Raw genomic sequence first — 230,686 nt, 5'->3', positions numbered from 1 at the left:
GGATGGGGCTGCGCGACCATCTCGACGAGGCGCTGCGGCAGGCGGCGGGCGGGCCGCTCGTCGTCCAGCTCGTCATCTACAACCTGCCGGGCCGTGACTGCTCCGCGCTCGCCTCCAACGGAGAGCTGGGCCCGACGGAGATCGACCGCTACAAGAGCGAGTACATCGACCCGATCGCCGCCATCCTCGGTGACAGCAAGTACGCGAGCCTGCGGATCGTGACGACCGTCGAGATCGACTCGCTGCCCAACCTGGTCACCAATGTCACGCCGCGAGCGACCGCCACCCCGCAGTGCGATGTGATGAAGGCGAACGGCAACTACGTCAAGGGAGTCGGCTACGCGCTGAACCATCTCGGCGCCGTCTCCAACGTCTACAACTACGTGGACGCGGGCCACCACGGCTGGATCGGCTGGGACGACAACCTCGGCCCCTCGGCGCAGATGTTCAAGGAGGCCGCGACCGCCGAGGGCAGCACCGTCGACAAGGTGCACGGCTTCATCGTCAACACCGCCAACTACGGTGCGACGAAGGAGAACAACTTCACCATCAACGACAATGTGGCGGGCCGGTCGGTCCGTGAGGCGAAGTGGGTGGACTGGAACCGCTACGTCGACGAGCAGTCGTTCGCCCAGGCCTTCCGGCAGCAGGCCGTCAGCGTCGGTTTCCGGTCGGACATCGGCATGCTGATCGACACCTCCCGCAACGGCTGGGGCGGTACGGCCAGGCCCGCCGGACCCGGCGCGCAGACCAGTGTGGACACCTATGTGGACGGCGGACGGTACGACCGCAGGATCCACCTGGGCAACTGGTGCAACCAGTCCGGGGCCGGGCTCGGTGAGCGGCCGAGGTCGGCGCCCGCCGCCGGGATCGACGCGTACGTCTGGATGAAGCCCCCGGGCGAGTCCGACGGCGCGAGCAAGGAGATCCCGAACGACCAGGGCAAGGGCTTCGACCGGATGTGCGACCCGACGTACACCGGTAACCCGCGCAACAACAACAACCTGTCAGGGGCTCTGCCCGACGCGCCGCTCTCCGGTGACTGGTTCTCCGCGCAGTTCCAGGAGCTGCTGAAGAACGCCTACCCGGCGCTGTAGAGCACCGGACGAGCGGCAAGCACCAAGCACCGAACACCGAGCACCGAACACCGAACACCGAACAGCACGGGACCGGCGGACCGGGTGTCCGCCGGTCCTTCGCCGGGTCCTGGCCGGTCCTTCTCAGGTCCTGGCCGGTTCTACGCGGGTCATTCAGCGCACGACCAGCACCAGTTACTCATGAGTAGTACACGGCGCGGAGGTGACATCGACGACTTACTCGCGTTCCGGCGGCCATGACAGCGTTGACACCGTCACCGGCCGAGGGAGCGTGTGTGAACAAGGGTTACGCCATATTCTGCGACGCAGACCGGCACTTCTACGACGCACCGCACCGGCTGTCGTCCACCAGCGGCCCGGACCACGAGGCCCTGTACGAGGCCGCCAGGCGCCCGGCACCCGCCGGCTGGCAGCGCCATCGCGCCGGTGACTGGCTGGCCTGGCGCCCGCTCACCCACCAACTGCCGTCCCAGGGCTGGAAGATCCATGTGTCGGCGGGTCTGGACAACGCCGAATCGGTCCTGGACCGCGTCATGAGTTACTGCGTGCCGCGCGACATCGCCTTCAAGTTCATGCCGAGCCGCTATCTGCTGCACACCCGCAACGCCAAGTACGCGGACCGCGGCGCCAGCGGGAAGTTCATCACCGTGTATCCGGCCGACGACCGGCGGTGCGGCATCATCGCGGCGGAACTGGACGCCCTGCTGGCGGGCGAGACGGGACCGTACATCCTCAGCGACCTCCGCTGGGGCGGTGGCCCGGTCCATCTCCGCTACGGCAGCTTCACCCGGCGCAACTGCTACGACGCCGACGGCGAGCTCCGCCCGGCCATCGAGAACGCCGAGGGACGGCTCGTACCTGATGTGCGGGGGCCAGTCTTCCGCGTTCCCGACTGGATCACTCCCCCGTCCTTCCTGCGGCCGCATCTCGAAGCGCGCGACGCCGTGTCCGTCGCGGACCTGCCGTACACGGTCGAGCGCGCGCTGCACTTCTCCAACGGCGGGGGCGTCTACGCCGCGCGGGACAACAGGACCGGCGAGAAGGTCGTCCTGAAGGAGGCGCGTCCGTACGCCGGTCTGGCCGCCGACGGCGCCGACGCCGTCACCCGGCTGAGACGTGAACAGGAGGCGCTGGAACGGCTGTCGGGGCTGGCCTGCACCCCGGAGGTGCTCGACAGCTTCACCCTGGGGGACCATCACTTCCTGGTGCTCCAGTACATCGAGGGCAAACCGCTCAACACGTTCTTCGCCCGGCGCCATCCGCTGATCCACGCCGACCCGGACGCGGCCCGCCTCGCGGATTACACCGCCTGGGCGCTGCGGATCCACCGGCTCGTCGAGGAGGCCGTCGAGGCGGTGCACGGGCGCGGTGTGGTCTTCAACGATCTGCACCTGTTCAACATCATGGTCTCCGAGGACGAGTCGTCCGTGGTGCTGCTCGACTTCGAGGCCGCCGCGCCCGTCACCGTCAACGGACGCCAGACCGTGGCCAATCCGGCCTTTGTCGCACCGCCCGACCGGCGCGGCTTCGATGTCGACCGCTATGCCCTGGCCTGTCTGCGGCTGGCCCTGTTCATACCGCTGACCAGTCTCTTCGTCATCGACCGTGCCAAGGCCGCGCATCTCGCCGAGATCGTGGCGCGGGAGTTCCCCGTCGAACGCGCGTTCCTCGACGAAGCCGTCACCGAGTTGCTCCGTGACCCCGTGGGCGACCGGGCGACAGCCGCTCGCCCACGGGTGGCGGGAGGCGGCCCCGCCCAGGGGCCCGTGGCGGGCGACGGGCACGCCATGGGCCCCTGTCTGCCGGCCGAGCCCGCCGACTGGCCCCGGAGCCGGGACTCCATGGTGAACGCCATCCTCGCCTCGGCGTCGCCCGACCGCGAGGACCGCTTCTTCCCCGGTGACATCGCCCAGTTCGGCACGGAGGGCGGCGGTCTGTCGTTCGGCTACGGAACGGCCGGGGTGCTGTACGCGCTGGAGGAGAGCGGCGCGGGCCGGTGTGTTCCGGCGGAGGAGTGGCTGCTGCTGAGAACGAAGGAACCCGCCTCCGGCACACCGCTCGGTTTCTACGACGGTCTGGCCGGTCTCGCCTGGACACTGAACCGGCTCGGGCACACCCAACGCGCCCTGGAACTCGCCGAGCTGACGCTTAATCAGTCATGGGAGTCCCTGCCGCCCCCTCTCCACAGCGGCATTGCCGGGCTGGGGCTGGCGCTGAGCGACCTCGCGGCGGCGTCCGGGGAATCCGCGCTGGACGACGCGGCGCTGCGCTGCGCCGAGCTGGCCGCCCGTGTAGTGTCGGACGGTCCGGCGCGGCCGGGCACCGGACTCTCCCGCGCCGGACTGCTGTACGGCGCGTCCGGCCTCGCCCTGTTCTTCATCCGCCTCTACGAACGCACCCACGACACCGCGCTGCTCGATCTCGCGGCCGAGGCGCTCCGTCGCGACCTGGCCCGTTGCAGACACGGCGCTGGCGGAGCCCTCCAGGTCGACGAGGGATGGCGCACCATGCCGTATCTGGGGGCGGGCAGCGTGGGCATCGGCATGGTGCTCGACGACTATCTCGCGCACCGCGCGGACGACGCGTTCGAACGGGCACGCGGTGAGATCGTACGGGCGGCACAGTCCAACTTCTACGCGCAGCCCGGACTCTTCCGCGGCACCGCGGGAATGGTGCTGTATCTCAGCCGCACCACGGCCCCGGGCCAGGGCGCGGGACCGGCGGGCGTACGGCGCCAGATGGACGCCCTCTCCTGGCACGCCATGACCTACCGCGGCCAACTGGCCTTTCCCGGTGAGCAGATGATGCGGCTGTCGATGGATCTGTCGACCGGTACGGCGGGGTGCCTGCTGGCCCTCGCCGCCGCCTCGACCGGCCGTCCGGCCCAACTGCCCTTCCTCCCGCCGCTCAGGCGGCCCTAGAGCCGGCTCCCGCCAGGAGCCGAAACAGAGCACACCGTCCCCAAGAATGAGAGGCAAGACAATGACCCTTCTCGACCTGCAGTCGATGGAGACCCCGAAGGAAGAGGCGATCGGCGACGTGGAGACCGGGAGCCAGGCGAGCCTGCTGCTCTGCGGCGACAGCAGCCTGAGCCTCTTCACCTGCAACTGACGTCACGAGTGGTGACAGCGCAGGTGAACGATGTCGTCCGGCACCCGCCGGCGTGATGTGACGGACGGCTTCCCACGCTGATCAGCGGAACAACGGGGTCCCGGGCGGCGATCAGGTCGCCGCCCGGGGCCCCCGCCCGGCCGCGATCCGGCCCGGAGGAGGACCCCGCTCCCATGGTGTTCCAGCGCCGACACCGGCACCGACACCGGCATCCGTCGCCCAAGGACCATGACCATGACCGCGCCGCACCGCTCCTGGCGCGGTCCGACCCGCGTCCGCCACCCGATACGGGTGCGCCGCGGCGCTCCGGTCCGCTGCTCGGCGCGGCCCGGCACAGCGCGGGCCTTGTCGCGTTGGTGTTCCTCTGCTCGGTCGCTTCGGCCGGAGCCTCCCTCGTCCTGCCCGCGGCCGTCGGCCGGACCCTGGATCTGCTGCTGGACCACGACGGCGGAGCCGGGTTCTGGCTGCTGCTGTGCGTTGTCGCGATCACCGCCGAAGTGCTTCTCGACGCCTTGGTGGCCCTGGTGAGCGGCACGGCCAACGCCCGTTCGACCGCCTGGTTGCGGCTCGGGGGCCTGACCCGGCTGATCGCGGCGTCACCCGAGCGGGGCTCCCGCTTCTCCCCCGGCGACATGGCGGCGAGGCTCTCCGCCAACGCCACCGAGGCCGCGGCCGCGCCGGTGACCGCCGCCTCACTCGCCGCGTCGCTGCCCGCGCCGGCCGGGGCGATCGTCGCGCTGTTCCTCATCGACCTCTGGACGGCCGTCGCCTTTCTCGCCGGACTCCCTCTGCTCTTCCTGGTGCTGCGCGCCTTCACCCGCGACTCCTCCGACAGCGTCGCGCGGTACCAGCGGGTGCAGTCCGACATCGCCTCCCGTCTCGTCGAGGCGCTGGGCGGCGCGCGGACCATCGCCGCCGCCGGTACGACGGAGCGCGAGATCGGCCGTGTCCTCGCTCCGCTGCCCGAACTGGACGTCCAGGGACGGCGTATGTGGCGTGTGCACGGCCGGGCGGTGGCGCGCGGCGGTGTCCTGATGCCCCTGCTGACGACCGGTGTGCTGGCGGTCGGCGGAGTACGGCTGGCCTCGGGCGCGATCAGCGTCGGTGAACTGCTGGCCGCCTCCCGGTACGCGGCGCTGGCGGCCGGCGTCGGAGCCACCGCCGGATTTCTCGGCTCGCTGGTACGGAGCCGGGCCGCGGCCCGCAGAACCGCCGAACTGCTGGACCTGCCCGCCCTCGCCCATGGCACCGCGTCCCTGCCGCCGGACGGACCGGGCACACTCCGGCTGCGCGGGGTACGGGTGGTACGCGACGGCCGGCCGCTGCTCGCCGGTGTGGATCTGGAGATCCCCGGGGGCGTCTCGGCGGCCGTGGTGGGCCGTTCCGGAGCGGGCAAGTCCCTGCTCGCCGCCGTCGCCGGGCGGCTCACCGAACCGGACGAGGGCTCCGTACTGCTCGACGGCGTCCCTCTGGCCGCCGTCGAGCCGGGGCAGTTGCGCCGCGAGGTCGGCTACGCCTTCGCACGGCCCGCCCTCTGGGGCGACACGATCGGCGAGGCCCTGGCGGGCGGCGCCGAGCGGGTCTCCCCGGACCGGGTACGGGCGGCGGCCCGCGCGGCGGGCGCGGACGCGTTCGTACGACTGCTCCCCCAGGGGTACGACACACCGCCGGGCGAGGCACCGCTGTCCGGCGGGGAACTCCAACGGCTCGGTCTGGCACGGGCGTTCGCGCACGCGGGGCGGCTGCTGATCCTCGACGACGCCACCTCCAGCCTGGACACCGTCACCGAGCGGCAGGTGGAACGCGCCCTGGCCCAGGACGTCCGGGCGGGCACCCGGCTGATCATCGCGCACCGGCTCTCCTCGGCGGTCCGGGCGGATCTGGTGATCTGGCTGGAGGAGGGGCGGATACGGGCGGTGGGACCGCACACGGAGCTCTGGCGCTCCCCGGCCTACCGCGACATCTTCGCGACGCCGGACCCGGTGCCGGAGCCGGAGCCGGAGCCGGGCCCGACGCCGGAGCCGGAGCCAGACCCGGTGCCGGAGCCAGGCCCGGTGCCGGTGATGGCACCGGAGCACTCCGCGCCGTCCGCGCGCCCCGCCCCGTACGGAACGGCGCGCGTGATGGCCGACCCGAAGGAACGGCCCGGCCGGTGACGGCGAAGGAAAACGCCGGCCGGGCTCCCACCGAGGACAGGGGCACGCCGCACCAGGGCCGGGGCCCGCTGCGCCGGCTCCTGCCACGTGGCCGCCGCTTTCTGTCGCGCAGAAAGGGAGTTCTGCTCAGACTCACCGGTTGGTCCCTGCTGGAGTCCGCGCAGACCTTCCTCGGCGGCTACTGCCTGGCGCGCGCCCTGGACCACGGCTTCCTGGCGGGACGGACGGGCCCCGGTCTGGTGTGGCTGGCCGTGGCGGCCGGGGCGATCCTCCTCGGCGGCCCGCTCGTACGCGGTGTCTTCGCCGAACTGGCCTCGCTCGTGGAGCCGTTGCGGGATGCCCTGGTCCGCCGGGCGGTGAGCCGGTCGCTCCGCCGGGCGGTGGCCGATCCGGCGCGTCCGGACGCCGGCGCGGTCTCACGGCTCACCCATCAGACCGAGATCGTGCGGGACACCTTCGCGGGTCTGGTGCTCACCGCCCGGTCCTTTGTGTTCACGCTGGTGGGGGCGGTGGCCGGACTGCTGACGCTCGCGCCGCTGTTCCTGCTCGTGGTCGTACCGCCGCTGGCCCTGGGACTGCTGCTGTTCCTCGCCACCCTGCGCCCGATGGCCGCCGCCCAGCGCGCGTTCCTGGACACCGACGAGGCGCTCGCCGAGCGCGTCGGCGCGATCGGCTCCGGTCTGCGCGACATCGTGGCCTGCGGTACGGGAGCGGAGGTGGCGGACCGTACGGAGCGGCTGATCGACGCGGGGGCCCGCACCTCGCGCGTCCTGGCCCGCTGGGCGGCCGTCCGTACGCTGGCGCTCGGGGTGGCCGGGCAGCTCCCCGTGATCGCGCTGCTGGCCACCACCCCCTGGCTGCTGCGCCATGGAGTGACGGCGGGCGCCCTGCTGGGGGCGCTGGCCTATCTCGTCCAGGCGCTGCTGCCCGCCCTCCATACGCTGATGACCGCTCTGGGGGCGGCGGGAACCCGGCTGCTCGTGGTCCTGGAACGGTTCGAGGACCGAACGGCGGTTCCGACGCCCACGGCACCGGAACCCCCGGCGCGTCCGGCGCCGGATCCGGCGGCGGGCGGCTGTGCCCCGTCCGCGCGCCGGACCCGGCCCGCCGTGGAGATCCGCTCGGTGACGGTGGCGTACGGTCCCGGTGCGCCTCCCGTGCTCGACGGTCTCGATCTGACCGTGGAACAGGGCGAACACATGGCCGTCGTCGGACCGAGCGGTATCGGCAAGTCGACTCTCGCCGGTGTGATCGCGGGCCTGCTCACCCCCGGCCGGGGAACGGTCCTGCTGGCGGGCGAGCCCGTCTCGGGCCCGCCGACGAGCGCGTCCGCGGAACGCCGTGTACTGATACCGCAGCAGGCGTACATATTCACCGGCACCATCCGTGACAATCTGCTGCATCTGCGTCCCGACGCGTCGTCCGCCGAGCTGACGGCGGCCGTCGACGCGCTGGACGCCGCCGGGCTGGTCGGCCGGCTCGGCGGACTGGACGCGACGGTCGAGCCCGCGAAGCTCTCGCAGGGCGAGCGTCAGCTGCTCTCCTTGTGCCGCGCGTATGTCTCCTCCGCGCCCCTCATGATCCTGGACGAGGCCACCTGTCATCTCGATCCGGTCGCGGAGGCACGGGCGGAACGGGCACTGGCCGAACGTCCCGGCACGCTGATCGTGATCGCGCACCGGCTGTCGTCCGCGCGCCGCGCGGACCGCGTTCTCGTACTGGACGGCACCCGGCCCGCCTGCGGAACCCATGAGGAGCTGCTGACCGGATCCGCCCTCTACCGTGATCTGGCGGGCCACTGGTGATCCGCCGGCCGGCCCGGCCCGGTCAGAGCCAGCCGGCGCCCTGGGATATACGGACCGCGTCCAGGCGATTGCGTCCGCCGACCTTCCGTATCGCGGCGGCCAGATAGTTGCGTATCGTCCCCTTGGACAGATGCAGGGACCGCGCGATTTCATCGATCGACGCGCCCTCCGCCGCCCTCGCGAGAACACCGAGTTCGCGCGGGGTCAACGGCATCTTGGCGGCCTGAAGAAAATCGAAGGCCAACGATTCGTCGATAAATCGCTCACCTCTTGACACTCTGTGAATGGCCTCGACCAATCGCCGGGGTTCACCGTCCTTGTTGACATAACCGAGAGCTCCCGCGTCAAAAGCTCTACGTAAAGCTCCCGGCTTCCGTACGGTGGCGAGAACCAGCAGGCCGGGGCCATGGCCCAGGTCACCGTAGGCGGACGCCGTCTTGCCCGTGCGTCCCGGAGAATGCTCAGAAGAATCCAGACAGTCGATATCGGCCACATACACATGGGGCGGTGTTCCATACGTCCCGTGGAATGGCGTACACCCCGGAGCCGACGAAACATCGAGTGTGGTTTCGGCCCGCAACAACGCCACCAGTGCCGAGCGGAACAGACTTACATGGTGTACCACATGGACCCGGATCATGTCCTGCCTCCTCTTGTTGTCATCGCCCACACCACAATGCCCGGCGAAAGCGGCCGAGAACGCGAAATTCGTCAGCAAGGGAGGCACTTTTCGGTGCACGCCATGCACCCGCGTGCGACAGTGCGCCCACGCGCGCGCCCAGCGGGACGGCGTAAGGACACATGAAGGGTTCACGTGAGCCCTGTCGAGCGCCAGGCCCTGCCCGGCGGATCTTCATGGGCCCAGGACGGCCGGACCCCCTCCGCACGCTCTCCATATACCCCACTTATTCCGTTTCGCCGGGAAAGGAGGAAAATAGCAGGAGAGAGTCCCCTTGGAGGCGAAGCGATGAAACAGACCCGCTACACCCAGGACCACGGTCTGACCACCCGCATGGTGACCACCATGTTTCTGATCGGCCTGCTGTATGTGGTCCTGGTCGGTGTGCTGCTTGCGGTGCTGGGCAAGTTCTGGCCCATCATCCTGATCGTCGCGGGTGCGCTGTTCATCGCGCAGTTCTGGTTCAGCGACCGCATCGCCGCCTTCGGCATGGGCGCGCGTGAGGTCACCCCCGAGCAGGCACCCGAGCTGCACGGCGCCGTCGACCGGATCTGTGCGCTGGCCGATATGCCCAAGCCACGGGTGGCGATCGCGCAGAGCGACATCCCGAACGCCTTCGCCACCGGCCGCAGTGAACGCAGTGCCCTGGTCTGCGCCACCACCGGACTGCTGCGCAGGCTGGAACCGGAGGAGCTGGAAGGCGTCCTGGCGCACGAGATGTCGCATGTCGCCCACCGCGATGTGGCGGTGATGACGATCGCCTCATTCCTCGGTGTGATGGCGGGTCTGATCACCCGTTTCGCGCTCTACAGCGGACTGTCGAACAGCGCCAGGAACGCCGGCCCGGCCGGTCTGGCGATCATGGTCATTCCGCTGGTCAGCTCGGTCGTCTATGTGATCGGGTTTCTGCTGACCCGGCTGCTCTCGCGCTATCGGGAGCTGTCCGCGGACCGCGCCGCCGCGCTGCTGACCGGCCGCCCTTCGGCACTCGCCTCGGCCCTGACCAAGGTGAGCGGGCAGATGGCCCGGATACCGACGCGGGACCTGCGGAAGGCCGAGCCGTACAACGCGTTCTACTTCGTCCCCGCGTTCTCCTCGAAGGAGAGCCTGAGCCGGCTGTTCTCCTCCCATCCGACCCTGGAGCAGCGTCTGGAGCAGCTCGCCCGGCTCTCCGCCGAACTCGCCCGCCCGTGACCGGGCCCCGACCCGAGCAGCGAGGAGCTGGTCCCGTGGGTCTTCTCGACACCATCCTCGGCCGGAGCAAACCCGTCCGTCCCCACCTCGACCAGCTCTTCGCCCTCCCCTCCGCCGCACTCACCCTCCAGGCCGGCGCCGGGTTCGTCCCCACCGGACTGGGTTCGGTGTGTTTCGCGGGCGTCGAGGGCGGGGGCTTCGCCCGGATCCGACAGGACGTGGAGGAACTGCTCGACGCGGACTCGGGACGGGCCGGTCACCCGGTGGAGTTCAGCCAGGACTCGTACGGCTATACGTGGCTGCTCGCCCGCCGGCCGCCCGACGACACCGCCGCTCTGGTCAACGATCTGCACGCGGTCAACACACTGCTGGAGGAGGGCGGCTTCGGGCCGCAGCTCCTCTGCTCGCTGATGGGCTTCCGGGACTGGGAGCAGCGGCCTCTCGGGCTCGTCTATCTCTACAAGCGCGGCACGTTCTATCCCTTCGCTCCCCTGCCCGGCGGCAACGAGAAGCGGGACAACCAGCGGGAGCTCCAGGTACGGGCGCTGCTCGGCGACGACCTGCGGATCGAATCCGATCTGGCGCGCTGGTTCCCCGTCTGGGGCGCGCCCGGCCTGTGACGGCGGCTCGGCTACTTGTGCGGGCCGCGGCTGTGCAGTGGCAGAGCGGCGAGTGCGAGCAGAACGGCGAGTCCGAGCAGCATGATCGCCTCGGGCACGGGCTGCCCGGCGCGCCAGAGCTGGACCGGCAGCCCGATCCAGGGCACGCGCAATCGCGCTACACCCCGGAGTGCCGCGGGCCGTACCGGGGTGGAGTCCGGTGTGGAGTTGGCGTCACCTTTGGTGATCAGTTCGTTGCCGGGAAGTACCCGGTGGACCCGGTGGGTAAGCAGACGACCGGGTCGGGTGGGGTCCTCGGCCAGCACGATCCGGCCCACCGCCGGGGTGCGGTCACGCGCCGGCGGCTGGTAGAGAACGACGTCGCCCGGCACCAGGGCGGGACGCATGGAGCCGGACTGCACCACGCCCGCTGTCCAGCCGAGCGCCATCACGGGCAGATGCGCCCACACCAGCAGCCCGACCATCGAGCCGACCACGGTACGTGAGAGGACAGCGGTGGCCACGCGGACCGGATGCGGGGCGCCCTTGGCCTCGGGGTGGCGGAGCGCTCCGACGGCCAGGTCGCTCGGGAGAGTCACTCGCGTTCCCGCGCTTCCCAGGTGAAGGTCACTTCGTTGACGGTCTCGCCCTGCGCGCCGTTGGGTGCGCTCGGGCTGAACTTCCACGCGAAGCGGAAGCTCCGCGAGTTGGGCGGCTTGCCGGGCAGGGTCCAGGGACCCACGCCGGTGCGGAAGTCGGTGTGCAGGTTGACGAACTCGTCCAGGGTGCCGTCGAACGCGGTCCTGTGCGGGGTGAAGCCGTCGCAGTTCCCGAAGGTGCCGCCGCTGCCCATCTCGATTCTGAGGTTGACGAACGACTGGAAGTCGTTGGGCCAGTTCGGTGAGTTGCTGTACAGCTTGAGCGCGGTGGGGAACTCGGCGTTCGACTTGATCCTGGCGCAGTTGGAGCCCGTGTCGCCGGGTCGCATGTCCTCGATACTGAACATGGGCTTCCTGCTGTCGTTGCCCAGCCCCGCCGAGGCGGCGGTCCATGTGTTGCCGCTGTTGCTGCTGGTCCCACTCCAGTCGGCGTTGGTGGCACCCCAGACCAGAGCACCGCTGAGCAGTAACCCGAGCGGAACGGGCACCACCTGCGCCAGCACGTTCAGCCAGGGACGCGCCATCGCCGACTCCGTTCAGTTCCGTCGCTTTTGCATCATATTGTCTCCATCTGTCTCACTTGCGGCGGTGCGCCGCTCCGTGTCGCGATCTTCCGAGGCCGAGGCGCACGGGTGCGCCTCTCCGAAACGCGCACCCGCCGCACATCCGCTCCGAGCGGGAGTCGCCCTGTCATGACATCGCGACCGGTGACCACCAGCGACCGCTGTCGGCCGAACGAGGCAACGCGACCCGCTTCGGCCGGCCGGTACCGCTCTCAGCCACGGCCGCGATCGCGTGGTCCGGGATGGGGACCCGGCACATGGACACCGGCGAGGGCCCCGGTGGGAGCGGGCAGGAAAAAAGTCGCGCCGCCGGGCGACCGGCGGCGCGACTGTGCTCCTGGCCTCGGAACCTGAGGGACTGGACCGCCGCGGCGACGGCCCTTACGGCTTGGGCAGGGCGCAGCCCGCGCGGCTCAGATCGATCCTGCTGCCCGTGCCGACGCAGGGCACGATGCCATAGGTCTCCTGGGCGTAGTTGATTCCCTGACGCACCGTCACCGTGCCGTTCTGGTCCACCTCGCACGGGTTGTTGAGCGTGCACCGGCCGCCGGACTCGTTGCCGGTGTTGTTGACGGCGACGACCTTGCCGGTGGTGTCGTCGATCACGGGCGAGCCCGAGGTGCCACCGATGGTGTTGCAGGCGGAGGTGTACCGGACCGAGTCCTTCCAGGTCCAGTCGGCCTCCTTCAGCTGATAGGCGAAGCCGTCGACATTGCAGCTGTAGATGCGCTTCCAGTAGCCGGAGACCACCTTGATCGCACTGCCCTGGACCGGACGTACGGTGTTCAGCTCCAGCGCCGATATCCCGTACGAGCTCTGGATCTGGGCATAGGTGCTGGTGAGCTGGTACAGCGAGATATCGGTGTCGGTCATCGTCGCGTACGCGATCTTGCTGGCGCGCAGGGTCGCGACTCCGGTGCCCGCGGAGTTGAGCAGAGTGAAGGTACGGGTGGAGGCCCGGTCGACGACGACCTGGCCGGGGCCGAGGAAGCCGGTTTCCAGACAGTGGCCGTTGGACAGGACCAGGGCCGGATCACTGGGCTGCGATCCCGGCGTACGGACCACGGAGCCCGAGCAGTTGCTGAGCGCCACCGTACCGGCGTAAGTGACCGCCTTGACCTGGGCTTGGGGCGTCGTGCCGGTCGTGGCAGTCGTCGTCGGCGCCACCGTGTCATGGCTCGCGGCCATGACCGGTGCCGTACCCGCTCCGAGGAGCAGGACGGCGAGGAGCGCGCCGAGGAGAGGCTTCTTCATGTGGGGGTCCCCTCTGTGACCGAAGTGCCTTCGGTTTTGTCATGCGCATTGTGGATGCGAGGACGAAGGCGGGCAACCACGCCTCAGGAAGCGACAGTTGTCTCTTCCGAGGTCCAGGCGGCGGCCTGATCGCTGAGCGAGAGACCCAGTCCCGGGCGGCTCGGCACGGTCATCCGGCCCCCGCGCAGTTCGAGCCGCTCGTTGAACAGCGGCTCCAGCCACTCGAAGTGCTCGACCCAGGTGGCCCGGGGATAGGCGGCGGCGAGATGGAGATGGATCTCCATCGCGAAGTGGGGTGCCATACCGAGGCTCTTGTGGTCGGCCAGGGCCATGATCTGGAGGAAGGGGGTGATGCCGCCGACCCGGGGCGCGTCGGGCTGGATGAGATCGGTGGCCCCGGTCATGATCAGACCGGTGTGCTCGGCGACGCTGGTGAGCATCTCGCCGGTGGCCACCGGGGTGTCCAGGCTCGCGGCCAGCGCCGCGTGCCCCTCGGCGTCGTAGGCGTCCAGCGGCTCCTCGATCCAGGTGAGACCGAACCCCTCCAGGGCGCGGCCCATCCGGGCGGCGGTGGTGCGGTCCCACTGCTGGTTCGCGTCGACCATCAACGGGACGTCGTCGCCGAGGTGTTCCCGTACGGCCTCGACGCGCCGCAGATCCGACCTGCCGTCCGGCTGGCCCACCTTGATCTTGATACCGCCGATGCCCCGCGCCAGCGCGAGGCCGGCGTTCTCCAGCACCTGGTCGAGGGGCATGGAGAGAAATCCGCCGGAGGTGTTGTAGCAGCGGACGGAGTCACGGTGCGCGCCCAGCAGCTTGGCCAGGGGCAGCCCGGCCCGGCGGGCCTTCAGATCCCACAGGGCGATGTCGAAGGCGGCGATGGCCTGGGTGGTCAGCCCGCTGCGCCCCATCGACGCGCCCGCCCAGACCAGCTTCTGCCAGAGCCGTCCGGTGTCGCTGGGATCCTCGCCGATCAGCTCGGGGGCTATCTCGCGGGCATGGGCGTACAGCCCCGGACCGCCCGCCCGCTTGGAGTAGCCGAAGCCGATGCCCTCGTGGCCCCCTTCGGTGGTGATCTCCGCGAAGAGGAACGCGATCTCGGTGAGCGGTTTCTGACGCCCTGTCAGCACTTTGGCGTCACTGATCGGGGCGTGCAGCGGCAGTCGTACGAGCGAGAGACGGACGGCGGAGATACGGTCGAGCGTCGCCTCCCCGGGGGCCGGGGCGAACGGCTTGGCGGAGGAGGGCTGGAGGGCGGATGTCATGACACGGCTCCTTCGAACTACGCGCGTAATACGTCGCATTACGGTGTCGCGTACGGGCCGTCGGGGTGAGGACGGCCGACCGTACGGCTGGGCCGACGGCCGCGCCCTGCGTAGTCGAACCCGTGGAGCCCGGCACGGCGACGAACAGAGCCCTGCCCCTCGACCCGCCCCTCCACGCCTCCGCGCCCCGGACCGGCCCCGGGCGGGTGGCTGATGGAAAACGCCGCCGCCGGTCCGGGGCGGGACCGGCGGCGGCGCGCGGGAGAGGAGACGGACGCCCCCGCCGTGCCGCTGGATTCCCCGAAGTCCGGCGGCCGAAGTCCGGCACTCGCAGTCCGGCGCCCGGAGTCCGCAGTCCGGCGGTCAGAGTCCGCCGGTGTGGAGCAGACGGTTGGGTGAGCCCTTGCTGATGGGCGTCAGCACGTTCTTGCTCGACTGACCGGCGAGCCAGCGCGCGATGTCCCTCGGGCTCGCGTCCGGGTGCTTCTCCTTGTAGAGCACGGCGACCCCGGCGACATGCGGGCTCGCCATGGAGGTACCGCTCTGTGCGACGGCTCCCCCGCCGAGTCCGGCGGAGACGATGGCGGCGCCGGGAGCGTAAGTCGACACGCATTCACCGTAGTTGCTGAACTCGGTCTCACGGTCCTGTCTGTCCGTCGCGCCCACGGTGATCACCTGCCCGGCGCCCGCCGGCGAGACCGCGCAGGCGTCCGCGGACTCGTTGCCCGCCGCGACGACGGGCAGGACGCCCCGGGCCGCGATCGCGTCGACCGCGTCGTCGACCGCCTTGGACGACGGTCCGCCCAGGGACGCGTTGAGGACGGCGGGCCCCTTGGCGTTCTTGGCGATCCAGTCGAATCCGGCGAGGATGCCGGCCCAGGTGCCGTTGCCCCGGCAGTCGAGTACGCGGACGGCGACCAGGGAGACCGCGCGGGCCACGCCGTGGACCGCCCCGCCCGCGGTGCCCGCCACATGGGTGCCGTGGCCGTGGCAGTCCTGACCCTGGCGCCGGTCGGGAACGGTGTCGAAGCCGACGGCGGCACGGCCGCCGAACTCGCTGTGCGCGGTCTCGATACCGGTGTCGACGATGTACGCCGTGACGCCCCTGCCCGTACCGGTCACGGTGAAGTCGTTGTCCAGGGGCAGATTCCGCTGGTCGATCCGGTCGAGCCCCCAGCTCGCGACGGCGCCCCTGGTTCGCGCGGGCGGCCTTCCGGTCAAGGGCGGAGTGACCGAGACACGGCCGTTCTCCTCGACCGCCGCGACCCCGGGGAGCGCGCGTACCGCCCCGAGCTGGGACGGGGTGAGGACGGCGGCGAATCCCCGCAGGGTGGTCTCGTAGGTGAAGAGAGGATCGAGCCCGAGCCGCCGTACCGCGTCGGCCGGGGAGAGCGCGGGCTTCAGTGTGACGATGTACTGGTGCGGGACCGCTCGGGCGGAACGTTCCACCGGGACATGGTCCCCGCCGGGCCCGGCCATGGCGTCGGTACCGCTGAGCAGAGGGACGAGCAGCAGAAGGGCGGCCGGTGCCCAGCGCGTGCGCAGGCGCATGCGTTCTCCTTGGAATGACGGATTCGGTCGCGGACAGAGGTGTACGCGATGTATGAAAACCCGTCCTTCCGGGAGGAAAACCCGTCCTTCGGCCACGACACACGCGCCGCTCGGACGGCATCGGCCGAATGGCGCAGCGCGCCACACGACCGGGGACCGTACGGATCAGGCGACGGGGAGGGCCTGTTCGGCCCAGATGGCCTTGCCGGTGGGGATCTGGCGCGTACCCCAGCGCTTGCTGAGCTGGGCCACCAGCAGCAGTCCCCGTCCGCCTTCGTCGAAGACCCGGGCCCGGCGCATGTGCGGGGCGGTGGTGCTGCTGTCGGAGACCTCGCAGATCAGGGTGCGATCGCGGATCAGCCGTAGCCGGACAGGGCCGCCCGCGTGCAGGATCGCGTTGGTGAAGAGCTCGCTGACCACCAGCTCCGTGCTGAAGGTCAGTTCCTCAAGACCCCAGGAGACGAGCTGGCCCGTCACCCGTTCACGGGCGTCGGCGACCAGCGACGGCTCGGCCGGCAACTCCCAGGTGGCCACCTGGCCGTCGTCGAGCGCGTGGGTGCGTGCGACGAGGAGGGCGACATCGTCGACGGGACGCGTGGAGAACAGGGACCGCAGCACGGAGTCGCAGATGGAGTCCAGCGACGGGGCGGGTGTGCTCAGGATGTCGCTGAGCACCTCGATACCGGAGCCGACGTCATGTTCACGGGTCTGGATCAGTCCGTCGGTGTAGAGGGCGAGCAGACTGCCCTCCGGGATATCGAACTCCGCCGATTCGAACGGCAGATCACCCAGGCCCAGCGGAGGACCGGCCGGCAGCCGGACCACCTCGACGGTGCCGTCGGGCTTGGCCAGCACGGGCGGCGGATGCCCGGCGCGGGCCGCGCAGCAGCGGCGGGACACGGGGTCGTAGACGGCGTAGAGACAACTCGCTCCGACGTAGGCGTCGTCAGCCGTCGTGTCGGTGTTCTCCGAGGCGAGCCGTACGACCACATCGTCGAGATGGGTGAACAGTTCGTCCGGCGGCAGGTCCATGTCCGCGAGCGTGCGCACGGCGGTACGCAGCCGGCCCATGGTGGCGGAGGCGTGGATGCCATGGCCGACGACATCGCCCACCACCAGGGCGACCCGCGAGCCGGAGAGCGGAATGACATCGAACCAGTCGCCGCCCACGCCGTACTCGGAGTCGGCGGGCCGGTAGCGGGTCGCGACCTCCACGGCCGACTGCTTGGGCAGTCCGCGTGGCAGCAGACTGCGTTGCAGGGTGACGGCGGTGCTGCGCTCGCGTGTGTACCGCCGCGCGTTGTCGATACAGACGGCGGCACGGGCCGCGAGCTGCTCGGCGAGCAGCAGATCCTCCTCGGTGAAGGCCTCCGGATTGACGCTGCGGCAGAACAGGGCCGCGCCCAGGATGTTCCCCCGGGCCACCAGGGGCGCCGCGATCACCGACTGGACGCCGAAACGCGGACAGTTGGCGGCGCGCTTCGGGTCGCGCGTCATCCACCGGGTGTATTCGGTGTCCCAGGGCCCGGTGAGGACGGCCCGGCCGGTGGTCAGACAGCGGGCGGGGGGCGAGTACTCGGGGTAGTTGTCCACGTCGCCGACGGCGACGGCCGCCTCGGGGACACCGGGCCGGTGAGCGGACCGGTGCGCGACACGGCGCAGCCGTACATCGCCGGTGAGCGGATCGGGCGTCGGCTCGTCTCCGCGCAGTACGGAGTCCAGCAGGTCGACGCTGATGAAGTCGGCGAACCGGGGCAGGGGCGTGCTCGCGAGTTCCTCGGCGGTACGGGTCACATCCAGGGTGGTCCCGATCCGCAGACCCGCCTCGTTGAGCAGAGCGAGTCCCTCGCGGGCCCGGTACTCCTCACTGATCTCGAGCCCCGCCACGGCGACGGCCCTGATCTGTCCGTCCTCGTCGGCGAGCGGCGAGAGCGATACGGTCCAGGCGCGCTCATGGTGCTCGCCCGCCGCCCGGCGGAAGGTGAGCGCGGTCTCGGCCTCGCCGGTGCGCAGTGCCCGTCGCATGGGCCTCTCGACCTCGGCGTCGCTGCGGTTCTCCGTCAGGAATCCGGACCGTCGTCCGCGCATCTCTTCCTCCGTGAGGCCGACTGTCCGGCACATCTCGTGGTTGGCGCGGAGCAGCCGGAGATCCAGGTCATGGATCGCCAGCGGAAGCACCGCCTGGGTGAATGACCGCTCCGTGAGATCGGCGTCACGGGCGGAGCGGGGCTCCGCCGCCGACGCGAGCAGCCACTGGCCCGCCCCGTCGCCGTCACCGAGAGGGCAGGCCAGCAGATCCATGTCCATGGGGCCGCCGTTCCGGTGGCGTACGCCGATCCGGCCGCTCCACGGCTCGTGGCGGGCCAGTGCCCGCCACCCGGAGGCGGGCAGCGTGCCCCAAAGCAGTCCCTCGGCCGCGTGTCCCACGATCTCGACGGGCGCGTAGCCGAGCACCTGCTCGGCGGCCGTGCTCCAGCGCACGACGACACCGCGCGCGTCGACGGTCGCCGTGGCCCATCTGACCCCTCCGCCGGCCCCCGCCGGCGCCTCCCCGGTGGCCGCGCCACGCGTGTCGTCCATCCGCATCTCAACTTTCGGACAATTTCTACGACTGTTCATATATCGGGATCATTAGCCCTTCTCACTGATATTCCCTTCGCGGGAGACGTCATGCGTGGCAGCGCCATCCATCGGCGGACGGGCCCCTGAAGATCGGCCGGACAGGGCCCGGCCGTCCATATGGCCGGGCCCCACCGCTCCGGCGGATTGATGGTGGTCCGGCCCGTGCTCCACGGTGTGCGAGCGGCCCTACTCTCCGTACTCACCAGAGGGGGACGCCTCGAAGGAGCCGCCATGCATCGAACCCGCACAACTCGCACGAGACGCTTTTCCACCACCGGACTGCTGCTCGCGCTGCTGGTCACCCTGCTCGGCGTGGGCGGGCCCGGGTTCGTGCCCGTCGCACGGGCCGCGTCACTCACCGAAGTCACCGGCTTCGGTTCGAACCCCGGAAATCTGCGGATGTTCCGCTATGTGCCGGACGGTCTGCCCGCGGGCCGCCCCCTTGTCGTGGCGATGCACGGCTGCACCCAGTCGGCCGCCGCGTACGACACGGAGACCGGCTGGACCAAGTGGGCCGACCAGTGGGGCTTCGCGCTTCTGCTGCCGCAGCAGCAGTCCGGGAACAATCTCAACTCCTGCTTCAACTGGTTCGAATCCGGGGACATCGGGCGGGGCGCGGGCGAGGCCCTGTCGATCAAGCAGATGACGGACCGGATGAAGACCGATCTGGGCAGTGACGCGGCACGGGTGTACGCGACGGGGCTCTCCGCGGGGGCGGCGATGACCAATGTCGTACTCGCCGCCTACCCCGACGTCTTCAGCGCGGGAGCGCCGGTGGCGGGACTGCCCTACGCCTGCGCGACCAGTGTGCTGGCCGCCTACACCTGTATGAACCCGGGAACGAATCTGACACCGGCCGCCTGGGCGGACAAGGTCCGTGGCGCGTACCCCGGTTACACCGGGCGGAGGCCCTCGGTCTCGGTCTGGCAAGGCACCAATGACACGACGGTCGTCCCCGCCAATATGAGGGAGACCGTGGAGCAGTGGACCGCCGTCCACGGCACGGACGCCACGGCCGACACCACCGACACCGTGGCCGGCCATCCGCACGCGGTGTACCGCGACGGCGCGGGACGGGCGGTGGTGGAGACGTACTCGCTCACCGGCATGGGGCACGGCCAGCCGGTCGACCCGGGCACGGGGGCGGAGCAGTGCGGCACCGCGGGCGCGTACATCCTCGACGTCAACCTCTGCGCCTCGTACCGCATCGGGCAGTTCTGGGGTCTGGGCGGCGGCGGAACGCCCGAGGAGCCGGGGGATCCCGGCGATCCGGGAGATCCCGGGGAGGAAGAGCCGCCGCGTACCGCGGTGTTCCCGAGCCTGGGCGCGGACGACGGCTATGTGAAGGCGTCGGCGACCGGCGGGGGTCCCTCCGTCGGCACACTCGAAGGCAGCCTCGGTGTGGCGGTCGGACGGGGTACGGACGCGCTGCACAACCGCGCCCTCTTCTCGTTCGACACCTCGTCCCTGCCGGACGGGGCGACGGTGAAGCGGGCGTATGTGACCGTGGCGCGCGCCAGCGGCGCCGGTGACCCGTGGGCGTCGGGCAACCGGCTGGTGCTGGACATCAGGACCGGCTGCTTCGGCGCGTCCTGCACGACGGGCACGGACGACTGGGCCGCGGCCGCCTCGGTGAGTGCGGCGGCGGAGTTCGGCGCCTTCTCCTCGGGCACCAAGGCGTCCGGCGACTTCACCGCGGTGAACCGTACGGGCGTCACCCAGGCACGGCTGCGTCTGCTCAACGCGCCGGCGTCGACGGCGTACGTCTTCCTGAGGTCGGGGGCCGACGCGACGCTGACGGTGGAGTGGGAGTAGCGGCTCACGGCGACCGCTCAGCAGAGCACCGAGCGCGCGGTGGCGCGGCCGAGGCGATATTCCGGCCGCGCCACCGCGGATCAGCGGTTGACCAGTTCCATGTAGCGGTCCCAGTTCCAGTACCGCCCGGGGTCGGTGTGCGTGGCACCCGGGACCTCGCTGTGCGCGATGACATGGTCCCGGTCCTTCGGCAGGCCGTACCGGTCGCAGACAGCGGCGGTCAGCGCCGCGGACGACTCGTAGAGCGCGTCGGTGAAGTACTTGGGCCGGTCCACCCAGCCCTCGTGCTCGATTCCGACACTGCGGGTGTTGTAGTCCCAGTTGCCCGCGTGCCAGGCGATGTCCTTCTCGCGCACGAACTGGGCGGTGTATCCGTCCGCCGAGGCGACCATGTAGTGCGCGGAGACCTTCTTGGCCGGGTTCTGGAAGATCTTCCTGGCGTTCTGGAACGACACCTGTGTCACATGGACGATGACGAACTCGACCGGATACGCCGAAGGGCGGCTGGACACGGTGTAGTTGGAGGCGCTGGCCGGGATCCAGTCCGGGACGGGACGGACGGTGCCACGCCGTTCACCGGCCCGTGCGACGGCGGAGGCCGTGGCGACCGAGAGGGACGTGGCGCCGAGATACGCCCCGGTGCGCAGTAACGCACGGCGCGACGGGCCGGATTCGCCGGTTTCCATGGGGGTCTCCCGGATGTGCGTGGCCGTAGCCGTACGGGTGCTGACGCGCGTGGCGCTGTCCCGCCTCGCGTGTCCCCCGGAGAGGGGGCGTTGGCGGCGCGTGCAGCGTACCCGGGCACCGGAGAGCCGCCCTTCGACCGACACGCGTGTCGCCCGTCCTGGACCGACACGCGTCTCACCGTCCGGGGAAGAGCGTCCCGCTCAGGGCCATTCGCCCCGGCGTGCGAGTGTGAGGATCAGCGCGGCGATGTTCCACGCGTCGTCGTCGCCACGGTGGTGCCGGCCCTCCAGCGGAAGTCCCGCGATGCGCAGCGCCTGGGCCATCCCCGGCCGTGTGCGCAGTCCGTGTGCCGCGGTGAAGACGAGTTTGGCGTTGGTGTGCCGCTCCCCGAAGGGGTACGTGGCACTGCTGGTCCGGCACTGCCTGGCGAACTGGCGCCGGTCGTAGTCGCCCCAGCTCGCCCAGGGGCGCAGCCCGGCCGAGTGCTCCACCGCGAGCAGACGACAGGCCTCGGCGAAGCCGAGGCCTGTGTCCACTTCGGCCTGGGTCAGGCCGGTCAGCTCGGTACAGAAGTCACTGACCTTGGACCGCACGGGCCGTACGAGCACACGGTGCCGCTCGATCCGCTCCCCCGCGTCGAGGTCGACGACGGTCAGTCCGATCTCGATGATCTCGCTGACCGCGCCGACCGGAGGCGTCCCGTCCCAGCAAGTGGCTTCCACGTCAACGACGTTCAGCAGTCCCCCGGAGCCGCGCATGCCGCCGATCGTAGAGGGAGGTTCGCCTGTCGGTCACCTCATTTCGCTTGTGGGGGTCCGAATCGGCCTTCCTGCGTAGACCCGTATCGACCCTCCTGCGTAGACCCGAGCCGCCCTTCCTGCGTGGGCCCGAGCCGGTTCTCCTCCGTGCTGCCGAACCGGCGCTTGCCACTCTTCATCGCCGCGGCCGCGCACAGCAGACCGAGCAGGAAGGTGAGAGCGCCGATGACGACATTGCTCCAGATGATGCCCTTGTCGGGGCCGCTTCCCACCACCCACGGAGACACGATCAGCCACACTCCCAGGAGGCACATGGCCCAGCTCAGCCCGTACATCCTGGCCGGCGCCCTGGTGAAGCCGAGCGCCAGCACGACGATCGCGATGCCGATGATCAGGTTGTGGACCGTCAGCGATCGCTGAGTGTTCGAGAAGTGCAGGATCCACGGTGACAGCGCGCAGTACAGACCGACGAGAAACACCGGTCCGTCCACGAGTGCCACATCGCGTCCACCGAGCATGCGCGCGTAACGCTCCTGCATCTCGGGGACATCGGGATGACCGGCAAGGTCCCCCCTCGCATGTGAGACGTCGGCCATACGACTCGCCTCCTTCGTTCGCCGCAAGTCAGACCGCGATGCGCGACACCGAGTCGCGCCCAGTCCATTCTGCGCGCTTTGTCGGTTTTTGTTAAACGCAAGCCTGTTCGCACCCGTCGTCGCCGCCACCCAGCGGGGCATACGCGAGGCCGAACACCCCAAGACAACGAGGAGATACACACTCAGAGTGACGTCACGGTGACAGTGGGTCGACGCCGGGATCGGACATGGGCGCCGAGGCGCACACGGTGGCACCGGCATACGCCGTCCGCCCTATCGGGTGAAAGTCATGTCGCGACGGCTGACGGAAGAGGCACCGGGACCGATGACCGGGTTCGCCGCCGTGGCCCGGGAGTTACGCGCCCGCGACAGGCTCTTCGGCGGTCCGCACGACGCGCCGGGAAGGAAGTGGTCGCGCCGCGCCGGTGAAAGCGACGCCATGCTGCTTGCCGAGTCCCCACCCCAGGCGTTGACCGGAGGAACGTTGCAGTGACGACGACAGGCACGGAAGAGTCGGCCGAGGCCGAGGACGCCTATGAGAACGAGGTGCCGGTACGGCGCAAGCATCCGGGCACTGTCATCGTCGGATGGCTGACCACCACAGATCATAAGACGATCGGCACGCTCTATCTGGTCACGTCGTTCGGGTTCTTCATCATGGGCGGCGTGCTGGCGCTCTTCATGCGCGCCGAGCTGGCCCGTCCCGGCATCCAGATCATCTCGCACGAGCAGTTCAACCAGGCGTTCACGGTGCACGGCACGATCATGCTGCTGATGTTCGCGACACCGCTGTTCGCGGGGTTCACCAACTGGATCATGCCGCTCCAGATCGGCGCGCCCGATGTCGCCTTCCCCCGGCTGAACATCCTCGCGTACTGGCTCTATCTGTTCGGCTCGCTCATGGTGGTCGCGGGCTTCCTCACCCCCAACGGCGCCGCCGACTTCGGCTGGTTCGCCTATTCCCCCCTCACCGACGGGGTCCACTCGCCCGGTGTCGGCGGTGATCTGTGGATCATGGGTCTGGCCTTCTCCGGTTTCGGCACGATCCTCGGCTCGGTCAACTTCATCACCACGATCGTCTGTATGCGTGCCCCCGGTATGACGATGTTCCGGATGCCGATCTTCACCTGGAACGTGCTGCTGACCGCCCTGCTGGTGCTGTTCGCCTTCCCCGTGCTGGCCGCCGCGCTGCTCGCCCTGGAGGCGGACCGTAAGTTCGGCGCGCACGTCTTCGACGCGGCCAACGGCGGTGCCCTGCTCTGGCAGCACCTCTTCTGGTTCTTCGGCCATCCGGAGGTGTACATCATCGCCCTGCCGTTCTTCGGCATCGTGACGGAGACCATCCCCGTCTTCAGCCGTAAACCGGTCTTCGGCTATATCGGGCTGGTGGGGGCGACCATCTCGATCGCGGGTCTGTCCATCACGGTGTGGGCGCACCACATGTTCGTGACCGGCGGTGTGCTGCTGCCGTTCTTCTCCTTCATGTCCTTCCTGATCGCGGTACCGACCGGGGTGAAGTTCTTCAACTGGATCGGCACCATGTGGCACGGCTCGCTCTCCTTCGAGACACCCATGCTCTGGTCGATCGGCTTCCTGGTCACCTTCCTCTTCGGCGGGCTCACCGGTGTCCTGCTGGCCTCGCCGCCGCTGGACTTCCATGTCTCCGACTCGTACTTCGTGGTCGCGCACTTCCACTACGTCGTCTTCGGCACCGTGGTGTTCGCGATGTTCGCCGGATTCCACTTCTGGTGGCCGAAGTTCACCGGCAAGATGCTCGACGAGCGGCTCGGGAAGATCACCTTCTGGACGCTCTTCGTCGGATTCCACGGCACCTTCCTCGTCCAGCACTGGCTGGGCGCCGAGGGAATGCCGCGCCGGTACGCGGACTATCTCGCCTCCGACGGATTCACCATGCTCAACACCGTCTCCTCCATCGCCTCGTTCGTCCTCGGTCTGTCGATGCTGCCGTTCTTCTACAACGTCTGGAAGACCGCCAAGTACGGCAAGAAGGTCGAGGAGGACGACCCGTGGGGCTATGGGCGTTCACTCGAATGGGCGACTTCCTGCCCGCCGCCGCGGCACAACTTCCTCACCCTGCCGAAGATCCGCTCGGAATCCCCGGCGTTCGATCTGCACTACCCGGCCATCCGGACACTCGACGAGGCCATGAACCGGCACGGCGACTCCACGACCGTGGCACCCGGGGACAACCAGAAGTAGGAACAAGCGCCGGCCACGGGCGGGAAGTCCCGCCGGTCCGGGGCCGGCGCTCGTACCCGTCAGGACGGCGCGCGCGAAGCCGTACAGGCACGCGAGCAGGAAGCCGTACAGGCACGCGGGCAGGAAGCCGTATCGGAGCGAGGAGGAATACGTGGAGCCCGACCAGGAGAGCGCCCTTGGTCTTGTCCGGCTCGAGGGCTATCTCCTGTGGAGCGCCGAGGTCGGGGACGCCCGTACCCGGGCTTCGCGCTTCTGCGAGCGGTTGCCCTGGCTGACGACGGCCCAGCGCGAGGACGTGGAACGGGCCTATGCCGCGGACCGGCTGGCACTTTCCAGGGCGACACTCGTCCATGTCTCGGAGCGTGCCGCCGAACTGCGTGACGAGTACGCGGGGCGCTACCGCCGGCTCAGAACACGCTGTGTGGCGGCGGCCGTTCTGGCCGTGGGAGCGGCGAGCGGCACCTGTACGGCGGTCACCTTCCTCGTCCGGTGACGACGGGGAAGGCCCTCGGCGTGGGCGGCCGTCGGCGTGGGCGGTGTGGCGGGACGCGCCGGGAGCGGCAGAATCGGCGCATCGCACCTGGGAAGGAGCACCACCATGGCAACGCCTCTGACCGCCGCGAAACTCCTCAAGGCCCTCCGCGACGAAGGACTGGAAGTCGTCGAGCACCGGAGCTGGCGTACGCACAACCGCAATCACAAGGGTCCGTGGGGGCCGCTGCACGGAGTGATGATCCATCACACCGTCACCTCGGGCACGGCGAGCTCCGTCGAGCTGTGTTACAACGGCCACTCGACCCTGCCGGGCCCGCTGTGCCACGGGGTCATCGCCAAGGACGGCTCGGTCCATCTCGTCGGCAACGGACGGGCCAACCACGCGGGGCTCGGCGATGACGAGGTCCTGCGCGCCGTGATCGCCGAATCGGCGCTGCCCGCCGACAACGAGGCCAACACCGACGGCAACCGGTACTTCTACGGCTTCGAGTGCGTCAATCTGGGCGACGGCAAGGACCCATGGCCGGCCGTCCAGCTGGAGGCGGTCGAGAAGGCCGCGGCGGCGATATGCCGTGCGCACGGCTGGAGTCACCGCTCGGTGATAGGACACAAGGAGTGGCAGCCGGGGAAGGTGGATCCGCGCGGCTTCACCATGGAATCGATGCGCGAGCGGATCAAGGACCGGCTCGCCGCCGCCCCCACCACTCCCCCCAAGCCCCCGGCGCCGAAGCCCCCGGCGGCATACGAACCGTTCCCCGGGGCCGCCTTCTTTGCGGCCGGCCGGCGCAGCGCGATCATCACGGCGATGGGCAAGCGGCTGGTGGCGGAGGGGTGCGGACGGTACGAGGTCGGGCCAGGACCGGCGTGGTCGGACGCGGACCGCGCGTCGTACACCGCCTGGCAGCGCAAGCTCGGCTACACGGGCAGCGCCGCCGACGGCATCCCCGGCAGAACGAGCTGGGACAGGCTGAAGGTGCCCAACGTCTGATCCTCCGGTCCACCGGCCCGCCGGCCGGAGCCGGCGGGCTGCGAGGAGGCTCAATGAGCAGTTCTTACAATCGATGGCTCAAATAGTTCATCGGCCTTCGTATTACTTGATCAAATGCGGGACGCGGCTTTTTTCGGTCGAGTCCCAGAGCCACTTCCCCCAGAGGTCGAAGCCGATCGGGTGACGTCGACCCGCGGTGGCGCCGTCACTCGGAGCGACGAGATTTGGTGGTGGCGCCGCGCATTCCGGGTCCGGGCGGGCAAGACTGCCTGCGTTTTACCGATCCCCTCGACCCAAGGAGTGTTTGCATGCGGTCCATCGCAAGAGGTCTGGCGCTCACGGCCACCGCACTGGCGTTCACCACCCTGCCCGGCACCGGCGCGGCGAGCGCGGCACAGACCGGCGCGGAGGGTCTGTACGCCCCGTCCGCCCTGGTGCTCGGCATCACGGCGGGAGACAACACCACGACCGGTACGGTGCTGCGCGCCGTGACCCTGAACTGCGCGCCCACGGCATCGGGCACCCATCCGGACGCGACCGGTGCCTGTGCGGAACTGCGCGCCGCCCGAGCCCAGTTGGACACCATCACGACCCGGGGCTCACGCGCCGTGTGCAGCAAGGAGTGGAATCCGGTGACCGTGACGGCCGAGGGTGTCTGGGAGGGCAAGCGCTTCTCGTATCTGCACACCTTCGGCAACCTGTGCGCCAAGGACAGCGGAAGCGGCGCGGTCTTCGACTTCTGACCCCGGCCGCGACCCCACGTCCACCCCCACGTCCACCTCCAACCCCGCTCCGGTCCCGGTCCCGGAACCTCCGGAGCCGGACGTCCGGCCGCGACGCGCTCCCGCCCCCGTACCGCTCACCGGGTGGCGGGAGCCGCCGCGAGCGGGCCCGTACGGTACGCCGATTCGGCACTCTTGACCGGCTCATGTCATGCCCTCAGGATGACCCCGGACGGCCCGACTTCACCCATCCCGCACAGGGCGCGTCGCAGCAGTACCCCCCACACCTCCACACCCGGGAGACTTCATGCGGCTCCGAACACGCGCGAGCGGCGGCACCGGCCGCAGACGGACAGCGACCCTGGCCGCCCTGCTGACCCTCGCCCTCGGCGTGACCGCCACGGCCACCAACGCCGATTCGGCTCCTCCGTCCGCCGCCGCCAGGGCCACGGCGGCCGACGAGGACATCCGGCAGTACGAGATCCATATGCACGCCACCTCCGCGACCCGTACCGCGCTCGCCAGGACCGGTGTGACGATCGACGAGTCGGACAGCGAGACCGTGGTCGTCTCCGCCGACCCGGCGCAGGCGAAGAAGCTCCGCGCGCTCGGCTATGAGCCCACACTGCTGGGCGCCGTCCCCGACCGCACCCTCAACGGTGTCGTCGAGCCGTTCGACTTCCCCACCGCCGACTCCCGCTATCACAACTACGCGGAGATGACGAGCGAGATCAGCGGTGTCGTCGCGGCGTACCCCGGCCTGGTGAGCCAGCGGGTGATCGGTACCTCGTACCAGGGCCGGAACATCGTCGCCCTCAAGATCAGCGACAATGTCGCCACCGACGAGAACGAGCCCGAGGTCCTCTTCACCCACCATCAGCACGCGCGTGAGCACCTCACCGTGGAGATGGCGCTGTATCTGCTCAAGGAGCTGACCTCCGACTACGGGACGGACTCACGGGTCACCAATCTCGTCAACAGCCGTGAGATCTGGATCATCCCGGACGTCAACCCGGACGGCGGTGAGTACGACGTCGCGACCGGCTCGTACCGGAGCTGGCGCAAGAACCGTCAGCCCAACTCGGGCTCCAGCGCGATCGGTACGGACCTCAACCGCAACTGGGCGTACCGGTGGGGCTGCTGCGGCGGCTCCTCCGGCAGCCCGTCCTCGGACACCTACCGGGGCAGCGCCGGTGAGTCCGCGCCCGAGGTGCGGGTCGTGGCGAACTTCGTACGCGGCCGGGTCCTCGGCGGCGTGCAGCAGATCAAGGCCGGGATCGACTTCCACACCTACAGCGAACTGGTGCTCTGGCCCTTCGGTTACACCACCGCGGACACCACGACCGGTATGACGGTGGACGACCGCAACGCCTTCGCGACCGTCGGCCAGAAGATGGCCGCGAGCAACGGCTACACCCCTGAGCAGGCCAGTGATCTCTACATCACGGACGGCTCGATCGACGACTGGCTGTGGGGTACGTACAAGATCTTCTCGTACACCTTCGAGATGTACCCGTCGTCGAACTCGGGCGGCGGCTTCTACCCGCCCGACGAGGTGATCGACCGCGAGACGAGCAGGAACCGGGACGCGGTGTTCCAGCTGCTGGAGAACGCGGACTGCATGTACCGCTCCATCGGCAAACAGGCGCAGTACTGCTGATCCCGCCCTGATCCCACGACGGAGGGACGCCCCCGCCACCGACCCGCGGGGGCGTCCACGCGCCGTCCTAGACCCTTGGTCCGGGTCCGCTCGCGCCGGTCAACTCCCGTACCAGCGCGCCGACCTGGTCCGTCTCGATGAGGAAGCCGTCGTGCCCGTACGGCGACTCGATCACCCGCGACCGGTCCGCGCCCGGGATACCCGCGGCCAGCTCCTCCTGCTGGGACGGCGGGTAGAGCCGGTCCGAGTCGACGCCCGCCACCAGTGTCGGCGCGGTGATCCCGCGCAGCGCGGCGGCCGTACCGCCGCGCCCCCGTCCCACGTCATGACCGTTCATCGCCTCGGTGAGCACGACATAGCTGCCCGCGTCGAAGCGTCGTACGAGCTTGGTGGCGTGGTGGTCGAGATAGGACTCCACCTGGTATCTGCCGCCCTGACGGGGATCTTCCGCGCCCTGTGGCGCACGTCCGAACCGGACACGCAGTTCGGGTTCGCTGCGGTAGGTGACATGGGCGAGCCGGCGGGCCAGCCCCAGCCCGTTGTGCGGACCATGCCCCGGTCCCGCGTCGTGGTAGTCGCCGCCGCGCCAGAACGGGTCGGACCGGATCGCGCGTGCCTGGATGGTCGCCCAGGCGATCTGCTCGGCGCTCGCACTCGCCGTCGTGGCGAGCAGCATCAGCGCGCCGGTGCGCTCGGGGAAGGAGACGGCCCACTCCAGGGCCCGCATACCGCCCATCGAGCCGCCGAGCACCAACGCCCAGCGCCCGATGCCCAGTTCGTCGGCGAGGCCCGTCTCGGCGGCCACCTGGTCACGCTGGGTCAGCCGGGGGAAGGCGGAGCCCCAGGGCCGTCCGTCCTGCCCGGCCGAGGAGGGCCCTGTGCTGCCCTGGCAGCCGCCCAGCACATTGGGCGCGACGACGAACCAGCGGTCGGTGTCCAGGGCCCGGCCCGGCCCGATCAGCGCGTCCCACCAGCCGGGCGTGGGATGTCCGGGCTCCGCCGGGCCCGCGGCATGGCTGTCCCCCGTCAGGGCGTGCAGCACCAGGACCGCGTTGGAGGCATCCGGGGCGAGCTCGCCCCAGGTCTCGTAGGCGATACGGACTCCCGGCAGTTCGGCACCCGACTCCAGGACGAGTGGCTTCGCCCCGGTCCACCACGCGCGGCGGCCCGGCGGGTCCCCCTCCCGCCAGGCACCGGTGGCCGGCGGAAGGGGGACGGAACCCGGAGGGACCGGACCCGGAGGAACGGCACCCGGCGGAATGGGGCCAGGAGGGGCGGAACCCGGGGGCAGCGGCCCCCGGGGCGGGGGACCCGTATCGGTCCTGGTGTTCAGGACGCGCCCTTCGCCGCGCGGAAGCCGGCCTCCAGGTCGGCCTTGAGGTCGGCGAGATTCTCGATGCCGACCGACAGCCGCACCAGACCGGGCGAGGTGCCGGTCGCGGCCAGCTGTCCGGCGTCGAGCTGGCTGTGGGTGGTCGAGGCGGGGTGGATGATGAGGCTGCGCACATCACCGATATTGGCGAGATGGCTGAACAGTTCGACCGCGTCGACGAAGCGCTTGCCCGCCTCGACACCGTCGCGCAGCTCGAAGGCCAGCACCGCGCCCGCGCCACGCGGAAGATACCGCTGGGCGGCCTCGTACCAGCGGTTGGACGGCAGTCCGGGATAGTGCACCGCGGCGACCTCGTCCCGCTGCTCCAGCCACTCGGCCAGCGCCTGGGCGTTGGCCGAATGCCGCTCGATGCGCAGCGACAGCGTCTCCACTCCCTGGAGGAGCAGGAACGCCGACAGCGGCGACAGGGCGGGCCCGATGTCCCGCAGGAGCTGCACCCGCAGCTTGACCGCGAACGCGCTCGGGCCCAGGGCCGGCCAGTAGCGCAGTCCGTGGTAGCTCGGGTCGGGCTCGTTGAAGTCGGGGAAACGCTCGGCGTGCGCGCCGAAGTCGAAGGTGCCGCCGTCCACCACCACACCGGCGATGGTGGTGCCGTGCCCGCCGATGAACTTCGTCGCCGAGTGCACGACGATGTCCGCGCCGTGCTCGACGGGCCGCAGCAGATAGGGGGTCGGCACGGTGTTGTCGACGATCAGCGGGACTCCCTCGCGGTGCCCGACCCCGGCGACGCCCTCGACGTCCAGGACATTGCCGCGCGGATTGCCCAGTGTCTCGGCGAACAGCGCCTTGGTGTTCGGCCGGATCGCCTCCCGCCACGCGTCGAGATCGTCCGGGTCGTCGACGAAGCTCACCTCGATGCCGAACTTCGGCAGCGTGTGGCGGAAGAGGTTGTACGTCCCGCCGTAGAGCGAGGTGCTGGAGACGATGTGGTCCCCGGCGGAGGCGAGCGTGAGGATCGCCAGTGTCTCCGCCGCCTGTCCCGACGCCAGCGCCACCGCGGCGACACCGCCTTCGAGCGCGGCGATCCGCTGTTCGAACGCGTCCTGGGTGGGGTTGTGGATCCGGGTGTAGATATTGCCCGGCTCGGCGAGCGAGAAGAGGTCCGCCGCGTGCTGGGTGTCGCGGAAGACGAACGAGGTGGTCTGGTAGACCGGCACCACCCGCGCGCCGGTGGTGGGATCGGGCGCGGCGCCCGCGTGCACCTGCTTGGTCTCGAAGGACCAGGCGGACGTGTCGGGGCCGTCGGAGACGTCTTCGGGGGTGTGCCCCGCGGTGACGGAATCGATGGGCTGGCTGGGCTGGGCGGGCTGGCTCATGGTTCTCCCTGGTGCGGTACGGCTGGACTGCCGGGCGGAGCGCGGGCCGAACGGGCGGAATCGGGCGAGGGAGTGCGGCAAAGGGATGAGGAACAAGAGGGTGGGAACGACGGGAGCAGGGCGTCGCGAGAAGACCCGCAGGACGGAGGGTACGTACGGCGACGGCGCACGGGGGCGCACACACGCGGGGCGGTGCGGGGCGTGCCGTGGCGGAACGGCGGGTCCGGGGGACACAGCGGCCGGTGGGACGGCGGCTGTGCCGCCCGGAGCACGGCGTCAGTGTGCGATGTGACAGCCCGTGCTGGTGACACGCCCGTAGTCCACGTGGCGGCGGGTCACGAGCCGAAGCGTCATGACGTCAGGTAACCACAGCGCGGCGCCGCGTACAACCCGCCTGTTCCACGGCCGGGAAGCCGGGACGGCCGGAGAAGTCAGGTGAGGACGACGAGTTCACGGCCGGTCCGGTTGAGCCGCTCGCCGCCGTCCTCGGTGCAGATGACGATGTCCTCGATCCTGGCCCCGTAGCGGTCGGGCAGATAGATGCCCGGCTCGATGGAGAAGGCCATCCCGGGCTCCAGCGGAAGCTGGTTGCCGGCCACGATGTAGGGCTCCTCGTGGCTCTCCAGTCCGATGCCGTGACCGGTCCGGTGGATGAAGTACGCGCCGTACCCGGCCTCGCTGATCAGATCGCGGCCGATGGCGTCCAGTTCATGGGCGCGCAGGCCGGGCCGTACGGCGTCGGTCTGGGCGCGCTGGGCGCGCAGCAGCACCTCGTACGCCCGGCGGAACTCCTCGGGCGGCTCGCCCAGCGCGTAGACACGGGTGGAGTCGGAGCAGTAGCCCTCCTCGGTGGTACCGCCGATGTCGACGACCACCGGGTCGCCCGCCTCGATCACCCGGTCGGACAGCTCGTGGTGCGGGCTGGCGCTGTGCGGTCCGGAGCCGACGATCACGAAGTCCACCCGGACATGCCCTTCCGCGATGATCGCGTCGGCGATGTCGCGGCCCACCTCACGCTCGGTACGGCCGGGGCGCAGCCACTCGCCCATCCGGGAGTGCACCCGGTCGATCGCCGCCCCGGCGCGCCGCAGCGCCTCGGCCTCAGCCGGGGACTTGCGGGCCCGCAGCGCGTACAGCACATCACCCGCGAGCACCTGTCCGGCCCCCGGCAGCGCGGCCCTGAAGGCCAGTGACTTCTCGGTCCACATCCGGTTGTCGAGGGCCACCCGGGTCAGGGCGCGCGGCAGCCGCGCGGCGATCAGGGCGTAGGGATCGTCGGTCTCGTTCCAGCCGGTGATCTCGATCCCGAGGCGCCCGGCGGGTGACGCCTGGGCGGCGGGCTTCTCCAGGGCCGGTACGACCAGGAACGGCTCGCCCCCGACGGGCAGGACGAGACAGGTGAGCCGCTCCAGCGGCTGCGCGTCATAGCCGGTGAGATAGCGCAGATCGGCGCCGGGCGACACCAGCAGGGCGTCGATCCCGGCGGCGGACGCGGCCTCCCTGGCCCGGTCGAGTCGGTCTGCCTGCAAGCTTGTCGTGGTCATCAGCGGGCCTTCCGGGGCGGTCGGGGCCCCGCGCGCGCCCCCGGGGAGGGACGGACTCGGAGCCTCTCGGCGATTCGTCGTCACGGCGGCCGAAGCCGGCCGGATCCTGGCCGAGCGTATCGGCGTCTCCCGCACGGACGCCCGCGCACGCCTTGAGGCGCTGATCCGGCGCGGACGGGGTACTCGGAGGCCGGAGTCGGCTCACGAGAGGCGCGCGGTCGGCGGGGCGGGGGTGCCGCTGAAGCAGGGGGCGCTTCCATGTGTTCGGTGACAGGACCGTGTGCGCCTAGCGCCGGGAGGATGCGCCTTCACACGGTCGGCGGCAGCGGCAAATCTGTACCGAGGGTGCTCGTGAGCCCATCGCGTCTCACAGAGGTGGAGGGTGTCCACGACGGGCGGCTCCGCCGGAGGACCGGCCGGGCCAGGTGAGCCCAGCCCCTCCAGTCCGTCCCAGCGCGGCCGATCGCCGTGCGCCCACGCGTGATGCGGGAGCCCGACATGCTGCACGAAACCGTCTCTTCCACGGCCGAGGTGAACACCGTCCGTGGACCCGTGCCGGTCGGCGGACTGGGCCAGGTCCTGATGCACGAGCACATCTTCGTCCTCAACCCCGAGTTCATCGCCAACCATCCCGAGCGCGCGGGGTTCCATGAGGCCGAGGCGGTGCCCCAGGCGGTGCGGCGGCTGAACGAACTCGCCGCCACGGGCGTCTCCACCATCGTCGACCCGACGGTGATCGGCCTCGGCCGCCATATCCCGCGGATCCAGAAGGTCGCCGAGCGGGTCGACCTCAATATCGTCGTGGCGACCGGGCTCTACACCTACGAGGACGTCCCGCACTTTCTGAGCCTGCGCGGTCCCGGCACACTGCTCGGCGGTGACGACCCCCTGGTGGAGATGTTCGTCACCGACATCACCGACGGCATCGCGTACACCGGGGTGAAGGCCGGCATCCTCAAATGCGCGACGGACGCGCCCGGGGTGACCCCCGGTGTGGAGCGGGTCCTGCGGGCGGTGGCGCAGGCGCACCGGGCCACCGGCGTACCGATCCTCACGCACACCCACGCGCAGTCCCGTCGTGGCATCGAGCAGCAGGACCTGTTCGCCGCCGAGGGGGTGGATCTGACCCGGGTGGTCATCGGCCACTGCGGCGACACCGCCGACCTGGACTATCTGATGTCGATCGCCGACCGGGGCTCCTTCCTCGGTATGGACCGCTTCGGCCTCGACGTACTGCTGCCGTTCGAACAGCGGGTGGACACCGTCGCCGCCTTGTGCGCGCGGGGATACACCGACCGGATCGTGCTGGCGCACGACGCGTCGTGCTATCTCGACTGGCTCCCGATGCGCGATCTGCCCGTCCTCCTGCCGAACTGGCACTATCTGCACATCTTCCGCGAGGTGCTGCCCGCGCTGCGCCAACGGGGCGTCACCGAGGAGCAGATCACCACCATGCTGGTCGACAACCCGAGACGGATCCTCGAATGCCGGGGCGCCTACTGACAGGCGCGGTTCGCCTTCCGGCGGCCTTCCGGGGGCGGGACGGGTGGACGGGGAGAGATAGGCGCGGCAGTCGCGCCCGTCCGGCAGGTCCGGCAGCCGCCGGAGCCGCCAGCCGCGTGTGTACGGGGGTGGCTCGTCCTTCCCCGCCACCACGACGGCCACCGGCCGGTCGCGGGCCTCGGCCAGCAGCCCGGCGGGGGTGACAGCGGCGTCGTGTCCGCCGGTCTGGCGTGAGGCGCAGCCCGCGCGGAAGGCGATACGGACGGCTTCCGCACCACTGATCACACACGGCGGTCTGACGCCCTGGCGCTCCAGTTCCGCCGCCACGCGGCCGAACGCCACCCGGCCGACGCGGCTGCGGGCGGCGACACCGTCGAGTACCGCGTACTGGACCGCGAGATGCCCGGTCAGCGCCACCGCGAGGACGGCCGCCACCAGCACGCGCGGGCGCGCCGGGCCGCCGGGCCGTGCGGATCCGACGGAACCGGCGGATCCGACGAGACCGGCGGATCCGACGAGACGGACCAGGCACAGTGCCACCGGAAGCGCGAACAGCGCGTAGGCGGGGAGCAGGAAGCGGGGCGCGGCGTAGTCGATCAGCAGCAGATACGGGACCGCCAGCGCGAGACCGGTCAGCGCCGGCACCAGGACGACGGCGTGCCGCCGCAGCCGGACACCGGCCAGCACACCGCCCGCGATGAGCGGCGGAAGGACGAACCACCACACGGCGGTGACCGGCCGCCGCCACGGCACATCGCAGGGGCGGCACAGCAACCGCCCGTCGAGCGCGCGCAGATGGCCGTCGAAGGCGAGGTGCCAGCCGAGGTCTCCCTGGATCTCGCTCGCACGGCGCAGACGCGCGAGGAGGCCGCCGTAGGCGGTGTACGCCTCGACGACCCACGGCGCGCAGCCGAGAACCGCACCGGCCGCGAGCGCCAGCAGCAGGACGGGCCGCCGCCAGGCGCGGACCAGCAGCGTGGCGATACCCAGCGGCAGGGCGAGCCAGAGGGCGTCCGAGGGGCGCATGAGCGCGACGAACGCGACTCCCCCGCCGAGTCCGGCCAGGGCGCGGCGGTCGGAGCGGTCGCGGGCGGCCCGCAGGAAGCAGCCGACCGCGAAGAGCGCCCCGAGGGCGACCCAGAGGTTGGGCATGACCTGCGGTCCGTAGACCACGGTGATCCACAGCCCGGCGAACAGCGCGCCGGCGACGGCGAGCACCGGTACGGGCAGCAGTCTGCGCCACACCAGGAGCGCGCAGAAGAGACCAGCGCCGGAGAGCAGCGCCAGATGGACACGCAGCACCCCGACGGACGGGGTCAGCAGGGTGACCGGTGCGACGAGGAAGGTGATGCCACGGGCGCGCGGCGCGCTGAAGAACGCGGCCTCCGCGTCCCTGGCGACCTGGCTGACATACACCGTCTCGTCCCAGCCGAGCCCCGAGCCGGGTACGAAGAGCGTGAGCTGAACGAGCGTGTAGACCCCCGCCACGGCGGCCAGCAGACCGAGGTCACGGCTGCTCGCCCGGTCTCCCCGGGGCCGGGACTCCTTCCCCCGTGGGCCGGACTCCACGGCTGGGATCTCTGCCATACGCACCACGCTGCATCCGCGCCGCCCGCGCCACCATCGGGACACGGCACCCGGTGGAAGGGACGGCGGCGGGCGGAGTCATGACGTACGAAACCCGCCCCGGGGGAGGCGGGTTTCGTCGTCACGCACGGATCGTGCGTACAGATCGCGTACGCGGATCGCACGCTGATCGCACGCGGATCGCGCACGGATCGCGCACGGATCAGTCGGGGGCCGGGAGGAAGCCGGGCAGCCGCGTCCCCAGGGAGAGGGCTTCCGCCCGGCGGCGGACCAGATCCGCGACCGCGAGGTCGAGGACTCCCAGACCGAACGGGGAGAAGACGGTGACCCGGTCCTCGGCGCGCCGGCCCGCGTCGGGGTCCGCGAGAACGGCGCCGATCGGCGCCTGGATGAAGTCGCGGCCACCGGTCCGCTGCTCGGCGAGATGGAGCGAGGTCGCCTCACGGCAGACATGGTCGGCGTCGTCGACCACATTGACCGCGGCGAGGACGGAGTCCGCGGTGAGGTCCCGCAGGGAGAGATGGAGGACCAGTGTGCCGGGACGGCACGCCTCGGTGGTCAGATACGGGGTGGCGGCCGTGGTGGCGAGGCTGACCAGACGGTGCGCGGCGAGCGCCTCGTCCGCCGTGCCGGCCGAGGAGACCTTCAGATCGGGCCACTGCCCGCCGCAGCGGTCGGCGAACGCACGCGCGCGGTCCTGGTCCAGATCGAACAGCGTGACCTCCGCCAGATCCGGCAGGGCCGCCCGCAGGAAACGGAGCACCTCGAAGTTGATGACCCCGCAGCCGACCAGGGAGACCCCGGTGTCGGGTGTCCGCGCCGTGAGCGTGGCGGCGGCCAGGGCCGCGCTCGCCGCGGTGCGCCGCGCGGAGATCACGGAGCCCTCCACGAACGCCTCGGGCATTCCGGTGGCCATCGAGTTCATGATGATCGCCGCCGACGCGCGCCGCAGACCGGCCGACACATTGCCGGGGAACGAGGAGACCCATTTGACCCCGCCCACCGGAGTCTCGTCGCCCAGATAGGCGGGCAGCCCGATGATCCGGTTGCGCCGGTCGTCGGGGAAGCGCAGGAAGACGGAGTGCGGCAGTGCCGTACGGCCCTGGTCGTGCAGCACATAGGCCCGGCGGACCGCCTCCAGGACATCCTTCTCGGCGCCGTCGAGGACCTGGTGTACGTCCTCGGCTCCCAGGATCAGCATGGCGCCACCCCCATCTCGGACATCTCCGACTTCTTCTCCTTCCACAGGTGTGACACATCACCGAAGTGACGGGTGACCCAGTCGTCGTTGTAGATCGTGTCGAGATACCGCTCGCCCCGGTCGGGCAGGATCAGCGCGACATTCGCCCCCGCCGGGATCTGCTCGCTCATGGCCGCGAGGGCCGCGATCAGGGCGCCCGTCGAGCCGCCGGCGAGGATCGCCTCGCGGGACGCCAGCCTGCGGCAGCCGACCACACAGTCCAGGTCGGCGACATGGACGACCCGGTCGGCCAGACCGTCGCGGTAGAGGCCGGGGCGGACCGCCGCGCCATGGCCGGGGATCAGCCGGGGGCCCGGGGGGTTGCCGAAGATGGCGCTGCCCTCGGCGTCCACCGCGACCACGGTCACCGGCAGCCGGTGCTCCCGTACGTACTCGGCGCAGCCGCGCAGGGTGCCGCACGAACTGGTCGCGCAGAAGAGGTAGTCGAGTCCGCCGGGGAGGCTCTCGACGATCTCTCCCATGGTGTTCTGATGGGCCCGGGGGTTGAGCGGGTTGGAGTACTGGTCGGGCCAGTACGCGTGCCGGATCAGACTGGTGAGTTCACGGATCCGGCGGATACGGACCGGAAGGTACTCCCCGGTCGCCGGGTCAGTCTCGCTGACGACCTCCACCTCGGCCCCGAGCGCCCGCATGATCGCCACGTTCTGGCGGTTGGTCCGGGGGTCGACGACACAGATGAACCGGATCCCGTAGTACGCGCACACCTGGGCGAGGCCGATGCCCAGATTGCCGGAGCTGGACTCGACCACGACCGAGCGCCCGGGGACGATCCGGCCGTCGCGGATGCCTTCGCGCAGCATCTCCAGCGCGGACCGGTCCTTCATACTGCCGCCGGGGTTGTGCGCCTCCAGCTTGGCGTAGGTACGGAACGCTCTGGACGGGTCGAGCCTGGCCAGTTCGACCAGCGGCGTCGCTCCGATGGTGCCGAGCACCCCGGCGGGTCGTACGGATCCGGTGTCAGACGGCAGCATGTCTCGTCCCCGTCCCGGGGAGTCGCGCTCCGAGCATCGTGCGAAACACGGTTGTTCCTCCTTGGTAGTGCACCGGTCTTGTCAGGAATCCACCGAGTCAGCGGTGCTCCGCCGTACCGAGCGGGAGAAGGTCGCGGCGCAGGCCAGCAGAACCATCCAGACGGCGAGGGCGGCGGCGGCCCGCCGCGGCCCCACCGCGTCCAGCAGCAGCCCGCCGACGAGCGCGCCGATGGGCAGGGCTCCGGCGGACAGCATGCTGGTCGCCGCGAGGACACGGCCGCGCAGCCGGTCCGGGGTGATGGCGAGCTGGTAGCTGCCGACCGCGACATTCCAGACGGGCCCGACGAACCACATCGCCGCGTAGGCGGCCGTGAGGACCACGAGATCGTCGGCGTACACGATGACGCCCATCAGCACCGCCCAGACCCAGTTGGCCCCGATCACCAGGGCGGCCAGCGAGAATCTGCGGCCGAACCAGGTGGCGGTGAGCGAGCCGAGCACCCCGCCGGCGCCTGCGGCGCCGACCATGAAACCGATCCCGGCCGACGAGGCCCCGGCGGCGGTGGCCATCACGATGACGATCAGGAAGAGCGCGCGGAAGAGGAAGTTGCTCCCCGCGACCAGCAGGGTCGTGGCCCGTACGAACGGCTGGTCCTTGAGCCAGACCAGCCCTTCCCAGACCTGGGAGGCCATCCCGCCGGTGCGCCGGGTGGTCCGCTCGGCCTCGAAGTCCTTGCGGACGAGCAGCAGGCTGACCAGCGCCGCCAGATAGGACACGGCGTCGAGCAGGAACGGGACGGACCGTCCCACGCCGAAGAGGATGCCCCCCAGCGGCGTACCGAGCATGGTGGCCGCCCGGCCGCGTGCCTCGTTACGGGACAGCGCCTGGCGCAACTGGCCGGGGCCGACGACATTCGGAACCGCCGCGTGCGCGGCCAGCCCGTAGAACACGGAGAGGGTGCCCTCGGCGAATCCGACCAACAGGATGTGCGCCAGGCGCAGTTCGCCGAGAGCCAGCGCCGCCACGATGCTCGCGGCCCCGACGCAGCGCAGTACGTCGCACCAGATCATCAGCCGTTTGCGGTTCCAGCGGTCGACCAGCGCGCCGGCCGGAAGCTGGAACAGCAGGGTGGGCAGCAGGGCGAAGAAGCCGGCGATGCCCGCGTCGGACGCCGAGCCGGTCAGGGCGAGTACGAGCAGGGGGTAGGCGACCGTGGAGGCGGTCGAGCCGACGATGGAGACGGCCGAACCGCTCCAGAGCAGCATGAAGTCACGGTTGCGGTGGAGCGGTGTCACCGGGCCGTCGGGCGGGGACTTGGCGACGGTGGTCATCGCGTATCCCCTCCCACGGAGGCCGGTACGCGCCCTTCGGCGTACCGGCCCGGCAGATCCGGGGCGTGCTGCGAAAGCGGCGCCGTCCGCCCGGAGGACGGGTTCACGCCCGCCGCGGCGCGGCTGATGCCACCGCGGTACGGGCGTCGCGGGCCGGGCGGGACTTTCGCAACACGCCCTCGTTCGGGGGTCGTTGGCATATTCATCAGTCAGGCACCTCGGCCAGCGGGTCCGGTACGGGTACGGCGGTCAGGACGGGCGGGGCGGTCAGGACGGGCGGGGCGGTCAGGACGGGCGGGGCGGTTCAGGCCTGGGCGGGGCGGTTCAGGCCTGGGCGGCCTTCTCCATCTCGCGGCGCAGGCTGAGCGGGCGCATGTCGGTCCAGACGGTGCCGATATGGGCGAGGCAGTCCGCCCGGCTGCCCTGGGTGCCCTCCGCGTGCCACCCGAGCGGCAGCGCCCGGTCGGCGGGCCAGACGGAGTACTGCTCCTCGTCGTTCACGACGACCTGGTGCGTACGCTCGTCGGTGTGTTCCTCGGCCATGGCGGCCCTCCTCGGCTTCACGGTCGCGTCATGGACGCCACAGGGTCGTGGCGACGGAAGCGAGCCTGCCGGTGGTTCAGCGCGGCTTGCAGAGAAGAAAGCGCAGAGTGGCGGGCACGCGCGCTGCTGACAGTGCTGCCGCTTGTTCTCTCGTTCGGGCGCGGCCCGCCGCTGAGGCTGAGGCGCATGAATGCGAACTCATCCGCACCCCCAGCCCCGCCCGCCCGCGCGGATTCCGGACGGCGGTCCGCCCCCGGCCCCACCGGACCGGCCTCCGGTACGGCGTCCGCCACGGGGTCCACCCTTCCCTTCGTCGTGCCGACCGGGACACCGGGCACACCGGTGGCCGAATTCCTCCCCGACGCCCGCCCGTTCATCCGGGAGCGGCTGCGCGAGCACGGCGCGGTCCTGCTCCGCGGTTTCGACATCGGCGGGGTCGAGGGGTTCGAGGACGTGGTGCGGGCGGTGTCGGGCGAGCCCCTCGCCTACGCGGAGCGCTCCTCGCCCCGCAGCACCATCAAGGGGCAGGTCTACACATCGACGGACTATCCGCCGAGCGAGGAGATCTTCCTGCACAACGAGAACTCCTACCAGGCCACCTGGCCGATGACACTGTTCTTCTACTGTGTACGGCCCCCGGAGACCCTGGGGTCGACCCCGCTCGCCGACACCCGCAGGGTGCTGCGCGCCATCGATCCCGCCGTACGCGAGGAGTTCGCCACCCGCGGCTGGATGGTGGTGCGCAACTTCATCGAGGGCTTCGGGGTGCCCTGGCAGCAGGCGTTCAACACCGACGACCGCGACGAGGTGGCCCGTTACTGCGCGCGCAACGGTGTGGAGGTGGAGTGGACGGGTGCGAACGGGCTGCGCACCCGGGCCCGCAGGAAGGCCGTGCACACGCATCCCGTCACCGGCGAGGAGGTGTGGTTCAACCATCTCTCGTTCTTCCATGTGACCACCCTGGCCGAGGAGATCTGCTCGGGCCTGCGGGAGATGTTCGACGAGGACGAGCTGCCGACCAACACCTTCTACGGTGACGGCGAGCGCATCCCCGACGAGGTCGTCGCCCATCTGCGGAGCTGCTACCGCGCCGAGCTCCGGCGCTTCGACTGGCAGCGTGACGATGTGCTGCTGGTGGACAACATGCTCGCGTCGCACGCCCGTGAGCCGTTCACCGGCCCCCGGAAGATCGCCGTCGCCATGGCCGAGCCGTCGGACGCGGTCCCCGGTCCGGTGTGAGCACCGCTCCCCGGTCCGGTGTGAGCGCCGCTCCCCGGTCCGGTGTGAGCGCCGCGTATTCCCTTCACGGAGCGTCCCGCTCCGTACCACCGGGTGACCTCATCCCGGTCCCGTGAACCCCTACTTCTCACTCTGGGAGGCGACCGATGGCAACCGGCGATGGCCCGTACCCGCTGTCATTCGCACAGGAACAGCTCTGGTTTCTCGATCAGCTACGGTCCGGAGCCACGACCGAGTATCTGCTGCACGAGGCGTTCCGGCTGCGGGGGCCGCTGGACACCGGCGCGCTCACGGCCGCGCTGTCGGAGATCGCCGTACGTCACGAGGTGCTGCGCACGCGGTACGTCTCCGTGGACGGAGACGGGGACGGGGACCGCGACGGGGAGTCCGGTACCGGGGCCCAGATCGTGGACCCGCCGCGGCCGGTGGAACCCGTCCTGGTGGATCTCACCGGGCTGCCGGCCGGTGAACGGCCCGCGCGGCTGCGCGAGCTGAGCGCCGGCGAGCTGCGTACGCCGATCGATCTGCGCGAGCGCCCGCCGTGGCGGGTGACGCTGGTGGATCTCGGCCCGGACGACACCGCGCTGCTGATCACCGTGCATCACATCGCCTTCGACGGCTGGTCGTGGGGTGTGCTCGCGGAGGAGATCGAGACGCTCTACACGGCGTTCGCCGGGGGCGGGCCGTCGCCGCTGGAACCGCTGCCCGTGCAGTATCTCGACTACGCGCAGTGGCAGCGCGAGAGTTACGAGGCGTCCGCCGCGTCGATGGACCGTCAGCGCGCCTACTGGCGGGAGCGGCTGGCGGATCTCGATCCGCTTGAGCTGCCGACCGACCGGCCGCGTCCGGCCCGGTGGGACCCCACCGGGGACAGTCTGTCCTTCACGGTGCCGGCCGCGCTCGCGGCGCGGGTCGACGAGGTCGGCCGGCGCGCGGGCGCGACACCTTTCATGACCTATCTCGCGGCGTTCCAGCTGCTGCTGGCCCGGTACTCGGGCCGGCGCGATGTGGCGGTCGGGGTGTCCCTGGCCAGCCGTGACCAGGCCGAGCTGGACCAGATGATCGGTATGTTCCTCAACACCGTGGTGCTGCGGACCGATCTGTCCGGCGACCCCTCGTTCGTGGAGCTCCTGGCGCGCGTCCGGGACAGCCAGCTGGACGACTTCAGCAATCAGGAGGTGCCGTTCGAGCGGGTTGTCGCCGATCTGGCCCCGGAGCGTGACCCGTCCCGCAACCCGGTCTTCCAGGTGGGGTTCGCGCTGCACAACGCCCGGCGCCGGCCGCTGCGGCTGCCCGGTCTGGAGGTCTCCAAGTACGACTCGCCCACGGCCAGTTCCGCGTTCGATCTGTCGCTGCATCTCGCCGCGCGTCCGGACGGCTCGATGGAGGCGAAGTTCCTCTATCCGACGGCGCTGTTCGACGCGGCGCGTATGGAGGGGATGGCGGCCGGACTGCTGCGGCTGCTCACGGATGCCGCCGACCGGCCCGACGTACCCGTGCGGCGGCTGGAGATCGTCCCCGACTCCGAACTGTCGCGGTTCGCCGAGTGGAACCGTACGGAGACGGTGACCACCGGCCGGTCCCTGTCCGAGCTGTTCGTCGAGCGGGCGCGGGCCACACCGGACGCGGTGGCCGTGGTGTCCGGGGGTACGGAGACCCGTTACGCGGAACTCGCACGGCGGGTGGACGCGCTCTCCCGGCGGCTGCGGAGCCTGGGGGTCACGCGCGGTACGCCCGTCGGAGTGGCGCTGCACCGGAGCACCGACCTTGTCACGGCGCTGCTCGCGGTGCTCGCCTCGGGGGCGGTGTACGTACCGCTCGCGCCCGAACACCCGGCGGAGCGGCTGGCGTTCATGGTCTCGGACGCCGGTGTCGAGGTGCTGCTCACCCAGGAGTCGCTGCGTGACCGGCTGCCCGCCCATCCCCGTGTGCTGACGCTCGACAGCGCCGCGCGCGAGAGCGCGCCGGCGGACGCGGGCCTCATGACACCGGTGCCCGTCGGAGCCGCCGATGCCGCGTACATCATGTACACCTCCGGTTCGACCGGCCGGCCCAAGGGTGTGGTCGTCACCCATGCCGGCATGAGCAACCGTGTGCTGTGGTCCGTGGACCGGTACGGGATCGGCGCGGGCGACCGGGTGCTCCAGAAGACCACCATCGGATTCGACGCCGCCGTATGGGAGTTCCTGTCGCCGCTCGTGTCGGGCGGCACGGTGGTGATGGCACCCGAGGAGGCCCATCGCGACCCCTCGGTCATGGTCCGCGCGGTGGCCGAGCACGATGTGACCGTCCTTCAGCTCGTCCCGTCCGTACTGCGGCTGCTGCTGGCCGAGACGGATCTCGGCGAGTGCTCCGCGCTGCGGCTGGTGTGCTCGGCCGGCGAACCGCTGCCCGCGGAGCTGTGCGCGCGGCTGCGCGACACCGTCGATGTCGAGGTGTTCAACACCTACGGTCCGACCGAGTGCGCGATCGACTCCACCGCGTGGCGCTACGACGGGACCGAGCGGACCGAGATCGTCCCGATCGGCCGTCCGCTGCCCAATGTCCGCGCGTTCGTGGTGGACGCCGAGGACCGGCTCGTACCGGTGGGTGTCCCCGGTGAGCTGTGTGTCGCCGGGGCCGGTCTGGCGCGCGGCTACGCGGGCCGGGGAGATCTGACGGCGGACCGCTTCACCCCGCATCCGTTCCCGAGCGCCCCCGGTGAGCGGTGGTACCGCACGGGGGACCTGGTGCGCCGTCGCGAGGACGGCGCGCTCGAATTCGTCGGGCGTATCGACGAGCAGGTGAAGGTACGGGGTGTCCGGATCGAGCCGGGTGAGATCGAGGCCGCCCTCACCGCCCATCCCTCGGTCGCCGCCGCGGTGGTGACCGCACACCGGCCGGAGTCCGGGGACACGGAGCTGGTCGCCTATCTCGTACCCGCCCCGGGGACATCGCTCCCGGAGTCCGAGGAGCTGCGTGCCCTGCTGGCGACCCGGCTGCCGGAGAGCATGATCCCGTCGGTCACCGTGGCGCTCGACGCGATTCCGCTGACGCCGAACGGCAAGGTGGACCGCCGGCGGCTGCCGTCGCCGGAGGGCCGGAACGAACCGGACCGGACGGCCTGGACGGCACCCCGTACCCCCGCCGAGCGGACCGTCGCCGAGCTGATGGGCGAGATCCTCGGGGTGGAGCGGGTCGGCGCCGACGACGACTTCTTCGCACTCGGCGGGCACTCCCTGCTGGCGATCCGGCTGGTGCTGCGGCTGCGGCGCGCCTTCGGCATCGAGCTGACGGTCGGTGAGCTGTTCCACGCCCGTACGGTCGCGGAGCTGGCCGCCCGGGTCGGCTCGGCCGGGACGGACGCCGAGGAGCCCTCGATCCGGCCGGTGGAGCGCGGCGGGGAACTGGCGCTCTCGTTCGGCCAGCAGCGTATGTGGTTCCTGGACCAGCTCGATCCGGGCAGCGACGAGTATGTCGTCCCGGTGGCGCTGCGGCTGCGCGGCCCGCTGGACGCCGAGGCGTTCCGGCGGGCGGTGGACGCAACCGCGGCGAAGCACGAGATCCTGCGCACCCGGTATGTCGCGCACGCCGGTGATCCGGTGCAGCTCATCGACCCGCCGGGCCCTGCCGACTTCACGCTGCACGATCTGACCGGCGAACCGGAGGCCGAGGCCCTGGCCCGGGAGCTGCTGGACCGGGCGTCCGGTCTGCCGTTCGATCTGGAGCGGGAGGCCCCCTTCCGGGTCACGGTGATCCGTACGGCGCCCGACAGCCATCTGCTCGGGCTGACGCTGCATCACATCGCGTTCGACGCCTGGTCGATGGGGATCTATCTGAAGGATCTGAACGCGGCGTACGAGGCGTTCGCCGCGGGCCGGCCCTCGCCGCTGCGCGTCCAGCCGGTGCAGTACGCGGACTTCGCGGCCTGGCAGCGCGAGCAGCAGTCGGCGGGCGAGATCGCGGGGCAGCTCGCCTACTGGAGTGACCGGCTGACCGGGCTCAGCCCGGTCGAACTGCCCGCCGACCGGCTCAGATCAGCCGTGCGCGACGCCCGCGGCGACACGGTGATCGTGGACGTACCGGCCGGGACGGGCCACGGCGTGGCGGATCTCGCGGCGCGGCACGGCGCGACACCGTTCATGGTCCTGCTGGCGGCGTTCCAGCTTCTGCTCGGACGCTATACGGGGCGTACGGATATCGCGGTCGGCACCCCGGTCGCGGGCCGGACCCGGGAGGAGACCGAGGAACTGGTCGGCTTCTTCACCAACAATCTGGTGATCCGCAACGATCTGTCGGGCAATCCGGTCTTCGCGGACTTCCTGGGCCAGGTGCGCACGGTGTCCCTGGAGGCGATGGCCCACCAGGACGTGCCGTTCGAGCATCTGGTGGACGCGCTGCGGCCCGACCGTGATCTCTCCCGCAATCCGCTCTTCCAGGTGATGTTCGAACTCCAGCACATGGAGGGAGTGCCCGCGACCCTGGGCGGGTCGGTCATCGAGCCGGTCCACACCGGGCCCGCCGTGGCCAAGTTCGATCTCACCATGACGGTCAAGCAGCGCTCCGACGGGCGGCTGCACTGCTGGTTCGAGTATGCGACGGGGCTCTTCGAGCGCGCCACGATCGAGCGGATGGCCGGGCACTATCTGGCGCTGCTGAACAGTGTCACGGCCGCTCCCGACGCGCGGATCGGCGATCTCACGCTGCTCACCGAGGAGGAGCACAGGACGCTGGTGCACCTCTGGCCGGATCCGGAGGGGGACCGGCTCGCCCGGCTCGACCCCGCCGCGGAGCACGCGCTGACCGTGCCCGAGCTGTTCGAGCGGCAGGCCGCGCGGACACCGGACGCGGTGGCGGTGGTGGCGGGGGGTGTGGAGATCGGCTACGCGGAGCTGAACGCCCGCGCGAACCGGTTCGCCCACCGGCTGCGCGCCCTGGGCGTCGGACCCGAGACGGTCGTCGCGTCCTGCCTGGAGCGGGGCGCGGAGGCGGTCGTGGTGCTGCTGGGTGTGCTCAAGGCCGGCGGGGTGTACGCGCCGTTCGACCCGCTGCACCCGCTGGAGCGGCTGCGCTTCATGCTGGGCGATGTCGGGGCGACGGTGGTGGTCGCCACCGGGGCGTTCGCGGAGCGGCTCGGGACGGGTCCGTACCACGTGATCACCGTCGACGGCGAGGACGGGACCGGCGGACCGGAGCCGGCGAAGGACCGCCGGGCGTCGGCCTCGGCGGATGCGTCGGCGGATGCGCTGATGTCGGCGGATGCGCTGGCGTCGGCGGATCCTGGGGCGTCGGAGAACGTGCCCGTGCCGGTGGCACCGGGCAATCTCGCCTATGTCATCTACACCTCCGGCTCCACCGGGCGCCCCAAGGGGGTGATGATCGAGCACCGCTCCTACGCCCACCACTGCCGGGTGATCGCGGACGAGTACGGCATCGAACCGGGTGAACGGGTCGTGCTGCTGTCCGCGCTCACCTTCGACGTGGCGATGGACCAGATCGCGGCCACCCTGACGGCGGGCGCCACGATCGTGGTGGGTGACCCGGTCTTCTGGACCCCCGCGGAGCTGCCCGCCCGGCTCGACGAGCACGGTGTGACGATCGTCGAGATCACCCCGGCCTACTACCGGGCGATGGCGGAGTCCGGCTCGCTGAACCGGCTGACCGGGCTGAAGCTGATGAACGTCGGCAGTGACGTGGTCACGGTGGCCGACGCGCGGCGCTGGGCCGAGACCGGGCTGCCCGGTCGCTTCCTGTGCAACTACGGGCCCACCGAGGCGACCGTCACCTGCCTGCTCCACCGGGTCGGCGCGGAACCCGGCACGGAGTCCGGCCCGGGACCCGCCGGGGAGCAGAGCGCTTCGGCGATGCCCATCGGACGGCCGGTGTCCGGGACCCGGGCCTATGTGCTGGACGCGGATCTGCGCCCGGTCCCGGCCGGGGTACCGGGTGAGCTGTGCCTCGGCGGTGTACGGCTGGCCCGTGGCTACCACGGCAGGCCGGAGCTGACCGCGGACCGGTTCGTACCCGATCCGCTGGGCACCGAGCCGGGGCAGCGGCTGTACCGGACCGGCGATCTCGTACGCCACCGGCCCGACGGCGTGATCGAGTTCCTGGGCCGGATCGACCACCAGGTCAAGATCCGCGGACTGCGGATCGAGCTGGGCGAGATCGAGGCGGCGCTGGCGCGCCATCCCGCGATCCAGGAGGCCGTGGCCGTGGCGGCGGAGGTGGCGCCCGGCGACAAGCGGCTGGCCGCGTATCTGGTGGCCCGGCCGGACAGTTCGGTGCCCGCCATCGGCGAACTCCGCACCCATCTGGGGGAGTTGCTGCCGGAGTACATGATCCCGTCGCTCTGGGTGACACTGCCGGCGCTGCCCCTGACCAGCAGCAAGAAGGTGGACCGCAAGGCACTGCCCGATCCGGTGCTCGCCCGCACGGACGGCGGACGGGAGTACGTGGCCCCGCGTGACCCGGCGGAGGAGACCGTCGCCGCGATCTGGTGCGAGGTACTCGATGTGGCGCGGGTCGGCGCCCTGGACGACTTCTTCGCGCTGGGCGGCCACTCGCTGCTGGCCACCCGGGTTCTCGCGCGGATCAGAGAGGCGTTCGCGGTCGACCTGCCGCTGCGCAGGCTGTTCGAGGCCACCACGGTGGCCGAGCTGGCCGAGGCGGTGTCCGAGGCCATCGAGGCCGAGATCGCCCGGCTGTCGGACGACGAAGTGGCGGGGCTGCTGTCCCAGAGGAGTGTGCGATGACCGAGACAGAGACCGGCGACCGGACGGCACTGCGGCAGGAGCTGCTGCGGCAGCGCCTGCGCGGCAGGGCGGCGCCCCCGCGGAACGACGGGATCGGCCGGGCCCCGCGCGGCGGCCCGCTGCCGCTGTCCTTCGCGCAGCGCCGGCTGTGGATCCTGGACCAGCTCCAGCCGGGCAGCACGGAGTATCTGATGACCGCGGCCCTGCGGCTGCGGGGCGAGCTGGACCCAGCCGCGCTGCGCACCGCGCTGGACGGGACGGCCGCCCGGCACGAGGTGCTGCGCACCCGCTATCCGGTGGTGGACGACGAGCCGGTACAGCTGATCGACGAGCCGGGTCCCGTACCGCTGACCGAGCTGGACCTGCGCGGTGTGGACCGGGAGCGGGCGGACGCCCGGCTGGCGGCCCTCGTCACCTCCGAACGGCTCCCCGTCGATCTGGCGACCGGACCCGTCCTGTCCGCGGTGCTGGTCCGGCTGGACGAGGACGAGCACGCGCTGCTGCTGACGTTCCATCACATCGCCTCGGACGGCTGGAGCGAGGATCTGCTGGTGGCCGAGGTGGCGGCCCGCTACGGCGACGCCGTGGCCGGCCGCCCGACGGCGGAGCCGCAAGCCCCCTTGCAGTACGCCGACTTCGCGGTCTGGCAGCGCGAACGGCTCTCCGGGGAGCTGCTGGAGAGGCAGCTCGTCCACTGGCGGGAGCGGCTGGCCGGGCTGGAGCCGCTGGAGCTGCCCACGGACCGGCCGCGGCCCGCCGTACGGGATGTCGCGGGCGCGCAGGTGCCGCTCAAGGTCCCTGCGGAGGTGGCCGGACGGCTGACGGCGCTGGCGCGCGATCACGGCGCCACCCCGTTCATGGCGCTGACCGCGGCGTACGCGGTACTGCTCGGCCGCTGGAGCGGACAGCGGGACGTGGCCGTGGGCACACCCGTGGCCGGCCGCGACCGGCCCGAGGTGCAGGACATGGCCGGGCTGTTCCTCAACACCCTGGTCCTGCGGACCGATCTGTCCGGCTCGCCCTCCTTCACGGAGGTGCTGCGCCGGGTACGGGAGGCCGCGCTCGACGCGTACGCCCATCAGGAGGTGCCGTTCGAGCGGCTGGTGGACGAACTGGCGCCGGAGCGCGACCCGTCGCGGACCCCGCTGTTCTCGGCGATGCTGCTCTGGCAGGAGGAGTCGGCCTCGACGGCCGGGCCACGGACCATGGGCCCGCTGACGGTCGGCCGGCTGCCGGTCGGTGAGAGCACGGCCAAGTTCGATCTGACGCTGGGGGTGTCCCAGCTGCCGGACGGGTCCCTGTCCGGGGCCCTGAACTACGCGTCGGCGCTGTTCGACCGGGAGACCGCCGAGCGGTTCACCGCGCACTTCGCCCGGCTCCTGGAGAGCGCCACGGCCGAACCCGCGCTGCCGGTCGACGAGTTGGAGATCCTCCCGCCGGCCGAGCGCGGTCTGCTGCTGGAGGGGTGGAACGACACCGCCCGGCCGTATCCGTCGGGGACACTGCCCGCGCTGTTCGAGGCGCAGGCCGCCCGGACCCCGGACGCGACCGCGCTGCGGTACGAGGGCACGGCCGTGTCGTACGCGCGGCTCGCCGCCGAGGCCGGCCGGCTCGCCGGGGAGCTGCGGGAGCGCGGTGTGGGCCCGGAGTCCGTGGTCGGGGTGTGTCTTCCCCGGGGTACCGGTCTGATGGTGGCGCTGCTCGCCGTCATGAAGGCGGGGGGCGCGTATCTTCCGCTGGATCCCGAATACCCGCGCGAACGCCTCGGTTTCATGCTGGACGACTCGGCCGCGACGGTCGTCGTCACGGACGCCGGGCTGGCGGCGCTGGTGTCCGGCGGGGACCGGCAGTTCGTGGACATCGACGCCGACCGGTCCGGGCCGTCCGCGCCCGCCGGCACCGGCTCCTGGTCCGGCCCCGCGCCGGAACACCCCGCGTATGTCATCTACACCTCGGGGTCGACGGGCCGCCCCAAGGGCGTGGTGGTCGAGCACCGCGCGATCGTCAACCGGCTGCACTGGATGCAGGAGGCCTACGGGCTCACCGGGGCGGACCGGGTGCTCCAGAAGACCCCGTACGGCTTCGACGTGTCGGTGTGGGAGTTCTTCTGGCCGCTGACGACCGGCGCCACCCTGGTGCTGGCCCGGCCCGGCGGGCATCGCGATCCCGCCTATCTGGCCGGGGTGATCGCCGCCGAGGGCGTCACGACCCTGCACTTCGTACCGTCCATGCTGCGGGCGTTCCTGGCCGGACCGCTGCCGCCGCTGCCGACCCTGCGGCGGATGATCTGCAGCGGCGAGGCGCTCCCCGCCGACCTGGTCACGGCCGTGCACGAAAGGATCGGCTGCGAGCTGCACAATCTGTACGGGCCGACCGAGGCGGCGGTGGACGTCACCGCCGCGCGGTGTGCGCCCGGTCTGCCCGTCACCATCGGACGGCCCATCGCCAACACCCGTACCTACATCGTGGACGACGGGCTGCGGCCGGTCCCCGTCGGTGTGCCGGGGGAGCTGCTGCTCGGCGGTGTGCAGCTCGCCCGTGGCTATCTCGGCCGGCCGGCGCTGACGGCGGAACGCTTCGTACCCAGTCCGTTCGCCACCGCTCCCGGCGAGCGGCTGTACCGCACCGGCGATCTCGCCCGGTACCGGACCGACGGCACCATCGAGTATCTCGGGCGGCTGGACCACCAGGTCAAGATCCGCGGCCAGCGGGTCGAGCTCGGTGAGATCGAGGCCGTGCTCACCGAGTGCGCGGGGGTGGACTCGGTCGCGGTCACCCTGCACGACGAGCGGCTCGTCGCCCATCTCACCCCGGTCACCGCGGATGTCGCAGCGGTACGGGAGGAGTTGCGCGGAAAGCTGCCCGAGCACATGTGCCCGGCGCACTGGATGCTGCTGGACGCCCTGCCGCTGACGACCAGCGGCAAGGTGGACCGCAAGGCGCTGCCCGCGCCCGACGACACCAGGTCGCTCTTGGCCGGGGAGTACACCGCGCCCCGCGACGCGCTGGAGCGGACACTCGCCGAGGCCTTCGCCGCGGCCCTGGGCGTCGACAAGGTGGGTGTGCACGACAGCTTCTTCCAGCTCGGCGGTGACTCGCTGCGCGCGATCCGGGCCGTGGGCCGGCTGCGTGAGCAGGGCTTCGAGGTGTCCGTGCACGACATGTTCACCCGTCAGCGGGTGGCCGAACTGGCGGAGCTGGTGCGCTCGCGCCCGCGACCGGACGGCGGTACGGCGGGCCCGGTGGCGGCCGATGTGCTCGTGGAGCGGTTCGCGCTGGTGGGGGACGAGGACCGGGCCCGGCTTCCGGAGGGCCTGGACGACGCGTACCCGATGGCGCAGACCCAGGCCGGGATGGTCTACGAGATGCTGGCGGCGACCGACCGGGCCGTCTACCAGAACGTCTCCTGCTACAAGGTCCGCGACGAGCTGCCGTTCGACCCCGCGGCGCTGACCGAGGCGGCCCGGACGCTGGTCGCGCGCAACGAGATCCTGCGGACCTCGTTCGATCTGTCCGGTTACTCCGAGGCCATGCAGCTCGTCCACCGGGAGGCGGAACTGCCCATCGGCTTCGACGACTTGAGGTCGAAGCCGGCCGAGGACCAGCGGGCCGTGGTGGACGGCTTCCTGGTGGGCGAGCGGCGCAAGGCCTTCGATCTCGGCCGCCCCCCGCTGCTGCGCTACCACGTCCATCAGATCTCCGACGAGGAGTGGTGGCTGACCCATATCGAGGCGCACGCCATTCTGGACGGCTGGAGTCACACCTCGGTGGTCGCCGAGCTGATCTCCCTGTACCGGACGGTACGGCAGGGCCGGACACCGGATCTGCCACCGCCGCCCAATGTGCGGTTCGCCGACTTCGTGGCGCTGGAGCGCGCCGCGCTCGCCTCGGAGGAGGACCGCGCGTTCTGGGCGGAACGGATCGGCGGCAGCGAGAAGTTCGAACTCCCGCCGGCCTGGGGTAGCCAGGAGCAGGACGAGAAGGCCACGATCATCGATGTGCCGTACCGGGATCTGCTGCCGGGTCTGCGGCGGCTCGCGGCGGCGGCCGGCGGCTCGCTGAAGAGTGTGCTGCACGCCGCGCATCTGCGGGCGCTGGGTGTGGTCACCGGCCGCAGGCGCTTCCACACCGGGCTGGTCTGCAACGGCAGGCCGGAGCTGGCGCGCGGGGACGAGGTGCGCGGGCTGTATCTCAACACGGTGCCGTTCGCCGCCGATCTGTCGGCCCCGACCTGGCGTGAGCTGGTCCGCGATGTCTTCGCGGGCGAGGCGGCGCTGTGGCCGCACCGCCGCTATCCGATGCCGGCGATGCAGCGGGAGTGGGGCACCTCGCCGACGCTCATCGATGTGGCGTTCGGCTTTCTGGACTTCCATGTCCTCGACTGGGAGTCCGACGAGGTCGGCATGGTCGACGACTTCAGTCCCAGCGAACTCGCCCTGGAGGTCTGGACGTTCCCCGGGGTGCTGCGTCTCGGCGGCCGGCCGAGCCTGGTGGGACGCGCCCAGCTGGAACTGCTGGGCCGGGTCTACCGTCATGTACTGGAGGCGATGGCCGCCGACCCGGACGGTGACGCGTACGGGCTGACGCTGCCGCCCGCCGACCACGACCGGACCGTGCACGACGGGAACGACACGGCGCGTCCGGTGCCGGCCGATCTGCTGGTGCATGAACTGGCCGCGGCGCAGGCCAGGTCGACCCCGCACTCGGTCGCCCTGCGGTACGGGGACGAGACCGTCGGCTACCGCGCGCTGGACGAGCGCGCCGAGCGGCTGGCGCGGCGGCTGCGCGCCCTGGGCGTCGGGCCCGACACCATCGTCGGGCTGTATCTGCCCCGTACCCCGGATCTGATCGTCGCTCTGCTGGCGACGCTCAAGGCCGGGGGCGCGTTCCTGCCGCTCGACCCCGAGTATCCGGCCGAGCGTCTGCGGCACATGCTGACGGACGCGGCGGTCACGGTCCTGCTCAGCACGCGCGCGCTGCGTACCGCGCTTCCGTCCGGGGTGAACTGCGCGGTGGAGACCGTCGAGGACCTGCCCGAGGGGAACCCGCCCGGTGGAAGTCCGTCCGGCGGAAGTCCGTCCGGCGGAAGTCCGTCCGGCGAAGACCTGCCCGGCGGGGAGGTCGCGGCGCCGGATCCGGGGGGCCGGGCCTCGCTCGACAGTCTCGCCTATGTGATCTACACCTCCGGATCCACCGGGCTGCCCAAGGGTGTCGGGGTGCCGCACCGGGGACCGCTCAATCTGCGGTACGCACAGCGTGAGCACCTCGATGTGCGCGAGGGCGACCGGGTGCTCCAGTTCGCCTCGCCGAGCTTCGACGCCTTCGTCTGGGAGGTGATCATGGCGCTCACCAACGGGGCCGAACTGGTGCTGCCACCACCGGACACGGACCCGGGCGATCTGCGGCAGCAAGCCGGTCTCGTCACCCATATGACACTGCCGCCTTCGCTGCTCGACCGGCTGGCACCCAGCGACTTCCCGCATCTCAGGGTGCTGGTGTCGGCCGGTGAGGCCTGCTCCGCGGAACAGGCGGCGCGCTGGTCGGACCGGGTGACCTTCATCAACGCCTACGGACCGACGGAGACGTCCGTATGCGCCACCCTCGCGCCCGTGCCTCCCCGGGGAAGCGGCCCCGCCCGGGTGAGCGGCCCGCCGTCGATGGGGCGGCCCATCGGGAACTTCCAGGTGTACGTCCTCGACGCGGACCTCCGCCCGGTGGCGGACGGGGTCCAGGGCGAGCTGTACGTGGGCGGCGCCGGGCTGGCCCGGGGATATCTCAACCGTCCGCACCTCACGGCGGAACGCTTCGTACCCGACCCGTACGGCGGCCGGCCCGGGGACCGGCTCTACCGCACCGGGGACCTGGTGTCGCGCAACACCGACGGCACACTCCAGTACCACGGCCGCCGGGACCACCAGGTGAAGGTGCGCGGACTGCGCGCCGAGCCGGGTGAGATCGAGAATCTGCTGCTCGGCCATCCGGCGGTGGCCGCGGCGGTGGTCACGGTGCACCGCGCGGGCACGGCCGACGCGACGCTGGTGGCGTACGCCGAGACCGCGGAGGGGCGTACGGCCGAACCCGCGGAACTGCGCGAGCATCTCCGCGGCCGGGTGCCGAAGGGGCTGCTGCCCACGCACTACTTCGTCCTCGACGCCTTCCCGCTCACCCCCGCGGGGAAGACCGACCGTGCGGCGCTGCCCGTGCCGGACGGTGCGCGGCCCGCGCTCATGGCGCCGTACGTGGCTCCCTCGGGCGAGCTGGAGGAGGCCATCGCCGACGCGTGGAGCGAGGCGCTGACCGTCGAACGCGTCGGAGCCCACGACGACTTCTTCGAGCTGGGCGGTCATTCGCTGGCACTGATGAGGATCGTGGCGACGCTGCGCGCCCGGCACGGACTGGAGCTGCGGTTCAGGTCGTTCATCGAGCACCGTACGGTCGCGGGTCTGGCGGCGAGCATCGAATCCGCCCGGAACACATCGGCCCCGGAGGGCGAGGAGGCGACCCGGGCGATGCTGTGGATCCGTGAGAAGGGCAATGGCAGTCCGCTGTTCTTCGTCCACCCGGGCGGCGGCAGCGCCCACTGGTATCTGCGGCTGGCCCCGCATCTGCGGACGGAGCGGCCGGTGGCCGCGTTCGAGTGGCCGGGACCGCACACCTCGGCGAGCCCGCCGACCGCCGAGGAGATGGCCGAGCGCTATCTCACGGAGCTGCGGGCCCTCCAGCCGGCCGGGCCCTACGTGCTCTTCAGCTGGTGCGGCGGCAGCGGTATCGCCTCGGAGATGGCGAGCAGGCTGGTGGGCGCGGGCGAGGAGGTCACCTTCATGCTCCTCGACCCGGGTCTCGACGCACACGAACGGGCCGAGGGATGGCGGGAGCTGGCACTGATCCGCCGGCTGGAACGGCTGGTCGACGAGGTGGCGCGGGGCGGCGCCGACGCGGACACCCCGGAGCGCCGGGCGGAGATCCTGGATCTGCTGAACCACCTGGTCGACGATGTCGACGAGGAGACCGGTATCACCCTGCCCGACGAGGGGGTCGGCGAGGCGTGGCCGCGCGCCGCCCGGATCTGGCGGGAGGTGATGGAGATGGATCTGGCCTACCGACACCGCCCGTTCCCCGGCCGGCTCCATCTCATCGTCAGCGATGAACTCGCCCAGGGCGAGCACGAGGTGGCGTTCGGCCAGACGTTCGAGGACTATCTGGGCCGCTGGCGTGAGCTGCTCACCGAGGGGGTGCGGGTCCATCGGGTGCCGGGTGATCACTTCGGGGTGATGAAGCCGCCGCATGTGTCGCGGCTCGCGGAGGTCATGGACGCGGTGATCGCCGGCTCGGGGTCGAGCGACGGGGCCGCGGAGGGCTGACGGCGCGGGCGGCCTGGCCGACGAGGAGCGGTGGGACACCGGAGGACGGTGTCCCACCGCTTTTCCGTGTGCTGCCGGCAAGGGCGGCGGGGGCGGTGCAATCGGAGGCGTTGGTGCCGTCGTACGTACGAGAGGTCCGGGTCCGTGTCTCTGTCTCCGTGTCCGTGTCCGTCGGTGGGCGGGCCCATGCGAAAGCCCGGGGCGGTCCTGGTGGTCAGGACCGCCCCGGGCGAGAAGCGGGCGTACGCGTACGTCCGTGTCAGTCGGTCACCGCGACGAAGCGGAGCTCCGAGGTGTAGGTGTTGCCTTCGTCGTCGGTCAGCCAGGCCTGCTCCGGGTTGGGCAGCATCTCGGTGACCGTCATCCGCGCGGCGGGATCCTTTCGCGCCAGCCTGCGCGCCGCCTTCGCGAAGATGTTCACATACACCGGACTGTCGAAGTCCACGAAGAACGGCCGCGGCTCCGTAGGAGACACCACGAACACCCACCGCGGCAACTCCTGCGCCGACCGCCACTGACGCGCCCGAACGAACCGACGCGCCTCGTTCTTCTCCCCCGCGAACTCCATCTCCGACGCCACGAACCGCCAGGTCTCCCGCGCCACCACGAGCGAGTCGACCGTGACCCTCGGCGAACGGTCGCTCTCCGGAAGGATCTGGAAGAGATCCATCACCAGGGTCGTCAGCACATGCGAGAACACGTCGACGGCGTCGAACACCGTCCCGTCGGGCAGCACCACCACCAGTCGGTCCGCCCGCCGTTCGACCCGGGCGTCGGCGCTCAGTACGGTGTTCGGCCTGCCGGGGTCGGCCGTGTGGTCCAGGAGCGCGACATGGTAGTCCTCGGGCCGTACCAGGGAGTGTCTGATCCGGGCGGAGAGCCTGGACTTGTGCTCCTTGGGCAGCAGCGGCATCAGCCGGGGATCCGGGTGATCGCGGCTCGTCCGGGCGAACAGTTCCCCGGGGTCCGGATGCTGGTGGACGAAGAGCGACGCGCCCAGGGTGTTGGTGGCGAGATGGAGTTCACCGAGGACGAGCTCGAACTCACCGCGTTCCAGCGCGGCCGTGTCGGCCGCGGCGACCATCACGTCCGGGCTGAGATAGCGTGCCGCCGTCCAGCCGGTCCCCGTACCGCCGAACGACTCCTCGATCTGGCCGGCGATCTCCGTGCCGGAGACCCGGACGCGGCGGACGCCCTCCGGCAGGTGCCGGCTCAGGATGTCGCTCCAGCGCCGGCGGAACTCCTCCTGGAGGCGGACCGCGTCGGCGGCGCCCTCTCCGTGCAGTACCGGCAGACAGGCGAACCAGAAGGACGCCAGATCCACCGCTCCGGGCCCGCCGCCTCCGCGGCCCCCGCCGGCCTCGCCCGCGAGCCGGTCGAAGACCTCACCGGCCCGCCGCATCACACGCTCGGCGAGCCGGGAGGTCAGCCAGGTGGCGCTGGTCATGAAGAGATCCAGCGGGGCCAGCGCCGTCACGATGTCGCCACCGATCCGGGCCTGGGCGGAGCGCACGCAGTCGGAGTAGACGAGGGCCCGGCAGGGCGCGGTGGTGGCGCCCTTCTCCCGCTGGGCGGCGGCTTCCGTGAGCCGCTCGAAATCCGCCTCAAGTCCGGCGAGCGCGGTGATCAGCCGCTCCGGGTCGTCCCCGGCCGCCCGCACCCGGTCGCGCCCGCGCTCCAGTACGTCCAGCTTGGCGAGCGCCGGCTCACGTACGGCGGGGTCGCCGATCCGGTCCAGGATCTCGCGCAGCCGCAGTTCGGGGCGGGTGTCGGCGGGAACCTCCAGCCGCCAGGTGACACAGCGGAGTCTCACCAGTGTGTCGAGCGCCTCGGTCACATCGGTGTCCGGTCCCAGCAGCCGCTGGATGGCATGGGCGGAACGTACCCCGTCGCAGAGTTCGAGGACGCGGAGCTCCCGTTCCGAGACCGTACGCACCGGACGCCCCGGCACCCGCACCGCACCGTCCACCACACCCACGAACGGCACACGACGCGGAGCCACCCACTCACGAACCCCCGCGACCCCACCGATCACCCGGGCCAGCGCATCCACCGACCAACTCGAAAAATACACCTCCGACCCCGACACCAACCCCACACCAGGATCAACATTCACACCACGCGACGACACATCCACCCGGCCCCAGCCCACCGGACCGAAAAACCCGATCGTGTCATTCTTCACACAGAAACGCTGCCAATAATGCGCCACCAACTCCTCACGCTGACGCGGCATACTCGACCGCCCCGCCACCGAAGGAACCCACGACAGAAACGGCTTCACACCCGAACCCAACACCGCCCGGTTCTGCCACGCCACCGCCGCACGAAACCGCCCCGAACCCGCAATCCCCTGCAACACCCCAGCAGTACCCACCGCGGCAACCCCGAACAACTCCTCAAAACCCTCCCACTCCACACCCGACAACACCTCCCCCACACCAAACTTGTCCGCCGCCACACCCAACCCAACCGGCGCCAGACGCAACACCCCCGACACCGGAAAACCCGGACCACGCAGGCCCACTTGGTCCCAGAGGCGCCATCGCTCGCTCAGGGAAACGGATTCCTCGGTCATCCGGATCTCCCCCTACACCTGTTCGGCGGCGCGGTCCGCGAGATCCTCGGCAAGGACCTCGGCGAGTTCGGCCGGCGAGGGATAGGTGAAGATGAGCGCCACGGGCAGCTCGGTGTGGAGGGTGTCCTGGAGCCGGGCGATGATCTGGAAGGCGGCCAGGGAGTCCCCGCCCGTCTCGAAGAAGTCGCTCATGGTGTCGAGGGTCGCGTCGCCGAGGGTCTCCCGGTAGAAGCCCGCGATGAGTTCGGGGAGCTGGGACGCGTCGACCGTGTGCTGTTCCGCCGTGGTCATGTTGTTCTCCTTCAGTGATGTCGGTGGTGTCGGTAATTTGAGTGATGTCAGTGGTGTCGTTGACGCTGTCGAAAGTGATCAGAGGGCGGACGTCCGGGCGGCCAGGGCCGCCGGACCGTTTCCGCCGGACACGATCACCGCGGCCGTGCCGTCGAAACCGCGGTGCAGCGCTCCGGCCAGGGCGACGGCGCCGCTGGGCTCCGCCGGGACACCGGCCGCGTGGAGCAGACCCGTCGCGTGGACGATCGCCTCGTCGGTGACCCCGACCAGTTCGTCCACGCGCTGTCTGATCACGGGGAAGAGCACCTCGCCCGCGCGCTGGCCGCGCAGTCCGTCGGCGACGGAGTCGCTGGGCGGCAGTTCGACCGGATGCCCCGCCGCCAGGGCGCGCGCGTAGCGCCGGGTACCCATGGGCTCCACCCCGACGATCCGTACCGGCCGTGTCAGTCCCTCCGCGGCGAGACACACTCCTCCGAGCAGACCGCCGCCGCCGGTCGGGACGAAGACGGTGCCGGCGCCGGGGGCGTCCTCGAATATCTCCAGACCGACGGTGCCCTGTCCGGCCGCCACGAGTTCATGGTCCGACGAGGGCACCAGGACCGCGCCCGTACGCTCCGCGAAGTCCCGTGCGTACCGGTCGCGTTCGGCGACTCCGCCGCCGCTCCGGATCACCCGGGCGCCGAGGGCCGCGACGGCCTGTGCCTTCGCCTCGCTCGCTCCGGCCGCCATGACGACGGTCACCCGGACACCGAGCGGTCCGGCGAGGGCGGCCACCGCGAGCCCGTGGTTGCCCGAGGAACCGGTGACGATGTCATGGGCGCCCAGGGCCAGCAGCGCGTTCGCCGCTCCCCGTAGCTTGAACGAGCCGCTGTGCTGGAGGTGTTCGGCCTTGAGCAGGACGGCGGGCAGTGAGTCCGCCGTCAGCAGCGGCGTCCGCCGTATGTACGGGGCGATCCGCTCGGCGGCGGCGAGGACGTCGGTGTGACCGAGCCGGACACCGGCGGGGCCGCGTCGGACGCCGGTGTGACCCGGCCGGGTGCCCGCGTGGCCCAGCCGGGTGCCCGCGGCCGTCATGACACACGCTCCGCCGTCGGGACGGCCGGCCGGCCGAGTGTGCCACGGTCGGTCTTGCCACTGCGGGTCACCGGCAGCCGGTCGATACGGGTGAACCGCCTCGGCAGCATATGGGGCGGCAGGGTGGCGGCGAGATGGGCGCGTACGGACGCGTCGCCGGTCCCGGCGGACAGCCCGGTGACATGCGCGTACAGCCAGGTCCGCCCCTGGCCGTCCGTCTCGGCGGTGACCACCGCGCCGGTGATGTGGGGGTGGGTGAGCAGCGCGCCCTCGATCTCCGCCGGGTCCACCCGATAGCCGCGGATCTTGATCTGGCGGTCCGAGCGGCCGAGATACTCCAGCTCGCCGCCGGGCAGCCGGCGGGTCAGATCACCGGTGCGGTACATACGGGCGCCGGGCGGCCCCGAGGGATCGGGGAGGAAGCGCCCGGCCGTCAGGGCGGCGAGTCCTCGATAGCCCCGCGCGACCCCGTCGCCGCCGATGTACAGCTCCCCCACCGCCCCGTCGGGCACGGCGCGCAGCTCGTCGTCGAGCACCTGGACGGTGACCCCGTCGATGGGGGTGCCGATGACATCGGCGGAGGTGTCGGGTACGGCGGGCACCTTGTACCGGGTGGAGGTCATCGTGCATTCGGTGGGGCCGTACTGGTTCACCAGCAGTCCGCCGACGAGCGCGCGCCCGCCGGCGGCGAGGAAGGGCCGCAGCGATTCCCCGCTGGAGACCACCGTGCGCACCCCGCCCAGCCGTTCGGCCGCGTCGGGTCCCTGTGCCAGGAAGGTGAGCAGCGAGGGGGTGGTGCTCAGTACGGTGTCCGCGCCGTACTCCTGGAGGATGGCCGCGAAGGTGTCGGCGCGCAGCAGCCGGGCGCGCTCGACCAGGACGAGACGGCCGCCCGCGACGAGCGGCGCGAAGATGTCCCGGATGGAGGCGTCGTAGCCGAGCGGGGCGAGCTGGACGGCCACGGTGTGCGGGCCGAGTCCGTAGTCCCTGACCACGAAGCGCAGATACGCGTCGAGCCCGGCGCGTTCGATCATGACCGCGTGGGGCGCTCCGGTGGATCCGGAGGTGTGGCTGATGTACGCGAGCGAGCGCGGCGCGGCGGTGTACGGCGGCGCGGCGGGGGCCGGGCCGCCCGGGGCCGGGAGCCGGTCGAGCAGCAGGGTGGGTCCGGTGACGGGCAGGGCGAGCCGCTCGGCGAGAGCGGTGGTGGTGAGCAGGAACCGGGCCTGGCCGCTCTCGGCCATGGACACCAGCCGAGGCACCGGCAGTTCGACATCGAGCGTGAGGAACGCGCCGCCGGCCCGCAGCACCGCGGCCATCGCGACAACGGCGTCGGCACCGCGCTCGACGGCGACGGCGCACACCTCCTCGGGGCCCACTCCCCGGGCGGTGAGAATCCGGGCCAGCCGGTCGATCCTGGCCGCGAGTTCCCCGTACGAGAGCTCGCTGTCCGGGGTGACGACGGCGATGGCGCCCGGATCGCGCGTGGCATGGGCGAGGATGTCGTCCACCGGGGTACGCGCCGCTCCGACCGCCGGAAGCCCCCCGCCGTCCGGGCGGCGCACCCCGTCCGAGCGGTGTGCGCCGGTCATCCTTCCTCTCCTGTCTCCGTGGTGCGGTCGACGGCGACGAAGCGGAGTTCGGAGGTGTACTTGTTGCCCTCGTCGTCGGTCAGCCAGGCCTGCTCCGGCGTCGGGAGCATCTCCGAGACCGTCATCCGCGCGGCGGGATCCTTCCGCGCCAGCCTGCGCGCCGCCTTCGCGAAGATGTTCACATACACCGGACTGTCGAAGTCCACGAAGAACGGCCGCGGCTCCGTAGGAGACACCACGAACACCCACCGCGGCAACTCCTGCGCCGACCGCCACTGACGCGCCCGCACGAACCGACGCGCCTCGTTCTTCTCCCCCGCGAACTCCATCTCCGAGGCGACGAACTTCCAGGTCTCACGGGCCACGACGGTCGAGTCGATGGTGATGCGCGGCGAGCGGTCGGTGTCGGGCCGCAGGGTGAAGCGGTCCATCACCCGGTTGGTCATGGCGTGGCTGAACACATCGAGCAGATCGAAGACGGAGCCGTCGGGGAGCACCGCCTTGAGCTGTCCGTCCCGCTCCTCCACCAGTACGTCGCCGCAGCGGACCGTGCGCGGCCGGCTGGGGTCCGCGGTCTGGTCCACGATGGCCACGTAGTAGTCCTGCGGGCGGTCCAGGGAGGGCCGGCTGCGGGTGGACCACTTCAGCGGAAGTTCCTTGGGCAGCATGGGCATCAGCCGGGGCCCGGGGAAGTCGGTCGTGGTCTCGTCGATCAGCTCCTGGATGTCCGGGTGCTGATGGACGAAGAGCGAGGCGCCCAGGGTGTTCATGGCCACGTGCAGCTCACCGAGGACGAGCTCGAACTCACCGCGCTCCACCGCGTCGAGATCATCGGCGATGATCATCACATCGGGGCTGATGTAGCGGGCCAGGGACCAGCCGCGTCCGGGTTCGCCGAAGGCCTCCTGGACCTGGTCGGCGATATCGGCGGAGGAGAGCCGGACCCGCCGGGCCCCGGCCGGGGCGTTGATGATCCTGGCCCAGCGCTCACGCAGTTCGGCCTGGATACGGTCGATGTCCGCGATCGACTCGCTGTGCGGGGCGGGCAGGCACTCGAACCAGAGCGAGCCGAGGTCGACGCGGTCCTGTCCGGCGCGGAGACGGGCGTACGCCTCCTTGATACGTCCGCCGACGGTCTCGGCGAACCGGTTGGTCATCCAGCGGGCTCCGGTGAGGCACAGCTCCAGGGGGGTGAGCTGCTCCAGTACGGCGGTGCCCACCGTGGCGGTGGCCGATCTGCGGCTGTCGGAGTAGACCAGCGCGCGGTTGGGCGCCGTACGGGCGCCCTTCTCCCGCTGGGCGGAGGTCTCGGTCAGTTCGGCGAAGTCGGCTTCGAGCGCGGCGAGCGCCTCGCACAGTTCGTCGGCGTCGAAGCCGGCGGCACGGACCCGGTCACGGCCGCGCTCCAGTACGTCCAGCTTGGCGAGGGCCGGTTCACGCAGTTCCGCGTCGCCGATCGTCTCCACGAAGGAGCGCAGGGCGCGTTCCGGGAAGGTGCCCGCGGGGACGTCCAGTTTCCAGGCGACCCAGCGCTGGGAGACGAGCCACTCCAGGGTCTCGGTGATCTCGGCGGGCGGCACCTCGCGGCCCTCGGCCCGGGAGACCTCGTCGACGATATCGGTGAACAGCCTCACCCCGTCGCAGAGTTCGAGGACGCGGAGCTCCCGCTCGGAGACCGTACGCGCCGGACGCCCCGGCACCCGCACCGCACCGTCCACCACACCCACGAACGGCACACGACGCGGAGCCACCCACTCACGAACCCCCGCGACCCCACCGATCACCCGAGCCAGCGCATCCACCGACCAACTCGAAAAATACACCTCCGACCCCGACACCAACCCCACACCAGGATCCACACCCACACCACGCGACGACACATCCACCCGGCCCCAGCCCACCGGACCGAAAAACCCGATCGTGTCATTCTTCACACAGAAACGCTGCCAATAATGCGCCACCAACTCCTCACGCTGACGCGGCATACTCGACCGCCCCGCCACCGAAGGAACCCACGACAGAAACGGCTTCACACCCGAACCCAACACCGCCCGGTTCTGCCACGCCACCGCCGCACGAAACCGCCCCGAACCCGCAATCCCCTGCAACACCCCAGCAGTACCCACCGCGGCAACCCCGAACAACTCCTCAAAACCCTCCCACTCCACACCCGACAACACCTCCCCCACACCAAACTTGTCCGCCGCCACACCCAACCCAACCGGCGCCAGACGCAACACCCCCGACACCGGAAAACCCGGACCGCGGAGCGAGAAATGCGTCCACAGCCGCCACCCGCCGGCGGGCAGAAGTACGGTTTCAGACATGGCTGGACTACCTCCCAGGTAAGAACGTCGGAGAGCGCACCGGTGACTCGGTGACCGGTGGTGTGTCGGATCGCGCCGGGCGATCCGGGACGGCGGACGCGGAACGCGGTGGTGGATCAGCCGGCCGGAATGCCGGCCGTGCACCACTCCAGCACCGCGCGGGCGCTGTGGTACTTGTTCTCGGCCTGCCGGAACGCGATGCTCGCGGGTCCGTCGAGGACCTCCGCGGTGACCTCCTCGCCCCGGTGGGCGGGCAGGTCGTGCATGAACAGCGCGTCGGGGCTGGTGGCCATCACGGCCGGGCCGACCTGGAAGGGAGCGAACAGGCGCCGCCAGTCGGGGTCGGGCTTGGCGGTGCCGGTGGTCTGCCAGCGGGTGGTGTAGACGACATCGGCGGGCGGCAGCCCGTCCATGTCGTGCCGCTGCTCGACCCGGGCGCCGCTGGTCTTGGCGTTGACGGCGGCGCGTTCGAGATAGCGCCCGGCCACCCCGTATCCGGGCGGTGTCCGCAGATACAGCTCGGTGTCCCGGTAGCGGGAGAGCGCCAGGGTGAGCGCGGACGCCGTGTTGTTGCCCTCCCCGATGTAGAGCACCCGCAGGCCCTCGACGCGGCCGAACGTGCCCAGGAGGGTGGTGAGATCGGTGAGTGCCTGGGTGGGGTGCTCGTCGGCGCTCATCGCGTTCACGACGGCCATCCGCCGCTGGTCGGCGTAGGCGCGGAGCTCGGCCTCGCTCCCGGCGGTACGGGCGACCAGTACGTCGATCATCCTGGACAGCACGGCGGCGGTGTCCTCGACGCTCTCGCCGGTGTTCTCCTGGAGGTCGCCGGGGCCATAGGTGATCAGCCGCCCGCCGAGCCGCAGTGTGCCCGCCGAGAAGGCGGTACGGGTACGGGTGGAGGTCTTGCGGAACAGGACGCCGACGACGGCGTCGTGCAGCGGGCGCGCGTCCTCCAGCTCCCCGGCCGCGTACTGGACACCGCGCCGGACGATACGGTCCAGCTCCTCGGTGCTGAGATCGTCGATGGAGATGAGGTGACGGCGGGTCGGGTGACTCATCGGGTCCTCCCTGGTCTGCGGTTGCTGGCGCGTTCGCGGTGTGTGACGGGTCGCGGTATGTGACGGGGGCCGGTACGTGACGAGGGCGCGGCGGGCGGCGGTTTCACGGTGGGCGGCAGGGGCGCGGCGGGTGCCGTACAGCGGTGAGTAAGACCGCCGTTCCGCCTCAGCGCACGCGCAGCCCTTCGTGCAGCACCGCCAGACCGAGGTCGAGCCGGTCGGCGTCGATGGTCAGCGGGGGCATGACCTTGATGACCTCGTCATGGCGTCCGCACAGCTCGACGATGAGGCCGTGCTCGAAGGCGTACCGCTGCGCGGAGCGGGCCCGCTCGGAACCTCCCGCGCCCCTGGTGTCGATCCCGAGCACCATGCCCCGGCCGCGTACGGCCAAGGCCGGGTCGAGCGCGGTGAGTTCGGCGCGGAACCGGCCCAGGCGCCGGGTCGCGCGGGTCACGCCCGCCCGGAACGAGCCGTGCTGCCACAGCTCGCAGCCGGCGGTCGCGGCGACGAAGGCGAGCTGGTTGCCGCGGAACGTACCGGTGTGCTCACCGGGCTCCCACACATCGAGTTCGCGCCGGAAGAGGGTCAGCGAGAGCGGAAGCCCGTAGCCGCCGATGGACTTGGAGACGGTCACGATGTCGGGGACGATCCCGGCGTCCTCGAAGCCGAAGAACGTGCCGGTACGGCCGCAGCCCGCCTGGATCTCGTCCAGGATCAGCAGAATGCCGTGGCGCTCGGTGAGCGCGCGCAGCCGCCGCAGCCACTCCCGGCTCGCCGGGTAGACACCGCCCTCCATCTGCGTCGGCTCGACGATCACCGCGGCGGGCAGGTCCGTACCGGACGACGGGTCCGCGAGCAGCCGCTCGATGAAGCCGATGGAGTCGAACGGGCCGAGGGGCCCGTCCTCGTACGGTACGAAGGTCACGTCCTGGCCGCTGACCCCGCCGGCCCGGCGGGCGCGGCGGCTGCCGGTCACCGCGAGGGAACCCCGGGACATACCGTGGTACGCGCCGGAGAAGGCGATGAGTCCGGTGCGTCCGGTCGCCTTGCGGGCCAGTTTGAGCGCGGCCTCCACGGCGTCGGTGCCGGTGGGCCCCGCGAACTGCACCTTGTAGTCGAGGCCGCGCGGGCGCAGGACGAGCTCGGCGAAGCGGGCCAGGAACTCGCGCTTGGCGACGGTGTGCATGTCCAGGCCGTGCATGATGCCGTCGGAGGCGAGGTAGTCGGTCAGCCGGCGCTTGATGAAGTCGTTGTTGTGTCCGTAGTTCAGACTGCCCGCACCGCAGAAGAAGTCGATGAAGGTACGGCCGTCCTCGGTGTGCAGTTCGGCTCCCTTGGCCCGCGAGAAGACCACGGGGAAGGTGCGGCAGTACAGCCGGACCTCCGACTCCAGGTCCTCGAAGACGGAGATGTCGGGGGATACGGGACGGTCGGTGTGGTCGAGTGGCTGGTGGAGGGGGACGGTGGTCGTCATGTGGGTCCTCTCGGCTTCGGATGGTGCGGCCGGCCCCCAGGGTGTGTCCGGCGGCGGGTCGTGGGGTCGGTCAGCGGCCCGCCCTGCGCCGGGCGGTGAGCACCGGCGCGGTACGGCCGGCCGGTACCCGGGGGTAGCCGTCCAGGGCGGCGGCGAGGGCGGCGACGGTCGTGTGGTCGAACAGGGCCCGCACGGGGACGTCGATACCCAGCTCACCCCGCAGCCGTACGGAGACCCGGGTGGCGAGCAGGGAGTGCCCGCCGAGCCGGAAGAAGTCGTCGTGGGCGCCGACCTCCGGCGTCCCGAGGACCGTCCGCCAGACATCGGCGATGGTCTTCTCCTCGGGGGTGCGCGGCGCCAGATGCCCACGTTCCGTGTCAGGCACCGTGGGTGACGGCGCGTCAGGCAGGGGAAGTGCCTTGCGGTCGGTCTTTCCGGTGACGGTGGTGGGCAGTTCGTCGAGGACCATGAAGGACGCCGGGACCATGTAGTCGGGCAGGGCCGTCAGCAGCCGCTCGCGCAGCTCGTCGTGGCCGGGGACCGGATGGCCGTCGCGGATGACCAGATAGGCGGTGAGCCGCGGTTCGCCGGAGGCGTCCGGGGTCGGGTGGACGACGGCCGCGCGGATCGCGGTGAGGGACAGCAGGGCGGCCTCGATCTCACCGGGTTCCATCCGGTGGCCGTGGATCTTCACCTGGTGGTCGGCGCGGCCGAGGATCTCCAGTGATCCGTCGGGCCGCAGCCGCCCCAGGTCCCCGGTGGCGTAGAGCCGCCCGCCGGGCCCGGTGGCGTGGGGGTCGGGCAGGAACACCTCCGCCGTCTGCTCCGGCCGGTCGTGATAGCCCCATCCGACGGACGCGCCGCCGATATGGATCTGACCCGTCTCGCCGGCCGGCACCGGCTCCAGGCGCTCGTCGAGGAGCCGTACGGTGCAGTTGTCCAGGGCGGCCCAGTCCCGTACCCGTTCGCCGGGGCCGAGCCGCGCCATGGTCGCCCATACGGTGGTCTCCGTCGGCCCGTACAGATCCCAGACGCGGGCGCCGCGCGCGGTGAGTGACCGGACGAGGCCGGGGAGGATCTTCTCGCCGCCGGAGAGCACGGTCAGCGCGGGCGGCGGCGCCCAGCCGGTGTCGGTCAGCATCCGCAGGACGACGGGGGTGGCCTGGAGCACGGCGGGGCGTACGGAGTCCATCAGAGCGATCAGCCGCTGCGGGTCCCTGGCCTGCTCCGGGTCCGCCATCACCATCTGCGCGCCGGTGATCAGCGGCAGGCACAGCTCCAGCAGGGACGGGTCGAAGGAGAGGGTGGTCACGGCCATGACCGGCATCCCTGGCCCCAGGGCGAGCCGGTGCGGCAGCGACAGCAGGAAGTTGGTCAGCGCGCGGTGCGGGATCATGACGCCCTTGGGCGTCCCGGTGGAGCCCGAGGTATGGAAGATGTACGCCTGCTCGTGCGGCCTGGCCGGCCGGGCGGGGCGCGTGGCGGGCCGGGCGTCGATCTCCTGACGGTCCCGGTCCCCGTCCAGCAGCACGGTCCGTACGCCCGTGCCGGCCAGCCGGCCGGCGAGCGCCTGCTCGGTGATCACCAGCGGGGCGCCGGTGTCGGCGATGAGCCGGGCCAGCCGCGCGTCCGGGTGCAGGGGGTCGAGCGGCTGGTACACCGCGCCCGCCTTGAAGACGGCGAGCAGCGCCACGACGAGTCCGGCGCCCCGCGCGAGATGGACACCGACGGGAGTGCCGGGACCGGCGCCCAGCTCCCTGAGCAGATGCGCGAGCCGGTTGGCCCGTGCGTCGAGCGCGGCGTAGGTCAGCTCGGCGTCCGCCGCGCGCACGGCGGGCGCGTCGGGCGTGGCCGCGGCCCGGCGCTCGAACAGTCCCGCCATGGTCAGTTCCGGTACGGGCCGTACGTCCCCCGCGCCCTGCGCGAGCAGCCGGCGCCGCTCCTTGGCGGGCAGCGGGGAGATGCTCCGGGTGGTCTCGGCCAGTGGCGCGTCGGGAGCGGCGAGAAGACCGCGCAGCAACTCCTCGTAGCCGTCGGCGAGATGCCGCATCGTATCGGCGTCGAAGAGCGCGGTGGCGTACTGCATCCGTCCGGAGAGATGTCCCTCGGGGCTTCCGATGAGATCCAGCACCAGGTCGAAGGGGGTGCCGCCGGCGGGGGTGGAGACCAGCTCCGTCTCCAGACCGGGCAGTTCGGGCCGCTCCGCCTCGCCCCCGAGCAGCAGGAAGGAGACCTGGAAGAGGGGGTTGCGGGACAGATCGCGTTCCGGGGTGAGTTCGGCGACGATGTGCTCGAACGGGGCGTCGGCGTGGGAGAAGTCCGCGAGCGTGGTGTCCCGCACCCGGCGCACCAGCTCGCCGAACGTCGGGCGTCCCGACAGATCGGTGCGGAGCACCACCGTGTTGACGAAGAGCCCGATCAGCCGCTGGAGTCCGGGCCCGCCCCGCCCGGCGACCGGGGTGCCGACGGCGAGATCGGTCTGGCCCGTGTACCGGCCGAGCAGCGCCTGGAAGGCCGCGAGCAGCACCATGAACCGGGTGGCGCGCCGGGACCGGGCGAACGCGTCGACCGCGCTCACCAGTTCGGCGGGGAGCCGGAACCGGGTGATCTCGGCGTCGCCCCGCCAGACCTCGGGACGGGGGCGGTCGGTGGGCAGCTCCAGCGGCGCGAGGCCGTCGAGCCGGGCGCGCCAGTAGTCGGTCCGGCCGGACAGGCTCGGCCCGGAGAGCTGTTCGCGCTGGCGGGCCGCGAAGTCGGCGTACTGGAAGGGAGGTTCCGGCAGCGCGGCGGGCTCGCCGGAGGTGCGCTCCCGGTAGTACGCGGCGAGTTCCCCGGTGAGAACGCCCCAGGAGGTGAAGTCGAAGGCGATGTGGTGCACCACCACCAGGAGGAGATGGTCGCCGGGTGCCATGCGGGCCAGGGTGAGCCGCAGCGCGGGCGCGGCCGACAGGTCCAGCGGGCGGCGCAGTTCACCCTCGACGAGCGAGCGGAGCCGCTCCTCCCGGTCCTCGTCGGGGACCTCGGTGAGATCGACGCGGCCGAGCGGGACCGCCGTCTCGGCGACGACCTCGGGCACGGGCTCCCCGTCGGCGGGGAGATAGCGGGTGCGCAGTATCTCGTGGCGGCGGACGACATCGGCGAAGGCGCCGGTGAGGGCGGGGATGTCCAGCTCGCCGCGGAGCCGGAGGGCCAGCGGGAGGAGATGGTCCGCGGAGCCGGGCCGGAGCTGGTCGAGGAACCACAGCCGCTGCTGCGAGAACGATGTGGTCCGGGATGTGGTCCGGGTGCCGTCGGCTGAGCGGCTGTCAGCGTGGTCCACCGGCTGCCTCCATGGGTCGGGGTGTCTGCCACGTCCGTCATGGCCGTGGTGGCACAGCGAGAGCTTGCTTGCCGCGCCGGGCACGGCAACAGGGAAGGAGCGGCAGCGGTCCGCCGCCGGGCTTGCTGCGCTTATGTCTCTGTGCGCCGAGGGCGCGGAGCGGGCACGCTCGGCTGCGCGAGACGCACCGCCGGACACACTGCCGGGCACACCGCCGGACACACTGCCGGGCACACCGCCGAACGCACCGGCCCAACGCACCGCCGGACGGCCGGTCCGCGGGACCCGGCCGGCCGGCCCGCCGGAGCGGACCGGCTCAGATCAGACCGGTGCGGACGCCGTACGCCACCGCGTGGGCCCTGGTGCGTACCTGGAGCCGGGCCATCAGGTCGTAGATGACGTTCTTCACCGTGTGCTGCGAGCAGGCGAGACTCCGGGCGATGGCCGCGTTGCCGTGCCCTTCCGCCACCAGCGCGAGCACCCGTGTCTGACGCTCGGTCAGGGGTGGTACGACGACGGGATCCCCCGGTTCGGGCGGGTACTGCTCGGCGCCACCGCCGCTGAGCAGCCGTACCAGCACGCCGGACGGCAGCCGGCCCTCGCCGTGGTACGCGGAGCGCACCCCGGCCGCCAGCCGGGCCGGGGTCGTCTCCGACGACTGGAGCATGGCCACGGCCCCGGCCCGTACGCCACGCAGCACACCGGCGGCCGTGAAGGTGTCGGCGACGACCAGCAGACGGCGGTGTGCCGCGTGGCGGTCCAGGGCCGGGCCCGCGTCGAGCGCCTCGTCGACCGTGCGCGCGGCGGCCACCAGGACCGTCTCCGGCGAGGGCGCCGTGGCGCGCTCGATCCCGGCCCGGCGCAGTGCCGCGGCGACCGGTTCGCCCAGGGCGGGACCCGGCGCGCAGAGATAGACGCGGAGCCGGTCCCGGTGGTCCGGTGGCGGTACGGGCACCGGAAGGCCGGGTGCCGGTATGCCCCTCAGGAGCAGGCGCAGTTCGGCGGCCGGCGGCGCGGCGGCCACCGTGGGGGCGCTCACAGCAGACCCGCCCGCAGCGCGTAGGCCACCGCGTGGGCGCGGTTGCGGAGCCGGAACCGCTGGGTGATGTCACGCATCACCGTCGTCACGGTCCGGGTCGAGTAGCTCAGCTCCTTGGCGATCTCCCCCGTCTCACGCCCGTCCGCGACCAGCCGCAGCACTGCGCGTTCCCGGTCGTCGAGACCCCAGCCCGCGATATGCGGACGGGCGGGTCTCCCGCCGGACGCGTCGGCGCTCTGCTCCAGCAGCCGGTCGAGAAGATCGGGCGGCACCGTGCTGTCGCCGCCGGCGGCGGTGAGGACGGTACGCACCAGACGGTCGGCGCTCGCCTCACGGCGGCGCAGCAGTCCACGGGCGCCCGCGGCGATGGCGTGCAGGGCCTCGGCCGGGGTGAGATCGGTGGCCACCAGCACCACTTCGGGCCGGTGCGGCTCGCTTCGGACGGCCCGGACCATGTCCATCGTCTGGTGGGCCACCTGGTCCACCATCAGAACGGTCACCTGGGCCGCTTCCCGCGACAGCACCAGGGCGACATCCGGACTGCTGTGCAGGGCGCTCCTGGCGCCCGCCTCCAGCACCGGGTCCAGTGCGACCACACTGACAGGCATCGGTTCACCCATGGGGTACTCCTCGTCTCCGTACGGTGGGTGGCTCGAAACGTAGCTTCGGCGCGGGCGGCGGCCCGTCACATCGGTGGCGGTCCCCCGCATTTACGGGAATGCCGGGACACTGCCCCGGAAAGGCGCCCCGACCGGCACGTCACCCGGCGTGGCCGGGGGACGGTCCGTACGCGCCCGGCCCCGGCCCGGGGGTACGGGAGCCGCCCGGCCGCGGACCGGTGAGCGGCCCGTTCCCTGGCCTGGCGCGGCGGGTGGGGGAAGCGGGGCGGAGAGTGGGTAGCCGCGGCGCGGAATATAGGGGATCCGCCCCCATGCCGCCCGGGTGCGGTTCTGTCAGGGTTGCCGATGTGACCTCCTCCGCCCCCATCTCCGCCGCCGCCCCGGGACTCCCCCGCCGCTGGTGGGCGTACGGCCTGACGCTGCGCGAGCGGCTGGCCCTGCCGCACGCTCCCGTCCCCGCCGGACCCGGCGGGACGGACGGGCACCGTGCCCTGACGGGCGGGCACCGTGCGCTGTCGGAACTGGAGCAGGCGTGCTGGAGCACACGGCTGAGTGTCCTGGGGATCGGCCCGGACCTGGCCGCCGCCCTCGCGGGGGAATCGGCGGAGCGGCTGGGCGCACGGGCGGACGAGCCGGACTGGGCACTGTTCATCGAGAAGGCCCTCGCCGCGGCGCCGGACGCACCGCACACGGACACACCGCGCACGGACGCACCCGACGTGGACGCACCCCACGCGGAGGGACCGTACCGAGCGGAGGACGCGGAGGACACGGAGGACACGGAGGACACGTCCCGCGCGGAAGGCACGTCCCGTACGCGGGACGCGGCCGGCGCCGAGGGCTCCGACGTGTTCGTCCCGCTCTTCCGTCCGCTCGTCGACACGGCGGTCCACGCGATGACCGGGAAGCGCGGCCCCCTGGACCGCGCCGTGGCCGACACCGCCGCGCTGACGGAGGGGTTCGCGGACCGGCTCGGGCAGCAGCTCGCCCGCCGGGCCGCCCGTACGCTCGCCGCCGAACTCGCCGCCGCGCGTACGGCGGGACTGCTGACGGGCACCCGCCCCGAAGACCGCTTCGCCGACTTCCTGCGGCGGACGGGCGGCGCCCGGGGACTGGCCCGGCTCTTCGCCGGCTATCCGGTGCTCGCCCGGCTGCTCGCCCAGACCTGCCAGTTCGCCGCCGACGCCGTCGCGGAGCTGCTGACCCGGTTCGCCGCCGACCGTACGACGATCGTCGCGGAGCTGCTGGACGGATCCGACCCCGGACCTCTGCTGGCCCTGGACCTGGGGCTCGGGGACACCCATGAGCGTGGCCGGTCGGTGGCCCTCCTGCGCTTCGCGGACGGCTCCACCGTGGTCTACAAGCCGCGCCCGCTCAGCCAGTACGCCTTCCTCGACCGGATGGTGGAGTGGCTCAACGGCAAGGTGCCGGGGCTCGGCCTGCGGACCGCCGCGACGGTCGCGCGGGACGGCTACGGCTGGCTCCAGTACATCGGTCATCTCTCCTGCTCGTCCGTCGCGGACATCCACCGGTTCTACCGGCGCCAGGGCGCGCTCCTGGCCCTGGTGTACGCGGTCGAGGGTTCCGATCTGCACTACGACAACCTTGTGGCGCACGGGGACCAGCCGGTGCTGGTGGATGTCGAGACACTGCTGCACGCCACGCTGGCCGAGCCGATGACCGCCGGACCCGACCCGGCCTCGGCCGCGCTCGCCGCCTCGGTGCACCGGACCTGTCTGCTGCCCCAGCTCATGGTCGGCGAACTGGGCGCCGTCGACATCTCGGCCGTGGGCGGGGCGCCGGACGACAGCGGCCCGCACGCGGAGATCGCCTGGGAGGGCGCGGGCACGGACACGATGCGCCTGGTGCGCCGTCCCGTCCCGTTCACCGGTGGCCGCAACCGGCCGCTGCTGGCGGGCAAGGACGTCGCGGCGGGCGAGTACGGAGCCGCTCTGCTCGGCGGCTTCCGCGCGGGCTACGACGCGATCGTCGCCCACCGGGACGAACTGCGCGCCCCGGACGGGCCGTTGGCACGCGAGGGCGCGGCCGGGCCCGGCCGGCTGGTCGTACGGCCGACCCAGCTCTACGCGACGCTGCTGAAGGAGTCGTTCCATCCGGACGTCCTGCGCGACGCGCTGGACAGGGACGCGCTGCTGTCCCTGCTGTGGGCGGAGTCGTCGGACGACCCGGCCGGACAGCGGGTGATCGAGGACGAGATAGCCGATCTGTGGTGCGGGGACATTCCGGTCTTCTTCCACCGGCCGACGGGTTCCGAGGTGTGGACGTCCCGGGGCACCAGGATCTCCGGTGTGCTGGACACCTCGGGCATCGCCGCCGCCCTGGAGAAGATCGGGGCGATGGGCGAGGTCGACCGGCACGACCAGGAGTGGATCATCTCCGCCTCGCTGGCCACCGCCGGGCCGTCGTCGGGCAGCCGGCACAGACCGGCCGGGGCGCCGGCGAGGACCACACCCGCCGCCGTGCCGGAGCCGTCGGTACTCCTCGCCGCCGCGTCCGGGATCGCCGACGAGATCGTGGCCCGAGCCGTGCACGGGCCGGGCCCCGCGGATCCCCGGTCCGGACACGGAGGGCCGGACCGGGGTCAGGACCAGGGCCACGACCAGGCACGGGACCGGGGCCACGACCGGGGGCGGGCCAACTGGATCGGTCTGGAGCTGGTCGACGACGCCCACTGGGCCGTACTGCCGATGGGCGCGAGCCTGGCGCAGGGGTACTGCGGAGTGTCGCTGTTCCTCGCCCAGCTCGGCCGGCTGACCGGCTCGTCCCGCTACACCGATCTGGCGCGGAAGGCGCTCGCCCCGGTGTCCGCGCTGGTCGCCGCGCTCGCCTCGGACCCCGGACTCAGCAGGACGGTGGGACCGGGCGCGTTCCACGGTCTCGGCGGAATCTGTTACGCCGTCGCCCGGCTGACCACTCTGCTCGGCGAGGACGACAGCGAAGGCAAGGGCGGGAGCGAGGCCGAGGGCCAGGAAACGTACGAGCGGCGAACGTACGAGCCGGGAACGGGCGGCGGGGAGACGGGCGCCACGCTGCGGACCGCCGTGGCCGCGCTCGCCCTGTCGGTCGACGACACCCCCGGCGCCGAGGTGTCCCTCGATGTCTCGACCGGTCTCGCGGGTGCGCTGGCCGCCCTGCTCGCCGTACGCGAGGAACGCGGGACGCCGGAGGCCGCCGCCCACGCGGACCGGATCGCGGAGCTGCTGCTCTCGCACACGGACCATGGGCGCCGTGGTGTGGGCACCCCCGGATTCGCCTTCGGCGACGCGGGGATCGGCTGGTCCCTGCTGCGCTACGCCGCCGCCGACGACGCCGACGGTGACCGTGACCGCCGGCCGTACGCCGAGGCGGGGCGTCGGCTGCTGGACTCCGCGCTCGCCGCCGCTGAGCGGAACGCCACCGAGGACGCCCCGGAGGATCTGAGCTGGTGCTCGGGGCTCTCGGGCGCGGTCCTCGCGGCGGCCGACCGTCTCGGCCGGCCCGCGGCGGGAGGCGCCGCGGGAACGGCAGGCCGTACGGGAGCGGCCACCGCCACCGCCACCGAAACCTCCTTCGCGGACGCTTCCCTCACGGAGACATCCTTCGAGGAGAAGGACTCGGCCCGTCTCGACGCGGCGGTGCGTGTGCTCGGCGCGCAGGTGCCGCTCACCGACCACAGCCTCTGTCATGGCGATCTCGGCACGGTCGAACCGCTCGCCGTGCTCGCCGCGCGGGGCCATCCGGACGCCAGAACGGCCCTGGCGCGCCGCGCGGGACTCACCGTGGGCGCCTTCCAGTACGGGGGCCATCTGTGCGGCACTCCCGGCCGGGTCCACTCCCCCGGTCTGCTCACCGGGCTGTCCGGCATCGGATACGCCCTGCTCCGCCTGGGGTTCGCCGACCACGTGCCGTCGGTGCTGCTGCTCGACCCCACACCGTCCCCGCTCCCCGCCACGTCGGGCAACGACACCCCGGCCGTGTGATCCGCCACCAGAACGGCTCAGTGACCACTCGCACCGTCCTCATGCCACAGAAGGGATCCACCATCATGACCACGTCACCGCAGGACACCCGGCACCCCGCCGAGGACACCGGCGCCGCAGCGCCCGCGCACTCCCCGGAGCCGGCCGACACCATCAGCCTGGCCCGCAGGAACCTGGCCTGCGCCCGCGTCCGGATCCTGGCCGGGCTGACCCTCGGCAGCGGCATCGTGATCACCCTGAGCGCGGTCCACACCACCGTCTCCAGCCCCGGCTGACGGACTCCGTGACGGAATCCGGTCCTCTGAGACGTCTCTGGCGGAACCGGTCCGACCGCTACCATCCCTACCCATGCATGCGCGTGCAGCCGAAGTCGTGGGTCGTGACAGTGAACTCGCCCTCATCGAGGAGTCGTTGCTCGGCAGCCGGCAAGGACACGGCCGCGCCTTGTTCCTCGTCGGCGAGGGGGGAATCGGGAAGTCCCGGCTGGTCGCCGAGGCGACGGGCGCGGCTCTCGGCGCCACCATGCGGGTTCTGCGCGGGCGGAGCGGCACCATCGGTCCGATGGTGCCGCTCCGCCCGCTCACCGAGGCGCTGATGCCGCTGTCCCGGGGCGGTGAGCCGCTGGACAAGGCGGCGCTCGGTCCCTACCGGGCGGTGCTCGGCCGGCTCATACCGGACTGGCGGGGCGACACCCAGCCGGACCAGAGCTCGATGGTCGTGCTCGGCGAGGCGGTGCTGCGGCTGCTCGTGGCCGTCGGCGGGGGCAGCGGCAGCGTGCTGATCCTGGAGGATCTCCATGACGCCGACACCGAGACCCTCGCCGTCGTGGAGTATCTGATCGACAATCTGGAGCAGTTGCCGGTCGTGCTGCTGGCGACCGTCCGGGCCGAACCGAGCGACGCGCTGGGGCTGGCGAACTCCGCGGAGCGGCGCGGGACGGGGACCCTGCTCCGGCTGCCGCCGCTGTCCAGACCCGATGTCACCCGGCTGATCGCCTCGTGCCTGGACGCCACTCCCGAGCGGATACCCGCCGATGTGCTGGAGCTGGTCTGGCGCGACAGCGCCGGCAATCCCTTCCTCGCCGAGGAACTGCTCCAGGGGATCATCGGCGACGGCTCGCTGGTACGGGACGGCGAGGACTGGCGGCTGACCGGCGATCTGCGCCGTACCGTACCGAGCGCCCTGGTCCAGGGCGTCATCCACCGTACGGACCGGCTGGGCACCGAGGGGCGGATGCTGATGTCCGCCGCGGCCGTGCTGGGACGGCGGTTCCCGCTGTCGGTGCTCCAGCGGATGACCGGCACCGACGACCGGAGCCTGCTCAGTCATCTCCACGCCGGGGTGGCCGCGCAGCTGGTCGTACCCGACGAGCCCGCGCCCGACTGGTACGCGTTCCGCCATCCGCTGACCGCGGAGGCCCTGCTGACCCAGCTCACACCCACCGGCCGGGCCGGTCTCTGCGAGCGCGCGGCGGACGCGGTCGAGACGCTGCACCCCGGTCTTGAGGGCGACTGGTGCCCGCTGGTCGCGTCGCTGCGCTCGGACGCCGGGGACGCGCCGCGTGCCGGACGGCTCTTCGCCGAGGCGGGGCGCCGCGCGCTGGCGGACGGCGCGGTCGGCTCCGCGGTGGCGCTGCTCGACCGGGCCGAGCGGCTGCTCGCCACGGGCCCCGACACACTGGCCCGCGCGGAGGCGCTGGAGGCACTGCTGCCCGCCCTCGCCGAGACCGGCGATGTGGAGAGGGCGCTGAGCCTCGCGGACAGTCTGCGGGAACTGGTCGGCGGCGGACTCGGCGCCGCCCGGCTCGCGGCCCTGCACACCCGGCTGGCCCAGGTCGCGCATGTGGCGGGCCGGTGGGCCGACGGCAACGACCAGATCGCCAGGGCCCGTTCACTCCTCGGCCCGGAGCCGGACGAGGTGTACGCCGCGCAGATCGACGTGGTGGCGGCGCATCTCACCCTCGACACACCGGGACCGAACCGTATCCAGCGCGCGGGAAAGCTGGTCAGCCGGGCGATCGACGCGGCGGAGCGGCACGATCTGCCCCTGGTCGCCTGCCAGGCCTGGGAGCTGCTCGGTGTACTGGCCAGGGAGCGGGATCTGAGCGAGGCCTCGGCCTGTCTGCAACAGGTGCTGGAGACGGCCGACCGGCACGGTCTGCCGCTCCAGCGGATGTACGCGCTCACCCGTCTCGGCGGTATCCACTGGCTGTCCGCGGGGGACACCAGGACGCTGGCCGAGGCCAGGGAGGAGGCCCAGCGGCTCGGCGCCGTCCCGGTCGTCTACTCGATCGACGGGATCCTCGTCCTCAACAGCGTGCTGCTCGGCGAATTCGCCGTGGCACGGGAGCTCAGCGAGGAGTGCCTGACCATGGCGACCCGGCTGAGGCTGACACCGGTGGCCCGCTATGTGCTGATGGCCAGAGCGGCACTCGCCGCGCACCAGGGCGACCGCGCGGCGATGGACCGGACCGTGGCCGAGTTCCGGCGTATGGGCGGCACCGGCTCCCAGGAGGAACCGCTGCTCCTCGGTCTCGCCGGAGTGTTCTGCGCGCTGCTGGAGGAGGACCGGCCCCGGGCCGTCCGGGAGCTGGCCGAGGTGCGCACCCTGACGGCGGAGAATCCGACCACCTTCCATCTGGACGGCCGCCATGGCGTCGGGCTGCTGCTGGACGTACTGGCCGGGACGGCCGGCCGGGAGCGGTTCCGTGAGGTGGCGCGCGCCTCGGCCGCGCAGATGCGCTGGAACCGTCACTTCGTCCTGCTCGCCGACGCCGTGCTCCTCGGCCGGGAGGGAGAACCCTCGGCGGCGACGGAGGCCGCCCAGGAGGCGCGGGAGACCGCCGCCGCCCATCCCAACGCGCTCCATCTCGGGCTCCGCCTGGTCGCGGAGGCGGCCCACGCCGACGGCTGGGGCGAGCCGGAGGCCTGGCTGCGCGAGGCGGAGCACCACTTCCAGCAGGCCTCGATACCGGCGGTCGCGGGCGCCTGTCGCGCGCTGCTGCGCCAGATCGGCGCCCCGGTCCGTCAGCAGCGGGCCGGCAGCAACCGGATCCCCGCCTCTCTGCGTACCCGGGGGGTCACGGTCAGGGAGTACGAGGTCTTCCAGCTCCTGGCGGAGCGGCTGAGCAACAAGGCCATCGCCACCCGTCTCTACATCTCGCCGCGCACGGTCGAGAAGCACATCGCCAGCCTGATCACCAAGACCGACCAGCCGAACCGCACGGCGCTCTGCGAGCTGTCGGCCTCGCAGTAGGTCCTCCCGGACAGCAGGTCCTCCCCGGACAGCGCGCTCAGCGGTGGGGCCGCTCCCGCCCGTCCCTCTCCGGTACGTCCCTCTGCTGTACGTCCCTCCGCTGTACGTGCCCCTCGGGCGCCGTCCAGCTCGCGAGCAGCCGGAGGGCCTGCTCGGAGGGTGAGCCGGGTTCCGCGGTGTGGAGGCCGAGTGTCTGCTCGGGGTCGGCGGCGGGGGTCAGGGCCTCGTACTCCAGATCGAGATCGCCGACCACGGGGTGGTGGTAGCGCTTGGTGCCATGGGTACGGCGCAGGACGTCATGGTCGGCCCACCAGCGGCGGAAGTCCTGGTCCCGCAGGGAGAGTTCACCGATCAGCTCGGCGAGGAGGGGATCGTCGGGATGGCGTCCGGCGTACAGATGCAGGCTCGCGACGGCGCCCCGGGCCGAGGACTCCCAGTCGATGTAGAGCTCGCGGGCGCTCTCGTCGAGGAACAGGTAGCGGACCATGTTCCGCTCCCGGTGCGGCAGCGCGTCGAAGTCGGTGAACAGGGCCCGCGCCAGCCGGTTGGTGGCCAGGACGTCCATACGGCGGCCGAGGACCATCGCCGGGGCGTCGCCGACGGTCTCCAGCACCCGGTACAGCCCCGGCCGTACCCGCTGCGGCGGCAGCGGACGGCGGCGTGCGCGGGTGGGCCTGGCCACGGCGTAGAGATGGCCGCGCTCCGTGTCGTCCAGCCGCAGCGCGCGGGCGACGGCGTCGAGCACGCTCTCGGAGACGTTCGTCGTACGCCCGCGTTCCAGACGTACGTAGTAGTCGACGCTCACCCCGGCGAGCTGGGCGACCTCCTCCCGGCGCAGCCCCGGCACCCGGCGGGTACCGGGCTGCGGGGAGAGCCCGGCCTCCTCGGGGGTGATCCTGGCCCGCCGGGAGCGCAGGAACTCCCGCAGTTCCGTATTGCCCCCGGCACCGCTGGAGAAGTCGCTCATGCTTCCAGGCTAGAGCGCTACGGGTCGGTGGCCGGAGCTGAGAGGGGTACTGCTGGGCCCCCGGTCGGCCCGGGGGCCCGGCAGCCCCGCGTGCGGGGTCGTACCGTCGGTGATCGGTCAGGGATACGCCGGCTCGGCGACGGCCGGGGATACGACGCGTGCACGCGTATCACGCGTATACCCGGGGGCACCGGCCGAGCGCCGCGTGCCGTGTCCTGAGTGCCGCCCCCGGGTCACCAGCCGCGACGGTAGTAGGGGGCCGACCGGGCCGGGGCCGGGGTGTACTCGCTGCGCAGGCGTGCCACCAGGTCCCGGCGCAGATCGCGGTCCTCGTCCGTCTCAACGGCCATGTCCAGCTGGACGATGTCCACCCCGGCGGCCCGCAGCCAGCCGATGCGCTCCGCCACGCTCTGCGGTGAACCGATGAACGCGGCGGCGAGTGAGCGGCGGACATACGCGGTCACCTGCTCCGCTCCCCGGCGGGGATCCGAGCGGCCGCGTTCCAGGTCCCTGTCCAACTGGACCGCCCGCTGCCAGCGGGCGCCGTCCGGGCCCGTCGTCAGCCGGATGGCGTCCCGGCCGATGGACCGCGCCCGCTCCGCCGCCTCCTCGTCCGTCGCGGCCAGCACCAGTGTGATGTGACGCCAGATCCGCAGGGACCGGCCGTGCGCTGCCGCCGCCGCCTTCGCCCCGGCGATCCGTCTGCGGGTCACCGACAGCGGGCCGGGGGCGACCGCGTACACCTCGGCGAACCGCGCGGCGAGTTCCACGCCCTCGGGTGACGAGCCGCCGAAGGAGAGCAGTTCGGCGCGCGGCCGCGGCCAGAGACCGGATCCCGCGTCCCGCACCGAGTAGAACTCGCCCTCGAAATCGAATCGCTGACGCTCCGTCAGAGTCCTTGAGAACAGCTCCAGATACTCCCTCGCCCGCCGGTAGCGCTCCGTCTTCGCCAGGCCGTCGCCGTCCCGGGCGACATCCGCGTCGCTGGATCCGACGATCACATGGGCCGAGGCCCGCCCGCCCGAGAGCCGGTCCAGCGTGGCGAGCGCGCGGGCCGCGGCGGTGGGGGCCGTCGTACCGGCCCGGTGCGCCACGGCTATCCGTAACCTGCTGGTGGCCGCCAGCGCCCAGGCGGCCACCAGCCAGGGATCCGGCCAGGAGCTCGACTGGGTCACCAGGGCGCTGTCGAGTCCGTCCTCCTCGTTCTCCCGGGCGGCACGCGCCACATGGTCCGGGTCGGCGTCGCGCTCCGGCGGGTCCGGTGCGAAGCGCAGCGCCTGCCTCTCACGCGGAGTACCACCAAGGACCGGGGCGGCCCTTACACCACCCCGCAGATCGAGTTCCATACGAGTTCCTCCCCCATCTCGCCGGAAGCGTCCAGGGCGCGAGGCGCCCGGGGCTCAGCGACCGACCGGGCCCAGCCGGGCCAGCGTGTCCAGCAGCCTGGCCCTGCTCACGAACACCTCGGGCGGCAGCGACACATAGAGCTGAATCGTGGTCACACCCGGCCGACTGTAACGCAGGATGCGCTCACGGCACTCCTCGGGCGAGCCGCTGATGAACAGCCCGTCGACCACCTCGTCCGGGAGCGCCTTCTGCGCCGTCTCGGGGTCTCCCGCCGCCCACGCCTCGTGCGACGCGCGCAGCAGGTCACCGTGGCCGAGCCACTCGTGGAACTTCCGGTACGGCTCGCGGTTGAGGATCCACGCGAGGAACGGCCGGGTGGCGCGATGCGCGTAATCGGTGTCCTCGGTTGGACACACGAACACCTTCACCACCAGTTCCTTGCCGGGCGGCTGCGGACCGACCGCGTCCAGCACCTTCGGGACGTCCTCGGGGAAGAGCAGATTGGAGATGGCCCCGTCGCCCTCGGTGAATCCCAGTCTCAGCATGCCGGGCCTGAGCGCCCCGAGGATCACCTTGACCGGTTCCGCCGGCGGATGCGGCAGCCGGTAGCCGGTGATGGAGAAGGTGTCGAAGTCCCCGGCGATATGTTCCCCGCGCAGCGCCCGGGTGACGAACCGCAGAACGTCCCGGGTGCGTTTGAAGGGTTCGTCGAACGGGATGCCGTTGATGTCGGTGACATGGGCGGGCACCGAGGCGCCGAGCCCCAGCAGCAGCCGCCCGGGGGCGAGTTGGGCCAGGGTCGCGGCGGTCTGGGCGAGGACGGCCGGCCCACGGGTGTGCACCGGTACGATCCCGGTCGCGATCCGCAGGGACGGTGACCACGCGGCGGTCGCCGCCAGCGGGGTGAACGCGTCGGTGCCGCCGCCCTCCGCGCTCCACACGTCCGTGTAGCCGAGGTCGGGCAGCCGCTCCACCAGGAAGCGGTGCCGGTCGATGGTCAGTCCCGGCAGGGGCAGGGTGATGCCCCACTTGGCCGGCGGGGCCACGACGGGATGGTGGTGGGGTGGCTGCTGGTGGAGTGGCTGCTCGGCGGTCATGGAACCGGCCGTCCTTTCATGCCGTACGGGGGGGGGTTGCTTGCCGTGCCGTACAGGGTTACTTGCCGACCCGTACCGTGGTGAGGTCCAGGAACCAGGACTGCGGCTGCACCAGTCCGTGGACGGTGGGTGCGAGTGCCCGCGGATTGCGGTCGTTGACGACGAAAAGCCAGGGCGCGTCCTCGGTCACCTCGGCGAGGGCCCGCCGGTAGTCGGCCTGCCGCCTGTCCTGATCGGGTGAGCCGGCCGCCGAGGCGAGCAGCGCGTCCACCTGGGGATCGCTGTAGTGGCCGGTCCAGAACGGGCTCCCGCTGCCGATGAACAGCGGGAGCAGCGCCTCGGACTGGAAGAGCGTGGTGGACTGGGCGATGGCGTCGGAGCCGAGCGCCACCTCGCCCTTCGCCTCCGCGCCGATCAGCGTCGACCAGTCGGTGGTACGGAGCTCCACCTCGATGCCCACGGCGGCCAGATCCCGTTGCAGCGCCTCGGCGATCGGCACCGGCAGCAGATTGCCCGATCCCCCGGTGGGAACGGTCACGGAGGTGCTGAACCCGTCCGCGTATCCGGCGTCCGCGAGCAGCCCCTTGGCCTTCGCCGGGTCGTAGGAGTAGGTGTCGCCGGACTTGTCGTACGCGAGCGTCGCCCGGGGGGCGGCCTGGTAGGCCGGGTCGGCGGTGCCGTGCAGCAGTTTCTCCGCGATCGCCTCGCGGTTGATGGCGTAGTTGGCCGCCTGCCGGACCCTGACGTCCTTCCAGGGACCCTTCTCCGTGTCGAGGATCCAGTACCAGAGGTGGTCGTAGCTGTTGGTGACCACCTTCACCCCGTCGGCCTCCAGGCTCTCGATGTCGTCCGGGTTGGGGTACTCGATCCAGTTGACGGAGCCCGAGCGCAGCGCGGCGGTACGGGCGGCGGCGTCCGGCAGCGCCTTGACGATCAGCTTGTCGAGCTTGGGGGCGCCCCGCCAGTAGGTCTTGTTGGCGACCAGTTCGATCTGCTCGCCGGGCTTCTGGGACTTGAAGGCGAACGGACCGGTCCCGACGGGATGCCGGGAGAAGTCGGCCGAACCGGTGGCGCGGACCGCGGCCGGGCTGGCGATCAGTACATGGGCGAGGTCCTCGGGGAAGTGGCCGTTGGGCTCCTTGGTGACCAACTCGATCCGGTCGGCGCCGAGTTCGCGGTAGGCGGTGATCCCGCCCGCGTACTCGCCGGCCGCGGCGCCCAGGGCGTCGGTGTAGTACTCGCTCTTCTTGTCGAGATAGCGGTCGAGATTGAAGACGACCGCGTCGGCGTCGAACGGTGTGCCGTCCTGGAAGGTCACGCCCTTGCGCAGGGTGAAGGTCCAGGTCTTCCGGTCGGCCGCGACCTTCCAGGAGGTGGCGAGCGCGCCGGTGACGGGCGGCGGCCCGTCCGTGGTGGACAGGTCGTAGCGGGTGAGGCCCTCGTAGAGCTGGAAGCTGACCAGCCGCTTGCCCTCGAACCCGGCGCCGCCGATCACGGTGTCGGTGTTCGGCAGCTTTCCGGTCGCGCCGATGACCAGGGTGCCGCCCCGTCCGGAGGCTCCCGTACCGCTTCCGGACCCGGAGCCGGGCGCGCAGCCGGAGACGGTGATCAGCAGGGCACCGGCGGAGAGCAGGGCCCCGGTGGACAGGGCCGTTCTCGCCCGGGTGCGGTGGAGGTGAGGATGGCGGTGCGTCATATCGGTCCTCTGTGTCCGGGATTCCGTGGGTCGGGGTCGTGGGTCGGCGGGGTCGTGGGTCGGCGGATCGGCGCGTGATCGGCGTGGGCCGGTCAGAGCGGCGCGGAGGGTTCGACGGCGGCGGCGAGCAGCTCCCGGGTGTACGGATGGCGGGGCGCCGCCCAGAGATCCGCTGCCGGGCCCTCCTCCACCACCCGGCCCCGCCTCAGCACCACCACCCGGTGGGCCAGCCGGCGGACCACGGCCAGATCGTGGGAGATGAAGAGATACGCGAGCCCCCGGCTCTCCTGGAGCTCGACGAGCAGATCCAGTACCTGGGCCTGGACCCGGAGATCGAGCGCCGAGGTCGGTTCGTCGCAGACCACCAGCTCGGGGCCGGTCGCCAGCGCGCGGGCCACGGCCACCCGCTGGAGCTGCCCCCCGGACAGCTCTCGCGGATAGCGCGACGCCAGCGCCGGATCGAGCCCGACCTGACGGAACAGCTCGGCGGTCCGGTCGGGGCGTTCGCGCCGAGGTGTGCCCTGGGTCCGCAGGGCGAAGGCCACCGCCTCACCTGCCCGCAGGGCCGGGTTCAGGGAGCCGCGCGGATGCTGCGGTACGAATTGCAGCCGGGCGCGTACGGGCCGGGCGGACCGGCCGCGCAGCCGGTACGGATCGTGCCCGGCGAACCGTACGGTGCCCGACGTCGGCGCGAGCAGACCGAGGCTCAGCCGGGCGAGGGTGGACTTCCCCGAGCCGGACTCGCCGACCAGTCCGACCGTCTCGCCCGGAGCGACGGTCAGCGAGACCCGGTCCAGGGCGGGCCTGGCGCCGTCCCCCTTGCCGCCCGTGTCGCGCTTGGCCGCTGCGGTGCCCGGGTAGTGCTTGGTCACTCCGGTGAGGGAGAGCAGGGCCTCGGTCATCGGCGGTCTCCCTCTCCCGGCACGGCGGCGGCTCCCGCCCCGGCGGCCACCAGTTCGGCCGCGTAGGGGTGCCGTGGGCGGGAGAGCACCTGGTCCGCCTCCCCCGACTCGACGATCCGGCCGCCGCGCATGACGGCGACCCGGCCGCCGATCCGCCGTGCCGCGGTGAGGTCGTGGGTGACCATCAGCAGAGCGATCCCGTGCACGGCGCGCAGGGACGCGAACAGATCGAGGATCTGCGACCGGACCACCGCGTCCAGGGCGGTGGTGGGCTCGTCGGCCACCAGAAGCCCCGGGGCACAGGACACGGCCAGGGCGATCGCCGCCCGCTGGCGCAGTCCCCCGGACAGTTCGTGGGGGTAGCTCCGGGCGATCCGGTCCGGTTCGCCGATCCCGGCCCGTTCGAGCAGACCGGGCACGGCCGCGCGGGCGGCCCCGCGCCCGGCGGCGATGCCGTGGCGCAGCAGTACCTCGGTGAGCTGGGGGCCGATCCGGCGCAGCGGGTCCAGCGAGCCCGTCGGGTCCTGCGGCACATATCCGATGCGCCGGCCGCGTATCCGGGACAGCGCGCGCTCGTCCAGCGGGCGCAGATCGGTACCGTCGAGCTCTACGCGCCCGGTGACCTCGGCCCCGTGGCCGGGCAGTCCGAGGACCGTTCTGGCCACGGTGGTCTTACCGCTGCCCGATTCACCGACGAGGACCAGCGCGCCGCCCGGTTCGACGGTGAGTGTCACACGGTCGACGGCGACGACGGGACCGGCCGGTCCCGGGTAGCGAACGCTCAGTTCTGTGACGGAGAGCGCCGGCGCGCTCGCCGTGGAGAGGCTCATCGGACGGCCTCCGGGCGCAGCGCCCGGCTGTCGCCGGTCCAGGCGCGCAGGGCGTCGCCGAGGGTGTTGAAGACCACCGAGACGGCCAGGATGGTGACGGCGGGCAGGACCGCGACGGCGGGATGGGTCAGCAGGGCGGGCCGTGATTCGTCGAGCATCGCGCCCCATTCGGGATCGGGGGGTGCCACCCCCAGTCCGAGGAAGGAGAGCCCGGCCGCGTAGACGATGGCCAGGCCGACGAGCGACGAGCAGTAGACCAGCACGACGGGGGCCACGACCGGGGCGACCTGACGGAGCACCACGGCGGTCCTGCCCGCGCCGCTCACCAGGGCCGCCTCCAGATACTCGGCGGTGCGGATGCGCCGCACCTCGGTGAAGGAGACCCGGGCCACCGCCGGGGTGAGCACGAAGGACAGGGAGATCACGGTGGTACTCAGTCCCGGTTCCAGCAGGGAGGCGACGGCGATGGCGAGCAGTACCCCGGGGAACGCGTACAGCACGTCGAGCGTACGGAGGAGGACCTGCTCGGTGACCCGTCCGGCGAGACCGGCGACCGCGCCCAGCAGCGTGCCCGCCACGGCCGCGACGGCCACCGGCAGCAGCCCGCCGATCAGGGACGGCCGTACGGCCACGATCAGCCGGCTCAGCATGTCGCGGCCCTGGGTGTCGGTGCCCAGCGGATGGCCCGGTGTCCAGAGGCCGAGCAGCCGGTCGTCCAGGGATCCGGCGGCCGGGTCCTGAGGAGCGAGCCAGGGCCCGGCGACGGCCAGCAGCAGGAGGACGGCGGCGAGCCCCGCGGGCACGAGCAGCCCCGGCCCGTACCGTCCCGGCCGTGTCTTCTTCCGTGCCTTTCGTGCCTTCCGTGCCTCCCGCGCCTTCTCAGGCCGCTGTTCCTTCTGTGCCTTCTGTGTTCCCCGCGCTGTCCGCGCCGTCGCGGTCATCGGTGTCATCGCGCGCTCCTGACCCGGGGGTCGATGAGCGCGTGCGCCGCGTCGACCAGGATGTTGATACCGACGAACGCGACCGCGACCAGCAGCACTCCGCCCTGGACGAGCGGGAGGTCCCGCGCGGTGAGCGCGTCGTACAGCAGCCGCCCGACTCCGGGCCAGGCGAAGAGGGTCTCCACGAAGACCACCCCCTCCAGCAGATAGGCGAGCTGGAGCCCGCCGATGGTGAGCAGGGCGGGAGAGGCGTTGTGGACGCAGTGCCGCAGTACGGCGGTCCTGCTCAGTCCACGGGCCCGCAGGCTGTCCGCGAGATCCGAGGTGAGCACGGAGCCGAGCGCGGTACGGAACACCCGGGCGGTGAGGCCCAGGGGGACGAGCGCGGCGGCGGTCGCGGGCAGCACGAGATGGCGTACGGCATCGAACGGGCCACCGCCGCCGAAGACATCATGGGTGCCGCCCGCGGGCAGCCAGCGCAGCCATACGGCGAAGACGGCGATCAGCAGCAGCGCCACCGAGTACTGGGGAGCGGACACCGCGAGCGTGTTGAGCGCGGAGGACAGCCGTCCCAGCGCTCCGCGGGGGCGCAGGGCCCCGAGCGCGCCGAGCACGGTCCCTCCGGTGACGACCAGCGCGAAAGAGACGGCGGTGAGCAGCAGGGTCTGGCCGAGCGCGGGCAGCAGCACTTCCGCCACCGGGCGCTGGGCGGAGATGGAGACACCGAGGTCGAGATGGAGGGCGTGCCAGAGCCAGTTGGCGTACTGGACCGGCACCGGCTCACCGAGGCCGAGCCGTTCCGTCAGTTCCCGCCGGGACTCCGGCGGGGCACCGGGCCCCAGCAGGGCGCCGACCGGGTCACCGGGGATCAGGGCGACCGTCAGGAAGACCACGACCGTGACCCCGAGCAGGGTGGGCACGGCCAGCAGCAGCCGGCGCAGCAGGAAGCGCCTCACCCGTCGGCCCGCCGGGCGAGGACACCGGGGCTGCCGGTGGCGGGCGGGCGTGGGTGGCCAGACATGAGCGGTCCTTCCAGGAGATCGGGGTGGCGGCGCGGCACGGGTTCGGTGGCACGGTCCCGGGATGGCCGGTACGGCACCGCCGCCGGGACCGGTGCGGAACCGCCGTCAGTGTCCGTCCGGAAGGTCCGTTCGCGCGAAACGGCCACGGTGCGGCCGTGGTGCGGCCACGGTCGTCGGAGCCCCTCGGCCGCGGGGGTTCGGTCGGAGGGATGGACCGGCACGGGGCCGTCAGGCCCGTTGAGGCCGGACCGGGCCGCCGTGTCGAAGAATGAGGGATGTCAACACCGTCAGCCAGGCAGCAGTTCATGCTGATACCCGGGGTCATAGGATCCGGCGGACCCGGTACACGCGTGAGTGTGACCGGTGCTGCCCTGGCCGATATTGACCCACAGCAAGCCCCTTACTAGGCTGTAAATATGGCTATTCCGCGCACCGACTTCACCTTGGTCGGTATCGGCGGCTCATGGCACCGCAGGTGCTTCGACGAGCTGTGTAGCGCCCTCGTGCGGCGCTGACCTTCGGCTCTTCCCCGAACAGCGGCGCCCTCTCCTCCTCTGCCGGGCCCCTTCCATCCCTCAGCCCAGGTCGCCGCCGACCTGATGGCAGGCCAGGGATACGCGGAGAACTCCGGCGTCACCGTCGTATCCGAGGGGAACGCAGCGCGATGCCATACCACTTCCGAGAACGTGCTCCCAGAACGACCGTCTCCCTCCGTCTGAGGGGTGGCCCGTCATGGAACTCCTGACCGAGGCGGACCCGGGCGCCGGGTGCGGCCGGCGGCAGTCGGCGCGCCGGGCGTCCCGTGCGCTGCTCGGGCGGACGGGTCCCGAGGCACTGCACAGCGAGATCGACAATCCGCTCGATCTGATCGCGGGCCATCAGATGCTCGCCGAATCGGAGGACCGCAGACCGGGCCCGGCGGTCCCGCCCCGGCTGAATGCGCCGCCCGCGGGCTGCACCTGCGGACATCCGCTGTGCGCGGAGGCCGCCCATCGCGAGACGCTGCCCACCCGGGTGTTCCTGGTGGAGCGTCATCCGGTGGCGTGCGCGGGACTGCGCAGCGTGCTGGGGCCGGTGCCCGACATGGCGGTGGTCGGCAGCTCGGGCAACCCGGACCGCGCGCTGGAGGCCGTACGCCGGATCCGCCCCGATGTCATCCTGCTCGGCGGCGGTGACACGCTGGGCGACGATCTGTCCGCGGTGGTCCGGCTGCGCGGTCCCGAGGGCTACCCGGGCGCGCGGATCCTGCTGCTGCGGCGGGCCGAGAGCACCACGGAGGCCAGCCGGATGCTGCTCGCCGGGGCGAGCGGCTGCTTCCCGCTCGAACTGGCCGAGGACCGGATCATCAGCACGGTGTCGATGGCGGCGGCCGGGGCGACGGTCTTCCTGCCGGCGCCCCCGCCGGTCCAGGTCCATCCGGCCAGTCTGGCGGGCCACGCGGGCGAACCGCTGCCGCAGCACTGCGGGCTGACGGGGCGTGAGCGCCAGGTGCTCGCGCAGCTCGCCCGGGGTCTGAGCAACGCGGAGATCGGCCGCGAACTCGCCCTCGCGGAGGCGACGGTGAAAAAGCACCTCACCCAGGCGATGCGCAAGACGGGCCAGTCGGACCGCCTGCGCGCGGCGCTCTACGCCCACCGCCACGGCCTGGCGGGCTGACCCGGCCCCGGGGCCGGTCCGGTGGCCGGTCCCGGGTCACACACGTCCGCCCGTAACCCGGGGGCTCGGCGGGCGCCCGTAACCCGGGGCCCGGCGGCCCCGCTCCCGTACCCAGCGGTACACAGAGGAGAGGCGGGAGGCCCTGCGCCGAAAGGCCCCGGGCCTCTTCCCGTACCTGAACCCGTACCACAGCGCGAACGCGCACCCGCCGGGGCGAGGACCCGACGACACGCACGGCACCCCACACGACCGGCCCCCTCGAAGGGATCCAACTTTCCCGCCACGGGCGACCTTTGGAGCATGCCGCGCGGGCTGATCGTCGCCGTTACCGACTCCGTTCGGGGCTTCTGGGCGCCCCGGCGCCGTACCTAGCGTTACGGGCGGACCAGCAGCTGCCCGGTCCTCACCCCACGCCTGGCCAAGGAGATCCCGATGAGCGACGCGGCCGAAGGAGGCATCGCCCGCGCCGGTTCGCGCGACACCGCCGCGCACGGTGCCGGTACGCCGCCCGAGACGGAATCCGCCGACAGCGCACGTGCCCGGACGACGGTCCTGCCGGACCCCGGCGCATCCGGCGCCGAGGGCGCCGCCGGCGCCGTACGACCCGAGAAGTCCCGCAATCCGTACCGCTCGATGCCCGACGCGGAGCGCTCCGCCCTGTGGCGGCAGCGGCTCCACGAGGCCGAGGCCGGTCTCACCGGACTGCTCGCCTCGCTCGGCGACGAGATCCATCTCACCGACTGGTTCGCCCTCCAGGCCGAACTCTTCGCCGATCTGCCGGACGCCCGCACCGCCCCGGCCGCCGAATGGCAGCGTGTCTTCTTCCGGGGCCAAGCCCTGATGGAACGTTTCCTCGTGGCCCGCTACGGCGAGGCGATCCTCGCCGACTGGGCGCGCGCCAACGCCGGGGTGCACCGCCAGGTGGAACCCGACCACGGCCGGGGCGCCGGCGATCCCGTCCACCGGATCGCCCGTCAGGCCGAACTCTACGGTTCCGACTACGAGTTCGACGACGAGTCCGACGATGAGTCCGACGCCGGCACCGTGCCGACGAGCCCCGCGCACGCCGCGCTCACCATCACCCACTGCGCCATCTGGGACTACCGCGAACAGGCCCGCCGCAACGGGGTGCGGCTCACCCTGGCCTCCCCCTGCACGTACTGCACCGAGGCCCTGAGCGCCAATATCCGCGCCAAGGGCTATGTGCCCGCGCACCAGTTGCGCACCGGCCCCACGGGACACGGCTGCCGCTGGGAGGCCACCGCGCCTCCCGCCGCCGCTGCCGCGCCCTCCCCCACCGACGAACTCCAGGAGCCATGATGTGCGGAGTCACCGGCTGGATCGACTGGGAAACCGATCTCCGGAACGAGGAGGCGACGCTCCGGGCGATGACCGGGACGCTCGCCTGCCGCGGTCCCGACGACTCCGGCGTCCTGCTCTCCCGGCACGCCGCCCTCGGCCATCGCAGGCTCGCCGTCATCGCGCCCGACGACGGCGCCCAGCCCATGGGCACCACCGCGGGCGACGGACCGCGCACCGTGCTCACCTACAACGGCGAGCTGTACAACTACCCCGAGCTGCGCCGGGAGTTGCGCGCGCTCGGCCATGAGTTCCGTACCCGCTCCGACACGGAGGTCGTCCTCCGGGCCCATCTCCAGTGGGGAGCCGACGCGCCCCGCCGCTTCAACGGCATCTTCGCGTACGCGCTGTGGGACGACCGCCGCCAGGAACTCCTGCTGGTCCGCGACCACTTGGGCGTCAAGCCGCTGTACTGGCATCCGCACGCCTCCGGGGTGCTCTTCGGCTCCGAGCCCAAGGCCGTACTGGCCCACCCGCTCTTCCACGCCGAACTCGACGCCGAGGGCATCGCGGAACTGTTCGCCCTGCCCGCCGCGCCGACCGCGGGCCACGGCGTCTTCCGGGGACTGTACGAGGTGCTCCCCGGCCAGACCGTCACCGTACGGCGCGGCGCGACCCGTACCGCCCTCTACTGGCGGCCCACCGCCCGCGCGCACCCCGACGACCCCGCGACCACCCGGGAGACCGTACGGGCGCTGCTCGCCGACACCGTCGAACGCCAGCTCCTCAGCGATGTCCCGCTCTGCACCCTGCTCTCCGGCGGTGTCGACTCCAGCGCCGTCACCGCTCTCGCGGCGGCGGCCCGGGAACGCGCGGGCCACTCCAAGGTGACCAGCTTCTCGGTGGACTTCCCCGGCAGCGCCGACCGCGCCCCGGACGCCTGGCGCACCAGCGCGGACGCGCCCTTCGTCCAGGCCGCCGCCGAGCACATCGGCACCCTCCACACCTCCGTGCTCATCCCGGACGACGATCTGCTGGAGGCCCGTGACGCCGTACTGCGCGCCCGGGACCGGCCCGGCTGGGGCGAGATGGACGCGTCGCTGCATCTCCTCTTCCGCGAGGTACGCAGACGTTCCACGGTGGCCCTGTCCGGCGAGGCCGCCGACGAGATCTTCGGCGGCTACCCCTACTTCCACGATCCGGCGGCGCTCGCCGCGGACACCTTCCCCTGGCTGCACGGCCGTACGACCCCGGCCGCGCTGCTCCGTCCCGAGGTGGCCGCGGAGGTCAGGCCCGAGGAGTACACCGCGGAGCAGTACCGCCGCTCGCTGGACGGCGTACCGCGGCTGGAGGGCGAGGAGGGCGCCGACCGCCGTATCCGCGAGATCTTCCATCTCGCGCTCACCCGCTGGCTGCCGCCGCTCCTGGAGCGGGTGGACCGGGTCAGCATGTCCGTCGGTCTGGAGGTCCGGGTGCCGTTCTGCGACCACCGTCTGGTGGACTACGTGGCCAACGTGCCCTGGGCGGTCAAGACGCCCGGCGGCCGGTCGAAGGGCCTGCTGCGGGACGCCGTACGCGATCTGCTGCCCCCGCAGGTCGCGGACCGGCCCAAGAGCGGCTATCCCTCCACGCCCGCCGTGCGCTACACGGAGGTGCTCACCGCCCGCGCGCACGAACTGCTCGCCGACTCCCAGGCGCCGGTCTTCGACCTGGTCGACCGGGAGACCGTACGCCGCGCGCTCGCCGAGGGCCGCCCCCTGCCCAGCCCGCGCACCGCCCCCAATCCGGTCGGCGGACTCGACCATCTCGTCCAGGTCGACGAGTGGCTGCGCGCGTACCGGGTGAGGCTGCGGTGAGCCCCGCCCGCGGGCCCGCCCGGAGCGCCGAGGCGGAGGCGTACCGGGGCGCCTCACGGCGCTGGACCACCGGGGTCGCCGTACTCACCGCGCGCTCGGGCGAGGACGTCTTCGCCAAGACGGTCTCCTCGCTCTGCACGCTCTCCCTGGAGCCGCTGCTGATCAGTGTGGCGGTCGACGCCCGCAGTCCGCTGGCCGCGGCGGTACGCGCCAGCGCCCGGTACGCCGTGTCCGTACTGGGCGCGGCGCAGGAGCCGCTCGCCCGTCGGTTCGCCGCCCCCGGAGCCGGTCACGCGCTCGGTTTCTTCACCCATGCCCCGATGCGCGAGGACACCGGGGCGCCCGTCCTGGAGGACAGCCTGGCCTGGTTCGACTGCCGGCTGCACAGTGTCCTGCCGGGCGGTGACCACGCCATTCTCGTCGGCCGGGTGGTCGCGGCGGACGTCGGTCAGGGCGAGCCGCTGCTGTACCACGACGGCCGGTACCGCACCCTCCACCACCAACCGATGACGTCGACAGGAGCCCGCGCATGACCCGACTGGACACCTCGGCGCCGGGAAGGGGTCTGCTCACCGGCGACCGCTACCGGGCCGAGCTGAACGACGGCCGCGAACTGTATCTGGACGGCAAGCGCGTCACCGACCCGGCGGCGCACCCCGCTTTCAGGCCGGCGGTCGACGAGCTCGCCCGGCTGCTGGACCTCCAGCACGATCCCGCCCATCACGAGCTGCTGACCTGGAAGGACCCGGAGACCGGAGCGCGGCTCGCCCGTGGCTACCAGCCGCCACGCACCCTGGAGGAGCTGCGCGTACAGCGGCGCAGCGCCGAGTTCTGGCACGCCGAGTCCCTGGGGCAGCACGGCCGTTCGCCCGCCTTCATGGCGTCCATCGCGGTCGGTGTGCACGACTTCCGCCATCAGCTGGAGCAGGCGCGCCCGGGGTTCGGCGCCAACGCCGAGGCGTGGTACCGCCATTGCGCGGCCAACGATCTGGTGCTCTCGCACGCCCTCGGCGATCCGCAGATCGACCGCTCGACCGATCCGGTCGACGACCCGGATCTCGCCCTGCGGGTGCTGGAGGAGAACGACCGGGGCATCGTCGTGCGCGGTGCCAAACAGCTCACCACGCTCGCGCCCCTCGCCCACGAGGTGCTCGTCTATCTGTCGGCGTCCTTCACCCAGCGCCGCGGTGAGCAGTTCGTGGTCTGGTTCGCCCTGCCGCTCAACACCCCCGGTCTGGTGACCCTGTGCCGCGAACCGCTCGGCAGCAGCCCCTGGGGGCACGCGCATCCGCTGGGCGCCCGCTTCGACGAGCAGGACGCCATGCTGTTCTTCGACGATGTGACCGTGCCCTGGGACCGGGTGTTCCTGCTGCGCGACGGTGAGCTGGCCCGGCGCGGACTGGGCCGGATCAACGCCTGGAGCGCCTATATCGGCCATGTCCGCTACCGGGAGCGGCTGCGTACCCTGCTGGCCACGGCCACCCTCGTCGCCGAGAGCATCGGTGTGGACGGCTTCCGCAACATCCAGGAGGACCTGGGCAGGCTGGCCGGGTACGCCGAACTCACCGAACTCTTCCTCGACGCCGCCGAGGCGAGGGCCACCGTCACCGACAGCGGTCTGCTGGCCCCCGGCGACACCGCGGCCAGCCGGGTCTGGTCCGCGGAGGTCGCCGAGAGCGCGATCGCCATCGTGCGCGGGATCGGCGCCTCGGGACTGCTGATGCAGCCCACCGAGAACGATCTCGCGCACCCCCGGCTGCGCCCCCATCTCGACCGGTACATGCGCGGACGCGGTATCGACGCGGACCGCAAGTCCCGGCTGTTCCGGCTCGCCTGGGAACTGACCGGCGACGCCTTCGGACAGCGCCAGCATCTGTACGAGTACGTCCACCGGGGCGATCTGGCACGCAACCGCATCAATCTCTACAAGCGGTACGACCAGAGCTCCGTCCGGGAACGGCTCGAACGGCTCATCGACGAACCCGCCCCGCCCGCCGCTCCCCAGGAGGTCAGTCCGTGACCGCGTCCGCCACCGAGATCCAGGCCCGTACCCTCGCCGGTTACGCGCACGCCAGCGCGCTGCGGCAGGTCCATGACCGCGACTGGGTGCTCGACCGGGTGACCGGCGAGCCCGAGGTGCTGCTCGATCTCGGCAGCGGCATCGGCCAGTTGCTGCACGAGGCACTGGGGCGGTATCCGTCCCTGCGGCTGGCCGTCGGCCTGGAGCGTTCCGAGCACCGTATCGCCGAGGCCGCGGAACGGCTGCGGGCCCACGGCGACCGGGTCCGGCTGCACCAGGCCGATCTGACGGATCCGCCCGAACTGCCCGACCGCGCGGACGTGGTGACCATGACGTCGGTGCTGCACTGGCTCTACCCCGACGAGGAGCGCACGCTCGACTGGATCAGCCGGCGGCTCACCCCGGACGGGGTCTTCCTGCTGACCACCTACCATCCGGACCGGGACGCGCACGGACTGGGCGGCGAGGACGACATCGTCCGGGACGCGCTCGTCGCCCTCGGCGCCGAACGGGGCGCGGTGCCCTCGCTCTTCTCCGGCGGAGGGGTGCTGCCCATCGCGACCAGGACCCGTACGGGCGCCGATCTGGGCGCGCTGCTGGAGCGGTTCTTCCACGTCGACTCGTATCTGGAGCGCGACGCGGTGGTCACGGTCGAGAACGAGAGCCAGTACGAGCACTTCCACGCGGCGACCTTCGGCGACTACTACGCCCGGCTCGTCGAACCGGCCCGGCGGGCCGCGTTCTTCACCGCGGTCGGTGAGAGCGCCTGGCGGCGCCAGCACGAGCGGGGCCGGGTCAGCGAGATGCCCGTACGGCTCTGGCGGCTCGCTCCGCGCCGGTGAGCGTCCGACTACGCTGAGCGGGCGGGCACTTCGACGGGCCCGCCGACACGCCGTCCCGTCCGGCCGAGGAGCCACGATGTCAACTCCCCTCCCCAGCGCGAAACTCGGCGCGTTCCTCCGAGCCCACCGAGAGCTGCTCAAGCCCGCCGATGTCGGGCTGGTGGCCACCGCCCGCAGGCGCACCCCCGGGCTGCGCAGGGAGGAGGTGGCCTCGCTGTCGGGGGTGGGGCTGGCCTGGTACACCTGGCTGGAACAGGGCCGGGTGACCGCTTCCCGGCAGGTGCTGGGGGCGGTCACCCGGGCGCTGCGGCTCGACGCGGCGGGGCAGCGGCACGCGATGCGGCTGGCGGGTTATCACGATCCCGCGCTCTCCGGCGAGGAGGACGGCGGCAGCGGTGAGCTGGCCGCCGCCGTCCAGCCGGTGCTGGACTCCTGGACGGCCAGTCCGGCCGTCCTGCTGGACCGGTACTTCGATCTGCTGGGCTGGAACGCCGCGTGGGGAGCGCTGTGGGGCAGCCCGGAGACCGTCCCCGCGGACCGCCGCAATCTGATGTGGCTGATGGTGGCCGACCGGCGGCTGCGGACGGTGCTGCGGGACTGGGAGCCGCTGGCCATGAATGTCTTCCAGCACTTCCGCGCACAGGCGGGTCCCGCGCTGGAGGACCCCCGTACCGACGAGGTCTACCGGCGTCTCGACGAGGACGCGCCGGAGCTCCGCCACTGGTGGGGATGCCACTCGGTGGCGGAGCTGACGGCCCGTACGGTCGTCGTGGAGCCGGCCGGGATCGGCGGGATCGAGCTGTCGCTCTCGTCCTTCCACCCGGTGGACGACCCCAGCGCGCTGGTGCTTCTCTTCACACCGGCGTCCGCCACGGACCGCGCCCGGATGGGGGCCCTCACCGAGCGGCCCCTCCGGTCCGTCGATCCGGGCGCGGGAGCGGGGCGTCAGGCCGGCTGATCCTGTGCGGGGGTCGGACCGGCGGGTTCGTCCCGCCGTACGGACTTGCGCAGGCCCGCGCCGACCGTGAGCGCGCCCAGCGCCGCGAGGAGCGCCAGACCGGTGCCGATGACCAGTGTGCCCGTGGTGACCTCGGTGAACGAACCCACGGCCCAGGCGCCGATACCGGTGCCCGCGTACATGGTCGAGGTCAGCCAGGCGCTGGAGGTGGCGCGCAGCTCCGGGTTGACGGTGCCCGCCAGCGTCTGCTGGTCGGTGACGAAGCCGCCGCTGGCCACGAACCACACGGTCACCCCGGCGAGCGCGAGCACCAGTCCGGGACCCCACGCCGACAGGGTGATGCCCGCCGCCATCAGGACTCCCCACAGGGGCAGCAGCGGCACCTGGTTGCCCCCTGCGGCGCGCGCCCGGTCGCCCAGCCGGCCGCCGAGCAGGGAGCCGGCCACACTGCCCGCCCCGACCAGGATGCCGACGAGTCCGAGTTCCGAGACGGACAGGTCGAAGCGGTCGACGAGCAGGGCGCCCAGGAAGGTGTAGGCGCCCAGATTGGCCGCGTGGAACACCGTGTTGACGGTGAGCGCCTTGCGGAGCGTCGGATCGCTCCAGCCGGCGAGCACGGCCCTGACCGCGCCGACCTCGGCCGGGCGGCCGGCGCTCGCGGGGAGCTGGCGCAGCAGCAGCGGCAGCGCGAGTGCGGTGGCCACGGCCATGGCGAGGAACGCCGAGCGCCAGCCCGCCCATCCGGCGAGCACCGCGCCGAGCGGTACGCCGATCACCTGGCCGCAGGAGAAGAGCGCCATACCGAGACCGAGGGCCCGGCCGCGTACCCGGTCGGGCGCGGTCTCGGCGATATGGGCCCAGATCGCGGGCCCCGCGGCGGCGGCGGCGAGACCGGCGACGGCGCGGGAGACGACCAGCAGCGCCAGCCCGGTGGAGAGCGCGGCGATGGCGTTGGACACGAGGAAGAGCGCGGCACCGGCCACCAGGGTCCGCCGCCGTCCGAAGCGGTCGCTGAGCAGACCGAGGAACGGCGCGCAGATCGCGTACACGAGGACGTACGCGGTGACGCTGGAGGCCGCGGCGGCCTCGCTGACGTCGATGTCGTCCGCGATGGTCGGCAGAAGGGGAGAGACCAGGAAGGTCTCCGTGCCGAAGAGGAAGAGCAGGGCGAAGACCCCGGCGTACCGCAGTCGGTCGAAGCTCTCGGATGCGGTGTCGGGGCCGTGCGCGTCCGGGGGACCGCTCAAGGGGATCACTGCCTTTCGGGCGTCTGTGGGGAGTCCCGGCGGCCGGCGGGGGCCGTACGGGAAAGCCACGCGCGGCTCCGGTGGCGACAGGGACCGTCCGGCCCCGCCATGCTGCTCGGGACGCACGGCCTCAACCAGGCAGGCGTTCATCCTGTGACCCCAGGTCACAGTCACCGTCGGCCGCGCCGGAGGAGAGCGGTGATCGGTTCGGTCCGTGGCGGAGAGCGGTTGAGGGCGGTGGAGGGCGAGGCCCCCCACCGTCGTTCTCACGTCCGGACGTCGGGTCGGGAACTCAGCCGAGTGGCGCCGCGCCGGCGGCGCTCGCTCCGGCGGGCACGGGTGAGCCGAGAGGCTCGGACTGGGTGACGGGCTCGGGCAGGGTCATGAGCTCGGGCGGGATGACGGGCTGGTGCGGGGTGACGGGCCGGGGCGGGGTGATGGCCATGACGGTCTCGGTGACCGCGATACGGCCGCCCAGTCGCGGCGGTTCCAGCCGGCCGGGATCGCCCGTCAGAAGCAGACGTACCGCGGCCCACGGGAGGTTCACTCCGGCGAAGGCGGTCTGGAAGATCCCGGCGGAGGCCCGTGGATTGGCCTCCAGCAGGATCGGCCGGCCGTGCCAGTGGCGCAGTTGCACATTGGAGAGATAGGCGAGCTGGAAATGACTCACCAGGCGCTGGGCGATGGCGGTCAGGGCGGGGGCGTCGAGCAGATGGCGGTAGCGCCCGTCCTTGGACCGGGCGACACAGGTGACCATGGCGCCGCCCGGGGCCGAGAGGCAGTCGATGCTCACCTCCGGATCGTCCAGGTACGGCATCACGATGAACTCGGGGACCTTCTCGCCCTGGTCCGCCGCCCGGTCGAGGGCGTCGGCCACGGCGCCGACGGACGCGACGGGCCGCGCCGGTGCCAGCAGATCCTTCATGCGCAGGGGTTCGTCGTCGAGGATACGGAAGCCGAACGCCGAGAACTCCCCGGCGGGTTTGATACAGGCGGTGCTGCCCGCCTCGGTTATCTGCCGTGCCGCCGCGCGGAGTTGCTCGCCGTCGGAGACGATCCACCAGGGCGGTACGGGCACGCCGATCGCCTGGGCGGCCTCGTAGGTCAGACTCTTGCTGGTCAGTGTGTCGACCGCGGCGGCCGGTGAGCACATGAGCTTGGTGCCGACCGCGGCGAAGGCGTCGGCGTAGGGCGCGAGTGCGTCCAGACGCCGGGGCGGTATCAGTACGTCGATGGAGTGCCGGCGGCAGAAGTCGAGGGCGAACTCGACGTAGGCCGCGTTGCTCACCCGGTGGGGTTCGACTTCGCTCACGTCGCAGGCAGCGAGCGCGGGAGCGTGCCGGCTGACGTTGGTGCCGTAGACAAGGACATCGGTGGCGTCGGGGTTCTCACGCAACATCCGGGCCACCTCGGTGGCGGCGACCCCCGCGCTGCTGAGCCAGATGCGAAGTGCTATCGGGGACGCTCCCCTCGGACAGGGCGACATGGCCACGCGGCACGGGCGCCCAGGCCGGGGGAAGCCCCCCGGTGCCGGAGATCCACGGCCTGCGCGGCGGTGCGCAATCGGGTGTGTAGAGCGGATGATAGCCCGGATGGGCTGCGGTTTTGCACGTACACGGATTGGCGGGAGAACCGTGCGGCCCCGCCTGATCCACTCCGGCGGGGCCCCACGTTCACTCGGCCCCCCGCGATGGTCGCCGACCGGCCGTTGAACCGCCGAACCGCTGATGAGTGGGATGATTCGCAGTGTCACCGGAGCGACGGAAGCCCGTGGTCCGGTTTCGGCGCGGTGCCGGGTGCCGAGGAGGCAGGGAGGAGTCGCTGATGCTGTTCCGTCAGTTGGAGTACTTCGTGGCGGTGGCCAGGGAGAGACACTTCGCGCGGGCGGCCGAGTCCTGCTACGTGTCACAGCCCGCGCTCTCGGCGGCGATCGCCAAGCTCGAACGCGAGCTGAACGTCACGCTGATCAACCGGGGACACAACTACGAGGGCCTCACCCCGGAGGGCGAACGGCTCGTCGTGTGGGCCAAGCGGATCCTCGCCGAGCAGGACGCGTTCAAGGCCGAGGTGGCCGCCGTGCAGTCGGGCATCACCGGGACGCTGCGCCTGGGCACGGAGCCCACGGCCTCGACGACCCTGGCGCTCCCGGTCGCCGCGTTCTGCGGGGCGCACCCGCTGGCCAAGGTCCAGGTCCGCTCCCGGCTGTCCGCGAGGGAACTCCACCGCCAGCTACGGGAGTTCGAGCTGGACGCGGCGATCGCGCACTTCGCCCCCGAGGACCGCGAGAGCCTACAAGTGGTGCCGCTGTACCAGGAGAGATATGTGCTGCTGGCGTCGGGCGACCAGCTGATGCCCCAGACCAACACCATGACCTGGGCCGACGCGGCCCAGCTGCCGCTCGCGCTGCTGACGCCCGACATGCGTATCCGCCAGCTCATCGACAACGTGTTCGCGGACAGCGGGGTCGTGGTGACCCCGCAGGTGGAGACGGACTCGGTCGCTTCCCTCTACGCGCATGTGGGCGTCGGCGACTGGGCGAGCATCGTGCCGCACACATGGCTGCGTGCCATGCCGGTGATCGGCAGACCGAGGGCCGTCCGCCTGGTCGCCCCGGACGCCAGGGCGCAGGTCTCGGTCGCGATCCACGCGGCGACACCGGGATCGATCGCCGCCCGTGCGTTCGTGAACGCGGCGACGGGTCTGTCACTGGACGAGTTCTTCGACCAGCCGCTCCCGGCCGAGCACCGCGTCAGATAGAGCCGGACACCGGGGGATCAGGGCCGGTCCTGCCGCCCCGCACCCACGGCGAAGACCGGTACCGGTACCGGGGAACCGCCCGGCCGGGCGGACCGGACCGGCGGCACACTCGCGGCCGAACTCCCGGCCCCTGACCGTCAGCCGGGGGCCTGCCCGCCCCTGGCCACGGCCCCACGGCGAAAGACCCGTACCGGTGGCCGCGGAACCGCCCGGTCGGCCCGACCGCCCGGTCCGACCGGGACCGGCGGTCCGACCGGGACCGGCGGCAACCGCGGCCGAAGGCCCCGCGCCCCCGGCAGCCGGTCGGCTGCCCGCGGTGTCATTTCGCTTGCGCGTAGAGGTTCTCCACCGCCCGCCGGTCCAGTCCGCCCTTCGCCGTGTGGGGCAGCGCCCCGACGATCTGAAGCCGGTCGGGCACCTCGGTGGCCGACAGCCGGTCGCGGCAGTACTGGAGGATCTGCCCGGACCCGAGCATCTCGCCCTCGCGTACGACCACGACGGCGCCGGTCCGCTGCCCGTAGTGCGCGTCCGGGATGGGGAACACGGCCGCCTCCGCCACACCGGGATATCCGGCGAGCACGTCCTCGACATGCTCGGGCGAGATCTTCTCGCCGCCGCGGTTGATGAGGTTCTTGATGTGCCCGGTGAGGAACAGATACCCGTCCTCGTCCAGTGAGCCCAGATCCCCCGTGCGGAACCAGCCGTCGGTGAAGCTCTCCGCCGTCTCCTCCCGGTCACCGAGATAGCCGCGGGTGACGGTGGGACCCTGCACCCACACCTCGCCCTGGGTGCCGACCGGGCACGTACGCCCGTTCCGGTCGACGACACGGAGGCCCACTCCGGTCGTACGGCCGACGGATCCCTGCTTGAGAGGTCCCCGCTCCGGCAGCGGCTCGCTGGTCGTCTGGTGCGTGGTCTCGGTCATCCCGTACGCGGAGAGCAGCGGCGCCCCGAGCGTACGCTCCAGCGCCCGCTGCGTGGCCGCGTTGAGCGGGGCGCTGCAACTGCGTACGAATCTCAGCGGCGCGATCTCCGGGCCCGGGTACTCCGCCGCCGACCGGTCCAGGAGGATCTCGTGGATGGTCGGGACCGCGGTGAACCAGGTGGCGCCCGCGGCCCGTACGTCGTCCCAGAACGTGTGCGCCGAGAACCGCCCCCGCTCGGGCAGCAGCACACATCCCCCGCTGGCCAGGGAGGCCAGCAGGGCCGCGAACAGTCCGTGGCCGTGGAAGAACGGCATCACCGCGACCGTCGCGTCGCCGGGTCCCAGCTCGTAGGTGGCGCAGATGCCCCGCACCGAGGCGGCCACATTGGCGTGTGTCAGCGGGACCATCTTGGCCCGGTCGGTGGTTCCCGAGGTGAACAGCACCAGGGCGTCGTCGCCGGTCGGCCCGTCTCCCGCGCCCCGTACGTCCCGCACGTCCCGTACACCCCGCGCTCCTCCCCCCGCCCCGTCCGTTTCGAGCGCGGCCGTCGCCGTCCCGGCGCGGGAGACATCCACGCGTACCGTCCACGACGGGGCGACATCGACCCGCGCGACGGGTTCGGCGCCGGTCGCGAGCGGACCGGCGAGGATCGCCCGCGCCCCCAGCGCGTCGAGCCGGGCGGACATCTCCGGCCCCGACAGCGCGGGATCGACCGGGGCGACCACAAGACCGGCCCGCGCCGCGCCCAGGAGCGTCACGACGAACTCGGCGGTGTTGGCGCAGACGAGCCCCACCGCGTCGCCGCGCCCCAGCCCCGCGGCGCCGAGACGCGCGGCCATCTCGTCGGCCAGGGCGGCGAGGGTGCCGTAGGACAGGTCCACCCGGTTGCCGGCGACGGTGACGACGAGCGCCCTGGCGCCGGGACAGTCACGCGTCTGTCTGTGCAGAAGGTCGGCGAGGCCCGTGACCGCCGGGGGCCGGTACCGGTTCGTGTCGCACACGGACGCCGTAGTGGGAACGGCCATGACCACCACTCCTCGCTCTGGAACTCATACCGGATCTGAGGAATCTGAGGAAACCGTCACTGTGAGACTGCGCTGGCGCGAAGTGTGCGTCCAATACGCGCTGGTGAACAGTCGATAGCGAACATCTATCAAGGGAGTTGCCGCTCATCCCGGGCCTCCGCGACCAGCATCAATAAATGTTGTTTATCGGCTAGTCGTCGATAGGTCTTGGACGCGGACTCGCACGCCGAACAAGGTGGGACGAGAAGCCGCACAGGCATGACTGCCCAAGGAGGACCTCGGAGCCATGACCGCCCCTTCCGCACTGGAGACCGCGTCGACCGCCGACGTTCCGGCCGAGGCCGAGCTCACCGACGGGTACCACCTGGTGGTCGACGCACTCAAGCTTAACGACGTCGACACCATCTACGGGGTGGTCGGCATCCCGATCACCGACCTGGCCCGCCTCGCGCAGGCCCAGGGCATCCGCTACATCGGTTTCCGCCATGAGAGCAACGCCGGTCACGCGGCGGCGGCGGCCGGTTACCTCACGAAACGGCCGGGCGTCGCGCTGACGGTGTCCGCGCCGGGCTTCCTCAACGGACTCGTCGCGCTGGCGAACGCCACCACGAACTGTTTCCCGATGGTGCAGATCTCCGGCTCCAGCGAGCGTCATCTCGTCGACCTCAAGCAGGGCGACTACGAGGAGATGGACCAGCTCGCCGCCGCGCAGCCGTTCGTCAAGGCCGCGTACCGGGTGAGCCGGGTCGAGGACATCGGCCGGGGTATCGCCCGCGCGCTGCGCACCGCGATCTCGGGCCGGCCCGGCGGTGTGTATCTCGACATCCCGGCCGCGGTGCTCGGCTCCATCATGGACGCGGAGGAGGGCGCCAAGACGCTGAGCCGTCTTGTCGACCCCGCGCCGCGCCAGCTCCCCGCCCCCGAGGCGGTGGACCGCGCGATCGAGATCCTGGCGGGCGCTCAGCGCCCGCTGGTGGTGCTCGGCAAGGGCGCCGCGTACGCGCAGGCCGACGAGCGGATCCGCGAGTTCATCGAGTCCACGGGGATCCCGTACGTACCGATGTCGATGGCGAAGGGCCTGCTGCCCGACAGCCACCCGCAGTCGGCCGCCACCGCCCGTTCGCTGGCGCTGCGCAAGGCCGATGTCGTGGTGCTCCTCGGCGCCCGGCTGAACTGGCTGCTCAACCACGGCGAGGCACCGCAGTGGAACCCGGACGCCAAGTTCATCCAGGTGGACATCGAGCCCAAGGAGCTGGACAGCAACCAGCCCATCGCCGCGCCGCTCGTCGGGGACATCGAGTCGGTGCTCGAAGTGCTCGCCGAGCGGACCAAGCCCGGCCAGATATCGGCCCCCGCCGCCTGGCGGGAGGAGCTGGCGGCGCGCTCGGCGCAGAATGTCGCCAAAATGGCGGAGCGTCTCAAGGCCGACCCGCATCCGATGCAGTTCATGGGCGCCCTCAAGGCCGTACGTGACGTGGTGCACGAGCGTCCCGAGACGTACATCGTCAACGAGGGTGCCAACGCGCTCGACATCGCGCGCAATGTGATCGACATGCAGGTGCCGCGCCACCGCCTCGACAGCGGTACGTGGGGTGTCATGGGCATCGGCATGGGGTACGCGATCGCCGCCGCCGTGGAGACCGGCCAGCCGGTCGTGGCCGTTGAGGGCGACAGCGCCTTCGGGTTCAGCGGTATGGAGCTGGAGACGGTCTGCCGCTACAAGCTGCCGGTCGTCACCGTCATCATGAACAACGGCGGTGTCTACCGCGGCGACGACATCAACCCGGCGGAGACCGGTGACCCGTCGCCGACGACCCTGATGCTCCAGGCACGCCACGACGTGATGATCGAGGCGTTCGGCGGCAAGGGGTACCGCGCGACCACGCCCGCCGAGGTCACCGCCGCGCTCACCGAGGCACTGGCCTCGGGCGGCCCGGCGCTCATCGACTGCGCGATCGACCCCTCGGCCGGCACCGAAAGCGGTCATATCGCGCACCTCAACCCGAAGGGCATCACCGTCGGCAACATCACGCCGGCGAAGAAGTAGGCGTCACGCGCCCCCGAACCCCTCGCGTACTCCGCACACCGCACACTCCACCCTCGCACGAGATCATTCACGAGAAGGAAGCCATCATGAGTGAAAAGCCGCTCGCCGGAATCAAGGTGATCGACTTCACCGGGGTCCAGGCCGGTCCCGCGTGCACCCAGATGCTCGCCTGGTTCGGCGCCGACGTCATCAAGGTCGAGCGCCCCCAGGGCGGCGACGTGACCCGCAACCAGCTCCGGGACATCCCCGACCTCGACGCGCTCTACTTCACCATGCTGAACAGCAACAAGCGCTCGCTGGCCATCAACACCAAGACCCCCGAGGGCAAGGAGGTCATGGAGAAGCTGATCCGCGAGTCGGACATCCTGGTCGAGAACTTCGCGCCGGGCGCCATGGACCGTATGGGTCTCAGCTGGGAGCACATCCACGAGCTGAACCCGCGCCTGATCTTCGGCTCGGTCAAGGGCTTCAACGACGAGTCGTCGTGGAACGACCTCAAGGTCTATGAGAACGTCGCCCAGGCCGCCGGCGGAGCCGCGTCCACCACGGGCTTCTGGGACGGCCCGCCGACCATCAGCGGCTCGGCCCTCGGTGACAGCAACACCGGCATGCACCTGCTGATCGGCCTGCTGACCGCGATCATCCAGCGCAACGCGACCGGTCTGGGCCAGAAGGTGTCGGTGTCCATGCAGGACGCCGTACTCAACCTGACCCGCGTCAAGCTCCGTGACCAGCAGCGCCTGGCGAAGATCGGCTACCTGGAGGAGTACCCCCAGTACCCGCACGGCGAGTTCGGCGACGCGGTGCCCCGCGGCGGCAACGCCGGCGGCGGTGGCCAGCCCGGCTGGATCCTGAAGTGCAAGGGCTGGGAGACCGACCCCAACGCCTATATCTACTTCACGATCCAGGAGCAGAACTGGAAGCGCACCGCCGAGGCCATCGGCCACCCCGAGTGGGTCGAGGACCCGGACTACACGACCGCCCGAGCCCGCCAGCCGCGCATCATGGAGATCTTCGGCGAGATCGAGAAGTGGCTGGCCGACAAGACCAAGTACGAGGCGGTCGACATCCTGCGTGAGTGGGAGGTGCCCTGCGCCCCCGTGCTCAGCATGAAGGAGCTCGCCGAGGACCCGGACATGCGCAAGAGCGGCACGATCGTCGAGGTCGAGCAGAAGGAGCGCGGCACGTATCTGACCGTGGGCAGCCCGGTCAAGTTCTCCGGCTTCAAGCCCGACATCAAGGGTGCGCCGCTGCTCGGCGAGCACACGGACGAGGTTCTCGCGGACCTCGGCTACGACGCGAACGACATCCGCAAGCTGCACGAGGGCAAGGTCGTCGCCTGATCCGGTGATCCGCGGACCCGGATCCGGTGACCCTCGTCCGGTGTCCGGTGTCCGGTGTCCGGTGATCCTCATCCGAACGACCGATTTCCCGGGTGCCCCGCGCGCGATCCCGCGTGCAGGGCACCCGTACGCGTGCGGGGTGCGTACAGGAGGCCCCCCCGGTCCGGGCCCGTTCCTAAGCTGTGACTGTTGCGGCTTCGCGAACCGGGAGGGCCCTGATGACCCGCGAGAACGGCAAGACCCACAAGAGCCACGAGAACGACGAGAGCTACGAGAGCTACGACGCCGTGGTAATAGGCGCCGGCGTCCTGGGCTGTTCCGTGGCCTACGCGCTGGCCCAGGACGGGCGGCGCGTCTGCGTGGTCGACCGCAACGCCTCGGCGGGCAGCGGATCCACCAGCGCCTCCTCGGCGGTCGTGCGCTTCAACTACTCGACCTTCGCCGGTGTGGCCGGCGCCTGGGAGTCCGCGCGGATCTGGCAGAACTGGGCCCAGCACCTCGGCGCCGACGCCGGAACGGGTTCGGCCCGTTTCATCAGGACGGGCGGACTCTCCCTGGACGCCCCCGGCCAGGACCGGCGGAAGGTCCTCGCCCTCTTCGACCGTGTCGGGGTGCCGTACGAGGTGTGGGACGAGGCCCTGCTGCGCGAGCGGATGCCGCTGCTGGACACCGGACGCCACTACCCGCCCAAGGCGGTCACCGACGACGCCTTCTGGGACGAGCCCACCGGCACGCTCACCGGCTACTGGACACCGGACAGCGGCTTCATCGACGACCCTCAGCTCGCCGCCCGCGATCTGATGGCCGCCGCCGAACGCCACGGCGCCCGCTTCCGGTTCCGCTCCCCCGTCGTCCGCGTCGACCGCACCGACCGTGTGACGGGCATCGGCCTGGCCGACGGTACGGTCCTGGCGGCGCCGGTCGTGGTGAACGTCGCAGGACCCCACTCGGGCGCCGTCAACGGACTGGCCGGTGTGGAGGACGGTTTCCGCGTCCGTACCCGCCCCCTGCGCCAAGAGGTGCACGAGGTGCGCGCCCCCGAGGGCTACGGCCGGGACGGAGCGGGCCCGCTGGTGGCCGATCTGGATCTGGGCACCTACTTCCGGGGCACCCCCAGCGGCGGCATCATCGTCGGCGGGACCGAGCCGGAGTGCGATGTCCTCCAGTGGCTGGACGACCCCGACGCCTACAGCGTCCACCCCAGCAAGGCGGTCTACGACGCCCAGCTCCTCCGCGCGGCCCGCCGTCTGCCCACCCTGACCGTCCCGGGCACGCCCCGTGGCACCGCCGGGGTGTACGACGTCTCCGACGACTGGATCCCGATCTACGACAAGACCGATCTGCCCGGCTACTACGTGGCGATCGGCACCAGCGGCAACCAGTTCAAGAACGCTCCCGTGGTGGGCCGGTACATCGCGGCGATCGTCGCCGCCTGCGAGGACGGCCGGGACCATGACACCGACCCGGTCCAGGTGGACCTTCCCCACACCGGTCACCGGGTGGACCTGTCGCACTACAGCCGGCTGCGTACCGTCAACCGCGACAGCAGCTTCAGCGTGATGGGCTGAGCGCCCGGCGCGCGGAAAGCGGCCCCACCGGCGAGAAAGCGGCCCCACCGACGAGGGGGTGCGCCGGTGGGGCCGGGGAGCCCGTGCGGCCGGGGGGGGGTAGGCCGCGAGCTCGGCTCAACAGTGCCCCTGCCCCCGGTCGGGCAACGTATGCGTGGCGGTCGGCCACTTATTTTCGCGGCTTCTCCCGCTACTTCTCGTTCCTGGCCGTCTGGGGCACGTACAGCTTGATGTCCGTCAGGCTCGCGCTCCCCTCGTACACATTGGTGTACAGATCCCCGATGACGAAGGAGTCCGGGTACGCGGAGCCGGCCGGCCACTGGTCGGGCCACCGCGCGCTGCCGTTGTTGTCGTTCTGGACGAGCGCGTTGTTGAAGCGGCCGTCGTACTCGCCCGGCTTGACGTTGTAGTGCCAGATCGGCTGGTTGTCGACGATGAAGTTCCGGTGGAAGCGCAGTGTCTTCTGGCCGACCCGGGCGAAGTTGCCGCTGGCCTCCAGGGTGTAGCCGGTGGCATCACGCTCGATGGCGAAGACGTAGTCCTGGTTGGGCATCAGCTCGGGCTGGAGCTCCGCCGCCGAGGTGAGCTGCTGCTCCGCCGCGCCGCCCGAGCAACTGGACATGAACCACTGGGAGTTGCCCGCGAGACCGCCCTTGCCCGGGGTCCAGTTCGGAAGCCCGCTGATCCACATGTTGACGGTGTTGAAGCTGCTGTCCCGGTAGTTGTAGTACGTGTTGGTGCTGGAGTTGCAGACCCGGCCGCCGGTGCCACTGCCGACCCGGTCGGGATGCTGGGAGAAGGAGTCCATCAGCACCTTGCGGCGGTAGTGCCAGAAGTGGTTGTTCCGTGGCGCGGGATCCGCGAAGTCGACGATCGACAGATAGTGGAAGCCGTTGTAGCCGTAGTTGCCCTCGCGGACGTCCTGCCACTCGCAGTACGGCGCCGACGCGTCGCCCTCCCAGCCGGGGCTGTTGGAGCCCTCGCCCCAGGGGTGCTGGGTCTTGCAGCCGTCCTTGCTGTATCCGTTGGTCCGGTTGTCGTAGTCGATCGTGCCGTTCCGCTTCCCGCCGAAGTCGATGGTCTTCAGGCGGTATTCGACGCGGTACTGGTCGGGAAGCTGCTCGGTGGGGCGGAAGATGGCGCCACCGGTGTGATCGGGGACCTTGAGCTGGGCGACGGTCTTGCCGCCCGCCCTGCCGTTGGTGATGGACGGCGCCTTCTCGATCTGACCGTCCTTGTTCCAGTCGCGGGCGGAGAGCGAGGCGGTCAGCCAGCCTCCGTCGCCCACCGGGAACTCCTTGCGGTAGGTGTCGAAGGAGTTGAACGCGGTGTTCCAGGCGGGGCCGTAGTCATTGGCGTACCACTGGCCGTTGTCGTCCATGATCGTGTCGAAGGGCTCGGCGTAGGTCTCCCGCGTCCACGGGGCACCGCCGGGGTCGAGCCTCTTCGAGAAGTTCTCGGAGTGCAGCAGCCGCCAGGCCACCTTGGTGTTCTTGCCCTGCGGCTCCGGCGCCGCGGACGCGGTGTCGAGCGAGAGCGGCAGGAGGAGCGCGCCGCAGACGAGGCCCGTCAGCGCGTAGTGGTGCTTGCGCCGCGGCCGTGAACGGGCGGGGGCGTGGCTCGTGGGGGTATGTGGTGCGGGGGCAGGGCTCAGGGGAGTGCGGCTCATCAGAAGTTGCCCTTCGGGTCGAAGTATTTCTCCGCGTTCTCCTTGGTGACACGTGGTGAGGGAACGACCGTGTCCTTCTCGGTCTTCTTGCCGTCGAGAATGTCCACGGTCCTGTCCAGGCCGAGACTGCCGATCACATCGGCGTCATTGAGGCCCGTGACCAGGTAGTTGGTGCCGTCGAGAATGGCCTTGAGCGCTTCCGCCTGACCGTCGACGCCCGCCAGCACGATCTCGCCGTCGCGGCCCGCGTCCTTGATCGCGCGCTGCGCGCCCAGACACATGGCGTCGTTCTCGCAGAACACGGCGTCGATGTCGGAGTGTGAGGCGAGCAGGCTCTCCATCACATTCAGTCCGCCGTCGGAACTCCAGTTTCCGAAGTCGGGCGCCTCGACCAGTTCGATACCGGGGGCGCCCTCCAGGGCCGCCTTCACCCCGTCCGTACGGGCCTGGCCGATGCTGTTGTCGGCGGGACCGCCCTTGACCAGGGCGACCGTGCCGCCGTCGGGCAGCCGGCCCGCCAGGAACTCCCCATTCTGCTTGCCGATCGCCTCGTTGTCGGGGCCGATCCAGCTGCTGTACGTACCGGTCCGGAACTTGCGGTCGACCAGCACGGCGGGTTTGCCGGCCGCCTTGATGGAGTTGAGAACGGCGGGCGCCGATTCCAGCGGGCCGCCCGAGACGATCACCGCGTCCACGTCCTTGCTCAGCAGGTCCTCCACGTTGGAGGCGAGTTTGGCCGCGTCACCGCCGGCGTCGGTGCTGACGATCTCGACGTTCTTCTTCTCCGCCTGGGCCTTGATGGCCCGGTCCATACCGTTGAAGTAGGGCCCGCTGAGGGTGAAGTTGGCGACACCGATGGTGTACGAGCCGTCTCCCGCTCCCGCGTCGCCGCCGGACGAGCAGCCGGCCAGGGCGGCGGCGAGGGCTCCGGTCACCAGCACACCGGACATTTTCTTCATGATCATGACAGTCTTGCCTTTCCGGGGTCCACGGGGTTCGGTGCGCCGGCCGTACGGGACCGTCCGGTGCGCTGTACGAGAATCACGGCGACGATGATCAGGCCCTTGAGCACCTGCTGCCAGAAGCTCTGCACGTCGTACAGGTTGAGCAGATTGTTGATCAGCGCCAGAACGAGCACTCCGGCGAAGGTGGCCCGTACCGACCCCTTGCCGCCGGCCAGACTGGCCCCGCCGATCACACAGGCCGCGATCGCGTCGAGTTCGAAGGCGGTACCGACGCTGGGCTGGGCGATACCGACCCGGCTGGCGAGGATGACGCCCGCGAGTCCCGCGCAGGCGCCGCTGATCGTATAGGCGAGCACGATATGGCGGCGGACACCGATACCGGCCAGCCGTACGGTCTCGGCGCTGCCGCCGATCGCCACCAGCGAGCGGCCCGCCGGAGTGCGGCTGAGGAAGATCCCGCCGACCAGGAAGACCGCCAGCATGATCAGGGTCGAGACGGGAAGCGGGCCGAGCACCGCCGAGCCCAGTTCGAAGAAGCCTTCCTTCTCGGGCGCGACGGGTGTCTCCGAGTAGACGAAGGCCAGCCCTCTGATGGTGGTGAGCGCCGCCAGTGTCACCACGAACGGCGCCAGTTGGAAGCGGGCGATCAGCGCCCCGTTGACCAGGCCGAAGCCCGCCCCGGCGGCCAGACCGATCAGCATCGCGAGCGGGACCGGCAGCCCCGCCGAGAGCCCCGCGGCGACGATGCCGGAGAAGGCGACCACGGAGCCGACCGAGAGATCGATGCCGCCGGTGAGGATCACGGTGAGCATGCCGAAGGCCAGCAGTCCCGTGGTGACCATCTGCTTGAGCAGATTGGTGAGATTGCCCTCGGTGAGAAAGGCGTCCGTGGTCGAGCCGGCGATCGCGACGAACGCCACGAGCAGTACGGCGAACCCGGCCTCCAGGGTGAGATCGCGTCCGGCGACGACCAGCCGGGGCAGCCGGGGCGGCCGGCGGCCGGCCGGAGCGGGCCCGCCGGAGTCGGCCGGCTCCGCGGGCTGGGCGGAGGTGGTCAGTTGGTCGGTCATGCGGTGTGTCCGATCGCGTGGGCGAGGACGGTGTCCTCGGTCGTACGGTCAGAGGGGAGGTCCGCGGTGAGGCGCCCCTCACGCATCACCAGCACCCGGTCGGTGGCGCCGAGCACCTCCGTCAGATCGGAGGAGATGAGCAGAACGGCCATTCCGGCGCGGGAGAGTTCGTCGAGCATCCGGTAGATCTCCGCGCGGGTGGCCATGTCCACGCCCCGGGTGGGCTCGTCGAGCAGCAGTACGCGCGGCCCGGTGAGCAGCCATTTGGCGAGCACGGCCTTCTGCTGATTGCCGCCGCTGAGGGTACGTACGGGCAGCTTGGCGCAGTGCGCGGGCCGGATGTCCAGCCGCTCGACCATCGCGGTGACATCGCGCCGCCGTCTGCCCGTGTCCAGCAGCGGGCCGCGGGTGGTGGTACGGAGCGTGGTGAGCCCGATGTTCTCCGCGGTGGTCAGGCCGAGGACCAGACCGGTGCGCTTGCGGTCCTCGGTGACCAGGGCGAGCCCGGCGGCGATCGCCTCGCGCGGGGAGCGGAAGCGCCGGGCACCGTCCGGTGCGCCGAGGCCTTCGGACGTACCCCCGGACGTACGTCCGTCCCCGGACACACCGACGCCGCCGGACGTGACGCTTCCGGACGCGGTGACATCCGCGGACGTGACGCCGCCGGATGTGGTGACGCTTCCCGCGTGGGCGGGCTCGGCGCCGAAGACACAGCGCGCCAGTTCGCTGCGGCCGGAGCCGACCAGTCCGAACAGTCCGGTGATCTCGCCCGCCCGCAGGGTGAACGAGATGTCCCGGAACTCCCCCGGGCGGTGCAGTCCGGAGACCGTGAGCAGCGGCTCACCGGGGTCGGGGCGCCGGGCGGGATAGAGCCGGCCGGGCCCCCTGCCCGCCATCAGCCGGATGAGTTCGTTCTCGTCGGTGCGCTCGGGCACGGTCTCGGCGACGACCCGGCCGTCCTTGATCACCACGATGGAGGTGGCCAGTTCCGTCACCTCGGCGAGCCGGTGCGAGACGTACACGATCAGCACACCGCGCCGCTGGAGCCGGCGGATCAGTGCGAAGAGCGCCTCCAGATCGCTGCCCGCGAGCACCGCCGAGGGCTCGTCGAGCACCAGGACCCTCGGCTCGCCGCCCTCGCTCACCAGCGCCTTGGCTATCTCCACCATCTGCTGTCTGGCCACGGTGAGCCGGCCCGCCCTGGTCCGCGGGTCGATCGCGCCGTAGCCGATGGACTCCAGCAGATCGCGGGCGCGCGCATGGGCCGCCCGCCAGTCGATGAGACCGCCGAACCGCCGGGGGAAGTGGCCCATGAGGAGGTTCTCGGTGACCGACAGCTCCGGTACGAGCGTCAGTTCCTGATGGACGGTACGGATGCCGTGCGCGTGCGCGTCGTGCGGTGAGCGCAGTTCGACGCGCTCACCGCCGAGCCGGAGTTCACCGGCGCTCATCGGTTCCGCGCCCGCCAGGATCTTGATCAGCGTGGACTTGCCGGCTCCGTTGGCGCCGACCACGGCGAGCACGTCACCGGCCCGTCCGGTCAGATCCACGCCGTGCAGTACCTCGGTGGAGCCGTACGCCTTGCGCACCCCGCGAATCTCCAGAGCGGTCCGGGCGGTGCTGCTCACCCGAGGGCCTCCATCACGACGACGGTCTTCTGCCGGGTGAACTCCAGGGCCGTGTCGTGCAGGCCCTCGGCGGAGCCTCCGGTGTCCCTGGGGCCGCCGAAGGGGAGGTTCTCGGCGCGCAGCGCGGTGGAGCCGTTGATGATCACACCGCCGACGTCGAGCCGGTGGGCGAGGGTGAAGGCGCGCTGGATGTCCCGGGTGAAGACGGCCGCCTGGAGTCCGTACGGGGACTCGTTGGCCATCCGTACGGCGTCCAGCGGATCGGTGAACCGGGCGACCGGCGCGACCGGGCCGAAGATCTCCTCGGCGAGCGCGGGGCTGTCGCGCGGTACGTCGACCAGGACGGCCGGGGTGCTGAAGGCGCCGCGGCGGGGGCCTCCCGCCACCTTGCGCGCGCCGTCCGAGACAAGGGCCGCGACCGCGGCCTCCACCCGCTCCGCCGCCTGCTCGCTGATCAGCGGTCCGACATCGGTGCCGTCGGCGAGCTGGTCGCCGACGGTGAGCTTGGCGGCGCCCGCCAGCAGGGCGTCCACAAAGGCGTCATGGACACCGTCCTGGACGTAGACCCGTTTCACCGCGCAGCAGATCTGTCCGTTGCCACGGGCGAGCCGGCCGAGGACGACCGCGTTGGCGGCCTCCTCGACATCGGCGTCGTCGCAGACGATCAGCGCGTCGTTGCCGCCGAGTTCGAGATGGACCTTCTTCAGGGTGTCGGCGGCGCGGCGGGCGATCTCACGTCCCGCGAGGGTGCTGCCGGTGAGGCTGACGGCGGCCGTGCCGGGGCGGGTGGCCAGCTCCTGGGAGACCTGGACGCCGCCGGTGAGCATCTGGTGGGCGCCCTCCGGAACACCGGCCCGTTCCACGAGCGCACCGATCCGTAACAGGGTGAGCGGGCAGCGTACCGGCGGGTGGACCAGGACGGCGTTGCCCGCGGCGAGCGCGGCGGCGGCCTTGTGGGCGTACAGCTCGACGGGGTAGTTGAAGGGCACCAGCGCGGCGACCGGGCCGAGCGGTTCCCGGACCGTGACGGCGAGATGGCGCTCCAGACCGGGGACGGCGCCGAGCGGGATCTGCCGTCCGAACAGCCGGGTCGCCTCCCCGGCGAAGCCCCGGAAGATCCGTATCGCCGCTGCGACCTCCTCGGTCGTCTGGAAGAGCGGCTTGCCGTTCTCGGCGGCGAGGAGCCGGGCCAGCTCCCCGGCCTCGGCCTCGATCAGATCGGCCGCGCGCAGCAGCAGCCGGGCGCGGTCGTAAGCGGGCATGGCGGCCATGGCGCGCTGCCCGCGCGCCGCGGCGGCGAGTGCGGCGACGATACGGTCGGAGGTGAAGTCCTCGATATCGCCGAGGTGCTCGCCTGTTCCTGGATTGTGCACGGACAGCGGTGCGGTACGGGTCGACATGCGTCGCTCTTCCTGTACGGGCTGTGGCAAGTGCGGGGTACGGGCTGTGGCAGGCGGGTGCGGGTCGGGCACCGCCGGTCGGGCACTGCGGAAAGTGCTGCGATGGTGGCCCACCGTAAGTAATTCGTCAACACCTTTAACAAAATGGCCAGACGCCTGGCTCAAGGGCATCGCTCCGCAGGCGGGGGCCCGTACGGCACCCGCGGCGCGGACGGACGCGCGGGCGGTGATTCCCGCCCGGAAGGCGCACGGTGAGTGACCGTCACGGTGCCGCCGACGCGGGCTCCGCCGGTGACCGGCCGCCGCGGGTGACGCCTGTGCCGTGCCGGGTGCCGCCCGGTGACACGTCATTCATCGACAGGCATCGACCCGGTGCGCGCCATCGGAAGGAAGTCAGGGTCCTGTCCGCCGGTCCGCGAACCGGCGTGCCGGCACAGGGGAACACGACCGCCCGACGCCTGTACGCTCCGCAGCCACCGCTCCCGGCCGCCGGTTCCTGTCCGCCGCGACAGGCCCCCTCGGCATTTCGGCGTGATCAGGACTGGCGCGGGGAACGACCTCCGTACTCACCGGCCGCGACCGGCGGGGCGTACGGCGTACGTTCCTCGGCGGGAGGAGCGACCGGGAACCCGTTTTCCCGTTGGCCGAAAGGCTTCTGTACGAACCTCACCGCCCGCACGGACTATCGATTGGATGGGCATACGGCACTGAGGTCAGTCAGGGCCCGCTGCCGCCCCGTGAGCCGTATCCAAGGTACCGGCCCACCCTGGAAGGTAGACATGGCCTCTGCGCGCATGAACATCCTCTTACGCACCCCGGCCCCGCGCGGCGACTTACGCGTGCCGAGAGGCCGGACCCTGATGATCCACCCGCCTTATGTGCACGACAACTACCTGGCCCGCGAGGACACTCCCTTCGCCCCGGACCGGCTTCCGTTCCTGCCGGTCGCCCCGCTCTACGCGGCGGAGCTGCTGGAGCGTCACGGGCTGGCCGAGCCGACGCTCTTCGACTGCCAGCTCCACGATCTGCGCGACACCCCGGACCTGGAGGAGTACGACTCCTTCGGTATCGCGGTCATGGGCGCCCAGAACATCGCCCCGGCGACCCATGTCCACCGCTATCTCACCGTCGTCCGCGGACTGCCGGCCGATCGCGTGCATGTCGGCGGGCAGGGCATAGAGCGGCTCTCCCGTGAGGAGTTCGGACGGATCTTTCCCGGCTCGCACAAGACCGACCGGCAGGCGCTGTCCGCGCTGCCCGGGGCCATGGACATCGATCTGGAGCGTCAGCTCGACAAGCTCCCCGAGTCCGACCTGCGTGTCTATCTCGCGCATGAGATGACTCTGCCGTTCAGCCAGGGCTGTATGTTCGGGTGCAGCTTCTGCGGGGCACAGACGCGCAAGCGCGAGACCTTCTTCAACGTCCGGGCCCATCTCGACCTCGCCTGCCGGCTCGCCGGACGCTTCGGGGTCTCCTCGCTGAACCTGTACTGCACCTCGCTGGACTTCTTCCAGCAGGCCCTGCCCGGCGGCGACATGGAGCAGCTCACCGCGCAGCTCGAATCCGTCATCGAGCTCAAGGAGCGGCACCCGGGTCTGGACATCGGACTGCACGCGCTCACCCGGGCCGACTCCTACAACGCCGCGATGGTCTCGGACCAGGTACGCGATCTGGTGCTGCGCGCGGGCTTCGACCGCTTCGGCTTCGGTGCCGACGGCGCGGCCTCCGTCGAGGTGCTGCGCGCGATGCGCAAGCACGCCGACACCCTGCGCTCCGATCTCATCACGGCCTTCCAGCACATGGAGGAGAACGGTCTGGTCCCGGAGATCCTCTATGTGTTCGGCGTTCCCGAGGAGACCGCGGAGACGCTCGCCGAGACACGCGATCTGTGCGGTCTGCTGCTGGAGACCTTCCCGACCTCCGAGTACCGCGGCTTCCCCGCGAAGAACGAGATCCCCGGCAACGCCAACTGGAACCGCGCGGGCTGGAAGGGCTCCGCCGCTCATCAGCGGCTGCTCGACGAGCCCGACCACTTCCTCAACCTCGGCTTCGAGACGCTCGCCAACGAGATCTCCCACCCGGACCCGGAGACGCGGATGCTGGTGAACCGCTACGCCGTGGACATGAGCCGCCACGCGCACGACCTCGGGCGTGTGCGCAGCTATCTGACGGTCCCCGTCGCCTCGCCCGGCGCCGAGGTCATGGACGAGCGTACGCTGGACGGCTTCCGCGAGATCGTCGCGCACTACGCCCCCGAGGCGGCGGAGGGGCTGAACGCGGGCAACCTCGCGGAGCGCCGTGGCGCGCTCAACTCAGCGATCCCGAAGGACTACTGACGGTCCGGCAGGTCTGCTCCCGGCCGGGCGGTTACCGCCCGGCCGGGGGACGGGCGCCGGCTCGACGACGGTGTGCCGGACGGCCTCAGTGGGGCAGTTCGGCGTGCCGTTCCAGGAACGCGGCCACTTCCGCCGGGTCCTCCAGCGGGAGCGGGTAGACCACCAGCCGGTCGACGCCCAGGTCGGCGTACCGCCGTGCCGTGCCGGCGTCCACCGGGGAGAGCTGCATGAAGGTGATCTCCAACCGGCCCAGCCGCTCGGGGCGTTCGACCTCGGCGGCGGCCTTCCGCAGCCCGTCGAGATGTCTGACGAGATCGTCCGGACCGTCTCCGTTGCCGAACCATCCGTGGCCGTGGACGACCGCCCGCCGGAAGGCGGCCGGGCTGTGGCCGCCGATCACGATTCTCGGTCCGTCCTCCCCGACCGGCCTCGGGTGCGCGTCGACGCCGTCGAAGGACACGTACCGGCCCTGGTAGGACGGCGCGGGCCGGGTCCACAGCGCCCGCATCGCCTCCAGATACTCGTCGGTGCGTCTGCCGCGTTCCGCGTAGGGCACCCCGACGGCGGTCATCTCCGGTTCGAGATATCCGGCACCGATCCCCAGCAGCAGCCGGCCGCCGCTGAGCACATCGAGGCTCGCGACCTGTTTGGCGAGTACCAGCGGATTGCGCTGCGGCAGGATGACGATCCCGGTGCCGAGCTCCAGCCGTTCAGTGACGGCCGCGACATAGGCGAGATGCACCAGCGGATCGAGGATCGGATCCGTCGGCTCCATCGGCGCGGCCGGTACCCGTGGGCTGGGGAGTACGACATGCTCACCGGCCCACCACGACCGGTACCCCAGCTCCTCCGCCAGCCGGGCCAGCCGGACCGTCTCCACGGGTCCCAGTGTGGCCTTGGCGTTCAGCCCCGTGACACCCAGTTCCATGGGCGCCCACCTCCATCCGATCCGGGCGGCACCGGTGCGCGGCGTCCGCCGGTTGCCGTGCGCGTGTGCGCGTGCGCTGTGCTCCATCGTCGTGTGCTCCCTCGTGGGATCACACGCGGGTTCCGGCCAAGAGCCGGGGACCACCGCGACGGCCGAACCAACCGGGGCCCGGCGTCATCCTCACCGGATCGCGACCAGTACATAGCTCTGGCCGAACTGCCAGACGGGTGCGGCATGTTCGAACCCGGCCCGGTGCAGCAGTTCCGTATGGCGGGACAGGGAGATCTCTTCGCCGGCGCCGGTGATCGGGCCACGGCGGGCGCGTTCGGTCAGCAGGTCCGCGAACTCCGGTTCCCGGGCCGCCGCCGTCCACCAGGACTCCCAGTCCTCGTGGGCGAACGCCCGCCGGCGCCGGGCCCGGCAGCGGCCGACGTGCGCGGCGATCCGGGAGTGCCCGGCCTCGTCGTGGGGCAGGTGGTCGGCGTTGACGAGGACTCCGCCGGGGCGCGTCAGCCGGGCCAGCTCCGTGTAGGTACGGCTGAGGGCGGCCTCGGGGAGATAGTGCAGCGCGGTGGTCGAGACGGCCGCGTCCAGGGGCTCTTCCAGCGCCAGGGCCCGTGTCCAGCCGTCCGCCCCGATCTCCGCGTCGACATAGCGGGCGGCGTCCGCGTGGTGGGTACGGGCCAGTTCCAGCAGCAGCGGATCCATGTCGACCGCCACGATCTCCGCCCGCCGCAGCCGGGCGGCCAGCCGGGCCGCCAACGACCCCGGGCCACAGCCGAGATCGAGGATCCGCGGGCGCGGCCGTCCCTCCGTCACCTGCTCCACCACATCGGCGATCACCCTGAACCGCTCCTCGCGGTCGACCGCGTACCGCTGCTGCTGCCGCTCCCATCGCCGCACCCACGATTCGGTTGTCGCCATGCTCAGACCCATGTGACCGTGCCGCCCTCACTGTCTCGCTTGTCCCCGCGTCCGACCGACATCGCCAAATCTACATCTGAAAACGGTTCCCATTCTCCTCCGATGGGTGAGCTTCACTCCAGCGTGGCGAGCACGGCGAGCAGCCGGTCGATTTCCTCGGGCGTGTTGTACACATGCGTGCTCACCCGCACCGAACTGGTCTTCTCCCCGGCGCCGCCCTGGCAGTGGCCGTCGGTGCGCACCATGAAGCCATGGCTGAAGAGGATGAAACCCAGATCGCTCGCGCCGATGCCGTGATGCCGGAACGTCACGATGCCGCACCGGTGCTGCACCCGGCTGTCCAGCGCCAGACTCCGCTGGCAGCCGAGGATCTCGTAGGCGCCGAGATGCCGCAGCCCGTCGGTCAGCCGCAGCGCGAGGGCGGTCGTCCAGCGCTCGATCCGGTCCGTGCCGGCCTCCCCCAACCAGTCGAGGGCCGCCGCGAGGGCCGCGACACCCGTGGTGTTGGGTGTGCCGCTCCAGCCGCCGGGGACGAACCGGGGCCCGCGCGTCTGCCGGGCCCAGACGGCACCGGAACCCGGCAGCGCCAGGGCCTTGTGTCCGGAGAACGCGACGAAGTCGACATCGAGGGCGGCGACGGAGACCGGCAGATGACCCACGCTCTGAGCGGCGTCGAGACAGATCGGCACATCCGGCCCGACGGCCGCGCGGATGCGCTGGACGTTCATGTCCGCGCCGTACACATGGTGCACATGGGTCGCCGCGACGAAACGGGTCCTGGGGCCGACCGTCGCGGCCAGCGCGGCCGGATCGTAGTCGCCCGAGGAGGTCTGGTACGGCATCTCCCGTATCCGTATCCCGATCCCCCGGGCGGCCAGCAGTTTCCGGGCGTCCAGCCACGGGACCAGATTCGCCTGGTGGTCCGCGAACGGTACGACGATCTCGTCCCCGTCCGTGAGGTAGGCGGGCAGCCAGTCCTGTGCGACGGTGCGCAGCCCCTCGGTGGTGCCGCTGGTGAAGTGGACGGTGGACCGCTCGGGGGCGGGGTCGGAGAGGAAGGACTTGATCCGCTCACGGGTCCGCTCCACCAGTTCGGTAGAGGCGTTGGCCCAGGGGTAGGTTCCGCGCCCGGCGTTGGCGTTGGCGGTGGTCAGATAGGTCTCGACGGCCTGTAGTACGGCCCGCGGCTTCTGGGCCGTCGCCGCGCTGTCCAGATAGACCAGATCCGGATGTCCCGTGATGATGGGGAACATGGCGCGCAGCGGACGCTGCCAGGGGATCAGATCGTCCGGAAAGGCGGCCTCGGCATGGCCGCGGGGAATCGTCCCGCTCATCGCGTCACTCCCTGACCAGAGGCGCGCCGGCATCGCGCCAGGCGATGATCCCGCCGTCCAGGCTGCGTGCGTCGGAGTGTCCCATCCGGGTGAGCAGCGCCGCGTACCGCGCGGATCTGTCGCCGACGGGACAGGTCAGCAGGACCGGCTTGCGCCCGCTGAACGGCAGACCGCCCCGGACGAGCTCGGCGAACAGCTCGTCGGTGATGTTGACCGCGCCCTCGATATGGAGCGCGGCATACGCGGACGGGCCGCGCAGATCGATCACCAGGGGCCGCTCGCGCGCGATCCACTCCCGCGCCTCGCGCGCTCCGATGGTCGCGGCGGCCGCGATCTCGGCGGCGGACACATCCAGAAGTGAGTTCTTGCGGGCGGGGAGACCGATCAGTTCGGGACGGCGCTGTTTCACGTAGCTGAGATAGCTCTCGATACGGTCGCAGACGATGAAGACGGCGACCTGGCGCCCGTCGCCGTCGGCCAACGCGGCATCGGCGGACCGCAGTTGGCGCACCGTCCCGAAATAGGCGGCCCCTCCGGTGGGTCCGGCGAGGATGCCGCAGCGGCGGGCCAGGGTGAGCATCCCGTCGATGGCCTCGTCGGCGGTGACCGTCTCCATCGTGTCGTAGGTCGCCGGATCGAAGAGACCGACCTCGTGCACTTCGTCGATGGTGCGGATCCCCGGTATGAAGTCCGACTTGTCCGCGACCAGCCCGACGACCCTGACCCGGGAATCGTGCTCGCGCAGCGCCCTGGCGACACCGGTGGAGGAGCCCGCGGTGCCCACACACGCGATGAACCAGTCCGGTACACGTCCGTCCAGGTCCTTCACGATCTCCGGGCCGGTTCCGAGAGCGTGTGCCTCGGTGTTACGGGCGTTGAAGTACTGGTCCGTGTGCAGATAGGCGCTGTCGGGGTCGGAGAGTGCGCGGTGGAAGAGCGTCAGCGGGTCCTCGGTGTCGGTCGGGTCGAGACATTCGCTCCGTCCGGGCAGTTCCTCGATCTCGGCGCCCAGCAGAAGCAGCAGATCCTTGATCTCCGGGATCCGCATGCGGTTGGTGACACTCTTGAACGACAGTCCGTGCATCCCGGCGATCACCGACAGCGCCTTCGCCGTGTTCCCGCTCGACAGTTCCACGAGCTGACTGCCTCGCTCCACGGCGGTGGCGAGGCCGGGGCGTGCCATGTTCCACGCGGCCCGGTCCTTGACCGAACCGAAGGGATTGAGCATCTCCAGTTTGGCGTAGAGGTCGATGTGCCGCAGGCCGTGCACCTCCGGATCGATGCGTACCAGCGGGGTGTTGCCGATGACCTGGGTGATGCTGTCGTACCTCATGCCCTGCCCTCCTGGCACAGCGTCGGCCAGTACTGCTCGTCGAGACTCCATCGCCAGTCGCCGTCGCCGTCCCGCCACGCGGCCACTTTCCGTCCGACGGGGAGGTGCTGTGCCCGGCTGGCCTGGAAGTCCATGCAGTAACCGGCGGTGTTCACAAAGCCCAGCAGATCGCCGGGGCTCGGGAGGCGAGGCAGGAAGACCATCCTGCGCGAGATCAGATCGGCTTCCAGACAGAGGCCGCCCGCAAGATAGACCCCCACCGCGTCGCCGCCGCTGTCGGTCACGCGGCCCCCGTCACGCCCGATGACAACAGGGTCCATGACGATTCCATGGTCCTCAAGACCTATGTCGTCGGCCTTGGCGGCCAGGCGTACGAGGGGTTCCCCCGCCTCGGTCCGCCGCACTTCGAGGACCCGGGCGAGGGTCAGCCCGCACTGGTCGGCCAGGGCCCGGCCGGGCTCCGTGTAGAGGTCGTACAGATTCTCCAGGAGCACGGTGGACAGCGTCCGCCCGCCGAACGACGCGGCGGGGGTGGAGAGCAGTCCGTCGAGATAGCGTTCGGCCGCGACGGGACGGTGTCCCGGATAGAGCGCGAGCGACCCGCGCAGGGTGCCCGCCTCGTCGCGCAGGCCGTATCCGTGGCCGCGCCAGGTCATGGCCGGCCGCCGGCCGAGGACCGCCCTGGTGAGTTCGGTCGTGTACCGCTCCCACTGCTCCTGGTGCGCGAGGTAGTTGACGCCGTAGCCGCCCCCGATGTCCACGACGCGCGGTCTCAGACCCCGCTCCCGCAGCGTGTCCATCGCCCTGACGCACCCTTCGAGCGCCACGGCCTTCTCGGCCACACTGGTGGTGTCCAGGTGGAAGCCCACACCGAGGAGTTCGACAGCGTCCGCGTGCCGTTCGACGGCTTCCGCCAGGCCGTCGAGGTCCCCGACCGGGGTGCCGAAGCGGCTTGTCCTGCTCAGCACCCTCACTCCGGGTGCCTTCGCTCCGGATGTCCCGAACGCGGAGAGCCGCAGCAGGATCCGTACCCGGGGCAGTGCGTACGAGCGGACGATCTCCGCCAGGCCGTCCAGTTCCGCGCGTCCGTCGATATGGACGGTCACTCCCGTACGGGCGGCGAGCCACAGGAACTCCGGGCTCTTGGGACCGGTGGCCATGACCCGGTCGGGGGTGAACCCCGCCCCGAGCGCGTGCTGTAACTCGCCCACCGACGCGACATCCACGGCCGTGTCGGTGGCGGCGAGCCGGCGCATCAAGGCGCAGGAACGATTCGCCTTGTGTGCGAACCAGACCTGACCGCCGAGTCGGTGTTTCCGGTACATGGCCTGGAAGCGTTCGGCGTTGTCGGCCATCTGATCGGGGAGCACCACGCCGAGGGGCGACCCGAGCGCGTCGACGAGCGAGCGTGTGAAGTCTTCCGCCTGGAGCAGCGCCGCCAGGCGTGGCTCTGTGTGTGGCTCCAGATACAGAGGCTCCGGGTTGGGCAGAGCACTCACGAGTCCCCTCCTCGTACGGGCGTATCGGCCCGCCGTCCTCTTTACAAGCGACATTCATTTCCCTTTTCGGGAGCCGTTACGCGCCGCGCCGGCGAGGAAGACCGGGAGAGTCCGGCGGGCGCGGGGGCCGTACGCGCGGAGCGAGCCGCTCCGCGCGTACGGGGAGCGGCTCGCCTCGGATCGTGGGCAGGTTCCCCGGGCCTGGGCTCAGTGGTCGTCCCAGTGCCCGTTGTGGCCGGCGTGCCGGTGGCCGTCGTGGACATAGTCCACATGCCCGTCGTGCGGCACGGCTACATGCCCGCAGCCCTCACCGTGGCGGTGCGGGTGCTCGCCGTGAGCGGTGTGTCCGGCGTGCTCGCACTCGTCCACATGGTCCGCGTGGACGCGATGCAGATGGCCGTCGTGCTCGTAGTCGACATGGCTCTCGTGCGGCACGGCGACATGCCCGCAGCCCTCTCCGTGGTGGTGCGGGTGGTCGGTATGAGGAGCGTGTGCGGTGGTCATGGCTCCTTGCCTTTCTCCCAGGGGCCCCGATACGGGCCACGCGGTCCTGGTGTTCCGGGCCAGTGGCTCAATGGCCAGTGGCTCAATACTGCTCTCCCGGGCGCGGTCCCGCAGTTCCCCTCACCCGCGGATCACCGTCCGTACACAGGAGCACAGCCGGCACGGCCCCGCCACCCGCCCCGAGCCCAGCCGCCGGAACACCGGCTCCGGCGCCGTGGCCCCGGGGACGGGCCATCTCGAATGGCCTAGCGGAGCGCGCTCCCGTCCGGGACGCGGTATCCGTCACTGGGCCGGGCGAGTGGGATCCACCGGGGCGCACGGTCCGGCCCACGCCGGACACGGCGGCGAAGCCGGATGAGCACGCTCGTACGAGCCAGGCCACGTCGCGACCGTGACGATCAAGGCCAACGCCGCGAGCAGCAACTGGACCGACCCCGCGTACGGATGCGCCGTGCGAAGGAAGACCACGGCGATCACCAGCACGGCCAGCGTGAATCCACCGAACCAGAGCGTCGGCACCCAGTCCATCGGCGGTGGCTCGGTGCGCACCTTGGAGTTCATGTACTCGCTCGACCGTCCCCAGCCACGCAGCATCAGCGCCAGGCCCAGCAGCAACGCGACGGGGATCTCCAGAAGCAGCACCAGCAGACTGAGGCAGCCGCCCTCGAACCCGTCGCCCCGGGTGTCCGAGCGATGCGGGAGCCGCCCGTCCTGCGGCAGACGGGGCGCGGAGGGACGGGGAGTCAGGGCCATGGCCGTACATTCGTACGGAACTCCGCGATCCGGGCCGGCGTTCCCCGAACCGAGATCAAGCCGTGCCGCTTCCGGGAGGAATCGGAACGGATGGCGTCCCGCATTTCCATGACGCCGCGCACGACACGGCTCCGGGGTGAGGCGTCCGGCCCCGGACAGCGGAGAGTTGCCGTCGGTGAACCGTCGAGACAGGTCACGCAAGGGCCGCGCCGCTCGGACATCACCCCGCGTGTCCACCCAACTGCCATGCGCCGAGCCGCCATTGACAGCGTTGAAGAGTTGTCCAATCATCATCAACAGCGTGAAGCGGAATGACGCGAGGGACACGAGTGAACCAACTCGTGTACCGAGCGAAGCGGTTGGTCGAGGGGCGGCGGTTCGCGGCCGGTGCGCCCCGATGTGCGGTACACGGACCGGCCACCGGGGTCGGTCCACCCGTGCGGCGTGGCGAGAGGAGCTAGCTGAGACCGTCGGCCCCGTGACGGGCCGGACGCCAGACGGAAGATCATCCCCCCCTCGCACCGACCTCGGACAGTTCCCCGAGCATCCGCGCCGATTCCCCGTACCGGTGGGCGGCGCATCCCGGCGTGACAACGATGTCCGCTCCGCCGTGTCCCGGAGGCGTACGTTCTCCGCGCCCCTCCGTATCCCCCACCCCCGCATCCCCCACCCCCGTCTCCACCGTCCCCCCACACTCCCGCCCGTCCTCAGGACTTCCCAGGACGACGGCGCCCCACTGTGATCCCCAACTCCGTACTGAGCCTCCCCCAGGGGAAAGGGCTGGTCTTGTCGGCGATACGCGGTTCCCAGAGCATGACCACCACACCGCCTCGCGCGGTACCGGTACCGACCACGGACGGACCGCCGGCGGACGGCCCGCCGACGGGGAGCGGAACGCCCCCGCCGCTGTCGTGGGCGCAGCAGCGACTCTGGGTACTGGCCCAGATGGACGGCGCCAGTGCGGCGTACAACGAGCCGATGGGCTTCCGTCTGCGGGGTCCGCTGGACCGCGCCGCACTGGACCGCGCGCTCGACACGCTGGTCGCCCGGCACGAGACGCTGCGCACCCGGCTGGTGTCCGCGCGAGGTGAGCCGTACCAGCGGATCGATCCGCCGGACACCGGCTTCGCCCTCGCGGTGGAGGATCTGACCGGATGCCGGGACACCGACGCGCGCCTCGCCGTCCGGCAGCGTGAGGAGTCCTTCACGCCGTTCGACATGAGCCGGGGCCCGCTGGCGCGCGGCAGGCTGCTCGTCCTGGGCCCGGACCATCACATCCTGCTGCTGACGGTGCATCACATCGTCTTCGACGGCCGGTCCAGGGACATCATGCTCCGGGATCTCGGCGCCCTCTACACCGCCTTCCAGCAGCGGAGGGAGGCCGATCTTCCCTCGCTGACCTGGCAGTACTCCGACTACAGCCGCTGGCAGCGGCAGTGGATGTCCGGTGACGAGCCCGCCGGGCAGGCCGCGTACTGGACGGCGAATCTGGCCGGCGCCCCGCCACTGCTGGAGCTGCCGACCGACCGGCCGCGACCGGCCGAACAGGACTACAGCGGCGGCCGGGTGCGGCTCTCCCTCGACGCCGAACTCACCGCCGCGCTGAAGACCCTCGCCCGCCGGCACCGCGTCACCCTGTACTCCACCATTCTGACCGGCTGGTCCGTGGTGCTGTCCCGGCTGTCGGGCCAGTCGGACATCGTTGTCGGAGTCCCTACGGCGAACCGGGCGCGCGGCGACGTCTCAGGGCTGATGGGCTTCTTCGTCAACAGCCTGGCGGTGCGCACCGATCTGTCGGGCTCACCGACGGGGACCGAACTGCTGGGTCGGGTGCGTACCGCCCTCCGGGGCGCCCTCAACCATGTCGACCTGCCGTTCGAGCGTGTGGTGGAACTGGTCGCTCCACCGCGCAGCACCGCCCACACCCCGCTGTTCCAGACCATGTTCGCCTGGGTTCCGCCGCTCAGAGGGCGGCTGGATCTGCCGGAGGTCGAGGTGGAACCGCTCGTCGTGCCGCACGCGCCGGCCAAGTTCGATCTGGCGCTGGCGCTGCTGGAGGAGGACGGCCGTGTGGTGGGCGATCTGGACTACGCCACCGCCCTGTTCGACCACGGTACGGTCGAGCGCTACGCGGGCTGTCTGACGCGGGTGCTGTCGCAGATGGCCGAGCGGCCCGACCGTGAGGTCGCGGATCTCACGCTGATGGACGCGCGGGAGCAGCGGGAGCTGCTGGCGAACTGGAGCGGTGTCGGGCGGAGCGCGCGACGGCCCATCTCCCGGCCCGAGGGCCGGGAAGAGGGCTCGGGCGAGGGATGGGGCGCGAGCCTGGACAACGGTCTGGGCGACGGTCTGGGCGATGGTCTGGGCGATGGTCTGGGCGATGGTCTGGGCGAAAGCTCCGAAGAGACGCCGGAAGAGGGACCGGGCGAGGGACCGGGTGAGGCACTGATCGAGCGTTTCGAGGCCCAGGTCCGCGCCCGTCCCGCCGGCCCCGCTCTCGTCTGCGGCGAGGAACGGCTCGACTACGCGGCGCTGGAGCGGCGCGCCAACCGTCTGGCGCACGCCTTGATCGCCCGGGGAGCCGGTCCCGACCAGGTGGTGGGCCTGCACACCACCCGGTCGACGGCACTGGTGGTCGGCGTTCTCGGCATCCTCAAGTCCGGTGCCGCCTATCTGCCGCTCGATCCCGGTCAGCCTGCCGAGCGACTGGCCGCCATGGTGGAGGACGCCGTACCGGCCCTGGTGCTGAGCGACGCCGGCGTACCGCCCGGAGGCTGGGAGGATCTGGCGGCGGTCGAGGCGGAGGGAGCGCGCGACGACGCCCCGGGGATCGCGGTCCTTCCCTCGCATCTCGCCTATGTCATCTACACCTCCGGCTCGACGGGCCGGCCCAAGGGGGTGGCGGTGACACACGCGAGCGTCATCAATCTCTTCGACGACTGGCTGGCCCGGTTCGGGGCGGCCCCCGGCGAGCCGGCGTCGTTCTGGTCGAGCATCGGCTTCGACGCCTCGGTGCACGAGATACTCATGCCTCTCACCACCGGCGCCGTGCTGCACATGGTCCCCGACGAGCTGCGCGGCGACCCTGAGGCGCTGATGGGCTGGATGCGGGAGCACCGGATCACCCAGGCGTTCCTGCCCCCGTCCTATGTCCGATGGATCGACGAGGATCCGGGCGCCCGTCTGGCCGGACTGGCGCTGCGTCAGTTGCTGACGGGTGTGGAATCGCTTCCCGAGTCGGCGCTGTACCGGATGCGACAGGCCCTGCCCGGACTGCGTATCCGCTACGGCTACGGTCCGACCGAGACCACGCTCTACACCACGGCCTACGACGATCCGGGGCCCCATGACCGGCAGTGCCCGATCGGCCGCCCGCTGGCCAACACCCGTCTGTATCTGCTGGACGAGCGGCTGCGGCCCGTACCGGTCGGAGTGGCGGGCGAGGTCTTCGTCGGTGGCGCGAGTCTGGCCCGCGGCTATCTGCACCGGCCGGATCTGACGGGCGAACGGTTTCTGCCCGACCCCTTCGTGCCGGGCGAGTACGTCTACCGCACCGGTGATGTGGCCCGCTGGCTGCCGGACGGCAACGCCGAGTACGTCGGCCGCCGCGACGACCAGCTCAAACTGCGGGGCTTCCGGATCGAGCCGGGCGAGGTCGAGGCGGCCCTGCTGGCGCTGCCGGGTGTACGGGAGGCCGCCGTGGTGGCCGACCGCGAAGGCGCGGGCGAACCGCGTCTGGTGGCGGGGATCAGCTGGGACGACTCGGTCGCCGAGTCCATCGGATCCGCCGAGTCCGTCGGGTCAGCCGCGACGGCCACGACGGCCGCGTCCGCCAGGTCGCCGCACGAGTGGCGCGTGGCACTGTCGAGGCGGCTGCCCGACTACATGATCCCCGCGGTCTTCGTCGAACTCCCGCGTCTGCCCCTGAGCCGGAGCGGGAAGCTGGACCGCGCGGCGCTGCTGGAGCTGGCCCGGTCCGCGCAGCCCGCGCACCAGGTCAACACGGCCAGTCCGCGCGACCATGTCGAGATGGCGCTCTACCGGATCTGGCGGCGGCTGCTGCTCCACCCCGGTATCGGCGTCTCGGACAACTTCTTCGACCTCGGCGGCACCTCGATATCCGCGATCAAGATGGCCCACGCCGTCCGCGAGGAGTTCGGCGAGACCCTCCCGATACGGGACGTCATGGTGCATCCGACCATCGAGGCCCTGGCCGAACGGCTCAGGAAGGGTGCGTCGGGACAGCCGGACGGCGATCCGGGCCTGATCGAGTTCCGGGAGGGGGACGGCCGGCAGCGCGTCGTCTGCGTCCATCCGGCGGGCGGCACCGCCTTCTGCTATCTCTCCCTGACCGCCGCGCTGCCCGAGTCCATCGGCGTCCAGGGCATCCAGTCGCCCGGCATCAACGCCGGGGAGACTCCGCTGCCGACGATCGAGGCCATGGCGCGGGAGTATCTGAAGGCCGTCGATCCACGGCCCGACGAGTCACTGGTCGTGTGCGGGCTCTCGTACGGCGGTCTGATCGCCCATGAGATGGGGCGCCTTCTGACGCTCGCCGGGCACACCCGGGTCTCTGTCGTCCTGCTCGACACCTACGGGACGGAGGACCCCACGCGGCGGGCGGCGATCGGGCCGGTCGAGGCATCCGAGTTCCGCGAGAAGCTGGTCAGGTTCAACGGGATGTACCCGGGCATCGAGGACGACCAGATCGACCGGTACTTCCGTATCTACAACCACAACCGGATGACGGCCCGTGAGTACGAGGTCCCGGAGTCGCCTGCCCGGCTGGTGTTCGTACAGGCCACCGAGGACGGCGAGGACGGGTCCGCGGTCGCCTCCTTCTGGGAACGGCGGGCCGGCGGCGGTCTTGTGGTCGAGCCGGTCGGCTGCGGCCACTGGGACCTGCTGGAGAGCGACGAGGTACCACGGGTGGCGGAGCTGATCGCGGGCGAACTGGCCCGGATGCCGGACCCCGCCCCCGCCCCCGCCCCTCTCACGGCCGTCGCCACCCGGCCGGGCGGCGACGGCCGATGTGACGCGGCGCCCCCGGGCGACGGACAGCCTGACGCGGCGCCTCCGGCCACCGGAGAGCCCGACGTCGTACCGCCCGGCGCCGTGACGCGGCCGGTCCGTCCGAGCGCCGCGCAGTCGGCCCCGTCCGCCGCTCAGGAGGCATGATGCGTTCCGGAACAACCGGCCTCCCCTCCACTCCCTGCGCCGCTCCCCCGGCCCGGGGCCTGGCACACGCGGTGCGTGAACAGGCGCTGCGCACCCCGGACGCCCCCGCGCTGATGGACGGCGAACGGCGGCTCGACTACGCCGCCCTCGACGCCGCCGGCGCCACGGTCGCCCACGCGCTGCGCCGTGACGGTGTACGGCCGGGCGACGCGGTCGCGGTCGCTCTGCCGCGCTCCTGGCAGCTGGTCTGCGCCATGCTCGGCATCCTGCGGCTGGGCGCCCGGGTCGTACCGCTCGACGCCCAGAGCCCGCCCGAGCGGCTGCGTCATATCCTGGCCGACTCGGGCAGCGTGGCGGTGATCCACGGCGGCCCCGGCCCCGACGACGGCGGGGCGGTGCCTGACGATGACCTCGGCGCAGTGCCGGACGGCGACGGCGGGATGACGCCCGTCGGTGACAGCGGGACGGCGTCGCACTCCGGGGCGGTGCCTGACGGTCTGCCCGAGGGTGTACGGCCGCTGCCGGTGGACGCGCTGCTCGCGGCCGGACCGGGTGAACAGAGCGCCCACGAGCCGCCGTTCACCGGCGCCCCGGTCTCCTTCCTCTTCTACACATCGGGCACCACGGGCCGTCCCAAGGGCGTCGAGGTACGGGACGCGGGCATCCTGCGGCTGGCCCGGCCCGGCTATGTCCGGCTGGCGGAGGGCGCCCGTTTCGCCTGTCTGTCCAACCCCGCGTTCGACGCGCTGAGCTTCGAGGTCTGGGTGCCGCTGCTGACCGGCGGCTGCTGTGTGATCCTCGACGACGAGACCGTCCAGGCGCCGCACTCACTGGCCGAGGCACTGCTGCGGCTGCGCATCGACACGATGTTCGTCACGGCGGCGCTGTTCAACGCGGTGGTCCAGACCGTGCCGGACTGTTTCGCCGGGGTCGGCCAGGTCCTGGTCGGCGGCGAGCGACTCAACGCCCGTCTGATCAGCCGCTGGTACCGCCACAACGCGTCGAGTCCGACCCAGCTCCACAACGCGTACGGTCCGACGGAGACGACCACCTTCGCCGTGTCCCACCCCATCCCCCGTGACTTCGACGGGAGCGCCGTGCCGATCGGACGGGCGCTGCCGGACACCGGGACCCTGCTGGTCGTGCCCGGCACCACCCGTACGGCCGGGCCCGGCGAGGTGGCCGAACTGCTGCTGTCCGGCGACGGGCTCGCGGCCGGCTACCGCGATCTGCCCGAGGAGACCGAGCGCCGTTTCGTCCGGCTCCCCTGGTACGACGGCGGCCGGCGGATCCACTACCGGACCGGTGATCTCGTACGCGCGGACGCCGACGGCCTCATCGAGTACCTGGGCCGGGCGGACCGCCAGGTGAAGGTCCGGGGTTTCCGTATCGAGCCCGGTGAGCTGGAACAGCGGATCATGGCGCATCCGGCGGTGCGGCAGGCGTATGTGTGCGCACGCCGCGACGGCGAGCACGGGCCGAACGAGCTGCTGGCCCATGTGGTGCTCGGGGACGAGCTGTCCTTCGACGAGTTCGAACGCCATCTCGCAGCCGGGCTGCCCTCCTATATGCGGCCTCATCACATCCATCTCGTCGACGCGCTCCCGCGCAACGCCAACGGCAAGGTCGACGAGGCCGCCCTGCTGCGTCTCGGCGCACGGCCCTGGCGGCGCCCGGACGAGGAGCGGACGGCGGGCGAGGGGGAGACAGCGCTCACCCGCGGGCAGAGCGAGGTGCTCGCCCTGGCCGAAGAGATCCTCGGCATATCCGGACTCCGGCTCCGCGACCGCTGGATCGCTGTCGGCGGCGACTCGCTCAAGGCGCTGCGGCTGCGCTTCGAGGTGCGGCGCCGCTGGGGCTGCGAACTGCCGCAGTCGCTCGTCCTCCACGGGGACTTCGCCGGGATGGGCGACGCCATCGACCGGGCGGGGACCTCCGGCGACTCGCCCTATCCGGTGCCCGCCGCCCCTTCGGGAGCGCGTCGCGCACCGGCCACCAGCGAGCAGCAGCGCCTGTGGCTGCTGCAACAGCGCACACCGCGCTCCACGGCGTACAACGTGGGACTCGCCTTCCGCCTGGAGGGCGCCGTGGACGCCGGGGCGCTGCGGCACGCGCTGCGACGGCTGGTGGAGCGTCATCCGGCGCTGCGTACCGCGTTCGAGGCGGCGCCCGAGGGGCTGCTCCAGGTGGTGGGCGAGCCGTACGACCCCTGGACCGAGCCGGACCCGGAGTCCGTCGGCGACGAGACCGGCGGGCGGGCCTTCGCCGACCGGTTCTTCGCCCAGGGCTTCGATCTGGCGCGGCCCCGGATGCTGAGGGCGAGCCTGCTGACGCGGGACGGCGGCGGAGTCCTGCTGCTGCTTCTGCACCACATCGCGGTCGACGGCTGGTCGGTCAACATCCTCCTGCGGGATCTGTCGGAGGAGTACGCGAAGGCTCTCCGGGACGCGGAGGCACCGGCGGGGGCGGGGTACGCGGGTACGCGGACACCGGCCGGGCCGGAACCCGCAGCCGCTCCCTCTGCCACCCCGCTCGACTACGCCGTCTGGCAGAGCGACTGGTTCTCCCGGCCCGCCTATCTCACCCAGCTCGACGAACTGCGCGCGCACTATGCCGGGACTGCCGGAGCGGCGCAGCCACTGCCGCCGGCCGGCTCCGGGCCCTTCTCCGAGGGAGGACTGCCGGGGGTGCGGCTCGCGGAGGGGCGGCTTCCGGAGGGGCGGCTGCTGCACACCTCGCTCGACGCCGCCCAGCGCGCCACCGTCGACCGGCTCTGCGCCGAGCTGGATCTGACCCGCTTTCAGCTGCTGCTCGCGGTCTTCGCCTGGAGCCTGTACGGAGTGACCGGGCTGACGCGTCCACGCGTGGCGGGACCCGTGGCCAACCGGCCGGTGGAGGAGTTCGGCGCCGGCGTCGGCATGTTCGCCAACACCGTCCTGCTGCCGCTGGCCGTCGCACCGCACGAGGATCTGCGCGCGCAGTCGCTGCGTCTGGGCGCCGGTGCTCGGGAGGTGCTGGAGCGGCAGGACGTGGCACTGGCCCATGTGCTGGCCGACCGGGAGACGGGCGCGGGCGCCGGCACTCGTCCAGACACAGACACAGACACAGGCGCAGGCGCAGACACAGGCGCAGACACTCGTACAGGCGTGGGCGCAGGCGTGGGCGTGGGCGGAGGCCCGGGTACGACTCCGTTCGACTTCCTGTTTGTCCTGGAGAACACCGACTTCAGCGCGCTGGCACTGCCCGGCTGCGCCTCCCGTCCTCTGTGGTGGGCGCCCGCCGAGGCCAAGTGCCCGCTGACGCTCTCCGTGATCGAGCACGCGGACGGCTTCGACTGTCTGTGGGAGTACGCCGACGACCGCTTCGACGCCACCGAGGCCGAGGCGATGTCCGGTCTGTTCCTGCGGGGTCTTGATCTGCTCGCGGGCGGAGGTACGGCGACCCCCGCCGAGCTCGCGGCCTCCTACCGGAGCACTCTGCCCGACCACGGCCGGGGCGCGGCGGCCGATCCCGTCTGGACGACCGTGGCCGACGGCTTCGCCCGGCAGGTCGCGCTGACGCCGGACGCGCCGGCCCTGATGACCGACGACGGCGCGGTCAGTTACGCCCGGCTCGACGCGTACGCGGCCGCCCTCGCCGCCGAACTGCGGGCGGGGCATCCGCTGCCGGAGAAGCACGACAGCCCGTGTGCCGTCGCGCTGTACTTCGAGCCCTCGGCCGAGCATGTCGTGTCGCTCCTGGCACTGGCCCGGCTCAATCTGACCGTCGTACCGCTGGACCCGTCCTATCCGCCCGCCCTGCTGCGTCAGATCCTGGAGCAGGTGGAGCCGCTCTGTGTGCTGCTGCCGCCGGGCGGCACGGCGGCGTTCGACACCGTCGATCCGGGCGGCGTCGTACGCCACACCGTCGCCCTGCCGGAAATCGGTAGAACGGCCGACGGACCGGCGGACGGACCGGGCGACAGTGGACCGGCCGGACCCGCCGACGGACCGCCCGTACCGCCGCACCACGGCGCCCGTCCGCTCTACACCCTGTTCACCTCCGGCTCCACCGGCACTCCCAAGGGCGTGCGGGTCTCGGACCGTACGCTGTGCAATCTGCTCCAGTGGCAGACGGAGTCGGGCGGTCTGGGGGCACCCGCCGCCACCCAGCAGTTCTCCATGCTCTCCTTCGACGTCTCCTTCCAGGAGATCTTCGGCACGCTGTGCGGCGGCGGCTGTCTGCATCTCGTGCGGCCCGGCTGGCGCCAGGACGCCCCGGCCCTGCTGGAGCGGCTCGAATCGGCGGGCATCGAGCGGGTCTTCATGCCGTACGTGGCACTCCAGCTCCTCGCCGAGCACGCCGTCCATCTGGGGAGATACCCCTCGCGGCTGCGCGAGGTGGTGACCGCCGGCGAGCAGCTCGTGTGCACCGACGCCATCCGCCGCTGGTTCACGGGCATGCCGGGAGCCCGGCTCTTCAACCACTACGGCCCGACCGAGACGCATGTGGTGAGCGCCCTCTGTCTCGAAGGCGACCCGGCGCGCTGGCCGGAGCGCCCGGCCATCGGCCGGCCCGTCGCCGGTGCGGTGCTCCGGGTGGTGGACGAGGCGGACGAGGCCGTGCCGCCGGGGCGCACCGGCGAGCTGCTGATCGGCGGGACGATGGCCGCCCGCTGCTATCTGGGCGACCCGGCGCTCAACGACACGCGCTTCGTCGAGCTGCCCGGTCTCGGGCTGTTCTACCGCAGCGGCGACCGGGCGTGCTTCGACCGCGAGGGTCTGCTGCACTACACGGGCCGGGACGACCAGCAGATCAAGCTGAGCGGGCACCGGCTGGAGCTGGGGCAGGTCGAGGCGGCCCTGCTGCGGCATCCGGAGATCGTCAACGCCGTGGTCGTCCATGACGGCGACAAGTTGGCGGCCTGCGTCCAGTTCCGCGGGGAGACACCGGCGGACACACCGACGGCCGAGACGCTCATGGCCCATCTGGCACCCCTGCTGCCTCCGTATGTACGGATCGGCCGCTTCCGGCGGCTGACGGCGCTGCCGCTGACCCCCAGCGGCAAGCTGGACCGCAAGGCGGCCCTGCGGGCACCGGGTGAGGAACTGCGCCGGAGTCCCCGTGTGCTGCCCGCGCTCTCCGCGCAGGAGGCCCGGCTGTCCGAGGCGTTCGAGGCGGTGACCGGCTCACCCATCGGTCCGGACCAGACCTTCTTCGAGGCCGGGGCGTCGAGCCTGGGACTGATGCGCTTCCACTTGCGCTGCACCGCCGAACTGGGTCTGCGCTTCACCGTCGCCGACCTGTTCGAGCATGTCACGGTACGGGCGCTGGCCCGCTTCCTGGACGGACCCGACGGGCGGACACCCGTGGCGGAGGGCGGTACGGACGGACCCGCCGTGAACGGGCGAGGCACGGACCGCGCCACGGGAAGCCGGCGCGACACGGGAAGGCGGCGCGACACGGGAAGGCGGCGCGACATGTCTCGTGCCGCCTCGGCCGACGAGCCGATCGCCGTCATCGGCATGGCGGTACGGCTGCCCGGCGCCTCCGGGCTGTCCGCGTTCTGGGAGATGGTGAAGGCGGGCGAACGCGGCATCGAGCACTTCGACGCCCCCGACGGCGTCGTCGGGGCGCGCAGCCAGATGGACGGGCTGCTGGCGTTCGACCCGGACCACTTCGGCATCAGCCGGCAGGAGGCCCGGCTGATGGACCCCCAGCAACGGCATCTGCTGATGAGCTGTTCCGACGCGCTGGCGCACGCCGGGATCGGCGACCCGTCCCGAGTGCGCGTCGGGCTCATCGCCGGGGCCGGTGAGAACACCTACTTCCAGGCCATGCTGCGCGAGGGGGACCCCGCTCATCTGCCCGACGGCTTCCGGCTGGCCCTCCACCACGAGAAGGACTTCCTCGCGACCAAGGCGGCCTACCATCTCGGACTGACGGGCCCCGCCTTCACCGCGCAGGCGGCGTGCGCGAGTTCGCTGGTCGCCGTGCATCTCGCCGCCGCGCTGCTGCGCCAGGGCGACGCCGACGTGATGCTGGCGGGCGGCGTCCTGGTCGACACGGAGCTGACCGACGGCTACCGCTACCGCCCGCAGCACATCTTCTCCGTGGACGGGCACTGCCGGCCCTTCAGCGACGACGCGAGCGGCACCATCGGGGCCAGCGGTGTCGGTGTGGTGGTGCTCAAGCCGCTGGACCGGGCGCGGCGCGACGGCGACACCGTCTACTCGGTGATCACCGGCTCGGCCGTCAACAACGACGGCTCCACGAAACTCGGTTACAGCGCGCCCTCGCTCCCCGGCCAGCGGGAGGTGATCCGCTCCGCCCTGCGGCGCGCCGGCCGGAGCGGCGCCGACCTCGGCTATGTCGAGGCGCACGGCACCGGCACCCGGCTGGGTGACCCGGTCGAGGTGGGCGCGCTGCGCCAGGCGTTCGGGGTGGCGGAATCCGGCCGTACCGCCCTGACCTCGGTGAAGAGCCAGATAGGGCATCTCGGCGCGGCGGCGGGCGTGGTCGGACTGGTCCGTGCCGTCCTCTCCGTCCACCACGGCCTCATCCCGCCCCACGCGGATTTCCGTGCCTTCAATCCGCAGATCGGACCGGACCCGGCGCCGTTCTACATTCCGGCGAGGGCCCGGCCCTGGCCCGCCGGCCGGGACCGGGTGGCCGCCGTGAGCAGCTTCGGTATCGGCGGCACCAACGCGCATGTGGTCCTTGAGGCGGAAGGACCGGGCACGGATCGGGGCGGGTCCGCCGGGCCGACGGCCGCCGCGGTGCCCTGTCTGATGCTCTCGAACAGCAGCGAGGCGGGTCTGCGGGCGGACGCCACGCGTATCGCCGACTATCTGACGGGCCGTCCCGAGGAGTACGGGAAGGTGCTGCGCCATCTCCAGGCGGGCCGTCCGGCGCGTCGCCACAGGATCGCGGCGGTCTGCCGGGACGCGGGCGCCGCCGTGGAGTGGCTGCGGAGCGACTGGACGTCGTACGACACGGCGGCGTACGGCACAGCGGCTCACGACGCAGCGGCTTACGACGCGGCGGCTTACGACACAGGCCCGTACGAGGGGTCGTCGGAAGCAGGGCCGACGGCGCCGGACACGGCGCCGGTCGCCGCATCGCTCCGGGCGCCGGTCCTCGCATCGCTCCTGGCGCCGGAACGGTCGGCGGAGGATCTGGCCGCCGCGTGGCTGACCCGCCGGACGATCGACTGGCCGACGGGCCCCGCCCAGGCTCCCTGGGACTTCCCGGCGCCCGCCTTCGACCTGGCGGAGTACGACTTCGTACGCGCGACGGGGGTGACGGCGAGCACCGCTCCGGCGGAGGTGGAGGGAGCGCGGCGGCTCCCCGAGGCCGACTGGCTGCACCAGCCTCACTGGGTACGTCTGCGCCACGCCGCCCCGGGGGCCGGACCCGCGTCGCGTGTGCCGCGTCTGCTGGTGATGATGACGGACCGTCCGGCGGAGCCGCCCGCCGTCCACGCCTTCGAGGCGGTCTACGACCGGGTCGTACGCGTCAACGCCGCCGACGGCTTCGCCCGGCGGGGCGACGATGTCTTCGAGGTCGATCCGGCCGACCCCGTATCGCTGGGTCTTCTGCTCGACGCGCTGACGGAAGCGGGTCCGCGCGAAGGGGCGGAGACCCGGGCCGGGGCGCAGGCAAGGTCCGGGGCGCAGGCGGGGTCGGGGGCGTGGGACATCGACTGGTTGCACGCGCTGCCGCTGGCCGTCGAAGGACCGGTCGGGCCCGGCTCGGTGGCCCGCGCCCGCTGGGCGTGCCTGGACACGACGGCCGCGCTGGTGCGGGCGGTGACCGACAGTTCGGGGAGAGCGAGGGTGCGGCCCTGGTGGGTGTCGTACGGGGCCAGACCTGTCGACGGTCCCGTACAGCGGCCGGAGCTGGGTCTGCTGGCGGGGGTCAGCGAAGTGGCCCCGCAGGAAGGCCCGGTGGACGGCCACTGGCTGGACCTCCCCGGCGCCGGTCTCGTCGACTGGGCACCGGCGGTGGCGGCTCTGACGGCCGCCAGCGACACCACCGGTCCCGCGGCGGGGCTGCCGAGACATCTCGCGCTGCGGCAGGGGTTCTGGTGGGAGCGGATCGTCACGCCGGTGTCCTCCGCCGGTGCCTCCTCCCCGTTGGCGCCGCCCACCGGGGACGGAGTCCATCTGGTGCTGGGCGGTACGGGCGGTATCGGCTCGGCTGCCGCGGCCTGGCTGCTGGAGCGGACCGACGGCCGGGTGCTGCTGCTGTCCAGACGGGCCCGGCTCCCGAAGGAGCTCGCGCCCTGGGCCGACCGGATAGAACTGATCGAGGCCGATCTGGCCGGGTCGCCCCCCGACGAGGTCATGTCCCTGATCGCCGGGCGGACTTCGCGGCTCGACAGCGTGGTGCACGCGGCCGGTGTGGCGGCGGGCGCTCTGATAGCCGGGCGTGACGCCCTCGGGATACGGGAGGCCACGGCGGCCAAGCTGGGAGGCGCGCTGCTGGTCGAGCGGCTGATCGAGCGGTACCGGCCGACGGCCGCGGTCTACTGTTCGTCGATGTCGGCGCTGTTCGGCGGTGTCGGACAGTTCGACTACGCGGCCGCCAACGGCCTGCTCGACGGCTTCGCCCACCACCGGTCCGCCGACACCGGGACCACCGTACGGATCGGTATCGACTGGGACGTATGGCGCGAGTCCGGTATGGCGGTGCGCGCGCTGCGGACGGACGCCCGTCACCAGGCGCATCTCGCGGTGGGGCTGACCGTGGACGAGGGCAAGCGGCTGTTCGGCCGAGCCCTCGGACTCCGGTTGCCGCAGCTCCTCGTCTCGACCACCGCCCTGGACGAGTCCCGCGCCTTCTACTCCGGGTCCGCCCCGGTCCGGACGTCCACGTCCGTGCCCGCACCCGCGCCCGCATCCGCATCCGCATCCGCATCCGCATCCGCAACGGTGCCCGGCGGAGCTGTGGTGTCGCGGACCGCCGCCACGGGCACGGCGGCCGAGCGCCTCACCGACTGGCTCCGCGCGTGGCTCGGCGTGGACCGTCTCGACCCGGACGTCCCGCTGTACGACCTGGGCGCCGACTCGCTGACGATGCTTGATCTGATCAGCGAGGTCAAACGGCACTTCGACATCGAACTCGAACTGTCGTGGCTCAGCCACCGGGTGAGTCTCACCGAGATCCTGACCCGGCTCGGCGCGACACCCCCCGCCGGGTCGGCACAGGCCGGAGCGACGGCGGCCGGAGCGGCGGCGGAGGGCCACATACCGCTGGAGATCTGGCAGGAAGGCACCGGGCACGACGTTCTGTGCCTGGTGCATCCGGTCGGCGGCGACATCCAGTCGTACCGGTCACTGGTGTCCGCGCTCGACCCGCGACTGACCGTCTGTCTCATCGCCGACCCCGGGCTGCGGACACCGGGACCGCTGCCCTGGACGCTCGCCGAGCGGGCCCGGCGCTACCACACCGCCCTGCGCGCCCGCTTCCCCGACGGGATCTGGCACCGGCAACTGGCCGGGTGGTCCTTCGGTGCCTGGGTGGCCATGGAGATGGCCGCGCAGGCGGAGTCGGCGGGCCGGCCCGCGGACGCGCTCCATCTGCTCGACCCGCCGCCGCCCGGTGCCGGGGCGCTCTTCGAGACGTACGACGAGAGCCAGTTCGAGGCGGTGTTCGCCAACGAACTCGGCCACAGCGGGCAGGCGTCGGCCGGTGAACCGGCGCGGGCCTACGCGGAACGGCTCGCCCGGTGCTGCCGGGCCAATCTGCGCGGCATGACCGTCCACCGGGTACGACCGCTGGCCGCCACCCCCAGCCATCTCTGGCTGGCGGAACAGCCGGTGACGGGTCTGCCGGCGCTGGGATCACCGGACGAGCAGTGGGCGCTGTGGCGTCCCCACCTCCCGGAACCGAGCGTCTGGCACCGGCTCGACACCACGCATTACGGAATCGTCCGACCGCCCCATGTGCACGCGGTGGCCACGGCGATCAACACGGTGTCGCGGCCCGTCGCCGGTCCCCGCTGACCCGTAGGCGCCACCGGCCCACGGGCCGTGGCGCCCCCGCACCCCGCACCCCGCACCCCGCACCCCGCTCCCTGTACCTGTTCCATGTCCACCTCAGGAGGATCGCGTGGAGAGTTACGAACTGGAAGCCGTCAAGCGTGTCACGGCAAGGCCCCGGAGGGAGTACACCACCCTCGCGGTCGACTCCCTCACCCCCGTCATCGGCGCCGAGGTCTCCGGCGTCGATCTCTCGAAGGAACTGTCGGAGGAGCAACTGCGCGATCTCAAAGGGGCGTTCCTCGACCACCATGTTCTGGTCTTCCGCGACCAGATCCTCACCCAGGAGCAGCACAAGCGTTTCGCCGGTCACTTCGGCGAACTGCGCGCGGTGAACCCCCCGCCGCCGGAGGGCGATCCGTACATCCTGGAGATCAACACCACCCCCGAGGCGGCGAACGTGGCCGGGAACGGCTGGCACGCGGACGGCACCGCCGACGCGGAGCCCTCGCTCGGGTCGATGCTCTACATCACCCGCGTACCGGAACCGGGCAGCGGCGGGGACACCCTGTTCGCCAATATGCATCTGGCCTACGAGATGCTGTCGCCCGCGATGCGCGCTTTTCTGGACGGTCTGACCGCCGTGCACGACGGACTCGTCGCGTTCCAGGGCTACACCCCGCCCCCGGGATATGTCGCCCCGAAGAGCGAACACCCGCTGGTGGTACGTCATCCCGAGACCGACCGCAGGCTTCTCTATGTCAACAAGGCGTACACCGCACGTGTCCCTCAGCTCTCGTCCGACGAGAGCCGGGCACTGCTCGACATGCTGTTCGATGTGGTCCCGAGCCGTCCCATGCTGACCTGCCGCGTCCGGTGGACCCCCAACACGCTGGTGTTCTGGGACAACCGCTGCGTGCAGCACCACGCGACGTACGACTACTACCCGTTCACCCGCTACGGCCAGCGGGTCGCGATCAACGGCGGTCCCCTCAAGGGCTGAAAGGGCTGAGCGCGGGGCCCTGTCCGTGTCCCCGCTGGGGGTCCGCCGGGAGCGGCGGGCCCCCGGCGTCCACGTCCGTGTGGTCACGGGCATGGACGTGGGCGTGGGCGTGGACCTGAGCGAACGGAGTGTCAGGATATCCGTCGATGTGGACGACTATCCGTGGAGCTCCGATGAACCCCGCACCAGGTGACCGGCCGACCGATCGCCGTACGACCGGTGGAGCACCCGGTCCCGGTCCACGCCGGCGCCCTCGCGCGACGCGGGCCGAACTCGAAGCCGCGCACGATGCCCGCCTGCCGGATCTGATCGCCGACGATCTCACGGTCCTGCTGGTCGGGATCAACCCCGGTCTCTCCTCCGCCGTGGCGGGCCATCACTTCGCCACGCCCGGCAACAGGCTGTGGCCGGCCCTGTACCGGGCGGGCTTCACCCCCCGGCTGCTCGACGCCACCGAAGAGGACCAACTGCTGGGACTCGGGATCGGCATCACCAGCATCGTCCGCAGACCCACGGCACGCGCCGCCGAACTCACCGCGCCGGAGTATGCGGCAGGCGGCGGCCGGCTACGCCGACGGGTCCTCGCCCGCCGCCCGTCCTGGCTCGCCCTCCTGGGCGTCACCGGCTACCGCGCCGCGTTCGGCTCCCCCGACGCGACCGTCGGCCGCCAGCCCCTCACCATCGGCACGACACAGGTCTGGGTGCTGCCCAACCCCAGCGGACTCAATGCCCACTACCCTCCGTCGGCCCTGGCGGTCGAGTTCGCGAAACTACGGATCGCGACCGGCCTGCCCGACCGCTCAGGCCTCCTGGGCGACGGCCCCTTTTCCACCGGGCCCTAACTTGTTCGCCGGCCCGGTGACAGGTCGCCCTGAGGCTGGGCGAGTCGAAAGCGCTGTCCGCGGCCAGTGGCGGCAAGCGGGTCCTCGCCGGGGTCCGGGCGCTTCCGGCGCCGGCCCGGCGGAAAGTGAGCGTGAAGCCGTTGGTGCCGCGCGAGGTCGACGGCAAGCTGGTGCCGCCGGCCTGGCGCAAGGCGGTCTACGCCAACCCCGATCCGCCGCAGGGCGTGGTGGACCGGGACGCGTACGTGGTGTGCGTGCTGGAGCGGCTGTACCGGGCGCTGAACAACCGCGATGTGTTCGCCGCTCCGTCGCACCGAGTGGGAGGCCGTGTGCGAGGAAGTCCCGGCGGCCCTGAGCCTGGACATGCCCGTCGAGGAGCACCTGGCGGAGCTGGTGCGCGGCCTGGACGCGGGGTGGCTTCCTCGACGCCTTCGTCCACCTCGGCGACGGCACCACCCGCATGAAGGACCTGGCCACCTCCCTCGTCGCCCTGCTCGTGTCGGAGGCGTGCGACATCGGCCTGACCCCGGTGGTGAACCCGGCGCACGAGGCCCTCACCCGGGCCCGACTCGTCCACGTCGACCAGTACAGGCGTTCGCCGAATACGGGCGCATCGCCAAGACCGAACACCTGCTCCGCGTGGTCGATCCGGCCGACGACACCTACCGCCGGCAAGTGAACCGCCAGCTCATCGTGCAGGAGTCCCGCCACAAGCTCGCCCGCGTTGTGTGCCACGGCAAGCGCGGCACCATCCACCAGGCGTACCGCGACGGCATGGAGGACCGGCTCGGCGCGCTCGGTCTGGTCCTCAACGCCATCGTGCTCTGGACGACGCGCTGCGTCGACGCCGCCGTCGCCCAGCTCCGAGCTGAGGGCCACGAACTCCGCGAGGAGGACATCGCCCGGCTCTCCCGTCGCCCGGTCGCTCAGAGGAGGGCACCGCCGGAGACCTCGATTCGCTGGGCGGTGACCCAGCGCAGGCCCTCGGAGGCCAGCGTGGCGATGGCGTCGCCGATCTCCTCAGGTTCGCCGACGCGGCCGAGCGCGGTCTGTCCGGCCAGAACCTGGCGCATCTCGGCGTCGTCCCGCATCGCTCCACCGTTGAAATCGGTGGCGGTCGGACCCGGGGCGATGGAGTTGACCCGGATGCCGCGCGGGCCGAGTTCTGCGGCGAGGGTGCGGCTCAGGGCTTCGACGGCGGCCTTCGAGGCGGAGTAGACCGAGGTGGCGGGGCTGGTGTGGCGGGTCAGTGACGTCGAGACGTTGATGACGCGGCCGCCCTGGGTCAGCAGCGGCACAAGTGACTGGATGAGGAAGAACGTGCCCCGGACGTTGGTGCCCATCACCGTGTCGAAGTCGTCGATCGTGACGTCCTCCAGCGGTCCGAAGATCCCCACTCCCGCGTTGTTGACCAAGATGTCGAGCCGCGAAGTACCCCAGCGCTCCAGCTGCTCGCTCAGTTCGGAGGTGAAGGACGCGAAAGAGGAGACGTCGCTGATGTCGAGCCGGAGAACAGCGGCGGTCCCACCCACCGCCTGCACCTGTTCCACCGTCTTCTCAGCCCCGGCCGCATCACCGCGGTGGGTGACCAAGACCCGCACCCCGCGTGTGGCCAGAGCGATGGCCGCGCCACGTCCGAGGCCGCGATTCGCACCGGTCACCAAAGCGATCTTGTCGATCGTCATGAACTGTTCCTCCACCACGCGGCTACCGGAATTCGCCCGGCGCCACAGATAGGATGCGAGTCACTCGACTCGCCTTGCTCTCGTACCGTAAGCAGGACCATCGAGGCGAGTCAAGTGACTCGCCTCGGGTCTGCGGCATACTGTCCGCATGGCAGCAGAACTCTCCGCACACCACCGCAGACTCGCTCAGCAGAAACGCGAGGCGATCACCACCGCAGCCACAGAACTGTTCCTGGATCGCGGCTACGACGGCACCTCACTGGCCCGGATCGCCGAAGCGGCCGGGGTCTCGAAGTCCACCCTGTTCAAGCGGTTCCCCACCAAGGCGGCACTCTTCGAGGCCATCGTCACCGAGTCCTGGCAGCGTGACGCCGGCGACGCCGCCGCGCGGCCACAGACCGGAGATCTGCGCTCCGGACTGACAACCGTCGGCCACCGCTATGCCGACCTGCTCGGCCGGCCCGGCATGACAGCCCTGTTCCGGATCGTCATCGCCGAACTGCCTCGTTTCCCCGAACTGGGACGGATGCAGTTCCAGCTCGGCAAACTGCCCTACTTCACCTCCGTTCAGCACTACTTGGAATCCGAGCACGAGGCGGGCAACGCCGATGTCCCGGACGCCGTGAGCGCCGCGAACCAGTTCCTCGGCATGATCGCCAACTACGTCCTGTGGCCGCGCATGCTGCTGACCGACTGGAACCCCGCAGCCTCCGACATCCACGACGCCGTCGAACAGGCCGTCCAGACCATGCTCGCCAGGTACACCCCGACCCACCGGCCTGACCCGAAGCCGGAAAGTTGACACTGGCGCGCAATGCTCAACATCCGCGACGCCTCCACCCGCTCCAGTGACCGAAGTTCCGCGAGCTGCTCACGTACGCGCGGCCGGGCGACAGCGTCCACATCTCCGAGATGTTCCGCCTCGTACGAGGCACAGGACACATCCTCGACGTGCTCGACGTCCTCCACCGCGAGCAGGTAGCACTGCCCATCCGCGACAGCGCGTTCTCCGCGATGGACCTCACCGCCCGCCACCCGCGCACCGGCGAACTGCTCTCCACCGTGAAGTTCATGGTGCAAACCCTCGCCGCCGCCGGCGAACCCCAGCGCGACCTCCAGCGCGAGCTGACCTACGACGGACTGCGCGCCGCCGAGGCGAAGGGCAGCAAGGGCGGACGCCGCCCGGCCCGTGGCAACCACGAAGACCTGCGACGTGCGCACCGCGTACCTGGAAGGCCGCTCCATCGCCGCCCTCGCCCGCGACCACGGCGTCAGCCGTGGCGCGATCCGCACGGCCGTCGCCGACCTCCTGCCCGACCACACCGCCACCGAGGAGGCCGCCGCCCCTGAGCTGCCGGTCACCCTCGGCATGCCGTTCGTGATCGTCCGCGATGCCGGCCACGTCGTCACCCGCCTGGCCCGGGTCCTACGGGACCTTCCGTGGGACCGGGTCCGTCCGAGGCTCACCCACCGCTCATTCTGGCCCGACCACAGAGGTGAACCACCCTTGGCCGAGGGGCCGTTGATGCGGTTGAAAGTCGAGCATCCGCCGAAGGACCGAGATGCCCCGCCGGTGTGGTCAGACCCCGGCACCAGGGGATTCTCGGTCCTTCCGCGCCGGTGGACCGTCGAACGCACCTGGGACGGCTGACGCGACACCGCGGTCCGGCCGCGACGCGGAATGGCGTCAGTGAGGTATTGCCAAGCCAAGATCACACCCATAACATCACATCCGTGAGGTGAAGGCCGTGAGGTTACTAGGGCTCGCGATCATCGCAGGTGAATCCATCCGGTTTGATCATGGGAGACCGATATGAAGATCGTTGATCTGCGTCCTGACTTGCGCATGGTGCTCGACAACGGGCCCGGACAGGCCTACCTGCTGCGCCGCGGGTCGGACGCGGTGCTGGTCGACACCGGCATCGCCGGGCAAGGCGATGTCATCACCGAGGCGTTGCGTGGTTGGGGTCTGGACCGGGAGTCGCTGACCCACGTCGTATTGACGCACTGGCATCCCGACCACGCCGGCTCGGCTGCCGAACTGGCCACCTGGCCGAATGTCCGTATCTGGGCGCACCGCGGCGACGCCCCGATCATCCGCGGGGACAGCTACGACTCGCTTCCCACCCTCACCCACGCCGAGGAGGAGCTCTACGCCCATATCGCCGGCTCCATCCCCGACGCCGCGCCTTCTCGTGTCGACCGCGAGCTCGACGACGACGAGATCCTCGACGCGATCGACGCCCGCGTCCTGTCGACTCCCGGCCACACCGACGGCAGCATCGCCCTGCACTTCCCGAACGAGGCCGTCCTGTTCACCGGTGACATCGCCACCGAGCACCAGGGCCAGGTCATACTCGGGCCGTTCAACCATGACCGAGCGCTGGCCCGTAAATCTTTCCGCCGCTTCGCCGACATCGACGTCGACACCGTCTGCTTCGGCCACGGGCAACCGCTCCGCGGTGACGACACCGCCCTGCTGGCCGCCGCGGCCACCGCCGACGAGGTCCCGGACCCTCTCGGCTGACGCACGTTCGCACCGATCCGGCGTCGGTGTAAGGTTACGGCCGTGAGCAAAGAGGCTGCCGGGAGCAGACGGCGCAACGCCCGGGGTGCGGGGCAGGCACTGCGCGACGACATCGTGTCGGCCGCCCGAGAGATCGTCATCGAGGACGGCTACGCGAGTTCGGTGACCCTGCGTGGGCTGGCGCGGCGGATCGGCATCGCACCGCAGTCGATCTACCTGCATTTCGCCGGCCCGGACGAGATCGTGCAGGCAGTCACCGTCGAGACCTTCGCCCAACTGGGTCGCTTCATCACGGATGCGACACAAGGAATCGAGGCACCTCGGGACCGGCTCATCGCCGGCTGCCGCGCCTATATGGCGTTCGGGGTCGGCAACCCGAATCTGTACGGACTGCTCTTCCAACGCAACCGGCTCCTTCGCGGAGCGGAACCCCGCCCCACCCCCGCGGACGAGCCGGACACCCGCAACCCCGACGCCGGGCCGTTCGCCTACCTCATGGACGGCGTCCGACGCTGCGTCGCCGACGGATCCTCCGGGGTGAAAGACGTCCTGTCCACCGCAACGCAACTGTGGGCAGCCATGCACGGCTTTGTTCTGTTGCGCAACGGCTACGAGTTCCCGTGGCCGGACCTTGCCCAGGCCGAGGTGGAGCTCATCAGCTCGATCGCCAGACTCCGCGAGCCCGACTGACCGTGCCGCGATTCCCCATCCTCAGCAGGCCCGGGTCAGCGACCGAACGGGAGTCGGCGGGGATCATGCCGGGGCGCCAGGTGTATCCGGCACATCCCGTCGGACCCGTGGCGCGGGCCGGGCGGGCCCGTCCGGCTCCGGGGCGGAAGCGGGGGCGTCAGGTGGCGTGCCAGCCGGACCAGTGGGTCACCGTGATCTCCACCACGGGTCCCTCCGGAGGGCGGTCGGCGTACTGCCGCCGGTACTTCTCCGTCAGCAGGTCCACATACCGCGCGGCCACCGCCGATCCGCCGGCCGGCGGCAGTACGGAGGCCGTGCCGTCCGCTCGGGCCCACCACAGGCGGTCCCAGTCCTCGTCGTAGCCGTCGACGAGGAGACAGACCTCGGGGTGGGCGCGGATGTTGGCCAGCCGCTTCAGCCGGACCGACCGCTTCGGCTTGTGGTCCACGGCGAAGGCCACGGTGTCACCGGTCAGGGCGAACACCATGGGGACCAGATGCGGCCGGCCGGAGGCATCGACGGTCGCGAGGCGGGCGATCCGGGACCGGACGAAGCACTCCCGGGCCCGCTCGCCCGTCATCACCGGCACCGCGGCACCGTGCGGCTCACCGGAACCGGTCCGCGGCAGCGGCGAGCCGATCGAGGTGGGCGAGTGTCTCGGCCTCCGGCCTCGTGGGCAGATAGAGCAGCAGCCGCTCCACATCGAGGTGTGTGTACTCCTCGATGATCTCCGGTTTCCCCGACACCGCGTAGACGGTCACCGGCACGTCCCGTCCCGCGACACTCCGCATCCGGGCGATCGCCGTACCCAGCTCCCCGGGCGGCAGACTGTTGGCCAGCCAGGCGTCACCGAAGGCGGCCACCCGAGGGAAGGCGCGCTCGCCACCGCCCACATAGATGGGCGGGTGGGGGCGCTGGACCGGTTTCGGCCAGGAGTGGACAGGGTCGAAGTCGACGAACTCCCCGTGGAACTCGGCCTTGTCCTCCGTCCACAGCTCACGCATGGCCCGCAGCCGTTCGTCCACGAGACGGCCCCTGGTGCGCGGGTCCGTACCGTGGTTCTCCATCTCCTCCTTGTTCCAGCCGACACCGATCCCGAAGATCATCCGCCCGCCGGAGACCAGGTCCAGGGACGCCACCTCCTTGGCCGTGATGATCGGGTCCCGCTGCACCACGAGCGCGACCCCGGTGCCCAGCAGGATCCGCTCGGTCACCGCGGCGGCGGCGCTGAGCGCGACGAACGGGTCGAGGGTGCGGTAGTACATCTCCGGCAGTTCACCGCCGCCCGGATACGGTGAGCGCCGCTCCGCCGGGATGTGGGTGTGCTCGGCGATGAACAGGGAGTCGAGCCCTCGCTCCTCGACGGCGCGCCCCAGCGCGGTCGGCGCGATGCCCTGATCGGTGATGAAGGTCGATACACCGAACTTCACTGGCGGCTCCTTCGGTCCGGGTTCCGGGTGCTGGGTTCCAAGCCGTGCTCCGAGCCGTGCTCCGAGCGCTGTTCCGAGCGCTGTTCCGAGCGCCCGGTTCCGGGTTCGCGGATCAGCGGTTCCACGCTCGCGGTCGCATGCGCGGGCGCGATCACGTCACGGTCCATGGCCAAGTACCCCGATCGGACCCGCCACAACAGTCCCTGCGCCCGACCGGGCTATCACCGAACTCACGCGGGGAACGGACGACCGCTGCGGACGCCACCCCCGGCCCCCCGCTCCAGGCCGAGTTGTTCACCGTGGTTTGGCCCGTGGTTCACCCGGCCCGTCGTCCGGTCGCGAAATGCTGTGGACGGCTGTGGCGTAGGGACGTGCGCCGGGGGACAGCGGGGGAGGGTGTCCGTGGTCATCGGGGAGGGACCCGTCATCGAGGAGCCACGGCTGGACGTACGACGGCCGTCGTCCTCCCGGTGGTCGCAGCGCCGCTTCCTCGTCGTGTTCCTGCCCCTGCTGGCCGCCGTGCTGACCGGTGCGATCACGCTGGCCGTCCCGGGGAGAATGCTGCTGCCCTTCGAGCGGATCACCACACTGGAGGGCAAAATGGCCTCCAAACGGGACTTCTTCGAGGACCCGGAGGTCCAGCGGCTGCTCCTGAAACACCGTATCCGTGTGCACATCACCAGTTCGGGCTCGCGCGAGGTGGCCGTCCAGGACGTCTCCTCGTACGACTTCGTGTTCCCCTCCGGGCAGCCCGCCGGGGATCTGATCACCACTCAGCTCGCGGCGGAGAACCGGCCGGCGAAGGTGCACCGGCCGTTCGTCAGCCCCATCGTGCTCCCCACCTACCGCGCGTACGCCGAGACCCTCCAGGACGCCGGGATCGCCACCGCGCAGCGCGGCTCGGGGCCGGGGCCGCCGCTCTACTACGTCCTGGACATGGGCAAGTTCCTGAGGAACGTCGACCGCGGGCGGCGGTGGAACGAGATCGGCATCCGCGACCACGGGATCAGCAACGCGAACCGGATCGTCGTCCAGAGCTCCGATGTCTGCGACTCCAACTCGGCGGGGACCTATCTGGGGCTGGTCGCCTTCACCTGGCACGGCGAGGGCGACGAGGTGCCCGACACCGACCGGGAGGCGGACGAGCGGGGGCGGGCCATCAAGCCGCTGCTGGAGCAGGGCCTGCCGGGCGCGGATGTGTTCCGTACCTATATCTCGCCCGAGGGCAAGGGGATAGCGCCCGTGGTGGTGGCGTACGAGCACCAGTACCTGACCTATCAGGCGCAGTACCAGGCCGAGTCGGGGAAGCTGGACTCCGACCGGGTCCTGCTCTATCCGTCGGGGCAGTTCGTGACCCAGCCTCAGTTCATCGCGCTCAACGAGCGGGGCGACCGGCTCGGCGAGCTGATCACACGTGACCCGGAGCTGCGCCGGCGGGCGATGGAGCTGGGCTTCCGGATCCTCGATCCCACCGGGGAGGTCGCGAGCGACCAGCTCGCCACGTTCCTGAAGGACCGGAACATCCCGGTCCCCTCGATGGAGGGCGACAACACCCGCTCGTCGATGCCCAGGCTCCGGTACCTGGAACGGATGATCTCGATCGTGGGGGGCTGCCCGGCCGCCGGGACCCCGGACGCCGGAACCTCCCCCACCGAGACCTCTGCCGGGAAGTCCGCCGGGGAGTCCGCCGGGGTGCCCGAGTGAGGATCCGGCGCCCGCCGACGAGCCTCGTCGCCCTGTGTCTGGTCTGGATGCTGCTCGGCACCGCCGTCACCGCATGTTCCACGGACACCCCGGAGCCGGTGAGGCTGCGCGTGCTCGCCAGCTCGGAGCTGGCCGACATGGCGCCACTGCTGGACGATCTCCGCCGGGAGACCGGGATCACCCTGGAGATGGAGTACCGGGGCACGGTGGACGCCAGCGACGCGCTGGCCTCGGGCGAGTACCGGCACGATCTCGCCTGGCTCTCCTCCGACCGGTACTTCCGGCTCGAACTGAAGGCGGCCGGGAACCACGGCGAGCAGCCCCTGTCCACGGCCGTCATGCGCTCTCCCGTCGTGATCGGGATGAAGCCCGCCACGGCGGAGCGGCTGCGCCGCACCGCGTCCGACGGCCAGATCTCCTGGGCCGATGTGGCCGACGCCGCCGCCGACGGAACCCTGCGGTTCGGTATGGCCGATCCCCGCCATGCCAACAGCGGTCTCGCCGCGCTCGTCGGAGTGGCGACCGCCGCGGCGGACACCGGCGGCGTACTGCGCCCGCGGGACGTCTCCTGCGACCGGCTCCGCGGCTTCTTCGCCGGACACCGGCTCGCCGAGGACTCCTCCGCCCGGCTCGCCGACGGATTCGTACGCGACCAGGACAGCCTGGAGGCCCTCATCACCTACGAGTCCGAACTGCTCACGCTCAACAGCGGCGGAAGGCTGCGCGAGCCACTGGAGATCGTCTATCCGAAGGACGGCATGGTCCTGTCCGACTATCCCCTGCTCCTGCTCGATCCGGCCGAACGCGCCGCGTACGACAGGCTGGTGGAGTGGCTGAAGAGCGGACCGGTCCAGAAGAAGATCATGGAACGTACCCTGCGCCGGCCGATCGATCCCGCCGTGCCCCGGGTGCCGCGGCTGCGTGAACCCATCGGCAACGCGCTGTACTTCCCCGACGACCAGCGGGTGGTCGACCGGCTCCTCGCCGACTACGGCGATCCCCGGCGCGACGGACGCGCCCGGGTGATCTTCCTGCTCGACTTCTCCGGGTCGATGCGGGGCGAGCGCATCGCCCGGCTGCGCGCCGCCTTCGACGGTCTCAGCGGGGGCGACGACTCACGCTCCGGAAAGTTCGTCAGGTTCTACCGCGGTGAGTCGCTGACCGTCATGAGATTCGCCGGGCGCGTGCTCGACGAGCGGAGTGTGACCTACGCGAGCCCGCGGGACCTCGACCGGCTGCGCGGCTTCGTGGCCTCCGACGGCTTCGGCTCCACCACCGCCGTCTGGTCCGCGCTCGACCACGTGTACGAGAAGGTCTCCGACGAGATCCGGGAGCACCCCGGCAGGACCGTCTCCATCGTGGCGATGACGGACGGTGAGAACAACGCGGGGATCGACCTCGACACCTTCATCCGCCGCTACGAGGCACGGCCGCCCGCGGTCCGTGCCGTACGGACGTACACCGTTCGCTACGGCGAGGCCGGTGCAGCGGCACTCGACCGGGCGGCACGGACGACCGGCGGTCATATGGCCGACGCCACCGTCCAGTCGCTCCTGAGCGCTTTCAAGGAGATACGTGGGTGTGACCAGTGAGGCGTGGTGGGACATCTGGTGGCCCTGGATGCTCGTATGGCTGCTGACCGCGGCCGGCCTCGTGGCGCTCCTCGCGCTGACGCTCTTCCGGCTTCTGCGTGACCGGCGGCCCGGCAGCCGGAGGATCATCCCGGGCATCTGCTTCTATCTGCACGACAGAACCGTCATGGACCACTACCAGATGCGCGGTTACGCGGCGGCCCTCCGCAGGGAGGTGGAGCAGCGGACCAGCGACAGCAAGGACGGAAGCGTCCATGCCAAGGTCTTCGGGCTGAGCGCGGGCGGCGGCAAGCGCGACAACAGCGAGATCGTCAGCAAGTATCTCGAAGTGGCCGAACCCATCTCGGTGATCGGCATCATCATGGACGTGCTGGAGGAGAAGGACGTCATCGTCCATGTCGATCTCGTCAACCGGACCGTCAGACGCAACGGCGCCCTGGTCAACGCGCTGGCCACCCTGCCCGGTGCCGGGGCGAGGGCGGGGACAGGGGCGGGGACGAGGCCGGGGACGGGGGGGCTCGCGGGAGACCGTACGGCTGCGGGACATCGAAGACTTCGTGCTGATCAGAGGGCGGTTCAGGAAGATCGCCGAATCACCCGAGACGACGGTCTTCCTCGCCCCCTACGGCGACCCGGACGATCCCGCCGAGGGGCCGCACGTACGCGTCACCTGCGCGACGGAAGGACTGCGCGCCGAGGTCGGGCAGGGCACCTTCTCGGCACGCTGTCTCGGCAAGGTCCAGGACTGGAACGCCACCGACGCGGTCCTCGAAGTCCAGGCCATGGCGATCTTCCGATAGCCGGCGGGCCCCGGGAGAACGGACGGGCCCGGAGGACGGTCCGGGCGGCCGACCCGCCGCGTCCGTCCTCCGGCCCTGTCCTCAGGCGTTGGGGTCGAACGGGATGTTCGCCGGCTTGGCCCGCTCCAGGTGGTAGTTGAAGTTGCCGTCCTTGAGGCCGAAGACGGCACTGCCGAAGTCGGCGTTGCTCAGCTTGTCGCGCAGACCCTCGGGGTAGCCGTTCCAGCCGACGAGCCGCGGGAACTGCCAGCCGCGGTAGTGGTTCTCCGGCGGCTCGTCGTTGTTGTTCGCGGGACGGAAGCAGTGCGTGCTCGCGCCGTCCTTGTGGTAGACGACCTTCGGGTGCGTCCCGTCCCAGCGGATCTGGTCACGGTTGTAGATGTTGAAATTGCCGTGGGCGGAGGTGGAGACGTACTTGGCCTCGTTGTCCTGCACCCACACCACGACATGCTCCCAGTCGTGGCGGTGCCCGCCGAGCCCGCTGCCGGCCACGGCCTGGTCCTTCTCGAAGTAGAGGCCGTAGATGATCGCGCACCAGCCGTTGTTGCACTTGTAGCGTGCGTATCCGTTGGTGTTGTCGAGGTCCCAGGAGTCACGGCACGAGCCGTTGACGGCCCCGGTGGTGTTGAGACCGGGGGAGATCGTCCCGTCGGGGCCGATGGCGGGAGTCGGGTAGCAGCCGTCCGTGTCGTAGTCGTACGCCGGCTGGAACGTCTGCTCCAGTCCGTCCGCGTTGGCGGGCAGAGCCCTGGGGGGATCGGCCAGTGCGCTGCCGGGCAGGGCGATGACCAGTGCGATGGCGCTGGTCAGGGTGAACGAGACCTGACGGATGCGCGAGCTCTTCTTCACTACGTCCTCCTGATCGACCGCGGCGTGGGGCACGCGGTCCGAGGGCAGTGTGACGGCAGTGACGTCTGAAGTGAAGATGGCCGGGACCGAGTTGGGCGCGGATGCGCATTGAATACGGATTACGGCGACCGGCACCTCCGGTGAGGCGGAGAGGCGGAGAGGCGGAGAGGCGGAGAGGCGGAGAGGCGGAGAGGCGACGGTGCGGAAAGTCCGCCGGAAAAAGTTGGCGGCTGATGTCATCCGGCCCTGCGGCAACCGGAGTTTGAAGGAGTGGAGAGGCGCCCTCCCTACCGTTCGACCTCAAAGACGCACAAGGAGTTGTCCGTTCATGACACGGATCAAGAAGTATGTGGCCGCCGCCGCGGTCACGGCGACGGTGCTGAGTGTGCCGACAGGCGCCTACGCGTTGGCCTCGGGCGGGACATCCTCCGCGTCTTCGTCATCGGCGCCTTCGGTCTCCGTGCCGTCCGGCACGTCCGCCGTATCCGGCGCGGGTGTACGGGCCGCCGCGCAGGCGTCGTCGTCCATACGCGTCGTCGCTCCGGGCGAGCGGGTGAAGGCCGCGCCGGGCGTCCGGCTGTGGCTGACCAGGGAGGGCAAGTACTGGTCCACCCCGGACATGGACGAGCAGTTCCGCAGCGTCGTCGACGGAAACCTCGACCTGAGCACACCCGGTGTCTCCCGTCAGTCGGAATCCGCGGGCAACCTCTACTTCCACTCCGGCGTCTACTACGGCAGCCGCGCCGCGGCCCGTGTCGAGCTCACCACCCTGACCGGCAGGACCGTACGGGCCTCGATGGTGGAGCTGCCGGGCAAGCCCGGCTGGGGCGCCTGGTACACCACCACCGAACTGCCCCCCGTCACAACAGCGGTCCTCGGACCCGAAGGCGCGGGCACGGGCAGGGACGCGGGCGGACCGGTGGACTTCATCCGCAGCGTCACCCTGTACGACTCGGCGGGCAGGGTCCTGGCCTCCCTGCCCAGCTAAGGCGTGACCTAAGAGCTCGGGTGGGGGCCTTGGCCGCTCGGGGGAGCCCAGGCCCCCACCCGTACCGCCGCACCTCATCTCAACTTTCCGCTCGAACCGAGGGACCGCCGGTTGTGCCGTACACGAACGACGACTTCGCCGAGTACGCCGCCGCGGCCTGGCCCCGCCTCGTACGCGCCGCGCATCTGCTTACCGGCGACTTCCACGAGGCCGAGGATCTCGTGCAGACCACCCTCGTCAAGGTCTGTGCGCGCTGGCGGCGTATCCCCCGTGAGGAAGTCGAGTTCTATGTACGCCGGGCGCTGATCAACAACAACCTCAGCCGGGTGCGGAAACGGCGTGTCATCCATCTGCTGACGCCGTTGATGCCGGAGCGGGTGCACGGCCGGCACGCCGGGCACGCCGAGCACATCGAGGAGCGTGCCGCGCTCGCCCAGGCCCTGGCGGCGCTGTCGGCCCGGCAGCGTGCGGTCGTGGTGCTGCGCTACTGGGAGGATTTGAACGAACAGGAGATAGCCGAGGTGCTGAACTGCTCGGTCGGAACGGTCAAGACCCATGCCCGGCGCGCACTGGAGACCCTGCGCGCCCATCCCGTCATCGCCCGCTGGCTCCCCGTATCCGGAGCCGGAGCCGCCCCTGGCACGGGGACCGTCCCCGGCACGGGAGCCGGGACCGGAACCGGAGCCCGCCCATGAATCCCGCCTCCGGGACCGGACGAGAGCCGGACGACAGGTCCTCCCGCGCACACCACCGCGCGTACGAGGACGTACTGCGCGACAGCGTCGCCGAGGCCGCGAACGCCGTCACGCCCTCCCCCGTCCCACTGGCCGCGATCGAACGGGCCGGCCGCGCCCGGCGCCGGCGCGGCAACGCGGCCCTGGCGGTGGCCGGTTGCGGCCTGCTGCTGGGCCCGCTGGCCGTCGTCCTCGTACGCGGCACTCCGCCGCCCGACCCCGCCCCCGTACCCGCGCCGGTTCTCACCGCGCCGCCGACGCCCTCGCCCACCCCGGAGCCGGTCCGTGTGATCCGGCCGGGCCAGCGCGTGAAGGCCGCACCGGGGGCGGAGGTGTGGCTGACCAAGGACGGCAAGCACTGGTCCACTCCTGAACAGTCCGACCAGTTCCGCAGTGTGAGCGACGGCAATCTCGATCTGAACGCGCCGGGCATCTCCCATCAGGCGGAACCGGTGGGCGACCGCTACTTCCACTCCGGTATCTACTACGGGACGCGCGACGCGGGACGTGTCGAGATCACGACCCGGAACGGCAGGGTGGTGCGCGCCGAGCTGCTGGAGCTGGCGGGCAGCCCCGGCTGGGGCGTCTGGTACACCACCACCGAACTGCCCTCCGCCGGAACGGCCCTCGGGCCCGAAGGCGCGGACGCGGGCACGAGCACGGGCGCACCGGTCGACTTCATCCGCGCCATCACCGTGTACGACTCCGCGGGCGCGGTCGTCACGACGCTCTGACCGGCCTCGACACCCCTGGCGACAGCGCGGGCAGGCGGCACGGCCTGCCCGCGTACGGCAGGGGACCGGTGCGTCCGGCCGTCACACCCCCGCCTCTCGCGGGGCCCTGTCTCGCCGGGCCCTGATCCGCGGCCGGAGGCCGTCCCGCCCAATGAGACACCAATTGGTGTCCATTGACAGTCGCTGACGGCTGCCGCCAGGATGTGCAGCATGCTTACGACGCACCCCGGTGTGGTGTGCCGCTACGTGGATCTGCGGCGCACCTGCAGCGCCCTCTGTCGCTGACCACCAGCCGCCCACGGCCCGCCGTCGCCTGACCGCCCCCGGCGGCAGCGGCCGCCGCCCGCCACCCGGCTGATCCGCGCCCGACGCCCCGCGCCCCCGCCTCCGCGCCTCGTCGTCTCCTCTCCACCGCCTCCTGGTCCGCCCCCGCGAACCCGTCGACGCCCCATGCCCTGAGCGCCCCATGCCCTGAGCCTGGCGTGCCCGACGTGTGCACCGAGGCTCCTTCGGCATACCTGTCCACGTGCCGGGTGCCCGCCTACCGGGTGCCCACGTACAAGGTGCCCGCGTAGGGGGCGATCACCGCGTGGGTACGAGTGCGCCCTCGCGTCCGATCCTGCCGCCCTGACACATGTCGGGACCATCAAGGAAAGAAGAAAGAAAGAGATGTCCGGACGACCCACGCCCCGCCGCCGCCCCAGACTGGACCTCCGATCCGCCCGACGGACCGGCCGCCCGCGCCTCGCGGTCCTCGGAACCGCGCTCGTCGCCCTGCTCGTCCCCGCGCTCGGCGCCTGCGGCGGCGACGCCTCCTCCACGGGCGGCGGCGCCACCCTCAAGTGGACCTCGTCCTACTTCCCGACCCACTGGGACCCGGTGGTCGGGGGCAGCGGCGCCCAGTTCCGCGAACTCTCCCTGGTGTACGCCTCGTTGACACGTACCGACGAGACCGGCAAGGCCGTCCCCGACCTGGCCAAGAGCTGGGAGTACAACACCGAGGGCGACCGGATCACCTTCCATCTGCGCCCCGGTCTGAAGTTCAGCGACGGTGAGCCGGTCGACGGAGCCGCCGTCAAGGCCGCCATCGAGCGGGCCAAGAAGCAGCAGAACTCGGCGCTCTTCGGCGATCTGACGTCGATCGAGTCGGTGGACGCCGACGGTCTGGACGCGGTCATCCGTCTCAGCCAGGTCGACTACCAGATCCCGCAACTCCTCGGCCAGCGCGTCCTGCAGATCGCCAGCCCCAAGGCGGCGGCCTCCCCGGAGAAGCTCGACCAGAACCCGGTCGGCGCCGGGCCGTTCACCGTCACACAGCTCATACCGGGTACGAAGGTGGTCCTCAAGAAGAACCCGGACTACTGGGACGCGCGGAACATCCATATCGACAACGTCGAGCTGACCTCCGCCCCCGACGCCTCCACGGTGGTCTCCGGTCTCCAGACCGGCGTCTACAACTTCGCGGACATCGACCCCAGTCAGGCGGACGCCGCCAAGAAGGCCGGCCTGGACGTCTTCGTGCAGCCCGGCTTCAACGCGTCGAACATCAGCCTGAACATCAACAAGGCGCCGTTCGACAACCCCAAGGTCGTCGACGCCGTACGCCACGCGGTCAACCGCCAGGAGTTCGTCGACAAACTGACCTTCGGCTACGGCGAAGCCACCGACCAGCCGTTCCCGAAGGGCTATGTCGCCTACGACCCGGAGTCGGAGAACGACTACGCCTACGACCCGGCGAAGTCGAAGAGGCTTCTCGCCGAGGCGGGCCACCGGCCCGGCGACATCAAGCTCGACCTGGTCATCCCCTCGGAGGACCCCCAGGCCGAGATCGTCCAGTCGCAGTTGGCCAAGGTCGGTATCACCGTCCGCATCAAGATCGACAAGAACTGGGCCACCCCCTTCTTCGCCAAGGACCTGACGTTCTCGCTCTACGGCACCACGGGCCGTGACTCCGCGGCGCAGACCCTCACCGCCCACTTCGGCCCCGACGGTCCGCTGAACCTCAGCTCGCCCTACGAGCCGGCCGGTTTCGAGGCGGCCATCGCCCAGGTACGCCAGACCCCGCTGGACGATCCGGACTACGCGAAGGTCCTGCGAGCGGCGACCCGGGCCGGTCTCCGGAGCAAGGCGCTGGTCTTCACGTACTCCTCGCCGAACCTCATCGCCAAGAGCAAGTCGATCTCGAAGCTGCCCGGGAATCCCGCCCATATCGACTGGACCGGCGTGACCATCTCCGGCGGCAGCTGACCCACGCCCACCACAGAGAGGAGGCAACCTCATGACGACGACCGCGGTACAGGCCCCGCCTGCCCGCCGTCGCGGGGTCGCGGTGGCCAGGGCGCGGCACATGCTGGGCCGCGTCCTGGTCACCCTCGCCCGGTCGATCGCGATCTTCGTGCCGGTCTTCCTGGTCGCGACGTTCGTGACGTTCGCGCTGCGGTCGCTGAGCGGGCTCAGTCCGGCGCGGATCCAACTGGGCGAGGAGGCGACTCCCGAGGCGATCGCACGGATCGAGGCCCAATGGGGTCTCGACAGGCCCTTCCTGGTCCAGTACTGGGACTGGTTCAGCGATGTCCTGCACGGCCGGCTCGGCGCGAGCTGGACCAACGGCGCCGACATCTCCACACTCATCGGCCTCGGCCTGGGTGTGAGTCTCTCGGTCGCGACCTTCGCACTGATCATCGGAGTGGTCGCCGGCTTCGTCCTCGGCACGGTGGCGGCGCTGCGGCGCACCACCTGGATCGACCGCGCGATCACGGGCTTCGTCACCGTGATCTCCGTGATGCCCGCGTTCGTCGTCGGTATCGTCCTGGTCGCCGTCCTCGCCGTCGGACTCCATCTCTTCCCCGCCGCCGGATACGTCCCGGCGCGGCAGGGGTTCGGTCCATGGCTCGCGCACATCACGCTCCCGGCCGTCGCGCTGAGCTTCGACGTCGTCGCCGACGTCGCCCGCCAACTGCGCACGAGTCTCATCGGCGCGTACCGCGAGAACTATGTGACGGGCGCGATCGTACGGGGACTGAGCCCACGGCGGATCTTCTTCGGTCATGTCCTGCGCAACGGCCTCGGACCGGCGCTCGCCACACTCGGCCTGAAGTTCCCCTCGCTGGTGGGCGCTTCCGTCGTAACGGAATGGATCTTCGGCCTCCAGGGCTTCGGCAGATTCGCCAACGACTCCGCCCAGGCCGGTGACGTACCCGCCGTACAGGGCGTGCTCGTGGTGTCGATCGTCCTGGTCGTCGTCTTCAACCTGATCGTCAACCTGGTGCTGGCCCGTGTGACGCCGGCGTCCCAGAGGGGGGTATGACCATGGTCCGCCGTATCCTCGCGCTCACCTCGGGCCGGATCGCCGTCGCGATTCTCGCCGTGATCGCCCTGCTCGCGGTCTTCGGCCCGCTGCTCGCCCCGCAGAATCCGCTCGCCACCGGCGACAACACCCTCGCGGCCGCGTCCGGCGCCCACTGGCTGGGCACGGACCATCTGGGCCGTGATGTGCTGAGCCGTCTCCTCGACGGGTCCCGTGTCAGCGTGCTCGGCTCGCTCGAAGTGACGCTGATGGCACTGGTCGTGGGCGCGATTCCCGGCATCCTGTCGGTCTATCTGGGCCGCGCCTTCGAGTGGCTCACCCTCCGTCTGGCCGACACACTGGTCGCCCTGCCCTTCCTGCTGTTCGCCGTCGCCGTGATCGCGCTGCTCGGCAACGGCATCACCCAGGCCATGCTCGTCACCGGCGCGCTGGTCTCGCCGCTCTTCTACCGGGTGGCCCGCGCCGCCACGCTCGCCGTGGCCCGTTCGCCGTACGTGGAAGCCTCACTCATCGCCGGCGCCTCCATCGGCTGGATCGTAAGGCGTCATGTCTGGATCAAGGTGCTCCCGCCGATCGCGGTCGCGCTCGCCCAGACCATCGGCGTCGGCTTCATCATCGTCTCCAGCCTGACGTTCCTCGGTATCGGCGTCGAACCCCCCGCGCCCACCTGGGGCGGACTGCTCGCCTCGGACCTGGGCTACCTCAGCCACCGGCCATGGGCGCCGCTGGCCCCCGCCCTGCTGATCATGGTCACCGTCTGGGCAAGCAATCTGCTCGCCGACGCGATCCGGGACGTCTCCGGCGAGGCGGGCCGCGCGCTGGTCAACAACCGCAAGATTCGCGCAGACCGTCCCGGCAAGGCCGGTCCCGTTCCCACCGGAGGCGTGTGATGACGACGCTGTCCAAGAACACCGCCCCCGGGGAGACACGGGGCGCCATACCCGACGCCACCGCCGGTCCGACCGCCCCACCGGTGCTCTCCGTCCGCGACGTACGCATCCTCGACCGGGCCGGCGACCGTGAGATCGTCCATGGAGTGAGTTTCGAGCTCACGCCCGGCAAGGTCGTCGGTATCGTCGGCGAGTCCGGCAGCGGCAAGACCCTCACCTGCCGCGCCACACTGGGCATTCTGCCCGCGCACTTCGCGATCAGCGGCGGCTCGATCGAGATCGACGGCACCGATATCTCGACCCTGACGCGGCCTCAGTGGACGGCTCTGCGCGGCGCCGTGATCAGCGCCGTCTTCCAGGATCCGGCGTCGTACCTCAACCCCTCGATCCGCGTCGGCCCGCAGATCACCGAGGTCATCCGGAGCAAGAAGGGAGTGAAACGGCGCGAAGCACGCCGCCGCGCCCTCGAACTGCTGCGGGCTGTGCGCCTGCGTGACCCGGAACTGGTCTACGGCCAGTACACCTACGAGCTTTCTGGAGGCATGCTCCAGCGCGTCCTGATCGCGGCGGCGATCGCCGCCGACCCCCGGATCCTCATCGCCGACGAAGCCACGACGGCGCTCGACGTCACCGTCCAGGCCGAGATCCTCGATCTGCTCGCCGACCTGCGCGAGCGTATCGGTCTTGCCCTTGTCGTCGTCTCCCACGACCTGGCCGTCGTCGCCCAGCTGTGCGACGAGGTCCTCGTGATGCGGGAGGGCGACGTCGTGGAGCAGGGCCCGACACACGCGGTGCTCCACGACCCGCGGCACGAGTACACCCGGCTGCTCATCGCCGAACACGAGAGTTACGGCCTGGAGAAGTTCCTCACGCTGAAGGAGGCGCCGTGACCACCGGCCCGTCCGACGAGAAGTCCGCCGGCAGCGGGGAGCCCCCGGACCCGGTCCTCAGGGTCACCGGCCTCGACGTCCACTACGGCCCGCGCCGCCGGCGCCGCCGCGCCCTGCGCGGAGTCTCACTGAGCGTCGCGCCCGGCGAGACCGTCGGCGTCATCGGCGAGACAGGATCGGGCAAGTCCACCTTCGCCCGCGCCGCACTCGGTCTGGTACGCGCCTCGGCGGGCTCGATCGTCATCGGCGGCGAGGACGTGAGCGCCTACGGAAACCGTCAGTGGCGCGGACTGCGCCGACGCGGTGTGATCCAGTACGTCTTCCAGGACCCGCTGCGCAGCCTCGACCCCGACCTCACCATCGAGGACTCCCTGACCGATCCACTGCTCGTCCAGGGCGTGCCGCGTGAGGAAGCGGCCCGGCGGGTCCGCTCGTTCCTCGCCCGCGTCCGCCTTCCCGAGGAGCTTCTCGACCGGCTGCCCGGGGAACTGTCCGGCGGGCAGCGCCAGCGGGCCGCGGTGGCGCGGGCGCTGGTCACCGAACCGCGGCTCGTCATCCTCGACGAGCCGGTCAGCGCCCTGGACTCCGCCAACCGGGTCCAGGTCCTGGAGATCCTCAAGGACCTCCGTGCCACCGGGGTGGCCCTCGTCTTCATCTCCCACGACCTCGGGTCCGTCGCCGGGATCGCCGACCGTATCGCCGTGCTGTACCAGGGCGAGCTCGTCGAGGTCGGCGCCGCCGGAGACATCATCAACCGGCCCCAGCACCTCTACACACGCCTGCTCGTCAGTTCCGCGCCCACACTGCACAGCGCCCCGGCCACCCGGGCCGAGCGCGAAGCGCTGCGCGCGCTGCTGCACACCTGAGCCCACCTGCGCCCACCGCGGAAGCCACAGAGCAACACAGAGCGACACAGAGCAACACACGCCACAGAAGCTCGCTACAGAAGCTACAGAAGCCACCGAGAGGGAGAGCCATGTCCCGCACGATCCACCTCGCGCTCCATCCGTACGGCGTCGGCGGCCCCGGCCAGCACGGCCTCTGGAGAGACCCGCGCGTCGCGAAGAACGCCAGCATCGACATCAACTACTACATCCGGCAGGCCCAAGCCGCCGAACACGCGCTCTTCGACGCCCTCTTCATCGTCGACAGCCAGTTCATCAACGCCACCTACCCGGCGCACTATCTCAACCGGCTGGAGCCGCTCACCCTGCTCTCCGCGGTCGCCACCCACACCCGCCACATCGGCCTGGTCGGCACGGCCAGCTCGACATACAACTCGCCGTTCAACCTCGCCCGCCGGTTCGCCTCACTCGACCACATCAGCGGTGGCCGCGCCGGCTGGAACGTCGTGACCAGCTTCGACACCGGCACCTCCAGGAACTTCGGGCTCGACGAACACCTCGACTACACCACCCGCTACGGCCGCGCCCTGGAGTTCGTCCAGGTCGCCCGCGGTCTGTGGGACTCCTACGAGGACGACGCGTTCCCCGCCGACGTGGCCCGCGATGTCTTCCTCGACCCGGCCAAGCTGCATGAACTCAACCATGCCGGCGAGCACTTCAAGATAGCCGGGCCGCTCAACCTCTCCCGCTCGCCCCAGGGCCAGCCGGTGATCTTCCAGGCCGGGGTCTCCGAGGAGGGACGCGATCTCGCGGCGCGGGTCGCCGAGGGCATCTACGCGCCGGGCGGCTCCCTGGAGCAGGCGCGGGAGTACTACGCGGACATCAAGCGGCGCACCGCCGCCTACGGCCGCGACCCGGAACACATCAAGATCTTCATCCACGGCGGCCCGGTCGTCGCCGCCACCGACGAGGCCGCCGGGCGCCGCGAGCGGGAGATCTTCGAGGAGGACAACGACTTCGACCGCAATCTCGCCCTCCTCGGCCGCTCCTTCGGCGCGTACGACTTCAGCCCGCACGACCTGGACGCGCCGTTCCCGGACGTCGCCCATCTCGCCGAGAAGGGCGGCCGGACAGGGGCGGCCAAGATCATCGAGCGGGCCAGGGCGGAGAACCTGACGCTGCGTCAGGTCGCCGAGTCGGTCAACCAGTTCCGGCGCTCGCCCTTCGTCGGCGCACCGGAGACCGTCGCCGACACCATCGAGCGGTGGTTCGACGCCGGCACCTTCGACGGCATCAACCTCGCCTTCCGCACCGACGACGACCTCGGCCTCTTCGTCGACGGCGTCGTCCCGATCCTGCAGAAGCGCGGACTGTTCCGCACCGAGTACGCGGGCGACACCCTGCGCGCCAACCTCGGCCTGCCCGTACCGGCCAACCGTCACACACCTGGGTCCCAGCTCGTCAACGACTGAGCCCCGTGCCAGGACCGGACCGCCGGTGGCGGGCGGACGCGGTCCCCGGCCTTGCGCCGGGCGCCGCCCGCCACGAGCCCGCGACGACGGAACATCCGCCACGACACCGGCGTGGCTCCACCCGAAAGGCAGTCATCCCATGACCACCGAGACACCGCTGACCACCGAGACACCGCGCTTCAGACTCGGCTTCCTCACACATGTCCAGGGCCGCGGCGACGACGTGGCCCGGACCTACCGCGATGCCCAGGAACTCTTCGTGGCCGCCGACGAACTCGGCTTCGATGTCGGCTGGGTCGCCCAGCACCATGTCCCCCTCGGCGGTGGCGGCCTCTCCTCACCGTGGACGTTCCTCGCCCACGCCGCCGCGAAGACCACCCGGATCCGGCTCGGCACCGCCATCACGATCCTCCCTCTGGAGGATCCGGTCCGCCTCGCCGAGGACGTCGCGGCCGTCGACGCGCTCAGCGGCGGACGCGTCGAGATCGGCGTGGGCAGCGGCTCCAGCGATGTGGAGTACGCCGCGTTCGGCAAGGACATCGCCCGCAAACGGGAGCTGACCAGCGAGAATCTGGAGGTGCTGCGCCAGGCCCTGGCCAATGAGGAAGTACGCGCGCCAGGCTTCCGTATCCAGCCGGCCGCCGCCGACTTCACCGACCGTATCTGGCAGGGCGTCTTCAGCGGACAGGGTGCGCGGTACGCCGCGGCCGGCGGCTCGAACCTGCTGCTCAACCGTGCCGCGTACGGCTTCGACGCCCCGACCGACGAGGTGCAGCGCCCCTGGGCGGACGCTTTCCTCGCCACCTGGGACCAGCCGCGCCGTCCGCGGGTGGGGCTGTCCCGGTTCGTGTTCCCGGCGAAGGACAAGGAGACGGCACTGCGGGAGATCGGCGACGACGTCCACCGGGCGGCGCTCCGTTTCGCGGAGAACGGCGCCTTTCCCAGGGGCCTGGACAGGGATGAGGCGCTGCGCCGCTTCCACTCGTTCTACGGTCCGCCCGAGGAGATCGTCGCGGCGCTCGGGCAGGAGAAGGTCCTGCCTGTCGCGACCGATCTGATCACCCAGTTCAACCCCGCCGTACCCGGCCATGACGCCGCGATCCGTGCCCTTGAGCTGATCGCGACCGAGGTGGCACCCGCCCTGGGCTGGAAGCCGGCGGCCGAGTCCGGACCCGCGGGAGTGTGAGACGACCGACCGCACCGACCGCCACAGCCTTGAGGACAGCACCGCTCGGTGGCGGCCGGGATCGTCACCTTCTCGGGGTCTGTCCGCGTCGGGTGCGTGCCGCCGTCCGATGCCATACCGCTCACTCCCCCGGGGGAACGGTCCCGGTCGGTCCACGGCTCCGGGACCCGCTCGCACGATCATGACGACGGACCCTGCCCTCGGCCGGACAGGCCCGGCAGGCGTCCGTCACGCGAACCCGCCTCAGCCCGAAGGGGAACGATGCAGCGCGCAAGCATGTTCGTCCGGACCACCAGGATCGCCGCCGCGGTGACCGCTCTCGTCGCCGCGTGCGCGATTCCCGCGTCCGCCGAATCGCCCCGGCCGGCCGGAGAACACCAGGGCCCCGTCTTCGTCCAGACCGACAGCACCAGCGGCAACAAGATCGTCGCCTATCACCGTGCCGCCAACGGCACCCTCCACAAGCGAGCCGTCTACGCCACCAACGGCAAGGGCGGGGTCCTCGGCGGCTCCGTCGTCGACCATCTCGCGTCCCAGGGATCCCTCACCTACGACCGTCGCCACAAACTGCTGTACGCCGTCAACGCGGGCAGCAACTCGATCACCGCGTTCGCCGTCGACGGTGAGCGGCTCCACCGCCGGCAGGTCATCTCCTCCGGCGGTACCTTCCCTGTCAGCGTCACAGTGCACAAGGACCGGGTGTATGTCCTCAACGCACGCGACGGAGGCTCCGTCCAGGGCTACCGGCTCACCGAGAAGGGTCTCCACCGCATCCCGGCGTGGCACCGCGCCCTGCGTCTGAACACCTCCACCGCGCCGGAGTTCCTCCACACTCCGGGCCAGGTCACCTTCACCCCCGACGGGTCGCGGCTCGTCGTGAGCACCAAGATGGGCGGCAACAGCATCGCCGTCTTCCCCCTCGACAGCTCCGGCACCCCCTCCGCCCGGCCCGTCGTCAGCAGCAAGGCCGGCTCGACGCCCTTCGGTCTGACCTTCGACCGGAAGGGCCGCCTCGTGGTCGCGGACGCGGGTCCCAACGCCGTTCTGACGTTCCGTATCGAGAACGACAGTGACGTCACACTGCTCGACGACGTTCTCACCGGCCAGCAGGCCAGCTGCTGGGTCACCCGCGCCGGAAACCGCTTCTACGTCTCCAACGCGGGCAGCAACACCGTCTCCGGCTTCCGGCAGACCCGTGGAGCGCGCCTCGCTCCGCTCGGCAACACCCCCACCGGTACGGGCACCGTCGACAGCGCCGTCACACCCGACAACCACTACCTGTACGTCCAGACAGGCGGCGTCGGGGCCGTCGACGGCTTCCGTATCAACGACAACGGCTCCCTCACCAAGATCAGCACCACCCCCGTGCCCAACGCCGTCGGCGGCGAAGGCATCGTCGTCCTCTAGGCCCTGTCCGACCTGGGACGTGCCGCGACACCCCACCGCCGGACAGAACGCGGGCGGCCCCTCACTCACCGAGGTGCCGCCCGCGGTCCGGGCGTCGGACTTCCGCAAGCCGGTGGAACCGTCGGGTGGCGCGGGAAAGACGCCGGAATGGGCCCATGCCCACTCTCCAGGGCTACTTGAGCAGACCGAGGCAGGCGGCGGCCACGTAGCCGCTCCGCTGCGGCTTCGAGGAGATCGCAAAGCCGAGCCACAGAACGGCCGGAACCCAGCCTGCCAAAGCTCGTAGCGCGACGCCTTGACCGTTGGTGCACTTCCTTGACGATCCGTCAACTGCCGTCCCGCTGCTTGCCCTTCGTCTCCTTCCCGGTACGCAGGAACAGCGCGGCCATGATCACTCCGGCCAGCACGATGAGCGCGTTGACCAGCACGGCGACACTCACACCGTCGAGGATCACCTCGGGGTCGGCGGACCCGCCGACCCGCGCGGTGACGATGGCGCTCATGATCGGTGTGCCCATGGTGATACCGACCTGCTGGCTCATGGTGGCCATACCGGTCGCCATGCCCTGCTCCGCGTCGGGCAGACCCGAGGTGGCGGTCACCATGAATCCGACGATGACGAGCATGTTCCCCACACCGCCGACGAAGGTCGCGGTCAGCAACAGCCACATCGAGCCCCGGCCGTCACCGAGGCCGACCAGCGCCACCGTCGCCACCGCCTGCACCAGGCCGCCCGTCACCAGCGCCGGGGTGGTGCCGATCCCGCCGATCACCCGGGCCGCGGTGACACCGCCGACGACGGTGCCCAAACCCAGTACACCGAAGGACAGACCGGCCGCGAGCGGTGAGAACCCGAGCACCTTCTGAAGGTAGAGGGTCATCAGGAAGACGAGGGACGTCTCGGTGACGAAGGCGAGCAGACCCGCCAGGTTTCCGAAGATCACCGAACGCCGCCGGAGGATACGTACCGGAACGAGCGGCCGGGGCACCCCCTTCTCCACGAAGTAGAAGACCACCAGCAGCAGCACGCCCAGGATCAGCCCGGCCAGGGCCTTCGGGGCGCCGAATCCGTGCTCGCCCGCCATGGTCAGCCCGTACACCAGGGAGAGCAGACCGACGGTCACGGCCAGCGCGCCCGGCAGATCGAGCCGTGTCCGGTCCTCGCCCCGGCTCTCGGAGATCACGGCCGGCGCGACGATCAGCACGGCCAGCGCGACGGGCACATTGATCAGGAACGACCAGCGCCAGCTCAGCAGATCGGTGAGTACGCCGCCGAGCACCGCGCCGGTGGTGAACCCGGCGGACATCAGCGCGCCGTTGAGGCCGAGCGCCCTGGACCGCAGCGGGCCCTCGGGGAACGACGAGGTCAGCAGCGAGAGACCGGCCGGGGTCACCGCGGCGGTCGCCAGCCCCTGTGCGACACGGGCGATCAGCAGGGTCTCGGGGCTGACGGCGAGCCCACCGAGCAGTGAGGCGGCGCCCAGGACCGCGAGCCCGATCAGAAAGAGCCGGCGCCGGCCGACCAGGTCGGCGATCCGGCCGAAGAGCAGGGTGAATCCGGCGGCGGCGAGGGCGAACGAGGTGGCGATCCACTGGAGGTTCCCCAGCGAGAAGCCCAGGCCCTTGCCTATCACGGGCAGCGCGACGTTCAGGATCGAGAAGTCCACGGCGAGCATGAACTGCGCGACCAGCAGTACCACCAGGACGAGCTTCAGCCGGCCGGTGAGCCGCTCGGGGGGTGCTGAAGGCCGCTGCGCTGACACATCGTCGAGTGTCGACATCGTCGGGTTCCCTCTCGTCCTTGACCAGGCATGACCATCACGCCGACCGAGAGTCTGCGGTGACGTCGATGAGGCAACCAGCCACGCGCGCCGCGTACGCAAGCGATGCGTGTGACCGCTGGTCCTACCACTCGCAGGGTGTGGATGGGCCCCGGTCCGGGCGGAGGACCGCGGCCATACTGGTCCGCATGGATACTCCCGCGGAGCTTGGTGAATTCCTGCGCACACGGCGCGCACGGCTGAAGCCCGAGGACGTCGGACTGGTCTCGTACGGGGCCCAGCGGCGTGTGCCGGGCCTCCGGCGCGAGGAGCTGGCACAGCTCGCCGGGGTGAGCCCGGCGTACTACGCGCGGCTGGAGCAGGGCCAGAGCGGCAACGCCTCCGAGGGGGTGCTCGACGCGCTCGCCCGCGCGCTCCGGCTGAGCGACGACGAACACACCCATCTGCGGAACCTCGCCCGTCCCGGCCGCGCCAAGCGCCGTCCGCCGGAGCGGGCGGTCTGCGTCCGGCCCGGTACGAAGCAGCTCATCGACGCCATGGGCGGCGTTCCCGCGATCGTGCTGGACCGGCGCAGCGATGTCCTCGCCTGGAATCCCCTGGGCCACGGCCTGGTCGGGGACCATCTCGACTTCACCGCTCCCGACCGGCCGACCGAGCGTCCCAATCTTCAGCGGCTGCTCTTCCTCGACCCGCACACCCGCGAGCTGTATCCGCGCTGGGAGGAGGAGGCCAAGCGCGCCGTGTCCTCGCTGCGGCTGATGGCCGGCCGCTGTCCCGACGACCGCCGGCTGGCCGAACTGGTCGGCGAACTGCTCATGAAGAGCCCGGAGTTCGCCGCGCTGTGGCAGCGCCATCCGGTACGCAACTGTGTGTCCGGGGTGAAGTCCTTCCACCATCCGCTGGTGGGGCCGATGGAACTCTCCTTCGAGACGCTGCGCATGCCGGACGAGTCCGGCCAGTGGACGCTGATGTACAGCGCGCAGCGTGGTTCCCCGGCCGAGGCCGGTCTGAGTCTGCTGCGGACACTCGTCGAAGCGCACCCGGTCACCGCCCCCGCCGACGACCGACCGGGACGCTCCGCCGGCGGGCCGGGACACTCCGGCCGGGGCGCCGACTCCGTCAAGGACCCGGCTTAAGGTCCTGTCCGGCGGATCTTCGTGGATCCCGAGCGCGGCGGGAAGAGATTCAGACGGTGCCGAACCGGCGGCCGGACCGGCACAGGAAGGCTCCCTCCTCCTGGACGACCAGCTCTGCTTCGCCCTCTACGCGGCCTCGCGGGCGGTCACCGCGCGCTACCGGCCCGTACTGGAGGAACTGGGGCTGACCTCGCCCTGCGGCTCACCGAGCCGGGAGCACGGCTCCGGGAACGGGCGGGTGCCGTACCCCTCGCCATCGGTGACGCCATGGGCCTGACCCCCGAGCAGGACGCCAGACCGTGGTGTGATGGCCTCGTGAGCCGTGCCGCAGAAGAGACGAACCGCCGGATGCTCCGGGTACGGGATGCGATGGACCGCGCCTACGCGCAGCCGCTGGACATCCCGGCCCTGGCCCGGATCGCCCATGTGTCCCAGGCACACTTCACCCGCACCTTCCGGGCCACATTCGGCGAGACACCGCACCGCTATCTGCAGCGCCGCCGTGTCGAGCGTGCGATGTTCCTGCTGCGGGAGACCGATCGCAGTGTGACGGACATCTGCTTCGAAGTCGGCTTCGGCAGCCCGGGAACCTTCAGCCGCACGTTCCACGACATCGTCGGCCGGTCGCCGAGGGAGTACCGCAAGGAAAGGAGAACGGCGGCCACGGGCGTACCGACCTGCTTCACCATGGCCTGGATGCGGCCGAGCTCGTGACCGTCCGCACACTGTGCGTACGGTCCGCACACCGCGCGTACCGTCCGTCATCCGAGCAGTTTCGGATAAGTTTTCGCCCGGCTTGCCCGGTAGCGTGACACACATGTTCAACGCGATCACACACTCACAGATATACGTCCTCGACCAGGACGAGGCCCTCGATTTCTACGTGGGCAAGCTCGGCCTGGAGGTCAACTCCGATGTCGACCTGGGCTTCATGCGCTGGCTGACCGTCCATGTCCCCGGCCATCCGGAGCGGCAGATCCTGCTGGAGAGGCCGGGAGCTCCGGCGCTGTCCGAGGAGACGGCACAGCAGGTCCGCGAGCTGCTGACCAAGGGCGCCACGGGCGGCTCGCTCATCTTCAGCACGGACGACTGCCGCAAGACGTACGACACACTGCTGGGCCGGGGCGTCGAGTTCACCGAGGAACCCACCGAGCGTCCGTACGGAATCGACTGCGCCCTCCGCGACCCCTTCGGCAACAGCATCCGTTTCACCCAGCTGAAGCCCTGAGGACCGGTCCGGCCGGTCCGGGCGGTCCGCCCGGACGGGGCCGGTCCGGGCAGTCCGGTCCCGTCCGGCCGCGTCCGGCCCGAGCAGTCCCGCGGCGCGGCGCGCCCGTATGACCTTTGCCCTCGTACGGGTGAAGCCGCTCCCCGATCGCCGTCGCGGCGGGGCCGATCACCGGTATCTGTCGGGCCATGCTGAAAACCCTCGCGCGGGCCATGACGGCCGTCGCCCTCATCGCCCTGCCGCTCACCGCCACGACCCCGGCCCATGCCACGGTCGAGCAGTGTTCCCAGTACCTCCAGAACATGGGGTACACCCATCCGCTCCTGAGCCTCCAGTGCCAGCTGGGGGAAGGCGACTACACCTACGCCTACCGGGACTGCGTGGACGGTCTGATCGCACGTAACGTCCAGCGGGCCCACGCCAACGAGGCGTGCCGCCTCGCGCACCTGCGCCCCTGAGCCGGCGCCGGGACCGGTCGGGACCGTACACGTAATCCGACGGTGTTCGACCGGTTCCGTCCGGTGACGGGTCACAGAGACCGAGGCAGCTCGGCCTTGACTATTCGGTCCCCTCAACGAAAAGTGGCTAGTGCTTCGAGATGAGGGGAATGTCCCATTTCTGCAATCAGTGTGCTCAGTCAGGTGACCGTGACCGCCCCGAAGCGGCTCTCCCAGCGGATGCGGGACCAGGGCCGTCCGTTCGAGACGGCGCTCCTCACGCCTCTGCTGGTGGTCGTCGTGGTCTCGGTGGCGGCGGCCCTCACGCCCCATCTGCAGTTCAACCGGCTGCTCGGGGTGGCACCGGCGCTGGCCGCCGCCATGTTCCCGGTGGCCGGCACGCTGGGTGTCGGGGTGCTGGCCCTGACGGCCGACACGGCCCTCGGTCTTGTCGTGGAGCACGACCTGAACCGAACACCCGGTTACTTCACACTGCTCGCGATCGCGACCATCACCTTGGCCGCCGCCTACGCCAGCCGCGTACGGCAGAACCGGGAGCGCACCCTCGCCCAGGTCTGCGCCGTGGCGGAGACCGCGCAGCGGGTACTGCTGCGCCCGCTGCCGAATCATCTCGGGCAGGTCGACATCGAGGTGCTCTACCGGGCCGCCGCCGCGCACGCCCGTATCGGCGGTGACTTCTACGAGGCGCTGCAGACCCCGTACGGGGTACGGCTGATCATCGGCGATGTGCGCGGCAAGGGGCTGCCGGCCGTCGAGGCCGCCTCCGTCGTCCTCAGCTCGTTCCGGGTGTTCGTCAAGGACAGCCCCGACCTGCCGTCCCTGGCGGGCCGGCTGGAGAGCAGTATCAACGGGTACTGCGAGGCCGTCCCCAGCGAGGACGTGCTGGAGCGTTTCGTCACGATCGTGCTGGTCGAGATTCCTACCGAGGAGCCCGTCGCACGGCTGGTCAACTGCGGGCACCCGCCACCGCTGCTGCTGCACAACGGCGATGTGCGCGAGGTGGAACCCAGCGCGCCGTCGGCACCCATCAACATGGCCGCCCTGCTCGGCGATCACTACCGCGTGGACACGATTCCCTTCGCCGCCGGCGACAGTCTGCTGCTCTACACCGACGGTGTCAGCGAGACCCGTGATCATGCCGGGACCTTCTATCCCCTCGCCCAGCGCGTCCGGCCCTGGGCCTTCGCCGCGCCCCGCCAGTTCCTGGACCTCCTTGAGCAGGACATTCTCACGTATGTCTCGGGCACCCGCGACGACGATCTCGCGGCCCTCGTGGCCCACCGCGCCGCCCTGGGCAGTACCGGTTGGACCCCGCCCAGCGCGGTGCGGTGAATGGACGCGGACCCTGCGCCGCCCACGGACGCAGGCCCGCCCGCCCCACGCCGCCCCGGGGCGGTCCGTCGCCCGCGCGCCGATGGGCCGACTCCACGTTTCTGTACGAGAGTCAACGGGAACAATTGGTGATTCTCAGGGGGAACAAGGGGGAGCTGGTCATGACTTCGGGGGATCCGCAAAGCCGCATTCCGGCTTATCCGGGCGTCGAGCGTTTTATCGACGCGTTCGACAAACTGGTGGTGCAGCCGCGGCGCAGCCGCAGCAGGGTGCCGGTCGTCCTGCTCAACGAGCCGGACGGCGGCGATGCGGGACGCCGGATCGTCACAGGGCTCCGGTCACGGATGCGCGGGCGCAGCGAGGTCCTCGCCCCGCACGCGTACATCCCGCGGCTCCCCGACGGCACCGACCCGCCGCCGCTGGAACTCTTCGAGCATCTGACCCATCAGCTCGCCGAGACCATGCCGCCCGGCACCGGTGAATTGCGCCTGCACAGCTACCGGTTGCTGCGCTCCGTCGTCACCGCGCCCGCCATCGAGGGGCTCATGGAGCGCCGCCACGCCGAGTTGCGCAACCACTGCTACGCGGAGCACCGCAACTGGTCCCGTACCGCTCAGACCCTGTGGTGGCTCGGCGGCCGCGACCAGGCGAGCGGCGGCACGCTGCTGGAGCTGCTGTGGAACTTCATCGCGGGGCCGCTCTTCCAGCGGCTGCCGCGCGCCCTCTTCGGCTGGCGCGCCAACCGCCGCATGCTCGGGCGGGCCCGTAGCCGCAGCTGGTACGCGGAGTGGGTGCGCCGCCAGCACGGCAGCCCGCCCACCGACTTCTTCCGCTCCGCGCTCGACCTCGTACACGGCGAACCCGCCAGTGAACCGGAGCGTATGGACCGGGTGCTCATGCACGCCCTGCTCGCCGACCTCGACCAGGCGTGCCGGCCCCGTCTCCTCAACCCCTGGCGGCGGCGTCGCACCTCCCGCTTCGTGCTTCTCTTCGACGACGCCGGGCCGGCCGACTCGCGCGTCCAGCGCTTCCTGCGCGAACTCCGTTCCGCCGTGGAGGACTTGCGCTGCACCTCGGTGTTCGCGGTGGCGGGCGGTGTACGGTCGCTGGCCTCGCGCATCCCGGACATCGACGCGTCGGGCCTCGCCCACGCCGGCGCCGAGCTGATCAACATCGAGCGGCGCGGAATGACACCGGGCCAGCCGACCGGCATCGTCGTACCGGTGGCCGAGGGAGCCGAGGACGACCAGGCGGCGGTGTACTGGCTCGGCCGCTGGCCCACGCTGGTGACGCCGTCGCCGCGCTGGGGCCCCGGCACCGAGGTGGCCGGGGTGTTCGGTATCGGGGTGCTCGCGCTCGCACTCGCCGTCGGCCTCTTCCTCGCACCGAACATCGGGAGCGCCGAAGAGGACGACCCCTGCCAGGGCTCCACCTTCCTCGGTACGGACGGGCAGTGTGTCGGTGTCGCCGAAGGCGCGGCCGGCTTCGGCGACGAGCCCAGTGAGCGGGCCTTACGGGCCGTGCTCCAGCAGATCGAACGGCAGAACGAGGAAGTCGACAGTAAGCTCGCGGGCCGGCACCAGGACGACCCGCGCCCCGGCCGCCGCACCGTCGTCTACTTCGGCCCGCTCAGCGGAGGCGAGGACGCCGAGGACCCGGTGCGCGGCGGCACATTGGCGGAGCTGCGCGGCATCGCGCTGGCACAGCGGCACATCAACACCCAGGCGCTGCGTTCCGGCGAGCGCGTACCGCTGCGGGTGCTCGCCGCCAACGCGGGTGACCGCTTCAAGGACGCGTCCGCCGTCGCCGACCGGATCGCGGAACTCGCCGCCGGCGATCCGTCGATCGCGGGTGTCGTGGGTTTCGGGCAGAGCCGCCGGAATACGTATGGCGCGATACGCACCCTCGACGAAGCGGGCATCCCGATGGTCGGCACCTCGGGCACCGCCGATGAACTCCTGCGTCAGGGCGAGCACTACTACCAGACCGCCCCCACCGACACGCGGGCCGCCGAACTGATGGCGGTCTTCGCCTCGAACGCCGGGATGACCACGGGCGGGCGGAAGGCGCTCCGGGTGAGTCTCGTCGCCGACACCACCGACGCCTACAGCAACAGCCTCGCCGCGTCCTTCCTCTCGTCGTACGGGCAGGAGCGCACCGACGTACTCCTCTACACCCCCGCCGACGCACCGGAACCCGGACCGGTGGAGGGTGCGCTCGGCGGGCGGCCGGTGCCGACCGTGGAGGACCTGGCCCGCGAGGTCTGCCGCGCGGTGAACGAGGAGCCGCGGACGGCGGTGGTGTGGTCGGCGCGGGCCAGCCAGTTCCAGCTCTTCCTGGCCGAGATCGCGCGTATCTCCGGCGACTGCCCGAAGATCAGTGTGCTCGGCGGCGACGACGTCACCAACACGCTGACCGAAGAGCCGCGCCCCTGGGACGACTTCAAGGGCCTCACCCTCTACTACGTCTCGCACGGCTACGCCCCCGACCTGGCGGCGCGGAGTCCGGAGGCCGCGGCTTTCCTCACCGCGTACGACCGGGTGTACGGCGCCGATCACAGCGCCGGCACGGAGGCCATGCGCGAGGACGCTCATGTCGCGCTCGCCTGGGACGCGTTGCGCTATCTCGCCGAGGGCATCGACCAGTCCTGGCGGACCACCGGCGGACATGACGACCGCCTCGACCGCGGACTGCTGCAAGGGGTGCTCTACCAGGGCCTGGGCGGCGGGGGTTTCGACGGGGCCACCGGCCGTATGGACGCGCACGGCGCGGCGGGCGGGGGACGGCTGACGGAGGACAAGCTGCTCGCGGTGCTGCGGGGCGGCGGCGACGGGACGACGACCGAGCTGCTGTGCGGCACGGTGGTGCGCGGAGACGAACGGACGAGGTGGGGACCGAAAGGAAAGGAACACCCCTGCCGGTAATACAATTACACGCTGGCGATTCGCAGCAAACTCTCCGGCTTTCCCTTGACGGTTTATTCGAACGTGCCATGCAATGAAGAAAGCGCCATCGAGGCTCTGCCGAGCCATAACGGCAGCGCTATTCAGGAGTGCCGTTCCGAGAAAGGAAACAACCGTCATGTTCGAAAACGATGAACTCTTCGAAGAAATGTCGATCCCCGAGACCGAGGCGGCTTTCGCCGGGCACAGCTGCTTCAGCGCTGTGTCGGATGTGACGGAGCGGGAGACCGAGCCGGCGGAGTAGCGCGCCAGGTGTCTTCCTGTCTCGTCGTCCTGTCTCGTCACAGGCAGGGAGGCACCTTCTTACTCCCGACCACCGACCGACCTGCTCCCGACCCCCGACCAGTCTCCAGAAGGCGGACAGCATTGGAATCGAGCCCGGACCCGTCGGCCACCCCCCGCTCCGCTGCCCTCATGCCCCGGCGTGATGTACGGCTCGTCAGCCGCGACGATCACCTCTATATCTGCGCGAGTACGGGGACCCTCCGCGTCCCGGCCGGAATGCCCGTCCCGCGTGGTGGCGAGCACGGCCTCCTCTCGCTCGACGCCGTACCGGATCGCGTCGTCGAGGGAATGCGTCACCGCGGCCTTGTCCACCCCGGCGACGGACGGCGCTCCCATCCGCTCTACGGACGGGAGCAGGAGCGCGGCGACCTCACGGTCGTCCTGGCCGCCGACGGGCTGCTTTCGGCCGAGACCGCCACGCATCTGAGCCGGGCCGGAGTCAGGGTGGTGGTCGCCGGGCGGAGCGCGGACGCCGACGCCGTACCCCTGAATGCCGATGCCCTCCCCCTGCCCCTGCCCCTGGGCGCCGACGGCGTACTGCCACCGCCGGGCGCCGACGCCGTACTCCTGCCGCTCGGTCTGGCAGAGTCCGAACTCCAGCGCTGGACCCGGTTCTCCCTCGCCGGCGGCACACCGCTGGTGACGTATCTGAGCACGCCGACCCGTCTGCTCCTCGCCACCCTCACCCCGCCCCGTACCGCCTGCCCCGTCTGTCTCGTACGGCGCATCCGCGCCAACCACACCTGGCAGGCGGTCGCCGACCTGCCGTTCGATGTGCTGCTGGGCGCGGCGGAGAGCGAGGCATGGCCCACCACCGCCATCGCCGCGGGGATCCTCGCTCACGAGTTGCTGACGACCCTCACCACGCGGCCGCGCACCGGTCCCCCGGTCCTGACCGACATCGACCACGATTCGCTGGAGCGTACGCGCCATGCGCTGTTCCACACCCCGAACTGCCCGGCGTGCGCCCAGGCCGTTGTCCCGCCGATGCGGCCCGAGGCGAACGCCGTTGACGCACAGGCCAGTTGGGAGCTCATGCGCGGCGCGGTCGATCCGCTGACCGGGCTCGTGCCGGAGCTGCGCGTGGACGGGAGCGACGGCCGGCGGGGCAGCACCACCTATGCGCGCACCGCCGGGGTGACCACCACGACCTGGTTCTCCCCGGTGAAGGCGGAGGCGCGCGGCGGCGCCGTCAAGAGCGACCCGACCGGGGCCCGGGTCTGCGCCGTCGGCGAGACCATGGAGCGCTACGCCGCGGGTGTCTACGATCCGGAGCAGCTCATCCGCGCCACCTTCGCCGCGCTCGGCGACGAGGCCGTCGACCCGCGTACGCTCCCTCTCGGTTCGGCCAAGGAGTACACCGAGCGGCCGCGGTACGGGCCCTTCGACCCGGACGTGGAGATCGACTGGGTCCTGGGCCGCTCCCTGACCACCGGCAGGACGCGGTATGTACCTGCCTGCGCGGTCTATCTGCCGTACCGCTTCCCGCGAGGCCACAAGCCCTGGTTCGACCCCATCTCCACGGGCCTGGCCGCCGGCGGCACATACCACCACGCCGTGCTCGGCGGTCTGCTGGAGATCGTCGAGCGTGACTCGGCCATCGTCTTCTGGGAGAACCGCCTCACTCTGCCCAGCCTGGATCTCGCGCGGCTCGCGGACGGCCCGGCCCGCCGGATCATCGACCGGGTCACGGCGGACGGCGCCACGGTCATCTGCAAGGACCTGACCACCGACCTGGGTATCCCGGCCGTGGCCGTCCGTTTCGCCGAAGGCACCCCCGACCGGCCCGTGGTCGTCCACACCGCCCGCGCCGACCTCGACCCGCACGCGGCACTCCTCGGAGCGCTGGAAGAAGCGTGTCTGTGCCGGACAGGCGCCGGCATCTGGCTCGCGGAGGAGGAGATTCCCGGCCCCGACGCCGTCCTGAGCAGCCTCAGCGAGTTCTCCCTCTACTACTGCTCCCCCGACCGCCAACACCATCTGGCCTTCTGGGACGAGGGCCCGCTGCACCCGGTCCCACCCGCCAGACCCACCGGCGGACTCCGGGCCGATGTGGACTAGGCGGTCCGCAGGCTGGCCGGCCGTGGGTACGAGACCATCACGGTCGACATCACGCCGGTCGATGTGGCCGAGTGCGGCGTATCGGTGGTCAGAACGGTGGTGCCCGGCCTGTGCCCGCTCACCCTGCGCAGCGACTTCCACCGACGCGGCGGCCCCCGTGTCTTCACGGCCCCGGTCGCCATGGGCGTACGCGAGAGGAGCCTCACCGAGGACGAGCTGAACCCGTTCCCGCTGCCGTTCCTGTGACGGCGCCCGGTCCATGGCCTGTGCGACGGAAGACACCCGATCAGCGAGAGAGAGGGGTGGACGCATGGACAACCAGCACCGCTACCGACGCAACCCCGACATTCTGCTGGAGTGGGGAGAGGGCGCGGGACCCGTCCTGGTCGACTGCCGTCGATGGCGGAAGTTCTCCGTCAAACCCGTGCTCGTCGGGCTGCTCCACCAGCTCGACCGCCCGCTGACGGCGGAAGAACTCCACGAACGCTGGCAGGAATCCGGCCGTGCCGAGGAGGCGCGCGACCTTCTGGACCGGCTTGCCTCGGCCGGGATCGTCCAGCGGTGCGCACCGGCCGAAGGCACCGCCGAGGGTGGTGACGACTGCGGTGACGACAGCACTGGAACAGGAGTCGCCTCCGGCGGCGACGGCTGGACGCCCTATGAACTCGCCGTACACGCACAGGCCGGGAGGGGGCCCGTCCCGTATGCCCGGCGCGGCGCCCCGCCACCCGCGCGCCTCAGCCACCCCGAAGCCACCGAGGTCATCGCGCTTCCCGACGGCCGCGACACCCCGAGCCGCCCACTGGCCGAGGTGCTCGCCGAGCGCCGCAGCGTCCGCACTTTCGCCCCCTCCCCGGTGCCGCTCCCGCTCATCGGCGCGTTCCTCGACCGGACCGCTCGGGTGCGCGGCTACCTCCCGCCGCGCGCGTACGAACAGACCCACCGCTCAGCTCCCTCCGGCGGGGGACGCCACAGTCTGGAGGTGTATCTGCTGGCGCGCGAGGTGGAAGGGCTGGCGGGCGGGGCCTATCACTACGATCCGTTCACCCACACACTGCACCGGCTCTCCGCGTGGACCGATGAACTCGCCGTCCTGCAACGGCGGACCGTCGTCGACGCCGCCGCCATGGCCGAGGCGCCGCCCGCCGGGATCTATCTGGCGTCCTGCGCCGGCCGAACCACCTGGAAGTACGAAGGGATGTCGCTGAGTCTCGTCTATCGCGACACCGGCTGTCTGATGCAGACCATGTGTCTGACCGCGACCGATCTGGGTCTGGCGTCCTGTCTGACCGGTGCGATGGAGACGCCGTTGACGGCCCCGTTCCTGGGCCCGCACCGGGACCGGCTGATCCATGTGGGCAACGTGGCCCTCGGCCTGCCCACGGTCCCCTCAGCCGCCCCCGCCCTGGAGCCGCTGACCGGGTATTGAGCTTGTTCTCCCGGTCCGGGCCTCGCTGCCACGGTCCGGGCCTCGCCGCCGCGCGCGTACCGCGCCGCTCACCGTTACGGGTCGGGGGTGGTCCGGGACGCCAGCAGCAGGGCCACATCGTCTTCCTGGCCCTGCCGGTCCTCGATGCTGGCGACGATGTGCTCCGCCAGCCGGTCGAGTTCGCCGGGGCCGGGACCGCTGTCGAGAAGCATCTGTATCTGGTGCTCGCCGGCGGCCATGTCGGTGTCGTGGAACTCCAGCAGTCCGTCGGTGCAGAGCAGGAGCGTCTCCTGCCGGCCGAGGTGAAAGTGGTGAATGGGGTAAGGAGCGTCGCTGGGGTCGGCCAGGCTGAGCGGGAGCCCGGGAGGAAGGCCGAGCGGCGGGCCGCCCTCCACGGTCAGTTGGATACTTCCGCGGGCGGTGCGGATATGCGGACTGGGGTGTCCGGCGCGGACGACCTCCGCGCGGCCGGTGGCGGGGCCGAGGCTGACATAGACACAGGTGGCGAGGCGTTCGGTGTCCAGGTCGCGCAGAAACGTCGAGGCCCTGGACATGAGGGCGGCGGGCGAATGCCCCTCGGTGGCATACGCGCGAAGAGCCGTCCGCAACTGTCCCATGACAGCGGCGGCCTGAATGTCATGTCCCTGTACGTCACCCACGACGAGGCCCACCCGTCCTTCGGGCAGCGGCATCACGTCGTACCAGTCCCCGCCGATCTGATGACCGGCCCGAGCGGGCCGGTACCGCGCGGCGACGCTCATTCCCGGCACCGCCTCGATCCTGGCCGGGAGCATGGCCTGCTGAAGACCGACCGCCATCGCGTGTTCCTCGTCATAGAGCAGCGCCCGCTGGAAGGCCTGGGCGACGGTGGCCGACAGCGCCGTCAGCAGATTGCGCTCCTCGGGCGAGAATCCCTTCTTTCCCTCGTAGAGAATCGCGAGCACGCCGGTGAGCCGCGCCTGTGCCATGAGAGGCAGGACCGCGGACGCGGTGAAACCTGTCCCTTTGATATAAGGCCATAGCATCGAGTAATTGGCCCGTATGTCTTCCCGCGTGACGAACAGCGCTTTCTGCGTCTGGAAGACCTCGGCGATCGGCCGGTCGTCGTCAAGGCGACCGTACTCCACTTCGCGTACATATTTAGGAGGCATACCGACGGTGGCCAGTCTGCGCAGTCTGTTCTGTTCAAGAACGGTCAGCGATATTCCCACGGCGCCCACCGGACCCAGAATCTCATGACTGGTCAGCGCCGTCAGCACATCTTCGACACCGAGCGCCTGGGACAGAGCCGTCGTGGTCGCCTGGACAACGCCGGCCTGGTGACGGCGCTCGGACTCCAGGACGGACTGCTCCTCGGCATAATGCAGCTCGGCGCGGAGGACACCGATCACCCGAACGGGATTTCCGGCATCATCACGCACAACGGCCGCCTGTGAGTGTGCCCACCGAGCGGTGCCATCCGATTGACGAACACGGAAATAATTCCCACAGCTAGTCGAGCGCCCCGGATCCGCGAGAATCTCAGCGGTCCGCACCCTGATACCGGACCGCTCTTCAGGTACGATCCGGTCGTAGAGCGTGGATATCTTCCCGTCGAACTCATCGGGCTTCAGATCGAATATCGCAAGTGCGCTCGGATCGAGCATGACCCGCGCGGATTCCAGATCCCATACGAATCCGCCGATGCCATTCAATTCCATCGCTCTCGACAGATCCGCTCGCAGTCCGTCTCCGAGTGGATCAGATGACGCACCACCCGACATCGGGCGGTTACCATGTGTCATACAACCTCCTGATATCTAAGTGTAGTCCGAGGCGGATAACTGCCCTGTCGCCACATTTTCCGCCGGCCCGGCCGACCACTTCATGAATCCGACCCAGCTCCCCGCATAGTGTGTCGGGGCATGACCTTCCTCATCATCGGCGCCAGCGGTTTCGTGGCTGCCTCTTGACCTTCGCGATCGCGAGGCGATCGCCTCCGTCCTCGACGAAGTGCGTCCACACACGGTGATCAACACGGCTTCCCGGAAGGCCGATTGGGCGACAACGGCGGAGGGCGCCATCCGGTTGGTCGTGGTTGCCGAGCTGTTCGATCTGCCGCGCGAGGTGAACGCGGTCGACCCGTCCGCTCTGCCCGCCGGGCGGCGTGCGGATACGGGCGTCGCCGGGCCGCTGGATGTGCGTCTGGACAGCGGCGGAACCCAGCGCGGGCTCCGCGTCAGGGTGCGCGGGGCTCGCGAGTTCCTGTCCGTCAACGGGCCGGATACGGGGCACGTGCGACCGGCGTCGGCGTCCTGACCGCGCGCGTTCCCGCGCCTGCTCGTCCGAGTGGTCCTGCCGGGGCGCACCGCCCTGTTCGGGGGTGGTCAGCGCACATCGACTTAGTGTAGCCTTACCTAAGTTTTCGCCCTGATCGACGGGCCGAGATCTCAGGAGCCGGAGGAGTGCGGTGGGGGCTGAAGGCCCGGCGGGGCGGGACGTCCTGAGGCGTGTGGTGGGGGGACAGCGGCGCGATGTCGTCCTCGCATCGCTCCTCGCGGCCGGGCACCAGGCCGGAGAGGCGCTCGTCCCTGTGCTCATCGGCCTGGTGATCGACCGGGCCGTCGCCAAGGACGACGGCGCCGCGCTCTGGCTGTGGATCGCCGTGCTGGCCGTCGTGTACGTCGGACTCTCCTTCAGTTTCCGTCACGGTGCGCGGCTGTCGGAGCGCGCCGCCGTGGCGGCGGCGCACGAACTTAGGACCGCGTTGGTCGGACGGGTACTGGATCCGGCGGGCGGCGCGGAGGCGCTGGGGCTCCCCGGAGCCCTGGTGAACACCGCCACCGAGGACGCCAAGCGGGTCGGCGCCGTGAACGTCGCGGTGATGGAGGCGGCGGCCGCGCTGGCCGCGCTGGGTGTCAGCGCCGCGGCCCTGCTCTGGATCTCCGTACCGCTCGGTCTCGTCGTCCTGCTGGGCACCCCCCTGTTGCTGTGGCTCGGCCATCTGCTGAGCAAGCCGCTGGAGCGGCGCAGCGAGGCCGAGCAGGAACGGGCCGGGCACGCCTCGGGAGTCGCCGCGGATCTCGTCGCCGGTCTGCGGGTGCTCAAGGGCATCGGCGCCGAGTCGGCGGCCGTCGCCCGCTACCGTTCCGCCAGCCGTGCCTCACTGGGCGCCACTTTGCGCGCGACCCGGGCACAGGCCTGGCAGAAGGGGATGACGCTCACGCTGACGGGTGTGTTCATCGCCCTGGTCGCCCTGATAGGCGGCCGGCTGGCCGCCACGGGTGACATCAGTCTGGGCGGACTGGTCTCGGCGGTCGGACTGGCGCTGTTCCTGCTCGGGCCGCTCGAAGTGGTCGGCTGGGTGAACTCCGAGTTCGCCCAGGGCCGTTCCTCCGCCGCCCGTATCGCGAAGGTGCTCGCCGCTCCCCCGGCGGTGGAGCCGGGTCCGGACGCGCTGCCGGTGCCGGTACGCGGGCATGTCCGGCTGCGCGGTGTCTCGTACGGGGCGCTCCGTGACGTCGATCTGGAGGCCGCACCGGGCGAGTTGCTCGGGGTGGTCGCCACCGATCCGGCCGACGCGCTGGCGCTGCTCGGCTGTCTGGGGCGCGTGGCAGATCCCGACTCCGGGACCGTGGAACTGGACGGTAGGGCCCTGACGGCGCTGGACCCGGCGGAGATCCGGAAGGTGCTCCTGGTCGCGGGCCATGACGCCGACCTGTTCGAGGGCACCCTGACCAGCAATGTGTCGGCCGCCGCGGGCCCGGCCGGTGACATCGTGACGGCGGCGATGGCCGCGGCCGGCGCGGACGAGGTCGCAGAAGCTCTCCCACACGGCGCCGGTACGACGGTCACCGAGCGCGGACGGTCCCTGTCCGGTGGCCAGCGCCAGCGCGTGGCCCTGGCCCGCGCACTGGCGGCCGACGCTCCGGTGCTGGTGCTGCACGACCCGACGACGGCGGTCGACACGGTCACCGAGGCCCGGATAGCCGACGCCGTCAGGGACTTCCGGCGGGGGCGCACGACGATCATGGTCACCACGAGTCCGGCGCTGCTCGCGATGACCGACCGGGTGGTGCTCGTACAGGGCGGGCGCGTCACCGGAGCGGCGCCCCACGCCGAACTCGTACGGCGTCACGAGAGCTACCGGACGGCGGTCTTCGCGTGAAGCACGAGCACACCGTGCCCGACCACACCACCACGCATGACCACTCCGTGCGGGAACACATCGTGCACGACCACACCGTGCGGGAGCACACCGTGCGGGAGCACACCGCGCACGACCACACCGTGCGGGAGCACACCGTGCACGACCCGGCCACCGCCCACACCACCGAAGAGCGCGGTCCCGACACGGCGGAACCCGGCCCCGGCACAGCGGCGGAGGAACGGGCACTGCTCCCCACCGCCTCCGCCCGTCGCACCCGCGCCGCCGTCCGCGAACTGCTGCGCCCCCACCGCCCGCTGGCCCTCGCCGCCCTGGTCACCACGGTCGCCGCGACGGCCGTCGGACTGGTGGTCCAGCCGGTACTGGGCCATATCGTGGACGTGGTCACCGAGGCCCGCCCGGTCGGCGCGATCACCGTACCCGTGATGCTGCTGGCCGCGGTCGCCGTCGTCCAGGGCGCCGCCACCGGCCTCGGCCTCTCGCTCGTTTCCCGGCTCGGCGAGACCGTACTCGCCCGGCTGCGCGAGCGGTTCGTGGACCGGGCCCTGAATCTTCCCCTGGAGCAGGTGGAGGGCGCCGGCTCGGGAGATCTGACGGCACGCGTCACCGGCGATGTGTCGCTGATCGCCGACGCGGTCCGCAACGCGCTGCCGGAGCTGACCCGTTCGGTGCTGGCGATCGTCCTCACCCTGGGCGCGCTGGCCCTGCTCGACTGGCGGTTCTTCCTCGCCGCGCTGCTCGCCGTCCCCGTACAGGCGCACACCGCGCGCTGGTACATACGCAACGCGGCACCGCTCTACGCCGAGCAGCGCATCGCGTACGGAGCACAGCAGCAGCAGCTTCTGGACAGCATCGGCGGGGCACCGACGGTGCGTGCCTTCCGGCTGGAGAAGGAGCACACCGAGCGGGTCACCGAGCGGTCCTGGTCGGTGGTGGCGCTGACGATGCGCGGTGTCCAGCTGGTGCTGCGCTTCTACAGCCGGCTGCATCTGGCCGAGTTCACCGGACTCACGGCCGTGCTGGTGGCGGGCTTTCTGCTGGTGCGTGCCGACGCCGTGTCGATCGGTACGGCGACGGCCGCCGCGCTCTACTTCCACAGTCTCTTCACCCCGGTCAACTCGGCGCTGATGCTGATCGACGACGCGCAGTCGGCGACCGCGGGCCTGGCCCGGCTCGTCGGGGTGGCCGATCTGCCGCCCGCCGTACGGGTGGAGCGGCCCGCCGTGCCGCGCGACGCGTCCGTCGCCCTCGGCGGGATCGCTCACGCGTACCGACCGGGCCATCCCGTACTGCACGGGGTGGATCTGACGATCGCGCCGGGGGAGCGGGTCGCGCTGGTCGGGGCGAGCGGCGCCGGCAAGACCACCCTGGCGAAGATCGCCGCCGGTATCCACCGGCCGTCCGAGGGCACGGTCCGGATCGGCGGCGCGGAACTGGACTCGCTCGACAGGGCCACGCTCCACCGGACCGTCGCCCTGATCACCCAGGACGTGCATGTCTTCGCCGGACCGCTCGCCGACGACCTGCGGCTGGCACGCCCCGACGCCACCGACGCCGAACTGCGCGAGGCGCTCGACCTCGTGTCCGCGCTGAGCTGGGCCGATCTTCTGCCGGACGGTCTGGCCACGGTCGTCGGCGAGGGCGGGCACCGGCTCACCAGCGCGCAGTCGCAGCAACTCGCCCTGGCGCGGCTGGTGCTGGCCGATCCGCCGGTCGCGATCCTCGACGAGGCCACCGCGGAAGCGGGCAGTGCCGGGGCGCGCGCCCTGGAGAAGGCCGCCGCCCGCGCGGTGGACGGCCGTACGGCGCTGATCGTCGCCCACCGACTGACCCAGGCCGCGAGCGCGGACCGGATCGTGGTCATGGAGGCCGGACGGACAGTGGAATCCGGTACGCACGACGAACTGCGCGCGGCGAACGGCCGCTACGCGGCGCTGTGGGAAGCGTGGTCGTACAGCCGCGACACGCCGCCGGGTGACACCACACCGGGTGACACCACACCGCGCGACGACACACCAGGTGACGCCACACCGCGCGAGACCGCCCCAGGTGACACCGCCCCAGGTGACACGACGTCATGAGTCCCGAACCTCGCACCCCGTGGCTCCCCCGCACTCACCTCCACCTCACCCCCCGCATCCACCCACCAGAGAAGCACCGAACCCGAAGGACCCCTTGAGATGGCCCGCACTCTCCGCACCGACCGGCTCGTCGCCGCGTCCGCGTCCGTACTCCTGCTGTTCGCCACCGTCTCCGCGTGCGGTTCCGACTCGGACACGGGCTCGAAGCAGGACTCGGCGGAACAGGGGAAGGACACGGCGGCGGCCGGGTCGTACCCCGTCACGATCGCCCACAAGTTCGGCAGTACGACGGTCGACTCCGAGCCCCGGCGGATCGTCACGGTCGGCCTCACCGACCAGGACGCCGTGCTGGCGCTGGGCAAGGTCCCGGTCGGGACGACGGAGTGGCTGGGCGCGTACAAGGGCGCGCTGGGGCCCTGGGCCGAGGCCGAACTGGACGGCGGCGCGACCCCCGCACTGCTGAAGGACACCGGCACCGGACCGCAGACCGAGCGGATCGCCGCGCTCAAGCCGGACCTGATCATCGCGCTGTACTCCGGTCTCACCAAGGAGCAGTACACGACGCTCTCGAAGTTCGCGCCGGTCCTCGCGCAGCCGAAGCAGTACAACGACTACGGCATCCCCTGGGAGCTCCAGACGGAGACGATAGGCAAGGCGCTCGGCAAGGAGGCGGAGGCGAAGAAGCTGGTCGACGGAGTGGAGGCGAGGTTCACGAAGGCGCGCGAGGAGAACCCCGGGTTCGACGGCGCGTCGGGCGTGATGGCCACACCGTACGAGGGCATGTTCGTCTTCGGCAGCCAGGACCCGCGGTCACGGATCCTGACGTCGTACGGCTTCGCGCTGCCGGACGGTCTCGACAAGGCGATCGGCGACAAGTTCGGCGCGAACATCAGCAAGGAGCGCACCGATCTGCTGAATCAGAAGGTCGCGGTGTGGTTCGTGGAGGACGTCGAGAAGAACGCGGAGAAGCTGCACCAGGACCCGACGTACGGGGATCTCGACGTGGTGAAGCAGGGCCGCGAGGTCTTCGTCGCCGAGACGAGCGACTTCGGGAACGCGCTGTCCATGGGGACGGTCCTCAGCCTGCCGTACGCGCTGGACCGGCTGGCTCCGATGCTCGCGGCGGCCGTGGACGGAGACCCGGCGACAAAGGTGGAGCAGCCCGCCTCGTAACGCGGCCTCGTAACGCGGCCTTCCAACAGCGACACCGCACAACAGCGGCACGCGGCAGCGCGAAGGGCCCGGACCTCAGGGAACTCTCCCCGGTCCGGGCCCTTCGCGCTGTCCTCCCCCGGCGGACGGTGCCCCCGTGCTCCGTCCGCCGAGGCCTCAGCTCACTGGTGGTGGAGGCTCTTGGGGCGCAGATCCGTCCAGTGGGACTCGATGTAGTCCAGGCATCCCTGGCGCTCCCCGGGACCGTGGACGCGCGTCCATCCGGCCGGGATGTCCACGAAGTCCGGCCACAGGCTGTGCTGTCCCTCGTCGTTGACCAGGACGGAGTAGACGCCGTCTGGGTTCTCGAACGGGTTGCTGCTCATGTTCATTTCTCCTCGATACGCGCGGCGGCGCGAGCCACCAGCGCTTCCAGCGCCCGGAACCAGGTCTGCGCGAGGTCCCTGACGTCCTTCTCCTCCAGCACGGCCGCCGGCCAGGACCAGTTGGCGGCCAGGACCGGCCCGTCGGGGCGGTCCTCGGTGACGACATTGATGCCCAGTGCGTGGCCCTCCCGCATCGCCGGCTCCGAGCCGATGTCCGCCGCGTCCTCCTCGGGGGCGTAGGACCAGTCGGTCGCCTCGGGAACGTCGAAGCGGCCCAGGTAGTTGAACTCGATCCGCGGCGCCTCCAGTGCCGCGAGGACCGGTGCCGTACGGGGGTTGAGATGGCGCAGCATGCCGTAGCCGACGCCGTTGGCGGGCAGTGCGGCGAGATGCTCCCTCACCCGCCGCAGCGCCTCGTCCACGGCCGGGCCGCCGGCGAAGGCGTCGGCCAGATCGACCGGGCCCGGGTCGAGCCGGACGGGGAAGACGCTGGTGAACCAGCCGACCGTACGGGACAGATCGGCGTCGTCGGCCAGCTCCTCCTCGCGGCCGTGGCCCTCCAGATCGACCAGCACCCCGCCGCTCGCGCTCGCGCCGCGGCGCCGCAGCCAGTCGGCCAGCGCGAGAGCGAGCCCTGTCAGCAGGACGTCGTTGACGTTTCCGCCGAGGACGGAGGGCACGGTGGACAGCAGGGGGCCGGTGCGCTCCGGGTCCAGTCGCAGCTCCACCTCCCGTACGGTGCCGGCCGTGTCCCGTTCCGGGATCAGCGGCCGGATCGGCGGGAGCGGTTCCGCGCCGTCGAGAACGGCCGTCCACAGGGGCAGCTCGGCCTCACGGGACGGCTCCCGCGCCAGTTCGGTGAGCCGGTGTGCCCACTGCCGGAACGGCGTCTCGACCGGGGCCAGTCCGGCCGGGCGGCCCTCGGAGACGTCCTGCCACGCCACTGCCAGATCAGGCAGCAGCACCCGCCAGGAGACACCGTCGACCAGCAGATGATGGGCCATCAGCAGCAGTCGGCCCGGCCGGTCGCCCGTGTCGAACCACACCGCCTTGACCCCCGCGCCGGTCTCCGGGTCGAGCGCCCCCCGGGCCGCACGGGCCCGTTCCGCGACGCACTCGCGCAGGGCGTCGTCGTCCAGGCCGGTGGCGTCGACCCGTTCGACCCAGGTGCCGATGTCGGCGGTGCCCGCGGGCGGGACCTCCAGGGACCAGTCGTCCGGGCCCGTGCGTACCAGTCTCGCCCGCAGCATGTCGTGCCGGTCGGCCAGCGCCCGCACCACGCTCACCAGCTTCGGGAGGTCGAGCGCCGCCGGGGTCCGGACGAGTGCCGCCTGGTGGTAGCCCTTGAAGGGACCGCCCAGTTCGCGCAGCCAGTGCATGACCGGGGTCAGCGGAACGTCGCCCGTGCCGTCGTACGGGGTACGTGCCGCGCCCGGTGCGACGGCGGTCCGCTCGGCGGCGGCGGCGCACAGGCCCGCCACCGTGCGGTGCCGGAAGACCAGACGCGGAGTGATCCGTACACCGGCCGCCCGTGCCTGGCTGACGAGCCGCATCGCCATGATGCTGTCGCCGCCGAGCGTGAAGAAGTCGTCGTCCACACCCACCCGTTCCAGCCCCAGGACATCGGCGAGGACACCGCAGAGGACCTTCTCCTCGGGCGTACGCGGTGCGCGTCCCGAGGAGACCGCCGTGAAGTCGGGCGCGGGCAGCGCCTTCCGGTCGAGCTTGCCGTTGGCGAGTTCCGGCAGCCGCTCCAGGAGGACGACCGCCGCCGGGACCATGTAGTCCGGCAGATGCCTCGCGACATGCGCGCGCAGTCCGCTCGCGTCGGGCGACTGCCCCGCGGCGGCCACCACATACGCCACCAGTTGCTTGCGCGGCCCGTCCTGCCGGGCCGTCACCACGACCTGCGCGGTCTCCGGGTGAGCGGCCAGTACGTCCTCGATCTCCGCCAGCTCGACACGGAATCCGCGGATCTTGACCTGGTCGTCCGCCCGGCCCAGATAGTCGAGCATCCCCTCCGCCGTCCAGCGGGCGAGGTCACCCGTGCGGTAGAGCCGGGAGCCGGGAGGACCGAAGGGGTCGGCGACGAATCGTTCCGCGGTCAGCGCCGGCCGGTCCAGATAGCCGCGGGCGAGTCCGCCGCCCGCGAGGTACAGCTCGCCGGGCACCCCCGGCGGCACGGGCCGCAGGAAGCCGTCGAGCACATAGGCCCGGGTGCCCGCCACGGGGCGGCCGACCAGGGGCCGGTCGCTGTCGCGTACACGCGCCACGAGCGCGTCGACGGTCGACTCGGTGGGCCCGTACAGATTGAACGCCTCCGTGCCGCGCAGCCCGCGCAGTCGCTCCCACAGCGCCTGCGGTACGGCCTCGCCGCCGACCCCGATCACGGCGAGCGGGGAGGTGCCGTCCGAGACGAGCCCGGTGTCGGCCATCTGCGCGAAGAACGACGGTGTCACTTCGAGGAAGTCGAAGCCGTGCTCGGCGACGGCCGCCGCGAGCAGTTCGGGGTCGCGCCGTGTCTCCTCGGAGACGACATGGACGCAGTGCCCGTCGAGCAGCCACAACTGGGGCTGCCAGGACGCGTCGAACGAGAACGACCAGGCGTGCCCGGCCCGTAGCCGCCGACTGCCGGTCAGCGCGACAGCCGGTTCGTACAGGGTCTCCCGGTGGCTGTGGAAGAGATTGCCGACCGTCTCATGGGTGATGACGACACCCTTCGGGCGCCCGGTCGATCCGGAGGTGTAGATCACATAGGCCGGGTGGCCCGGCAGCAGAGCGCTCGCGCGGTCCGTGTCCGTCACGTCCCGGGGGTCGTACGCGGCGAGCCCCGCCACGGTCTCCGGGGCGTCGAGCACCAGCACCGGCACCCCGCAGTCCGGCAGCAGCGGGGCGAGCGCGCGGGTGGTGAGGGTCAGTACGGGGCGTGCGTCGGCCAGCATCCCGGCGGTGCGTGCCGCCGGGACATCGGGGTCGACCGGCAGATACGCGGCGCCCGCCTTCTGCACGGCGAGGATCGCCAGCAGGGTATGGGCGGTGCGGGGCAGCGCCAGCGCGACGATCCGCTCGGGACCGGCTCCCCGCTCGATCAGCAGCCGGGCCAGCCGGTTGGCACCCGCGTCGAGTTCTGCGTAGGTCAGTTCGACACCGTCGGAGGCGACGGCGGGGGCGTCGGGGGTGCGCCGTACCTGCCGCTCGAACAGCGCGGGCACGGTGGTCGGTGCGGCGGGCAGCTCCCGGGCGTTCCACCGCCGCAGTATCCGCTCCCGCTCGTCCTCGCCCAGGATGTCGATCCGGCCGATGGAGAGATCCGGCTCCGCCGCCACCGCGCGCAGGACGCGGTGCAGGCGCTCCGCGATCGCCTCCGCGGTGGCCCGGTCGTACAGATCGGTGCTGTATTCGAGGACGCCGTGGACGCCACCGCCGTCCGCGTGCTCCACGAAGTCGAAGGACAGGTCGAACTTCGCGGTGTCCTGGCCGACCTCCTCCTCACGCGAGAGAAGTCCCGGCAGCGCCGGACCCGTCGCTCCCGCCGCGAGGTAGACGACCATCACCTGGAAGAGCGGATGGCGGGCCAGTGAGCGCGGCGGGTTGAGCACCTCCACCACCCGCTCGAAAGGTACGTCCTGATGGTCGTACGCGGCGAGGTCGGCGTCCCTGACCCGGGCCAGGAGTTCACGGAAACCGGGATCGCCGGAGGTGTCCGTGCGCAGGACCAGGGTGTTGAGGAAGAACCCGACCAGGTCCTCCAGCGCCTCGTCCGGGCGCCCCGCGATGGGGCTGCCGATGGGGATGGCCGTACCGGCCCCGAGCCGGGTCAGCAGGGCCGCGACGGCGGACTGCATCAGCATGAACATACTGACCCCGGCGCCGCGCGCCAGTTCGCGCAGTGAGTCCGCCAGCTCCTGGCCGAGGGACAGGTCGACGGCGCCGCCCCGGTAGCTGCTCTCCGCCGGGCGCGGCCGGTCGGTGGGCAGTGCCAGCTCTTCGGGGAGACCGGACAGGGTCTCCTTCCAGTACGCGAGCTGCCGGGACGCCACACTGTCCGGGTCCTTCTCGTCGCCCAGTACGGCCCGCTGCCACAGGGTGTAGTCGGCGTACTGCACGGGCAGGGGTGCCCAGCCGGGCGCCCGGCCCGCCGCGCGCGCGGCGTAGGCGGTGGCCAGGTCCCGGGTCAGTGGCTGCTCGGACCACTCGTCACCGGCGATGTGATGCACCAGGACCAGCAGGACATGCTCGTCCTCGGCCAGCCGGAACGCCCTTACGCGCAGGGGCGGTTCACGGTCCAGCTCGAAACCGTACGCCGCCGCGTCGGCCAGCAGTCCGGCGAGGCTTCCCTCGTCGGCGGGCACGACGTCCACGGGGATCTCGTACTCGCCCTGGCGCAGGATCCGCTGGTACGCGGTGCCGGCCTCCTCCGGGAACACCGTGCGCAGTGTCTCGTGCCGCTCCGCCAGATCGCCCACGGCGGCGCGCAGCGCGTCGGTGTCGAGCGCGCCGGACAGCCGCCAGGCGGACGGGATGTTGTACGTGGGCCCCGCGCCCTCGACCTGGTACAGGACCCAGAGCCGCCGCTGCGCGGACGACAGGGGCAGCCGCTCAGGACGCTCCCCCGCGGTGAGCGCGGTGAGCGGGGGCCGGTGCCCGCCGGTCTCCCCCTCCCCGGTAAGGGCCGTGGCCAGCCGGGCCACGGTCGGCGCGTCGAAGACCGTACGCAGCGAGAGGTGCGCGCCGAGCGAGGCACGGACCTTCGCCACCAGACGCATCGCCAGGAGGGAGTGGCCGCCCAGTGCGAAGAAGTCGTCGTCGACACCGACCCGTTCGACACCGAGCACCTCGGCGAACTGCCCGCAGAGGATCTCCTCGGCGGGGGTGCGCGGGCGCCGGCCCGCCGGGCCGGCGGAGAAGTCCGGCGCGGGAAGGGCGGCACGGTCGAGCTTCCCGCTGACGGTACGCGGCAACGCCTCCAGCGCGACGAACGCCGCCGGGACCATGTACGCCGGCAGCGCGGCGGCCGTGTGGGTCCGCAGCTCGTCGGGGTCCAGGGTGTGTCCCGGCGCGGGTACGGCGTAAGCGACCAGACGCGGTACGCCCGGGGTGTCCTCCCGTACGACCACGGCCGCCGTCGCCACCCCGGGGTGCGCGCCGACGAGGGACTCGATCTCGCCCGGCTCGATCCGCAGACCGCGCAGCTTGACCTGGTCGTCCGCCCGGCCCAGGAACTCCAGGGTGCCGTCCGCACGGCGCCTGGCGAGGTCACCGGTGCGGTACATCCTCCCGCCGGGAGGGCCGAACGGATCGGCGGTGAACCGTTCCGCGGTCAGCGTGGGCCGGTTGAGATAGCCACGGGCCAGGCCCTCTCCCGCGAGATACAGCTCACCGGCCACTCCGGCCGGGACCGGCCGGAGCGTCGCGTCCAGGACATGGGCACGGATGTTGGCGAGCGGCGCGGCCCAGGTGTCACCGTCCGCCTCCCCGTGCCAGCCGTAGGAGTCGACGGCGCACTCGGTGGGTCCGTACAGATCGTGGACCGCCGTACCGGGCAGCGCGCGGAGCCGTTCCCACACCGGAGCGGGGGTGGCCTCGCCGCCGACCGCCACGACACCGGGCAGATAGCCGCCGGGGTCGAGGAAGCCGTGGTGGGTCAGCTCCCGCAGATAGGTGGGCGTGACATCGACGAAGTCCATCCGCTCGGCCACCAGATATCCGAGCAGCGCGGCCGGATCGGTCATGGTGGCCTCGTCCACGACATGCAGTTCATGGCCCGCGAGCAGCCACAGCATCGGCTCCCAGGAGCCGTCGAAGCTGAACGAGGCGGCGTGCAGGGCGCGCAGGGCGGACCGGCCCGCGGCCCGTTCGGCGGGCTCGATCAGGTCCTGGCGGTGTGAGCCGAAGAGGTTGCTGAGGCCGCGGTGGGTGCCGATCACTCCCTTGGGGGTGCCGGTGGACCCGGAGGTGAAGATGATGTACGCGGCCGACGCGGGACGCGGGGTGCGGCCGGTCCCCCCGGGCTCCCGCTCCCCTGGGGTTTCCGGGAGTTCGTCCCCGAGGGTCTCCAGCAGGACGAGTTCCCGCCCGTCCGGCAGTCCCGGCGCGAGGGCGGCGGTCGTGAGCACACACCGGGGCGCCGCGTCGGAGAGCATGAACTCCAGCCGGTGCGCGGGATGGTCGGGATCGAGCGGCAGATACGCGGCGCCCGACGCGAGTACGCCGAGGATCGCGGGCACCATCTCGGCGCGGGGCAGCGCCAGACCGATGACCGTCTCGGGACCGGCTCCCCGGCGCAGCAGCGCGCGGGTGATGTCCTCGGCGCGCGCCGCCAGTTGGGCGAAGGTGAGCCGGCCGCCGGCGGTGACCAGGGCGGTGGCGTCGGGCCTCGCGCGTACCGTCTCGGCGAAGAGTTCGGGGACCGTGCGGGGTTCGACCGGCCGGTCGGTGTCGTTCCAGGTGGTCCGTGCGGCCAGGGCCTCTGCGTCGGTGAGGATCCGCAGCGCCCCCACGGGCTGTTCGGGGGCCCGCACGACCTGTTCCAGCAGGGCCACCAGCCGCTCGACGAGTCCGTCCGCGGTCCGGGGATCCACCAGGTCGGCGGCGTACTCCAGGAGTAGGGTCAGGGGCCGGTCGCCGCCGTGATCGATGAAGGTGAAGTCCAGATCGAACTTGGCCATGCCGGTGTCCATGTCGAACCACTCGGTGTCCAGGCCGAAGAGATCCGGGTCTCCTTCGGGTCGGTAGTGGTAGCCGATCATGACCTGGAACAGCGGGTTGCGGCCCGCCGCCCGAGCCGGGTTGACGGCCTCGACGACCCGGTCGAAGGGCAGGTCCTGGTGCTCGAAGGCCGCCAGGGCGGATTCCCTCACCCGGGAGAGCAGTTCGGTGAAGGCCGGATCGCCCGACAGATCGGTGCGCAGCACGAGCGTGTTGACGAAGAAACCGACCAGATCGTCCAGGGCGGAGTCCGTGCGCCCGGCTATGGGCGCGCCGAGCGGGATGTCGTCCCCGGCGCCGAGCCGGTGCAGCAGGGTCGCGGTCGCGGCCTGGAACAGCATGAACAGACTGACGCCCTGGGCGCCGGACAGCTCGCGCAGGGCGCTGCCGGTCCCGGCCGGGAGCTCCGCCCGTACGACTCCCGCGCGGCCGGTGAACCGGGCGGGCCGTTCGCGGTCCAGCGGCAGTTCCAGTTTCTCGGGCAGCTCGCGCAGGGTCTCGGTCCAGTAGGCGAGCTGCCGCTCCCCCACCTCCTCCAGGAGGCGGTTCTGCCAGAGCGTGTAGTCGGCGTACTGCGCGGGAAGATCCCGCTCCCACTCCGGGACCCGGCCGGCGGCCCGTGCCTCGTAGGCGAAGCCGAGATCGGCGAGGAAGGGCCGGTCGGACCACTCGTCGGTGGTGATGTGGTGCAGTACGAGGGCCACCACCTGGTCGGCGGGACCGAGCCGGAGCACCTCGGCCCGCAGGGGCAGTTCGGTGCTCAGATCGAACGGGCGGCGCTGGGCCTCCTCGATCCGCGCGGGAAGGTCCTCCTCGGCGCAGTCGGTCACGGTGAACGAGGGGTCGGCCTCGTCGGCCGGGACGATCCGCTGGTACGGCTCGCCCTCGTGCTCCTCGAACCGGGTACGGAGGGCTTCGTGGCGGCCCGCTACATCGCGCAGCGCGGCCCGGAGCGCGGCCAGGTCGAGTGTGCCGCGCAGCCGGAAGACCAGCGGGAAGTTGTACGCGACACCGCTGTCGTCGGTGATGCGCTGCACCAGCCACAGCCGGCGCTGCGCGGCCGAGAGTGGGAGGCGCTCGGGCCGGACCGCCCCGGGTGCCAGGGCCGGGCGCGCGGGACGGGCGCCGCCGGTGCGGTCCGCGAGCAGCTCCGGGGTCGGGGCCTCGAAGAGATCACGGATGGCGAGTTCGGCGCCCAGCTCGTTACGGGCGCGGCTGATGAGCCGGGTGGCGAGCAGGGAATGTCCGCCGAGATCGAAGAAGTTGTCCTCGGCGCCGACCCCGGGCAGGCCGAGCACATCGGCGAACAGCCGGCACAGGATCTCCTCCTGCGGGGTACGCGGACCGCGCCCGGCGCCCTGTGCGACGGCCGGCTCGGGCTCGGGCAGCGCCCGTACGTCGAGCTTCCCGTTGTCGTTCATCGGCAGCCGGGGCAGGACGGCGAAGGCGGCCGGCACCATGTAGTCGGGCAGCCGCTCCCTGAGGTCCTCGCGGAGCTGCCGTACGAGACCGTTCGCACCGCGCGCGGTGGTGGGCGCGTTGGCGTACGGCGCGACACCGTCCGCGCGGCGGTAGAGACCGGTGGTCACCCGGAATCCGGTGCCGGTGCCGGCCTCCGCGTCGGTGCCGGTGCCGGTGCCCGTCTCCCGGACCAGCACGGCCTCGTACGTGCCGAGTCGCGCGGACCAGGTGGTGAGCACCCGGTAGCCGAGGCGGGAGCCCAGCTCGCGCAGTGTGTCGGGCTCGACGCCTTCCTCCGCGACGCCGTGCGGGCGGCCCTCGTCCAGGGAGCGTACGGCGGCCAGTTCACCGATCGTCCGGGCGTCGGGCACCCCGACGACACGCAGCCGCTCGGGACGCCGCTCTTCGAGGAGCCCGGCAAGGGCCTCGTGCCCCGCCCAGTCGGTCACCGGAGCGTCGGCCAGCTCCAGGGCGTCGTCGTGACCCCGGTGCAGGACCACGTCGTAGCGGTGCCGCGTCAGTTCGTTCTGATGACGTCCCGCCTTGGTCCGCAGGTCGACGCCGAAGCCCAGGGTGGTGAAGTAGTCCGGATCGACGAGGAGTTCCTTCTCCAGCGCGATGCCCCGGTCCACGGCCCGCCGTACGGTCGCCGGATCCGTGCCCTTCTCCGCCTTGGTGAGCTGGATGGCCGTCTGGAAGGCACGGGCCAGCCGGAGGTTTCTCACATCGCCGACGAACAGCGCTCCGCCCGGGGCGAGCAGGTCCATCGCGCTGTTGATGACATCGGTCAGATAGTCGACGCTCGGGAAGTACTGGATCACCGAGTTGATGACGACGGTGTCGAAGAATCCGGTGGGAAGACCGTCGACGTCATGGGCGGGCCGGGCACGCAGCTCGACCTTGGCCGCGAGCTCGGGGTTCTGCCGCAGATCCTCGCCGATCTTGCGGATGACGGGCTCGGCGAAGTCGGTGGCCCAGTACGCCTCGGCCGCCGGGGCGAGCTGCGAGAGCAGCAGTCCCGAGCCGACACCGATCTCCAGGATCCGGCGTGGCCGCAGCTCGCGGATCCGCTCGACCGTGGCGGCCCGCCACTCGCGCATGTGCTCCAGCGGGATGGGCGTGCCGTCGTACGAGCTGTCCCAGCCGGCGAAGTCCTCCGTGAAGACGGCGGTGCTGATCTCGGTGTACTCGGCGGAGTAGATCTCCTGCCACTCACCGATCTGCGCGCGCTCGGCCTCCTCGCGCCTCTCGTCGTCGAGTTCGGCCGGGACGACATAGCCGACCAGGCGCTGGGTACCGGGCGCGGACGGGTCGTCACGCGCGATGACGGCGGCCTGGGCGACCCGTGGGTGCTGGCTGAGCGCGGTCTCGATCTCGCCGAGCTCGACCCGGTATCCGCGCACCTTGACCTGGTCGTCGGTGCGGCCCAGGAAGTCCAGATTGCCGTCCGCCCGCCGCCGTACGAGGTCTCCCGTGCGGTACATCCGCTCGCCGGGCTCACCGAACGGGTCGGCCACGAAGCGCTCGGCGGTCAGCCCAGGCCGGCCGAGATAGCCGCGGGCCAGACCGACGCCCGCGATGTACAGCTCGCCGGGAACCCCGTCGGGGAGCGGACGGAGCCAGGCGTCCAGGATGTGTGCCCGGGTGGCGCGGATCGGGCGCCCGACGGTCGGGGTGGCGCTGTCGTCCGTACCGCCGCCGAGGGTGTTGATGGTGTATTCGGTGGGCCCGTAGAGGTTGTAGCCGTAGGTGCCGTCGGTGTCGCGCAGCCGGTTCCAGACGGTCTCGGTGACGGCCTCACCGCCGAGCAGCACGAGCGGCGGCCGGTGTCCCTCCAGCAGCCCTTCCTCGATGAGGAGATGGGCATAGGTCGGGGTGACGTTGACGACGTCGATCCGGTGGGTCTCGCAGTACGCCACCAGTGCCTCGGCGTCACGGCGCAGCTCTTCGTCGCAGATGTGCACCTCATGTCCCTCGACGAGCCAGAGCAGCTCCTCCCAGGACATGTCGAAGGCGAAGGAGACGGTGTGCGCGACGCGCAGGCGCCTGCCGCCCGCCGAGGCGATGGCCGGGCCGAAGATCTCCTTCTGATGGTTGAGCCGCATGTTCGTCAGACCGCGGTACGGCGTGACGACGCCCTTGGGGCGGCCGGTGGAACCGGAGGTGTAGATGACGTAGGCGGGGTGCTCCAGGCCGAAGTCGACACGCACGGGGCCCGGGGGCAGCGCGGTGAGTTCCGCCTCGACGGCCGGGTCGTCCAGCAGGACGCGCGGGACGTCTCCTTCGAGTGTGTCCGAGACCTCGGCGGTGGAGAGCAGGAGCAGCGGCTTCGCGTCGTCGAGCATCAGGGCGAGACGGTCGGCGGGGTAGTCGAGTTCCAGCGGCAGATAGGCGGCGCCGGTGCGCAGGACGGCGAAGAGCGCCACGACCATGTCGAGGGAGCGCGGCAGTCCGAGGGCCACCACACGCTCGGGCTCCGCGCCTCGTGAGATCAGCAGCCGGGCCAGCCGGTCGCAGCGCGCGTCGAGTTCGGCGTAGGTGAGCGTCCGGGCGCCGAAGACGACGGCGGTCGCGTCGGGGGTGCGGGCGGCCTGGGCCGCGAGCAGATCGGCGACCGTCTCGTGCGGGACGGGCTCTCTGGTGGCGGTGTTCTCCCGTTCCAGGGCCGCTCGTTCGGCGGGCAGCAGCGGGTCGAGACCGCCGACGGGAGCGGCGGGGTCGGCGGTCAGTCCGTCCAGCAGGAGGGTGAACCGGGCCAGCAGGTCGTGCGCGTAGCCGCTCTCGATCACATCGGGCCGGTGGGAGAGGGTGACACGGATGCGCCGGCCCGGGGTGACGACCAGGTTCACGGGGTAGTGGGTGGCGTCCACATTGGCGACGGCGGTGGCGCCGTGCCGGTCGCGCAGCACGGCCAGCCGGTCCTCGGTGTCGGCGTTCCGCAGGACGAACAGGGTGTCGAAGAGACGGCGATGACCGCTCTCCGCCTGGAGGACCCCCAGGCCCAGATACTCGTACGGCAGCAGCTCCAGGCGCTCGGCCTGCACCCGCCGCAGCAGGTCGACGACCGGTTCGGCCGGGTCGAAGGCGATCCGCGCGGGCACGGTGTTGAGGAACATCCCAATCACTTCGGCCACATCGGGCACCTCGCTCGGCCGGCCCGCGACGGTCGTGCCGAAGACCACATCGGTACGGCCGGTGGCGCTCGCGAGGGTCAGTCCCCAGGCCGCGTTGAGGACGGTGTTGAGGGTCAGACCGTGGCGGCGCGCGGTGTCGCGCAGCCGCTCGCTCGCCTCGGTGGTCAGTACGGAGTCGAGGCTCTCCGGGACCACGGGTTCGAGCCCTCGGCCGGCGGCGGCCGGGACGAGCAGGGTGGGCTCGTCCAGCCCGTCGAGAGCGGTGTGCCAGGCACGGGTGGCCTCGTCGGTGTCCTGTCGCTCCAGCCAGGTCAGATAGTCGCGGTACGAGCCGGGGCGCGGCAGCTCCGCCGGGTCCCCGCCGCTCTCGTACAGGGCGAAGAGTTCGTCGAGGAAGAGCCAGGCGGACCAGCCGTCCCAGAGGATGAGGTGGCGGCCGATGACCAGACGGTCGCCGCGCTCCTCACCGAGCCGGATGAGCAGGATACGGAAGAGCAGCGGCTCGGTGAGGTCGAAGCGGCGGGTCCGCTCCTCGTCCATCAGCGCGCGGAGCCGCTCGTCCTGTTCCGCGGCGGGGACGCCGGTGAGGTCGGTCTCTTCGAGCGGGATCTCCGGGTCGCGGACGATGAACTGCACCGGCTGGCGCAGGCCTTCGCTGGTGAATCCGGCGCGCAGGGCGGGGTTGCGGGCGAGCAGTGTCCGTACGGCGGCACGCAGCCGGCCGGTGTCGATCCGGTTCGCGAAGTCGAACGACTCGTGGACGGTGTACACGTCCAGGGCGTTCTCGTCGTACGTGGAGTGGAAGAACAGCCCTTCCTGGAGGGGCGCGAGCGGCCAGATGTCCTCGACCCCGCCCGGGACGAGCCGCTCCACACGGGCGGTCTCCTCGGCGGTGAGTACGAAGGAGGGCCCGGCCGTCCGGTCCGGCTCGCGCGGGACGGTGGGCGTCGCGGCGGCGGCGAGGGCGGCCGGGGTGCGGTGTTCGAAGATGTCACGGGGGCCGATGTCCAGGCCCGCGCGGCGGGCCCGGCCGGCGACACCGATGGAGCTGATGCTGTCGCCGCCGAGCAGGAAGAAGTCGTCGTCGATGGAGACGTCCGTCAGCTTCAGCACGGCCGCGAAGATGTCGGTGAGGACACGTTCGCGCGCGTCGCGGGGGGCGCGCGCCTCGGCCCGTACGGCCTGTGGCGCGGGCAGGGCCGCCCGGTCGAGCTTGCCGCTCGGGGTGAGGGGCAGGGCGTCCAGGACGACATAGGCCGTGGGCACCGCGTGGGCGGGCAGGACTCCGGTGAGTCCGGCCCGGAGCCCGGCCGCGTCCGGCGCCTCGTTCCCCGTACCGACCACATAGGCGACGAGGGCGTTCTCGCGGACGGTGACGGCGGCCTGGGCGACGGACGTCCGGCGGACGAGAGCGGCCTCGATCTCACCGAGTTCGATCCGGTTGCCGCGGAGTTTGACCTGCCGGTCGGTGCGGCCGAGGTATTCGACCGTACCGTCGGGGCGCCTCCGTACCAGGTCGCCGGTGCGGTACATCCGGCTGCCGGGCGGGCCGTACGGGTCCGCCGTGAAGCGCTCGGCGGTCAGCGAGGGCCGGGCGTGGTAACCGCGCGCCAACTGGACGCCGGTGAGATACAGCTCGCCGGGGACATCGGCGGGGACCGGCCGCAGACAGGCGTCGAGCACCCGCAGTCCGGTGTTCCAGACCGGCGCTCCGATGGGGACGGTGGTGCTGTCCTGGGATCCGTCGGGGCGGTAGGTGTGATGGGTGACGTCGACGGCCGCCTCGGTGGGTCCGTAGAGGTTGTGCAGCGGCACCCCGGTGAGCGCGTGCCAGCGGCTCGCGGCGGAGGCGGTGAGGGCCTCGCCGCTGCTGAAGACGCGGCGCAGGGTCGCGGCCCAGCCGGGATCGCCGGTGACGTCCTCCGAGCCGAGGAACGCTTCGAGCATCGACGGTACGAAATGCAGGGTGGTGACGCCCTGTTCGCGGACGAGCGCGGCGAGATAGGACGGGTCCCGGTGTCCGTCGGGCCTGGCGAGGACGACGGCCGCGCCCTCGGTCAGCGGCCAGAAGAACTCCCACACGGAGACGTCGAAGCTGGACGGTGTCTTCTGGAGGACCCGGTCGTCCGGCCGGAGGCCGTACTCCCCCTGCATCCAGGCCAGCCGGTTGCGGACGGCGCGATGGGTGACGACGACGCCCTTGGGGCGGCCCGTGGAGCCGGAGGTGTAGATGAGATAGGCGGGGTCGTCCGGACCTGCCTGGACGGGGTCGTCCGGACCCGCCTGGACGGGGTCGTCCGGACCCGCCTGGGCACCGGACGTCCCTTCGGGGGACCCGTCGTCCGCGTGCGCCGATCCGTCCAGGACGAGCGCCGTGAGCCCCTCGGTCTCCGGCAGCCGGGAGACCGAGTCCGCGACGGTGACGACCGTACGGGCACCCGAGTCGGCCAGCATGTGGGCCACCCGCTCGGCGGGGTAGTCCAGATCGACCGGAAGATAGGCGGCGCCGGACTTGAGGACGCCGAGGAGCGCGACCATCAGCTCGGTGGAGCGCGGGACGGCGACCCCGACGATCCGGTCGGGACCGGCGCCACGGGCGCGCAGCCGCCGCGCCAGGGATTCGGCGCGGGCGTCCAGCTCGGCGTAGTTCAGACGCTCGTCGCCGAGGACGACGGCCGTCGCGGCCGGGGTACGGGCCGCCTGCTCCTCGAAGGCGGCGGACAGGGTGACCGGGCGGACCTCGCGCTCCGCTCCGGTGAGCTGGGTCTCCGCCTCGGCCAGCTCCCGCGGGGAGAGCAGACCGATCCGCGCGACCGGCCGCGCGGGATCGTCGGCGAGCGTCTCCAGGATCAGGGAGAGCCGGTCGGCCATGGCCTGGACGGCGTCACCGCTCAGCCGCTCGGCGTGGTGCTTGAGGCGCAGATCGAGCCGTCGGCCCGGCTTCACGATGAGGGCCAGGGGGTAGTGGACGGCGTCGTGGAACTCGTGGCCGGTGATACGGATCGTGTCCGACGGGTCCCGCAGATCGGTGTCGGCCGGATAGTTCTCGAACACGAGCAGTGTGTCGAAGAGTTCGCCGCTGCCCCCGAGGCCCGCGATCCGCTGGATCTCCGCCAGTCCGAGGTGCTGGTGGTTCAGCAGCTGGGCCTGCTCGTCCTGGAGGCGGCCGAGCAGCGCCGCGAGTGTGTCGGCCGGCTGCCAGACGAACCGGGTCGGCAGGGTGTTGATGAACAGGCCCACCATCGACTCGATGCCGTCGACCTCGCCGTCACGTCCGGAGACGGTCGTGCCGAACACCACGTCCTGCCGGCCGGTGAGCCTGCCGAGCAGCAGGCCCCACGCGCCCTGGACGACGGTACCGAGGGTGATCCCGAGTTCACGTGCCCGCGCGGCCAGCCGTCCGGTGGTCCGCTCGGAGAGCTCGATCCGGATCTGTCCGGGCCGGATCGGCGCGCTGCCGGCCGGGGTCCGCACCAGCCGGGTCGGCTCGTCGAGACCGGACAGCGCGGTGCGCCAGGTCGCGCGGGCGGCCTCGCGGTCGAGAGCGGCGACGCGCCGCAGATGGTTGCGGTACGGGGCGACCTCGGGCAGTACGGAGGCGCCGCCGCCGTACGCGGCCATCAGCTCACGGTGCAGTACCGGCAACGACCAGCCGTCCGCGATGATGTGATGGAACGTCAGGATGAGCGCGCTGCGCTCGGGACCGTACCGTACGAGTGCGCAGCGCAGCAGCGGCGGCCGGGCCGGATCGAAGCGGTGGGACCGTTCGTCGGCGGCGACGGCCTCGGCGAGCGATGTCCTGACGGACTCGTCCTGGGCCGACAGATCGACCTCACGCCACGGCAGTGTGAGACCGCCCGCGATGATCTGCGCGGCGGCGCCGTCGGCGCCGTACTGCCGGAAGGCCGCGCGCAGCGGGGCATGGCGGTCGAGGAGGGTCCGCGCCGCGGCGCGCAGGGCTTCGCCGTCCACCGGTCCGGCGAGCTCGATGATCTGCTGGACGGTGTACGCGTCGGCGTCGGAGCCGCCTGCGAGGGCGTGGTAGAGGAAGCCCTGCTGGAGCGGGGCGAGCGGCAGCAGTTCCTCGATGAGCAGGGGTTCCGCGCCCTGGATCTCGGCGATCTCGTCCGGAGTGAGGGCGAGGAGAGGACCGTCGGCGGCCTCGGTGCCCTCCTCCGTACGGTCGACGGCGACGGCCGCGAGGGCGGCGACCGTACGGTGCCGGAAGACATCCCGTGTGGTGAGCCGGACACCCGCCTCGCGGGCCCGGACGAGCAGCTGGATGGCGTTGATGCTGTCGCCGCCGACCGCGAGGAAGTCGTCGTCGATGGTGACCGACCGCAGTCCGAGCACCTCGGCGTAGAGCCGGCAGAGCAGTTCCTCGCGGGCGTCGCGCGGGGCCCGGCCGGAGCTGAGGGCCCCGTAGTCCGGTGCGGGCAGCGCCTTCTCGTCGAGCTTTCCGCTGGGGGTGACGGGCAGCCGGTCGAGCGGTACGAAGGCCGACGGCACCATGTACTCGGGGAGCCGTTCCGCGCTGTGGGCGCGCAGGGTCCTCATCAGCGCGGTGATGTCGCGGAAGGGCGCGGGCCTGTTGGCGTACGGGAAGGTCCCGCCCGGCCGGTACGACGGGCCGAGAGGCGCCCGGCCCTCGACGAGCACGACATCGAGACGGCCGTCGTCGGCGTGTCCGTTCCAGGTGACCGCGCAGCGGTAGCCGTGTCGGCCCGCGAGCGCGTGGAAGGCCTCCGGGTCGATGCCGTCGGGGGCGGGGGTGCTGCTGTCCTCCAGGGCGCGCAGCGCCGAAAGGTCCTCCCCGAGGCGCCCGTTGGGCACGCCCGTGACACGGACCCGGACGGGCCGGGTGGTCAGCAGCTCGTCCAGCGCGGCGAGGCCGTCGATCCCGGACCAGCGCACTTCGCTCTCCGCGGTGGCCTGCGGGCCGGTGCGGACCGGGCCGGCCTGAGCCGTCTCCCGCGCGCGCAGCACCACGTCGTACCGGTAGCGGCTCAGTTCGTTGTGGTGCGTGGCGCGCTTGACGAGCACGTCCGCCTCGAAGTCCGGCAGCCCCGGCAGATCGGTGAAGTAGTCGGGGTCCAGGAGCAGTTCGCCCTCCCAGCTCACCGAGCGCTCCACCGCCGCCCGCAGGGCCGTCTTGTCCGGGTCCTCGGAGACGGCCGGCCGCCGGCTCTCCACGGCGGCGCGCAGGGTGCGCAGCAGACGGAGGTTGCGTATGTCGCCCACGAAGACCCTGCCGCCGGGCGCCAGCAGCGCCGCGACCTTGCGCAGCACGTCGGACAGATAGTCCGCGCTCGGGAAGTACTGGGCCACCGAGTTGATGACGACCGTGTCGAAGAAGCCCTCGGGCAGGCCGTCGGTGTCATGGGCGGGCCGGGCGCTCAGCTCCACCCGGGAGGCCAGGCCGGGCACCGCGTCCACCTGGGCGCGCAGCGCCCGTACCGCTTCGTGCGAGACGTCCGTACCCCAGTACGTCTCGCAGTCCGGTGCGAGGCGGGACAGGATCAGTCCGCTGCCGACACCGATCTCCAGAACCCTTCGGGGGGTGCCCGGTTCACGGATACGGTCGATCGTGGCGTCGCGCCACTCGCGCATCTCGTCGACGGGGATGGGGGCGCCGTCGTACATGCTGTTCCAGCCCGCGAAGTTCTCGCGGACGGACGTGCCCTCGCTCCGGCCCTCGGATCCGGCGGCGCTGTAGAACAGTTCGTGGAGATCCTTCCACTCCTCGACCTGGGCGGTCCCGTCGCCCGGCCCGCTGTCGAGCGAGGGGACGATGTACGCGGCGAGCCTGCGCTCCCCCGGCCGGTCCTCGCGGGCGACGACCGAGACCTGGTCGACCGCGGGGTGCCCGCGCAGCACCGACTCGATCTCGCCCGGTTCGACACGGAAGCCGCGGATCTTGATCTGGGTGTCGGCGCGGCCGAGGAACTCCAGCCGTCCGTCGGCCTTCCAGCGGACCAGGTCGCCCGTGCGGTAGAGCCGCTCGCCGGGCGCGCCGAAGGGGTCGGCGACGAACCGCTCGGCGGTGAGGCCGGGCCGGCCGAGATAGCCGCGGGCGAGTCCCGCGCCGCCGAGGTACAGCTCACCTGGCACACCGTCCGGGACGGGCCGCAGCCGTGCGTCGAGGACATAGGCCCGGGTGCCGGGGTCGGGGACACCGATGGGGACGACCGCGCCGGCCGGGGTGTCGGGGTCGCACAGACCGAGGGTGGAGTTGGTGGTGGCCTCGGTCGGACCGTACGCGTTGAACATCATCCGGGTGCGCGCGTACCGGCCCACCAGCTCGGGTGAGACCCGCTCGGTACCGGCCAGCAGAGTCGCGGTGGCGGGCAGCCGGGCGTCCTCGGGCATCGCCGCGAGCAGGGCGGGCGGCAGGATCATGAAGGTGATCCCGTGCGCGTTCGCGTAGTCCGCGAGGTGCACACCGGGGACACGGAGTTCGCTCGGTACGACGACGAGACGTCCGCCGGAGAGCAGTCCGAGACAGAGGTCCCAGAAGGCCACGTCGAAGCTGGGCGAGGCGAATTGCAGTACGCGGCTGTGCGGTCCGATGCCGAAGCGTTCGCTCTGTGTGGCGACGAGTTTGGCGACGCCGGTGTGGGCGAGGACGACGCCCTTGGGCCGGCCGGTGGATCCCGAGGTGTAGATGACGTACGCGGCGTTCAGGACGGACAGCGCACCGCCGCGGTCGGCGTCGGTGGGATCGTGCGCGGGACGCCCGGCCAGCTCGGCGGCGGTTTCCGGGAGGTCGAGGAGGAAGCGGGCGACTCCGTCCTCCGTCGGGAGGTCGCCGGCGGACCCCGCCGTGGTCAGCAGACAGACGGGCTCGGCGTCCGCCAGCATGTACGCGATCCGGTCCGCCGGGTAGTCGAGGTCGACGGGCAGATACGCGGCGCCGGACTTCAGTACGGCGACCTCGGCGACGATCAGTTCGGCGGAGCGGGGCAGGGCGAGGGCCACGACCCGCTCGGGGCCCGCACCACGGGCGATCAGCGCGTGGGCGAGCCGGTTGGCCCGCTCGTCCAGCTCGGCGTAGGTGTACCGCTCGTCCTCGAAGACGAGGGCGATCGCGTCGGGGTGCCGCTCGACCTGCTCCGCGAACATGGCGGGCCAGGTGGCGGCCGGGACGGAGTGCTCGGTGGCGTTCCGCTCGACGAGCAGTTGCCGCCGCTCCGCCGCGGTGGTCAGTTCCAGCTCGGCGACCGCTGTGCCGGGGCGGGCGAGTCCGTCCGTCAGCAGGGTCTCGTAGTGGCCCAGCAACCGGTCGACGGTCGTTTCGTCGAAGAGGTCCTGACGGTACGTCACCCAGACCGATCCCGGCGCCACACTCAGCGCCAGGTCCAGCGGGCCGGTCAGCTCCTCCGTCCGAGCGCCGCCGACGGGAGTCCCGGGGCCGGTGTCCGTGGCCGGGTCCGTCTCGGGCTCCGGGTCCGCGCCGGGCGCGACGGCGGCGGCGATGTCGAAGGCGGTGTTGAAGAAGTGTCCGCCCGCGCGTGTGGGCTCGGGCCGCAGCTCGTCGACGAGCACGGACAGCGCAAGCCGGTGCTCCCCGGCGGCGGCCCGCGCCTCGGTCACCCGCTCCACCAGCTCATGGAACGACGGAGCGTCGCCGAGGTGGACATGGACCGGCAGCGCCTCGTGTCCGACGGTGATGCCAGCCGCGCCGCTGTAGCGGTGCAGGAGCGCGAAGAAGGCGGCGAGAGAGGTCTCGCTCGTCGTCCGTACGGCCATGCTCCTGGTCCGTACGGCCCGGTTCCCCGAGCACACCGCGGGATACGGACGATCGGTCGGCAGCGCTGTCTCGGCCGAGGACACGGCCGGCAAGTCACGCCAGTACCCGATGACTTCTTCGATACCCGACACGTTGGCCGCGCCTCCCCAAGCAGATCAGTCCCCGGGTCGAGCCCGGGTCGCCGTCATACTAAGGTAAGGGTTACCTAATCACATAGAGGCACTCATCTTCGGGGCGCGGAGGCGCTGGCTAAGGTGAGGGCCCGGCCCCGAAGTAAGGACGTTGACGTGGAGAGAGCCCGGTGACCGGGGCGAATACCCCTCGCGCAGTGCTCAGGGCGCCTCGCGCGGTGCTGCTGGTGGCGCTGCCCGGCACCGCCCTGATCGCTCTGTGCCTGCTGTCCATCGCGTTCGGTGCCCTGAGCGTTCCCCTCGACCAGGTGGTGTCGACCCTCTTCGGGAATCCCCCGAACTCCCGGATCGACAGTGTCATCTGGTCCGTCCGCCTGCCGCGTACCGCGCTCGGGCTGGCGGCGGGAGCGGCCCTCGGGCTGTCCGGCTGTCTGATGCAGGCCCTGACGCGCAACCCGCTGGCCGATCCCGGTGTGCTCGGCGTCAGCGCGGGCGCGGCCTTCGCCATCGTGGTCTCCGTCGGGGTGTTCGGACTGAGCACCGTCTACGGATACATCTGGTTCGCCTTCGCGGGTGCGCTGTTCGCCAGTGTGCTGGTGTATCTGCTGGGCGGACTGGGCCGGTCCGGTACGACGCCGGTGAAGCTGGCGCTGGCCGGCGTCGCCATCACCTCCCTGCTCTCCTCCCTCACCAGCGCCATCGTCCTCACCGATCCCGACGCCCTGAACCGGTTCCGCTTCTGGGAGGCGGGCTCGCTCGCCAACCAGAACGGCGACAGCCTCGTCCAGGTGCTGCCGTTCCTCGCCGTCGGCGCCGTACTCGCCCTGTCCATGGCCCCCGCGCTCAACAGCCTCGCCCTCGGTGACGATGTGGCGGCCGCGCTGGGAACGCGTCTCGGTCTGATCCGGGTGGTGGGGGTGCTCGCCGTCACACTGCTCACCGGCGGGGCGGTGGCGGTCATCGGGCCCGTGGTCTTCGTCGGTCTCGTCGTCCCGCACATCGCGCGTATCCTCACCCAGGCGGCCGGGATCGGCCCCGACCACCGGTGGCTCCTTCCGCTGTCGGCCGTGCTCGCCCCGTGCCTGCTGCTCCTCGCCGATATCGCCGGACGTCTCGTCGCACGGCCGGTCGAGATCCAGGCCGGCGTCCTCGTCGCCTTCATCGGCGGCCCGTTCTTCATCGCGATGGTCCGCCGCCGCCGACTCGCGGAGCTGTGAACATGTCCGGTCTGCTGTCCCCCCGTACCCCCACCCCCGCCCGTACCGGGCCCCGGCTCCCCGCCCGTATCGCCTTCCGGCTGGCCCGCCCGCCGGTCTCCGGTGTGATCCGGCCCCGGCTGGTCGTCGTCGCCGTCTGTCTGGCGCTCGTCGGCTTCCTGGTGTTCTGCCTCGGCATATCCGTGGGCGAGGTCCCGATCGGCATCACCGAGGTGATGCGGTCCCTGGCCGGGTCCGGCGATCCGGGCACCGATCTCATCGTTCATGAGCTGCGGCTGCCGAGGGCGATGACCGGGCTGCTCGTCGGTATCGCGTTCGGCGTCTCCGGTGCCCTCTTCCAGACCATGACACTCAATCCGCTCGCCAGCCCGGACATGATCGGCATCACCCAGGGCGCCGGTGCCGCCGTGGTGGCCGGGATCGTCCTCGGCTGGGACGCGGGTCTGAGCACCCAGTCGCTGGGCCTGCTCGGCGCGTTGGCCACCGCACTGCTGGTGTACGTCCTGGCCTGGAAGCGCGGAACGACCGGCTACCGGATCGTGCTCGTCGGCATCGGCGTCTCCTGGGTCTGCACCAGTCTCACGGACTATCTGATGGCGCACGGCGGCCAGTTCGAGGCACAGGCATCGCTCGGCTGGCTCGTCGGCAACCTCAACGGGCGTGACTGGAACGCCGTCGGGCCGCTGGCGACCGCGCTGGCCGTACTGGTACCGGTCGCGCTGCTGCTCGGCCGCTGGATGAGAACGCTCCAGCTCGGCGACGACGTGGCGAAGGGGCTGGGCACGCCCGTACAGGCGGTCCGTCTGGCCACCCTGCTCACGGGCGTCGGACTGATCGCGTTCGGTACGGCCGCCGCGGGCCCGGTCGCCTTCGTGGCGCTGGCCGCGCCCCAGGTCGCCCAGCGGCTGGCCGGTACCGCCTGGCCCCCGCCGGTCGCGGCCGGTCTCACCGGCGCTCTGATGGTGCTCTCCGCCGATCTGCTCGCGCGCGAGGTGATCCCGGGCACCGAACTCCCGGTCGGCGTCGTCACCGGAGTGCTCGGCGCCCCGGTCCTGCTCTGGCTGCTCGTCCGTGCCAACCGCGTCGGCTCAGGAGGCTGAACCCGTGTCATCGAAACCCGTACCTCACGACGGTCCGGATCTGCGGGCCGAGGGCCTGCGGCTGGCGTACGACAACCGTGTGGTCGTCGACGGCCTCGATGTGGCGATACCGCCGGGGCGGATCACCGCGATCGTCGGGGCCAACGCGTGCGGGAAGTCCACGCTGCTGCGGGCGCTCGCCCGGCTGCTGTCGCCGCGCGCCGGTTCCGTACAGCTCGACGGTCTCGCCCTGCACTCCATCCCGACCCGGGAGCTGGCCCAGCGGCTCGGCATACTGCCGCAGAGCCCGGTCGCACCGGAGGGGCTGACGGTCGTCGACCTGGTCGGCCGCGGCCGTTCACCGCACCAGACCTGGTGGCGGCAGTGGTCGAAGAGCGACGAGCAGGCCGTCCACGACGCGCTGCGCGCCACCGCCATGACGGATCTCGCGGACCGTCCCGTGGACGAACTCTCCGGCGGACAGCGGCAGCGCGCGTGGATCGCGATGGCGGTCGCCCAGGGCACGCCCGTACTGCTGCTGGACGAGCCGACGACCTATCTCGACCTGGCACACCAGATCGACGTGCTGGATCTGGTCAAGGACCTCAACCGGCACGAGAAGCGCACGGTCGTCATGGTGCTGCACGATCTCAACCAGGCCTGCCGTTACGCCGATCACGTCATCGCGATGAAGGCGGGCGCGATCGCGGCGGAGGGCGCTCCGGCCGAGGTGATCACCGCTCAGACGGTCGAGGACGTCTTCGGGCTGCGCTGCCAGGTGGTCACCGATCCGGTCAGCGGAACGCCGATGGTCATCCCGGTGAGCCGCCACCACGACACGCCCTCGGGGCCGGCCGCCGACACACCGGACCGGACCGCCGACACACCGGACCAGCCCGCCGCCGACACCACGGAACGGCCCGCCGCCCCCGCGTCGTTCGGCTAGGGCCTGGACGGCGGCGGCGCGGGGCCCGTCCGTACCCGGGCCCCGCGCCGCCGTCCGGATCAGGACACCGGCACCGTGCCCGTCGGGCGGAGCGGAGGCGGGCTCTCCGTATCCCCGTTCTCCGGCGCCGTGTCCGGGAGGACCGTCGTACCGCCGCGCCCCGGGTGGAGCAGACCGGTCAGCAGGGCATGGGCGACCCTGCCGTCGAGGACCCGCGCCGTACGGACTCCGGCCCGGACGGCGTTCCCGCACGCCTCCATCTTCGGCAGCATGCCCCCGTCCAGCCCCGGCAGCAGCAGGTCCAGGTCGCCTGCGGTGAGCCGCTCGACGATCCGGTCGCTCTCCGGCCAGTGGGCGTACAGACCCGCGACATCGGTGAGGACCACCAGTGTCCCGGCCTCCAGGGCGACCGCGATCGCGCCCGCGGCCGTGTCGGCGTTGATGTTGTAGACCTCCCCGGACTCCCCGCGCGCCACCGGTGAGATGACGGGGATATGACCGTGGTCCAGCAGCATCCGCACGAACGTGGTGTCGACCTTGGTGATGTTCCCGACCAGGCCGATGTCGACGGCCTCGCCGCCCACTTCGCCGTACCGCCGCTCGGCGACGAGGGTGTGCGCGTCCTCGCCGGTCAGACCGACGGCGTACGGTCCGTGCTCGTTGAGCAGGCCGACGAGCCGGCGCTGCACCTTGCCGGAGAGCACCATCCGTACGACGTCCATCGTCTCCGGGGTGGTCACCCGAAGGCCGGCCGCGAAGTGTGAACCGATCCCGAGACGCTTGAGCTGGGCACTGATCTGAGGCCCGCCGCCGTGCACGACGACCATCCGCACACCGGCGCGGCGCAGCCTCACGACATCGTCCGCGAAGGCGCGCGTCAGCTCCTCGTCCACCATCGCGCTGCCACCGAACTTGACGACGACGGTCCGGCCGCGCAGCCGCTCCAGCGCCGCCGGGGCGGGGAACCCGTTCACGGGCGGGCGGTCAGGTAGCCGCCCATCGTGCGGAAGTAGTCCGTGGCGGCGTGTTCGGTGCCGTCCTCGGTCCGCAGGCGCCTGATGACAAGACCCTTGCTCCGGCCCGTACGCGCGTCGGGACCGGCGACGATGACCACACCGTCGCCCTCGCGGATGAAGATCCGGCCGGGGGTGCCGCCGTAACGGGCCTGCGAGAGCGCCGCCGAGACGATCCGTATGCGCCGGCCGCGGTGATGGGTGAAGGCGTTGGGATAGGGGTCCGACTGGGCGCGGATCAGCCGCTCCAGGTCCTCGGCGGGCCAGGACCAGTCGATCCGGCTGTCCTCGATGGAACGCTTGTGGAAGAAGCTGGCCCTGGAGCGGTCCTGCGGGACCCAGCGGGCGGTGCCGGAGGCGATGGCGTCGAGCGAGTCCGTCACGATCGGCCCGATGAGGTCGACCGTCCTGTGGAAGAGATCCGTGGCGGTGTCGGTGGCCCCGACCGGCACGGACCGCTGGAACACGACGTCACCGGCGTCGAGTTCACCGTCCATCCGGTGAGCGGTGACGCCGACCTCCGGCTCTCCGTTGATCAGCGCCCAGATCAGCGGGGAGAAACCCGCGTAGGCCGGCAGCAGCGAATCGTGGACGTTGAGCGTGCCGTGCGGGGGCAGGTCGAAGATCTCCGGGGGCAGCCAGGTACGCCAGTTGTTCGCCACGATGATGTCGGGTGCCGCCTCGCGCAGTGTCCGCAGCAGTTCCTCGTCGTCGGGCCTGTTCCGCAGAAGTACGGGTACGCCGTGCTTCTCGGCCAGTTCGGCCACCGAGTCGTCCCAGATCTTCTCGTAGACGTGATCGCTCTTGGGGTGGGTCACGACCAGGACCACTTCGTGCTCGGAGTCCAGCAACGCTTGGAGGGTCCGGTGACCCCAGGTTTGGTAGCCGAACATGACGACCCGCATGGTGAATCCTTCCTCAAACATTGCAAGGTAAGCCTTACCTTACCTAATATGTAATCACTTAGGGAGGCGATGACGCGGTGAACCCACTGCAGAGCGGGCCGGACTTCATCCATGACGTACTGGGTATCGGCTTCGGGCCGTCGAACCTGGCTCTCGCGATAGCAGTCCAGGAGCACAACGCACGGAATCCGGACAATGAACGGATAAGTGCCGGATTCCTGGAGAAGCAACCCCGTTTCGGCTGGCACCGGGGCATGCTGATCGACGACGCCACGATGCAGGTCTCCTTCCTCAAGGACCTGGTCACGATGCGGGATCCGACGAGCGACTTCAGCTTCCTGTCGTATCTGAGCGACCGGGGCAGGCTGGTGGACTTCCTCAACCAGAAGACGCTGTTCCCGCTGCGCATCGAGTTCCACGACTACTTCGAATGGGCCGCGGCCCGGGTCGGCGGTCTCGTGACCTACGGTTCCGAGGTCGTCTCGGTGGAACCGGTGACGGTCGGGGGCGAGGTGCGCTGGCTGGACATCGGCACCCGCGATCCGGCCGACCCCGAGCGGCTGATCGTGCGCCGGGCCCGCAATGTCGTGGTCGCCACCGGTATGGAGCCCCATCTGCCGCCGGACACCGCCCTGTCGGACCGTATCTGGCACAACAGCGAACTGATCCCCAGGGTGGCCGAGTTGACCGGCCGTCACACTCCGGTGCGGCGCGCCGTGGTGCTCGGCGCCGGGCAGAGCGCGGCGGAGGCCGTCGACTATCTGCACCGCAACTTCCCCGACGCGGAGATCTGTTCGGTATTCGCCAAATACGGCTACACCCCGGCCGACGACAGCCCCATGGCCAACCGGATCTTCGATCCCGAGGCCGTCGACATCTACTACAACGCGCCGCGCGGAGTGAAGCAGTCGCTCTTCGACTACCACCGCTCCACCAACTACTCCGTGGTGGACATGGACCTGATCGAGTCCCTGTCGCGGACCATGTACCAGGAGAAGGTGCAGGGCAGGCCTCGGCTGCGCATGCTGAACGTCTCCCGGATCCGCGAGGTCGAGACACACGACGACCGGCTCGACGTCACCGTGGAGTACCTGCCGACCGGTGAGCGGGAAGTGCTCGCCGCCGACATCCTGGTCCACGCCACGGGCTACCGGCCGCAGGATCTCGGTGAACGCCTCGGGGGGATCGGCAAGCTCTGTCTGCGCGACGAGGAGGACGCGCTCCTGGTCGGCCGGGACCACCGGGTCGTGACCGCCCCGAATGTGACGGCGGGCGTCTATCTCCAGGGCGGCACCGAGCACACCCACGGAATCACCTCGACCCTGCTGTCCAATACGGCGGTGAGGGCGGGCGAGATACGCGACGCCCTCCTGACGGAGCGCCGTACGAGGAGCTTCCCGACCACGGCCGAAGCGCGCTGACGCGTCCTGACACGCCCTGACGCACGCCGGGCAGGCGACCGGCGGAAGCGGACGGGCAACCGGCCGAAGCGGGGAGGTCTTCTTCGCGGTGGTCTTCCTCCGTCCTGGCATGTCGTGCACGCTCACTCCCTCGCACCGTGTGGTCCGATGGCGGGCGCGGCCCCGCGGCGGAAGATGCGAAGGATGGGAGCGGATCATGAGCGAAGCAGCAGGAGTCCCGGCGGAGAACACGTACGACGTGATCGTCATCGGCGCGGGCCCTGTCGGCCAGATCGCCGCCGAACGGGCCCGCGCCGCCGGACTGAGTGTCGCGGTGGTGGAGAAGGAACTGGTCGGCGGCGAGTGTTCCTACTGGGCGTGCATCCCGAGCAAGGCACTGCTGCGCCCGGTCGTCGCCGTCGGGGACGCCCGCCGTGTCGAAGGCGCGCACGAGGCGGTCTCCGGTCCGGTCGACGCGACGGGTGTGTTCGCCCGCCGCAACCGTTTTGTGCACAACTGGGACGACGGCGGACAGGCCGACCAGCTCGCGGGCATCGGCGCCGAGCTGGTCCGCGGCCATGGGCGGCTGGACGGGCCGCGCCGGGTCGCCGTCACCCCCTCCGACGGCGCGCCGGTGGTACTGACCGCCCGGCACGCCGTGGCCGTGACCACCGGCAGCGACGCCGTACTGCCCGACCTGCCCGGTGTCGCCGAGGCCCGGCCCTGGAGCAATCGCGAGGCCACCGACTCCAGCACGGTGCCCGGACGGCTCGCCGTCGTCGGCGCCGGCGGTGTCGGTGTGGAGATGGCCAGCGCCTGGCAGGGCCTGGGAGCCGCGGTCACCCTGCTGTCCCGCGGCCCCGGTCTGCTGCCCCGGATGGAGCCCTTCGCCGGTGAAGTGGTCGCCAACGGGCTCAAGGAGGCCGGGGTGGACGTGCGCGTCAATGTCTCCGTCACCCGGCTGAGCCGTCCGGGCGGCACCGGACCGGTCACTCTGACGCTGGACGACGGCGGCGAACTGGAGGCCGACGAGGTGCTGTTCGCCATCGGCAGGACCCCGCGCACGGACGACATCGGCCTGGAGACGGTGGGCCTCACCCCCGGGTCCTGGCTGGAGACCGACGAGACCTGCCGGGTGCGGGACGTCGAGGCCGGCTGGCTGTACGCGATGGGCGATGTGAACCACCACGCCCTCCTCACCCATCAGGGCAAGTACCAGGCACGGATCGCCGGCGACGCCATCGGCGCCCGCGCCACCGGACAGCCGCTCGACACCTCGCCCTGGGGTGCCCACGCCACCACCGCGGACCGGCACGCGGTACCGCAGGTCTTCTTCTCCGACCCGGAGGCGGCGGCGGTCGGCCTCTCCGCCGAACAGGCCGAGCGGGCCGGTCACCGCGTGAAGGTCGTCGATGTCGACCTCGGCGAGGTCGTCGGGGCGGATCTGTACGCCGACGGCTACCAGGGCCGGGCCCGTATGGTGGTCGACCTCGACCGCGGCCATCTGCTCGGGGTGACCTTCGCCGGCCCGGGTGTCAGCGAGCTCCTTCACTCCGCCACCGTCGCCGTCGCCAGTCAGGTCCCCGTCGAACGGCTCTGGCACGCCGTGCCCTGCTTCCCCTCGATCAGCGAGGTCTGGCTGTACCTGATGAAGGCCTACCGGGACCGCGCGTGATGAAGGCCTGCCGGGACTGAGCGCCGCGACAGCGGAGCACCCGCTCTCAGCGGAGGTTCTGCCAGGTCAGCGGGGTGGCCAGGTGGATGAGGTCGATGACGTTCCGGTCGGGCCGCTCAAGTGCCGCCTGGCCGACGACGCGGAGTACCGCCAGAAAGGCCGCGGCCAGAAACCGGGCCTGAAGACCGGCGTCCGGTCCGGCACGGAAGCGCTGCTCCACCACGGTGGCCAGATCTCGTTCGAACGCGGTGTAGGTGGCGACCAGTTCGGGAAGCAGCGCGGGATGCGTCCGCAGCGTTCGGTAGCGTTGCTCATCGGCGGCGCTCACCGGCCATTCGCCGCTCATCTGCTCGGCGGCCCGGGTCAGCGCCTCCAGGGGGGATTCGATCTCGGGGCGGGCGTGGACGAGTTCGACCAGCCGCGCCACTTGTGTCCGGTCACGGTGGAACAGCGCCTGTTCCTTGCTGGAGAAGTAATTGGAGAACGTGCGCCGGGAGACGAAGGCCGCGTCGGCGATCGCCTCGACCGTGAGGTTCTCCACCCCGTGCTCCATGGCGAGGCGTACGGCCGCGTCATGGAGTGCCTGACGGGTCGCCGCCTTCTTCCGTTCACGCAGACCTGCGGACATCACCCGGTGAGCATAGCCCCGGAGCGCAAACATGCACACAGGGCAATCTTGCGCAATGGGAAGATTTTTGTGAGGCTACGGAGGCCGCTCCAGTGGCTCACCACCACGGTCTGCAGAGAGGAACAGGACACCCCTATGTCCGCCCCCCACACCTCACCCTCCCCCACCGGCCCGCAGGATCCCGGGTTCGACCCCGAGGCGCTCCGGGCCCGCTACCGCGCCGAACGGGACCGCAGGATCCGGCCCGAGGGCACCCGGCAATACCAGCGCACGGCCGGGCGGTTCGGCTACTACGCCGACGACCCGCACGCCGATCCGTCGTTCTCCCGCGACCCGTTGCACGACCGGGTCGAGGCCGTCGTCGTCGGTGGCGGACTCGGCGGACTGCTCGCCGGCGCGCGCCTGCGCCAGGCGGGCGTGGACTCGATCCGGGTGATCGAGCAGGGCGGAGACTTCGGCGGGACCTGGTACTGGAACCGGTACCCCGGCATCCACTGCGACATCGAGTCGTACATCTATATGCCGCTGCTCGAAGAGGTCGGCTACATACCGAAGTGGAAGTACGCGCCCGGCGAGGAGATACGGCAGCACGCGCGGGCCGTGGGACGGACCTTCGATCTGTACCGCGACGCCTGTTTCCAGACCCGGGCGACCGAATTACGCTGGGACGAGAACGAGTCGGAGTGGATCGTCGGCACCGACCGCGGTGACCGGATGCGGGCGCGCTACGTGGTGGTGGCCAGTGGAACGCTCAGTCAGGCGAAACTCCCCGGCATCCCCGGCATCGAGACCTTCAAGGGACATACGTTCCACACCAGCCGCTGGGACTTCGCGTACACCGGCGGTGACGCCGACGGGAATCTGCACCGGCTCGCCGGCAAACGTGTCGGCCTGATCGGCACCGGCGCGACCGCCATCCAGTGCGTACCCCATCTCGGGGCCGGCGCGGAGCAGTTGTACGTGTTCCAGCGCACGCCCTCCTCGGTCGACACGCGCGGCAACCGCCCCACGGACGAGAACTGGGCCGCTTCACTGACCCCCGGCTGGCAGCGCCGCCGCATGGACAACTTCCTCACGCTGGTCACGGGCGGCCGGGCGGACGAGGATCTGGTCGATGACGGCTGGACCAGCAGCGCCCGGCTCCAGCAGAAACTCATCCCGACCAACAGCTACGCGGATGTTCCGGCGGACGAGCGGGAGCACGCGTACGAGATGGCCGACTTCCAGAAGATGAACGAGATCCGCGCCCGGGTCGACGCCGTCGTCGAGGATCCGTCGGCGGCGGAGACGCTCAAGCCCTGGTACCGCTACATGTGCAAGCGGCCCACGTTCAGCGACACCTATCTCCAGACGTTCAACCGGCCGAACGTCACCCTGGTCGACACGGCCGACAGCCACGGCGTGGAACGCGTCACCGAGAACGCCGTCGTGGTCGGCGGGGTCGCCTACGAGGTCGACTGCGTCATCTTCGCGACCGGCTTCGAGGTCGGTGCCTCCGGCATCCTCAACGGATCCCTGCCGGTGCACGGCAGGGGAGGCGTCACCCTGGCCGAGGCGTGGAAGAACGGTCCGAAGACGCTGCACGGGTTCTACAGCCACGGCTTCCCCAATCTCTTCCAGCTCGGGCCGCTGCAGAACGCCAGTGCCGTCAACTTCGCCCATGTCCTCGACGAACAGGCGATCCATGTGGCCGAAGTCGTCGCCCAGGCGCGCGAGAGGCGGGCCCGCTACGTGGAGCCTTCCGGTGAGGCGGAGGCGGCCTGGGTGGCCACGATCCGTCGGAAGACCGCCGACCTCTACACCTTCCAGGCCGAGTGCACCCCCGGCTACTACAACAACGAGGGCATGCCACGCGAGCGCGGCCAGTCCTACGGGGACGGGCCCGTCGCGTTCCATGAACTGCTCAGGCGCTGGCGCGAGGACGGCGGGATGACGGATGTCCTCGTCGGGTCCGAGTGAGGCGGGGCGAGAAGGTGACGGAGCCGGAGACCGCATTTCCCAGCCGGTACGACGAGACCGGCCGTGAGCGACCCACGAGCAGCCGCTGGAAGGTGAAGAGGCTCAATCCGCCGAATCCGCTGTGGGGTTCGAACGGTGTCGCCTTCGGTCCCGACGGGCGTCTCTACGTGGCACAGTTCCTCGCCGGCCAGATCAGCGCCGTGGACCCGGTCAGCGGGGACGTCGAGGTGGTAGTGCCGATGGACGGTCCGGTCCAGTCCCCCGACGACCTCGCCTTCGGGGCGGACGGCTCGATGTATATCGCCGACCTGGTGCCCGGCAGGGTGTGGCGGCGTACTCCGCACGGCGAATACAGCCTCGTGTCCGATCGGATGAAGGTCCCCAACGGCATCACCTGTGTCGGAGACCGGCTCTTCGTCAACGAGATGAGGATGAACGGCCGGCTGATGGAGCTGTTCCCCGACGGCCGTGACCCGGTGGTGCTGACCGACGGACTGGCCCTGGGCAACGCGATGCAACTCGGCCCGGACGGTCATCTGTACTACCCGCACATGATCAGCAATCAGGTCTGGCGTCTGTCTCCCGAGGGCGGTACACCGGAACTGGTCGCGGAGGACGTGCACGAACCGGTCGCCGTACGCTTCGACCGGGGTGGCGTCATGACCGTCCTGTCACGCGGCACGGCCGGCATCGTCACCCGGGTCGACCTGCACGGAACCGGCTCCCGTTCGATCGTCACCAGCGGTGTCGTGGGCCTGGACAACGCGGCCTTCGACGCGGAGAACCGCATGTTCGTCTCCAGCTTCGCGAGTGGCGGCGTCACCGAGATGCACCCCGACGGGCGGACCCGGGAAATCGTTCCCCGCGGACTCGACGGCCCCTTCGGGGTGACGGTCGATCTGGCGGGCACGGTCTACGCGGCCGACCACTACCGGCTGGCCGACCCCGAGAGTCCGGTGGAGGGCGACGGGAGTGGTGTGACGACACACGCCCTCATGCCCTTCGCCCACGGGATCGCCGCGGAGGGCACACTCCTGCACCTCACATCGCAGTACGGCGAGGTCCGGACCTACGACTCCGAGCACCGGACGACACGGGTACGGGCGAGAGGACTGAACCGGCCCATGGGAATCGCGGTGGACCCCGGCGGCCGGCTCGTCGTCGCGGAGTCGGACGCGGGCCGGGTCCTGGCCATCGATGAGCACGACACCGTCACCGTACTCGCCGACGGACTCGAACACCCCGTGGACATAGCCTTCGACGCGGAGTGGCGCTGCTACGTCAGTGACGACCGGACCGGGGCGGTGTTCCGGATCGACAACGGGGAGACGACGGCCGTCGCGGAGGGGCTCGGCGCGCCGCAGGGACTGGCCGTCCTGGGCGAGGAGTTGTTCACGGTGGAGACCGAGCCGCGCCGGCTGCGGGCCATCTCCCTCACCACGGGGGAGAGCAGGATCGACGCCGAGGGCTTGGCGGTCGGAGCGCCCCCCGGCCTCGCCGCGCGTACCGAACCGGCGCTCTTCACCCACGGTATGCCGGGCTTGCCCATCCGGTTCGCCGGCCTCGCCGCCTCGCCCGATGGCTCGCTCCTCCTCTCGGCCGACGGCGAGGGCACCGTACTGAGGCTGTCACCGTCCCGGGCCCACGGCGCCACCGCGGGCAGCGGGAGCACCGCTCCCGACTGACCGTTGCCTCGCTCGTCAGCAAGCCGGTCAGTGGGAAAGCCGATCAGTCGGAAAGCCGGGAAGCCGGGAAGGAACACACCATGATCAGCACCGATCTGGCAGGACGCGGTGTCATCGTCACCGGGGCGGCGTCCGGTATCGGGCGGGCCGCCGCTCTCAGGTTCGCGGACGAGGGCGCGAGCGTTCTCGTCGCCGATCTCGACCAGGAGGGCGCCGCCGCGACCGTCGAGGAGATCGAGCGGGCGAAGGGCACCGCGTTGGCCGTCGTCGGTGATCTCAGCGACCAGCGGGTGGTCGACGAGGTCGTGGGCAGGACCGTCGAGGCCTTCGGCGGTGTGGACGTCCTTGTGAACAACGCCGGTGTCATGGACCGTATGTCAGCCGTCTGCGACACCGACGACACCGAGTGGCAGCGCACACTCCGCATCAACCTGACCGCACCGTTCATGCTCACACGTGCGGCCTTGCCGCACATGCTGGCGGCGGGGCGCGGCTCCATCATCTTCACCGCCTCCGAAGCCGGTCTCCGCGGCAGCGCGGCCGGTGCCGCGTACACCGCCTCGAAACACGGCGTCATAGGGCTCGTCAAGAACCTCGCGGTCATGTACCGGAAGCAGGGCATCCGCGCCAACGCCATCGCGCCCGGCCCGACCGCGACGAACGTCAAGGTCGACGCGGTCCCCGGAGCCCATGGCCCCGCGACGATCGGACAGCTCATAGGAGCCAACATCGGCCGGATGGGCAGCGCCGAGGAGCAGGCCGCCGCCATCCTCTTCCTCGCCTCCGAAGCGGCGGCCTTCATCAACGGCGCCATTCTGCCCGTCGATGACGGCTGGGCGGCCATCTGACCGGCCTCTCACGCCTGGAGACGCTCACCGGACCGGTAAAGGCCTCGCCCGCAAGCCGTTTCCAGTACTTTCCAGCACTTTCCAGCCCCTTCCGCTTCACCGGAGGCCGGGTGATCACCTCGTCGCGATGCTCCGTAACGTGAGCTTCCGACGGGACCCATCCCGGTCGCCCCATGACCGAGGTCATGGACGGGTGTCACACCCACCACACATGACGAAGAGAGCCAGCGCATGACCACCGTGCACGGATCGACCATCGACATCCCCACCCAGGACGGCGTCGCCGACGCCTATCTGACCCACCCCGACGACGGTGTCCCGCACCCCGCCGTCCTGTTCTACATGGACGCCTTCGGGCTGCGCCCGCACTTGACGAAGATGGCGGACCGTGTCGCCGCGGCGGGCTACACCGTCCTGGTACCCAACGTCATGTACCGCCACGGACGGGCTCCCGTGGTGGAACTGCCCGAGTTCATCAACCCGGCCGAGCGCCCGGAGATCTTCCAGAACCTCCGCCCCGCCATGCAGTCGCTGACACCGGAGGCGGCCATGCGTGACGCCGGGTCCTATCTCGAATGGCTGAGTGCCTCGCCTCTGACCACGGACGGACCCGTGGGCATCACCGGCTACTGCATGGGCGCCGGCCTGGCCCTGCGCACCGCCGGCACATATCCGGACCGGGTCGCCGCCATCGCGGGCTTCCATGGCGCGTACCTGGCGAGCGAGGCGCCGGAAAGTCCCCATCTGCTCGCCGACCGCATCACCGCCGAGGTCTACTTCGGCCACGCCGACCAGGACTCCGCGATGCCCCCGGAGCAGATCGACCGCCTTGAGGAAGCCCTCACCGCCGCGGGTGTCGTCCACCGCACCGAGGTCTACGACGGCGCCCACCACGGCTTCACACAGGCCGACACCGCGGCGCACGACGCCGGGGCCGCGGACCGCCACTGGAAAGCACTCCTGGATCTGCTGGGCCGCGCCCTCTGATCCGACTGGTGCCGTCTGCCGTCGCGTGGTGTGGCGTGGCGTGGCGTCGATGGTGCCGAGCGGGGAGAGCGCCTGGGCGCTGGGGCTGCCGGGTTCGGCGTGGTAGATGACGAGTTGCTGGCCGGGGGCGTCACAGACGTCGAAGGCCTGACAGGTGAGGGTGAGCGGGCCGACGTCGGGGTGGTTGAACTGCTTGGCGTCCTGGGTCTTGCCGCGCACGGCGTGGGCCCGCCACGGCCGCCACAGGGTGGAGAAGTCCACGCTCCGCCCGGTCAGTGTGTTGACGAGCGCGTGGAGCCGGGGACTGTCGGGATCAAAGCCGGCCGCTTCGCCGGGCGGCACTCGACAAGCGAACCGTGAGCTGACGACGACCCCCGTGGCGGTCGCCCCGACGGTGCCGGAGGAGGGTCCCCGTACCGGCCCGTCGGTGACCGGGGTGAGGGGCGGCGGGCGTCCCGGCTCACCGCCCCTCACCGGGACGCCCGTCCCCTAACACAGGCGTCACGGCGCCGAATTCAGGCGGATGCCTCCGTCAGCTCGGTCATCTCCGCGTCCGTCAGCCGGAAGTCGCTCATCGCGAGCAGCGGAGGGAGCTGTCCGACCGTACGCGCGGACGCGATGGGCGCGACCACGGTGGGCCGTTGCGCCAGCCAGGCCAGTGCGACGGTCGCCATCTCCACCCCGCGCGCCTCGACGATCTTGTCGAGTGTGGCAAGGACCTTGGCGGCGCTCTCGGACTCCAGATACGGGGCGACCCGGTTGAGCCGGACACTGTCCACGGTCGTGCCGGGGCGGTACTTGCCGGTCAGGAAGCCCGCGGCGAGCGAGAAGTAGGGGAGGCAGCCCATACCGTGTCGCTCGACGATGTCCTGGAGCTCGCCCTCGTAGCTGTCACGCGAGACCAGGTTGTAGTGCGGCTGGAGTGCGGCATAGCGGGCCAGACCCTCGCGTTCGGAGAACGCGAGCGAGGCGGACAGACGCTCGGGGCTGATGTTGGAGGCGGCTATCGCACGGACCTTGCCCTCCTTCACCAGGGCGTCAAGGGTGGTGATGATCTCCTCGACCGGCACGGACGTGTCGTCGAAGTGCGTGAAGTAAAGGTCGATGTGGTCCGTGCCGAGCCGGCGCAGCGAGGCCTCGGCCGCCGCCCTGATGTTGGCGGGCGCCAGGCCCTTGAACTGAGGGTGTATGCCCACCTTGGTGGCGACGACGACATCGGAGCGGTTGCCGCGCGCGGCCATCCACTTCCCGATGATGGTCTCGGACTCGCCGCCCACATTGCCCGCGGCACCCGCGGTGTAGGTGTCGGCGGTGTCGACGAAGTTCCCGCCGGCGGCGACGTAGGCGTCAAGGATCGCGAAGGACTCGGCCTCGTCGGCGCCCCAGCCGAAGACATTGCCGCCGAGGCAGAGCGGGTAGACCTTGAGGTCGGACGAGCCGAGCGTCTTTCGTGTATTCATGCGCTCAGTCTTTCGTCATCTGATTCCCGACACCACCCGACACTGCCCGCACCCTGGCGGCCTCCCCGGCGTCGGTGAGCTGCGGTCGCTGCCCGGCGTCGCTCCTGAGCCTGCCTCGGTGGAACAACTGGTCGATGACGCGAGCGATCTCGTACGGCCCGTCCGCGCGGGGCGTCAGCTGGGCGACAACCTCCTCGCGGCTCGGCGCCGCGGGCCCGCCGTACACCCGGTTGAGCACCCAGTACCGCGGCTGCGTGACATCGATCCTGGCCATGCCGTCACCCGCTGCTGCCCGCCTCCCCTCGCCGTCGGGCGGTTTCTCGTCCAGGGCAAGGGCGCCCGAGGGTCGGGGCCGCGGCAGCGAGAGGCGTTTCTGTTCGCCGAGGGATGTGAGTTGCTGTGGTGGTACGTGGAGGAAGTCCGCGGGTTGTTCTCGGACGACCCGGAGCACCCTGAGTCGCCGGTGTGGCCCTCTGAGCGCTTGGCGCGGTGGGCGGCGGCCAACCGAGGCATCTGGAGGCCCAGTGACCTGATGCCCGTGTTCAAAGAAGTCGGCTTCAGTCCGTCGATGTCGAAGGTCTCCGCGCTCTGGTCGGGCACACCGGAACGGTGCGGTTGGACGACCTGGACCTGATCTGCGCTGCTCTTCAGTGCACGGTCGCGGACCTGCTCGTTGCCGAACCTGTAGCCGGGAAAACACCGGTGGCCCAGGACGAGGGGCTCGCGACGGCTGCGGGTGAGTCGCCCAGGCCGGTGCCGCGCCGGTCCACCGGGGCGGGGCGGCCCAGGTCGCTCCCACCGAACTGAGGTGGCCCCAAGACGAAAGCGCCTGCCCTCGCTGGGGCAGTGCGCCGGCTGCCTCGGCTGGGGACTGCGGGTCCAGTCACCGTTCTGCTCCCCCTGCCACCAGTGGCGCTCCAAGCGGAACCACCCGGAGGGCGAGTGCAGACGGTGAAAGCGGCTGTGGCGCATCAACGATGAAGGCTTCTGCCGGGCGTGTGTCGTAGCGGTCACCGAGTACGACGCGGCCTGGTACTTCGAACCCGCACAGGCCACAGAGCAGCCGGCATGGACCCAGCTCGCGTTCTGTCTGCCCGCTTACGTCCGTCGGCCTGCCCTGCCCACTGGCACCTACCGCCTGCAGACTGACGGCCGCTACCACGCACCTGGCTGGGCACGCGCTCAACGCCCCGCCCTCGTCGTGGACGACGAGCGGATCTGTCCGCCAGCAGTGCTTGGACAGGTGGCCCTGTTCCCTGCGCCGTACCGCCTGCTGGAGCGCCACGCCGTCGCGATTCGCAGCCGATTCCAAGACGATCTGATCCGACTCAAACCGCTGGTCAGTCAGGTGCAGGCCGAGCACTGCCTCGGGCGTGCCTGGCGCGTCAGTGCCATGAACATGTTGGCCCTCGCGCTGGCGGCGCGCGACGCGGCCGGCCAGGACCTGGTCGACGCCGCGATCCTTGACGCCCTGCCTCACCGGCCCGTCGGAGTCACCCGAGTCCTGAACAAGGCTGGCCTACTTGCCCCTGATCTAGACCGCGAGGTGGTCCTGCTCCCGCACGCCCAGCGGGCCCGCCCCCAACCTCAGCCACGAAGCTGCGATCACTGCCTCTCGTGGGGCCGAAACCAAGTGTGCATCGCCTGTAGAAACTGGCGTCGCATATACGCTGACCAGCGAGGATGTTGCGGTCGGTGTGGCGCCGGGGCCGCTTCCCCTGCGAAACGGTCGATGCCGCGACTGCACTCGGCAGCGCCTTCGACTGGGACCTGACGCCGACGCCTCTACCTGGCGGCAACTACGTTTTGCCGGACCGTCCTTGGCGAACGGTAGCGTGCCCCGTCGCGAACTCCTCGCGGATCGCCCGGAGCTCAGTGCGCCAGCCGTCCTTGAAGGTGAGGCGACGATCTTTGAGATCGAGCGGGACTGGCACCCGCTGGCCGGAGCGATGCTGCCAGCCCCGCTACCTCCGGTGAAGGCCCTGCTGGCTGACTTCGCCCGGTACACCGCCCGGTACACCACCGAGAACCGCTGGAACCAGAAAGTCCACAAGCCCAGTGCTCGGGTTCTACGAGCGGCCGCCACCTGGCTGGGCGCCGACACCATCTTCCGCGAGGATGATCTCCGGGCGCTGCACCGCGTGTTCGGCAGCAAGGGTCGCATTCGCGGGCTTGTCGCCTTCCTGGACCAACGCGAACAGTTCGTCGCTGATTCGTGGAGGGAAGGCAGGTCCCACCACCGCGTCACCGACTACGCCACCCTGCGCCGTTACCTCACCTACCTGGTCTCGCCACTCGCTGACTGGACCACCCACACCGCCTTGCGCCAGGTGACGGAGGCCGACGTCACGGCCGCTGTCACCGCGGTCAAAGGCCCAGGCGCCCACGAGCGCGCTGTGGCGGTCCGGTCACTCTTTCGAGCCCTGAAACACGCCAAGCTCGTCTTCGTCGACCCCACCCGTGGACTCCGCGTCACCCGTCAGGAACTGCTGCCCACAACCCTGGCCCCCGACCGGCTGGCTCCATGACAGGCAGGTGACCCTGAACTGAACCGAAGCTCAGAAGTTGTCACCGGCGGAGCCGGCTGAGCTGGCGGGTAAAGCTGGACGAGGCAGCCTGGTTGTCACCAACAAGGCATTCGATTTGTCACAAGTACTTGTTCGGTAACCCTTCCTGTCACGGAGAAATGATGGCCGCCCAACCGGTGGCGGCCACTACCTCCCGTGCGACCTTCCTCGCCCTCGGCCGCGCAATCGTCTGCTGGCGGCGTCTCAAAAAAGCAGTGCTGATCTGATCCCTCAGCCCGTACCGCCTGCCAGTGCCTCGCCGAGCGGGGTGCGCCGGTAGAGCACCGACCGTCCGGACCGGGCGCGGACGAGCAGTCCCGCGCCTCGCAGGATGGCGAGGTGGTCTCCCACCGCGCCGGGTGTCATGGCGAGGCTTCGGGCGAGGTGGCTGGTACTGGCCGGGGCGTCCAGCGCCAACAGCAGCCGGGCTCGGGACCGGCCGACCAGGGCGGTCAGGGCGTCCGGTCGGGGGACGCTCTCCTGTTCGCCCCACAGGCCGGCGGTGCCGCGGGCACGATAGATCAAGGTCCTGGGCCAGGGGTCTTCCAGGTGGGCGGCGATGTTCCCGACGAAAACCGAAGGGATCAGCAGGAGCCCGTCGCCGGCGAGGCGGACAGTTCCGACTTGGGGGAAGTGGCCGATCTCGATACCACCGGCTTGCCAGGCGATGCTCGGGTGCAGGCTCTCGATGGTCGTGACCCATCCGTGTTCGCCGATCACACCCACCCGGTGCACGACATCGCGCTCACAGATCGCGCGCAGTTGCGGCCAGTCCGGGGCGAGCAGTTCGTGCCAGGCCTGGTCCATCGCCTCGGCGATCCTGGAGACGGCGTCCGTCGAGTCCAGCACTGCGCGTATGCGGGCATCACGGGCGGACGGGCCGGTCGCGTTGGTGGCGATTTCGCGGCGGGCCGCTTCCAGCGGTGTGGCCCGGATCATGGCCAGGTCGTCCGCCCAGGTCTGGTTGAGGCCGCGCGGGGGCGGGGCGACGAAGTTCGGTCCGGATTGCGGGGTGTGCAGGGCGAGGGCGGCGTTCAGCTCGCTCTCGCGGCGAAGCCGTTCAAAAGCCGGCCGGAGTCGGGTGGCCCAGGCTCGCGGCAGCGGCCTGTCTTGGCCGGCGAGCGAGCGTAGCAGGAAGCAGAGGTCCATCGCGGGGGAGAGTGCGAAGCGGCTGCGCAGCAGGTCCTCGACGGAGACTTCGAAGCGGAGCACCCTGCCATGCTACCGAGGGACGTCTGTTCCGATTCGTCGAGCGACGAATCATTGGTGAGTGGCGTGGGCGCATGGCGAGGCTGGGCGTCATGACCCCAACCGCCGAACCCGCGCAGGGCAACCACCGTGCCACCTACCGGGAGGTGCTGGCCGAGCCACGATTCCGGCTGCTCTTCTCGACCCGCACCGTCGCGATCACTGCGGACGCGCTGCGGATCACCACGTTCTCGGTGCTGGTCTTCTCGGCCACCGGCTCCGCGCTGCTGAGCGCACTGGCCTTCGGCATCGGCTTCATCCCGCAGTTGTTCGGCTCGCTGCTGCTGGGCTCACTGGCCGACCGACTGCAGCCCCGCGCGCTCATCACCGGCGGCTATGCCTTGACGTGCGCCGCCGCCCTGCTGCTCGCCCTGGTGCGGATGCCGGTCGCGGCAAGCCTCGGTGTCGTGGCGCTGGTCGCCCTCGCCACACCGGTGTTTCACGGCGCGTCAAGTCGGCTGGTCGCGCAGTCGCTGGAGGGCGACGCCTATGTACTGGGCCGTTCACTGAACAACATCGCTGCCTCCGGCGCGCAATTGTTCGGTCTGGCGCTGGGAGGTGCGACCGTCGCGGTACTCGGCCCGCACCGGGCGCTCGCGGTAAGCGCCGCCCTCTACCTCGGCTGCGCGCTCGCTATCCGCATCCGGCTACCCCGGCTCCAGCGGGGAGAGTTCGGCGGCACACCCGGCAGCGCTCGGGACGATGGCGGGGCCGTCCGGGCAAGCCTGCACGGTGCCGGCCTGCTGCTGCGCGGACGCACGGTGCGACGACTGATGCTGGCCCAGTGGCTGCCGCCCGCGTTCGTAGCGGGCGCGGAAGGTCTGATCGTCGCCTACGCGGGAGGACGCCACTTCACGCCCGGCTGGTACGCGGTGCTGATGGGCTGTCTGCCGGTCGGCATGCTGGTCGGTGACCTGCTGGTGGGCCGACTGCTGCAGCCACCCACCCGGGAGCGACTGGTGGTCCCGTTGATTGCGCTGATGGGACTGCCGCTGGTCGGCTTCGCTGCTGAGCCCGGAGTGGGCGTCTCGTCCTGTCTGCTGCTGCTCTGCGGATTGGGATTCGCCTACGGTCTCGGCCTGCAACGGCCGTTCCTGGACGCCCTGCCGCAGGATGGCCAGGGCCAGGCCTTCGGTCTGCTCGGCTCCGGCAGCATGACGCTGCAGGGCGTCGGGCCGGTCTGCTTCGGCTCGGTGGCCGCAGGCATCGGAACAGGCGGTGCAGTCGCCCTGGCAGGCGGTGCGGCGGCGCTTACCGCCAGCTGGATTCTCACCTGGCACCCGCCCACCTCCCCGGTCCCCGTCCCGAACTGCTCAACGGGATCAGAGAACGGCACCGAACAGGATGCGTGTATTTCTCCTGAGCAGTAACCGTCGCCGGTCGAGTCGGCCGCGAGCCGTCACGCACCCCACCCCCACCCCCACGTCTCCCTGACAGACAGTCATTGTCGTTGGTTCATGTGTTAGGAGTCCTAAGCCTCGGCTCTGCCAAGAAGAAGCGCTCCAACTCCGGGCCCGTCAGCTCCTCGACGAACTTTCCGTACGCCTCGGCTTGGTCATCCGTCAGAGATTCCACCGGCACACGGCGGAGCCAACCACCCGCCGCTACAGACCATGGATCTTTCTCAGCGCCAAACGCTGTACAGATGTTCCCCAAGCCCGGGCTCATGAACTCGTCCGTGCAGAGCACCTCGCCGCCCACCCACGCGCAGGTTCCCGCGACTGAGCGGCCAGAAAACCGCGAACCCGCCTGCTTCGCCCGGCGGCAAGGTCGAGCCGGGTGAGACACCGCGGGCCACCGCCGCGCGTGAGCTCATGGAGGAGACCGGTCTGCGGGGTGAGCTACTGCCCGTACCGGCGGCCGTCTCTGTCCGTTCCTACCGTGCCGACCGGTCGCCGACGCTTGGCCTGTCCTACACGGCCGTCATCGGACGTGATGTGCCGTTCGGCGGGGAGAGCGGCCAGCCGCCGGCCTGGATCGATCTCGACGACACGTGGGAGAGCGCCTTCCCCGAGGACCGCGACCGGATCCGCGCGCACGTACGCAGGCTGGCGGCCGGGCACGGAGTCGGGGCGCACTGACCCTGTCACCGGCGACCGGCGACCGCCAGGGCCTGGTCGTCCGGCTCCGCACATGATCCTTACGCGATCCAGCAGTACAGCCCCTGGCGCTGCCTCGCGGCGCTGCGGGCGATTGCGGCAAGATCGCTCAGAATCTCACCAGCCACATCCGCCTCGATGACCTCGCCGTCCTCCGCTCGCCGCCCGACCCACGAGGCCGCGATCTCATGCAGCCGGAACCGCTCCGCTCGGGCGAGGGCCGTGACCAGGCCGTGAGAGACGACGAAAACGACACAGCCGTCATCGGCCTCCCCAGCGATGATGCGCGGCTCACCGGTCTCGACGCGGTCCTCGACGTCGCCACCATCAAAGAGGCACTCCCACTCGACCACAGCCTCCTCGGGATCGAAGTTGCCGCACGAAAGCGCTTCGAAGACACGTCCCGGCCCGGTCCCCAGCGCGAGAGCGGCGGACGCGTCATCCGGCGCGACGAAGAACTCAACGATGATGCTCACCCGTGCATGATGCCCGGTGAGGAGTGGTGAACCGTCTGTGCACGAGTTGCCGCCGGGAAACGGTGAGTACGGCGTTCGCCACGCGGTCACCCCGAAGCCAAGATCATCCCGCTCTGATTCAGAAAGGGAACATCGGCGCAACACTGTGCGTCCGGAACATGAAGGATGAGGAAATCTTGTAATCCATCGCCGGTTTTCATCGACGAATCTCCCACGAAATGACGTTTAATATCGCGACCCGTTCATCCGACTGAGACCCCGAGGTACCCGTGGCGCCGCTCAGCAAGCTCTACCAACAGATCAACGACGTTGTGCTTCCGGACGCGATCCCCTACTCCCAGGTGAGCGCGTGGGAATTGCGTTTTCTCTACCTGTTGGGACGCCATCGGCTGACGGGAGAGGGCAAGGTGATCGAGCTCGGGTCGGGCGGCGGCGGATCCACGTATGCGTTCGCGCTCGGTCTGAAGGAGAACCCTGCCTTCGACGAGAGGAAGAACAAGCTGCACGCGTACGACTTCTTCCGGGTCGGTAAGGGCACCTTCGCCTCCGAGAAATTCTTCTCGGCCGGGGTCGCGCCCGAGGACAGCAACTCCTTCCTCGACGACTTCAAGGACAAGCTGGATCCGTTCATCGACTTCATCGAGCTGCACCCCGGCGACATCTGGCAGACGTCCGACCCCGAGGACCACAGCCCCATCGAGTTCCTGCACGTCGACATCGCCAAGACGGCGCGGGTCTTCCGCTGTGTGGCCGAACGCTTCCTGCCCCGCCTGGAGCCGGGCTCCGTGCTGCTGCACCAGGACTTCGCCAGCCCCCGGCTGCCGTGGCTGCACTACAGCACCGGTCTGCTGCTCCCGTACATCGAGATCGCCGGGCCTCCCATCCGCTCCACATTGGCCTTCGAGGTGGTCAAGCCCATCCCGCAGGATGTGCTGCAGGCCATAGCCGAGGACGCCTTCGACGTCGACGAGAAGCTGAAGCTGATGTCGGCCGTCCAGGACGTCGTCGACCGGGACTACACCAAGGGGATCCCGTTCAAGGCCGTGATCGAACTCGCCAAGGCCTATGTCGCCCACTACGAGGGTGACCACCGGCGCGCCTGGAAGATCGCCAAGCCGCTGACCTCGGACGAATACCTGAGCCGGACCCGCAAGGACCACTTCGCCCAGCTGGAGAAGGCACTGAAGGAGGCCACGCCCAGCGGCGGATCCTCAGGTCTCGCCAAGCTGGTCAAGAAGGTGACGGGCAGGGCGTAGCCGCCGGGTGGTGGCGGGGGCGCCGAAGCGCCCCGGGGTGGTGGCCGGCGCCGGTACGGTGACCGGGAGACACTGGCCACGATCATCGTCGTGGCGACCACGGGCGGCACCTGGACACAGGCCCCGCCGGTGTCCGGCCCACCCCGAGCCACCACGCACCACGCCACCAAGGGCTGTCCCGCGAAGGCCCTGCGGGGGCTTGGGCGGCCTCGAAGAGGGCGGGGCGGGGCCGCACGGATACGGTGGCGGAGGTTGAGGTTCGTAGGGATGGCAAAGTCTCTGGGGGACCAGCGGGGACGCAGCCAGTTGTCTGTGGAGAACGCGGGCGACCGTGACCTCTGTCTCTTCATCGAGCCGTACGGTGAGGACTACTGGCTGAAACCCGGGGAGGTCTTCACGGTCGCGCCCGACGTCGAGGGAATCGATGTCTGGTTCTCCACCTCTGTCTGGCAGGAAGGCATCACGGTGTGGCTCTATGAGGACGGCGACCCTCACAAGGTTGTCCTGGAGTACGCGGTCGCGGATGCCAACGGCACCCGGCTGGAGTGCGGCCACCAGAGGCCTCCGAAGCCAGCCGACTCCGACGCGGCCGAGCTGGGGTGAACTCCTCGGTCACCGGCTCGGAGCAGGATGGTGCGGCTGGGCGATGGCCGGCATGGCGTGGGACCGATCTGACGGACGACGCGACAGGCACCGGCCTTCAGGAGGCGTCGGGGGCCGGTCGTGTCTTCGGTCCGCCGGTCCGGCGGATCTTCCGGGACGTCGTCGTCGATCGTCTGCCGGGCCTTCGGCCTCCGCAATCTGCGATGTTGTTCAGTCCTTCGGCGGACCCGTCCTGGCACGACAGGGGCTTCCTGCGCGACTTCTACAGCGAGATCCTCCACCAGGACACCTGCCAAGCGGACACCGCCGACGGCGTCGCCTTGCTTTCCGCCCTCGCCACGGACGACCGAGTGCCGCCGCAGCACCGGTTCGAGACGGTGCGCCTCCTGTTCAGCATCGCCACCGTCGCGGATCGCCATCTTGCCGAATGCTGGCCGGACCTTCCGCCGCACGCCGATCCCAGCAGTGAGGCCCGCGCCCGGCAGGCCGTCCAGTCCAGCACTCCGGAGTTGCTGGGCCGGTGGGCCGTCGAATGCGGGGCGGTCCGTCTGGCTCTCGCCGGCCTCGCCGTGGTCTTCCCCACGGCCCGCACACTGCCCGCGCTGACACCGCGGCTTCGAGTCTTCACCGACCAGCACTCCCGAGGCACCGACATCGGCGATTACGTGCGATTCGTCCTGCTGCTGGCCGCCCGCGACGACAACCGGACCCTCGACGCGGTCGAGACGTTCACGGACGCGTACTGGAGAGGCACCGCACGTGGGGCACCGACACGGGCACGGGCGCTCCACCTGCTCGGTCAGATGCTGACCAAGGTCGGAACGGTCCTCGCAAGGTCACGCGCCGGGGATGACACGACCGCGGGCGCGGGGAATACGTGATCTTCCACCGGGCCTGAAGCTCCGGTGGACCACGCGGGAGCCGCGGGCCGCGCGGTTCCCGGCTCGGGGTGAAGGCGCGGCAGGGTGGGCCCGACCGTAGGAGTCGGACCCACCCCGTTCAGCTCTTCTTCCTCCCGGACAGGGATGCAGCGGCCCGCGACAGCAGGGCAGTCGCCACACTCCACCTCGTGCCAGACCTGTGGGAGGGGCCGTGCGGGAAGGTCAGAACGCCGAGGTGTACGCGGTGAAGAAGGGAGCCTTCACCGGAGTTCCGCCAGGGCCGAAGCAGTTGACGGGGAGCTGGACGGCGCCGCCGGTCCTGGTCCATGGGGCGTACAGACCGCAGTATTCGGGCCCGCTGCCGTAGGCGGTGGTCTGAGCGGTGTCCGAGGGGACGGCCACCGACGGCAGGGTGACGACGAAGGGCGTTCCCGAGCCACCGAGGGTGTTGGTGGCGCTGCTGGAGTTGTAGTTGGTCAGCGGGGGCAGCGATCCGTTGTACCAGAGGTAGCCGAACGACCTCGGCGGGAAGGCGGGTCCGTGCACCGCCCGCAGATAGGAGTAGCTCAGGGTCCATTTGGCGTCGTACGGGGCGTTGGACGCGTCGTAGCAGGCGACCAGAATGGTCTGCCCGGTGGAACCGGGTGCCCAGTCGGACACCTTGCAGTGTGCCCCTTGCCTCGCATCGACCGCTGTGACCTGGATGTTGCCGGCGTAGCTGGACAGTCCGAGACCGGGAAGCCACGCCTTCCAGATACCGGTCCCGCCCTTGCTCACCGTGTTCACGGCCCCGGTGGAGTTGTACTGCGTGAGCACCGCGCCACTGATGTCGGAGTACAGGTAGCCGTACGAGCCGGTCGGTGTGGCGGGAGCGCCGCTGCTGCTGGTGTACAGCACGGTGAAGGCGGAGTTGTCGGGTGCGCCGCTGGGGAGATAGCAGTTGACGTAGACGTCCTCACCGGATCCCGCGGGCCGCCAGTCGGCGAGCTGGCACCAGTGTCCGGCCCTGCTGACCGCGGTGGCATGGGCGATGCCGCCCCGGCCGCCGATCTGCGGGAAGTGCACCACGTACGAGCCGAGGCCGAGCTGGTCGACCTTGACGGGGTTGGCGGTCGGAGAGGTCCAGCTGCCCCACTGGCGGGAGGGGTCGGGTACGTAACCGGGGGGCGGCGTGGGGTTGTCCAGGTAGGCGAATCCCCAGCGGTCGGGGACGGCGGCCTGGGCGGTGCCGGCGGTGGGCAGGGCTGCGGCCAGCAGAGCGGCCAGCATCCCCATGACGAGAAGAACGGCCCGGACGGGTCTGTTCGACGGAACTGCGGTGCGGGCGTGCATGAGCGTACCTCCTGTTGGTGAGGTCGGTGCTGCCTGCGCGGTCCGGTGCTGTGTACGGACGTCCGGCGTGTGCGGAAGTCCGGCGTGTGCGGTTCCGGGACGGGCGGTCTCAGCGCTGTCCTGCGGGCGGCTGTGGGGAACCGCGGGGGCCGCGTGTCCGCCCGTGTCCCGACGGTGCGTCACACGCTTTGGCCCGGCTGCTCACCGTCCCAGAAGAACGGCCCGTTGTGGCGTTCTCCGCCAGCCGTTCCGGTGTCCCCCCGCCTCCCTTCCGGTGTCCGCCGCATCTGTCCCAGGGGGTTCCGGGACGCGCTCCGCCACCACGGGTCACAGCGCGCGTAGGCCGGTCCGGCCGCTCCCCCGTGATCGGTCGCCGCACCCCGCCCCATCCGCCCCACCCCCTTCTGTGCGTACCGTCACCGCACATGGCCGGAACATGCTTCGGTGGGTGGTTTGCGCGTCCTCTGCCCGGCCGGTCCTGAACGGCGACGGCGTGGAAGTCCGCCACCGCCTCGGCCGGTGGCCGCCGGGATCACACTGCCGGGGAGCCCCGCAGATGACCGCGCGGCCCGTCGTCGCCACCTCTCACCCTCAACACAACGCGGTGGGCAGTGGGAAACCGGTGGCTCAGTCGATTTCGACAAGGTGGACCTTCCCGGGGAAAGGAACCGTACGAGCCGGCTGATCCCGCCACGGTTGTTGTGGATCGATCCCGGGCAACGCACCGTTCCGGGAACGGAGTTCATCCGATCGTGGACCGGAGCAACCACCGTCCCGCGCAGGGGTGTCGGCGGTCGATGAGGGCACGAGGGCCGATGAGGGCCGATGGTCCTCGGCTCAGGGGAAGTCGTTGAACGCGATGCCGCGTCCGGGTGGACCTGCTACTGATGGACCAGCGGCCCGTCGCGGTCCTCCCGGGCGTGGCGGAAGTCCCGCTGCCGCATGGACAATGGATCTCCTCCCGTGACGGGTTTCCCGGAGCCCGGCACGCTGACCGGCGAGGCGAAGGAGTGCGGCGTGGGCGAGCGAGCGGCGCCGTCCCCGGACTCCCTGCGCGCGGCCGACATCCTGGCCATGCACCGGCTGGCCCACAAGGCGGACGGCGTACAGGCTCTGCTGCGGTGGCTGGCGCGCCGGACGGGGTGCTGGGTCGGGCTGGTGGACCCGGCCGGCGGCGTAGAGGCCGCGTCTTCCCACGGGAGCGGCCCGGATGTGATGGCGCTCGTGGCCGACGGGCTGCGCGTGATGCGTGAGCGGGGGCTGCGTACGTTCGTCGCGGGCGAGTCCCCGGGCCGATCGGGCGCGCTGCTGGCCGTCGGCATACCCGGGGACCGCTCCGGGCCCGAACCGTCCGAACTGGTCCTCGCCGTCGTCGGACCCGACCCGCTCGGGACGGCGGCCCCGGTCGACGCGGTGCCGCTGCTCGGGGTCTGCTGGCGGGCGAGGGAGACCGAGCGGACCCGGCGGCGCGTGGAGATCGCCGACGCGCGCGGACGGGAGGCCGT

The 230,686-nt window shown here is 71.1% G+C and carries 152 protein-coding genes and 8 pseudogenes (2 of these 160 cut by a window edge); 92 read left to right on the top strand and 68 right to left on the bottom strand.

Going from position 1 to position 230,686, the window contains the following annotated elements; translation table 11 throughout:
• The 5 genes from OG214_RS35760 to OG214_RS35740 form a co-directional block, all read left to right on the top strand.
• Positions 1 to 1,097, top strand: the 3' portion of a protein-coding gene (locus tag OG214_RS35760) for a glycoside hydrolase family 6 protein (RefSeq protein ID WP_405987115.1). Its footprint begins 655 nt before the window's first position; only the last 1,097 of its 1,752 coding nucleotides appear in the window; its start codon lies beyond the left edge, outside the window; the stop codon is at positions 1,095 to 1,097.
• Between the two features lie 275 nt (positions 1,098 to 1,372).
• On the top strand, positions 1,373 to 4,018 hold the full coding sequence (gene lanKC, locus OG214_RS35755) for a class III lanthionine synthetase LanKC (RefSeq protein WP_405987114.1): 2,646 nt from the start codon (positions 1,373 to 1,375) through the stop codon (positions 4,016 to 4,018).
• Between the two features lie 61 nt (positions 4,019 to 4,079).
• Complete coding sequence (locus tag OG214_RS35750; protein ID WP_365904278.1) at positions 4,080 to 4,208, top strand: SapB/AmfS family lanthipeptide; 129 nt, start codon at positions 4,080 to 4,082, stop codon at positions 4,206 to 4,208.
• Positions 4,209 to 4,381: 173 nt separating this feature from the next.
• Positions 4,382 to 6,364, top strand: a complete 1,983-nt coding sequence (locus OG214_RS35745) for an ABC transporter ATP-binding protein (protein ID WP_405987113.1) — start codon at positions 4,382 to 4,384, stop codon at positions 6,362 to 6,364.
• Positions 6,361 to 8,169, top strand: a complete 1,809-nt coding sequence (locus OG214_RS35740; RefSeq protein WP_405987112.1) for an ATP-binding cassette domain-containing protein — start codon at positions 6,361 to 6,363, stop codon at positions 8,167 to 8,169. The genes OG214_RS35745 and OG214_RS35740 overlap by 4 nt, the downstream gene beginning before the upstream one ends.
• A gap of 22 nt (positions 8,170 to 8,191) precedes the next feature.
• Here the strand turns inward: OG214_RS35740 and OG214_RS35735 are convergent, their stop codons facing one another.
• Positions 8,192 to 8,887, bottom strand: coding sequence for a DNA-binding response regulator (locus OG214_RS35735; RefSeq protein ID WP_405987111.1), 696 nt, complete (start codon positions 8,885 to 8,887; stop codon positions 8,192 to 8,194).
• A 249-nt stretch (positions 8,888 to 9,136) separates the two neighbouring features.
• Between OG214_RS35735 and htpX the strand changes: the two genes are divergently transcribed.
• Both htpX and pspAB read left to right on the top strand, forming a co-directional pair.
• Entirely contained in the window at positions 9,137 to 10,042 is a 906-nt protein-coding gene (htpX, locus tag OG214_RS35730; RefSeq protein WP_363085797.1) for a zinc metalloprotease HtpX, read from the top strand.
• A 35-nt stretch (positions 10,043 to 10,077) separates the two neighbouring features.
• On the top strand, positions 10,078 to 10,662 hold the full coding sequence (gene pspAB / locus OG214_RS35725; RefSeq protein ID WP_405987110.1) for a PspA-associated protein PspAB: 585 nt from the start codon (positions 10,078 to 10,080) through the stop codon (positions 10,660 to 10,662).
• Positions 10,663 to 10,673: 11 nt separating this feature from the next.
• Here pspAB and OG214_RS35720 read toward each other — a convergent pair whose 3' ends face one another.
• The 6 genes from OG214_RS35720 to OG214_RS35695 form a co-directional block, all read right to left on the bottom strand.
• Positions 10,674 to 11,240 carry a signal peptidase I gene (locus OG214_RS35720; RefSeq protein WP_405987109.1) on the bottom strand — a complete coding sequence of 189 codons (567 nt, stop codon included), beginning with the start codon at positions 11,238 to 11,240 and terminating at the stop codon, positions 10,674 to 10,676.
• Positions 11,237 to 11,824: a hypothetical protein gene (locus OG214_RS35715; RefSeq protein WP_363085800.1), complete on the bottom strand. Its 588-nt coding sequence runs from the start codon at positions 11,822 to 11,824 to the stop codon at positions 11,237 to 11,239. Before OG214_RS35715 ends, OG214_RS35720 begins: the two co-directional genes overlap by 4 nt.
• A 420-nt stretch (positions 11,825 to 12,244) precedes the next feature.
• The gene (locus OG214_RS35710; RefSeq protein ID WP_363086250.1) at positions 12,245 to 13,117 is read right to left on the bottom strand and encodes a serine protease; all 873 of its coding nucleotides are present in this window, start codon (positions 13,115 to 13,117) and stop codon (positions 12,245 to 12,247) included.
• 83 nt (positions 13,118 to 13,200) lie between these two features.
• Complete coding sequence (locus OG214_RS35705) at positions 13,201 to 14,382, bottom strand: L-talarate/galactarate dehydratase (protein ID WP_383030934.1); 1,182 nt, start codon at positions 14,380 to 14,382, stop codon at positions 13,201 to 13,203.
• A 363-nt stretch (positions 14,383 to 14,745) separates the two neighbouring features.
• The gene (locus OG214_RS35700) at positions 14,746 to 15,933 is read right to left on the bottom strand and encodes a S8 family peptidase (RefSeq protein WP_405987108.1); all 1,188 of its coding nucleotides are present in this window, start codon (positions 15,931 to 15,933) and stop codon (positions 14,746 to 14,748) included.
• 165 nt (positions 15,934 to 16,098) lie between these two features.
• A complete protein-coding gene (locus tag OG214_RS35695; protein WP_405987107.1) occupies positions 16,099 to 18,513 on the bottom strand; it encodes a SpoIIE family protein phosphatase in 2,415 nt (804 codons plus the stop codon).
• 273 nt (positions 18,514 to 18,786) lie between these two features.
• Here OG214_RS35695 and OG214_RS35690 point away from each other — a divergent pair, with 273 nt between their 5' ends.
• Complete coding sequence (locus OG214_RS35690) at positions 18,787 to 20,370, top strand: alpha/beta hydrolase family esterase (RefSeq protein WP_405987106.1); 1,584 nt, start codon at positions 18,787 to 18,789, stop codon at positions 20,368 to 20,370.
• 80 nt (positions 20,371 to 20,450) lie between these two features.
• Here the strand turns inward: OG214_RS35690 and OG214_RS35685 are convergent, their stop codons facing one another.
• The 3 genes and pseudogenes from OG214_RS35685 to OG214_RS35675 form a co-directional block, all read right to left on the bottom strand.
• On the bottom strand, positions 20,451 to 21,056 hold the full coding sequence (locus OG214_RS35685) for an N-acetylmuramoyl-L-alanine amidase (RefSeq protein ID WP_383030946.1): 606 nt from the start codon (positions 21,054 to 21,056) through the stop codon (positions 20,451 to 20,453).
• Positions 21,057 to 21,257: 201 nt separating this feature from the next.
• Positions 21,258 to 21,815, bottom strand: a complete 558-nt coding sequence (locus OG214_RS35680; protein ID WP_363084654.1) for a 3'-5' exonuclease — start codon at positions 21,813 to 21,815, stop codon at positions 21,258 to 21,260.
• A 158-nt stretch (positions 21,816 to 21,973) separates the two neighbouring features.
• Positions 21,974 to 22,411 (bottom strand): annotated as a pseudogene (locus OG214_RS35675) (SPW repeat protein); the annotation flags it as partial.
• Positions 22,412 to 22,700: 289 nt separating this feature from the next.
• Between OG214_RS35675 and OG214_RS35670 the strand changes: the two are divergent.
• From OG214_RS35670 to OG214_RS35645, 6 genes are all read left to right on the top strand, one after another.
• On the top strand, positions 22,701 to 22,904 hold the full coding sequence (locus OG214_RS35670) for a hypothetical protein (RefSeq protein WP_405987105.1): 204 nt from the start codon (positions 22,701 to 22,703) through the stop codon (positions 22,902 to 22,904).
• On the top strand, positions 22,901 to 24,631 hold the full coding sequence (gene ctaD / locus OG214_RS35665) for a cytochrome c oxidase subunit I (RefSeq protein WP_382860814.1): 1,731 nt from the start codon (positions 22,901 to 22,903) through the stop codon (positions 24,629 to 24,631). Before OG214_RS35670 ends, ctaD begins: the two co-directional genes overlap by 4 nt.
• A gap of 151 nt (positions 24,632 to 24,782) precedes the next feature.
• Positions 24,783 to 25,124, top strand: a complete 342-nt coding sequence (locus OG214_RS35660; protein ID WP_405987104.1) for a hypothetical protein — start codon at positions 24,783 to 24,785, stop codon at positions 25,122 to 25,124.
• Positions 25,125 to 25,229: 105 nt separating this feature from the next.
• Positions 25,230 to 26,114 (top strand): peptidoglycan-binding protein, encoded by an 885-nt coding sequence (locus tag OG214_RS35655; protein WP_363085789.1) that lies wholly within the window; start codon positions 25,230 to 25,232, stop codon positions 26,112 to 26,114.
• 308 nt (positions 26,115 to 26,422) lie between these two features.
• Positions 26,423 to 26,857, top strand: coding sequence for an SSI family serine proteinase inhibitor (locus tag OG214_RS35650; protein ID WP_363085787.1), 435 nt, complete (start codon positions 26,423 to 26,425; stop codon positions 26,855 to 26,857).
• 286 nt (positions 26,858 to 27,143) lie between these two features.
• On the top strand, positions 27,144 to 28,496 hold the full coding sequence (locus tag OG214_RS35645; protein WP_405987103.1) for a M14 family metallopeptidase: 1,353 nt from the start codon (positions 27,144 to 27,146) through the stop codon (positions 28,494 to 28,496).
• A 67-nt stretch (positions 28,497 to 28,563) separates the two neighbouring features.
• On the opposite strand, the gene OG214_RS35640 is transcribed toward OG214_RS35645, so the two are convergent.
• The 3 genes from OG214_RS35640 to OG214_RS35630 all read right to left on the bottom strand — a co-directional run bounded on the left by OG214_RS35640 (position 28,564) and on the right by OG214_RS35630 (position 32,749).
• Positions 28,564 to 29,757 (bottom strand): homoserine O-acetyltransferase, encoded by a 1,194-nt coding sequence (locus OG214_RS35640; protein ID WP_405987702.1) that lies wholly within the window; start codon positions 29,755 to 29,757, stop codon positions 28,564 to 28,566.
• Between the two features lie 68 nt (positions 29,758 to 29,825).
• Positions 29,826 to 31,205 (bottom strand): bifunctional o-acetylhomoserine/o-acetylserine sulfhydrylase, encoded by a 1,380-nt coding sequence (locus OG214_RS35635; protein ID WP_405987102.1) that lies wholly within the window; start codon positions 31,203 to 31,205, stop codon positions 29,826 to 29,828.
• A gap of 431 nt (positions 31,206 to 31,636) precedes the next feature.
• Positions 31,637 to 32,749: a M24 family metallopeptidase gene (locus OG214_RS35630; protein WP_405987101.1), complete on the bottom strand. Its 1,113-nt coding sequence runs from the start codon at positions 32,747 to 32,749 to the stop codon at positions 31,637 to 31,639.
• 483 nt (positions 32,750 to 33,232) lie between these two features.
• Between OG214_RS35630 and OG214_RS35625 the strand changes: the two genes are divergently transcribed.
• The gene (locus OG214_RS35625; protein WP_363084464.1) at positions 33,233 to 34,252 is read left to right on the top strand and encodes a phosphotriesterase-related protein; all 1,020 of its coding nucleotides are present in this window, start codon (positions 33,233 to 33,235) and stop codon (positions 34,250 to 34,252) included.
• Positions 34,253 to 34,651: 399 nt separating this feature from the next.
• Positions 34,652 to 35,923, top strand: a complete 1,272-nt coding sequence (locus OG214_RS35620) for a hypothetical protein (protein WP_405987100.1) — start codon at positions 34,652 to 34,654, stop codon at positions 35,921 to 35,923.
• Between the two features lie 118 nt (positions 35,924 to 36,041).
• Here OG214_RS35620 and sbnB read toward each other — a convergent pair whose 3' ends face one another.
• The 4 genes from sbnB to OG214_RS35600 form a co-directional block, all read right to left on the bottom strand.
• On the bottom strand, positions 36,042 to 37,040 hold the full coding sequence (gene sbnB, locus OG214_RS35615; protein WP_405987099.1) for a 2,3-diaminopropionate biosynthesis protein SbnB: 999 nt from the start codon (positions 37,038 to 37,040) through the stop codon (positions 36,042 to 36,044).
• A complete protein-coding gene (gene sbnA, locus OG214_RS35610; RefSeq protein ID WP_363084461.1) occupies positions 37,034 to 38,071 on the bottom strand; it encodes a 2,3-diaminopropionate biosynthesis protein SbnA in 1,038 nt (345 codons plus the stop codon). Before sbnA ends, sbnB begins: the two co-directional genes overlap by 7 nt.
• A gap of 81 nt (positions 38,072 to 38,152) precedes the next feature.
• Positions 38,153 to 39,403 carry an MFS transporter gene (locus tag OG214_RS35605; protein WP_405987098.1) on the bottom strand — a complete coding sequence of 417 codons (1,251 nt, stop codon included), beginning with the start codon at positions 39,401 to 39,403 and terminating at the stop codon, positions 38,153 to 38,155.
• 324 nt (positions 39,404 to 39,727) lie between these two features.
• Positions 39,728 to 39,946: an MbtH family NRPS accessory protein gene (locus tag OG214_RS35600; RefSeq protein WP_363083044.1), complete on the bottom strand. Its 219-nt coding sequence runs from the start codon at positions 39,944 to 39,946 to the stop codon at positions 39,728 to 39,730.
• Positions 39,947 to 40,132: 186 nt separating this feature from the next.
• Between OG214_RS35600 and OG214_RS35595 the strand changes: the two genes are divergently transcribed.
• The 5 genes and pseudogenes from OG214_RS35595 (at position 40,133) to OG214_RS35575 (ending at position 55,280) form a co-directional block, all read left to right on the top strand.
• A complete protein-coding gene (locus OG214_RS35595; RefSeq protein WP_405987097.1) occupies positions 40,133 to 41,185 on the top strand; it encodes a TauD/TfdA family dioxygenase in 1,053 nt (350 codons plus the stop codon).
• A 146-nt stretch (positions 41,186 to 41,331) separates the two neighbouring features.
• A pseudogene (locus tag OG214_RS35590) lies at positions 41,332 to 45,885 on the top strand (amino acid adenylation domain-containing protein); the annotation flags it as partial.
• A gap of 12 nt (positions 45,886 to 45,897) precedes the next feature.
• Positions 45,898 to 47,319, top strand: a pseudogene (locus OG214_RS35585) (non-ribosomal peptide synthetase); the annotation flags it as partial.
• Positions 47,302 to 47,919 (top strand): phosphopantetheine-binding protein, encoded by a 618-nt coding sequence (locus OG214_RS35580; RefSeq protein ID WP_405987701.1) that lies wholly within the window; start codon positions 47,302 to 47,304, stop codon positions 47,917 to 47,919. The pseudogene OG214_RS35585 and the gene OG214_RS35580, both read left to right, overlap by 18 nt.
• Positions 47,916 to 55,280 (top strand): amino acid adenylation domain-containing protein, encoded by a 7,365-nt coding sequence (locus OG214_RS35575; RefSeq protein ID WP_405987096.1) that lies wholly within the window; start codon positions 47,916 to 47,918, stop codon positions 55,278 to 55,280. The genes OG214_RS35580 and OG214_RS35575 overlap by 4 nt, the downstream gene beginning before the upstream one ends.
• A 259-nt stretch (positions 55,281 to 55,539) precedes the next feature.
• Here OG214_RS35575 and OG214_RS35570 read toward each other — a convergent pair whose 3' ends face one another.
• The 10 genes from OG214_RS35570 to OG214_RS35525 form a co-directional block, all read right to left on the bottom strand.
• Entirely contained in the window at positions 55,540 to 57,858 is a 2,319-nt protein-coding gene (locus tag OG214_RS35570) for a lantibiotic dehydratase (protein WP_405987095.1), read from the bottom strand.
• Between the two features lie 12 nt (positions 57,859 to 57,870).
• Complete coding sequence (locus tag OG214_RS35565) at positions 57,871 to 58,149, bottom strand: phosphopantetheine-binding protein (RefSeq protein WP_363085653.1); 279 nt, start codon at positions 58,147 to 58,149, stop codon at positions 57,871 to 57,873.
• Between the two features lie 78 nt (positions 58,150 to 58,227).
• Positions 58,228 to 59,223, bottom strand: a complete 996-nt coding sequence (locus OG214_RS35560; RefSeq protein WP_405987094.1) for a pyridoxal-phosphate dependent enzyme — start codon at positions 59,221 to 59,223, stop codon at positions 58,228 to 58,230.
• Positions 59,220 to 60,815 carry an amino acid adenylation domain-containing protein gene (locus OG214_RS35555; RefSeq protein ID WP_405987093.1) on the bottom strand — a complete coding sequence of 532 codons (1,596 nt, stop codon included), beginning with the start codon at positions 60,813 to 60,815 and terminating at the stop codon, positions 59,220 to 59,222. The genes OG214_RS35560 and OG214_RS35555 overlap by 4 nt, the downstream gene beginning before the upstream one ends.
• A complete protein-coding gene (locus OG214_RS35550) occupies positions 60,812 to 62,926 on the bottom strand; it encodes a lantibiotic dehydratase (protein ID WP_405987092.1) in 2,115 nt (704 codons plus the stop codon). The genes OG214_RS35555 and OG214_RS35550 overlap by 4 nt, the downstream gene beginning before the upstream one ends.
• Positions 62,927 to 63,258: 332 nt before the next feature.
• Positions 63,259 to 64,200: an ornithine carbamoyltransferase gene (locus OG214_RS35545; protein ID WP_405987091.1), complete on the bottom strand. Its 942-nt coding sequence runs from the start codon at positions 64,198 to 64,200 to the stop codon at positions 63,259 to 63,261.
• Between the two features lie 166 nt (positions 64,201 to 64,366).
• Entirely contained in the window at positions 64,367 to 65,674 is a 1,308-nt protein-coding gene (gene ectB, locus OG214_RS35540) for a diaminobutyrate--2-oxoglutarate transaminase (protein WP_365905950.1), read from the bottom strand.
• Positions 65,675 to 65,744: 70 nt separating this feature from the next.
• Positions 65,745 to 68,993: a non-ribosomal peptide synthetase gene (locus OG214_RS35535; protein WP_405987090.1), complete on the bottom strand. Its 3,249-nt coding sequence runs from the start codon at positions 68,991 to 68,993 to the stop codon at positions 65,745 to 65,747.
• Between the two features lie 316 nt (positions 68,994 to 69,309).
• A complete protein-coding gene (locus tag OG214_RS35530) occupies positions 69,310 to 70,032 on the bottom strand; it encodes a response regulator transcription factor (RefSeq protein WP_405987089.1) in 723 nt (240 codons plus the stop codon).
• Positions 70,029 to 70,652 carry a response regulator transcription factor gene (locus OG214_RS35525; protein WP_363084094.1) on the bottom strand — a complete coding sequence of 208 codons (624 nt, stop codon included), beginning with the start codon at positions 70,650 to 70,652 and terminating at the stop codon, positions 70,029 to 70,031. Before OG214_RS35525 ends, OG214_RS35530 begins: the two co-directional genes overlap by 4 nt.
• A gap of 347 nt (positions 70,653 to 70,999) precedes the next feature.
• On the opposite strand from OG214_RS35525, the gene OG214_RS35520 reads away from it, so the two are divergent.
• The 3 genes from OG214_RS35520 (at position 71,000) to OG214_RS35510 (ending at position 77,887) form a co-directional block, all read left to right on the top strand.
• Complete coding sequence (locus OG214_RS35520; RefSeq protein ID WP_405987088.1) at positions 71,000 to 74,632, top strand: type 2 lanthipeptide synthetase LanM family protein; 3,633 nt, start codon at positions 71,000 to 71,002, stop codon at positions 74,630 to 74,632.
• A 65-nt stretch (positions 74,633 to 74,697) separates the two neighbouring features.
• Entirely contained in the window at positions 74,698 to 74,907 is a 210-nt protein-coding gene (locus OG214_RS35515) for a hypothetical protein (RefSeq protein ID WP_405987087.1), read from the top strand.
• A gap of 73 nt (positions 74,908 to 74,980) precedes the next feature.
• Entirely contained in the window at positions 74,981 to 77,887 is a 2,907-nt protein-coding gene (locus tag OG214_RS35510) for a helix-turn-helix transcriptional regulator (protein WP_405987086.1), read from the top strand.
• 37 nt (positions 77,888 to 77,924) lie between these two features.
• Here OG214_RS35510 and OG214_RS35505 read toward each other — a convergent pair whose 3' ends face one another.
• The 8 genes from OG214_RS35505 to OG214_RS35470 form a co-directional block, all read right to left on the bottom strand.
• Complete coding sequence (locus OG214_RS35505; protein WP_405987085.1) at positions 77,925 to 78,854, bottom strand: helix-turn-helix transcriptional regulator; 930 nt, start codon at positions 78,852 to 78,854, stop codon at positions 77,925 to 77,927.
• Positions 78,855 to 79,087: 233 nt separating this feature from the next.
• Complete coding sequence (locus OG214_RS35500) at positions 79,088 to 80,200, bottom strand: LLM class flavin-dependent oxidoreductase (protein WP_405987084.1); 1,113 nt, start codon at positions 80,198 to 80,200, stop codon at positions 79,088 to 79,090.
• Positions 80,201 to 80,254: 54 nt separating this feature from the next.
• Complete coding sequence (locus OG214_RS35495; RefSeq protein ID WP_363083937.1) at positions 80,255 to 81,298, bottom strand: LLM class F420-dependent oxidoreductase; 1,044 nt, start codon at positions 81,296 to 81,298, stop codon at positions 80,255 to 80,257.
• A 58-nt stretch (positions 81,299 to 81,356) separates the two neighbouring features.
• The gene (locus OG214_RS35490; protein ID WP_405987083.1) at positions 81,357 to 82,994 is read right to left on the bottom strand and encodes an ABC transporter substrate-binding protein; all 1,638 of its coding nucleotides are present in this window, start codon (positions 82,992 to 82,994) and stop codon (positions 81,357 to 81,359) included.
• A gap of 92 nt (positions 82,995 to 83,086) precedes the next feature.
• Positions 83,087 to 83,896 (bottom strand): ATP-binding cassette domain-containing protein, encoded by an 810-nt coding sequence (locus OG214_RS35485; protein ID WP_405987082.1) that lies wholly within the window; start codon positions 83,894 to 83,896, stop codon positions 83,087 to 83,089.
• Positions 83,893 to 84,726, bottom strand: coding sequence for an ABC transporter ATP-binding protein (locus OG214_RS35480; RefSeq protein ID WP_405987081.1), 834 nt, complete (start codon positions 84,724 to 84,726; stop codon positions 83,893 to 83,895). Before OG214_RS35480 ends, OG214_RS35485 begins: the two co-directional genes overlap by 4 nt.
• Complete coding sequence (locus OG214_RS35475) at positions 84,723 to 85,676, bottom strand: ABC transporter permease (protein WP_405987080.1); 954 nt, start codon at positions 85,674 to 85,676, stop codon at positions 84,723 to 84,725. Before OG214_RS35475 ends, OG214_RS35480 begins: the two co-directional genes overlap by 4 nt.
• Positions 85,673 to 86,623 carry an ABC transporter permease gene (locus OG214_RS35470; RefSeq protein WP_363083942.1) on the bottom strand — a complete coding sequence of 317 codons (951 nt, stop codon included), beginning with the start codon at positions 86,621 to 86,623 and terminating at the stop codon, positions 85,673 to 85,675. Before OG214_RS35470 ends, OG214_RS35475 begins: the two co-directional genes overlap by 4 nt.
• Before the next feature lie 798 nt (positions 86,624 to 87,421).
• On the opposite strand from OG214_RS35470, the gene OG214_RS35465 reads away from it, so the two are divergent.
• From OG214_RS35465 to OG214_RS35435, 7 genes are all read left to right on the top strand, one after another.
• Positions 87,422 to 88,345 carry a response regulator transcription factor gene (locus OG214_RS35465; protein WP_405987079.1) on the top strand — a complete coding sequence of 308 codons (924 nt, stop codon included), beginning with the start codon at positions 87,422 to 87,424 and terminating at the stop codon, positions 88,343 to 88,345.
• Positions 88,346 to 88,777: 432 nt separating this feature from the next.
• Positions 88,778 to 89,665 carry a hypothetical protein gene (locus OG214_RS35460; RefSeq protein WP_405987078.1) on the top strand — a complete coding sequence of 296 codons (888 nt, stop codon included), beginning with the start codon at positions 88,778 to 88,780 and terminating at the stop codon, positions 89,663 to 89,665.
• Positions 89,662 to 91,500, top strand: a complete 1,839-nt coding sequence (asnB, locus tag OG214_RS35455; protein ID WP_405987077.1) for an asparagine synthase (glutamine-hydrolyzing) — start codon at positions 89,662 to 89,664, stop codon at positions 91,498 to 91,500. The genes OG214_RS35460 and asnB overlap by 4 nt, the downstream gene beginning before the upstream one ends.
• Positions 91,497 to 92,033: a flavin reductase family protein gene (locus OG214_RS35450; RefSeq protein ID WP_363086244.1), complete on the top strand. Its 537-nt coding sequence runs from the start codon at positions 91,497 to 91,499 to the stop codon at positions 92,031 to 92,033. The genes asnB and OG214_RS35450 overlap by 4 nt, the downstream gene beginning before the upstream one ends.
• Entirely contained in the window at positions 92,030 to 93,520 is a 1,491-nt protein-coding gene (locus OG214_RS35445) for a 4-hydroxyphenylacetate 3-hydroxylase family protein (RefSeq protein ID WP_405987076.1), read from the top strand. The genes OG214_RS35450 and OG214_RS35445 overlap by 4 nt, the downstream gene beginning before the upstream one ends.
• Positions 93,517 to 94,362 carry a class I SAM-dependent methyltransferase gene (locus tag OG214_RS35440; RefSeq protein WP_405987075.1) on the top strand — a complete coding sequence of 282 codons (846 nt, stop codon included), beginning with the start codon at positions 93,517 to 93,519 and terminating at the stop codon, positions 94,360 to 94,362. Before OG214_RS35445 ends, OG214_RS35440 begins: the two co-directional genes overlap by 4 nt.
• A 76-nt stretch (positions 94,363 to 94,438) precedes the next feature.
• Complete coding sequence (locus OG214_RS35435) at positions 94,439 to 95,320, top strand: helix-turn-helix domain-containing protein (protein ID WP_383031038.1); 882 nt, start codon at positions 94,439 to 94,441, stop codon at positions 95,318 to 95,320.
• On the opposite strand, the gene OG214_RS35430 is transcribed toward OG214_RS35435, so the two are convergent.
• On the bottom strand, positions 95,308 to 96,567 hold the full coding sequence (locus OG214_RS35430; RefSeq protein WP_405987074.1) for an MFS transporter: 1,260 nt from the start codon (positions 96,565 to 96,567) through the stop codon (positions 95,308 to 95,310). The two genes, OG214_RS35435 and OG214_RS35430, sit on opposite strands and share 13 nt — an antisense overlap.
• 292 nt (positions 96,568 to 96,859) lie before the next feature.
• Positions 96,860 to 98,053: an ATP-grasp domain-containing protein gene (locus tag OG214_RS35425; protein ID WP_405987073.1), complete on the bottom strand. Its 1,194-nt coding sequence runs from the start codon at positions 98,051 to 98,053 to the stop codon at positions 96,860 to 96,862.
• 338 nt (positions 98,054 to 98,391) lie between these two features.
• On the opposite strand from OG214_RS35425, the gene OG214_RS35420 reads away from it, so the two are divergent.
• Complete coding sequence (locus tag OG214_RS35420; protein ID WP_066942956.1) at positions 98,392 to 99,324, top strand: LysR family transcriptional regulator; 933 nt, start codon at positions 98,392 to 98,394, stop codon at positions 99,322 to 99,324.
• A 319-nt stretch (positions 99,325 to 99,643) separates the two neighbouring features.
• On the opposite strand, the gene OG214_RS35415 is transcribed toward OG214_RS35420, so the two are convergent.
• Positions 99,644 to 101,275 carry a FadD7 family fatty acid--CoA ligase gene (locus OG214_RS35415; protein WP_363084947.1) on the bottom strand — a complete coding sequence of 544 codons (1,632 nt, stop codon included), beginning with the start codon at positions 101,273 to 101,275 and terminating at the stop codon, positions 99,644 to 99,646.
• 286 nt (positions 101,276 to 101,561) lie between these two features.
• Here OG214_RS35415 and oxc point away from each other — a divergent pair, with 286 nt between their 5' ends.
• The 3 genes from oxc (at position 101,562) to OG214_RS35400 (ending at position 106,233) form a co-directional block, all read left to right on the top strand.
• Entirely contained in the window at positions 101,562 to 103,322 is a 1,761-nt protein-coding gene (gene oxc, locus OG214_RS35410; protein ID WP_363084946.1) for an oxalyl-CoA decarboxylase, read from the top strand.
• A gap of 86 nt (positions 103,323 to 103,408) precedes the next feature.
• Complete coding sequence (gene frc, locus OG214_RS35405; protein WP_363084945.1) at positions 103,409 to 104,665, top strand: formyl-CoA transferase; 1,257 nt, start codon at positions 103,409 to 103,411, stop codon at positions 104,663 to 104,665.
• A 218-nt stretch (positions 104,666 to 104,883) separates the two neighbouring features.
• A complete protein-coding gene (locus OG214_RS35400) occupies positions 104,884 to 106,233 on the top strand; it encodes an NAD(P)/FAD-dependent oxidoreductase (protein WP_405987072.1) in 1,350 nt (449 codons plus the stop codon).
• A gap of 190 nt (positions 106,234 to 106,423) precedes the next feature.
• Here OG214_RS35400 and OG214_RS35395 read toward each other — a convergent pair whose 3' ends face one another.
• Genes OG214_RS35395 through OG214_RS35375 form a run of 5 tightly spaced genes read right to left on the bottom strand, consistent with a single transcriptional unit; the run spans position 106,424 to position 112,965 of the window.
• Positions 106,424 to 107,902 carry a mucin-5B gene (locus tag OG214_RS35395; RefSeq protein ID WP_405987071.1) on the bottom strand — a complete coding sequence of 493 codons (1,479 nt, stop codon included), beginning with the start codon at positions 107,900 to 107,902 and terminating at the stop codon, positions 106,424 to 106,426.
• Entirely contained in the window at positions 107,902 to 108,861 is a 960-nt protein-coding gene (locus tag OG214_RS35390; protein WP_365905924.1) for a substrate-binding domain-containing protein, read from the bottom strand. The genes OG214_RS35395 and OG214_RS35390 overlap by 1 nt, the downstream gene beginning before the upstream one ends.
• 2 nt (positions 108,862 to 108,863) lie before the next feature.
• Entirely contained in the window at positions 108,864 to 109,937 is a 1,074-nt protein-coding gene (locus OG214_RS35385; protein ID WP_363085672.1) for an ABC transporter permease, read from the bottom strand.
• Positions 109,934 to 111,565, bottom strand: coding sequence for a sugar ABC transporter ATP-binding protein (locus OG214_RS35380; RefSeq protein ID WP_405987070.1), 1,632 nt, complete (start codon positions 111,563 to 111,565; stop codon positions 109,934 to 109,936). Before OG214_RS35380 ends, OG214_RS35385 begins: the two co-directional genes overlap by 4 nt.
• Positions 111,562 to 112,965 (bottom strand): aldehyde dehydrogenase family protein, encoded by a 1,404-nt coding sequence (locus OG214_RS35375; RefSeq protein WP_405987069.1) that lies wholly within the window; start codon positions 112,963 to 112,965, stop codon positions 111,562 to 111,564. Before OG214_RS35375 ends, OG214_RS35380 begins: the two co-directional genes overlap by 4 nt.
• Positions 112,966 to 113,825: 860 nt before the next feature.
• Between OG214_RS35375 and OG214_RS35370 the strand changes: the two genes are divergently transcribed.
• Positions 113,826 to 115,301, top strand: a complete 1,476-nt coding sequence (locus OG214_RS35370) for a hypothetical protein (protein WP_405987068.1) — start codon at positions 113,826 to 113,828, stop codon at positions 115,299 to 115,301.
• A gap of 85 nt (positions 115,302 to 115,386) precedes the next feature.
• Here OG214_RS35370 and OG214_RS35365 read toward each other — a convergent pair whose 3' ends face one another.
• The 7 genes from OG214_RS35365 to OG214_RS35335 all read right to left on the bottom strand — a co-directional run bounded on the left by OG214_RS35365 (position 115,387) and on the right by OG214_RS35335 (position 122,576).
• Positions 115,387 to 116,229: an LLM class F420-dependent oxidoreductase gene (locus OG214_RS35365; protein ID WP_405987067.1), complete on the bottom strand. Its 843-nt coding sequence runs from the start codon at positions 116,227 to 116,229 to the stop codon at positions 115,387 to 115,389.
• Between the two features lie 180 nt (positions 116,230 to 116,409).
• Entirely contained in the window at positions 116,410 to 117,165 is a 756-nt protein-coding gene (locus tag OG214_RS35360) for a class I SAM-dependent methyltransferase (protein ID WP_405987066.1), read from the bottom strand.
• 101 nt (positions 117,166 to 117,266) lie between these two features.
• Positions 117,267 to 118,487 carry an aminotransferase class V-fold PLP-dependent enzyme gene (locus OG214_RS35355; RefSeq protein ID WP_405987065.1) on the bottom strand — a complete coding sequence of 407 codons (1,221 nt, stop codon included), beginning with the start codon at positions 118,485 to 118,487 and terminating at the stop codon, positions 117,267 to 117,269.
• Between the two features lie 4 nt (positions 118,488 to 118,491).
• Positions 118,492 to 119,820: a pyridoxal-phosphate dependent enzyme gene (locus OG214_RS35350; RefSeq protein ID WP_405987064.1), complete on the bottom strand. Its 1,329-nt coding sequence runs from the start codon at positions 119,818 to 119,820 to the stop codon at positions 118,492 to 118,494.
• Positions 119,817 to 121,310: a Y4yA family PLP-dependent enzyme gene (locus tag OG214_RS35345; protein WP_405987700.1), complete on the bottom strand. Its 1,494-nt coding sequence runs from the start codon at positions 121,308 to 121,310 to the stop codon at positions 119,817 to 119,819. Before OG214_RS35345 ends, OG214_RS35350 begins: the two co-directional genes overlap by 4 nt.
• A gap of 216 nt (positions 121,311 to 121,526) precedes the next feature.
• Positions 121,527 to 121,823 (bottom strand): hypothetical protein, encoded by a 297-nt coding sequence (locus OG214_RS35340; protein ID WP_363086293.1) that lies wholly within the window; start codon positions 121,821 to 121,823, stop codon positions 121,527 to 121,529.
• Between the two features lie 282 nt (positions 121,824 to 122,105).
• The gene (locus OG214_RS35335) at positions 122,106 to 122,576 is read right to left on the bottom strand and encodes a DUF6234 family protein (RefSeq protein WP_405987063.1); all 471 of its coding nucleotides are present in this window, start codon (positions 122,574 to 122,576) and stop codon (positions 122,106 to 122,108) included.
• Positions 122,577 to 123,389: 813 nt separating this feature from the next.
• Between OG214_RS35335 and OG214_RS35330 the strand changes: the two genes are divergently transcribed.
• From OG214_RS35330 to OG214_RS35310, 5 genes and pseudogenes are all read left to right on the top strand, one after another.
• Positions 123,390 to 127,754, top strand: coding sequence for a non-ribosomal peptide synthetase (locus tag OG214_RS35330; RefSeq protein ID WP_405987062.1), 4,365 nt, complete (start codon positions 123,390 to 123,392; stop codon positions 127,752 to 127,754).
• Positions 127,754 to 137,743 carry an AMP-binding protein gene (locus tag OG214_RS35325; RefSeq protein ID WP_405987061.1) on the top strand — a complete coding sequence of 3,330 codons (9,990 nt, stop codon included), beginning with the start codon at positions 127,754 to 127,756 and terminating at the stop codon, positions 137,741 to 137,743. The genes OG214_RS35330 and OG214_RS35325 overlap by 1 nt, the downstream gene beginning before the upstream one ends.
• Positions 137,744 to 137,849: 106 nt before the next feature.
• Entirely contained in the window at positions 137,850 to 138,722 is an 873-nt protein-coding gene (locus OG214_RS35320) for a TauD/TfdA family dioxygenase (protein WP_363086467.1), read from the top strand.
• Between the two features lie 173 nt (positions 138,723 to 138,895).
• Entirely contained in the window at positions 138,896 to 139,564 is a 669-nt protein-coding gene (gene mug / locus OG214_RS35315) for a G/U mismatch-specific DNA glycosylase (protein ID WP_405987060.1), read from the top strand.
• Between the two features lie 92 nt (positions 139,565 to 139,656).
• Positions 139,657 to 140,476 (top strand): annotated as a pseudogene (locus tag OG214_RS35310) (Tn3 family transposase); the annotation flags it as partial.
• A gap of 14 nt (positions 140,477 to 140,490) precedes the next feature.
• Here OG214_RS35310 and OG214_RS35305 read toward each other — a convergent pair.
• Positions 140,491 to 141,249, bottom strand: coding sequence for an SDR family oxidoreductase (locus tag OG214_RS35305; protein ID WP_363082379.1), 759 nt, complete (start codon positions 141,247 to 141,249; stop codon positions 140,491 to 140,493).
• A gap of 148 nt (positions 141,250 to 141,397) precedes the next feature.
• Here OG214_RS35305 and OG214_RS35300 point away from each other — a divergent pair, with 148 nt between their 5' ends.
• The 5 genes from OG214_RS35300 (at position 141,398) to OG214_RS35280 (ending at position 144,466) form a co-directional block, all read left to right on the top strand.
• Positions 141,398 to 142,051: a TetR/AcrR family transcriptional regulator gene (locus OG214_RS35300; RefSeq protein ID WP_405987059.1), complete on the top strand. Its 654-nt coding sequence runs from the start codon at positions 141,398 to 141,400 to the stop codon at positions 142,049 to 142,051.
• 110 nt (positions 142,052 to 142,161) lie between these two features.
• The gene (locus OG214_RS35295) at positions 142,162 to 142,599 is read left to right on the top strand and encodes a hypothetical protein (RefSeq protein ID WP_405987058.1); all 438 of its coding nucleotides are present in this window, start codon (positions 142,162 to 142,164) and stop codon (positions 142,597 to 142,599) included.
• Complete coding sequence (locus OG214_RS35290) at positions 142,493 to 142,900, top strand: hypothetical protein (RefSeq protein WP_405987699.1); 408 nt, start codon at positions 142,493 to 142,495, stop codon at positions 142,898 to 142,900. The genes OG214_RS35295 and OG214_RS35290 overlap by 107 nt, the downstream gene beginning before the upstream one ends.
• 162 nt (positions 142,901 to 143,062) lie before the next feature.
• A complete protein-coding gene (locus OG214_RS35285) occupies positions 143,063 to 143,776 on the top strand; it encodes an MBL fold metallo-hydrolase (RefSeq protein WP_363082375.1) in 714 nt (237 codons plus the stop codon).
• Positions 143,777 to 143,818: 42 nt separating this feature from the next.
• The gene (locus tag OG214_RS35280) at positions 143,819 to 144,466 is read left to right on the top strand and encodes a TetR/AcrR family transcriptional regulator (RefSeq protein ID WP_363082374.1); all 648 of its coding nucleotides are present in this window, start codon (positions 143,819 to 143,821) and stop codon (positions 144,464 to 144,466) included.
• A gap of 157 nt (positions 144,467 to 144,623) precedes the next feature.
• Here the strand turns inward: OG214_RS35280 and OG214_RS35275 are convergent, their stop codons facing one another.
• Together OG214_RS35275 and OG214_RS35270 are read right to left on the bottom strand one after the other, a co-directional pair.
• Positions 144,624 to 145,055: a TIGR03668 family PPOX class F420-dependent oxidoreductase gene (locus tag OG214_RS35275; RefSeq protein ID WP_363082373.1), complete on the bottom strand. Its 432-nt coding sequence runs from the start codon at positions 145,053 to 145,055 to the stop codon at positions 144,624 to 144,626.
• Between the two features lie 16 nt (positions 145,056 to 145,071).
• Entirely contained in the window at positions 145,072 to 145,896 is an 825-nt protein-coding gene (locus OG214_RS35270) for an LLM class F420-dependent oxidoreductase (protein WP_405987057.1), read from the bottom strand.
• Positions 145,897 to 146,298: 402 nt separating this feature from the next.
• Here OG214_RS35270 and OG214_RS35265 point away from each other — a divergent pair, with 402 nt between their 5' ends.
• From OG214_RS35265 to OG214_RS35255, 3 genes are all read left to right on the top strand, one after another.
• Positions 146,299 to 147,600: a hypothetical protein gene (locus tag OG214_RS35265; RefSeq protein WP_405987056.1), complete on the top strand. Its 1,302-nt coding sequence runs from the start codon at positions 146,299 to 146,301 to the stop codon at positions 147,598 to 147,600.
• Positions 147,597 to 149,192: a substrate-binding and vWA domain-containing protein gene (locus OG214_RS35260; RefSeq protein ID WP_405987055.1), complete on the top strand. Its 1,596-nt coding sequence runs from the start codon at positions 147,597 to 147,599 to the stop codon at positions 149,190 to 149,192. Before OG214_RS35265 ends, OG214_RS35260 begins: the two co-directional genes overlap by 4 nt.
• A 557-nt stretch (positions 149,193 to 149,749) precedes the next feature.
• Positions 149,750 to 149,992, top strand: coding sequence for a hypothetical protein (locus OG214_RS35255; protein WP_405987054.1), 243 nt, complete (start codon positions 149,750 to 149,752; stop codon positions 149,990 to 149,992).
• A gap of 81 nt (positions 149,993 to 150,073) precedes the next feature.
• Here the strand turns inward: OG214_RS35255 and OG214_RS35250 are convergent, their stop codons facing one another.
• Positions 150,074 to 150,841 (bottom strand): NPP1 family protein, encoded by a 768-nt coding sequence (locus OG214_RS35250; protein ID WP_363082367.1) that lies wholly within the window; start codon positions 150,839 to 150,841, stop codon positions 150,074 to 150,076.
• A 328-nt stretch (positions 150,842 to 151,169) separates the two neighbouring features.
• Here OG214_RS35250 and OG214_RS35245 point away from each other — a divergent pair, with 328 nt between their 5' ends.
• The 11 genes from OG214_RS35245 (at position 151,170) to OG214_RS35195 (ending at position 163,294) form a co-directional block, all read left to right on the top strand.
• Positions 151,170 to 151,829, top strand: a complete 660-nt coding sequence (locus OG214_RS35245) for a hypothetical protein (protein ID WP_405987053.1) — start codon at positions 151,170 to 151,172, stop codon at positions 151,827 to 151,829.
• 113 nt (positions 151,830 to 151,942) lie between these two features.
• Positions 151,943 to 152,524, top strand: a complete 582-nt coding sequence (locus tag OG214_RS35240; RefSeq protein ID WP_405987052.1) for a SigE family RNA polymerase sigma factor — start codon at positions 151,943 to 151,945, stop codon at positions 152,522 to 152,524.
• Positions 152,521 to 153,297 (top strand): hypothetical protein, encoded by a 777-nt coding sequence (locus OG214_RS35235; RefSeq protein WP_405987051.1) that lies wholly within the window; start codon positions 152,521 to 152,523, stop codon positions 153,295 to 153,297. Before OG214_RS35240 ends, OG214_RS35235 begins: the two co-directional genes overlap by 4 nt.
• 669 nt (positions 153,298 to 153,966) lie before the next feature.
• Positions 153,967 to 155,544, top strand: coding sequence for an ABC transporter substrate-binding protein (locus OG214_RS35230; protein ID WP_405987050.1), 1,578 nt, complete (start codon positions 153,967 to 153,969; stop codon positions 155,542 to 155,544).
• Between the two features lie 31 nt (positions 155,545 to 155,575).
• Positions 155,576 to 156,604, top strand: coding sequence for an ABC transporter permease (locus tag OG214_RS35225; RefSeq protein ID WP_363082361.1), 1,029 nt, complete (start codon positions 155,576 to 155,578; stop codon positions 156,602 to 156,604).
• Positions 156,605 to 156,606: 2 nt separating this feature from the next.
• Complete coding sequence (locus tag OG214_RS35220) at positions 156,607 to 157,494, top strand: ABC transporter permease (RefSeq protein ID WP_405987049.1); 888 nt, start codon at positions 156,607 to 156,609, stop codon at positions 157,492 to 157,494.
• Positions 157,494 to 158,384 carry an ABC transporter ATP-binding protein gene (locus OG214_RS35215; protein WP_405987048.1) on the top strand — a complete coding sequence of 297 codons (891 nt, stop codon included), beginning with the start codon at positions 157,494 to 157,496 and terminating at the stop codon, positions 158,382 to 158,384. The genes OG214_RS35220 and OG214_RS35215 overlap by 1 nt, the downstream gene beginning before the upstream one ends.
• Positions 158,381 to 159,250 carry an ABC transporter ATP-binding protein gene (locus OG214_RS35210; RefSeq protein WP_405987047.1) on the top strand — a complete coding sequence of 290 codons (870 nt, stop codon included), beginning with the start codon at positions 158,381 to 158,383 and terminating at the stop codon, positions 159,248 to 159,250. The genes OG214_RS35215 and OG214_RS35210 overlap by 4 nt, the downstream gene beginning before the upstream one ends.
• 110 nt (positions 159,251 to 159,360) lie before the next feature.
• Positions 159,361 to 160,701, top strand: a complete 1,341-nt coding sequence (locus tag OG214_RS35205) for an LLM class flavin-dependent oxidoreductase (RefSeq protein WP_405987046.1) — start codon at positions 159,361 to 159,363, stop codon at positions 160,699 to 160,701.
• 139 nt (positions 160,702 to 160,840) lie between these two features.
• A complete protein-coding gene (locus OG214_RS35200; protein ID WP_405987045.1) occupies positions 160,841 to 161,887 on the top strand; it encodes an LLM class flavin-dependent oxidoreductase in 1,047 nt (348 codons plus the stop codon).
• A 261-nt stretch (positions 161,888 to 162,148) separates the two neighbouring features.
• Positions 162,149 to 163,294 carry a lactonase family protein gene (locus OG214_RS35195; protein WP_405987044.1) on the top strand — a complete coding sequence of 382 codons (1,146 nt, stop codon included), beginning with the start codon at positions 162,149 to 162,151 and terminating at the stop codon, positions 163,292 to 163,294.
• Positions 163,295 to 163,620: 326 nt separating this feature from the next.
• Here OG214_RS35195 and OG214_RS35190 read toward each other — a convergent pair whose 3' ends face one another.
• Positions 163,621 to 165,075, bottom strand: a complete 1,455-nt coding sequence (locus OG214_RS35190; protein WP_405987043.1) for an MFS transporter — start codon at positions 165,073 to 165,075, stop codon at positions 163,621 to 163,623.
• Positions 165,076 to 165,263: 188 nt separating this feature from the next.
• On the opposite strand from OG214_RS35190, the gene OG214_RS35185 reads away from it, so the two are divergent.
• From OG214_RS35185 to OG214_RS35140, 10 genes are all read left to right on the top strand, one after another.
• Positions 165,264 to 166,211: a helix-turn-helix transcriptional regulator gene (locus OG214_RS35185; RefSeq protein ID WP_405987042.1), complete on the top strand. Its 948-nt coding sequence runs from the start codon at positions 165,264 to 165,266 to the stop codon at positions 166,209 to 166,211.
• 315 nt (positions 166,212 to 166,526) lie between these two features.
• Positions 166,527 to 166,925 carry an AraC family transcriptional regulator gene (locus tag OG214_RS35180; protein WP_363085489.1) on the top strand — a complete coding sequence of 133 codons (399 nt, stop codon included), beginning with the start codon at positions 166,527 to 166,529 and terminating at the stop codon, positions 166,923 to 166,925.
• A 103-nt stretch (positions 166,926 to 167,028) separates the two neighbouring features.
• The gene (locus OG214_RS35175) at positions 167,029 to 167,439 is read left to right on the top strand and encodes a VOC family protein (RefSeq protein ID WP_405987041.1); all 411 of its coding nucleotides are present in this window, start codon (positions 167,029 to 167,031) and stop codon (positions 167,437 to 167,439) included.
• A 188-nt stretch (positions 167,440 to 167,627) separates the two neighbouring features.
• Positions 167,628 to 167,897: a hypothetical protein gene (locus OG214_RS35170; protein WP_405987040.1), complete on the top strand. Its 270-nt coding sequence runs from the start codon at positions 167,628 to 167,630 to the stop codon at positions 167,895 to 167,897.
• A 189-nt stretch (positions 167,898 to 168,086) separates the two neighbouring features.
• Positions 168,087 to 169,229 carry a PP2C family protein-serine/threonine phosphatase gene (locus OG214_RS35165; RefSeq protein WP_363083129.1) on the top strand — a complete coding sequence of 381 codons (1,143 nt, stop codon included), beginning with the start codon at positions 168,087 to 168,089 and terminating at the stop codon, positions 169,227 to 169,229.
• Between the two features lie 161 nt (positions 169,230 to 169,390).
• Positions 169,391 to 172,153: an ABC transporter substrate-binding protein gene (locus OG214_RS35160; protein WP_405987039.1), complete on the top strand. Its 2,763-nt coding sequence runs from the start codon at positions 169,391 to 169,393 to the stop codon at positions 172,151 to 172,153.
• 157 nt (positions 172,154 to 172,310) lie between these two features.
• Positions 172,311 to 172,436, top strand: a complete 126-nt coding sequence (locus OG214_RS35155) for an azolemycin family RiPP peptide (RefSeq protein WP_363083131.1) — start codon at positions 172,311 to 172,313, stop codon at positions 172,434 to 172,436.
• Between the two features lie 170 nt (positions 172,437 to 172,606).
• Positions 172,607 to 174,538 (top strand): YcaO-like family protein, encoded by a 1,932-nt coding sequence (locus tag OG214_RS35150; protein ID WP_405987038.1) that lies wholly within the window; start codon positions 172,607 to 172,609, stop codon positions 174,536 to 174,538.
• Between the two features lie 63 nt (positions 174,539 to 174,601).
• Positions 174,602 to 174,784 (top strand): hypothetical protein, encoded by a 183-nt coding sequence (locus OG214_RS35145; RefSeq protein WP_405987037.1) that lies wholly within the window; start codon positions 174,602 to 174,604, stop codon positions 174,782 to 174,784.
• A gap of 64 nt (positions 174,785 to 174,848) precedes the next feature.
• On the top strand, positions 174,849 to 175,967 hold the full coding sequence (locus OG214_RS35140; RefSeq protein WP_405987036.1) for a SagB family peptide dehydrogenase: 1,119 nt from the start codon (positions 174,849 to 174,851) through the stop codon (positions 175,965 to 175,967).
• Between the two features lie 74 nt (positions 175,968 to 176,041).
• Here the strand turns inward: OG214_RS35140 and OG214_RS35135 are convergent, their stop codons facing one another.
• Positions 176,042 to 177,226 carry a GAF domain-containing SpoIIE family protein phosphatase gene (locus OG214_RS35135; RefSeq protein WP_363083136.1) on the bottom strand — a complete coding sequence of 395 codons (1,185 nt, stop codon included), beginning with the start codon at positions 177,224 to 177,226 and terminating at the stop codon, positions 176,042 to 176,044.
• Here OG214_RS35135 and OG214_RS35130 point away from each other — a divergent pair.
• The gene (locus tag OG214_RS35130; RefSeq protein WP_405987722.1) at positions 177,203 to 177,403 is read left to right on the top strand and encodes a hypothetical protein; all 201 of its coding nucleotides are present in this window, start codon (positions 177,203 to 177,205) and stop codon (positions 177,401 to 177,403) included. The genes OG214_RS35135 and OG214_RS35130 overlap by 24 nt on opposite strands.
• Before the next feature lie 3 nt (positions 177,404 to 177,406).
• Here OG214_RS35130 and OG214_RS35125 read toward each other — a convergent pair.
• Positions 177,407 to 177,613: pseudogene (locus tag OG214_RS35125) on the bottom strand (PAS domain-containing protein); the annotation flags it as partial.
• Positions 177,614 to 178,040: 427 nt separating this feature from the next.
• Here OG214_RS35125 and OG214_RS35120 point away from each other — a divergent pair.
• From OG214_RS35120 to OG214_RS35105, 4 genes are all read left to right on the top strand, one after another.
• Complete coding sequence (locus tag OG214_RS35120; RefSeq protein WP_405987035.1) at positions 178,041 to 178,265, top strand: hypothetical protein; 225 nt, start codon at positions 178,041 to 178,043, stop codon at positions 178,263 to 178,265.
• A gap of 151 nt (positions 178,266 to 178,416) precedes the next feature.
• Positions 178,417 to 180,114 carry an ABC transporter ATP-binding protein gene (locus OG214_RS35115; RefSeq protein ID WP_405987034.1) on the top strand — a complete coding sequence of 566 codons (1,698 nt, stop codon included), beginning with the start codon at positions 178,417 to 178,419 and terminating at the stop codon, positions 180,112 to 180,114.
• A 227-nt stretch (positions 180,115 to 180,341) separates the two neighbouring features.
• Entirely contained in the window at positions 180,342 to 182,195 is a 1,854-nt protein-coding gene (locus tag OG214_RS35110; RefSeq protein WP_405987698.1) for an ABC transporter ATP-binding protein, read from the top strand.
• Between the two features lie 99 nt (positions 182,196 to 182,294).
• Positions 182,295 to 183,368, top strand: a complete 1,074-nt coding sequence (locus OG214_RS35105; RefSeq protein WP_405987033.1) for an iron-siderophore ABC transporter substrate-binding protein — start codon at positions 182,295 to 182,297, stop codon at positions 183,366 to 183,368.
• Positions 183,369 to 183,529: 161 nt separating this feature from the next.
• On the opposite strand, the gene OG214_RS35100 is transcribed toward OG214_RS35105, so the two are convergent.
• Both OG214_RS35100 and OG214_RS35095 read right to left on the bottom strand, forming a co-directional pair.
• Positions 183,530 to 183,733 carry an MbtH family protein gene (locus tag OG214_RS35100; RefSeq protein ID WP_363083560.1) on the bottom strand — a complete coding sequence of 68 codons (204 nt, stop codon included), beginning with the start codon at positions 183,731 to 183,733 and terminating at the stop codon, positions 183,530 to 183,532.
• Positions 183,734 to 183,735: 2 nt separating this feature from the next.
• Positions 183,736 to 202,917, bottom strand: coding sequence for an amino acid adenylation domain-containing protein (locus OG214_RS35095; protein ID WP_405987032.1), 19,182 nt, complete (start codon positions 202,915 to 202,917; stop codon positions 183,736 to 183,738).
• A 197-nt stretch (positions 202,918 to 203,114) separates the two neighbouring features.
• Here OG214_RS35095 and OG214_RS35090 point away from each other — a divergent pair, with 197 nt between their 5' ends.
• From OG214_RS35090 to OG214_RS35080, 3 genes are read left to right on the top strand one after another with little or no spacing between them, the layout of a single operon-like run.
• Positions 203,115 to 204,134 carry a FecCD family ABC transporter permease gene (locus tag OG214_RS35090; RefSeq protein WP_405987031.1) on the top strand — a complete coding sequence of 340 codons (1,020 nt, stop codon included), beginning with the start codon at positions 203,115 to 203,117 and terminating at the stop codon, positions 204,132 to 204,134.
• A 2-nt stretch (positions 204,135 to 204,136) separates the two neighbouring features.
• Entirely contained in the window at positions 204,137 to 205,234 is a 1,098-nt protein-coding gene (locus OG214_RS35085; protein WP_405987030.1) for a FecCD family ABC transporter permease, read from the top strand.
• A 4-nt stretch (positions 205,235 to 205,238) separates the two neighbouring features.
• Positions 205,239 to 206,159, top strand: coding sequence for an ABC transporter ATP-binding protein (locus tag OG214_RS35080; protein WP_405987029.1), 921 nt, complete (start codon positions 205,239 to 205,241; stop codon positions 206,157 to 206,159).
• Between the two features lie 59 nt (positions 206,160 to 206,218).
• On the opposite strand, the gene argB is transcribed toward OG214_RS35080, so the two are convergent.
• Both argB and OG214_RS35070 read right to left on the bottom strand, forming a co-directional pair.
• Entirely contained in the window at positions 206,219 to 207,133 is a 915-nt protein-coding gene (argB, locus tag OG214_RS35075; RefSeq protein ID WP_405987028.1) for an acetylglutamate kinase, read from the bottom strand.
• Positions 207,130 to 208,077: a methionyl-tRNA formyltransferase gene (locus OG214_RS35070; RefSeq protein WP_363082217.1), complete on the bottom strand. Its 948-nt coding sequence runs from the start codon at positions 208,075 to 208,077 to the stop codon at positions 207,130 to 207,132. The genes argB and OG214_RS35070 overlap by 4 nt, the downstream gene beginning before the upstream one ends.
• 77 nt (positions 208,078 to 208,154) lie before the next feature.
• Here OG214_RS35070 and OG214_RS35065 point away from each other — a divergent pair, with 77 nt between their 5' ends.
• Both OG214_RS35065 and OG214_RS35060 read left to right on the top strand, forming a co-directional pair.
• The gene (locus tag OG214_RS35065; RefSeq protein WP_405987027.1) at positions 208,155 to 209,498 is read left to right on the top strand and encodes a lysine N(6)-hydroxylase/L-ornithine N(5)-oxygenase family protein; all 1,344 of its coding nucleotides are present in this window, start codon (positions 208,155 to 208,157) and stop codon (positions 209,496 to 209,498) included.
• A gap of 196 nt (positions 209,499 to 209,694) precedes the next feature.
• Positions 209,695 to 211,152 carry a dihydrolipoyl dehydrogenase family protein gene (locus OG214_RS35060; RefSeq protein WP_405987026.1) on the top strand — a complete coding sequence of 486 codons (1,458 nt, stop codon included), beginning with the start codon at positions 209,695 to 209,697 and terminating at the stop codon, positions 211,150 to 211,152.
• A 46-nt stretch (positions 211,153 to 211,198) separates the two neighbouring features.
• Here OG214_RS35060 and OG214_RS35055 read toward each other — a convergent pair whose 3' ends face one another.
• Positions 211,199 to 211,780, bottom strand: coding sequence for a TetR/AcrR family transcriptional regulator (locus OG214_RS35055; protein ID WP_363082220.1), 582 nt, complete (start codon positions 211,778 to 211,780; stop codon positions 211,199 to 211,201).
• 135 nt (positions 211,781 to 211,915) lie between these two features.
• On the opposite strand from OG214_RS35055, the gene OG214_RS35050 reads away from it, so the two are divergent.
• The 4 genes from OG214_RS35050 (at position 211,916) to OG214_RS35035 (ending at position 217,259) form a co-directional block, all read left to right on the top strand.
• Positions 211,916 to 213,739 (top strand): flavin-containing monooxygenase, encoded by a 1,824-nt coding sequence (locus OG214_RS35050; RefSeq protein ID WP_405987025.1) that lies wholly within the window; start codon positions 211,916 to 211,918, stop codon positions 213,737 to 213,739.
• A gap of 14 nt (positions 213,740 to 213,753) precedes the next feature.
• A complete protein-coding gene (locus OG214_RS35045; RefSeq protein ID WP_405987024.1) occupies positions 213,754 to 215,424 on the top strand; it encodes a hypothetical protein in 1,671 nt (556 codons plus the stop codon).
• A gap of 80 nt (positions 215,425 to 215,504) precedes the next feature.
• Positions 215,505 to 216,272 carry an SDR family NAD(P)-dependent oxidoreductase gene (locus tag OG214_RS35040; RefSeq protein ID WP_405987023.1) on the top strand — a complete coding sequence of 256 codons (768 nt, stop codon included), beginning with the start codon at positions 215,505 to 215,507 and terminating at the stop codon, positions 216,270 to 216,272.
• A gap of 231 nt (positions 216,273 to 216,503) precedes the next feature.
• A complete protein-coding gene (locus tag OG214_RS35035) occupies positions 216,504 to 217,259 on the top strand; it encodes a dienelactone hydrolase family protein (protein ID WP_363082211.1) in 756 nt (251 codons plus the stop codon).
• 6 nt (positions 217,260 to 217,265) lie between these two features.
• On the opposite strand, the pseudogene OG214_RS35030 reads toward OG214_RS35035, so the two are convergent.
• From OG214_RS35030 to OG214_RS35020, 3 genes and pseudogenes are all read right to left on the bottom strand, one after another.
• Positions 217,266 to 217,589: pseudogene (locus OG214_RS35030) on the bottom strand (transcriptional regulator); the annotation flags it as partial.
• Positions 217,590 to 217,774: 185 nt separating this feature from the next.
• Positions 217,775 to 218,719 (bottom strand): aldo/keto reductase, encoded by a 945-nt coding sequence (locus OG214_RS35025; protein WP_405987022.1) that lies wholly within the window; start codon positions 218,717 to 218,719, stop codon positions 217,775 to 217,777.
• 46 nt (positions 218,720 to 218,765) lie between these two features.
• Positions 218,766 to 218,999 (bottom strand): annotated as a pseudogene (locus OG214_RS35020) (MarR family transcriptional regulator); the annotation flags it as partial.
• A 252-nt stretch (positions 219,000 to 219,251) separates the two neighbouring features.
• Between OG214_RS35020 and OG214_RS35015 the strand changes: the two are divergent.
• Positions 219,252 to 219,526, top strand: a pseudogene (locus OG214_RS35015) (helix-turn-helix domain-containing protein).
• 1,028 nt (positions 219,527 to 220,554) lie between these two features.
• A complete protein-coding gene (locus OG214_RS35010; RefSeq protein WP_405987021.1) occupies positions 220,555 to 221,247 on the top strand; it encodes a hypothetical protein in 693 nt (230 codons plus the stop codon).
• Positions 221,248 to 221,517: 270 nt separating this feature from the next.
• On the opposite strand, the gene OG214_RS35005 is transcribed toward OG214_RS35010, so the two are convergent.
• On the bottom strand, positions 221,518 to 222,498 hold the full coding sequence (locus OG214_RS35005) for an ArsR/SmtB family transcription factor (RefSeq protein ID WP_405987020.1): 981 nt from the start codon (positions 222,496 to 222,498) through the stop codon (positions 221,518 to 221,520).
• A gap of 89 nt (positions 222,499 to 222,587) precedes the next feature.
• Between OG214_RS35005 and OG214_RS35000 the strand changes: the two genes are divergently transcribed.
• Both OG214_RS35000 and OG214_RS34995 read left to right on the top strand, forming a co-directional pair.
• On the top strand, positions 222,588 to 223,904 hold the full coding sequence (locus tag OG214_RS35000) for an MFS transporter (protein ID WP_405987019.1): 1,317 nt from the start codon (positions 222,588 to 222,590) through the stop codon (positions 223,902 to 223,904).
• A 351-nt stretch (positions 223,905 to 224,255) separates the two neighbouring features.
• Positions 224,256 to 224,615: an NUDIX hydrolase gene (locus OG214_RS34995; protein ID WP_405987697.1), complete on the top strand. Its 360-nt coding sequence runs from the start codon at positions 224,256 to 224,258 to the stop codon at positions 224,613 to 224,615.
• A gap of 59 nt (positions 224,616 to 224,674) precedes the next feature.
• Here the strand turns inward: OG214_RS34995 and OG214_RS34990 are convergent, their stop codons facing one another.
• Positions 224,675 to 225,109, bottom strand: a complete 435-nt coding sequence (locus tag OG214_RS34990; protein ID WP_405987018.1) for a hypothetical protein — start codon at positions 225,107 to 225,109, stop codon at positions 224,675 to 224,677.
• Between the two features lie 269 nt (positions 225,110 to 225,378).
• On the opposite strand from OG214_RS34990, the gene OG214_RS34985 reads away from it, so the two are divergent.
• The 3 genes from OG214_RS34985 (at position 225,379) to OG214_RS34975 (ending at position 227,849) form a co-directional block, all read left to right on the top strand.
• Positions 225,379 to 226,365, top strand: a complete 987-nt coding sequence (locus OG214_RS34985) for a class I SAM-dependent methyltransferase (protein ID WP_405987017.1) — start codon at positions 225,379 to 225,381, stop codon at positions 226,363 to 226,365.
• A 267-nt stretch (positions 226,366 to 226,632) separates the two neighbouring features.
• On the top strand, positions 226,633 to 226,968 hold the full coding sequence (locus OG214_RS34980; RefSeq protein ID WP_405987016.1) for a hypothetical protein: 336 nt from the start codon (positions 226,633 to 226,635) through the stop codon (positions 226,966 to 226,968).
• A gap of 203 nt (positions 226,969 to 227,171) precedes the next feature.
• Entirely contained in the window at positions 227,172 to 227,849 is a 678-nt protein-coding gene (locus tag OG214_RS34975; RefSeq protein ID WP_405987015.1) for a hypothetical protein, read from the top strand.
• Between the two features lie 222 nt (positions 227,850 to 228,071).
• Here the strand turns inward: OG214_RS34975 and OG214_RS34970 are convergent, their stop codons facing one another.
• Positions 228,072 to 229,181, bottom strand: coding sequence for a hypothetical protein (locus OG214_RS34970; RefSeq protein WP_363082204.1), 1,110 nt, complete (start codon positions 229,179 to 229,181; stop codon positions 228,072 to 228,074).
• A gap of 963 nt (positions 229,182 to 230,144) precedes the next feature.
• Here OG214_RS34970 and OG214_RS34965 point away from each other — a divergent pair.
• Positions 230,145 to 230,686 carry the beginning of a helix-turn-helix domain-containing protein gene (locus tag OG214_RS34965; protein ID WP_405987014.1) on the top strand. The gene runs 1,198 nt beyond the window's last position, so the window shows 542 of its 1,740 coding nt (coding positions 1–542); it begins with the start codon at positions 230,145 to 230,147; the stop codon falls past the right edge of the window.

Source organism: Streptomyces sp. NBC_00872, from assembly GCF_045161915.1.
Lineage (GTDB): Bacteria > Actinomycetota > Actinomycetes > Streptomycetales > Streptomycetaceae > Streptomyces.
This window is presented reverse-complemented; position numbering and strand designations above follow the sequence as displayed.

Bases quoted from the DNA above. Each gene is read 5' to 3' on its own strand.
- OG214_RS35750 (WP_365904278.1), top strand. From the start codon at position 4,080: ATGACCCTTCTCGACCTGCAGTCGATGGAGACCCCGAAGGAAGAGGCG.
- OG214_RS35745 (WP_405987113.1), top strand. From the start codon at position 4,382: ATGGTGTTCCAGCGCCGACACCGGCACCGACACCGGCATCCGTCGCCC.
- htpX (WP_363085797.1), top strand. From the start codon at position 9,137: ATGAAACAGACCCGCTACACCCAGGACCACGGTCTGACCACCCGCATG.
- OG214_RS35715 (WP_363085800.1), bottom strand. From the start codon at position 11,824: ATGGCGCGTCCCTGGCTGAACGTGCTGGCGCAGGTGGTGCCCGTTCCG.
- OG214_RS35710 (WP_363086250.1), bottom strand. From the start codon at position 13,117: ATGAAGAAGCCTCTCCTCGGCGCGCTCCTCGCCGTCCTGCTCCTCGGA.
- OG214_RS35705 (WP_383030934.1), bottom strand. From the start codon at position 14,382: ATGACATCCGCCCTCCAGCCCTCCTCCGCCAAGCCGTTCGCCCCGGCC.
- OG214_RS35700 (WP_405987108.1), bottom strand. From the start codon at position 15,933: ATGCGCCTGCGCACGCGCTGGGCACCGGCCGCCCTTCTGCTGCTCGTC.
- OG214_RS35695 (WP_405987107.1), bottom strand. From the start codon at position 18,513: ATGGACGACACGCGTGGCGCGGCCACCGGGGAGGCGCCGGCGGGGGCC.
- OG214_RS35690 (WP_405987106.1), top strand. From the start codon at position 18,787: ATGCATCGAACCCGCACAACTCGCACGAGACGCTTTTCCACCACCGGA.
- OG214_RS35685 (WP_383030946.1), bottom strand. From the start codon at position 21,056: ATGGAAACCGGCGAATCCGGCCCGTCGCGCCGTGCGTTACTGCGCACC.
- OG214_RS35680 (WP_363084654.1), bottom strand. From the start codon at position 21,815: ATGCGCGGCTCCGGGGGACTGCTGAACGTCGTTGACGTGGAAGCCACT.
- OG214_RS35670 (WP_405987105.1), top strand. From the start codon at position 22,701: ATGTCGCGACGGCTGACGGAAGAGGCACCGGGACCGATGACCGGGTTC.
- OG214_RS35655 (WP_363085789.1), top strand. From the start codon at position 25,230: ATGGCAACGCCTCTGACCGCCGCGAAACTCCTCAAGGCCCTCCGCGAC.
- OG214_RS35650 (WP_363085787.1), top strand. From the start codon at position 26,423: ATGCGGTCCATCGCAAGAGGTCTGGCGCTCACGGCCACCGCACTGGCG.
- OG214_RS35645 (WP_405987103.1), top strand. From the start codon at position 27,144: ATGCGGCTCCGAACACGCGCGAGCGGCGGCACCGGCCGCAGACGGACA.
- OG214_RS35635 (WP_405987102.1), bottom strand. From the start codon at position 31,205: ATGAGCCAGCCCGCCCAGCCCAGCCAGCCCATCGATTCCGTCACCGCG.
- OG214_RS35630 (WP_405987101.1), bottom strand. From the start codon at position 32,749: ATGACCACGACAAGCTTGCAGGCAGACCGACTCGACCGGGCCAGGGAG.
- OG214_RS35625 (WP_363084464.1), top strand. From the start codon at position 33,233: ATGCGGGAGCCCGACATGCTGCACGAAACCGTCTCTTCCACGGCCGAG.
- OG214_RS35620 (WP_405987100.1), top strand. From the start codon at position 34,652: ATGCCCGGTCAGCGCCACCGCGAGGACGGCCGCCACCAGCACGCGCGG.
- sbnB (WP_405987099.1), bottom strand. From the start codon at position 37,040: ATGCTGATCCTGGGAGCCGAGGACGTACACCAGGTCCTCGACGGCGCC.
- sbnA (WP_363084461.1), bottom strand. From the start codon at position 38,071: ATGCTGCCGTCTGACACCGGATCCGTACGACCCGCCGGGGTGCTCGGC.
- OG214_RS35605 (WP_405987098.1), bottom strand. From the start codon at position 39,403: ATGACCACCGTCGCCAAGTCCCCGCCCGACGGCCCGGTGACACCGCTC.
- OG214_RS35600 (WP_363083044.1), bottom strand. From the start codon at position 39,946: ATGGCCGAGGAACACACCGACGAGCGTACGCACCAGGTCGTCGTGAAC.
- OG214_RS35595 (WP_405987097.1), top strand. From the start codon at position 40,133: ATGAATGCGAACTCATCCGCACCCCCAGCCCCGCCCGCCCGCGCGGAT.
- OG214_RS35575 (WP_405987096.1), top strand. From the start codon at position 47,916: ATGACCGAGACAGAGACCGGCGACCGGACGGCACTGCGGCAGGAGCTG.
- OG214_RS35570 (WP_405987095.1), bottom strand. From the start codon at position 57,858: ATGACCGAGGAATCCGTTTCCCTGAGCGAGCGATGGCGCCTCTGGGAC.
- OG214_RS35565 (WP_363085653.1), bottom strand. From the start codon at position 58,149: ATGACCACGGCGGAACAGCACACGGTCGACGCGTCCCAGCTCCCCGAA.
- OG214_RS35560 (WP_405987094.1), bottom strand. From the start codon at position 59,223: ATGACGGCCGCGGGCACCCGGCTGGGCCACGCGGGCACCCGGCCGGGT.
- OG214_RS35555 (WP_405987093.1), bottom strand. From the start codon at position 60,815: ATGACCGGCGCACACCGCTCGGACGGGGTGCGCCGCCCGGACGGCGGG.
- OG214_RS35545 (WP_405987091.1), bottom strand. From the start codon at position 64,200: ATGAGTCACCCGACCCGCCGTCACCTCATCTCCATCGACGATCTCAGC.
- ectB (WP_365905950.1), bottom strand. From the start codon at position 65,674: ATGACGACCACCGTCCCCCTCCACCAGCCACTCGACCACACCGACCGT.
- OG214_RS35525 (WP_363084094.1), bottom strand. From the start codon at position 70,652: ATGGGTGAACCGATGCCTGTCAGTGTGGTCGCACTGGACCCGGTGCTG.
- OG214_RS35515 (WP_405987087.1), top strand. From the start codon at position 74,698: ATGACCACGTCACCGCAGGACACCCGGCACCCCGCCGAGGACACCGGC.
- OG214_RS35510 (WP_405987086.1), top strand. From the start codon at position 74,981: ATGCATGCGCGTGCAGCCGAAGTCGTGGGTCGTGACAGTGAACTCGCC.
- OG214_RS35505 (WP_405987085.1), bottom strand. From the start codon at position 78,854: ATGAGCGACTTCTCCAGCGGTGCCGGGGGCAATACGGAACTGCGGGAG.
- OG214_RS35500 (WP_405987084.1), bottom strand. From the start codon at position 80,200: ATGGAACTCGATCTGCGGGGTGGTGTAAGGGCCGCCCCGGTCCTTGGT.
- OG214_RS35495 (WP_363083937.1), bottom strand. From the start codon at position 81,298: ATGACCGCCGAGCAGCCACTCCACCAGCAGCCACCCCACCACCATCCC.
- OG214_RS35490 (WP_405987083.1), bottom strand. From the start codon at position 82,994: ATGACGCACCGCCATCCTCACCTCCACCGCACCCGGGCGAGAACGGCC.
- OG214_RS35485 (WP_405987082.1), bottom strand. From the start codon at position 83,896: ATGACCGAGGCCCTGCTCTCCCTCACCGGAGTGACCAAGCACTACCCG.
- OG214_RS35480 (WP_405987081.1), bottom strand. From the start codon at position 84,726: ATGAGCCTCTCCACGGCGAGCGCGCCGGCGCTCTCCGTCACAGAACTG.
- OG214_RS35475 (WP_405987080.1), bottom strand. From the start codon at position 85,676: ATGACACCGATGACCGCGACGGCGCGGACAGCGCGGGGAACACAGAAG.
- OG214_RS35465 (WP_405987079.1), top strand. From the start codon at position 87,422: ATGGAACTCCTGACCGAGGCGGACCCGGGCGCCGGGTGCGGCCGGCGG.
- OG214_RS35460 (WP_405987078.1), top strand. From the start codon at position 88,778: ATGAGCGACGCGGCCGAAGGAGGCATCGCCCGCGCCGGTTCGCGCGAC.
- asnB (WP_405987077.1), top strand. From the start codon at position 89,662: ATGATGTGCGGAGTCACCGGCTGGATCGACTGGGAAACCGATCTCCGG.
- OG214_RS35445 (WP_405987076.1), top strand. From the start codon at position 92,030: ATGACCCGACTGGACACCTCGGCGCCGGGAAGGGGTCTGCTCACCGGC.
- OG214_RS35435 (WP_383031038.1), top strand. From the start codon at position 94,439: ATGTCAACTCCCCTCCCCAGCGCGAAACTCGGCGCGTTCCTCCGAGCC.
- OG214_RS35425 (WP_405987073.1), bottom strand. From the start codon at position 98,053: ATGTCGCCCTGTCCGAGGGGAGCGTCCCCGATAGCACTTCGCATCTGG.
- OG214_RS35420 (WP_066942956.1), top strand. From the start codon at position 98,392: ATGCTGTTCCGTCAGTTGGAGTACTTCGTGGCGGTGGCCAGGGAGAGA.
- OG214_RS35415 (WP_363084947.1), bottom strand. From the start codon at position 101,275: ATGGCCGTTCCCACTACGGCGTCCGTGTGCGACACGAACCGGTACCGG.
- oxc (WP_363084946.1), top strand. From the start codon at position 101,562: ATGACCGCCCCTTCCGCACTGGAGACCGCGTCGACCGCCGACGTTCCG.
- frc (WP_363084945.1), top strand. From the start codon at position 103,409: ATGAGTGAAAAGCCGCTCGCCGGAATCAAGGTGATCGACTTCACCGGG.
- OG214_RS35400 (WP_405987072.1), top strand. From the start codon at position 104,884: ATGACCCGCGAGAACGGCAAGACCCACAAGAGCCACGAGAACGACGAG.
- OG214_RS35395 (WP_405987071.1), bottom strand. From the start codon at position 107,902: ATGAGCCGCACTCCCCTGAGCCCTGCCCCCGCACCACATACCCCCACG.
- OG214_RS35390 (WP_365905924.1), bottom strand. From the start codon at position 108,861: ATGAAGAAAATGTCCGGTGTGCTGGTGACCGGAGCCCTCGCCGCCGCC.
- OG214_RS35385 (WP_363085672.1), bottom strand. From the start codon at position 109,937: ATGACCGACCAACTGACCACCTCCGCCCAGCCCGCGGAGCCGGCCGAC.
- OG214_RS35375 (WP_405987069.1), bottom strand. From the start codon at position 112,965: ATGTCGACCCGTACCGCACCGCTGTCCGTGCACAATCCAGGAACAGGC.
- OG214_RS35370 (WP_405987068.1), top strand. From the start codon at position 113,826: ATGATCCACCCGCCTTATGTGCACGACAACTACCTGGCCCGCGAGGAC.
- OG214_RS35365 (WP_405987067.1), bottom strand. From the start codon at position 116,229: ATGGAACTGGGTGTCACGGGGCTGAACGCCAAGGCCACACTGGGACCC.
- OG214_RS35360 (WP_405987066.1), bottom strand. From the start codon at position 117,165: ATGGGTCTGAGCATGGCGACAACCGAATCGTGGGTGCGGCGATGGGAG.
- OG214_RS35355 (WP_405987065.1), bottom strand. From the start codon at position 118,487: ATGAGCGGGACGATTCCCCGCGGCCATGCCGAGGCCGCCTTTCCGGAC.
- OG214_RS35350 (WP_405987064.1), bottom strand. From the start codon at position 119,820: ATGAGGTACGACAGCATCACCCAGGTCATCGGCAACACCCCGCTGGTA.
- OG214_RS35340 (WP_363086293.1), bottom strand. From the start codon at position 121,823: ATGACCACCGCACACGCTCCTCATACCGACCACCCGCACCACCACGGA.
- OG214_RS35335 (WP_405987063.1), bottom strand. From the start codon at position 122,576: ATGGCCCTGACTCCCCGTCCCTCCGCGCCCCGTCTGCCGCAGGACGGG.
- OG214_RS35330 (WP_405987062.1), top strand. From the start codon at position 123,390: ATGACCACCACACCGCCTCGCGCGGTACCGGTACCGACCACGGACGGA.
- OG214_RS35325 (WP_405987061.1), top strand. From the start codon at position 127,754: ATGCGTTCCGGAACAACCGGCCTCCCCTCCACTCCCTGCGCCGCTCCC.
- mug (WP_405987060.1), top strand. From the start codon at position 138,896: ATGAACCCCGCACCAGGTGACCGGCCGACCGATCGCCGTACGACCGGT.
- OG214_RS35305 (WP_363082379.1), bottom strand. From the start codon at position 141,249: ATGACGATCGACAAGATCGCTTTGGTGACCGGTGCGAATCGCGGCCTC.
- OG214_RS35300 (WP_405987059.1), top strand. From the start codon at position 141,398: ATGGCAGCAGAACTCTCCGCACACCACCGCAGACTCGCTCAGCAGAAA.
- OG214_RS35295 (WP_405987058.1), top strand. From the start codon at position 142,162: ATGTTCCGCCTCGTACGAGGCACAGGACACATCCTCGACGTGCTCGAC.
- OG214_RS35285 (WP_363082375.1), top strand. From the start codon at position 143,063: ATGAAGATCGTTGATCTGCGTCCTGACTTGCGCATGGTGCTCGACAAC.
- OG214_RS35245 (WP_405987053.1), top strand. From the start codon at position 151,170: ATGACACGGATCAAGAAGTATGTGGCCGCCGCCGCGGTCACGGCGACG.
- OG214_RS35235 (WP_405987051.1), top strand. From the start codon at position 152,521: ATGAATCCCGCCTCCGGGACCGGACGAGAGCCGGACGACAGGTCCTCC.
- OG214_RS35230 (WP_405987050.1), top strand. From the start codon at position 153,967: ATGTCCGGACGACCCACGCCCCGCCGCCGCCCCAGACTGGACCTCCGA.
- OG214_RS35225 (WP_363082361.1), top strand. From the start codon at position 155,576: ATGACGACGACCGCGGTACAGGCCCCGCCTGCCCGCCGTCGCGGGGTC.
- OG214_RS35220 (WP_405987049.1), top strand. From the start codon at position 156,607: ATGGTCCGCCGTATCCTCGCGCTCACCTCGGGCCGGATCGCCGTCGCG.
- OG214_RS35215 (WP_405987048.1), top strand. From the start codon at position 157,494: ATGACGACGCTGTCCAAGAACACCGCCCCCGGGGAGACACGGGGCGCC.
- OG214_RS35205 (WP_405987046.1), top strand. From the start codon at position 159,361: ATGTCCCGCACGATCCACCTCGCGCTCCATCCGTACGGCGTCGGCGGC.
- OG214_RS35200 (WP_405987045.1), top strand. From the start codon at position 160,841: ATGACCACCGAGACACCGCTGACCACCGAGACACCGCGCTTCAGACTC.
- OG214_RS35195 (WP_405987044.1), top strand. From the start codon at position 162,149: ATGCAGCGCGCAAGCATGTTCGTCCGGACCACCAGGATCGCCGCCGCG.
- OG214_RS35190 (WP_405987043.1), bottom strand. From the start codon at position 165,075: ATGTCGACACTCGACGATGTGTCAGCGCAGCGGCCTTCAGCACCCCCC.
- OG214_RS35185 (WP_405987042.1), top strand. From the start codon at position 165,264: ATGGATACTCCCGCGGAGCTTGGTGAATTCCTGCGCACACGGCGCGCA.
- OG214_RS35175 (WP_405987041.1), top strand. From the start codon at position 167,029: ATGTTCAACGCGATCACACACTCACAGATATACGTCCTCGACCAGGAC.
- OG214_RS35170 (WP_405987040.1), top strand. From the start codon at position 167,628: ATGCTGAAAACCCTCGCGCGGGCCATGACGGCCGTCGCCCTCATCGCC.
- OG214_RS35160 (WP_405987039.1), top strand. From the start codon at position 169,391: ATGACTTCGGGGGATCCGCAAAGCCGCATTCCGGCTTATCCGGGCGTC.
- OG214_RS35155 (WP_363083131.1), top strand. From the start codon at position 172,311: ATGTTCGAAAACGATGAACTCTTCGAAGAAATGTCGATCCCCGAGACC.
- OG214_RS35150 (WP_405987038.1), top strand. From the start codon at position 172,607: ATGCCCCGGCGTGATGTACGGCTCGTCAGCCGCGACGATCACCTCTAT.
- OG214_RS35140 (WP_405987036.1), top strand. From the start codon at position 174,849: ATGGACAACCAGCACCGCTACCGACGCAACCCCGACATTCTGCTGGAG.
- OG214_RS35130 (WP_405987722.1), top strand. From the start codon at position 177,203: ATGACTGGTCAGCGCCGTCAGCACATCTTCGACACCGAGCGCCTGGGA.
- OG214_RS35105 (WP_405987033.1), top strand. From the start codon at position 182,295: ATGGCCCGCACTCTCCGCACCGACCGGCTCGTCGCCGCGTCCGCGTCC.
- OG214_RS35100 (WP_363083560.1), bottom strand. From the start codon at position 183,733: ATGAGCAGCAACCCGTTCGAGAACCCAGACGGCGTCTACTCCGTCCTG.
- OG214_RS35085 (WP_405987030.1), top strand. From the start codon at position 204,137: ATGTCCGGTCTGCTGTCCCCCCGTACCCCCACCCCCGCCCGTACCGGG.
- OG214_RS35070 (WP_363082217.1), bottom strand. From the start codon at position 208,077: ATGCGGGTCGTCATGTTCGGCTACCAAACCTGGGGTCACCGGACCCTC.
- OG214_RS35060 (WP_405987026.1), top strand. From the start codon at position 209,695: ATGAGCGAAGCAGCAGGAGTCCCGGCGGAGAACACGTACGACGTGATC.
- OG214_RS35055 (WP_363082220.1), bottom strand. From the start codon at position 211,780: ATGTCCGCAGGTCTGCGTGAACGGAAGAAGGCGGCGACCCGTCAGGCA.
- OG214_RS35050 (WP_405987025.1), top strand. From the start codon at position 211,916: ATGTCCGCCCCCCACACCTCACCCTCCCCCACCGGCCCGCAGGATCCC.
- OG214_RS35040 (WP_405987023.1), top strand. From the start codon at position 215,505: ATGATCAGCACCGATCTGGCAGGACGCGGTGTCATCGTCACCGGGGCG.
- OG214_RS35035 (WP_363082211.1), top strand. From the start codon at position 216,504: ATGACCACCGTGCACGGATCGACCATCGACATCCCCACCCAGGACGGC.
- OG214_RS35025 (WP_405987022.1), bottom strand. From the start codon at position 218,719: ATGAATACACGAAAGACGCTCGGCTCGTCCGACCTCAAGGTCTACCCG.
- OG214_RS35000 (WP_405987019.1), top strand. From the start codon at position 222,588: ATGACCCCAACCGCCGAACCCGCGCAGGGCAACCACCGTGCCACCTAC.
- OG214_RS34980 (WP_405987016.1), top strand. From the start codon at position 226,633: ATGGCAAAGTCTCTGGGGGACCAGCGGGGACGCAGCCAGTTGTCTGTG.
- OG214_RS34975 (WP_405987015.1), top strand. From the start codon at position 227,172: ATGTTGTTCAGTCCTTCGGCGGACCCGTCCTGGCACGACAGGGGCTTC.
- OG214_RS34970 (WP_363082204.1), bottom strand. From the start codon at position 229,181: ATGCACGCCCGCACCGCAGTTCCGTCGAACAGACCCGTCCGGGCCGTT.